Origin of the sequence: Streptomyces aureoversilis, assembly GCF_042657885.1 — a bacterium.
In the GTDB taxonomy this organism is placed as follows: domain Bacteria; phylum Actinomycetota; class Actinomycetes; order Streptomycetales; family Streptomycetaceae; genus Streptomyces; species Streptomyces aureoversilis.
The window spans coordinates 164,473-388,589 of sequence record NZ_JBHSKJ010000003.1; the positions used below are offsets into that span (position 1 = coordinate 164,473).

Genomic DNA, 224,117 nt, shown 5'->3' on the forward strand with positions numbered 1-224,117 from the left:
GGACAAGCGCACGGCCGGCGCGGCGTCCCGGTGGGTGCGGGAGGGCTACCTGGTGGCCACACCCGGGAACGTCGCGGACTACGACTTCATCAAGGAGCAGATCCGTCGAGACCGGGACGCCTTCAAGGTCAAGAGCATCGGCTACGACCCTTGGAACGCCTCCCAGCTGACCAACGATCTTGCCTCGGAGCGGGCGCCGTTGGTGAGGGTCCGGCAGGGGTTCGCGACGATGTCGCCGGTGATGAAGGAGATTCAGCGCCTGGTCTTGCAGGGGAGCCCGGAGGCGCCGGCGCTGCGGCACGGCGGGCATCCGGTGGCCCGCTGGTGCGTGGACAATCTCGCGGTGGCGATGGATCCGGCGGGCAACGTGAAGCCGGACAAGGCGAACAGCGGCGACAAGATCGACGGCGTGAGCGCGTTGGCGACGGCGATGTCCGAGGTGGTGGCGCGGCCGCCGCGGCGGCGCAGCAAGTACGCGGACGAGGACGAAATCATGGTCGTGTGACGGCCGGGAGCGGGAGGCCGTAATGTTCGCGTGGCGCCGTACAGCGGTCCGCCGCCGGGTGGTCGTCAACCTCGCCGACAAGGCGTTTTCGGGTGTGCTGTGGGCTCAGAGGGGTCCGCTGCTCGTGCTCCGGGATGTGGAGCTTCTGGAGGCCGGCCGGGAGCCGCAGCGGGTGGACGGTGAGGTCGTCGTAGAGCGGTCCCGGGTGGAGTTCACGCAGGTCCTCGCCCCTGGTGGGGGTGGCTGATGGCGTTCGTCGTCTCCTCCGGCCGTCTGGCGGTCACCGGTGCCGGGGTGCTGCCGTCTTTCGCGCCGATGCCGCTGCCGGCGGCGCCGTGGGAGTACGAGGCGATCTGGCGGACGCAGCCCCAGGTGCGCACGGTGATCGGCTTCATCGCCCGGAACGTTGCCCAGTTGGGCATTCACGTCTTTCGGCGGTTGTCGGACACCGACCGGGAGCGGCTGGTGGACCATCCGCTCGCTGTCCTGCTCGATGCGCCGCTGCCGGGGATGACGCAGTACCGGTTCGTGGAGCGCATGGTTTCCGACCTGGCCCTGTACGACAACGCCTATGCGATCAAGCTGAAGTTGGACGGCCGTGTGAGGCTTCTGCCGGTGCCGCCGACGCTGATCCGCCCGCACGGCGGGAACTGGGTGGCCCCGGATCACTACGAGACGCCCGGCGGGCGGGAGTTCGGTGTCGATCAGGTGGTGCACGTCCACGGCTATGCGCCGGAGACGCTCACCTACGGGTCGTCGCCGATCGAGGCACTGCGGGAGCTGCTGCTGGAGTCGACGGAGGCGGCCAAGCAGCGGGCGGCGATGTGGCGGGGCGGCGCGCGGCTGACGGGTGTGCTGACGCGGCCGTCGGAGGCCCCGGAGTGGGGGTTGAAGGAGAAGCAGCGCTTCAGGGAGATGTGGCGAACGTTCTCCGCGGGCGGTGGGGCGGAGGGCGGCACGCCGATCCTTGAGGACGGCATGACGTATGTGCCGGTGGGCTTCAACCCCGAGCAGGCGCAGTACATCGAGGCGCGGAAGCTGACGCGCGAGGAGGTGTCGGCGGCGTATTTCATTCCGCCGCCGCTGATCGGGATCCTCGACCACGCCACCTATTCCAACATCAAGGAGCAGCACACTCATCTGTACCAGGACACGCTGGGGCCGTGGCTGGTGATGTTGGAGCAGGAGATCGGTGCGCAGATCCTGCCCGACCTGCCCGACAGCAGTGGCGTCTACGCGGAGTTCAACATCGCCGCGAAGTTGCGCGGGTCTTTCGAGGAGCAGGCGGTGGCGGCATCGACGGCGACGGGCGGGCCGTGGATGACCCGCAACGAGATCCGTGCCCGGAACAACCTTCCGGCGGTGGAGGGCGGGGACGAGCTGATCGTCCCGATGAACGTCACGGCCGGCGGGCTGGCGTCGCCGCGGGATACGGCGCCGGAGCCGGATCCGTTCCCAAAAGCGCGCGGCCTGGCGCTGGCCAAGAGCGCCAGGCCCGCTGATCTCGGCACCGCGGCGACCGAACAGCAGGCGCTGGAGGCGGCGCTGGTGCGCTTGACCGAACGAGCCGGCCGGGCACTGCTGACCGCGGCCGGGGCCAAGGCCGACGGTATGCCGGATCTGCTGCAGCTGTGGGCGTCCGGGCACGAGGACCGGGTCGCGCAGATGACGGCTCTGTTGGCCGATCACGGGTTCCGGATGGCCCAGGTCGGGGCGTGGGAGGTGCTCTCGGTGTGGAATGAGCAGGCCGAGGGCTGGTCGGCGGAGGCGATGCTGGCGTGGGTGATGGCCGCGGCCGCCACCCACGCCGAGCAGCACGAGGAGGCCGGCCGTAAGGCGGTCGCGCAGGTCCAGGCCGAGGGTGGCGAGGACTGGCGCGAGGCGCTGAAGAGTGCGGCGAGCACGTGGGTGAGCACGGCTGGCATGCGGGCGGTGACCGCCGGGACTGGCCTGCGGGGCTTCGGCGGGTGTGACGCGGCCGGGGTGAGCGGGCTGAAGCAGAAGATCTGGCGCACGGGCGGGCCGAACCCCCGGCCGTCGCACAAGGCCCAGAACGGCGAGCGGGTCGCTCTCGACGATGTCTTCTCCAACGGGCTGCGCTGGCCCGGGGACGGGCGGGGCGAAGCGAAGGAGCTCGCGGGCTGCCATTGCACTCTCGACTACGCGAAGGAGGGCTGACGTGCTGACCAAGGATGCCCCCGCGCGGGTGAAGGCCGCAGGCGAAGGGGACGGTCTCGGCGCCGGCGAGTTCACGGCCATCGTCTCGGTGTTCGGCAACGAGGACTCGGTGGGGGACGTGGTCATGCCGGGCGCGTTCGCCGATGACCTGGCCCGCTGGAAGGCTTCCGGTGATCCGATCCCGGTGATCTGGTCCCACGACTGGTCTGACCCGTTCTCGCACATCGGGCACGTCACCGACGCCCGCGAGTCCGCCGGCGGTCTCCTGGTCACCGGGCAGCTCGACCTGGACAACCCCAAGGCCCAGCAGGTCTTCCGCTTGCTGAAGGGCCGCCGGGTCACGCAGTTCAGCTTCGCCTACGACATCGAGGACGGCGGCTGGGGCGAGCGGGACGGCCGCGAGGTCTACGAGCTGCGGAAGCTGAAGATTCACGAGGTCGGGCCCACACTCGTGGGCGCCAACCAGGAGACGGAGCTGATCAGCGCGAAGGCCCGCGGCCTGGTGGACGGTGTCAAGGCCGGCCGCGTGCTGTCGCAGAAGAACTTCGACGCCCTCACCGAGGCGTACAACGCCATCGGTGAGGTGCTCGCCGCGGCGGAGCCGGACAAGGCCGGCGCCCCGTCGAAGAACACCCCCGAGGAGTCCGGCCAGCCGGGCCCGGCGGCCGACGGCACCGTGCCGTCCGCCCAGCCGGAGGCCCCGCCCGCCCAGGGAGCCAAGGAGATACCCCCGAGCAGCACTGAGGACGAGACCACACCGGATCTCCGCGAAGCACCCGCCGAGGGTGTCGCCAAGGCCGGTGCCGCTTCTGCCCGTCTGCGCACCGAGCTGCAGCTCAAGGAGCTGGAGCTCTCGCTCACGGAATGAGGACACATGCCCAGCAAGATCGATGAGCTCAAGGAGCTCATGAAGCACCACCTCCTTGAGGCCCGCCAGATCACCAAGGCGGCAGAAGAGGACGGCGACCGTGACTTCACGCCCGACGAGGCGGCAACGCTGCGGGAGCACATGGCCAAGGCCACCGACGCCAAGAGCGAGATCGAGCGGCTCAAGGGCAACGACGAGCTGCGCCGCACGCTCGCCGACCTCGGCGACGACATCGCCCTGAACGCCAAGACCGACCAGGACGGGCGCCGCCGGACGGCCTCCGGGTTCGAACTGCCCGACCGGCGCAAGAGCACCGGCGAGCAGTTCATCGACTCCGCCGAGTACGCAGCCCTCATGGCCACCGCGCCCAGCGGCCAGTTCGGGCAGAAGCAGCGCGTGCAGTCCGGGATGGCAGGCTTCAAGTCCCTGGTCACCGGCGCCTCCGACACCTCCGCCGGCGCTTTCGTCGTCAACGACCAGCTCGGCCTGCAGGTCGGCCTGGACGCCTTCCAGCGCCCGCTGCGCCTGAGGGACGTGGTCACCAACGGCACCACCACCTCGGACACGGTCGAGTACGTGCGGGTCACCTCGACCACCAACAACGCCGCCCCCGTCGCGGAGGCCACGACCGCGGCCGCCCCGACGGCGCCGGCGTCCGTGCCGGGCGCGCTGGTCAACGCGGCCGGCGGCGGCTACAAGCCGGAGAGCGCGCTGGCCACGGCGAAGATCACCACGCCGGTGAAGACGATCGCGCACTGGATCCCGGTCACCAAGCGGGCCCTGTCGGACGCGGCACAGATCCGCACCCTGATCGACGCGTTCCTCCGCTACGGCCTGGAGGAGGAGCTGGAGGACCAGATCGTTCAGGGCGACGGCACCGGCGAGAACTTCGAGGGCGTCGGCACCGTCTCCGGCGTGCAGGCGCAGGCCTGGGATACCAACATCCTGGTCACCCTGCGCAAGGCGAAGACCAAGGTCCGCACCGTCGGCCGCTCGATCGCCAACGCTTTCGTCCTCAACCCCGCCGACGTCGAGACCATCGATCTGCTCCAGGACAACGAAGGCCGCTACTACTTCGGCGGCCCCTCGGGCGCCGGTACCGCCCAGACGCTGTGGGGCCTGCCGGTCATCGAGACCGAGGCCGTCCCCGCGGGTACCGGCTACGTCGGCGACTGGCGCAAGGCGATCCTGTGGGACCGCGAGCAGGCCACCATCCAGGTCACCGACTCCCACCTCGACTTCTTCATCCGCAACCTCGTCGCCATCCTCGCCGAGATGCGCGCGGCCTTCGGCGTGGTCCAGCCCAGCGCCTTCGTCGAGGTCGACCTCACCGCCTGATCGGAGACCGCCATGCCCTACCTGAACCCCGCGGCGGGCGCGGCCCGAGAGGGTAAGCAGACCGCCGCCGTCACCAACGCCGCCGCGGCCACCGCGGCGGCCGCGGCCGGCGCGACCCCGACCAAGGCCGAGTACGACGCGCTGCTCGCAGACGTCAACGCCCTGCGCACCAAGCTCAATGCGCTGCTGGCCGCGATGCGCACCTCTGGCCAGCTCGCGCCCTGATGCTGATCACCTCACGTCTGGCCAACGGGCGGTGCCCGTGCTGCGGCGCCGAGGGCGGCGCATGCGGCCCGCCCTCGGCCAACGTGCCTTTCGACCTGCCCGAGGAGGTGGCCGTCGTGGGCGGCCCGCTGAAGAAGTACCGCATCCGTACCCCCAGCGGGGCGGAGTCGGTCGTGAAGTACAACGAGACCGACGCGGCCCGCCTCGGTCTGACGGACGCCGACCTCGCCGACGTTCCCGCGCCCGGTACTGAGGCGGGTGAGCCGTCGGGCAAGGCGCGCCCCACCGCCCGGAACAAGGCCCGTACCACGGCGAACAAGGCCGGCGGCGGTGGCGACTGACCTGCTCGCCGACCCGGCCGAGCTGGCTGTGTGGCTGGGCAAGAGCCCCGACGACCCGAAGCTGCTGGCCGCCCTGCGTGCCGCAACCCGCCGCTTCCGCGGGGCAGTCGGACACCCGGTGACCCTCGTCGCCGGGGACATGATCCGCTTGGACGGCAACGGCCGCGAGACGGTGCTGCTGCCGGTGTGGCCGACCGTGGCTGTCTCCTCGGTCAAGCTCGACGGCACGCTGCTGACGGCTGGCACTGACTACGAGTGGTCGGAGTCCGGGATTCTGCGCCGGCTCGGCGGCCAGTGCTGGCCCAACCGGCTGGGATGCTTGGAGATCATCTACACCCACGGGTGGGCGGAGATCCCGGACGATGTGGCCGAGGCCGTCATCGACCAGGCCCGATCGCTGTACACGGTGGTACCGGGGGTGCAGTCCAAGGCCGTGGGCGGGCAGTCGGTCACCTTCGGCACACAAGCCTCCGTGGGCGTCACCGCGCAGTGGTCGGCGGCCGTCGCACGCCACCAGGTCCGCACCGGGAGCGACCTGTGAGCATGTTCTTCGATCAGGCGATCGTGCGCGTGCGCGCGGGCACCCGCGTGGACCGCTCCGGCAACACCGTCCTCGACTGGTCGCCCGACGCCGTCGACCGGCTGCAGGTCCAAGAGGTCAGCATTCAGCCGACCACCGCCACCGAGACCCACCTCCCCGAGCGCACAGCAGTGGTCACCGGCTGGCACGTGCAGTCCCCGCCCGGCGTCGACCTCGACATCCAGGCCGGCGACCGCATCGAGTGGGCCGGCCTGCTCCTGGAGGTCGACGGCGAAGTGGCCCGCTGGACCGATCCCCTGGACGGCACGGTCCACCACGTGGAGCTCGACATCCGCCGGGCGACCGGCTAAAGGAGGTGAGGCCGATGCTCGCCGACTTCCGCCTCGATACGGCTGGGGTACGCGAGGTGCTGCGCGGCCCGGAAGTACGCGCGCTGGTCGACCAGGTGGCCGCCGAGGTCGCCGCGCACGCCCGCGCCCAGGTCCCCGCTGGCATCCCGGTCGAGGTCCGCCCCTACACCACCGACCGCGGCGCGGCCTCCGTGGTCATCGCCCACCCCCGCGGCATGGCCCTGCAGGCCACCCACGGAGTGCTGACCCGGGCAGCCGGCGCGGCCCGCCTGGAAGTCAAGGAGTGGGGCGCCCGGTGAAACGCCTGGTGGTCTTCCCCGACGCCCAGTCCGCCGCCGCCGACATCCTGCGCCAGGCCCTGGCCGGGCGCTCGGAGGTGTTCGCGGCGGCCGTGACGGTCGGCACGCTGGTGCCGGGCGACCGCTCCCCTGAGACGCCCCGTACCCCGTATGTGCTGGTGCGTAAGGACAGTGACCTTCCGCACTCGTCCATGGCCAACGCCCGGGCGACGCTGCGGATCACCGTCTGGCACGCGGACGCCGACCAGGCGCATGATCTGGCGCAGTTGTGCCAGGGGCTGCTGATCGTCCACTCCGGCCCGGTGATCCGCGGCGTGCGCCCCGGCACTGGACCGCTCGCCGCCGTCGACGAGGCGAGCGGCTTCGACCTGAGCACGTTCACGGTGCTCGCCAATGTCCGGCCTGCCACGGCCTGACCCGTACTGCCTGAACCGCGACGTCCTGACCACCTGAACGCCTGAGGAGGCCGCCGTGGCCGGCGACCCGCTGAACGCAAGCCTGTGGACCGACGCGGACGTGTACGTCGGGCCGCTCAGCGCTGTGAACCCCGCGACCGTCGATGATCCTTTCCCCTCGGAGTGGGACCTGGTGGGTCTCCTCGACGGGGATGACGGTTTCACCGAGTCCCGTGACGAGGACGTCGACGACAAGTACGCATGGGGCGGCATCCTGGTGCGGACTTCCCGTGCGCACTTCAAGCTGACCAGATCTTTCACCGCGCTGGAGGACAACGCCACCACGCGCTCGCTGCTGTGGCCCGGGTCGACGGACACGCAGCTGATCGTGCCGCGGCCGGCGCAGGTGAAGCTGGCGTTCGAGGTGCGCGAGGACGACAAGATCAAGCGCGTGATCACCGCACAGTACGCCGAGGTCACCGTCGACGGCGACGTCACCGAGAACGAAACCGACTTGGCCACCGCGAAGTTCATCGCCACGATCTTCCCCACCAGCGGCAAGGTCATCTTCGTCCGTCAGTTCACTGCCGGATCCTGACCGCCGGGGCGCGGCCTTTCGTCGCGGTTCGGACGCGCCCCGGCCCTTCTCTCAAGGAACCGTGATGCCCCTTTCCTTCACCGAGGAGCAGATCGCCACGAAGGCGATCGAGCTCGGGCTCATCGGCGCCGGCGAGAGCCTGCCGCGTCAGCTGCGCAGCCGTGTCGTCGCTGCTCTCCATACCGAGCGGCCTCGCTCTTCCGCGCAGCCCTCGCCGGTGGCCGGGGAGATCGTCATCCAGCCCGGCGGCGCGGTCGAGGTCGACGGCCGCCCCTTCCCCTGGCTGGTGCAGGCCGACCTCATTGAGGTCACCCTCCAGCCCGACGGCGCCGGCATGGTCCGCCTGACCCTGCCCGCCCGCAGCATCCAGATCCTCAAGCCCGAGAGCGAGACCTGACTATGGCAACCCGAACCGCGGCCCCTGACGACCAGCCCTTCGACTTCAACCTCGACGCCGTCGAGTCCGAGGTCGAACTCCGCCCGTGGCGCGTCCACTGGCATGGCCGGCGTTGGGAGTTCGCCCACATGCAGGGCCTGGACGTCTGGCCCCTGATGGAGGCCGCCGAGGGCGGCGACATCCCCGCTATGACGGGTATCTTCCGCCAAGCCCTCGGCGACGAAGCCTGGGCCGAGTTCCGTAAGATCAAGCTCCCGCAGTACAAGCTCAAGGCGCTCTTCGACGGCTACCGCCGGCACTCCGGGCTGGAGCCGGGGGAATCCGCAGCCTCTGCGAGCTGATCCGTCACCACGGACGCGCCGTAGAGGCAGACCTCCGCCGCGAGTACGGGGTCCGGCTCCGGCACCTTTTCACCGGCGAGCTGACGTGGCGAGAGCTTGCCAGCCTGGTGCGGGGCCTGTCCCCGCAGTCGGCCACGCGCATCGCCCTCGCCCAGGGCCGGCCGGAGCCGACCGGCGAACAGGTACTTCTCGCCGACGTCTTCGACATGATCGCCCACCTGGACTGGCACGTGCAGGCCACCGCCGTGACCAAGAAGTCCGACCTGCCCAAGAAGCCGAAGCCCTACCCCCGCTGGTGGGACACCAAGCCGGCCCGGCGGCCCAGCCCTGCCCGCACGGCCCGCCTGGACGACGCACGCCGCCGCCGCGACGAGCGCCGCCGCGCCATCGCCGAGGGCCGCATCGCCTGACCAGACCCGAGGGGGTGGCCGGTGCCGAACGTCGGCTACGCATCCATCCAGATCATCCCCTCGGTACGGGGGATCGGTGCCGAGCTGCGCTCCCAGCTCGTGGGGCCCGCCGAGGACGCCGGCCAGCAGGCCGGGGACGCCGCAGGCGGTGGGCTGCGGGACAAGCTCAAGATCGGCGCTGCTGCAGCCGGCGCGGTCGCGGGTGCCCTACTGGTCAAGGGGATCACCGACGCGCTGGAGCAGGCCGGCATCCGGGCCAAGCTCCAGGCCCAGCTCGGCACGACCGGCAAGGTGGCCGCCGCCCAGGGCAAGGTCGCCGGACGGCTCTACAGCACAGGCGTTGTCGACTCCTTCCAGGACGCGGCGGACGCGATCAAAGCGGTCGTCAGTGCCGGCCTGGCGCCGCCCGGGGCGACGAATGCGCAACTGGAGCAGATCGCCACGAAGGCCTCCGACGTCGCGAAGACGTTCGATCAGGACCTGGGCGGGGTGACGAATGCCGTCAGCCAGCTCATGCGCACCGGGCTGGCGAAGAACTCGTCCGAGGCGTTCGACCTGATCACGAAGGGGTTCCAGTCCGGCGCCAACAAAGCCGACGATCTCCTCGACACGGTAAATGAATACAGCACGCAGTTCCGCAAGGCCGGTCTGACCGGCGCCGATGCCATCGGGCTGATCAACCAGGCCATCGCAGCCGGCGCCCGGGACGCCGACATCGCCGCCGACGCGATCAAGGAATTTTCCATCCGGGCGGTGGACGGGTCGAAGACCACCGTCGAGGGCTTCGAGGCCCTTGGCCTGTCCGCCGACGACATGGCCGCGAAGTTCGGGGCGGGCGGAGCCACCGCGAAGGCGGCGCTCGACCTCACCCTCGACCGGCTCCGTGCCATCAAGGACCCCGTCGCCCAATCTGCCGCCGCCGTCGGGCTCTTCGGCACCCAGGCCGAAGACCTCGGCAAGGCGCTCTTCGCGATGGACCCGTCCGCCGCTGCGGCTGGCCTCGGCGCCTTCGGCGGCACCGCGCAGAAGCTCGGCGAGACCATCCGGCACGGGCCCACCCACGAGCTGGAGGTCTTCAAGCGGCAGATCGAGCAGGCGTTCACCGACTTCATCGGCACCCGGGTGCTGCCGGTCCTGGTGCAGCTGGCCACGGCCACCATCTCCGTCTTGGTGCCGGCCCTGCGCGGCACGGTCGAGGCGGGGGCTGCGGTGGTGGGCTGGCTTCGGGACATGGGCACGTGGCTGATCCCGATCGGCATCGCCATCGGCGGCTTCACGCTCGCGCTCACCGCGCAGTCCGTGGCCACGGCCGCGGTGACGGCGGTCTTCTCGGTCTACCGTGCGGTGATCCTGGCCTGGACGCTCGTCCAGAACGGGGCGACGCTCGCCATGGCCGCCTTCAACCTGGTCATGAACGCCAACCCGATCATTCTGGTGATCACGGCGATCGTGGCCCTCGGCACCGCGGTCGTCGTGGCCTTCCAGCGCGTCGATTGGTTCCGGGCCGCGGTCATCGCGGCGTGGAACGGCATCCAGACGGCGGCCCTGTGGGCCTGGAACTCGGCGATCAAGCCCGCCCTGGCCGGCATCGTGACCGGAGCGCTGGCCGTGGGAGCTGCGGCGGTATGGCTGTGGTCGAGCGTCCTGAGCCCCGTCTTCTCGGCCATCGGGCTGGCCGCCCGCGTGCTGCTCGCCGTCGTCGTCACTGCCGTACTCACGCCGATCTACTTGGCGTTCAAGCTCGTCGCCGCGGTCGCGCTGTGGCTCTGGTCGGCGGCGATCCTACCCGCCTTCCAGGGCATCGCCGCGGTGGCCATGTGGCTGTGGACGAGCGCCATCCGGCCGTCGTTCCAGGGCATCGCCGCCGTGGCGATGTGGCTGTGGGCCAACGTCTTCCAGCCCGTCGCGGCTGGGATTATCGCACTGGCCCGAGCCATGGGTGCGGTCTACCGGTGGCTGTGGACCAACGTGGCCATCCCGGTCTTCCAGGGCATCGCCCTGGTAATCCGGGCCTGGTGGGACAGCGTCCTCGCCACGTTCATGGCGGTGCGCTCCTTCATCACCGGCCCCCTCGCCGCGGTCTTCCGCTGGATCTATGACAGCGTCATCCGGCCTGCCTGGTCGGCGGCGGGCAGCGTGATCTCCGCGACCTGGCGGAACGTGATCAGCCCAGCGTTCGACCTGCTGAAGCGCGGCGTCCGATCTGTCGCCGACTCCTTCGACAGCGGCGTCGGCTTCATCGGCCGCATCTGGTCCAAAATCAAGGATCTGACGCGCGCGCCCGTGCAGTTCGTGGTCGACGTCGTCTACAACAACGGCATTCGCAAGGTCTGGAACACCGTCGCCGGGCTCCTTGACCTGGGCAAACTCGACGCAGTCAAGTTCGCGCGGGGCGGGCGCACGCGGGGCGGCGTACCGGGCCGCGACTCCATCCCCGCCCTGATGATGGCCGACGAGTACGTCGTCCGCCGCGACTCCGCCCGCAAGGTCGGCTTTGGAACGCTCGACTACATCAACCGGTACGGGGCTCTCCCCGGCTTCGCGGCTGGCGGTCCGGTGCAGCGGTTCGCCGACGGCGGGATCGTCTCCGACATCTGGGGCGGGATCACCGGCGCGGCGAAGACCATCGGGGGCTGGGCGGGGAACGCGTGGGACATCCTGACCGACCCCGAGAAGATCTGGGACAAGATCATCAAGCCGACCCGGGACCGGATCGCCAGCATCGCCAAGAGCCCGTGGGCCCAGGGCATCGCAGGCCTCCCACTCAAGATGATCAAGGGGCTGAAGGACAAAGTCGTCAAGGGCGCCAAGGAATTGCTCGACTTCGGCGGCGGCCCTGTGGGCGGCTCCGGCGTCGAACGCTGGTCCGGCGTCGTCCTCCAGGCCCTCAAGCTCGTCGGACAGCCCGCGAGCCTGTTGCCGATCGTGCTGCGCCGCATGAACCAGGAGTCCGGCGGCAACCCGATGGCGATCAACAACTGGGACATCAACGCTCAGGCCGGCGACCCCTCCCGCGGGCTCATGCAGACCATCGGCAGCACCTTCGCCGCCTACGCCGGGCCCCTGCGCAGCCGCGGCATCTACGACCCGCTCGCCAACATCTACGCCTCCATGCGGTACGCGCTCGCGCGCTACGGCAGTCTCGCCGCCGCGTACAACCGCCCCGGAGGCTACGACAGCGGCGGCTGGCTCATGCCCGGTCACAGCACCGTCTACAACGGCACGGGCCGCCCCGAAGCCGTCCTGACCGGCCCGCAGTGGGACGTGATGATGGCCGCCGCATCCAACCGCGGGCTCGGCGACCTGCACGTCCAGGTGTACGTCGGCGACCGCGAGATCACCGACATCGCGCGGGCTGAGGTCCGCCGCTCCAACGGCGAGCTCGTCCAGACACTGCGCGCGGGACGGAGGTGAGCCATGGCGATCCCCGGTAACTTCCTCAGCGCGACGACAGAGTCCGTCGACCCGAACATGTCGGGCTGGGTCGCCAAGCTCAACTGCGTGATCAGTCTTGGCTCCGGCGGCCGGAACGGTGACGGTGTCCTGGCCGTCAAGTCGTCTGCGTCGGGGGAGATGCAGGCCCGGACGGTCTCCTCCTACGTGGTCACCCCGTTCACCGAGTACGAAGCTTTCTGCGATGCCTCCGGGGCCACGGTCCCGGAGCGCATCGGGATCCGATGGCTCGACGCGTCGAACGCGGAGATCAGCATCACGTGGTCGATGACGACCTCGTCGGCGAGCGCGTCGTGGCACCGGATCGCGGTGGGCGGGGAGGCGCCCGGCACCGCGGCCCGCGCGCAGGTCGTGGTGTCCTCCACACCCGCCGCAGCGAACGTCTTCTCCTACTACGAGAACTTCTACTTCGGCTACCCCATCGTCACGACCGGCAACAAGCTGGGCTTCAACGCGGAGCACGGCGAGATCGACGCCACGGCCTGGTTCAACGAGGTCAACTGCACCATCGCCCGGTCGGTGCCGCCCGTCGTCTGGCCGGTCGACTGGTACCTGGCCGGCGGCCACACGATCGCCATGACGGCGACCGCCAACGGCAACGCCTCGATGCGGAGCAACGACCGGCCGGACGCGACGCCGGGCGTCGAGTACGTGGCCTACTGCTACCTCAACCCGCCAACCTCCGGGTCCACGACCTGGGTAGAACTGCGCTTCTACGACTCTGGCGGCTCTCAGATCCAGGCCACCCGCTCCACCCTCGCCGCCCCCGGAACGGGCTGGTACCGCGAGTACGCATCCGCCGTTGCCCCCGCGGCGACGGTGTCCTGCTCCATCGCAGCCGGCATCGACTCCGCCACCGCCGGGCAGATCCTGCGCATCGACGGGGCCGTGGTTGCCACGGCCCCCGTGCTGCGAGCGGGATCCGTCCTGCCCTACGCCGACGCGAGCTTCGAGCAGGGCGTGGCCGGCTGGACGGTTGTCTCGGGCGTCGCCACGATCACGCGGTCGACGCCGTGGGGAGCCTACGCGTGGGACGGTGCCTACGCCGGGACCGTGACGTCATCCACCGCGACGACGAGCGTCATCCGGTCCGCGAAATTCGCCCTGCCGTCCGGTGCCGCTGGACTGTCCTTCCGCACCGAGGTCTACAGCAACGTGAGCGCCGGGGGTTTCAACCTCACCCGGGGGATCCGCTGGTACGACGACTCCAACGCTGATCTGGGCCTGACGAGCGGGTCCTCCGCGGCGATCCCCACGCCGGACTGGTGGCTGATCGGCAATACTTTCACCGCCCCGGCTGGCGCCACGCAGGCGGCGATCGAGTACACGGTCACCGCGACGACGACGTCCTCGGTGTGGCGGATCGACCGGGCGGCCCTTTGGCAGTCCCTGCCGCTCACCGCCGTCGAGGGCCACGACGACACGGCGTCGATCACGCTGACGCTGCGGGAGCTCACGCCGGGCCAGTACGTCACCATCTACCGGGTTGCCGAGGACGGCTCTCGCACCCTCGTCCGCGGCACCAGTGGGCTGATCAATCTGCAGCCGATCACCTCGGACCTCATGGTCGTCGAGGACTACGAGGCTCCGCTCGGGGTGGAGGCCTCGTACTACATCGAGCTGCGGGCCACCCTCAGCGCCATCCCCGGCTTCCGGGCCAGCGACGGCGTCACGCTCACCGCAGGCGACGAGAACATCTGCTGGATCAAGGACCCGGGACAGCCGCAGAGAAACGCACAGTTCATAGTCGTCACTCCGCCTGCCTGGAAGAGGGCGATCAGCCAGGCCGCATACCGGGTCCGCGGGCGGCGGAACCCTGTCGTGCTCTCGGACGTGCGCGGTGGCCTGGAAGGCGACCTCGTCGTCTTGACGCGAAGCGACACCGAAGCGGCTGCCCTGCATTGGCTCCTCGATTCCGGGGACGTCCTCCTCTGGCAGGTCGCCCCCGGGGTCCACGAGACGGACCTCTACGTGACCGTCGGCGAGATCGGCCTGCCGCGCCTCATCGACCAGATCGACGAGGACTGGCGCCAATGGACCCTGCCCCTCACCCAGGTCGACATGCCCACCACGATCGGCGTGGCGGGAACGGCCGGCCGCACCTGGCAGGACGTGTTGTCCCAGTTCGGCACCTGGCAGGACGTCCTCGACGCCTACGCCACGTGGGAAGACGTCCTCTTCGACCGGCGGATCGGAGGCTGACGTGTACGCCGTCTCCGCCCGCTTCCTGGCCGCCATCGCCGAGTCAGGGCCGCTGGCCACCGAGGTGGTCCTCTTCCGCACGGACGGGCGCGTCGAGCGCCTGGAACACACGGGCGGGTCGGTCACTGTCGACCGTGGGCAGGCGGTGCGCCGGACCTGCTCGATCACGCTGGCCGATACCTCGCTCATCCCGCGCACGCCCACGGACAAGCTGTCCGTGTACGGGGCCACGCTGCGTGTCAGCCGGGGCGTGCAGTACTCCGACGGCAGCCAGGAGCTCGTCCCGCTCGGCGTCTTCCGGGTCGACTCCGTCACCGGCGACATTGATGACGGCCCCGTCACCATCACCGGCAAGGGCCTCGAAGTGGTGATCGCCGACGACAAGTTCACAGCCCCGTACAAGGCATCCGGGAACGCCGTCGCCGCGGTCACCGCGCTGATCCAGTCCACCATCCCTACCGCCTCAGTGATCAACCGGGCGACCGATGCGGCGATCGGTCCCCGCACCTGGGACACCGAGGGCGACCGATGGGCCGCCGTGGCCGAGGTGGCGACGGCCATCGGCGCCGAGGTGTACGCGGATGTGGATGGTGTCTTTGTCATCGCCGAGTTGCCCGACCTCCTCACCAGCACACCGGTCTGGACGATCGCGGCAGGCGAGGGCGGCGCCTACGTCTCTGCCAGCCGCGGCATGACGGCCGACAAGGTCTACAACGCAGTCCTGGCCCGCGGCGAGAACACGGAGACGAGCGTCGCCCCAGTCAGCTCGCTCGTGGTCGACAACGACCCCACCAGCCCGACTTACTGGAGCGGGCCGTTCGGCCACCGGACGACGTTCTACAGCTCCAGCACGCTCACGACGACGGCCGCCTGCACGGCCGCCGCCACCCTCAAGCTGCGCACGGCCATGGCCCCGAACGCTTCTGCCGACATCTCCTCACTGCCGAACCCCGCACTCGAACCGGGCGACGTGATCCGGATCCTGTACCCGGACGGCAGCAAGGAGCTCCACCAGGTGCAGTCCTTCTCTGTACCTCTCGACGTGGGCGGCGACTTCACCATCGCCACGATCTCCGCAAAGGAGGACGCGTGAGCGACTCAGCGACGCCCGCCGACCTCGCGGACGCCATCCGCCGCCAAGCCGTGCAGGCAGGGGTCGAGACCCCGGCCGTGCGCGGCGCAGACTGGCGGCTCGCCATCGTCCAGACCGTCAACAGCGACGGCACCGTCCTGACCACCGACGGCATCACCGCACGGCGGATGGACACCTACCTGACCCCGACGGCCGACGATCAGATCCTCATCACTCAGTCCGGTTCGGGAAACTGGATCACCCTGGGCCGCACCGCGCCGCCCACCACGGCAGGGACATGGCAGACGCTCACCCTTAACACCGGCTGGACCGCGTTCTCCGCTACGTACTACACGCCCGCCTACCGCATCCACGGCGACGGCACGGCGGCCCTGGCTGGCTTGGCCCGAGCTCCGGCCTCCACGACCGGCGTCGCCACGGTCGGCACCCTGCCAGCCGCCGCCGCCCCGGCCAAGCGAGTCCGCCGTGTGACCGAGGTGGCCTCCGGAATCTTCGGCGTCCTCGACATCAACGCCGACGGCACCATCCAGATCACCGACTACACCGGCACCGCAGGCTGGGCAACCCTCGACGTCGCCAGCCGCTACCGGCTCACCTAGGAGGCGCCCGTGCCCACGACCGACGCCTACGGGCAGGGCGTCCAGATCGCTGCCCTCACCGACGCTCCCAACGCCGCCTCCCTCGCCCAGAACCTGGCCGACGGCATCGTGCCACGCGTGGTCATGCGCTTCGCCTCCGCCTCCGCACGCGCCGCCACCATCACCAGCCCCGTCGAAGGCATGGTCACGTGGCTGCAGGACACCAACTCGCTGGAAACCTACGACGGTACAGGCTGGAAGGCCGTGCCCTACGGCAGCCAGTGGACCACCTACTCGGTGGCCTGGACAGCGACCACGACGAACCCGTCCCTTGGCAACGGCACGCTCGTGGGGCAGTACATGAAGATCGGCACCAAATGCGAGATCTTCATCAAGCTCGTGATCGGGTCAACCACAAACAAGGGGAGCGGCACGTACAAGTTCTCCCTCCCGTTCACCGCGGCGACGATCACGAACAGCGAGCCCGGGTCGCTGAACGCCAGCTTCAGCCGGGCATCCACCCCGAACCACGGCCAAGGCGACGTGCTCCTCCAAAACGGCGCCACCACTACGGACCAGGTCTGGTTCCCCAATGCCTCGGTCGTCGGTGACGCCAACGTCTGGACCGACAGCAGCCCATGGACGCCAGCCAGCACCAACGTCTTCCGGATCTGGGGCACCTACCAGACCGCCACCTGACCAGCACCACCACCCGCGAACCGCGCCCCGCCGAGGGGCATTTTTCATGCCCTGGAGGCACGATGGCCTGGTACCCGGGCGCCCAGAAGCTGGAGCTCCAGCCGGAGTCCGACGCGCAGCCCGCGATCATTCCGACGCAGCTGATCTTCCACTCGATCGCCGCCCCCTGGACGCCAGCCAGGACATACGAGTACTGGCGCGAGACGAATCTCGAATCGCATTTCGGTCTCGGGTACGACGGCAGCCTCGCGCAGTACATCGGCACGCAGACCCGCGCGGACGCGAACTATCAGGCGAACCGGCGGCCGGACGGGACCGGCGCGGTCAGCGTCGAATCCGCCTCGAACATGGACGCCACGGACCCTTGGTCGCCGGCACAGGTCGAGGCTCTCATCCGGCTCGGCGTGTGGGTGCACCAGCAGCACAGCATCCCCTTGCGGATCTGCCGCACCGCCGCTGACCCCGGCTACGGCTACCATCGCCTCTTCCCCGAGTGGTCCGCCGGCGGTACCGCCTGCCCCGGCGACGCCCGCGTCCGCCAGTTCCACGACGTGGTCTTCCCCGGCATCGTCGCCCGCGCCACGGGCCAGACCCCCGCCCCCACCCCACCGGAGTTCGACGTGCCCTACACCCTCGGCGAGTACACCGGCACCACCGTCAGCCTGCCGCCCAACATCTGGACCACGCTCACGCTCGGCCGCCTGGACCTCGTCGCCGGCGCCCAGTCCTACACCGCCACCGCGTACCTCACCGTCAAGGCACCTGTCGGCGGCGTGCTGCAGGGGCGCTTCTACCACCACCGCGCCGACGGCTCCCGCTGGGACGGGCCCATCGTCGAACGCGCCACCACCGACGGCAGCAGCTTCGTCGACTTCACGCACGCTGGCTCGATCTCCACGGGCGAGACCGCCCGCTTCGAGATCACCTACGCGCCCGCCAACGCCACCGACACGGCCCCCGCGACCATCACCGCCGCCCGCGCCCGCGGCCTCTACTGGAAGTAGGCACCATGACCACCACCAACGTCATCCGGACCGCGAAGACCTACGCCGTCGACCTCGCCGAGCGAGTCGTCTGGACCTTCCTCCTCGCGGCCGGCTCCGTCGCCCTGGCCGCCGGCCCCGCCGACATGTTCAACCTCAGCTTCTGGCAGACCGTCGGCACCGCCGGAATCGCCGCCGCCGGCTCCCTCCTCAAGGGCATCATCGCCCGGGCCATCGGCGACCCCAACAGCGCGTCCACCGCACCTCGCGTGTGATGGTGCACGCGGTGGCCCGTCGGCTGCGCAGCCTCCTCGGCCGCCGCGGCACCTTCCTCCTCATCATCGGCATCGGCAAAATGTGCTGGGGCGCCGGCTTCCTCCTCGCCCCACAGCCCAGCCCGCAGGGCCTCGCCCTGCTCACCGACGTCGCGCCGCTGCACTGCTGGGCCTGGATCTGGCTGCTGGCCGGCGCCGTCACCGCCGGCTGCGCCTTCGTCCAGGTCGGCCGGGACAAGGCCGGCTTCGTGACCGCGCTGATCCCGCCCGGCCTATGGGCCATCGCCTACGCCACCGCCGTCGTCAACGGCGACTACGCCCGCGGCGGCTTCATCGCCGCCTAGTACCTGACCTCCCACATCGGCGCCATCCTGTGGGCCGCGGCCGTACCTGAGTACGAGCTTCCCCCGCAGATGTGCAGACGGGAGAGCGAGGACGATCCATGAGCATCTGGGCTGGGGCCGTGGCCATCATCGGCACTCTCGGCATGGTCGCCGCCGGACTCTTCGCCGCCCGGGCCACCAGGGCCGCCGCCGCGGCAACCGCCGAGGCCACCCGCGCAGCGGCGCAGGCGACCGCGGAGCCCGCCCAGCGCCAAGCCGATCTCGCGGCCTTCAAGGAGATCCGAGACGAGCTGCAGAAGGAAGTCGTCGAGCTCCGCACGGAGACCGGGCGCCTGCGCGCGGTGGTCAGGGCCTTCGCCGGGTACGTCGCCGAGCTCAGTGGCCTGATACGGGACTCGGGAATCACGCCGCCGGAGCCACCGCCCCTGGTCGACGAGTACAACCGAACTGGAGTGTGACCATGCTCGACGAGCAGCCGGCCCCCGTCCCGGTCCCGCCGCGGAGCCCGCCAGCCGCCGACCTGGGCACCCTTGAAGACCTCGGCTGGGCGGACCCGCCGCCCGTACCGTCCCCCGAGCCGCCCGCGCCACCGCTCGACCCCGCATGAGAAGGCCCCCGCCGTCCACTGGACGGCGGGGGCCTGTTCCTATTCCGCGAGCGCCTTCTTCAGCTCCTCCACCTGCGGACCCGCGTCCTGCGCCGGGGTCTTCCAGCGGAAGGACTTCCCTGCGCCATCTGTGTACACCAGCGTCCCGCCGCGCTGCTTCTCGCTGATGTCGAAGACCCGCGACTCCCAGCGGAAGGCCCCCGGCTGCACCGCCCCGCCGCTCTTGAAGCCCTCGATCGAGACCATGTCCGCGGTGCCGTCCCCGGTCGCGATGGCCTGCCCGTCCGGTGCGATCCACTGCCAGCCGCCTTGCATGATGGGCGCCGTCTCCTCCGCAGCGACCGCCGTGGTGGCGCGATCTTTCACCGTGACCACGGCGAAGAGCCCCTTGGACGGCTTGTCGATCAACGCCTTCGTGACGTAGACGATGCTCGTCGGCGTCACCTCCAGCCGGCCGGTGCCGCCGGATCCGACGGTCTCCGCAGGCTTCCCGAAAGCTAGCTCCGCCGCCGGCTTGTCGGCGGTGGGTGTGGGTGCCGCTGACGACTTCGTGGCGGTGGACTTCGACGGCCCGCTGCTGCAGGCTCCGAGAGCGAGAACGGCGGCGAGGCTGAATGCGGCTGCGGTTCTGGTGCGCATGGATCCCCCGGGGAGCGTGTGGTGACGCGCACCGTACCGCCGTGGGGCAAGCGTCCGCAGGAGTTCTGGCAAGCAGTGGCCCTAGCCCGTTGTCGCGCGCATGGCCCTGGGGTCCCACCAATACAGGCGGTTCACCCGGCCGTCGTACTCGGGTAGGTCGATGTCGACCTGGTAGGCGACCCGGCCATCAGCGTAGGTGTGGCGGGCGACGACCCAGCAGTGGCGCCATCTGCCGTCGACGCGGACGTAGAGGGCGGGGAGCTCTGCAGGGGGCCACGTGCGGATGCGCGGCCATGGCTGCTCTTCAGTCCAGGACGGGGCTTCCTTCGCGTCGACCGACTCCGGCTCGGTCACTGAGGCTCCCAGTCGTCTGGGCCTCCGCCTCGCCACTCGATCAGGCGTGCGTCGTCGATCGCGAACAGGTGCTCGTCCCACCCGGCGCGGCGGAGGAACTCGATCACATCAGGTACTCCGTAGGCCACTCCAAGGCTCTGCCCGTCAGCGCGTACTCGCCGGCCGCCGGAGGCGTCGGGTGGATAGACGACAACGCGTGGATGCGTGGCCATGAGACCAGCCTCGTCGCGCATCCCGTGTCCAGCACGCCCGGCTAGTCCGAACAGGCGGCCTGCTACCTCCCCAAAGCCCGTCAAGCGAGGGAGCTGATCACCCTGGCCGTGTCTGTCAGGTCCGGGAGTACCGTCAGTGCACCGGCGTCGTAGAGGTCGTCCGCGCTGCTGCGGCCGGTGGCCACAGCTACGACTTGGACACCCGCAACCAGCCCCGCCTCAACCCCTGCAGGAGTGTCGTCAAGGACGAGCGCATCTTCAGGGCTCACCTTCGCCCGGGCGAGAGCGATGCGTACCAAGTCTGCTCGCTCATCAGCATCTTCTCCGTAGGCGCCTAGAGCCCACTTGATGTGCCTGTCGAGGCCGAAGGTCGCCAGCTTGATTTCCGCCACAGAGCGCACGTTCCCCGAGACAACGGACTGCTCGTACCCAGGCAGCGCGGCTACCGCGTCGAGTGCCGCGGCAGCTCCCGGCAACGCGTGCCCACGCTCGCGTAGGTCGGCGATCCTCTGTACATGCACGTCAGCCAGCGCTGCAGCAAACCGCTCAAAGTCACTCCGGTCGGTCTGCAGCCCATGGAGCTTCGCCGTCTCACGAAAGATCACCGGCTCGGTAATGCCGTCGATCTTGGCCTGACGCTCCATGCGCCTCCCGGTCGCCCGTTCGAACGCGATTGCTGACAACTCCCGGCCCACACCACGCGTGTCAACGAGGGTGTGGTCAATGTCCCACAGCACAATCCGGCGCGCCGCCATGAGGCTCCTTCCACCCAGCCAGCGTCTCCCAGGCTGTCACACGAACGAGCGCCGAACTGCCCAACGCTGCAAAGTCGTCGTACGGTGAACCACTCAACGAACGAGGGGAAGCAGGATGGGCACGCTCACTGTCGGCGCCCGTATCCGCTACTGGCGCCGCCGCAACGGGAACCGGTCCCAAGCGGCCATCGCTGGCCTCTGCGGCATCAGTGAGGATCACCTGTCCCAAATCGAGAGGGGCAGGAGAACCCCCGCGCTAGAGACCCTTCTCTCCATCGCCCGTGAGATTGGCGTCCCAGTCTCCGCCCTGCTGGACGAGGATGCTCCGGTGGACCAGCCTGCAGCGCCGCGGATCGCTTCAGACGTCACCCGAGTCCTGATGGGCTACTGTGCCTCTTCGCGTTCTGCGCCAGCGGCTCCGGCCGCCCTGCGGGAACGGGTCGAGCATGCATGGCGGACCTGGCAGACCTCCCAGACCCGCTACACCGACACTGCCAGACTCCTGCCAGAACTCCTGAGCGACGTGCAGCATGCCGTCGAGGCCCACAGACTGCGGTCAGAGGTCCAGGACCGCCGGGAAGCGCTCCGGGCAGCAGCTGACCTCTACGGCCTCCTGCGATCCTATTGCCGACGCACCGGCCGCAATGACCTATCGTTGCTCGTCGCTGACCGAGCCTTGCGCGCCGCCCAGGACGCCGACGACCCGCTGCGCATTGCCGCTGCGGAATGGAACCTTGGGCACGTGCTGCTCTCGCAGAGCGACCCAGAAGGCGCTGAAGAAGTAGCCTCACGAGCGATCGAGGAACTCGCGCGCACCCCAGAAAGCGACGACCGCGAAGCTCTGGCCGGCGCACTAGAGCTTGTGGTGTCCACGGCCGCGGCGCAACGCCGAGACTGGTGGCGCGCGCGGCAACGGTTGGAGAAGGCTGCGTTGCCCCACGCTGCGCGAGTCGGTGAGGGCAACGTGCACTGGACGGTCTTCGGCCCAACCAACGTCGGCCTTCACGCCCTCGGTATCGAGATGCTGGCCGGAGAGACCACCGAGGCGCTCCGCCGGGCCGACCAAGTCGACATCGAGCGTCTCCCCTCCCTGGAGCGACGGTTTACCTTCCTCCTCGACGTAGCACGCTGCTACGACATGAGGCGCGAAGACGCTTCCGTCCTGGTACACCTCCTCGACATCGAGCAGTTCGCTCCAGAGGACTTGGCGCGTAACCCGGTCGCTCGACAGATCGTGTCCAGTCTCCGCGACCGGGTCCGGCCCACCTACCGACGCCAAGTAGAAGCCCTGGCGGAGCGACTCGGCATCGACGAGCCCGGTCCAGGAGACAACCCGGTCTGAGAGACCGGGGTGGCCCCGGCCATACCTCCTACCGTCGTCCTCCCAGACCACCCCATCCCTGAGGACGCGGATCATGGAGAGCGTTGACGTCACGATCACCGCAGCCGGCATCGAATGGGACGCAGTCCGGCTTCCGCGATATCTCGGCCTTGCTGCCGTGCATCAGCTCGGTGACGACGTGGGCAGCGTCATCGTGGACCCTGGTGCACGCCGCCTCTACGTGATCGTTCCGCCCGGGACGACCACCCACTGGAGGTGCCCGGAGACACGTTCCCTGGGAAGCGGGTCCTTTCTTGCTGTGCCTCATGCATCACGCTCAGCCCCGCCCGGTCCGTACTGGCTCACGCCTCCCACTCCGCGCTATCGCGTCACGGACCCCCTCCAGCTGCTCTCGGCGCTTGAGGCAGTGACGCTGTACAGAGCTGCACCATGCACATGAAGTCCAGCCTGCCCAGGCATGTCACCGAAGACTGCCGCCTAAGCCGACACCCACGGTGCCCTGGCCTGACACGCCTACGACGCATTGGGGCGAGCACACGCCCCACCGAACCGGAGACCCTCCCATGTACCTGCCCGTGCCACTTGACCCCGACCGGTACCGGGTGGCCTTCTGGCACATGACGCCCAAGGCCGCAGCTCAGGACATTGCACGAGGCCTGCAGGCCCTCGAAAGCCCCCTGGGCGAGGACGAACTCGTCCAGCTGGAACAGAGGCTCTCGCTGCTACTCAGGGGCTTGAAGGGCGAGGCCCGGAGCCTGATCCACCAGATGCACAGGGAGCGGTCAGGCCGACCCTGGACCAAGGCCTACGCCTCGTTCCTCAGCGCGTCCCAGCTGCTTGAGGCAAGGCGTTCCGACGACGCGATGGACGACCCCCTCAGCCTGGCGCTGCGTGTGCGCGCCCTGGCGACTACGGCGGATCGTCTCTGGCACTTCCTGGCGGAGGCGCCGCGATGAGGCCCCGCGACTGGGCGCCGGCGGACATGGGCGCGGCCGCCGCGGAGTGGCTGTCTGGTGCGTTGCTGCCCGGGGGCCGGGATGCGTGGCGGGTGGACCGGCCGGCCGCGGCATTCACCGGGATCCTCTTCGACGCCGTCCAGATCCCGCGGGGAGCCGTGCGCGGGCAGGACCGGGGCGAGGTCGAGAGCTGCTTCCAGCAGGCGGACGTCGACGGTGCCGTCATCGCCGACCCCTTCCACACCATCTACTACGCCCTCGTGGCGCCAGGCGCGTCTCAGGGCTGGGACCTCTACGAGTTCCCCTGCTTCGGCCCCTCGCACAGCATCCCCATGCCTCCACCCCATCGAGCAGATCCCCCGGGCGTGCACTGGGTTCTGAGCCCGCCGGACGGCCCGGAGACGCTCTGCGAGGTGGAGTGGGTCCTGGAGCTCATCGCGCAGATGAGCGCCTCATGAAGACATCACCCCGATCGGGGGTAGCGCCAGATATTCGAAAGGCATATGCATAACGCGCATCCCATGAACGGCCCTTGCGGCAGTCCTGCCCCCCAGGCGGCGCCGCAAGCGGTCGCCTGAGCCCCCGGCCGATACGGCTGGGGGCTCGGCTTGTTCTGGTTGCGGATCGGGGTTTTTCCATTCACCTGCACTGGGGGTGGGGCGGGCGCCTAGAGGCTGCGTTCCCACGGGTACCCGGTTTGGCTCTGAGGCGCTTCCAGCGTCACTGAGCGGCATCGAACTGCACCGAACTGTCCGATGCTCAGTGTTTCCGCAGGTCACGATATGTTCAAGAATCTAGACGAGAGCCCGCCCTTCGAGAACATGTTCGAGGGTGAGTTCTGCGGTGCGCTCCCCAAGCCGGTGAAGGACAAGCCCGCGGCCGCCGCCACGGCGCTCAACACGCTGCGCTAACCCCCGCCGTGAGCGCCGCGCGGGCCTGCGGGCTCCGCGCGGCCCACGATCGTGCCCGCGCGGTCGATGCAGATCACGTCGACCGCGACGGGCGCCCCGCGCAGCACCGCGAGGGCCTCCTCGCGGGCCGTGGCCGCGACCAGGTCGCCGAGCGGGACGCCCGCGGCCTCGCACAGCCGCAGGGCCTCCAGACCCGTGTTGGCGGAGGCGACCGCGGCCGCCAGCTCCTCGCCGGCGCCGCCGTGCCGGGCCAGCTCCGCGAGGAACCCCTTGTCCACCTGCGAGCGGCCCGAGTGCAGGTCGAGGTGGCCCGCCGCCAGCTTCGACAGCTTGGCGAAACCGCCCGCGACGGTGAGCCGGTCCACCGGGTGCCGGCGGATGTACTTGAGCACCGCCCCCGCGAAGTCGCCCATGTCCAGCAGGGCGTCCTCCGGCAGGCCGTGCACGGCCACGGCGACCTTCTCCGACGTCGAACCCGTACAGCCCGCCACGTGGCGGCGGCCTGCCGCCCGGGCCACGTCCACCCCGCGCCGGATGCTGTCGATCCACGCCGAGCACGAGTACGGCACGACGATGCCCGTCGTGCCCAGGATCGAGATGCCGCCCAGGATGCCCAGGCGCGGGTTCCAGGTGGAGCGGGCGATCTCCGCGCCGTGATCGACCGACACCTCGACCTCGACGTCCCCCGTACCGCCGTACCGGGCCGCGACGGCGGCGACGTGGTCGCGGATCATCTGCCGCGGCACGGGGTTGATCGCGGGCTCGCCCACGTCCAGGGGCAGCCCGGGGCGGGTCACGGTGCCGACGCCCGGCCCGGCCCGGAACACGACGCCGGAACCCGGCGGGAGGATCCGCACCGTCGAACGGATCAGCGCGCCGTGCGTGACGTCCGGATCGTCACCGGCGTCCTTGACGATGCCGGCCATGGCGGAACGGCCGTCGTCCCCGGATCCCAGTCGCTCCGCGGCGAGCGCGAACGCGGGCGTCTGCCCCTTGGGCAGGGTGATCGTCACGGGGTCGGGGAACTCGCCCGTGAGCAGGGCGGTGTACGCGGCGGTGGTCGCGGCGGTCGCGCAGGCGCCCGTCGTCCAGCCGTGGCGCAGGCCGGTGTGCTGCAGTTGGGCGGTGCGCCCGCCGGTGCCCTTGCCCGGTGCGTCGGTGGTGGCGTCGGTCATGGAGCACTCCGGAAGAATTTCCCGCCGCGACGGCGAACAACCACAATGTGGGGGACCGGCGGGGCGGAACCGGCCGCGACCCGAAGGCGAACAGAAGGGCACGACGTGGGGGCCGAGCGCCACATCCTGATCCTGGGCGGCACGACCGAGGCCCGCCGGCTGGCCGGCGAGCTCGCCGCGGACCCCGGGTTCCGGGTCACGACGTCCCTCGCCGGGCGCGTGGCGCAGCCGCGGCTGCCGGCGGGGCAGGTCCGCATCGGGGGGTTCGGAGGCCCGAGCGGCCTCGCCCGGTGGCTGCGCGAGCAGCAGGTGGACGCGCTCATCGACGCCACCCATCCTTTCGCCGGCACGATCAGTTTCAACGCGGCGCGGGCCGCCGCAGAGGTCCATGTTCCCCTGCTCGCCGTCCGCCGCCCCGGCTGGGTCGCGGGTCCGGGCGACGACTGGCACGACACCGGCTCGCTGGAGGAGGCCGCAGCGGCGCTGCCCGCGCTGGGCGAGCGGGTCTTCCTCACCACCGGCCGCATGGGCCTCGCCACCTTCGCCCACCTCGACCGGCTGTGGTTCCTCGTCCGCTCCGTGGACGCCCCCGAACCGCCGGCACCGCCCCGCATGGAGGTCCTCCTGGACCGGGGCCCCTTCACGGTCGAGGGCGAAGGGGAGCTGCTGCGGCGGCACCGCATCGACGTCCTGGTGACCAAGGACAGCGGGGCGGCGGCAACATCGGCCAAACTCACCGCGGCCCGCGAAGCGGGCATCCCGGTCGTGGTGGTCCGGCGCCCCCCGGCACCGCCGGGGCTGCCCACGGCCGCGGGCCCGGCGGAGGCGCTGGAATGGGTGGACAGTGTCCTCGGCCGCAGGCGACCGGTCGGTTGCCCGCCGGTGCCGGGGCCGAGCCGGTACGGTTCGGAGAGCGCCTGACGGACGACGGAGGATCGATGACCGCACCGCATTCGGAACAGCCTGCCGAACTCTTTCCGCGGCCCGAGATGACGTTCCCGGCGCTCCGGGCGGCATTGGCGCGCGTTGCTCCGTCCCGGATTGCGGAGTTTCAGGCGGACCGCGATTCGGCGTTCACCGCGGCCACTCAGCACGCGTCGTTCAACCCGATTCGTGTATTCCAGGTCAAATGGGCGACCGAGGTGGAGATCGAGCGTCGCCCCCGCCTGGCAGCCCGCTATCACGCCGCCCTCGATGATGCGAACGCCTTGGACCGTGACGACCCGAGATGGCGTGCAGCCATGGACGAGTGCATGGCGGTTCGCAACGAGGCGCGGGCTGCGGTGACCGGTGACTGACAGTTGGGCGTGGGAGTACGACCCGGATCCCGGCTTCGTCATCGGCGGCATCGACAACCTCGCCTTCGTCGCGAAGGTCGAGGAGAGGGCCGACGAGCTGGTCCGTGCCGCTGCGGCTCTCTACCTTGACGGGGCGAAGTACACAGGCACTTCGCCCCGTATGCAGGAAGAGGCCGTCGACGCGTCGGGCATGTTCGTGTACCAGGTCGTCCCACGTCATCAACGCGTCTACATTCGCCAGGTAACCTTCCTCGGCCAGTGAGCCGCACTCCCTGCCTTCCGATTACCCCTCCGGATACCGCCGCGGCGTCCAGACGATCTCCTCCGGGGAGCCCTCCGCCGTGCGGCGGACCGCGCGGGTCTGGGTCGAGCCCACCAGCAGGATCGTGCGCATGTCGACCTCGGCCGGGTCGAGTTCGCCGAGGCGGACGATGCGTACGCTCTCCTCGGGGCCGCCCACGTCGCGGCCCAGGACGACCGGGGTCTCCGGGGAGCGGAATTCCAGGAGCAGTTCGCGGGCCTTGCCGACCTGCCAGACGCGGCTGCGGGAGCCGGGGTTGTACAGGGCGAGGACCAGGTCCGCGGAGGCCGCGGACCGCAGCCGCTCCGCGATGACCTCCCACGGCTTGAGCCGGTCGGAGAGCGAGATCACCGCGTAGTCGTGGCCGAGCGGCGCACCGGCCCGCGCGGCCGCCGCGTGGGCGGCGGTCATGCCCGGCACGACCCGCACCGGGATGTCGCGGTACGGGCCCTCGGAGGCCACCTCCAGGACGGCCGTGGCCATCGCGAAGACGCCGGGGTCGCCGGAGGAGACCACGGCGACGCGCCGCCCCTGCCGCGCCAGGTCCAGCGCGAACTCGGCGCGCTCGGACTCCACCTTGTTGTCGGACGCGTGCCGCCGCTGGCCCGGCCGCGCGGGCACCCGGTCCACGTACGTGCTGTAGCCGACGACGTCCTGCGCGGCCGCCAGCTCGCCGCGCGCCTCGGGCGTGAGCCAGAGCGGGCCGGCCGGGCCGAGCCCGACGACCACGACCTCGCCCCGCTCCGCACCGGGCCCGGCGTCCACGCGGCTGGGCAGCACGGCCACCGAGAAGTACGGGACCGACTCCGGGTCCACGTCGGCGAGCCGCCCCGTGCGCTCGCCGCTCATCGTGGCGCGCTCGACGTAGCGCGCCTCGTCGAGCCGCCCCGCCCGCTCCAGCGCACCGCGCACCGCGGGGAAGGTGCGGCCGAGCTTCATCACCACGGCCGAGTCGGTGGACGCGAGCCGCGCCGCGAGCTCCTCCTCGGGCAGGGTGCCGGGCAGGATCGTGAGCACCTCCTCGCCCTCGACGAGCGGTTCGCCGAGCCGCGCGGCCGCGGCGCTCACGGAGGTGACCCCGGGGATCACCTCGGTGGGGTAGCGGTCCGCGAGGCGCTTGTGCATGTGCATGTAGGAGCTGTAGAAGAGCGGGTCGCCCTCCGCGAGCACGGCCACCGTGCGCCCGGCGTCGAGGTGCGCGGCCAGCCGCGCCGCGGCCTCCTCGTAGAACTCCTCCATGGCGCCCCGGTAGCCGCCGGGGTGGTCCGTGGTCTCCGTCGTGACGGGGTAGACCAGGCGCTCCTCGATGTGGTCGGGGCGCAGGTGCCGTTCGGCGATGGAACGCGCGATGGAGCGGCCGTGCCGGGCGCTGTGGTAGGCGACGACGTCGGCCGCCGCGATGACCTCGACGGCCCGTACGGTCATCAGCGACGGGTCGCCGGGGCCGAGCCCCACCCCGTACAGCCGGCCCGTCGTCTGCGGATGCTGCTCGCTCACTCTTCCTCGCTCGCTATCGCGTTGATCGCGGCCGCGGCCATGGCGCTGCCGCCGCGCCGCCCCCGCACCACCAGGTATTCCAGGCCCAGCGGGCTGCCGGCCAGGGCGTCCTTGGACTCGGCGGCGCCGATGAAGCCGACCGGTATGCCGAGGACGGCGGCCGGGCGCGGCGCGCCCTCGGCCACCATCTCCAGGAGCCGGAACAGGGCGGTGGGCGCGTTGCCCACGGCCACCACCGCGCCGTCCAGCTTCTCGCGCCACAGTTCCAGCGCGGCGGCGCTGCGCGTGGTGCCCATGCGCAGGGCCAGGTCGGGCACGGACGGGTCGGTGAGGGTGCACAGCACCTCGTTGTCCGCGGGCAGGCGCTTGCGGGTGACGCCGCTGGCGACCATGTTCGCGTCGCACAGGACCGGCGCCCCGGCGTGCAGGGCCTCGCGGGCCCGCGCCACGACCTGCGGGGAGTACGCGAGGTCGCGTACGAGGTCGGTCATCCCGCAGGCGTGGATCATGCGCACCGCGACCCGGCTGACGTCCGGCGGCAGCCCGCCGAGGTCCGCCTCGGCGCGGATGGTGGCGAAGGACTGGCGGTAGATGGACGCGCCGTCCTTGTCGTACTCGAACACTCTGCCTCGCTCGCTGATGGTGCTGTGTCTGTTGGTACCGCTGTGTGCCACTGTCGCTACCGCTATGTCGTTGTCGCCGCCGCCGGCGTGGCCGCCCGTGCCGCGGTCACCGCCTCCGGCAGCCCGCCGGGCACCACCTTCCGCACCGGGCCGTCCGGTTCGCCGCCTCCCCGCAGGGAGACCTCGTAGCCGTCGGCCGTCGCGACGACGTCGACCCAGCGGCCGCCGCCCGGCCGGCCGCAGCGCCGCTCGCAGCCGGACCAGTACACCGGCAGCGCCGGTGCCGGTGCCGTTGCCGCGGCCGCCGTCGCACCGGCAGGCTGCCCGCCGGCGAGGCACTCCGCCGCATCCGCCCGCACGTCCGCGAGGGACTTGGCGCATCCGGGGCGCCCGGCGCACGCGCCCGCGCGGTGCCAGGCGGAGTCGGCGGAGGTGACGAACCCGGCGTCGGCGAGGCCGGCCAGCAGCTGCGGGGCCTTGTGCGCGGGGAGCCCGGGGACGACGAGGCCGCGCCAGGGGGTCACCCGGAGCTCCTGGTTCCCCTCCTCGGCGGCCACGCGGGTCACGAGCCGCCACTGAGCGCCGGTCAGCCGCCCCAGCGGTGCCGTCACCGACAGCGCGCAGCGGCCGCCCGGGCCCGTCACCAGGCCGGGGGCGGGCGGCTCGCCGAGGGGGAGCCGGGGGAAGGGGAGCGGGAGCGGGGTGCAGGCGATGCCCGCCGCGGTGAGCCGCTCCGCCAGCCCGGCGGCGGTCGGCCGCTGTTCCGGCGGAAGTTCCCGTACGCGCCAGACCGTACTCCCGTACGCCTCCAGCGCGGCCAGGAACCCGGCCGCCGCCACGACGGCCGCGCGCGGTGCGTCCGCGGCGGAGATCCGCAGGCCGGGACCGGCCGTGCCGACGTACAGGCCGGCCTGCCCGGCGCCGCTTGCGATCAATGTCACATCGGGCCGGAGCGCCACGATGTCGCCCCGCCCGTCGTCCAGTCCGAAGAGGAACCTTCCGGAGAGGCCGGTCAGATCGGCGGAGACTCCGGGGACGTCGTCGGCGCAGAGCAGTCCGTCCAGCTCACGGGCCCACGCCTGGACGTCGGCCGGGGCCGCGCCGGCCCCCGGCGGAGCCGTCCCCGGGCCGGAACCGGAATCCTGATGCCGGCCGTCCGGTCCGGGCAGACGCAGGCCGTCCAGTCCGCACAGCGGCGAGGCCGCCACGTTGCGGATCCGGTCGTGCCGGTCCGACGGCAGCAGGCCGTGCAGCCGCAGCCGCCCGGCGACGGTGCCGCCGCAGCCGGCGGCGAGGCCGCGCAGCTGGACGTTGCCGCGCGAGGTGAGGTCGAGGTGCCCGTCGCCCAGCTCGTCCGCCACCGCGGCCAGCGCCTCGGCCTGACGGACCGTCAACAACCCGCCGGGCAGCCGGACACGGGCCAGCGCACCGTCGTCCGCGGCGTGCAGGCGCAGCGCGCCGGGGCAGGCGTCGCCGCGCTCGCGGACGGGCCCCGCGGCGGGTGTTCCGGCACCGGAGCCGTCCCGGCCCGGGGAAGGTGCGGGGAGGGTGGACATGGCGGCGAGCATACCGACGCCCGTATCCGGCGCACGGCCCCGTACCGCACGCCCCGCAGTCTCCCGTACCACTCGCCCTCCACTCTCCCGTACCGCCTCCTGCCAGGGCTTTACTATGCTCAGCGGTGGAACAGTGCCCGCTTCCGCGGGCGCCGCTCCGCCAAACGCCAGCGACGGCGACAGGGGAGGAAGCCGGTGAGACTCCGGCACGGTCCCGCCACTGTGAGCCCGGCACTCCCGCCGGGCGAGTCAGGAACTCCCGCCGTCCTCCAACCGCCCGGGGCGCGGACCCCGAGGAAGGCTTGCCGCCGCATGCGCACATTCCGGTGCCGGGCACCCCGGGCGACCCTCGAAGCCCTGGGGAGCGCCGCGTGATCCTTCTCCTGTCGACGTCCGACACCGACCTGCTCAGCGCCCGCGCGGCTGCTGTTCACGGCGGCCCGGTCCCGTACCGGCTCGCCAACCCCGCCCGGCTCGCCCTCGACGACCTCCCGGCCCTCCTGGAGGGCACCGACCTCGTCGTCGTCCGTCTCCTGGGCGGCGTCCGCGCCTGGCAGGAGGGCCTGGACCTGCTGCTCGCCCAGGACCGCCCCGTCGTCGTCCTCACCGGCGAACAGGCCCCCGACGCCCAGCTGATGGAGGCCTCCACCGTTCCCATCGGCATCGCCGCGGAGGCGCACGCCTACCTCGCGCACGGCGGCCCGGCCAACCTCGAACAGCTCGCCCGCTTCCTCTCCGACACCGTGCTCCTCACGGGCCACGGTTTCGAGCCCCCCGCGGCCGCCCCCACCTGGGGCGAGCTGGAGCGCACCCCGCGGGCCGGCAGCGCCGACGGCCCGCTCATCGCCGTGCTCTACTACCGCGCCCACCACATGAGCGGCAACACCGCCTTCGTCGACGCCCTCTGCGGCGCCGTCGAGGACGCCGGCGGCCGCGCGCTGCCGCTGTACGTCGCCTCGCTGCGCGCCCCCGAGCCCGAGCTGATCGAGGCCCTGAGCGGTGCCGACGCCGTCGTCACCACCGTGCTCGCCGCCGGCGGCACCAAGCCCGCCGAGGCCTCGGCCGGCGGCGACGACGAGTCGTGGGACGCCGGCGCCCTCGCCGCGCTCGACGTGCCGATCCTGCAGGCCCTGTGCCTGACCGGCCCGCGCAGCGCGTGGGAGGAGAACGACGAGGGCCTCTCGCCGCTCGACGCCGCGACCCAGGTCGCCGTGCCCGAGTTCGACGGCCGCATCATCACCGTCCCGTTCTCCTTCAAGGAGGTCGACGAGGACGGCCTGCCTGCCTACGTCGCCGACCCCGAGCGCGCCGCCCGCGTCGCCGGCATCGCCGTGCGCCACGCCCGGCTGCGCCACATCCCCGCCGCCGAGAAGCGGATCGCGCTCGTCCTCTCCGCGTACCCCACCAAGCACTCCCGCATCGGCAACGCCGTCGGCCTCGACACCCCCGCCAGCGCCGTCGCCCTGCTGCGCCGCCTGCGCGAGGAGGGCTACGACTTCGGCGACGAGGCCGTGCCCGGCCTCGAGTCCGGCGACGGCGACGAGCTCATCTACGCCCTCATCGAGGCCGGCGGCCACGACCAGGACTGGCTCACCGAGGAGCAGCTCGCCCGCAACCCCGTCCGCATCCCCGCCGCCGACTACAAGCGCTGGTACGGGGTGCTGCCGCAGGAGCTGCGCGAGTCCGTCGAGGAGCACTGGGGCCCGCCGCCGGGCGAGATGTTCCTCGACCGCAGCCGCAACCCCGAGGGCGACATCGTCCTGGCCGCCCTGCGCCGCGGCAACCTGCTGATCCTCATCCAGCCGCCGCGCGGCTTCGGCGAGAACCCCATCGCCATCTACCACGACCCCGACCTGCCGCCCTCGCACCACTACCTCGCCGCCTACCGCTGGATCGCGGCCTCCCGCGAGGACGGCGGCTTCGGCGCCGACGCGATGGTCCACCTCGGCAAGCACGGCAATCTGGAGTGGCTGCCCGGCAAGAACGCCGGCCTGTCCGCCGCCTGCGGCCCCGACGCCGCCCTCGGCGACCTCCCGCTCGTCTACCCCTTCCTCGTCAACGACCCCGGCGAGGGCACCCAGGCCAAGCGCCGCGCCCACGCCACGCTCGTCGACCACCTCGTGCCGCCCATGGCCCGCGCCGAGTCCTACGGCGACATCACGCGCCTGGAGCAGCACCTCGACGAGTACGCCCAGATCTCCGCGATGGACCCCTCCAAGCTCCCCGCGATCCGCGCCCAGATCTGGACCCTCATCCAGGCCGCGAAGCTCGACCACGACCTGGGCCTGGAGGAGCGCCCGGACGACGACGGCTTCGACGACTTCCTGCTGCACGTCGACGGCTGGCTGTGCGAGGTCAAGGACGCCCAGATCCGCGACGGCCTGCACGTCCTGGGCGGCGCCCCCACCGGCGAGGCGCGCGTCAACCTCGTCCTGTCCATCCTCCGCGCCCGCCAGATCTGGGGCGGCAAGTCCGCCCTGCCAGGCCTGCGCGAGGCGCTCGGCCTCGACGAGTCGGCGGCGACGCGCACGACGGCGGACGAGGCGGAGGCCGAGGCGAGGGCCTTGGTGGAGGCGATGGAGGCAGCGAACTGGGATCCGGCAGCCGTATCCACCGTTGTGGGCAATCGTCCCGCAGGGCGATGGGGGTCCCCCCTGCTCGAGCGGAGCCGAGAGCTTGGGGGAGGGTGGGCACAACCCCCGGCGCCGGGCACGGATGGGGCGGACCCCGACCTCCTCGCCGCGATCCTGACCTTCGCCGCCACGGAGGTGGTCCCGCGCCTCGGGCGCACCACCGACGAACTCGACCACGCCGTCAAGGCACTGGCGGGCGGCTTCGTCCCCGCCGGCCCCTCCGGCTCCCCCCTCCGCGGCCTGGTCAACGTCCTGCCGACGGGCCGCAACTTCTACTCCGTCGACCCCAAGGCCGTCCCCAGCCGCCTCGCGTGGGAGACCGGCCAGGCGCTCGCGGACTCGCTCCTGGAGCGCTACCGCACCGACAACGGCGACTGGCCGCAGTCGGTGGGCCTGTCCCTGTGGGGCACGAGCGCGATGCGCACGGCGGGCGACGACGTCGCGGAGGCCCTGGCCCTGCTGGGCGTCCGCCCGGTGTGGGACGAGGCGTCGCGGCGCGTGACGGGCCTCGAGCCCGTCGCCCTCGAAGAGCTCGGCCGTCCCCGCATCGACGTCACCCTCCGCATCAGCGGCTTCTTCCGCGACGCGTTCCCGCACGTCATCGGTCTCCTGGACGACGCGGTGCGGCTCGCGGCGTCCCTGGACGAGCCGGACGAGCAGAACTACGTCCGCGCCCACGCCCAGGCCGACCTCGCCGCGCACGGCGACGAGCGCCGCGCCACCACCCGCATCTTCGGCTCCCGCCCGGGCACCTACGGCGCGGGCCTGCTCCAGCTCATCGACAGCCGCGACTGGCGCACCGACGCCGACCTCGCCGAGGTCTACACCGTCTGGGGCGGCTACGCCTACGGCCGCGGCCTCGAAGGCCGCCCGGCCCGCGAGGAGATGGAGACGGCGTACAAGCGCATCGCGGTCGCGGCCAAGAACACGGACACCCGCGAGCACGACATCGCCGACTCCGACGACTACTTCCAGTACCACGGCGGCATGGTCGCCACGGTCAAGGCCCTGCGCGGCAAGGCCCCGGAGGCGTACATCGGCGACTCCACCCGCCCCGAGACGATCCGCACCCGCACCCTGGTCGAGGAGACCTCCCGCGTCTTCCGCGCCCGCGTGGTCAACCCCCGCTGGATCGAGGCCATGCGCCGCCACGGCTACAAGGGCGCCTTCGAGCTCGCGGCGACCGTGGACTACCTGTTCGGCTACGACGCCACCACCGGCGTCGTCCCCGACTGGATGTACGACAAGCTCGCCCAGACCTACGTCCTGGACCCGGAGAACCGCGCCTTCCTCCAGGAGGCCAACCCCTGGGCCCTGCACGGCATCTCCGAACGCCTCCTGGAAGCGGAGAGCCGCGGCATGTGGGCCAAGCCGGACGCCGACACCCTGGCGGCCCTTCGCGAAGCCTTCCTGGAGACGGAGGGCAGCCTGGAGGGCGGCACGGACGGCGACGAGTGACGTCGTCCTGAACAAGCGGTGACCATCGCCCGTCCTGCGGCCCCTGTAAACAAGGGGCGGCAGGACGGGCATTGCCGTTCAGGGCACCGGTGACAGTTCCACGGTCACCGTCGGGGGCGTCGCCGGGTGGCTTCTTTTGGTGATCCAGTCGCCCGGGGTGATCGTGCCCGAGTCGTCGTGGTCCGCGTGGGCGCGGACCGTGTAGCGGGTGCCCGGGGGCGGCGGAGGGAAGGTCAGGCGTACGCGGGGGTACGGGGGGTGGTCCAGGCGGATGCGGGGGAGGCGGGCGTGGGCCACTGTGCGGGAAGGGGCGTCGGCCGTGCTCGTGTCCTCCACCGTTACGTGGAGGGTCACTGCCGTCCGGGGCGCGCCGGCGCCCGGTGCCAAGGTCACTTCCACTTCGATTTCCGCGGGGTCCGCAACGGACATACGCCTCACCTCTTGTCAGACAGCATATCTCTCAGTATTTTCCGGAATTGAGACCTATAAGGTTGACGGAAGTCGGGGTGGAACCATGTCCCCTGCTGAGACCAATGATGCCGGTGCGGGCCGCGGTGAATTCCGTTCGGCGCCCTCGGCGAAGACGGTGAAGACCGCGCTGATCGCCGGCGCGACCTTCGAAATCCGGGCCGTGCAGTACGTGGAGATCGATGGGCTGGCCGTATTCGAGGGGGATATCGTCCTCGGTACCGCGGCCGAGGTCGAACGGCGCACGGAGGCGGCGCAATTCCGCCCCGAAAGGGGACTCCCGCAGTCGGCGGTGGTCGTCGTAGGGCCGGGCGTCCGCTGGCCGAACCACGTCGTGCCCTTCGAGATCGATCCCGCGCTGCCGAACCAGCAGCGGGTCACCGACGCCATCGCGCACTGGGAGTCGCGCACGCAGATGCGCTTCCCGCGGCGGGCCGGGCACCCGGACTACGTGCGGTTCGTGCCGGGCAACGGCTGTTCGTCGTTCGTCGGGCGGCGGGGCGGCCGCCAGGACATCACCCTCGGCGGCAACTGCAGCACCGGCAACGCCATTCACGAGATCGGGCACGCCGTGGGGCTGTGGCACGAGCAGAGCCGCGAGGACCGGGACCGGTTCGTGACGATCCGCTTCGAGAACATCATCCCGGGGTTCGAACACAACTTCGACCAGCACATCGCGGACGGCGACGACGTCGGGCCGTACGACTACGGGTCGATCATGCATTACCCGAGGGACGCGTTCTCCCGGAACGGACTGGACACCATCACCCCCACCGACCCCAATGCCGTCATCGGCCAGCGGATCGGGCTCAGTCCGCGGGACATCGACGCGATCCGCGCGATTTTCGATCCGGCACCCGCGTAAGGGCCGGGCAGGGGCCCGCGCAAGGGCCCCGTAACCCCGGGTACTTCGAGTTGGGCCCCCGGCCGGTGATCACTAGGATCATTCCAATGATCATCAGAAAACGGCTGGCAGCGGGCGCCTGCGCCCTCCTCGCCGCCCTGGCCGGGGGCATCGCGCCGGCGAACGCCGCCGACGGCCCCCCGAAGGATTCCCCCAAGGTCGAGCTGGTGCTGGACGTCAGCGGCTCGATGCGCGCCCAGGACGTGGACGGCGGCAGCCGCACCCGCATGGCGGCCGCGAAGCAGGCGTTCAACGAGGTCATCGACGCGGTGCCGGCGGACGTCCGGCTCGGCATCCGGACCCTCGGCGCCAACTACGCCGGTGACGACAAGGAGCTCGGCTGCCGCGACAGCAAGCAGCTCTACCGCGTCGGCCCCGTCGACCGCACCGAGGCCAAGACCGCCGTCGCGACGCTGCAGCCCACCGGCTGGACCCCCATCGGCTACGCCCTGCGCGGCGCCGACCAGGACCTCGGCACCGACGGCGGCACCCGCCGCATCGTCCTCATCACCGACGGCGAGGACTCCTGCGGCCAGCCGGACCCGTGCGACGTGGCACGCGAACTGGCGGCCAAGGGTACGCACCTGACGATCGACACCCTCGGCCTCGCCCAGGACGACAAGACCCGCGAGCAGCTCAGCTGCATCGCCGAGGCCACCGGCGGCACATACAGCACCGTCCGCCACACCAAGGAACTCTCCGGCCGGATCAAGCAGCTCGTGCGCCGGGCCGAGACGCCCGTCGAGACCCCGAAGCCCGTCCGGGGCGCCGACGCGTGCTCCAAGGCCCCCGAGATCGGCGCGGGCCTGTGGACCGACCGCGAGACGTTCTCCGAGCACCGCTGGTACCGCGTCAACGTGAAGCCCGGCCAGGAGCTGCGCACGTCGGTGAGCATCGGCGCGGACCGGGCCGTCGACCGTGACTACGGCGTGCTCGTGCGCGCCGTGAGCGAAGGCGGCCAGGAGCTCGTCCGCGGCGCGGAGTCCGGGAGCGGGCGCACGGACGTCATTTCGTCCGGCCTGCGCTACCCCTACGGCCAGGCCGGGGACAAGGACAAGGCCAAGGAGGACGGCAAGGAGCCGCGGACCGTCTGCCTGGAGGTCTCCAGCTCCTTCTCCGCCCCCGCCAACGTCAAGCGCGACCCGGGCCTGCCCGTCGAGCTGGCCGTCGACCTCGTGGACGCCCCGGACGACCCCTCCGATGTGGCCGCGTTCGGCCTCGGCCGCGGCTGGGTGCTGCTGGCCGTCCTGGCCCTGACCGGGCTGATCGCAGGGCTGGTGTGGGGCTGGGTCTCCCGCTGGCGCGTCACGGTGTGGAGGGCGAACTGATGAGACTCCCCTTTACGGCCCCCACGACCCGCTTTATGGCCCCCACGACCCGCGCAGCCTCGGCCGCCCTGCTCGCCGCCGCCGCACTGTTCACCTCGGTCGGCGCCGCCGCGGCCGCCTCCCCGAGCCCGAGCGCCGCGGCCGGCGAGGACGGCGCGCCCACGGAGGCCGGGACGGGCTTCCGCACCGCCACCGTCCTCAAGCAGGGGCAGAAGGCGACCGCCGACGCCTCCACCGGTGACTACCTCTACTGGCAGTTCCCCGCCGGAGCCGGCCGGCAGCCGCAGGTGAAGGCCACCGTGAACCTGCCGGAGGCGGCCACGCGGCACGGCTCCGCCGTCTGGCAGCTCGACGTCTACGACGGACTGCGCCGCCGCCAGGCCTGCGCCTCGGGCGAGCCGACGAAGCGCGCCTCCGAGCAGGACGCGACGGTCACCCTGACCTGCACGCTGCGGACCGTCCGCCCGTGGGCCGAGCGGTGGGCCAACGACCCGCTGCCCGGCACGTACTACATCCGCCTCACCCTCACCGACGCCCCCGACCGGGACCACGGCCTGCCGGTGAAGGCGGAGGTCGAGGCGACGGCGAAGGACGCGGGCGGTGCCCGCGCCGAGGGCGGCGAGGTGACCCCGCTGCACGCCGCGGCCGTCAAGGAGCCGGAGGACGGCTGGAACGGCAGCTGGTGGTCGGACCGCTGGGCCTGGACCGTCGGCGGCGCCGTGCTCGGCGCGCTCGCGGCCATCGGCGGCTACGTGCTGACGCGCCATCCGCGGCGCCCCGCACAGCAGTAACGCCCTCGCGAGTGGTGAGGCGGGACCGGCCGGTCCCGCCTCACGGGCTCACCGGCGGATCGCCCTCCACGGCGGCCGCATACAGTTCCAGCAAGTCCTCCGTGAAGTACGAGCTGTACGAGATGTCCGGGGTGTCGCCCCCGGTGTGGTAGCCGCCGATCACGCCGATCAGCGCGTACCCGCCGCCCGCCCCGCGCACCAGGAACGGCCCGCCCGACGTGCCGCCCACGTACCCCGCACAGGCGATCTCCAGGAAGTCGCCCGGGGCGTTCGGGTCGGTGCTGGTGTAGCGGTGCGTGGAGGAGGAACAGTCCAGCGGCTTGGGGTACTTGGCATCGCTGTTGCCCGGATAGCCGATCAGCCGCACGTTGCGGTGGGCGTACCCCGGCCGGATCGCGAGGCCGAAGCCGCCGACGGCGTTCTGCACGCTCTCGCCGTCCTCGCGCTCGCCGAGCCGGAGCACCGTGTAGTCCCAGCGGGCGCCGCGGTCCGTCCCCAGGTCGTAGTAGCGCTGGTCGATGTAGACGGCCTCGACGGGGAAGACCCCGTGGGGCTTCTGCCCGTCGTGGTACTGCGGCACGAACGTCAGCCGCTTCTTGGGATCCGGCGAACGCAGGCAGTGCGCCGCGCTCACGGCCAGGTCGCGGTGCGGGCTGCGCACGACCGTGCCCCCGCAGAACCGGCCCGTGTCGTCCCCGTCGGTCCAGAAGAACGTCCCCACCTGCGGCAGCCCGTCGAAGGGGTGACTGGGCGGCACGGGCCCGCCGTGAGCGCGCGCACCCTTCCGTACCGCGGTGGCGGACGGCACGGCCGCCGCCATGCGCTCGGCCGTCCAGTACGCGTCGGCCGCGGCAGCAGCCTTGGCAGCGGCCAGCCCCGGCGGCGGCCCGCCGGCGGCGACCGCACCCGGCCCGGACGCGACGGCGGCCGACAGCCCGAACAGCAGGGCGGTCAGGCCGCGCACGACGATCGGTCTGCAGAAGCGAGGTCTGTTCACAGACGGATTCCTCCCTGGTGCGCGGGGCGCCCGGCAGGGCGAGGGCACGTACGGGGCGAGCGTGTCATCGTCCTACGGGCGGGAGCCGGGGGAACAGTCCGGGACGCGACAGGTTCACGAGGACGTGGGACATGCCGCGGGAGGGCGGCAGGCGGGCGGCAGGCGGGCCGCGCGGCACGGACCGCTCCTCCACGCGTGGTTAAGCCCGGTATCAACTCGTGGTTAAGTCCTCACCAAGCCGAAACGCCCTGCGGACTAGTGCTGAGGGTTCGAGCCGTGACAGGATGCTTCTCGCAGTCACCTTCGGCTTAACTGGCCGTGAGGTGGCGTGGGGGAAGAACGTCGGTCGGTGAGGACGGAGCGGATGGCAGCCGGGGGCGACAGGTCGGCAGGTGACGCGGGCAGCCCGCTCGCGGCGCGGCTCAACTACCTGTTCGCGAACATGCACCCGCCCGGCGCCCCGTACACCAACGGTCACGTCGCCGACGAGATCACCAATGGCGAGGAGTACGGCGAGGTCGGCCTCACCGAGCAGTATCTGTCGATGCTGCGCAACGGCCGCCGCGCCAACCCCAGCCCGGACGTGCTGCGTGCGCTGGCGAAGTTCTTCGCCGTGCCCGTCGGCTATCTGATGGGCGACCTCTCGGCGTCGCAGGCCGAGCGCGTGGAGGAGGAGGTCCGCTTCCTCGTCGCCATGCGGGACCAGCGGGTGCGGGCCATCGCCCTGCGCTCGGTGGGGCTGCCCCCGGAGGTGCAGGACAGCCTTACGACGATCATCTGCCAGTTCCGGCAGCAGATGAACCTTCCGTCCGACCCGCCCGACGCGGGTGGTGAGGAGCGCCCGTGACCGTTACGGCGGATGACCGGCTCTTCACTTACTGGCGGCGTACCGAGGACGAGGACGGTGCAGGCATGCGAGTGGGGCGCATACGGCGCCGGTGCAAGCAGCTCATCCAGGAGCTCGCGCTGCCCGCGTCCACCGACCTGCAGGGTCTGTGCGACATCGTCGCGCGCCGCGTCGGCCTGCCCATCCGCCTGGTCCCCATGAGCCTCGACGGCGTCGTCTCCGGCATGACCGCGACCACCGACGACGCCTACTGGGTCATCTACGAGCAGAAGACCTCCCCCTGGCACCAGGTCCACATCGTCCTGCACGAGATCGGCCACCTCCTCCTCGGCCACGACCAGGACCCGGCCGTCACCGAGGACGCCCTCAAGGTGTGGACCCCCTCGGTCGACGTGGCCACCGCCATGCGCCGCATGGGCCTGACGATGGGCCTCGCCCGCCACCACTGCTACGACAACCTCACCGAGCGCGAGACGGAGATCCTCGGCACCCTCCTCATGGAGAAGGTCGTGCCCCCGCCGCCCGGCCAGGACGCCCGCCTGGAGGGCGCCGCCGCCGAGCTGGCCGCGTCCCTCGGGCCCGCCCTGCAGCACGTCCGCCGCGGGAACCGGGAGCACGGCGGAGACGGCGACGAAGGCGCAGACGGCGGAGGCGGCCGTGTTTGACGCCCTCTACCTGACCTTCAGCGCCATCGCCTGGGCCATCGTCGGCTACAAGGCCCGCGCCTGGTTCCGCGACCGCGGCAACGTCGACCTGGGCCTGACCGCCCTGATGACCTCCGGCGTCCCCGTCGTCTTCCTGTTCTCCGCGCCCAGCGTCTACCGCGCGTTCGACCGGCTGACCGGCGTGGCCAACCTGGCCATGGTCCTCCTGTACTCGGCCGTGGTCCTGTTCGCCTCGGGCGCCACGGTGCTGCTCCTGCGCTGGACCAGCCGCGGCGACGCCCGGGCGCGCGCCCGGGCGGCCGTGCGCTCCCGGATCGCCGTCGCCGTCGTGGCCGTCGCCTGGGCCACCGCCATCGTGTGCTTCGCCGTCGGCCGGCCCGACTCCGTGGAGCACCCGCGCGACTTCAGCACCGCGTACGCCCACGCCCCCGGCGTCGTCGCCTTCCTGGTGCTGTACCTGGCCATCTTCGGCACGAGCCTGGCCGGGCTCGGCGCGCTCTGCCCGCGCTACGCCACCCAGCTCGGCCCCTGCTGGCTCGCCAAGGGGCTGCGCACGCTCGCCGCGGGCTGCTGGCTCGGCCTGCTCTACTGCCTGTGCAAGCTCGTCGGCTTCGTGCTGACCTGGGCGGGTCACGACGTCTACTGGCTGTCGAACGGCGTCGCCCCGATGAGCGCCTCGGTGGCCGCGCTGCTGGTCCTCCTCGGCTTCTCGCTGCCCGCCGCCGGCCCCCGCGTCTCCGCCTGGCGCCGGCTGCACCGGCTGCAGCCGCTCTGGCAGGCCGTCACCGCCCACGCCCCCGAGGTCACCCTCACCGGGCACCGCCTGACGGGCCGCTGGCCCTTCGCGGACCTGGAGTGGCGGGCGAACCGGCAGATGGCGGAGATCCGCGACATCCAGCGCGGCATCCGCCGCCACGTCGAGCCCGCCGCCCTGGACATCGCCCGGCGCAAGGCGACCGGCGCCGCGCTCGACGAGCGCCGCCTCGCCGCGGTCGTGGAGGCCGCGGCCCTGCGCCGGGGCCTGCAGAACCAGATCACCGGGCATGTTCCCGCCCCGCACGCCGACAGCGTCGTCGTGACCGTCAGCGCCGATCCGGCGGAGGAACACGAACACCTGGCCCTCGTCGCCGACGTCTACCACGACCCGATGGTCGACGCCGTCCTCGAGGAACTACGGGAGATGAGCGCGGCACGCCGTCCCTGACGGCGCGCGGCCCATGGACGAGGCGGCCCTGGACGGGGGTCAAGGCCGCCTGCGCCACAGGCCGGCGCCGGGTCCGTCACCACGACGGATCCGGCGCCGCCCGTGCGCGTCCCTTCCGGTCTTCCGGCGGAGTTCGCCCTGCGGCTCCGGTGAGCCCCGTGGCGGGCCCCGTGCACCGGACTCCGCCCCCGCCCCCGGTCATCGAGCACCGGACGGCTTGATCTTCTAGAGTCGGTCGCCATGCAGAACTCCACCGCCTCCGGGCTCATGACCGACCCGCACGGCACCTACGCCAGGCTGCGCGAGGCCGGCCCGGTCCACCGCATCACCGGCCCCGACGGGCGGCCCGCCTGGCTGGTGACCCGCTACGACGACGTCCGCCGGGCGCTCGCCGACCCGCGGCTGTCCCTGGACAAGGCCAACGCCACGCGCGACAACTACACCGGGTTCAGCCTGCCTCCGGCCCTGGACCGGAACCTCCTGAACATGGACCCTCCGGACCACACCCGGATCCGCCGCCTGGTCGTCAAGGCCTTCACCCCCGGCCGCGTGGACAAGCTCCGCGCACCGGTGCGCAGGATCGCCGACGAACTCCTCGACGCCGTCGAGGCCGAGGGCCGTACGGACCTGCTGGCCTCCTACGCGGGCCCGCTGCCCATCACGGTCATCTGCGACCTGCTGGGCGTACCGCAGGAGCAGCGGGTGGACTTCCGGGCCTGGACCGACGCCATGCTCGTGCCCGACCCCACGCGGACCCACCTCATGAAGGAAGCCATCGGCAACATGATGCGCTTCTTCACCGGTCTCATCGCGAGCAAGCGCGCCGCCCCCGGCGACGACCTGCTCTCCGACCTCATCGCGGTCCGCGACGGCGGTGCGGGGGACGGAGCGGACGGGGCCGACCGGCTCTCCGAGGACGAGCTGACCTCGCTCGCCTTCCTGATCCTCTTCGCGGGCTACGAGAACACCGTCCACCTGATCGCCAACTCCGTCCTGGCGCTGCTGGACCACCCGGCCTTGATGAACTCTTTGCGAGCGAATCCGGCCGGACTCGGAGCGGCAGTCGAGGAGTTCATGCGGTGGGACGGGCCCGGGGCGCTCGCGATCCGCAGGTTTCCGCTGGAGAACGTGGAGATCGGCGGGGTGACCGTGCCGGCCGGGGAGACCGTCCTGCTGTCCCTGGCGTCGGCCAATCGTGACCCTCATCACTTTTCCGAGCCGGATCGGCTGGATCTGAACCGTGATCGTTCCGGTCATCTCGCGCTGGGCCACGGGATCCACTACTGCCTCGGGGCCCCGCTGGCCAGGATGGAGACGGAAACTGCGCTGGCAGCGCTGCTGGAGCGGTTTCCCGGGCTCGCGCTCGACGGAGCGCGGGAGGACATCGCCCGGCGGCCCTCGATACGCGCGAGTGGCCTGATTTCGCTCCCTGTTCGCTGGTAGTCAGCAAAGCCGAACAGATTTTTGGTGCATAACCCATCCTTGATGAGGTAGAACTGTCCTCGAGCCCGCCCGGTGTGCATCCCCCGTCGCACCGGGCGGGCCTTCGAACCCTCAGGCCGGTTCTTCCGGCGCGCCTGCCGCGGCAACCACAGCAGCCGCAGCGGCCGGACCGGCTCGCGGCGGATCGGGCCGCGGTGGATCAGACCGTGGTGGCAGGGAACTTCAGCAGGGCGACCGCCGCGAGCATCTGTATGCTCACCGCCGCCACGGCCTTGTGCGTGGGCAGGTGGTGCTGGCCGCGGATCAGCAGGGTGGCGAAGGCGTAGCCGAAGGCCGAGGTGATCCAGGCGGCCGCCCGTACGGGGAAGGAGTCCCCGGGCAGGCACGCGTCCAGGGCCAGGCGCGGCAGGTCCGTCGCCCAGAACACCACCACGAACAGCGTGACCGTGGGGCCGAACTTTCCGTTGCCGCCGAGCCGGCGGGCGATGGCCTGGGTGGCGATGCCCAGCAGCAGGCTGGCCAGCACGAGCACGACGTCGGCTATCGCCATGGCCTCCAGGGCCAGGGCCGGGCCCACCCGCCAGCCCTCCCAGAACGAGTCCTTGCCCAGCGTCCCCAGCGCTCCGCAGAGCAGGCACAGGAACGCCGCCGCCCCCCACACGCTCCGGTCCCGCGCCTCGTCCAGGATCTCGACCGGGCGGTACCACAGCCCGAAGAAGAGGCGGTGCCAGTACAGCCTGCGGCGGGCGGCGGAGGCGTGCGGGGCGGGAGGTGAGTGAGGGGAGGCAGAAACAGGCATGGATGCAAGTATCACCGCTCGGCGGGCACCCCGGTGTCCGGGTCGGCGTCCGGCGCCCCGCCCGACCTGGTGTCAGGGACCGCACCCGCGGCGAGGCCGGGGGCGGTTCCGGCGGCCGTCCCGGGGGCGGTGTCCGGGCCGGCGCCGTGCAGGTACTCCTCGCTGATCTCCCGCGGCCCGAACGGCCACACCTTCTCGTAGCGCGACCAGAGCAGGAAGGCCACGCAACCGGCCCCGACCCAGGCCAGGGACCATTCGATGGGGTGCCGCCCGGGTGAATTCCGGTTCGCGTAGCCGTAGATGACGAGCCACCCCACCAGCGCCACCAGGCTCGGCAGCGGGTAGAGCCACATCCGGTACGGGCGCGGCAGGTCCGGCTGGCGGCGGCGCAGCACGGTCACGGCCAGGACCTGGGCGAGGGCCTGCACGATCACCATCACGGAGGTGAGCAGCTGGATCAGCGTGGCCAGGTTCGTATGACGGCCGATCAGGAACCCTGCGCCCGTGATGACTCCCATGGCGGCCAGGCCCAGCGCCGGGAAGCGGTGTCTGGGGTGCAGTCGCCCGAAGGGGCGGAAGAAGACCTTCTCCCGGGCGGCGTCGTAGGGCACCCGGGAGCCGCCGAGCAGCCCGGCGAGGACCGAGGCGACGGCCGTGACGAGGATGAGCACGGTGACGAGCCGGGCGGGCCCCTTGCCCCAGGCCTCCTCCAGGACCGCCGAGGCGACGGACGAGGACGCCGTCGAGGCGGGGTCGAGCATCTGCTTCCAGTCGATGACGCCGAGCGTGCCGATCTGCAGGAGCAGGTAGATGGCCATGATGCCGAGGATGGAGAAGACGATGGCGCGCGGCAGGGTGCGCCCGGGGTTCTTGATCTCGGCGCCCATGTAGGCGGCCGTGTTGTAGCCGAGGTAGTCGTAGATGCCGATGGTCAGGCCCGCCGCGAAGCCGATCCAGAAGTGGTTGGTCGTCAGCTCGAAGGCGTCCGCGGGGTAGGTGAAGGCCCGGTCGGGGCTGAAGTGGGTGAAGGCGGCGAGGATGACCAGCACGACGGAGGCGATCATCACGCACCACAGCACGACCGTGATCCGCGCGATGTTCTCGACGCGCCGCCACAGCACCAGCACGATCAGCGCGATGACGGCCAGCCCGGTCAGGTCGCCCTGCGTCTGGCCCATGTCCGGCCACAGATAGCCCAGGTACTGCACGAAGCCGATGACCCCGGTGGACATGCCCAGCGGGATGAAGAGCATCGCCGTCCACACGAACAGGAACGGCATCAGCTTCCCGGTGCGGTACTGGAAGGCCTGGCGCAGGTAGACGTAGCTGCCGCCCGCGCCGGGCAGCGAGGCGCCGAGCTCGGCCCAGATCAGCCCGTCGGCCAGGGCCAGCACCGCGCCCGCGACGAAGCCGATGACGGCCTGCGGGCCGCCGAAGGCCGCGACCATGAGGGGGATGGTGACGAAGGGGCCGATGCCGCACATCTGGCTCATGTTGATGGCGGTGGCCTGGAACAGTCCGATGCGGCGCACGAAGCCGACCCGCTCGTCCGGCGATGGTTCCGTCTCTGCCATGGCGGTCGGCCCTTTCTCGCGCCGGACGGGGTCCGGCTGACCTGATTATCCGTCCAATGCACTGGTAGCACCGGCGTGTCGCAACCGTCCACCGTTCCGACACGCCGGTGCCGCCGACCGGCTGACCGGGCGGCTTCCATCCGTGACGGCAGTGATGGAAGGGGTGGGCGGGGCGGGAGATGCCGGCGCAGAGGCTGGGCCGTCCGGGGGAAGGGCTCGGCCCGCAGCCCCGTCCGCCTACGGCCTGCCGCCGTCGATTGCGAGAGATGTGCAACTGCAGAACTTGTGCACAACCGCTAGGGTGGCCCGGCCGTGGTGTTCGGGAAGACCGGTGACGGGCCCTCGTGGTCCCAGTCCGGAGCGGCCCTCGCCACTGTGATCGGGGAGTGACCGTCCCGTTCCGCGCGCTCCCCACGGCGCGCGGAGCCACTGGCCGCAGCCGGCTGCCGGGAAGGCGGGGACGGGCGCGAACGGACCCGTAAGCCAGGAGACCGGCCACGGCATCTCGCAAATGGTCCACGAGGTGCTGGAGCGTTCAACCCAAGATGTCCCTTACTGCTGATTCATCCGGTTCACCCGGCTCCACCGGTACCGGTCCCGGTGCAGGCCCCGCGCCCGCCTTCCGCTGGCGCCGCGAGGACACCGTGCGGACCGCCGGTCTGCTGGCCGTCATAGCCGCCCTGCACGTCGTCGCGTTCGGCGTGCTCTACCTGCTCGTCGTCCCCAACCACTACACCGTCGGCTCGAAGGTCTACGGGGTCGGGCTCGGCATCACCGCCTACACCCTCGGCATGCGGCACGCCTTCGACGCCGACCACATCGCCGCCATCGACAACACCACCCGCAAGCTCATGGCGGACGGCAAGCGCCCGGTCTCCGTCGGCTTCTGGTTCGCGCTCGGCCACTCCAGCGTCGTCGTCGCGATGGCCGCCCTGGTGGCCGGCGGCACCCAGCTCGCGGGGCGGCTGATGGACGAGGAGTCCACGGCCCACCAGACCCTGGGCGTCGTCGGCACGACGGTCTCCGGAGGCTTCCTCTACCTCATCGCCGCGCTCAACCTCGTCGCCCTCGCCGGCATCCTGCGCATCTTCCGCGCCATGCGCGAGGGCCGCTACGACGAGGCCGAGCTGGAGCAGCACCTGGACTCGCGCGGCTTCATGAACCGCATCCTCGGCCGCTTCACCCGCTCCATCACCCGGCCGGGGCAGATGTACCCGCTGGGCTTCCTCTTCGGGCTCGGCTTCGACACCGCCACCGAGGTCACGCTGATGGTGATGGCGGGCAGCGGGGCCGCCGCGGGCCTGCCCTGGTACGCGATCGTGTGCCTGCCGCTGCTGTTCGCCGCGGGCATGAGCCTGTTCGACACGCTCGACGGCACGTTCATGAACTTCGCCTACCAGTGGGCGTTCTCCAACCCGGTCCGCAAGGTCTACTACAACCTCACGATCACCGGCCTGTCCATCGCCGTGGCCTTCCTCATCGGCACCATCGAACTGGTCGGCGTCCTGCACGAGAAGCTGGGGCTGGACGACGCGGTGAGCGGCTGGATCGCCGGCCTGAACCTCGACAACGTGGGCTTCGTCATCGTCGGCCTGTTCGTGGTGGTGTGGGCGGCGGCCCTCGGCTACTGGCGCTTCGGCAAGGTCGAACAGCGCTGGGCGGCCCGCACGCAGGCCGCGGCCGAGAGCTGACGCCGGCCGGTCCGGTACCGACCGGCCCGGTCCCGCCCGGCCCGGTCGCCGCAGGGCCGGGGCCGGGCCTGATCGCGGGGCCGGGCTTGATCGCGGGCCGGATCCGGTCGCGGCACCGGCCCTGCTCAGACGGCGCGGGCGGGCGCCTCTTCGGCCTCCTCCCGCGCCACCGGGACGAGGTGCGCCTGCCCGGCGAGGATCACCAGGACGCCCACGGCGAGCCCGGCGGCCCCGCACGACGCGGCCCACGTGGGCCCGGCCGTCTCCAGCACCGTGCCGACGACGGCCGAGCCCAGCGCCACGCCCGCCGTCATCAGGGTCACCAGCCAGGCGAACGCCTCGGTGACGGTGCCCGCCGGGGCGAGCTCGCCCACCAGCACGAACACGACGGTGAGCACGGGCGCGAGGAACAGCCCGGTGAGGATCATCAGGCCGGCCATGAACGGCGGCGCGGGCAGCAGGCACAGCAGCCCGTACCCGGCCGTGAGCCCCAGCATCAGCAGCAGCGTCCGGCGCGGCGGCGCCACCCGCCAGTGCCGCACGGCCCCGTAGGCCAGCCCGCCGATCAGCGCGCCGAGGGCGTTGAGCGCGAGGAGCGTGGGGGCACCGCCGGGCAGCCGGTGGTCCTCCGCGTAGTGGACGACGAGGACGTTGAGCGTGCCGATGGCCACGCCCGCGCCCGTGAGGCCCGTGAGCAGCACTACCAGGCCGCGGCTGCGCAGCGGGCCGAGCCAGTCGCCGGAGCGGGCGGGCGCCTTCCAGACCCGGGCGGGCGGGGCTGTGGCGACGACGAGCACTCCGGCGATGCCCAGGAGCGCACCTGCCCACAGCGCCGCCTCGGGCGAGGCGACGGCCACCCCGCCGGCCACCACCAGGGGCCCGCCGACGAAGACCAGCTCCTGCGAGGCGGAGTCCAGGGCGTAGGCCGCCTCCAGCTTCCCGGGCGCGACGATGTCCGGCCACAGGGCCCGCAGGCACGGCTCCAGCGGCGGCGTTGCCGCTCCGGCGAGCGCGACTCCGGCGAGGACGGCCGTGCGGCTGCCGGGCGCGATCGCCACGACCGCGAAGCCCACGGCCGCCACGAGGGCGGTGGGCAGCAGGACGAGCGGCTGGCCCGCCCGGTCCACGAGACGGCCCAGCAGCGGGCCGCCGATCGCGGAGGCGATGGCGAACACGCCCACCGCCACGCCCACGAACCCGTAGGACGCCCCCGCCTGACGGAGGGCCAGCGGTACGGCGACGGAGGCCATCGCGCTCGGCAGCCGCCCGACGAGGCTGCCCAGGAGCAGCCTGGTCACGTGGGGGCCGCGCAGCAGGTCCGCGTAGCTCATGGGGAGTCCTCGCCGCTCGTCGACTCCCTCGGCCACCGGGTGGCCATGTCCGGCGCTGACGCTCGCGTGGGTGAGATCACGAGGGAATGGTTATACGTAACACCCCTGCCGTCAAGGGATTTCCGGCAGGCCCGGACCCTGGCGGAGCAGATCCCCGCCGGGCGCCGTGCCGTCCACCGGACGGGCGGCGACGGCATCGTCCACGCACGCGCTGCCCCGGCCGGCGCAGACGCCGTGCGAGCGGTCGTTCTCCAGCGTGACCGGCCGGGATCCGGGCAGCGCGCGCCGCGTGGCCCGGGCGCCCTCGGACGGGGTGACGGGGCGACGGGGTGACGGGGTCGTGCCGCGAGGCGGCGGGCCCGGGACCGGGGGAGCGGCCGGGCTGTTGGGCCGCGGGCGGCTCTCCGGTGGTGGTGCCAGTACGCGCAGGCCGACGCCTCGGTGCCGGCCGGCACGGGCCAGGGGGGCGAGGCGGCGCGGCCGGCGGAAGTCGGCGGAGGCCGGCGACTCGGCGACGACCCGCCCGGGTGCGAGGCCGGGGCCGTCGGCGCACTTCATGGTGCGGTTGGCCGCCTCGTGCGTACGGGAGTCCGGGCCGCCGAAGGGAGGGGCGGCGGGGCGCGGGCCGCCGACCGTGCCCACGCGCAGGGAGGTGCGCAGCCCGTCGCCGAGGGGCGCCCAGCGCTCGGTGCGGCCGAGCATCCGGTAGACCGCGCGGTCGAACTCGACGGGCCCGAAGCCGGCCACGAACCGGCTCGCGAGCCCCCCGCACCGGGCCGCGCGGACGGGGTCCATGTCGCGGGCGGTCTCCCCCGTCGACAAGCGCGGCAGGGCGGGCCCCACGCCCGCCGCGCAGTCGCCGGCGAGGCACTCCCGCTCGGCGGAGCGGTGGCTAGGGAGGAGACCCGGCGCTGCTCGTGCGCATGGGCCTCGGCGCGGACCGCACGGGGCGGCGCCCCGGCGAACTCTCCGGCGGCGAGCTCCGGCGGGCCGCCCCGGCCCGGGCCCTGCGGCTTGGCCCCGGGTCCTGATCTGCGGCGAGGTCCGGCCCGGGCTGGACGCGGTCACCCGGCGGGGATCCTCGCCCTGCTGACCGCGCTGGTGCGCGAACCCGGCGGGCCGGGGCCGGTGCTCATCACCCACGACACCGCGACGGCCGCCGTTGCGGGGCGGACCGTCGTGGCGGAGGCGGGGCGTCGTGGCGGAGGCGGGGCGTGCGCGCGAGCGGACCGCCCGGCCCGGGCTCTTGAGGCCCGGGTACGGGTCAGGGGGCGAGGCAGTGCGCGAGGGGGACCTCGGGCGGGGCCCCGGGGGCGGGCAGCTCGACGAGGGCCATGACGTCGCCGGTGGCGCAGGTGACCACGGCCACGGGGTCGGGCGCGGCCGTGGCAGTGGTCGTGCTCACCCCGAGGAAGCAGGCGGCTCCGAGGACGACGGCGGCGATGCGGCGCATGAAAGGCCTTTCGGTGGGCGGGTGTTGAAGGTGGCGACACCCTGCCCCGCGGTGCGCCGGGGCATGTGCGGTGTCACTCTTCCGTGAGCGGCTGAATCGATCCCCCGCCGCCGTGTTCGGGTGCCCGCCGGCAGGGCGGCGGCGGGGTCACCGGGCCGGGACGGACCGGGCAAATAGAATCGCGCACATGCACGACCCCTACGTCCGCGTCCGCGGTGCCCGCGAGCACAACCTCAAAGCCGTCGACGTGGACGTCCCGCGCGACGCCCTCGTCGTCTTCGCGGGCGTCTCCGGATCCGGGAAGTCCTCCCTCGCCTTCGGCACCGTCTACGCCGAGGCCCAGCGCCGCTACTTCGAGTCCGTCGCCCCGTACGCCCGCAGGCTGATCCACCAGGTGGGCGCGCCCAGGGTCGAGGAGATCACCGGGCTGCCGCCCGCCGTCGCGCTGGAGCAGCGCCGCTCCGCCCCCACCTCGCGCTCGTCCGTGGGCACGGTCACCACGCTGTCGAACTCCCTGCGCATGCTGTTCTCCCGCGCCGGCGACCACCCCGAAGGAGCCGAGCGGCTCGACTCCGACGCCTTCTCGCCCAACACCGCCGCGGGCGCCTGCCCGGAGTGCCACGGCCTCGGGCGGGTGCACCGGGTCACCGAGGAGTCGCTCGTCCCCGACCCCTCCCTGTCGATCCGGGAGGGAGCGATCGCCGCCTGGCCGGGCGCCTGGCAAGGGAAGAACCTGCGGGACATCCTCGACGCGCTCGGGCACGACGTCGACCGGCCCTGGAGCGAGCTCCCGCAGAAGGACCGGGACTGGATCCTGTTCACCGACGAGCAGCCGGTCGTCACCGTCCACCCCGTCCGGGACGCCGAGCGCATCCAGCGCCCCTACCAGGGCACCTACATGAGCGCCCGCCGCTACGTCCTGCACACCGCCGCGGACTCCAAGAGCGCCGCGCTGCGCGCCCGCGCCGAGCGGCACCTGGTCAGCGCCGCCTGCCCGGTCTGCCACGGCAGGCGGCTGCGCCCGGAGGCGCTGGCCGTCACCTTCGCGGGGCAGGACATCGCCGGGCTCGCCGCGCTGCCGCTGTCCGACCTCGCCGCGACGCTCCGCCCCGCCCGCGCGGGCGACGGCGTCGCCGCGACCCTCGCGCAGGACCTCGTCGCCCGCATCGAGGTCCTCACCGAACTCGGCCTCGGCTACCTCGCCATGGACCGGCCCACCCCCACCCTGTCCGCCGGCGAGCTGCAGCGGCTGCGGCTCGCCACCCAGCTGCGCTCGGGCCTCTTCGGCGTGGTGTACGTGCTCGACGAGCCCTCCGCCGGCCTGCACCCCGCCGACAGCGCCGCCCTGCTGACCGTCCTCGACCGGCTCAAGGCCGCGGGCAACTCGCTGTTCGTCGTCGAGCACCACATGGACGTGGTGCGCCGCGCCGACTGGATCGTCGAGGTCGGCCCGGGGGCCGGGGAGCACGGCGGGGAGATCCTCTACAGCGGCCCGGTGGCGGGCCTCGCCGACGTGGCCGAATCCGCGACCCGCCGCTTCGTGTTCGCGGAGGAGGCCCCCGCGCCCCGCACGCCCCGGGAGCCCTCCGGCGCGCTGCGGCTGCGCGGCGTCACGCGGCACAACCTGAGCGGGCTCGACGCCGAGTTCCCGCTCGGCGTCTTCACCACCGTGACGGGCGTCTCCGGCTCCGGGAAGTCCACGCTGGTCGGGCAGGTGCTCGCCGACGCCGTCGCGGCCCGGCTGGAGGGCCGGCCCCTCGAAGGCCACGGCAGCGCGTTCGCGGCCGAAGGCCTGGCCGCCGTCGACCGCCTCGTGCGCGTCGACCAGAAGCCCATCGGCCGCACCCCGCGCTCCAACCTCGCCACGTACACGGGCCTCTTCGACGCCGTGCGCAAGGTCTTCGCCGCGACGGACGGCGCCCGCGAACGCGGCTACACCGCGGGCCGGTTCTCCTTCAACGTCCCCGCCGGCCGCTGCGGGACCTGCCAGGGCGAGGGGTTCGTCGCCGTCGAACTCCTCTTCCTGCCCGGCTCGTACGCGCCGTGCACCGCGTGCGGGGGAGCGCGCTACAACCCCGAGACGCTGGAGATCACCTACAGGGGCGTGAACATCGCCGAAGTCCTCGGCATGACCGTCGACGCCGCCGCGGACTTCCTCGCCGACGTGCCCGCCGCCCGGCGCGGCCTGCGCACGCTCCAGGACGTCGGCCTGGGCTACCTGCGCCTCGGCCAGCCCGCCACCGAGCTCTCCGGCGGCGAGGCCCAGCGCATCAAGCTCGCCACCGAACTCCAGCGCACCCACCGCGGCCACACCCTCTACGTCCTGGACGAACCCACCACCGGCCTGCACCCCGCCGACACCGAACTCCTCATGCGCCAGCTGCACGGCCTCGTCGACGCCGGCAACACGGTCGTCGTGGTGGAACACGACATGACGGTCGCCGCGGGCGCGGACCACGTCCTCGACCTCGGGCCCGGCGGCGGCGCCGCGGGCGGGCGCGTGGTGGCGGCCGGGACGCCGCGGGAAGTGGCCGGGGCCGCCGGAAGCGTGACGGCGCGCTACCTGGCGGAGGCCTTGGCCGCAGGCGCGGGCTGACCTCCGCGCCGCGCGGAGGTTCCGGCCGGGTGACCGCGTCCGGCCCCACGCCGCGCGAAGGCGTCCGCAGGGGACGGCGGCTGATCATGCGCGAGCAGGCCGCCGCCTCGCCGAGGCCACTGCCTGCGAGCGCAGCCGCCACAGCAGGACGTCGACGCCGAGCCATCGCACGTCGCGCCAGGGCCGGTCCGGCCGGCAGCCCCTGGGCCGCCGCCTCCGCCGCGTGCCGCAGGCCCGCCCGGCGGTCTCCCGCGTCGCCGGGCCCCGGCCACCACCACAGGTGCCGGGAATCCGGCCCGCTCCACGCCCGCCCGCAGCCCGGGGGACCGCCGCCGATCCCCGCGGCGCCCCGAACGGGGGCTCGGGGCAGGGGCGCAGGCGCCGGGACGCCCTGGACGCACTGCCCTCTGCCGGGCTGACGCTGCATTCCTGCGGGTGGCGGTGGACGGCCGTGTCCGGTCCCCGCGTTTCGAGGATGCGCCGGCCGGGGGACCGCCGCTGATCCTCGCCGTGCCTCGAACGGGGGCCCGGGGCCGGGGAGCTCGCGCCGACGCGCTCTGGACGCAGCGCCCTCTGCCGGGTCGACACTGCATCCCTGCAGGCGGCGGCGGACGGCTGCGCCCTATCCCCGCGGCGCCCCGAACGGAGGCCCGGGGCCGGGGAGCACGTGCCGACGCGCTCTGGACGCACCGCCCCCCTCCCCGGCTACGCTCGGAGCATGACCCACGCCCTGGTCATCGGCGGCGGCATCGCCGGGCCCGTCACCGCGATGGCGCTGCGGCGCGCCGGCATCGAAGCGACCGTCCACGAAGCCCATCCGACCGGCGCGGACCATCTCGGGGCGTTCCTCGTCCTCTTCGCCAACGGCCTCGCCGCGCTGCGTGCCGTCGGAGCCGACGGGCCCGTGCTCGACTGCTCCTTCCCCGCCGACACCGTCGAATTCCTCGGCCCCGCGGGGGACCGGCTCGGCGCCCGGCCTCTCACCGGCGCCGGGGACGACGGCCTGAGCCCCCGCACCCTGCAGCGCGCCGCGCTCTACCGGGCGCTGCGCGACGAAGCCGTCCGCCGCGGCGTGCGCGTCGTGTACGGCAAGCGCCTCGTGGACGCCACGACCGGCCCCGACGGCGTCGTCGCGTACTTCGCGGACGGCACCCGCGCCGAGGGCGACGTCCTCATCGGCGCCGACGGCATCCACTCCCGCACCCGCACCCTCCTCGACCCCGCCGCGCCCCCGCCCCGCCACACCGGCCAGCTCACGATCTGCGGCCGTACGCAGGACGCCGCGCACGCCGTCCCCGACCGCACCTACCGGATGGTCCACGGGCAGCGCGCCTTCTTCGGCTGCACCAGCGCACCGGACGGCACCACGTACTGGTTCGCCAACATCCCCGCGCCCGAGCAGGCGCGGCCGGCGCTGGCCGCGATCACCCCCGCCGGGTGGCGGCAGCGCGTCCTGGACGCCTTCGCCGGCGACCGCACCCCTGTGACCGGCCTCGTCGCCGCCACCGGTGACGCCGTCGTCGGCGTGAACGCCTACGACATCCCCACCCTCCCCGTCTGGCACGGCGACCGCGCAGTCCTCGTCGGCGACGCCGTCCACGCCACCGCGCCCAACGCCGCCCAGGGCGCCTCGATGGCCATCGAGGACAGCGTCACCCTCGCCCGCTGCCTGCGCGACCTGCCCGGCCCGCGGCAGGCCTTCGCCGCGTACGAACGCCTGCGGCGCGAACGCGTGGAGCGCGTGGTGGCCCTCAGCGCCGCCATGGCGAGCCGCATCGCCACCCCACCCGAGCAGCCGCGGACGCCCGCGAACTCCGACGGCGCCGACGACTGGCTGACGTCCTACCGCGTCGACTGGAACGCGCCCGTCAGCTGACGCCGCCGCCCGCCGGACGACGGCTGCGGTGGCACCGGCACCGCCGGAGCGCGCCGTCGTGGTTGATCGCCGTTGCGGCGGAAGAAATGCTGCCGGGCCGCCCGCACGGGCCACCCGGCCGGGGCGCGTCGGCCGCGCCGGCCCTCTCGGCGCCGGCGGCCGCGCCCGCCGGCTCGCGGCCTCCGTCCGTTCGGAGCGCGGCACACTCCCGGTGGTGAGCGTCCGCCGGCGGGTCGGGTCACCCGCCCCGGCCGGCCTCGGCCATCGCGACCACGGGGGCGCGCCCGACCGCCCGGCCGTCCCCGGCGGCGCCCCGCTTGCCGCCTTCCCCCGCTGCGGCAGACTGGAGCCATGCCGGAGTTGCCGGAGGTCGAGGCTCTTGCCGGGTTTCTCGCCGGGCGTCTTGTGGGGCGTACGGTCGAGCGCGTGCTGCCCGTGGCCGTGAGTGTGCTCAAGACCTATGACCCGCCGCTCACCGCCCTGGAGGGGCGGGAGGTCAGCGGCGTGCGCCGGTACGGCAAGTTCCTCGACCTCGCCACCGGCGACGGCCCGCACCTCGTCCTGCACCTGGCCCGCGCCGGCTGGCTGCGCTGGCAGGAGAGCCTGCCCGAGGCGCCGCCGCGCCCCGGCAAGGGCCCGCTGGCGCTGCGCGTACGGCTGACGGGCGGCGGCGGTTTCGACGTCACCGAGGCGGGCACCCAGAAGCGGCTCGCCGCCTACTGCGTGCGGGACGTCTCCGAGGTGCCCGGCGTCGCCCGGCTCGGCCCCGACCCCCTCGCCCCGGACTTCACCCTCGGCGTCTTCGCCGGCCTGCTGCGCGACGAGCGGCGGCAGCTCAAGGGCGTCCTGCGCGACCAGAGCGTCATCGCGGGGATCGGCAACGCCTACTCGGACGAGATCCTGCACGCGGCCCGCACGTCCCCGTTCAAGCTCGCGGCGAGCCTGACGGAGGACGAGACCGCCGCCCTGTACGGGGCCCTGCGCACCGTGCTGCACGAGGCCGTCGAGCGGGCGCGCGGCCACGCCGCGGACGAGCTGAAGGCGGAGAAGAAGAGCGGCCTGCGCGTGCACGGCCGCACCGGGAAGCCGTGCCCCGTGTGCGGCGACACCGTCCGCGAGGTGTCCTTCAGCGACTCCTCGCTGCAGTACTGCCCCACCTGCCAGACGGGCGGCAAGCCGCTGGCCGACCGCAGGCTGTCCCGCCTGCTGAAGTGAGCCGGGCGCTCAGTCCCGCGGGATTCCCCTGGCGTCCGCGTGGGCGAGCTCCGAGTGCTTGTAGGAGTAGGCGAAGTACACCACCAGCCCCACCGCGAACCACATCGCGAACCGCAGCCACGTCTGCCACGCCAGATAGGTGATCAGCCAGATCGACGCGGCGACCCCGATCCCGGGCACCACGGGCACCCAGGGGCAGCGGAACGAGCGCGGCAGCTCCGGCCGCCTGTAGCGGAGCACGATCACGGCCGCGCACACGACCGCGAAGGCCAGCAGGATGCCGATGTTCGTCAGCTCCGCGGCCTCGCCGATGGGCATCAGGCCCGCGATGGCCGCCGACACCACGCCCACGATCCAGGTCACGCGCGTCGGCACGTGCCGGGTCGGGTGGGTCTTGGAGAACCACTTCGGCAGCAGCCCGTCGCGGCTCATCGCGAACCACACCCGGGTCACGCCGAGCATGAAGGTGAACATGACGGTGAGGATGCCGATGATCGCGCCGACCGCGATGACGTCCGCGATGCCCGAGAGCCCCACCGACTTGAAGGCGGTGGAGAAGCCGCTGGCCTTGTCGATGTCCTCGTAGTGCTGCATGCCGGTGAGCACCAGGCAGGCCAGCACGTACAGCACCATCGAGACCGCCAGCGAGTACAGGATCGCCTTCGGCATGTGGCGCTGGGCGTCCTTGGACTCCTCGGCCGCCGTGGACATCGCGTCGTAGCCGAAGACGGCGAAGAAGACCGTGGCCGCGCCGGTGAAGGCCCCGCTGACCCCGAACGGGAAGAACGGCGTGTAGTTGCTGCTCTTGACGTGGAAGAAGCCCACGACGACCACCAGCAGCACGACCAGGATCTTCAGGCCGACGACCACGGTCTCGAACCGGGCCGCGTTCTTGATGCCCATGGTCAGGAGCCAGGCGATCAGCAGGCACAGCGCCGCGGCGAACAGGTCCACCCGGTGCCCCTCGCCCGTCCCGGGCGCGCCCAGCATCCAGGCGGGCAGCTCGGCGTTCAGCTCCCCGAGCAGGAAGTTGATGTAGCCGGAGATGCCGATGGCGACCACAGCGACGATCGCCGTGTACTCCAGCAGCAGGTCCCAGCCGATGAACCAGCCGCCGATCTCGCCGAGCACCGCGTAGCCGTAGGTGTAGGCGGAGCCGGCCCGCGGGATCAGGCCCGCGAACTCGGCGTACGAGAAGGCCGCGGCCGCGCTCGCAACGCCCGCGATGAGGAAGGAGACGAGCACGGCCGGCCCGGCGACGCCGTTGGCGATGGTGCCCGCGAGGCTGAAGATGCCCGCGCCGATGATGCCGCCGACGCCGATCGCCGTGAGCTGCCACAGGCCCAGCGTTTTGGTCAGGTGTTCGCCGTGCGCCTCGGTCTCCTCCGCCTCCTCGATCGTCTCGATCGGTTTGCGGCGCAGCACGCCATGTCCCGTCCGGAGCCCGGCCATGTCATGTCCTCTCGTCGGCGCTGACGGCGGATCATCGCCGACATCATGGCCCGGCGGGGGCGGCGACGGAAGGCGCCGCCCCGCGTCGGCGGGCAGGGTTCAGCCGATGGCGGGCGCCGCCGCCCGGGCTTCGGTGCCCCAGCCCGAGGGGGACGCGCCGACCGTGAAGTCCAGCTTCCCGCCCCCGGTGATCTGCCGCGACGTCAGGTACGTGCGCCCGTAGGGGTCGCCGTCGAGGCGCACCGACTGCACGTAGCGCTCCCGGTCGGAGGTCCCCGGGGCGGTCACGGTGAACCGCTCCCCGTCGAGGTTCAGGTCCACCCGGTCGAACACCGGGGTGCTGAGCCCCCACACGTCCGCGCCCGGCTGGACGGGGAAGACGCCGATGGCGGAGAGCACCATCCACGCCGACATCGTGCCCAGGTCGTCGTTGCCGGTCATCCCGGTCGGCGCGTCCGTGAAGAGGGTGAGCGCGGCGTGCACGACGTCCGTCGTCTTCCAGGGCTGGCCGGTCGAGAGGTACGTGTACGGGGCGATGAGGTCGGGCTCGTTCTGCGGGTTGTACTTGTCGGCGTTGTAGTAGTCGTACGGGCCGTGGACCCACACCTCGCGGGCGGTGCGCGCCGGGTCCTTCAGGAGCCGGTCGTAGGCGAAGAAGGAGTCGAGCCGGGTGTTCGCCGCCGCCCTGCCGCCGATCAGGTCGATCATCCCCGGCAGGTCCTGCGGCACCAGCCACTGGTACTGCCACGCGGTGCCCTCGTGGAAGCAGACGCTCTTCGCCGGGTCGGCGGGGCCCATGAACGCGCCGTCGGCGCCCCGGGCCCGGAAGAAGCCCGTGGCGGGGTCGTGGACGTTGCGGTAGTTCCGGGAGCGGGCGGCGTAGCGCTCGGCGTCGGCGCGGTGGCCCAGGGAGCGGGCCATCTTCGCGAGCATCCCGTCGGCGAGTGCGTACTCCAGCGTCGCCGAGCCGCCCTGGTGGACGTCGGAGTCGCCCGGCTTCTCCTTGGGCCTGCCGGGCACGCAGGGCACGTAACCGTCGCGGATGTAGCGGTCGTTGCCGTCCCGGCCCACGTACGGGGAGTCCTTGGGCGGCACCCCGTCGGCGTTCCTCTTCAGCACCCGGTAGGCCTCCTCCTCGTGGCCCTTGAGCAGCCCGTGCTGATAGGCGTTGGTGAGGAAGGGGGTGACCGGGTCACCGGTCATGATGTTCGTCTCGACGGTGCCGTAGCCCCACTTGGGCAGCCAGCCGCCGTCCGCCTCGACCTGCAGCACCGACAGCGCCATGTCCCGCGACTCGTCCGGCGCCAGCAGCGCCAGCAGCTGCGCCTGGGTGCGGTAGGTGTCCCACAGCGACCAGTTCTGGTAGTAGGTGAAGCCGCGGGCGCGGTGGATCCTCCCGTCCCAGCCGGTGTAGCGGCCGTCGGCGTCGCTGCCGACGGTGGGGGCGAGGAAGGCGCGGTAGAGCGAGGAGTAGAAGGTGCGGCGCAGCGCCGCCGAGCCGCCCTGCACGCGGACGTCGTCCAGGCGCCGCTCCCACGCCTCGCGCGCGGCCCGGGCCGTGCGGTCGAAGCCGTCGTCCTCCGCGCGCAGGTTCCCGGCGGCGCCGGCGGCGTCGACGTAGCTGATGGCGGTGGTGGCCTCCACCGTGCGGTCGCGGGTGGCGTCGAAGCGCACCCAGGCGCCGTTGCGGCCGGCGGAGGTGGAGCTGCGCGTGCCTTCGGAGACCTTGTCGCCGTTCCAGGTGCCGAAGGTGGTGAAGGGCCGGTCGAAGCGGGTGATCGTGTACACCGTGTACGGGCGCGTGTCCTGGCAGAAGCCGCGGCCGGTGACGGCCGAGCGGACGGTGCGGGAGTCGAGGACCTCGACGGTGGTGGAGACGGTGCGGTGCAGCGACTGCCCGGTGTTCAGCAGCACGTTGGCCTTGCCGGTGGCCGGGAAGGTGTAGCGCTGGTGGCCGGTGCGGCGGCCCGCGGTCAGCTCGGCGGTGATGCCGCCGTAGGAGGACAGCCCGACCCGGTAGTAGCCGGGGCGGGCGCTCTCGTCGCGGTGGCTGAAGGCGGCGGCGTAGCGGGCGTTGTCGGTGCGCGTGACGTCACCCGTGGTGGGCAGGACGGGCAGGTCGCCGCCGAGGCGGCAGCCCACCCCGGACAGGTGCACGGTGCTGAAGCCGCGGATGCGGTCGTGCTTGTAGTCGTAGCCCGTGCTGTGGCCGGTGTCGGGGGAGAGCTGCACCATGCCGAACGGCACGGCGGCTCCGGGGAAGGTGTTGCCCTCGTTCTGGGTGCCGATGAAGGTGTTGACCAGTCCGGTCAGGCCGTCGGCCGCGGCGGCCGGCCGGGGGGCCGCGAGCGAGCCCCCGCCCAGTACCGCCGCGAGAGCGAGTGCGGCCGCGCAGGTGCGCGAGCGCAGGTGTCCGGTCCATCTCATCGTCCACGCCCCTCGGGTGACGCCACGTAGGATGCCGACATCGTTGTCAGCGCCGAGGGTAGCGAGTGCATGACGTGCTGTCATGATGCCCCGCGCGCCAGAAGTGGCGACCACCACCCCCGGCGGCACCCCGGACCCCGGCCGCACCGTGGTCCCCTTGTCATGCCCCGTGTACGGTGGGCGGCGCTTCAGCCGACCGAACGGAACCGCCCCGACCATGCGCCTGACCGGACTCGCAGCCGTAGGACCGTTCTTCGCCCTGCGGACCGAAGCGGCGCCCGAGGCGCCCGCGGAAGCCCCCGGGGAGTACCTGCCGCTCGGCGAGGAAGCGGTGCGCGCACGTGTGGAGACCGTCGCCGGGCGCCTGGGGACGGAGGACCGGCGCGTGGCCGCGTCCGTCGCCTACCAGGGCATCGCCGGGCGGCTGCTGTCCGTCGCCCTGGGCTCGGCCGTGCTCTCCGGCGAGGTCCCCGACCTCGGCCGGCTGCGCTGGCACCCGGCCCGTACCGCGCCCGACGACCTGTGGCTGCCCGGCCCCACGGCCCTGCCCGGCACCGCCGCGGACCCGGCCGGAGCCATCCGCGAGCACGTCCTGCGCGGCCCGCTGGCGGACCTGCACGAACTCACCCGCACGGTCGTCCCGGTCTCCGGGCGCCTCCTGTGGGGCAACGCGGCGTCGTCGCTCGCGGGCTCCCTGCGCGTGCTGCACGCCTGGTGCCGCGACCGGGGCCGCCCGCAGGACGCGGCCCGCGCCCTCGACCTCGCCCGCGCCGTACTCGCCGACCCGCTCCTGCACGGCACCGGCACCCTCGTCCCGGGCCCCGCGCCGCGCTCCGCGCCGTCCTTCGTGCGCAGCACCTGCTGTCTCTACTACCGGGTGCTGCCCGGCGGGATGTGCGGCGACTGCGTGCTGCGGCACGCCCCGCCGCGGGTGCGCTGAGGGGAGGGCGCGGGCGGCCACTCGCGCGTCGAGAGCACGCCGAGGACGTACGCCTTGGCCACCAGCGCCGTGCGGTTGGGCACGCGCCAGCGGCGCGTGAGCCGGGTCAGGTGGTAGTTGACGCCGTCCACGGTCAGCCCGACCGCCTTGCCGATGGCGGCGGTCGTCGCCCCCGCGGCGGCCAGCGCCAGGATGTGCCCCTCCACCACGCTCACCTCGGCGGCCGGTTCCGCCGGACGCGGGACGGTTTCGCCCGCCCGCACCCGGAGCACGGCCAGCAGCATCGGGCTCGGCGGGAAGCCGTCCCCGACCGGGTCCACGAGCAGCTCCCCCTCCCGTTCGACGCCGCCCGCGCCCGCCAGCCAGCGCACCTCGATCGGGTGACGGGGCCGGCGGCCGAGCCGCAGCGCCTCGATGTGCCGGTCGAGCCGGCCCGGCAGCCGCGGCCGGAACATCTCGTGCAGGTTCCGGCCGCGCAGGCGGACCGGCGAAGTGCCCCACTCGGCGGCCATGGCCGGGTTGGCGACCGTGACCTCGCCGTCCGGCCGGCAGACGGCGATCGGCGTCGGGATGCGGTCGAGGAGCAGCAGGAAATGATTGCGCCAACTGATGTATTCGTCGCTCACCACGGTATGCCCGGCCCCTCGCTCGTCCCGTGCCCGTCCAAGGGCCTGTCCAGTGCTTGCCCGGCGGGCCGCGCCCGGGAGCGTCACGCCACGAACCACTGCACAATCGTGCAGTTCTGTATACGACCGGAATAAGCGACTTGCAGATGTGTCCGGTTCCGGGCCCCGGCCCCCCGTTTGGGCCTCCGCGGGGCCGGTTACGCGGAGGAGTGCCGCTTCCCGCACCCCGTACCCCCGCCCCCTCACCCGTCCTTCCCGGCACACCGGACCACAGGAGCCGTCAGTGAGCAGCCGAGCCCGCATCGTCGTCGTCGGAGCCGGATTCGCCGGCTACCAGGCCGCCCGCGAGCTGTCCCGCACGGCGCGCGGCGCCGCCGAGATCGTGCTCGTCAACCCCCACGACTACTTCCTCTACCTGCCCCTCCTCCCCGAGGTCGCGGCCGGCGTCCTGGAGCCGCGCCGGGTCTCGGTGTCGCTGACCGGGACACTGCCCCGGGTCCGGCTCGTCCTCGGCCAGGTCGACACGGTCGACCTCGACGGCCGGCGCATCGGGTACGCCGACCCCGAGGGCAACCGCGGCTCCCTGGCCTACGACCGGCTGCTGCTGACCGTGGGCAGCGTCAACAAACTGCTGCCCGTGCCCGGCGTCGCCGAGCGCGCCCACGGCTTCCGCGGCCTGCCCGAGGCCCTCTACCTGCGCGACCACGTCGTGCGCCAGACCGAGCTGGCCGGCGCCGCGGCCGATGCGGAGGAGCGCACCGCCCGGCTGACCTTCGTGGTCGTGGGAGCGGGGTACACCGGCACCGAAGTGGCCGCCCACGGCGTGCTGTTCACCGACTCGCTGGTGCGCCGCAACAGCGCCCTGCGCGAAGCGGGCGCCCGCCCCCGCTGGGTGCTCCTGGACCTCGCCCCGCGGGTCCTGCCCGAGCTGGACCGGCGCCTCTCGCGCACCGCGGACCGGGTGCTGCGCCGCCGCGGCGTCGAGGTCCGTACGGGCACGTCCGTCAAGGAGGCCACCCGGGAGGGCGTGCACCTGGACGACGGGGAGTTTGTCCCGACGCGCTCCCTCGTCTGGTGCGTGGGGGTGCGCCCGGACCCGCTGGTCGCCGGCCTCGGACTGCCCACCGAGCGGGGGCGGCTGTGCGTGGACGAGTACCTGGCCGTGCCCGGCCGTCCGGAGGTCTTCGCCTGCGGCGACGCCGCGGCCGTGCCCGACCTCACCCGGCCCGGCGAGTACACCCCGATGACCGCCCAGCACGCCCAGCGGCAGGGCCGGACCGCCGCCCGCAACATCGCCGCGTCCTTCGGGCGCGGGGAGCGTCGCCCCTACCGCCACCGCGACCTGGGCTTCACGGTCGACCTCGGCGGCGTCCAGGCCGCGGCCGACCCGCTGCACATCCCGCTCTCCGGGCCCCTGGCCAGTGCCGTCACCCGCGGCTACCACCTGGCCGCCATGCCCGGCAACCGCATCCGCGTCGCCGCCGACTGGCTCCTCGACGCGATCCTGCCCCGCCAGGGCGTCCAGCTCGGCCTCGTCCGCTCCGGGTCCGTCCCGCTCGACACGGAGACGCCGGAGGTGGCCCGCACGCCGTACGACGGACCGTGACCCCGGCCGGCCCGACCTGTGGCCGGCCCATGACCTGCGGCTGCCCGTGATCCGCGGCCGTCCGGCACCCGCCCGCCGGTGACGTACCCTACTGCCCGTTCATATCAGCACACTTGAGCGAGAGCAGCGGGCGGGGACATGAGAAGAACGATACGCACGGCACTGACGGCGGCCGTGACCGCGGCACTGACGGCGGTCACGGCCGTCGCGTCCGCTCCGGCCGGGGCGGCCGAAGGCCCGGCCTACTCGGCGACGACCTCCGTCGGGGTCCACAACGCCTACGAGAGCGCCAAGTACCCCTACTTCGCCGACGCCCTCGACTCCGGCGCCTCCCTGGTCGAACTCGACGTCTGGACCAACGGCTTCGGCGGGCGCTCCTTCCGCGTCTCGCACGCCAGCCCCCTGCGCAACGCCAACAACTGCGTGGGCGCCACGTCGCCCGCGAAGCTGCGCACCGGGACCCGCAACCAGCCCCTGGCCGGCTGTCTCGCCGACATCCGCGCCTGGCACGACGCCCACCCCGGCCACCGGCCCGTCATGCTCAAGGTCGAGATGAAGGACGGGTTCAACGCCGACAGCGGCCGCGGACCCGCAGAACTCGACGCCCTGCTCACCGAGAAGCTCGGCGACGCCCTCTACCGCCCCGCCGACCTCGCCGGCGGCCGCGCCACCCTCGACGAGGCCGTCCGGGCCGGCGGCTGGCCCGCGCGCTCCGCGATGGCCGGCAAGTTCCTCGTCGAACTCATCCCCGGCACCGTGGAGGAGCGCAACCCCGCCGACCGGTTGTGGACCGACCGGGAGTACGCGCAGCACCTGCGCGACCTCGCGGCCGCCGGCCGGCTCCGTCAGGCCGCCGCCTTCCCCGCCGTCCACGGCGCCGTCCCCGGCGACCCCCGCACCCGCTACGCCGACCCGTCCCTGCGCCCCTGGTTCGTCGTCTTCGACGGGGACGCCGCCACGTACACGGCGGGCGGCATCGACACGGCCTGGTACGACGACCGGCGCTACCTCCTCGTCATGACGGACGCCCACAAGGTGTCCCCGGCCATCGACGTCACCCGCCCCACCGAGGCCCAGGCGCGCGCCCGGCACGGCCTCCTGGCCGGGGCCCACGCCAGTTTCGCGACCGCGGACTGGTACCCCCTGCCCCAGGTGCTCTCCACGGTGCTGCCGCGGGGCTGACCGGAGGCCACGGCGGGCGGTACGCCTCAGGCCCTGACCCGCCTCAGGCGCCGACCCGGCTCAGATGCCGATGTGGCGCCGCAGCAGGGCCCGGAAGTCGCGGTCGAACGCCTCGTAGCGGTGCCGTAGTTCCTCCCCGGGCCAGTCCGCCGGCAGCAACTCCCGCGGCAGGACCGGGTCCGACAGCAGGTGCCGCAGGACCGCGGCCGAGACCGTGAAGCGTTCCGCGAGGGCCGCCGTGCGGTCCTCGCGGAGGGCGGACTCCAGGAAGCGGGCGCGCGAGGCCCACCCGTCCAGGTCCCACAAGGCCGCCGCGAGCCGCGCCGGGTCGCCCTCCGGCGCGCCCGTCAGCAGCGTGCACTGGGCGGTGACGACCGGCAGCCGGTCCCGCAGGAGGTTGGCGGGGCGCATCCAGCAGCCCTCGCGGAGTTCGCCGAGGCGGAGCGCCGCCATGGCCTGGCGCAGGGCGGCGCGGTCGGCCGCGCTGCGGCGCTCGGGGGTGACGACGGCGATCTCCCAGCCGCCGTCCCACGGCCGGGTGCGGGGCGCGCGGCTGTCGTCCTGCCGGGCCTGGCGGGCGAGGAGCCGGTCGGTCAGCCGGTAGGTGCCGTCGTGCTGCTCCAGGTCGCCCGCGGCGACCATCCGGGTCAGGGCCGTCCGCACCGTCCCCTCCGCGGTCCCGAACAGTTCCCCCACGCGCACGAGGGCGCGCGCGGGGAGCGCGGGCGGGTGGTGCCCGAGGAGGGTGGAGAGCACGACCGAGCGCGCGGTCAGGGGCCGCAGGGCCGGAGCGGTGGGAGCGGCGGGAGCGGCGGGGGAAACGGCAACGGTGTCGTCCATGGCTGGGCCAACCCTATCCATTACAGTCCTTCATCACTCATCATGAAACTGTAATACCGTCCGACGTCCCACGCCCTGCCGAACGGCCCGCCCGGAGGTCGCCATGAGCGCCACGCACGACGTGTTCAACCAGGCCCCGCCCCTGACCGGCTTCACGACCGCCGACGACCCCGCCCTGCTGGAGGCCCTGCGCCGCGACGGGGGCGCGTGGGGCGAGGCCGAGGTCCGCGAGCTCGGCGCCCGGGCCGGCACGGAGGAGGTGCAGGACTGGGCCCGCACGGCCGAGGCGCACCCCCCGGTGCTGCGCACGCACGACCGCTACGGCCACCGCATCGACGAGGTCGAGTTCCACCCCGCCTGGCACCGGTTGATGGCCGCCGCCGTGGAGAGCGGCCAGCATGCCGCCCCCTGGGCCGAGGCCCGCCCCGGCGCCCACCTGGTGCGCGCGGCGAAGTTCTACGCGTGGGCCCAGGCCGAGCCCGGCCACGGCTGCCCGGTCTCGATGACGTACGCCGCCGTCCCCGCCCTCCGCGCCCAGCCCGAACTGGCCGCCGCCTACGAGCCGCTGCTGGCCTCCCGCACGTACGACTACGGGCTGCGCCCGCCGCTCGGCAAGCAGGGCCTGATCGCGGGCATGTCGATGACGGAGAAGCAGGGCGGCTCCGACGTCCGCGCCAACACCACCACGGCCGTGCCCGCGGGCGACGGCTCCTACGTGATCACCGGCCACAAGTGGTTCACCTCCGCGCCGATGAGCGACGTCTTCCTGGTCCTCGCCCAGGCCCCGGAGGGCCTGACCTGCTTCCTCATGCCGCGCGTGCTGCCCGACGGCACCCGCAACGCCATGCGCCTGCAGCGGCTCAAGGACAAGCTCGGCAACCGCTCCAACGCCTCGGCGGAGATCGAGTACGAGCAGGCCGTGGCCTGGCCGGTCGGCGAGCCCGGGCGCGGCGTGCGCACGATCGTCGAGATGGTGAACATGACCCGGCTCGACTGCGTCATCGGCTCCGCGGCCGGCATGCGGGCCGGCCTGCGGCAGGCCCTGCACCACGCCGCGCACCGCAAGGCGTTCGGCGCCGAGCTGATCGACCAGCCCCTGATGCGCAACGTCCTGGCCGACCTCGCCGTGGAGTCGGAGGCCGCGACCGTGCTGGCGATGCGGCTCGCGGCGGCCCTGGACCGCTCCGAGGCCGGGGACGCCGCCGAGTCGGCGCTGCGCCGCCTGGGCCTGGCGGCCGGCAAGTACTGGGTCTGCAAGCGCGGCGCCGCCCATGCCGCCGAGGCCCTCGAATGCCTGGGCGGCAACGGCTACGTCGAGGAGTCCGGCATGCCGCGGCTCTACCGGGAGGCCCCGCTGCTGTCCATCTGGGAGGGCTCGGGCAACGTCGCCGCCCTGGACGTCCTGCGGGCCCTGGCGAAGGAACCGGCCGCCCTGGACGCCTACTTCGCGGAGGTCGGCGAGGCGGCGGGCGCGGACCCCCGCCTCGACGCGGCCGCCGCGCGCCTGCGGGACCTGCTCGGGGAGCTCAGCGACCCCGGCCGCGCCCAGCTCCTGGCCCGCCGCCTGGCCGAGCAGCTGACGCTCGTCCTGCAGGGCAGCCTGCTCGTGCGGCACAGCACGCCCGCCGTCGCGGACGCCTTCTGCGCCTCCCGGCTGGGCGGGGACTGGGGCAACGCCTTCGGCACCCTGCCGCCGGGCACGGACCTCGGGCCGATCCTGGACCGCGCCCTGCTGAAGGAGGCGCTGTGACCCCGGACGCGACCCCGGACGCGACCCCGGACGCGTCGCCGGACGCGACCGTGCGGACGGAGCGCCGCGGACCGGTCACCACCGTCGTCCTCTCCCGCCCCGAGGCCCGCAACGCCGTGGACGGGCGGACCGCCGCCGCACTGGCCGACGCCTTCCGGGCGTTCGAGGCCGACGAGAGCGCCCTCGTCGCGGTGCTGTGGGGCGAGGGCGGCACCTTCTGCGCCGGGGCCGACCTGAAGGCGTTCGGCGGCGAGCGCGGCAACCGCGTCGAGGCCGGCGGGGACGGCCCGATGGGCCCCACGCGGCTGCGGCTGTCGAAGCCCGTCGTCGCGGCGGTCAGCGGGCACGCGGTCGCGGGCGGCCTGGAACTGGCGCTCTGGTGCGACCTGCGCGTGGCCGAGGAGGACGCCGTCTTCGGCGTCTTCTGCCGCCGCTGGGGCGTACCGCTGATCGACGGCGGCACGGTCCGCCTGCCCCGGCTGATCGGCACGAGCCGCGCGATGGACATGGTGCTGACGGGCCGCCCGGTGCCGGCCGCCGAGGCGTACGCGATGGGGCTCGCCAACCGCGTGGTCCCCACGGGCACGGCCCGCGCCGCCGCGGAACGACTGGCCGCGGAGATCGCCCGGTTCCCCCAGGGCTGCCTGCGCGGCGACCGGGCCTCCGTGCTCGGACAGGAGGGCCTCACCGAAGAGCAGGCGATGGCGGCCGAGTTCACCCACGGCCGGGCGTCGCTTGCCGGGGCCGTCGAGGGCGCCGCGCGCTTCGCCCAGGGCGCGGGCCGGCACGGGGACTTCACGGACCTGTAAAAGGGCCCGGCCCGGACGGCAGGGTGGACGGAGGGCGTACGGCAGGTTCGCCGTGCGCCCTGTTCGTCCGTCTTGCGGGGTGAACCCCCGCACACAAAACACACAGTTCTTCACCCCTTCGATGGGATTCACCCCCTCGTAGGGCAGTTGAGGGCTGGACGACCGCGAGGATCTCCCCGTGAGCGGATGGGTGCGCGCCGGGCGCGCGGGGATCGTGGCCTTCGCGGCCGTCATGGCGACGACCGGGGCGGCCGGGCCCGTTCCGGGGGACGATCCCGGTACCGGCGGGCCGGTCCGGGCCGGCGGTGAGCGCCCGGTGCCCGGTCCGGCGGCCGGGGCTCTGCGCGGCGTCCCCCGCATCCGCCCGGGCTCCGCCACCGTCACGTACGACCCCGGCTCCGACGGCGTTCCCGGGCGGCACGGCCTGCCCGTCCCTGACGGTGTCCCCGGTCGCAGTCACGGTCACGGCAGCGTCCGTGCCGGGACCGGCGGCCCCGGCGGCGACGCGGCGGCTGCGGAGATCGACCACCGTCCCGGCTGCCTGAAGGTCGGTGCCCGTGGTGGCGCCGCCTTCGCGGCGATCGTCATCGGGTGCGAGCGGGCGCCGCGCCCGGTCACCCCGGCCGCCCCGCGGCCACCCGCGCCCGCCCCCGCACCGCCCGAGTACGTACCACCGCCCCCGCCCCGCCCGGCACCGGCGCGACTGCGCGCTCCCGCGCCCCGGCCCGCGCTTCCGCCGGCCCCGGCGCCGCGGCCGCCGGCCGCCCCGCGCAGCGAGCCGCCGCCCGCGCCCGAAGTCCCGCCGGCGCCCTCGCACATCGTCCCGCGCGCCTACCACGCGTCCGTCTCGCCCCCGCCCGAGGGCGGGGCGTCCCTGGTCACCCTCACCCTGCTGCTGACCACGCCGGCCGTGCTCGCCGCGGCGATGCTGCGGCCGCGCGGCGGTGGCGGTGGCGGCGGCCGCCGCAGCTGACGTCCGTACCGCCCCGGCGGCGCGGTCGTCCGCACCGCCCGCCGTCCCGTTCCCGGTTCCCCCCGCTCTCGTCTTCCGGAGGTTTCCCTTGTCCGAGTGGCTGGTCCTGGTCCTCGCCATGGCCGCGGCGTGCGCGGTCGTGCTGACCATCACCGTGCTCCGGGAGCGCAGGCGCGGCGAGGACGACGACCCGACCGAGACGCCCGACGTCATCGAGTACATGACGATGATGATCGGCGTTGTCTACGCCATCGTGCTGGGCCTGGCCATCGCCGGCGTCTGGGAGGCCCGCAACAGCGCCCAGGACCAGGTCCGCGCCGAGGCCCAGGCGCTGCACGAGGTCACCGAGCGGGTGCAGGCGTACGCGCCGGCGGCCCGGGACCGGACGCGCGAGGACGTCAACACCTACGTGAGCTACGTGGTGCACAAGGAGTGGCCGGTGATGCTCAAGCGCGGCGAGCTCACCGACCGCGGCGCCCTGCTGCTGGACAAGGTGCGCGAGGGCCTGACCTCGTACGAGCCGCGCAACGACCACGAGGGCCAGTCCTACCAGCCGCTGCTGGACCAGATCGGCGCCGCGGACGCCGCGCGCAACGCCCGGGCGCAGAGCGCGGGCGACACCATGCCGGGCGTGGTGTGGTTCGGCCTGGTCGCGGGCGCGCTGATCGCCGTGGGGCTGATCTTCACGCTGCAGATCCGGCGCTCGCCGCGCGAGCTGCTGCTGGCCGGCCTCTACAGCGCCCTGATCGCCTTCCTGCTCTTCCTGATCTGGGACTTCAACTCGCCCTTCGGCCACACCGTCGCCGATTCCACCGCGCCGTTCACCGATCTGTTCGCCATCTGACGGGCAGGTGCTTGAGGCCGTTCTGGAAGTTCGACGTCAGGCGCACCGGCTCGCCCGCCCGCTCCAGACCGGGCCGCCGGTCCAGGACGGCCCGCAGCACGGCGCGCATCTGGGCGCGGGCGAGGTGGGCGCCCGGGCAGAAGTGCGGGCCGTACCCGAAGCTGACGTGGTCGTTGGGGTTGCGGGTGACGTCGAAGCGGTCCGGGTCGGGGAAGACGCGCTCGTCGCGGTTGGCGGAGGGGTGGAAGACGGCGACCTTCTCGCCGCGCCGGATGTGCTGCCCACCGAGCTCGGTGTCGCGGGTGGCGGTGCGCCGGAAGTGCACGACCGGCGGCCAGTAGCGCAGCATCTCCTCCACGGCCGAGGGGATCAGCTCCGGCCGGCTGCGCAGGAGCGCGAACTGGTCCGGGTGGTCGAGGAGCGCCAGCAGGCCGCCGGGCAAGGCGTTGCGCGGGGCCTCGCTCCCCGCGACCGCGAAGAGGAAGAACATCATCTCGAACTCGTCCCGGGTGAGGCCGCCTTCGCGCATCAGCGCCATCACGCTGCCGGGCGCGGGACGCTCGGCCAGGGCGTGGGCGTAGTGGAACATGTCGGCCAGCGCCTCGCGCGAGCGGGGGTTGACCGGCCGGCCGTCGGGACGGGTCCGCGGGGCGGGCCGGCGGGCGAGGGCCGCGCGCCCCATGGGGGTGAGCCTCTCCCGGGTGGCCGTGTCCGACAGCGCGTAGTCCGCGTCCTGGTAGCCGACGATCCGGTTCGCCCAGTCGTGGATGAGCGCCCCGTCCTGCCGCGGCACGCCCAGGACGTGGGCCAGGGTGTGCACGGGCAGCTGCGCGGAGAGCTCCACGAAGTCCGCCTCGCCGCGTTCCGCGATGCGGTCGACCAGCGCCCGGGCCCGCGCCTCGATCACCGCCTCCAGCTCGCGGACGGCGCGCGGGGTGAGGGCCGAGGCGACGATCCGGCGCAGCCGGCCGTGGCCGGGCGGGTCCTGGTTGAGCATCGTGGTCCGGACGAACCGCAGGTCCGCCTCGGTGTCCGGGTCGCGCAGCTGGGTTGCGCCCAGGTGCGAGGAGAACGTCTGCGGGCTGCGCAGGACGTGCTTGACGTCGGCGTGCCGGAAGACCGCCCAGAAGCCCCGGCCGGGCGGCCAGGGGCCGACGGCCGGCTCGCCGATCCGGCGCACGGGGCTCTTCTCCCGCAGCTCCCGGAAGCGGGCGTACGGCACGCCGCGCGCGTAGGTGCCGGGCAGGAAGACGTCGGCGGTCACCTGTTCTACGGTCACGCGGGGACCGTAGACCCTCCTCTGGCGGGCGAGTCAAGGGCTCGCCACAATGTGGGGGTGACCATCGGCCGGTACGGCGGACGGAGGTACGGACAGTGACGGAAACCAGGTCCGACAGGGCGGGCCCGCCCCGCGTGGTCGACGAGGCGGAGGCGGATGCCCTGATCCGCGGGATCTGTTTCAAGACGGGCCCTCCGCGGTTCCTCGGCGTCGAGCTGGAATGGCTCGTTCACGACCTGCAGGATCCCTCCCGGCCCGTCTCCCCCCGCCTCCTGGCAGCCGCCGCCGACCGGCTGCGGACGCTGCCCCTGAAATCCCTGATCACCATCGAGCCCGGCGGCCAGCTGGAGTTCAGCTCCCGGCCCGCGGAGTCCCTCACCGCCTGTGCGGAGGAAGTCTCCGCCGATCTGGCCGAGGCCCGCCCCGCGCTCCGCTCCCTCGGCCTCTCCCTCGCCGGCTACGGCAAGGACCCCTGGCACCCCCCGCGCCGCGTCCTCGCCACGCCCCGCTACCGGGCCATGGAGGACTTCCACGACCACTGGGGCGGCGCCGGGCGCACGGTGATGACGAAGACCGCCTCGGTGCAGGTCTGCGTGGACGCCGGGCACGAGGAGCCCGGGCCGCTCGGCTTCGGCCGGCGCTGGCGGCTGGCGCACCTGCTGGGCGCCGTCCTCGTCGCCGCGTTCGCCAACTCCCCCCTCGACGGGGGCCGCCCCACCGGCTGGCGCTCCACCCGCCAGGCCTGCTACGAGCGCATGGACCCCGGCCGCACCCTGGCCCCGCCCGAGGACCTCGACCCGCGGGCGGCGTGGGCCGCGTACGCCCTGGACGCCCGGATCATGTGCGTGCGCTCCGGCGAGGGCCCGTGGGAGCCGCCGTGGGGCCTGGACCTGCGCGGCTGGACCCGTACGGGACGCCCCCGGCCCGCCACCGACGACGACGTCGCCTACCACCTGACCACGCTGTTCCCCCCGGTGCGGCCCCGGGGCCACCTGGAGCTGCGCATGATCGACGCGCAGCCCGGCGAGGACGGCTGGCTGGTGCCGCTGGCCGTCACGGCCGCCCTCTTCGACGACCCCGTGGCCGCCGAGGCCTCCTACCGGGCCGTGAAGGCCCTCGCCGACACGGCGGGCCCGGAGCCCGCGCCCCGCAACGCGCTCTGGCGCAACGCCGCCCGCCACGGCCTGGCCGACCCCGAGCTGCACGCCGCGGCCGTCACCTGCTTCGCCGCCGCCCGCGAGGCCCTGCCCCGGGTCGGCGCCGGCCGCCGCATCCTGGACGCCGTCGACGCCTTCACCGGGCGCTACGTCGACCGCGGCCGCTGCCCCGCCGACGACCTCCTCGACCGGTTCGCCGGCGGGGACCGGGCCTTCGGGAACGGAGCCGGCGGCAAGGCCCCGGGCACCGGCGAGGACCACGCCACCGGCAAGGAGAGCCCCGCATGACCGCACCCGGCCCGGACCCCGACGTCCTCCGCCGGCGCGCCACGGACGCCCTGATCCGCGCCCGTGCGCGCACCGGCCTCCTCACCGGCTGCGTCGACGACCGCGACCTGACCGCCCAGCACTCGCCCCTGATGTCCCCGCTGGTGTGGGACCTGGCCCACATCGGCAACCAGGAGGAGCAGTGGCTGCTGCGCGCCGTGGGCGGGCGCGAGGCGCTGCGCCCCGAACTGGACCCGCTCTACGACGCGTTCGAGCACCCGAGAGCCGCGCGGCCCGCGCTGCCGCTGCTGCCGCCCGCCGAGGCGCGCGGCTACGTCGCCGACGTCCGCGGCCGGGTCCTGGACGTCCTGGAGGCGACCCCGCTCGACGGCCGCCCGCTGACCGCGTCGGGCTTCGCGTTCGGCATGATCGCCCAGCACGAGCAGCAGCACGACGAGACCATGCTGATCACCCACCAGCTGCGCCGGGGCCCGGCCGTGCTCGGCGCGCCCGAACCGCCGCCCGCCCCGCCGGACGCCGCGCTGCTGCCGCGCGAGGTGCTGGTCGAGGGAGGCCCGTTCACGATGGGGACCTCGGCCGAGCCGTGGGCCCTGGACAACGAACGGCCCGCCCACCACCGCTTCGTGCCGTCCTTCTTCATCGACACGCTGCCCGTGAGCAACGCCGCCTACCTGCGCTTCATCGAGGACGGCGGCTACGGGGACGCGCGCTGGTGGCACCCCGAGGGGTGGCGGCACGTCCGCACCCACGAGCTGACGGCCCCGCTGTTCTGGCGGCGCTCGGGCTCCGGCTGGCTGCGGCGGCGCTTCGGCACCGTCGAGCCCGTGCCGCCCGACGAGCCGGTCCTGCACGTGAGCTGGTACGAGGCCGCGGCCTACGCGGCGTGGGCCGGGCGGCGGCTGCCCACCGAGGCCGAGTGGGAGAAGGCCGCGCGCCACGACCCCGGCTCGGGCCGCTCCCTGCGCTATCCGTGGGGCGACGCGGACCCCACCCCCGCTCACGCCAACCTCGGCCAGCGCCACCTGCGCCCGGCGCCCGTCGGGGCGTACCCCGAAGGCGCGTCGCCGCTGGGCGTCCGGCAGCTGATCGGCGACGTGTGGGAGTGGACGTCCAGCGACTTCCTGCCCTACCCGGGCTTCAAGGCCTTCCCCTACCGGGAGTACTCGGAAGTGTTCTTCGGCAGCGCCCACAAGGTGCTGCGCGGCGGGTCCTTCGCCGTCGACCAGGTCGCCTGCCGGGGCACCTTCCGCAACTGGGACCTTCCGGTCCGCCGGCAGATCTTCGCCGGCTTCCGCACCGCACGCGACGCCGAGCCCGCCTGATGTGCCGTCATATCGCCGTACTGGGTCCCCAGGAGCCCATCGGCGCGAGCCTCGCCGATCCGCCGCACTCCCTGGTGCGCCAGTCCTGGGCGCCGCGGCGGCAGCGCCACGGCACGGTGAACGCGGACGGCTTCGGCGTCGGCTGGTACGCCGAGGGCGACCTGGTGCCTGCCCGCTACCGGCGCGCCGGCCCCGTCTGGGCCGACCTGTCCTTCGCCGACATCGCCCGCGTCGTGCGCACCGGCGCCCTGCTCGCCGCCGTGCGGGACGCCACCGCGGCGGACGCGGACGGCGAGGCCGCCGCCGCGCCCTTCGCCGCCGGCCCCTGGCTCTTCAGCCACAACGGCGCGGTGGCCGGCTGGCCGGACACCGCCGCGCCGCTCGCCGGCCTGCTGCCCCCCGAGGCGCTCCTGCGGCTCGCGGCCCGCTGCGACTCCGCGCTCGTGTGGGCCCTCGTCGAGCACCGGCTGCGCGGCGGGGACGCCCCCGGCGGCGCACTGGCCGACACGGTCGCGGAGCTCGCCGAGGCCGCCCCCGGATCCCGGCTCAACCTGCTGCTCACGGACGGCACCTCCATCGCCGCCACCGCCTGGGGGGACACCCTCTGGTACCTGGCGGACCCCGGCGGCCGCACGGCCGTCGCCTCCGAGCCCTACGACGACGACCCGCGCTGGACCGAGGTCCCCGACCGCACCCTGCTCACCGCGACCCGCACCGACGTCACCCTGTCACCGCTCAAGGAGCCCTGCCCGTGAGCCCGTTCGCCCTGACCCGCACCCTCCCCGCCGACGCGACCGCCGCCGCCCTGCGCGCCGACGTCGCCACGGGCCTGACCCGCACGCCCAAGGAGCTCCCGCCGAAGTGGTTCTACGACGCGCGCGGCAGCGCGCTGTTCGACGAGATCACCCGCCTGCCCGAGTACTACCCCACGCGCGCCGAACGGGAGATCATCATCGCCCGCGCGGACGAGATCGCCGCGGCCACGCGCGCCCGTACCCTCGTGGAGCTCGGCTCCGGCTCCTCCGACAAGACCCGCCACCTCATCCGCGCCCTGGCCTCCCTCGACCACTACGTGCCCGTCGACGTCAGCGAGAGCGCCCTGACCGGCGCGGCCGAGGGCCTGCTCGCCGACCACCCGGAGCTGACGGTGCACGCCCTCGTCGCCGACTTCCAGTACGGCCTGCACCTGCCCGCCACGCCCGCGCCGCGCCTGCTCGCCTTCCTCGGCGGCACGATCGGCAACCTGCGCCCGCAGGAACGATCCGCCTTCTTCGCCGCCGTCCGCGCCGAACTCGCCCCCGGCGACGCCCTGCTGCTCGGCACGGACCTGGTCAAGGACGAGCGCACGCTCGTGCGCGCCTACGACGACGCGGCGGGCGTGACCGCCGCCTTCAACAAGAACGTCCTCACCGTCATCAACCGCGAGCTGGAGGCCGACTTCGACCCGGAGGACTTCGACCACGTCGCCCTGTGGGACCCCCGGCAGGAGTGGATCGAGATGCGGCTGCGGGCCCGCGGCGCCCTCGTCGCCAAGGTCCCCGCGCTCGACCTCGCCGTGAACTTCGCCGCCGGCGAGGAGCTGCGCACGGAGATCTCCGCCAAGTTCCGCGAGGCCGGGGTGCGCGCCGAGCTGGCGGCGGCCGGCCTGGAGACCACCCACTGGTGGACGGACGAGGAAGGGCGGTTCGCACTGTCGCTGTCGGTGCCCGCCGCCGGTTAGCCTCCCGATGTGAACGGAGATACGGGCGGCGGACTGAACGACGAGGCCGGCGAGGCCGGCGAGGCGCGCGAGCCGCGGAGCCGGGACCTGCCGTCCGGCTTCGAGCGCGGCACGGACGGGCCCAAGGTGATCGTCACGGGCGTCGACGGCTCCGACACGTCCTGGCGCGCCGCCGCCTACGCCGCGGGCCTGGCCCGCCGCCAGCACGCGCTGCTCGCGGTCGTCTACGTCCAGCCGCTCCTGGCGGGCGGCGCGGCGCTGGGCGCACCCGTGTCGGAGATGACGGAGGAGGTGGCCGGGGAGCTCCTGGCCGAGATCCGCGAGGCGACCGAGCGGCTGCGGGGCGTCCATGAGGTGCGCTGGGAGTTCCACACCTTCCGCGGGGACCCCTACCAGGGCCTCGTCCAGGCGGCCGACGACCTCAAGGCCGACGCGGTGGTCGTCGGCGCCTCCGAGCGCGCCGGCCACCGCATCGTCGGCTCCGTGGCGGTACGGCTGGTGAAGGCGGGGCGCTGGCCCGTCACCGTGGTGCCGTAGCCGTCCCGGAGGGGTGTTCCCGCGGTACGGCGGGGGTAGGCTGCGGCTGCCCGGCGACAAGGAGGTCCTGCCATGTCCGACCAGGAAGCGGAAGCGACGGAGGCTCCCGAGCCGTCCGGGACGCTGGAGCTCGCCGACCGCGACGGCGTCCTGTCCCTGACCCTGTCGGGCGGGGAGGTCATCCCCAAGAACATCCCGGTCCTGGACGAGTCCGGCAAGCTCGTCGCGGTCTACACCGCGGGCCCGCCCGCCCCGCCCTCCGCCGAGGCCGCGCCGGACGTCCTGGCCGAGCGCACGGTGGTCGACCTGACGTGAGCCGGGCGCCGGCGCTCGCCTCGCGCGCGGGCGCGCGGTGAGCCACGGTGGTGGGGACCGTACCGGCCCGCACTCCCTGGAGCAGCGCCCATGACGCACCACACCTACCGCGTGACCGAGATCGTCGGCTCGTCCCCGGACGGCGTCGACGAGGCCGTCCGCAACGGCCTCGACCGCGCCTCGCAGACCCTGCGCAACCTCGACTGGTTCGAGGTCACCCAGATCAGGGGACACCTCGTGGACGGCGCGATCGGCCACTACCAGGTGGGCCTGAAGGTCGGCTTCCGCCTGGAGGAGGGCGACTGAGGCCGCTGCGGGCCGCCCCGGAGGGCCCCGGACGGAGCAACGCGCGGTACGGATGAAGCGACGTGCAGCGCGAGTGCAGCGTGCGTGGCACCGGTGAATATGAGCAATCCGTGACAGTTCTGCCGTTCGGAGGCCCGTGCGGCGCACGAGTGTGCAGAGGGGAACGATACTGTCCGCATGTCACGGGTACTGCTGATCGAGGACGACCGTGCGGTACGGGACGCCGTCACCCTCACCCTGCGCCGCCGCGGCCACGAGGTGGAGGGCGCGGCGACCGGTGAGGCCGGGCTCGCCGCCATGGACACGTTCCGGCCCGACCTCGTCCTGCTCGACCTCATGCTGCCCGACATCAGCGGCTTCGAGGTGTGCCGCCGCATCCGCACCACCCAGCAGATCCCGATCATCATGCTCACCGCGCGCGGCGACGACATAGACGTCGTCCTCGGCCTCGAAGCCGGCGCCGACGACTACATCGTCAAGCCCGCCCGCGGCGAGGTCCTGGAGGCCCGCATCCGCGCCGTGCTGCGCCGCGCCGCCCCCGGCGACGGCGGCCCGGACCCGGCCTCCCTCCAGCCCGTGGAGATCCACGGCGACCTGACCGTCGACCGCAAGGGCCTGCTCGTCGCCAAGCACGGCCAGGACCTGCCGCTCGCCCCCTCCGAGCTGAAGCTGCTGCTGTACCTGTCCGCCACCCCGGGCCGCGTCTTCAGCCGCCAGCAGCTCCTGGAGCACGTGTGGGAGCACAGCTACCACGGGGACGCCCGCCTGGTGGACGCCTGCGTGATGCGCCTGCGCACCAAGGTCGAGGACTCCACCCGGTCGCCCAAGTACATCCAGACCGTCCGCGGCTTCGGCTACCGCTTCGGACCCCTGTGAGGCGGCCCGCCCTGCGCATGCCGTCCCTGCGCATGCCGTCCTTGCGCATGCCGTCCTTGCGCCGGCCGTCCCTGCGCGCCGTCGCGGCCGGCCTGCGCGCCCGCCTCGTCCTGGCGTTCCTGCTGGTCGCCGCGCTCAGCGCGCTCACCACGGCGGCGCTGACCTTCCGCGAGGCCCGTACGGCCATCCTCAAGCGCACCCAGGACACGGCCATCGAGGCCCTGCGCTCCCAGGTGAACTCGCAGGTGCCGGACTACGCCTTCCCGCTCTCCCAGCAGGCCCTGCAGGACCTCCAGCACCGGCTCAACGCCGCCGGCAGCGCCCAGCGCTGGACCGTGTACGTGCGCTACCGCGGCAGCGGGCTCGTGCCCGGCGGCGACCACGGCCGGATCCTCCCGCGCGGCGTCCAGGAGAAGGTCCGCGCGGGCATCCCCGCCTTCCAGCGCCTGGACAGCGGCGGCGACCCCTGGCTCGCCATCGGGCTGCCGGTCACCTACCGCGGCAGCAGCGAGGCCTCCGGCCTGGAGGTGTACGCCCAGATGCCTCTCCGCGAGGACGAGGCGAACGTCCAGGCCCTGGTCAAGGCCGCACAGAGCGGCGCCCTTCCCGCCGTCGCCCTGGCCGCCGTACCGGCCCTCGTCGCCGCGCGCGGCGTGCTGCGGCCCGTGCGCGAACTGCGCCGCGCCTCCCGCAAGCTCGCCGCGGGCGAGCTGGACACCCGGCTCAAGGTCACCGGCCGCGACGAGCTCGCCGACCTCTCGCGCACCTTCAACGACATGGCCGAGGCCCTGGAGGAGAACGTCGCCGAGCTGCGCCGCATGGAGGCCAACTCGCGGCGCTTCGCCGCCGACGTCTCGCACGAGCTGCGCACGCCGCTGGCCGCCATGACCGCCGTCGTCGACGTCCTCGACGACGACGCGGACTCCCTCGACCCCGACACCGCCTATGCCGTCCGCCTCATCAGCGAGGAGACCGGCAAGCTCGCGCGGATGGTCGAGGACCTGATGGAGATCTCCCGCTTCGACGCGGGCGCCGCGGCCCTCCACCTCGACGAGGTCGACGTCTCCGAGACCGTCCGCAAGACCCTCCAGGCCCGCGGCTGGCAGGACAAGGCGTCCGCCGACCTGCCCGAGGGCGTGCGCGCCCGGCTGGACCCGCGCCGCATCGACGTCGTGGTCGCCAACCTCGTCGGCAACGCCCTCAAGCACGGCGGCGAACCGGTGGACGTCGCCGTCCGGGTGGCCGGGGAGGGCACCGGGCGGCGGCTGCTGATCGAGATCGCGGACCGCGGCCGGGGCATCGACCCCGAGGTGCTGCCGCACGTCTTCGAGCGGTTCTTCAAGGCGGACTCCGCCCGCGCCCGCTCCGAGGGCAGCGGCCTCGGACTCGCGATCACCCTGGAGAACGTACGCCTGCACGAGGGCACCGTGCGGGCGGCCAACCGACCCGGAGGAGGCGCGGTGTTCACCGTGGATCTGCCGCTGCGGCAGGGCGGGGGCGAGACGGCGTGAAGGCACGACGAGCGCGCCGCGCCGCCCCTGCCGCCCTGCTGGCCGCGGCGCTCACGGGCTGCGGCGTCACCACCACCGACGTCATCGACGTGGGGCAGCCCGCCACGGGGGCCAAGCGGCAGGGGGAGGTCAACTCGGCGGAGGCGAGGCTCTTCTTCATGTCGCCCACCGGCGTGACGTCCGTGACGCGGCCGGCCAAGGCCAAGCTCGGCGCCGAGGACGCCGTCGCGCTGCTGCTGCAGGGGCCGAGCGAGGAGGAGCGGGTGCGCGGCCTGTACTCCGACGTGCCCAAGATGAAGGGCGAGGTGCACGTCACGACCGGCACGCTGCGGGTGAGCATCCAGATGCCGTTCAACGTCCTGCGGCTGACACCCGTCTCCAGGAGCCAGTTCGTCTGCACGGCGGCGGCCAACGAGGTGCCCCGGGGGCGGCAGATCCACGACGTGAAGGTCGAGCTCAGCGGCGGCAGTTACGTCATCACCGACCTGGTCTGCGACAGCAACCAGGCCTTCCCCGCGGCCAAGCTGCCCACCCCCACCACCCCCGCCTCGCCCCGCTGACTCCCGCCCGGACGCCGCTCAGGTCCGCGGGAAGCTGAAGGAGTACCCCTTCTGCTCGAGCTCGGGCAGCAGCCGTCCGAGGGCCTCCACGGTCTGGGTGCGCGGCCCGCCGGCGTCGTGCATCAGGATCGTCGGGCCCTTGCCCAGCTCGCGCCGGACGGTGTCGAGGATCTTCTCGACGCCCGGGCGCTCGAAGTCCTTGGTGTCCACGTTCCAGCCGAGCGGGCGCATCCCGTGCTCGGCGGCGATGCGCCGGCTGTCCGGGGTGAACGCCCCGCCGGGGGCCCGGTAGTAGCGCACGGGTTCGCCGCCCGAGGCCTCCTCGATGAGCTTCCGGGCGTCCAGGATCTCCTTCTCCTGGTACGCCACCGGCTTCTTGTCCATCCTGGTGTCGTGCGACATGGAGTGGTCGCACAGCCGGTGCCCCGCCGCGACGACCTCCTTGACGAGGTCCGGGTGCTTCTGCGCGTTGGGGCCGGTCATGCAGAACGTGGCCTTGGCGCCGTACTCCTTGAGCACGTTCAGGACCTTGGGCGTCCACGCCGGGTCCGGGCCGTCGTCGATCGTGAGGTTGACCGTCCTGCCGGAGTCCTCCGACAGGTGCTCGATCTCCTGACTGACCGTCCTGCCGGCGGCGGGCCGGTCCGCCGCCTGGGAAGTGCTGCCGCTCTCGCGGTCGTTGACGGCCACGGCGAGCGTCCCGGCGGCTATCGCGAGGACCGCCGCCGAGGCCGCGATCCGGTTCCTGTGCTTCTTCGGCAGCGCCATGGCGTCGCCCCGCCCTCCCTCTCGGTGTCCCTTACACCGAGTGAGAGGGCGGGGGCGGGGACGAGCGTTGCGCCTGTTACGAATTGCTCATGTATCCGGCATAGGGGGCTCGTCCGCGAGGGACCGGGCGCCGTCAGCCCGTGGGGCGGAAGCCGCGCAGCCGCAGGCTGTTGCCGACGACGAAGACCGAGGAGAAGGCCATCGCGGCTCCGGCGATCATCGGGTTGAGCAGGCCCGCGGCGGCCAGCGGCAGGGCCGCCACGTTGTAGGCGAAGGCCCAGAAGAGGTTGGCCTTGATGGTGCCGAGCGTCCGCCGGGCGAGGCGGATGGCGTCGGCGGCGGTGCGCAGGTCGCCGCGGACGAGGGTCAGGTCGCCGGCCTCGATGGCGGCGTCGGTGCCGGTGCCCATGGCCAGGCCCAGGTCGGCCTGGGCGAGGGCGGCCGCGTCGTTGACGCCGTCGCCGACCATGGCGACCGAACGGCCCTCGGCCTGCAGCCGCTTGACGACGTCGACCTTGTCCTGCGGCAGGACCTCGGCGATCACCTCGTCGATGCCGACCTCGGCGGCGACCGCTTCGGCGACGGCCTTGTTGTCACCGGTGAGCAGGACCGGCGTGAGGCCGAGCGCGCGCAGCCGCCGGACGGCCTCGGCGCTGGTGTCCTTGACCGCGTCGGCCACCTCCAGCACCGCGCGGGCCTCGCCGTCCCAGGCGACGACGACGGCCGTGCGGCCCGCGGCCTCGGCGGCGTCCTTCGCCTCCCGCAGCCCGGCCGGCAGGCCCATGGCCCACTCCGAGAGCAGCTTCTCCCGGCCGACGAGGACGGCGTGGCCCTCGACGACGCCCTGGACGCCGAGGCCCGGGAGGTCGGCGAAGTCCTCCGGCACGGGCAGGGTGCCGACGCGCTCGGCGGCGCCCGCGGCGACGGCCCGGGCGATGGGGTGCTCCGAGGCGTGCTCCAGCGCGCCCGCCAGCCGCAGGGTGTCGGTCTCGCTCACGCCGTCGGCGGTGCGGACGGCGAGCAGGGTCATGCGGCCGGTGGTCACCGTGCCGGTCTTGTCGAGGAGGACGGTGTCGGCCTTGCGGGTGGTCTCCAGGACCTCGGGGCCCTTGATGAGGATGCCGAGCTGGGCGCCGCGGCCGGTGCCGACCATCAGGGCGGTGGGCGTGGCGAGCCCCAGGGCGCACGGGCAGGCGATGATCAGCACGGCCACGGCCGCGGTGAACGCGGCGGTCGCGCCCGCCCCGGTGGCCAGCCAGAACCCGAGGGTGGCGAGCGCAAGGACGATCACGACGGGAACGAAGACGGCGGAGATGCGGTCGGCCAGGCGCTGGGCCGCGGCCTTGCCGTTCTGCGCGTCCTCCACGAGCTTCGCCATCCGGGCCAGCTGGGTGTCCGATCCGACGCGCGTGGCCTCGACCACGAGGCGGCCGCCCGCGTTGAGCGTGGCACCGGTGACCGCGTCGCCCACGCCGACCTCGACGGGGACGGACTCGCCGGTGAGCATCGAGGCGTCCACGGCGGAGCTGCCCTCGACGACGGTGCCGTCGGTGGCGATCTTCTCGCCGGGCCGGACGAGGAAGCGGTCGCCCACGGCCAGGCCGGAGACCGGGATGCGCTCCTCGCGCCCGCCCCGCAGCACCGTGACCTCCTTGGCGCCCAGCTCCATCAGGGCCCGCAGCGCCGCCCCGGCCTTGCGCTTGGAGCGGGCCTCGAAGTAGCGGCCCGCCAGGATGAAGGCGGTGACGCCCGCGGCCGCCTCCAGGTAGATGTTCTCCGCGCCGCTGCCGCGGGTGACCGTCAGGTCGAAGGAGTGCGTCATGCCCGGCATGCCGGCGTCGCCGAGGAACAGCGCCCACACCGACCACAGGAAGGCCGCCGAGGTGCCGACCGAGATGAGGGTGTCCATGGTGGCCGCGCCGTGCCGGGCGTTGGTGAAGGCGGCGCGGTGGAAGGGCCAGGCGGCGTACGTGACGACGGGCGCCGTCAGGGTCAGCGACAGCCACTGCCAGTACTCGAACTGCAGCGCGGGCACCATGGCCAGCAGGACGACGGGAACGGCCAGCGTCACGGCCGTGACCAGCCGCTGCCGCAGCGTGAGCAGCTCGTCCCCTTCCCCGGCGGGCCGCCCCTCCTGCGCACCGGCGGGTGCCGCCTCGGCGGGGGCGGGCGGCTCCGCGGTGTAGCCCGTGGCGACCACCGTGGCGATCAGGTCGTCCACCGAGACGTCCTCGGCGTGGAAGACCCGGGCCTTCTCGGTGGCGTAGTTGACGGTGGCCTCGACGCCCTCCATGCGGTTGAGCTTCTTCTCGATCCGGGCGGCGCAGGAGGCGCAGGTCATGCCGCCGATCGCGAGTTCGACCTCGGCGGTGCCGGTGGTACTGCTCGTCGTGGTGCTCATCCGCGCTCCTCGTCCCGTTCCCCTCATACCCCTAGGGGGTATCTCCTCTCTCCATGTATACCCCTGGGGTGTATCGAACGCAAGGGGAGGAACGACTTCGGGCCGTACCCCTGGGGGGTACGGCCCGAAGCAGGCGTTGCGGAAGGTGCCGGAGGTCAGGGCTGCAGGCCGCCGAGCCGCCCCTCCAGCAGGACGAGCAGCTCGGCGAGCGTCGCGGCGAGATCGGCCCGGCGGTCCTCGCCGAGCCCTTCGAGGAGCGCGCTCTCGTAACCCAGCTGGTGCGGGATCAGCCGGTCGATGAGCTCCCGGCCCTCGTCCGTCAGGGACAGGTGGGCGACCCGGCGGTCGCGCTCGTCGGCGCGGCGGGCGACCAGGCAGCGCGCTTCGAGCACCCGCAGCCGCTTGGTGACGGCGGCCCCGGAGGCGAAGGTCTCCCGTGCGATCTGGCCCGGGGTGAGCTCCCGGCCCGTGCGCCGCAGGGTGCCGAGGATGTCGAACTCGGCCCGCGTCAGGCCCTCGCGCACCAGCGGGGCGTCCGTGGCCTGCTGGAGCAGCGCCGCGCAGCGGTTGAGCCGGCCGATCACGGCCATCGGCGCGGTGTCGAGTCCGGGGTGGACCTGCTGCCACTGCCGCAGCACGCGCGCGACGATGTCCTCGGTCACGTTGGTGATCCTTTCCAGTCGGTGCTCCGGGTAGATTCTGCCGTCCCCCCGGTGACCGTCCGGAGGGAGCCCTCACATCGGCGCCGCGCCGCCGCCCGGTGCGTGCCCCCGGGCGAGCGCGGCCAGTGCCCGGTGGCCGTCGTGCTCGGCACGGGCCACCCGCTCCCCGGGGACGGTCCGCTGCCGCCACTCGCCGGCCGCGGCGTCGGCCGCCTCCCGCAGGTCGACGAGGGCGGCCGCGAGCCGGTCGCGGGCGCGGTCCGCCTCGTGGGCGCCGGAACCGGCCGCCACGGCGAGGGCCGCGGCGTGCGCCTCGGACACCCGGACCACGGCGGCGTCGACCCGGTCCGCCGCCCGCCGGTTGGTGACCAGCGCGCAGACGAGCAGGCCCGCCGCCGCGCCGACGAGCGTATCGGTCCACCGGTCGCCGACCAGCTCCCCGGCGGGGCGGCTGCCGCCGAATTCGGTCAGCAAAAGGGCCATCGGGGTGACGCAGACCGTCCCGAGCCAGTAGTTGCGGGAGATGAGCGCCTCGGCGCCGGCGACCAGGGCGAGGACGGCCAGGACCATGGCCGCCTGCCCGGTGCGCACGAGGGGCACCAGCGTGGCGAAGAGCGCGACGCCGAGGAGGTTGCCCAGCACCCGCTGCAGCGCGCGCTGCCCGGACGGTGCGCCGCCGGCCTGCACGACCGAGGCGGCGCTGACCACGGCCCAGTACGGGTGGCCGACCCCGCAGGCGAGCGAGGCCCAGCCGGCCAGGGCGGAACCGGCGAGCACGCGGGCGCCCGTGGGCAGCAGCGGGGACAGCGGGAGGGGCCCGGGCGGCACCGCGCCGGGGCCGGGTGCGGCAGGGGCGTCCCCGGGCAGGGCGTGGCCCTTGCGCAGGGCCAGGGCCCAGGCCTGCCAGGGCCCGGTGTCCGGGGTGGCGTCCGGGGCGGCGTCCGCCGCGGGGGACCGGCCTGCGTCCGTGCCGCCGCGTCCGTGCGCCGCCGCCTCCCTGCGGACGAGCTCGGCGTGCACGTGGGCGCGCACCGTCGCGGGTGCGCGCAGCAGCGCCTGCCAGGCGGCGTGGCGCGCGCGGGCCGGGTCCGCCGCCTCCGCCGTGTGAGCGCCGGCCAGCCGTGCCGCGGCCTCCAGGGCGCGGGCGGCGGCGATGCGCTCGGGGCCGTGCGGGCGGACGAGGGCGGGTGCCATGCAGACCAGCCACGCCCACAGGCCGCAGGCCGCCGTCAGGCCGACGTGGAGCGGGAGGTCCGCGGCGCGCTGCGGTGCGAAGCACGCCGACGCCGTGACGAACGTGAGGACGATGTGGCCCGGCGGGCCGGTGCGGGTGGCGTCGCAGGCGGTCTTCTGCGCGGCGGCGAGCACGGCCGCGACCGCCACCAGGACGGCGGGGGACGGCGCCAGGGCCGCGGCGGCCAGGGCCGCGCCGACGCCCGCGGTCATGCCGAGCACCACCAGGGCGAGGAAGCGGGCGCGCGCCGCGTACGGGCGGTCATGGCCGAAGAGCGCGCACAGGGCTCCGGCGGAGGTGTAGAGCGCGAGATCCAGCCGGTCGGCGGCGAGCAGGGCGGCGTACGGGACCGCCATCGCCACGACGCCGCTGAGGGCCGACTTGTACCAGATGTCCGCAGGCCGGCCGATCCGGAGGGCGGCCTGCAGGGACCCGGGCAGCGGGGAGCGTCTGAGCATGCCCAAAAGATTAGCAAGTGTTTTACAGAGAAAATAAATCGAGAGTGCGGGCCCGGCAGGCCGCCGGCGACCCCCAGGCCGACCGCAGCGCCCGCGCCTTGCCCAGCCACAGCGACAGGTCGTACTCCGCGGTGTAGCCGATCGCGCCGTGCAGCTGCAGGGCGGCCCGGGCCGCGCCGTAGGCGGCGTCGGACGCCGCCGCCTTCGCGGCGGCGACCTCCGCCCCCGCCCCCGGAGCCTCCGCCGCCAGGGCCACGGCCGCGCCGTACACGAGCGGCCCGGCGAACTCCAGGCCCACGCGTACGTCCGCCAGCCGGTGCTTGACCGCCTGGAAGGCGCCGACCGGCACGCCGAACTGCTTGCGCTGCCGCACGTACCCCACCGTCCGCTCCAGCAGGGCCAGCCCCACGCCCAGCACCTGCGCGGCCGTCGCGAACGCCGCCCAGTCGGCGGCGAGCCGCGCCGCCTCGCGCACCGCCCGCCCCGCGGCCACCGGCTCCGCGCCGCACCGCGGCAGGGCGAGCCGCCGCGCCGGGTCCAGCGAGGGCTGGACGGGGCCGTGGCCGGTGGCCAGGAGGAGGTCGTCCGGGCCGCCCGGCGCGACGAACACCCCGTCGCACACGTCCGCGTCCAGCGCGTACGGGCTTCCGCCCGGTGCGCCCGGCAGGGCCGCCGTCACCCGGGCCCCGCCGTCGCACACGCGCGGCAGCCAGGCCTCCGCGAGGACCGGCCGGCCCGCCTCGGCCAGCCGCGCGAGCAGCACCGAGACGGCGGCCGTCTCCACGACCGGACCCGGCACCGCGTGCCGGCCCAGCTCCGTGAAGGCAACCGCCGCCTCCACCGGCAGCGGCCCCGCGCCGCCGAACGCCTCGGGCACGGCCAGCCCGAAGACCCCGGCCCGCGCCAGCCGCTCCCACACCGCGAGCCCCGGCCCGTGGTCGCCCCGCGCCCAGGCCCGAACGGCCGCCGGGGTGTCCGCCGCGCCCAGCATCCGGCCGAGCGTCCGCCCGAACTCCCGCTGCTCGCCGTCGAGTGAGAACCTCATGCCGGCCACCCCCGTACGGCACGCGCCCGTGCCCGTACGGCCGGTGGAACGTCCTGTGCACCCCTCATGCCCGCCGCCCCTTCGGAAGCCCCAGCAGCCGCTCCGCGACGATGTCCCGCTGGATCTCGTTCGTGCCCGCGTACACCGGCCCCGCCAGGGCGAAGACGAAGCCCTCCGCCCAGCCGCCGTGCGCCGGGGCGTCGCCCGCCGGTCCGGCCAGCTCGCCGTACGGGCCGAGCAGGTCGAGCGCCGTCTCGTGCAGCGCCAGGTCCAGTTCCGACCAGAACAGCTTGGTGAGGCTCGGCTCGGCACCCCGCGGCCCGTCCGCCGCGCACGCGTACCCGTACAGCTGGTAGGCGCGCGCCCGCACCACCGCGTCGGCCACCCGGTCGCGCAGCGCCGTGTCCCCGGGGTCGGCGGCCACCCGCCACAGGGCGACCAGCCGGCGCGCGGCCGCCACGTAGCGGCCCGGGCTGCGCAGGGTGAGGCCGCGCTCGCTGCCCGCGGTGCTCATGGCGACGCGCCAGCCGTCGCCGGGCGTGCCGACGACGTCCCGGTCGGGCACGAACACCTCGTCCAGGAAGATCTCGGCGAACGCGGGCCTGCCGTCGAGGCGGCCGACCGGGCGCACCCGCACCCCCTCCGCGTCCAGCCCGAACATCGCGTAGGTCAGGCCCTCGTGGGGCCGGCCGGCGCTCGCGTGGCTGCGGAACAGCCCGAAGGCGCGGTCGGCGAACGCGGCCCGCGACGACCAGGTCTTCTGCCCGCTGAGCAGCCAGCCGCCGGCCGTGCGCACCGCGACCGACCGCAGGGACGCGAGGTCCGACCCGGCCTCGGGCTCGGACCACGCCTGCGCCCACACCGTCTCCCCGCTCGCCGTCGCCGGCAGGATCCGGGCCCGCTGCTCCTGCGTGCCGTGTTCGAGGAGCGTCGGGGCGAGCAGGCCGATGCCGTTCTGGGAGACACGGGCGGGTGCGCCCGCCGCCCAGTACTCCTCCTCGAAGACCAGCCACTCCAGGAACGACCGCCCCCGGCCTCCGTACGCGGCCGGCCAGGCGACGGCCGACCAGCGGTCCGCGTGCAGCGTCCGTTCCCACGCGCGGTGTTCGGCGAAGCCCTCCTCGGTCTCCGGCGAGGCGAGCGGGGTGCGGGGGACGTGCCCGGCGAGCCAGGCGCGGGCCTCCGCGCGGAAGTCCTCCTGCCCGGGCGTGAGGTCCAGGTCCATCAGGCGCCGTCCGTCCCGGCCGCCCTCGCCTTCATCGTGCGCACGTCCATCCCGGCGAGGGGGCCGGCGGAGGTCTCGGCGTTGTGCGCGTGCGCGAGGTGGTGCAGGGCGAACGCCGCGTCGAGACCGCCGTGCAGGCCCTGGAGGTCCTCGGCCTGGTTGACGGCGCGCTTGGCGAGGGCCAGGCCCATGCGGGGCATCGCGGCCACGTGCCCGGCGAGTTCGCGGGTGCGGGCGGCGAGCTGCTCGCGGGGCACCACGCGGTTGACCATGCCGAGCTCGCGGGCGCGGTGCGCGCCCATCCGGTCGCCCGTGTAGAGGAGTTCCTTCGCGACGCGCGGCGGCAGCACCCAGGGGTGCGCGAAGTACTCCACGCCGGGGATGCCCATCCGGACCACCGGGTCGGCGAAGAAGGCGTCCTCGCTCGCGACGATCAGATCGCAGACCCAGGCCAGCATCAGGCCGCCCGCCACGCAGGCGCCCTGCACCGAGGCGATCAGCGGCTTGGGGATCTCGCGCCAGCGGCGGCACATGCCCAGGTACACCTCGGACTCGCGCGCGAAGCGGCTCTCCGCACCCTCCTTGTCCGAGTGGTCCCACCACAGGCCCGCCCGGCGGGAGTGCGGCAGGTGGGCGTCGCGGCCGGGCGTGCCGATGTCGTGGCCGGACGAGAAGTGCTCGCCCGCGCCCGCCAGGACGATCACCTTGACCCCGTCGTCCGCCGAGGCCTCGTAGAAGGCCCCGTCCAGGGCGTACGTCATCGCGGAGTTCTGGGCGTTGCGGTACGCGGGCCGGTTCATGGTGACGGTCGCGACGGGGCCGCTGCGTTCGTAGCGCACCACGGGGCCGGCGGGGTCCTGCCGGCCGTCGGTCGTCACAGGGTCAGTGGTCATCAACCATCCTTCCCTAACAAGTGTTTGGTAGGCTAACGTACGGCCATGAGCAGCGTCGAGGAGTCCACCGCTGTCCGGCCGGCCCCGCCGCCCTACCTCCCCGCCCACGAGCTGCTGTCCGGCCGCACGGCCGTCATCACCGCCGCGGCCGGTGCCGGGATCGGCTCCGCCACCGCCCGCCGGTTCCTGGAGGAGGGCGCCCGCGTGGTGCTCGGAGACCGGCACGCGCGCCGGCTGCGCGTCGCCGTCGCCGACCTGAGCGAGGAGTTCGGCGCCCGCCACGTCGCCGGACGGCCCTGCGACGTCACCGACGAAGCGCAGGTCACGGCCCTGTTCGAGCTGGCCGAGGAGCGGCACGGCGGCCTCGACGTCGTCGTCAACAACGCCGGCCTCGGGGGCACCGCCGATCTCGCCGACATGACCGACGAGCAGTGGGACGCCGTCGTCGGCACCACCCTCGGCGGCACGTTCCGCTGCACCCGCGCCGCACTGCGCCGGATGCGCGCCCGGGGGACCGGCGGCGTCGTCGTCAACAACGCCTCCGTCGTGGGCTGGCGCGCCCAGCAGGGCCAGGCCCACTACGCGGCCGCCAAGGCCGGCGTCATGGCGCTCACCCGCTGCGCGGCGGTGGAGGCGGCCGCCTACGGCGTGCGCGTCAACGCCGTCGCGCCGAGCCTCGCCCTGCACCCCCACCTGGCGAAGGTCACCACGCCGGAGCTGCTGGAGGAGCTGGCCCGGCGCGAGGCGTTCGGCCGGGCCGCCGAGCCCTGGGAGGTCGCCAACGTCATCGTCTTCCTCGCCAGCGGCTACTCCTCGTACATGACCGGCGAGACGGTCTCCGTCAGCAGCCAGCGCGCGTGACCGACAATGGCACCGTGCCGAACAGCAAGAAGACCGCCACCGAGCGGCCCGCGCCCGAGCGGCGCGGAGAGCTCCTCGCGACCGCCGCCGAGGTGTTCGCCGCGCAGGGCTACAACGCCACCACCGTGCGCCGGATCGCCGAGGAGGCGGGGCTGCTGGCGGGCAGCCTCTACTACCACTTCGACTCCAAGGAGTCGATGCTGGACGAGATCCTCTCCGCCTTCCTCGACGAGCTGTGGGCCGGCTACGACGCCGTGCTCGCCGCCGGGCTCGGCCCCCGCGCGACCCTGGAGGCCCTGGTGGCCGAGTCCTTCCGGGAGATCGACCGGCACCGCCCCGCCGTCGCCATCTACCAGAAGGAGTCGCGGCACCTCGCCGCCCTGCCGCGCTTCGCCTACCTCGCCGAGTCGCAGCGCAGGTTCGAGGAGGTGTGGCTCGGCACGATCGAGCGCGGCGCGGCCGAGGGCGCCTTCCGCGCCGACCTGGACGCCCGCCTCGCCTACCGGTTCCTGCGCGACACCGTGTGGGTCGCCGCGTCCTGGTACCGGCCGGGCGGGCGGCTCCCGGCCGAGGAGATCGCCCGCCAGTATCTGTCGATGGTCCTGGACGGCATCGCCGTGCGGGAGTGACCGGTTGGAGGAGCAGCAGCCATGGCCGAGGCCTACATCGTCGGAGCGGTCCGCACCCCCGTCGGCCGGCGCGGGGGCGGGCTCTCCGCCGTCCATCCCGCCGACCTCGGCGCGCACGTCCTGCGCGCCCTGATGGCCCGCACGGGCGTCGACCCGGCCGCCGTCGAGGACGTCGTCCTCGGCTGCCTCGACGCCGTCGGCCCGCAGGCCGGGGACATCGCCCGGACGAGCTGGCTGGCCGCCGGGCTGCCCGAGGAGGTCCCCGGCGTCACCGTCGACCGGCAGTGCGGCTCCGGCCAGCAGGCCGTCCACTTCGCCGCCCAGGCCGTCCTCTCCGGCACCCAGGACCTCGTCGTCGCGGGCGGCGTCCAGAACATGTCGCAGATCCCGATCGCCTACGCCGTCCACCGCGCGGCCGTCCCGCTCGGCCTCACCGAGGGCCCCTTCGCCGGCTCGGAGGGCTGGCGGGCGCGCTACGGCGACCGGCCCGTCAGCCAGTTCCACGGGGCCGAGCTCATCGCCCGGCAGTGGGGCATCACGCGCACCGCCATGGAGGAGTACGCGCTGCTCTCGCACCGCAGGGCCGTGCGCGCCGCCGACGAGGGCCGCTTCGACCGCGAACTCGCCCCCTGCGGCGGGCTGACGGCCGACGAAGGCCCCCGCCGGGACACCTCCCCGGAGAAGATGGCCGCGCTGAAGCCGGTGGTGGACGGCGGCCGGCTCACGGCCGCCCTCTCCTCCCAGATATCCGACGGGGCGGCGGCCCTGCTGCTCGCGAGCGAGCGCGCCGTGCGCGACCACGGGCTGACGCCGCGCGCCCGCGTCCACCACCTGTCCGTACGCGGCGAGGACCCGATCCGCATGCTGACGGCGCCCGTCCCGGCGACCGCCCACGCGCTGAAGAAGGCCGGGCTGACGATGGCGGACATCGACCTCGTCGAGATCAACGAGGCCTTCGCCTCCGTCGTCCTGGCCTGGGTGCAGGAGACCGGCGCCGACCCGGAGAAGGTCAACGTCAACGGCGGCGCCATCGCCCTGGGCCACCCCCTGGGCGCGACCGGCGCCAAGCTGATGACCACGCTCCTGCACGAACTCGAGCGCACGGGCGGCCGCTACGGCCTGCAGACGATGTGCGAGGGCGGTGGTCAGGCCAACGTGACGGTCATCGAGCGGTTGTGAGGGCTACGGGGCGGCTGCCTGCGCCCTGAGCGCCGCCAGTACCTCCTCCGCCTCCGCCATCACGCGCCCGACCAGCTCGGCGCACGTCGGCAGGTCGTCGATGACACCGGCGACCTGCCCCGAGGCCATCACCCCCACGTCCGTGCGGCCGTCCACCATCGCGGCCCGCAGCAGCACCGGCGTGTTCGCCGCCATCAGCACCTGACTCCACGTCAGCTCGCGTCCGTGGCGCATCGCCAGGCCGTCGCGCACCATCGCCGCCCAGCCCGTCCCCGACAGCGCCCGGAAGGCGGCCGCGTGCCGCAGCGACCGGACGAGCCCGCCGAGCCGCCCCGAGCGCTCCAGCCCCGCGACGAAGGGCGTGCGCAGCATCCGGTGGGGGAGACCGTCGACCTTCGTCGTGACCGTGACGTCCCGCACCGTCGCCGCCAGGTACGCCGCCTTCACCGCGTCGGGCACCGTGCTGTCCGCGGTCAGCAGGAAGCGCGTGCCCATGGCGACCCCCGCCGCGCCGAACGCCAGGGCCGCCACCAGCCCGCGCCCGTCGCGGAAGCCGCCCGCCGCCACGACCGGGATGCCCACCGCGTCCACCACCTGCGGCAGCAGGACCGACGTCGCGACCTGCCCCGTGTGGCCGCCGCCCTCCGCGCCCTGCACCACGACCGCGTCCGCGCCCCAGGCCGCCACCTTCTCGGCGTGCCGCCGCGCCCCCACCGACGGGACGACGACCACCCCGGCGTCCTTCAGGCGGGCGATCAGCTCCCGGGACGGGGCGAGCGCGAACGACGCGACCCGCACGCCCTCCTCGATCAGGATGTCCACGCGTTCCCGGGCGTCGCCCGCGTCCGCCCGCAGATTGACCCCGAACGGCTGCCGGGTGCGGGAACGCACCTTCCTGACGGCCGCCCTGAGCCCGTCGGGCGTCATCGTGGCCGAGCCCAGGATGCCGAGCGCACCCGCCTCCGCCACCGCCGACACCAGGCGCGGGCCCGCCACCCAGCCCATGCCCGTCTGGACGAGCGGATGCCGTACGCCCACCAGGTCGGTCAGGGCCGTCCTCACCCCCGTACCTCCCGCGCGCGCAGCCCGTCCGGGTCGATGACCTCGCGGATCAGCCGCAGCTCCTCGGCGGAGGGCAGGCGGGTGCGCGGCACGTCCTGGGGGACCTCCAGGGGGAACCCGGTGGCCGCCCGCAGCTCGGCGGCCGTCACGCCGGGGTGCAGGGAGCGGACCCGCATCGTGCGGTCCGGCGTCTCGAAGTCGAGGACGGCCAGGTCGGTGACCACGCGCGGGATGCGGTGGAAGCGCGTCGCCGACGGCCCCGCGGCCGCCGCCCGGTCGTAGCCGACGCCGCTGACCATGTCGACCTTCTCGACCAGGACGCGCGGGGAGTGCCGCGGGATCCAGTAACTCGTCGGGTTGTTCAGGGTGTTGGCCGGTGCCCCGCGCACGCCGAGCAGCTGCCGGTCGGGGCGGTGCCAGTCGCCGACGCAGGAGATGTTCTGGTTGCCGTGCCGGTCGAGCTGGGCCGCCCCCATCATCACGTGCCGCCGCCCGCCCGCGACCACGGCCAGGTGCCGCCGGAACGGCAGCCATCCCTCGACCGCCCGGGGCTCGGCGCCCAGCGCGGGCACGTCGGCCATCAGCAGCGCCTCCCCGTCCGTGAGCAGCAGGTCCGGGGCGAAGGTGAGCCGCGCGAGCCGCGCCCCGATCGCCGGGACCACGCCCATCGGGCTGGCCAGGATCTCCCCGTCGCCGCGCCACGCCTCCGCGCATGCCACGACGCACACCTCGGCCCGTCCGGCGCTCACGCCGAGCCCTCGGTGAAGTCGTCGACCGCGGCGCGGTAGGCGTCCTCGTCCCCCGACAGGAAGCGGTCGGCGAACTCCCGCCAGGTGCCCGGGTCGGCCGCCGCCGCGGCGTACGCGGCCTGGAACGCCTCGTCCCGGCCGTAGTCCGGCACGCAGGAGGTGAAGTGCGCCCCGCCGGGCGCCTCGACGACGCCGTTGACGCAGCTCCGCTGCACGAGCAGGGTCTGCGGGCCGCCGCCCTCGGCGAACCCGGCGCTGTCGACCACCCGTTCGCAGGAGACGTACGCCTCGCGCGCCGCCTCGCAGAACAGGTCGTCGAAGTACGGGTCCGGGCCCAGGTACTGGGCGTTGCCGCGCGCGTCCGCCCGGTTCAGGTGCACGAGCGCCGCGTCCAGCGTGAGCGCAGGGACGGCGACGAGCTCCTCCCCGTCCTCGTACGGCGACGTCACCGTGCGCAGGCGGGGGTTGACGGTCATGACGTCCGAGCCGAGGCCCGCGCGTACGGGCAGGAACGGCAGCCGGTGCGCCGCGGCCGTCAGCCCCCACATGAACATCGCCTCGTCCAGCTCGACGAGTTCGACGTCCCCGCGCTGCCGGGCGGCGCGGAAGTGCGGTTCGAGCGGGATCGAGTCGAGCGTCGCGAAGGCCGCGACGAGCTTGCGGACCCGGCCCGCGGCCACCAGCAGGCCGACGTCCGGGCCGCCGTAGGAGACCACGGTCAGGTCGCGGACGTCCGAGCGCAGCAGGGCCCTGACGAGGGCCATCGGCTTGCGCCGGGAGCCCCAGCCGCCGATGCCGACGGTCATCCCGCTCCGCAGGTGCGCCACCGCCTCGTCGGCGGTCATCGTCTTGTCCGCGGTCGCCGCCTTGTCGCCGTTCACGGTTCCTCCCGCCCCTTCCGGTTGCCGCGGTCGCCCCGGTCGCCGCCGGAGCCGAACGCCTCGCGGAGGCGGTCGCCGACGCCGCACAGGCCCGCCTCGAAGGTGAAGCCCTGCTCGTAGCGGTAGCTGCGGCGCACGTCCACCGGGTCGATGCCGTTGAGCGCGGCCTTCGCCAGGCGCAGCAGCGACCCGTCCTTGGCGGCGATCTCCCCGGCCAGCTCCAGGGCGGCCGCGCGGAGCGCGTCGCGCGGCACGACACGCCAGACGGATCCGTGCCGGTGCAGCTCCTGCGCGGTGACCGTGCGCGAGGTGAAGTAGAGCGTGCGCATCAGGTGCTGCGGGACGAGCCTGGCCAGGTGCGTGGCGGCGCCGAGCGCGCCCCGGTCCAGCTCGGGCAGGCCGAACGTGGCGTCCTCGGAGGCGACGACGGCGTCGGCGTTGCCGGCCAGGCCGACGCCGCCGCCCAGGCAGAAGCCGTGCACGGCGGCGATCACCGGCACCTGGCAGTCGTAGACCGCGGAGAAGGCCGCCGCGCAGGCGTGGTTGGCGCCGATCAGCGCCTCGTGGCCGGGGGAGTCCCGGATCTCCTTGAGGTCCACGCCGGCGTTGAAGCCGCGCCCGGCGGCGGCCAGCACGACACAGCGGACCGCGGGGTCGGCGCCGGCCGCGCCGACCGCTCCCGCCAGGTCGTACCAGCCCCGCACGGGCAGGGCGTTGACGGGCGGGAAGTCCACGGTGACGACGGCGACGGCCGGTTCGGGGCGAGAGGTGGAGACACTCATCGGAGGATCCGCTACCTTTCCACCAAACGTTTGTTAGGCGGTAATGCTGGTTCACGGTAGCAGCGGACGACCCGCCGCGGGAGGTGGCGCGATGCCGGGCGGTACGGAGGCGGGGCCGAAGCCCCCAAGGGCGCGCACCGTCGTCGTCACCGGCGGCACGCGCGGCGTGGGGGCGGGCATCGCCCGGGCCTTCCTGCGCACCGGCGCACGCGTCGTCGTCTGCGCCCGCCGCCCGCCGGAGCGGCCCGTCACGGCGGCCGGGCGCACAGCCCGCCACCTGCCCGCGGACCTGCGCGAACCGGCCGCCGTCACCGCCCTCTTCGACCGGGTGGCCCACGAGTACGGGCGCCTGGACGTCCTCGTGAACAACGCGGGCGGCACGCCCTTCCGGCTGCTCGACGGGGCCGGTGCGGAACGCCACGCGCGCGTCATCGGCCTCAACCTCGTCGCACCGCTGACCGCGTCGCTCGCCGCGTACCCCCTGCTGCGCGAACGGCCGGACGGCGGCTGCATCCTGATGGTCGGCAGCGTGAGCGGCACCCGACCCTCGCCGGGCACTGCCGCCTACGGCGCCGCCAAGGCCGGACTGCACAGCCTCGCCCGCACCATGGCCGTCGAATGGGCCCCCGCCGTCCGCGTCAACACCCTCGTCCTCGGCATGGTGCGCACCGAGTCCGCCCACCTCCACTACGGGGACGCCGACGGCCTCGCCGCCGTCGCCCGCACCGTGCCCGCGGGGCGGCTCGCCGAGCCCGACGAGGTCGGCGCCGCCGCCGTCTTCCTCGCCTCCGCCGGCGCCGCCCACATCACCGGCGCCGACCTGCTCGTCCACGGCGGCGGCGAACGGCCCGCGTTCCTCTCCGCCGCCACCGTCAACCACGACCACGAGGAGCCCCCGACATGACCGGAATCTGCGCCGGACGCGTCGCCGCCGTCACCGGCGCCGGCCGCGGCCTGGGCCGGGCGCACGCCCTCGCCCTCGCGGCCGAAGGTGCACGGGTCGTCGTGAACGAACTGCCGGGGAACTCGGCCGGCGAGGCGCGGCGCGTCGTCGACGAGATCCGCGAGCGGGGCGGCGAAGCCGTGGTGCACAGCGGCGACGTCTCCACGGACGACGGTGCTGCCGCCCTCGTCGCCGCCGCCCTGGATGCCTACGGCCGGCTCGACACGCTCGTCAACAACGCGGGCATCCTGCGCGACCGGATGCTCGTCAACCTCGGCGAGGACGACTGGGACGCCGTCGTCGCCGTGCACCTCAAGGGCCACTTCCTGCCGCTGCGGCACGCCGCCGCGCACTGGCGGGCCGAGCACAAGGCCGGGCGCACGCCGCAGGCGCGCATCGTCAACACCACGTCGGGGGCCGGGCTGCTCGGCAGCGTCGGGCAGGCCAACTACGCCGCCGCCAAGGCCGGCATCGTCGCCCTGACCCTCGTCGCCGCCGCCGAACTGGCCCGCTACGGCGTCCAGGCCAACGCCGTCGCCCCCGCCGCCCGCACCCGCATGACCGAACGCACCTTCGCCGCGACCATGGCCGCACCGGAACACGGCTTCGACGCCATGGCCCCCGCCAACGTCTCCCCGCTCGTGGTCTGGCTCGCCTCGGCCCACTCGGCCGGCGTCACCGGCCAGGTCTTCGCCGCGGAAGCCGGCCGCATCACCGTCATGGAGGGCTGGCACCCGGGCCCGGTCACCGACAAGGGCGACCGCTGGACGCCGAAGGAGGCGGGGGAGGCGGTCCGCAGCCTGCTGAGGGGGGCGCGGGCGCCGGGGGCGGTGTACGGGACGGGGGGTCCGGGGGCTTGAGGGGGGGGCGGTGCTGCTCCCGCTCATCTTCTTCACGTATGCGTCTTGAGCGCGGCGACTTCGGAGATGCGGGGGGGGGAGAGAGAGAGTTCGCGTACGGCCTGCGCGTTCATAAACGGCTTGAGGCGGAGCCGCATCGTATCGAAATGCTCGTCTCCTCGGGCCGATGAGATGTGTTCGTAGTCGTCCAGGAATCGAGCCCATGACTGGCAGGCGGCATCGAGGTGGCCGTACTCGAGTTGCCGTTGCGCGAGCAGCCCGTAGAAGTGAACTCGTCCCTGCCGCTCACCAGAAGGCTGTACCTTCAAGGCTTGCTGCAACGCCTTGATCGAGCCCGGTAGATCCTTGCCCTCATACAGCACGTGGGAGACATGGAAGGCGTAGGCGGACTGGTCGTACCCACCGATTGACTCCCGCCTGTTATCGGCCTTCATCAGAGCCGTCTCTGTCGCCGCCAACAGGATGCGCGCCCGGCGCTGGTCACCCACCATCGAAGTGGCGTGCGCTTGCTGACCTGTGAGGAATGCCTGAAGCCGCGGCCCGGCCTTCGGGGCTGCTTCGGCTGCCGCGTCAGCAAGCTTGAGCGCCAGCGGCCCATACCCGAGATTGGATGCCTGCAGACTCATGCCTCGCAGTGTGCGGCAGTACGTCACGTGGTCCTCAGCGTGGCCAGCCAGCTTCAACGCCCGGGTGTAGTAGGTCTGGGCAGTGCCGTGGTCCCGCTCGTACATGGCCATCCATCCGGTGAGGTAGACCAAGTCCGATGCTGCCGCCAGCATGTCCTGCTTCACTGCGGTGGTGGCTTCTGCGCGAAGCCATGGGACGACTGTGTTGACCAGAAATGCCGCCGCCATCGGCCGTGCGTGTGCTCCGCCGAGGTCGTCGCAGCCTGAGCAGAATTGGCGAACAGGGGCACGGTGAGAGCTGCGGAGAACAAACTGGCCGCGGCGATGACTCCACGGCGCGACGGGTCCATGTCGGCCCTTCCGAGGTCGACGATCTCCTCGGCCGTGTCGACACCGGGTGGAGGCTGGTCGTAGGGGGCGAGTGGTGGTCCGGCTTCTGCGTGAGTCACCGTGCGGTGCAACTTGCGCGAGAACGCCTCGACGATCAGGCGCCTGACCGGCGGTTGTGGCGTAGTGCCCCGGACCCAGTGCGACACCGCTGATTGGTCGTAGGGGAGCGCCAATCCCGCCTCGGCACCCATACGATTGATGATGCGTGCGAACTGGGCGCGGGACCACCGTGCCTTGTTGAGCAGACGGGCCACGCCCTCGTTGGGTGTCCGCACTCGGCTGACCATGTTTCAGCTCCAAACGCTGCGTCGCGTTCATGGCTTTCATGCTTCGGTTGTCCCCTCACGGTACCGCCGTGTGGAGCCGTGCGGTTACGTGGAGAAAGGAGAGATCGCCAGCCGCAGGTCCACGTGGCCGGCGTACGGATCCACGTGAGCCCGTGCCGTGAGTGCATCGCCCTGGCTGCTGACCTGAGAGAGGCCCGAGAAGGCGGGGACGACATCGGAGTGATGGTGTTGCGTGCCCGGATTGCGAAGCACGACCAGCGCCTCCTCCCTGGCACAGGGGCAGGCGACAATCCCCCGCCCGGTGCGTTTGCGTGACGGCCGACGGCCGGGCGGGTGGGCCACCGCACGACGGCGCGGGGGAAAGCTCCCGTGTCGGCATCATGTCTGTTCGGAAGGAGCGCACGAAAATGGGTAAGAAGAGTGACGACGACTGGGACCCGAACGAGAACAGGGACCAGGTGACCGATCCCAATATGGGCGTCTCCCAGAACGGCAGCGTTCATACGAGCATGGCCGATGACGAGGAGCGCGAAGGGAAGTAGCGCATGATCCACGGCGAGGACCTGGTGAAGGATCTGCGGCGCGACCACGGGTTCGTACACATCGGGCGCACCAAGGACGGCAACGCCGTGATCATGCGCAGGGGCGACCGTTGGACGGTCGTGCCCCTTCGGTTGCTGACCAGCGAGGCCGTGGACATCATCAAGGCTCAGGCCGGGATCAGCCTCGCCTGAGTCAGTGCTGGAGCCCCGTCCGCGCCTTTTTCTCCTCCGAGGGGTGCGGGCGGGGCGCTCCGCCGCCCGACTTGCCGGGTCGCCCCTCCGGTCCAGTCGTGGGAGACCGGGCTCCGCCGACCGGGAGGGTCCGCGGGTGCGGCTCACCGTGAGGACGGCGCCCGGGCCGTCGATGCCCGGTGGACGAGTTGCGGGGTCGCGTCCTCGACCCGGCGCCCCCGGCCGCCGTCCAGCAGGGCGAGGAGGTGCTCCGCCGCGTGCCGGCCGAAGGCGGCGGTGTCGCGGACCAGGGCCGTCAGCGCGGGGTGGGTGCTGCGGCAGAGCACCGAGTCGTCCCAGGCCACGATCGAGAGGGCGGCGGGTACGGGCACGCCGCGCCCGGCCGCCACCGCCAGGCCCGCCACCGCCATCACGTCGTTGTCGTAGACGATGGCGGTGGGAGGGCGGTCGCCGGCCAGCTCCCTGCGGGTGGCCTCGGCGCCCTGGGCGTCGGAGTAGTCGGTGGTCACCGACCGCACGTCCGGCAGGCCGCGGCGGGCCGCCTCCGCGCGCAGGCAGGCCATGCGGCGCCGGGTGTGGGCGAGCTCCGGCAGGCCCGCGATGTGGGTGATGCGGCGGTGGCCCAGGTCGTACAGGTGGCCGACGATCGAGGCCATCGCGCCGGTGTCGTCGGCCCACAGGGTGGAGATCGCGCCGTACGGAGCGCCCCGTCCGTCGAGCGCGCCGACGACCACGGCGGGCAGGCCCAGGCGGTCGAGCAGGTCCGGGCGGGGGTCTTCGGCCCGCGGATCGACGACGAGCAGGCCGTCCACGCGGCGCTCGGCCCACCAGCGGCGGTAGACCGCGCACTCGGCGTCGAGGTCCTCCACGACCTGGAAGAGCAGCCCGAGGCGCCGGCCGGCGAGCACCTCCTGCACGCCGGAGACCAGCTGCAGGAAGAAGGACTCCACGCCGAGCGTACGGGCGGGCCTGGCCAGGACGAGGCCCACGGTGGCCGCGCCCTCCCCCGAGAGGGCGCGGGCGGCGGTGCTCGGCTGCCAGCCCAGCTGCTCGGCCACCCGGCGGATGCGCGCGCGGGTGGCCTCCGAGACCCCCGGGCGGCCGTTGAGCGCGAAGGAGACCGCGCTCTCCGAGACGCCCGCCCGGCGCGCGATGTCCTTGATCGTCGGGCGGCGGGCCGGTGTGCGGCGCACGGTGCACCCTCCCCTCGGCCGGCGTCCGGAGCGTCTGAGGCCTTGAGCGCTTGAGCGGTAACAGACTAAAGCGCATTAGTCGTTGACGACAGTATTGACTAACTCCCGTTCCGGGTGCACCTTTTGGACCGCTGCCATCGTTGTCATCGCCAACTTCCGCACCGTCACCTCCTCCCGACCGAAGGAGTTCGCCGGCCATGCCGATACGCCGTGGAGCCCTCGCCGCGACCGTTCCGCTGCTCGTGTCCGCCCTCACGCTGACCGCCTGCGGCTCGGGCGGATCCGGCTCCGGATCCGGGGAGGGCGGCGGCGCGGACGGGAAGCCCGAGGGCGACATCACCTTTCAGACCTGGAATCTGCGCAGCAATTTCAAGGACTACTTCACCGGCCTGGTGGCGGATTTCGAGAAGGCGCACCCGGGCGTCCGGGTCAAATGGCTGGACCAGCCGGCCGACAACTACGCGGACAAGCTCGGCGCGGACGCCGCGGCCGGGACCCTGCCGGACGTCGTCAACGTCTCCCCCGACCTGTCGTACCCGCTGGCCAAGGCCGGTCTGCTGATGAACCTCGACAAGGAGCCGGCCGCCGCGAAGTTCAAGGGCGAGTACACCCCGGAGGCCTGGCGGGGAAACGTGCTGCCGGGGCTGGACGGGTCGTACTCCTTCCCCTGGTACCTCAACACCGGCCCGCTGTTCTACAACAAGGCCCTCTTCCGGCAGTCCGGCCTCGACCCCGAAAGGCCCCCGAAGACGTACGACGAGCTGTTCGCGGCGGCACGGGCCATCGCGGAGCGTTCCGGCGGGAAGACCGCGACGCTCGGGGGCACCCCCGCCGTCGAGGACTTCGGCCGCTACGGCGTGAGGCTCATGAACGACGACGCCACCCGGTTCACCTACAACGAGCCCAAGGGCGTGGAACTGCTCACCGCGTACAAGAACCTCTACGAGCGCGGCGGCCTCGATCCGCAGGCGCTGACCAACACTCCGGACAAGACGGGGCAGAAGTTCCTGGAGCAGAAGGTCGCCATGAATCCGGGCAGCGCCCACGACCTCGAGAACTTCAGGAAGAGCGCACCCGGGCTCTACCGGAACCTCGGCATCACGGACGCGCCCAACAACACCGGGAAGCCCAACATGTACGTGATGGGCCTCGGGATCAGCAGCCGCAGCAAGCACAAGGCCGCGGCCGTCGCCTTCGCGCACTTCGTGACCGACAGGAAGAACCAGGAGGCCTTCGCCCACAAGGTCGCCGTCTTCCCCAGCACCAAGGGCTCGCTGGACGACCCGTACTGGACGAAGGACGACGGGACGGACGAGGGCCGGGTGCGGTTGGCCTCGGCGAAGATGCTGAAGGGGGCGGTCAATTACACGCCGGTCGTGCTGAGCGAGGAGATGAAGACCGTCCTCAAGAACGAGGTCGCCAAGGCGCTCCAGGGAAAGAAATCGCCGCGGCAGGCTCTGGACGACGCCGTCGCGCAGAGCAACAAGCTGCTCAAGCAGGGCTGACGGGCATGAAGCGGGTGCGTACGCACCGGGCGGCCAGCCCCTGGCTCTTCCTGCTGCCCGGCCTCGGGACCGTCGCCGCCTTCAACCTCTACCCCTTCCTCACCACGCTCCACAAGGCGTTCACGGACGCCCGCACGCTGACCCCCGGCAGCTGGGTGGGGCTGCGCAACTTCCGGGAACTGCTGCAGGACGAGCAGTTCTGGGTGGCCCTGCGCAACAGCGGCCTCTACGTCGTCCTCGTCGTGCCCTTCACCGTGCTGCTGCCGCTGCTCCTCGCGCTCCTGGTGCAAAAGCGGATCCCGGGCGTCGCGTTCTTCCGGTCCGCCTTCTACACCCCGGTCGTGGCCTCCGTCGTCGTGGTGGCCCTGATCTGGGAGTGGATGCTCGACGACCGCGGCCTGGTCAACGCCGTCCTGCGCGTCCTCGGGGCCGGACCGGTCTCCTTCCTCGGCGACGAGTGGCTGCTGCTGTTCAGCGCGATGGCACTGACGGTCTGGAAGGGCCTCGGCTACTACATGATCATCTATCTGGCGGCGCTGGCGAACGTGCCGCGCGAGCTCCACGAGGCGGCCGCCGTCGACGGGGCCGGTGCGCTGCGCCGCTTCACGGCCGTCACCGTGCCCGCCGTGCGCTCCACGATGGTGCTGGTCGGCGCCCTGTCGTCGGTCGCCGCCTTCAAGGTCTTCTCCGAGGTCTACCTGCTGGCGGGGCCCACCGGCGGGCCGGCCGGGCAGGACACCACCCTCGTCATGCTCCTCCAGCGGACCGGCACGGGGCTCAACGGGCGCGTCGGCTACTCCTCCGCGATCTCCCTGATCGTCTTCGCCGTCGCCCTGGTGCTGATGCTGCTCGTCCTGCGCGCCGACCGGAGGGACGGACAGGACTCGCAGGACGGGCAGGACCTGCCGCATCGGCAAGGCGGACCGGACCCGAAGGGCGGGCGGGCATGAACCGCGCCACGCCCTGGGAGAAGGCCGTGCGCTACGTGCTGCTCCTCGCCGTCCTGGCCCTCACCGTCGGCCCGTTCCTCTGGCAGCTCTCGACCTCCCTCAAGGGCACCACCGAGGACATCTACACCTCCCCTCCGCGCTTCCTGCCGGCGCATCCGACCGGCCACAACTACGCCCAGGTCGCGGACATCGTCCCCGTGTGGGGCTACGCCCTGAACTCCCTCAAGGTCGCCGCCGCGAACGTGCTCACCAACCTGGCCGGCGCCTCCATGGCCGGCTACGCCCTGGCCCGGCTGCGCTTCCGCGGCCGCCGGGCGGCGGGGCTGGCCTTCGTCGCGGCCGTGCTGGTGCCCCTGGAGTCCGTCGTCATCGCCCAGTTCACGATGATGCGCGACCTGGAGCTCAACAACACGCTCGTCGCCGTCGTCCTGCCCGGGGCCGTCGGCGCGCTCAACGTGCTGCTGATGCGCAACGCCTTCGCCGCCCTGCCCTACGAGACCGAGGAGGCGGCCGTCATCGACGGGGCGAACGTCTGGCAGCGCTTCGTCCGCATCGCACTGCCCTCGGTGAAGGGGACGCTCGCCGTCGTCGCGATCTTCTCGTTCATGGGGGCGTGGGACGACTTCCTGTGGCCGCTGATCGTGCTGTCCGACCCCGACCGCTTCACCCTGACCGTAGGCCTGAACTACCTGCACGGCACCTTCCAGCAGGACCCGCGGCTCGTCGCCGCCGGCACCGTCATCGCCGTCGCCCCGCTCGTCGTGATGTTCGTCTGCCTCCAGCGGTACTTCTTCCGCGGCGTCGGGGAGGGCGCCGTCAAGGGCTGACCGCCCGCCCCGCCTTCCCTGCCGCCGCCACCGCCCCGAGGGGCACCCACAGAAGGGACACCCGCGCCCCATGCGCTTCGGCGTCAACTACACCCCGGCCCGCGGCTGGTTCCACCACTGGCTCGACTTCGACCTGGACGACGTCCGCGCCGACCTGGACTCCGTGGCCGCGCTCGGCCTCGACCACATCCGCGTCTTCCCCCTCTGGCCCCTCTTCCAGCCCAACCGCACCCTGATCCGCCCGCGCGCCGTCGAGCAGCTCGTCCAGCTGGTGGACGCGGCCGGGGAACGCGGGCTCGACGTCAACGTCGACGGCCTCCAGGGCCACCTGTCCAGCTTCGACTTCATCCCCTCCTGGACCACCACCTGGCACCGCCGCAACCTCTTCACCGACCCCGACGTCGTCGACGCCCAGGCCCGCCTCCTCACCGAACTGGCCGCCGCCCTCGCCGACCGGCCCCACTTCCTCGGCATGACCGTCGGCAACGAGGTCAACCAGTTCTCCGGGCCGCCCCACCCCGACCCCGACCGGATCCGGCCCCGCGACGCCGGCGGCTGGCTGCGGCGCATGCTCGCCGCGTGCGAGGAAGGGGCCCCGGGCAGGACGCATCTGCACGCCTCGTACGACGCCGCCTTCCACGACGGAGCACACCCCTTCACCCCGGCGCACTCGGCACGGCTGGGCGCCATGACCGCCGTGCACTCCTGGGTGTTCAACGGCACCGCGCAGCGGCACGGGCCCGGTGACGTCGCCGAGCGCCACGCCGCCTACCTCGTCGAGCTCTCGAAGGCGTGGGCGGACGACGCGACGCGCCCCGTCTGGCTGCAGGAGGTGGGGGCGCCCGCCCCGCACGTTCCGCCCGGCCGCGCCGCCGCCTTCACCGAGGCGACCGTCCGCCACGTCCTGGACTGCCCCGGCGTGTGGGGGGTGACCTGGTGGTGCTCCCACGACGTCGACCGGGCGCTGGCCGACTTCCCCGAGCTGGAGTACGGGCTGGGGCTGCTCACCAACGACCGCGAGGTCAAGCCCGCCGGGGAGGCGTTCGCACGCCTCGCCCGGGAACACGGGAGAGGCGGGTCGTCCGGGCTGTCCGGGGCGCCCGGGTCCCCCGCCCCGCCCGGGCCGCCCCTGTCGCCCGCGCCGCGGCGGACCGCCCTGGTCCTGGACGCGGGGGACGTCGAGGACGCGCCGGGGCGGGCGGTGTGCGCGCCGGGGGGTGCGTTCTTCGAGGCGTGGATGCGGGTCGCCTCCGGCGGGGGGCGGCCGGCGGTGGTGCTGGCCCAGCGGGCCGATGACGCTGCGCATCTGGCCGCGCGGGGCGTCACGGAAGTGATCGCGGTCGATCAGGTGCCCTAAGGCTGCACCCCCGCCACATGAACGGGGTTCCGCCCCGGACCCCGGACCCCGGTCCTCGAACGCCGGACGGGCTTGAATTCTGGAGGAGCCACCATGAACATCACGCGCCGAAGAGCCCTCGCCGCCGGCGCCGGCGGCCTCGCGGCCGTCGCCCTGTCCGGCGGGCGGGGGACGGCGGCCCCCGCCCCGGCCCCTGCCCCTGCTCCCGCCCTCCAGCCGTACGCCGCCTACTGGTTCCCCGACAGCCTGCCGGCCGGTACGCCCGAGCCGGGGGTGGTCTGGCGGAGCCTCGCCTCCTGGGAGCCGGAGAAGGACCCCGACCTGCCGTTCAACCGGGCGGCCGTGCCGCTCGCCGCCCGTTTCGCTCCGCCACCGCCCAACGGCACCGCCCGCGCCGGGCAGGCCCGCGTCTGCGCGCTCGCCGCCTTCGCCACCACCTCGGGGAACCCCTCGCAGGGCGCGCCGACCGCCGACTACTACGCCCTCACCAACTGGGCCTACCTCGACGAACTGGTCTTCTGGGGCGGTTCCTCGGGCGAGGGGCTGATCCTGGCGCCCAACGCGCCGGTCGTGGACGCCGCCCACCGCAACGGCGTGCCCGTCCTCGGCACGGTGTTCCTGCCGCCCGCGGCCTACGGAGGACAGCTGCGGTGGACACGGGACCTGGTGCGGCGCGGACCGGACGGCGGCTTCCCGCTGGCCGACCGGCTGATCCGGGTGGCCCGGGCGTACGGCTTCGACGGCTGGTTCGTCAACGCCGAGACGGACGGGGGCGATGCGCGGCTCGGCGCGGACATGCGCGACTTCATCGCATACCTGCAGGGGCACGGCGAGGGCGAGGGCATGCGGGTCATCTGGTACGACGCGATGGCCGTCTCCGGCGGCATCGACTGGCAGAACCGGCTCAACGAGCACAACGCCCCCTTCTTCCAGGCGGCCGGCTCGATGTTCCTGAACTTCAACTGGGACCGCTCCGGGCTCGTCTCCTCCGCCGCCCTCGCGCGCCGGCTGGGGCGCAGCCCGTACGGCCTGTGGGCGGGGATCGACGTGGAGGCCCGCGGCTGGGACACGCCGGTGGACTGGGACGCGGTCGTCCCGGCGGCCGGCCCGCACGTCACCTCCTACGGCTTCTACCGCCCCGAGTGGACGTGGAAGAGCCTGCCCGCCGGAGGGCGCGGCCCGGCCGCCTTCCACGCGCGCGACGACCGCTTCTGGTCCGGGCAGGGCCTCGACCCGTCCGCGCCGGAGACGGGCCCGTGGCGGCCACCGGCCGCGTCGGTGGCGGACCGGTCCACGCTCACCGCGCTCCCGTTCGCCACGACCTTCAACACCGGGCACGGCCTGGGCTGGTACGAGAAGGGCCGGCGGACGGGCGACACCGCGTGGAACCACCTGGGGCTGCAGGACCGGCTGCCCGGCAGGCGCTGGACGGTCCGCACGGAAGGCCCGCGGCCGGAGGTCGGTTTCGACTTCGCCGACGCCTGGCGGGGCGGCAGCAGCCTGCTCGTCGGCGGCAGGCTCGCCGGGGCGGCGACGGTCGAGCTGTACGCGGCACGGCTGCCGTTCCCGGACTCCACGGTCGTCGAGCTGGCCCAGCGCACGGACCCCGGCTCGGCGGCGGTCCGCGTCGAGCTGGCGGTCGCCGTGGACGACGAGCCGTACGCCTTCCTGCCGGCCGGCACGTTCCGCGCGGGCGGCCGCGGCTGGACCACGGTCACCGTACGGGCCGGGGCGAGACTCCGCGGCCGCAAGGGGCGGACGATCCGCTCGCTCGGCATCCGGCTCACCGCCGCGGACGGCGGTGCGGTCCGCTGGCGCCTGGGCGGGCTGGCCGTGCGCGCCACCGCCCCGGCGGCGCCCGCCCGGCCGGCGCACCCCGCGGTCACCGCGGCACGGGTGGGCGCCGACGGCACGGCCGAGCTGCGTCTGGCCTGGGGAGCCCCCGCCGGAAGCGGCCACCGCACCGCCCCCGTACGCCAGTACGAGGTGCGCCAGGCCCTGCCCGGCGGGCGCTTCCGCTTCCTCGGCGGCACCTGCGGGCATGCCTACTACGTCCCGGCGCTGCGTCGTACGGACGGCGAGGCGGCCACGCGCATCGAGGTGCGCGCCGTGGACGAGCTGTACACCGCCTCCGCCCCCGCTCCCGTCACCTTTCGCTGGTAAGGAATCCGACCTGATGCACAACGACCGCACCATCACCGAAGCCCGGCTGAAGCGCGTGCTGGACGAGCGTATCCGGCCGGCCGTGTACCCCGAGTCGGTGCCGCTGTCCGTCACCGTCTGGAACGCGCCCGGCGAGCCCGTCCCGGTGGCCGAGGGGATCGCCGCCGGGGGCGTGCCGATCGAGGCCGGCGCGGCGTGGGGGCCGCCGTGGGGCACGAGCTGGTTCACCGTCGCGGGCAGCGTGCCGCGGCACTGGGCGGGCCGTACGGTCGAGGCGCTGCTCGACCTGGGGTTCGACGAGAACATGCCGGGCTTCCAGTGCGAGGGGCTCATCTACCGGCCGGACGGCTCGCCCGTGAAGGGCCTGAACCCGCGCAACCAGTGGGTCAGGATCGCCGACCGGGCTGTGGGCGGCGAGGAGGTGCTGCTGCACGTCGAGGCGTCGTCCAACCCCGTCATCCTCGACTACCACCCCTTCGTGCCGACCGAACAGGGCGACCGGGAGACGGCGGACGGCGAGCCGCGCTACCGGCTGGCGCGCATGGACCTCGCGGTCCTCGACCGGACGGTGTGGGAGCTGGTCCAGGACCTGGAGGTGCTGGAGGGGCTGATGACCGGGCTGCCGGTGGAGTCGCCGCGCCGCTGGGAGATCCTGCGGGCGGTCGAGCGCGCGCTGGACGCGGTCGACCTGCAGGACGTCGGCGGTACGGCGGCCGCGGCGCGCGAGCGGCTCACGGCCGTCCTGTCCGCCCCCGCGCACGCCTCCGCGCACCGGATCAGCGCGGTGGGCCACGCGCACATCGACTCGGCGTGGCTGTGGCCGCTCCGCGAGACGGTGCGCAAGGTCGCCCGCACGACCTCGAACATGACCGCGCTGCTGGAGGACGAGCCGGAGTTCGTCTACGCCATGTCGCAGGCCCAGCAGTTCGCGTGGATCAAGGAGCACCGGCCGGAGGTGTACGCGCGCGTGAAGAAGGCCGTCGCGGACGGCCGGTTCGTGCCGGTGGGCGGCATGTGGGTGGAGTCGGACACGAACATGCCGGGGTCGGAGGCGCTGGCCCGGCAGTTCGTGCACGGCAAGCGCTTCTTCCTGGAGGAGTTCGGTATCGAGACGGAGGAGGTGTGGCTGCCGGACTCCTTCGGCTACTCCGCCGCACTGCCGCAGCTGGTGAGGCTGGCAGGGGCCAAGTGGTTCCTGACGCAGAAGATCTCCTGGAGCCAGGCGAACAAGTTCCCGCACCACACGTTCTGGTGGGAGGGCCTGGACGGCACCCGCGTCTTCACCCACTTCCCGCCGATCGACACCTACAACGCCCAGCTCTCGGGCCGGGAGCTCGCGCACGCCGTTCGCAACTTCCAGGAGAAGGGCGGGGCCACCCGCTCGCTCGCGCCGACGGGGTGGGGCGACGGGGGCGGCGGCACCACGCGCGAGATGCTGGCGCGGGCGAAGCGGCTGGCGGACCTGGAGGGCTCGGCGCGGGTGGTCTTCGAGAAGCCCTCGGCGTTCTTCGAGAAGGCGCACGCGGAGTACGGCGACGCGCCGGTGTGGGTGGGCGAGCTGTACCTGGAGCTGCACCGGGCGACCCTGACCAGCCAGGCCCGCACCAAGCAGGGCAACCGGCGCAGCGAGCACCTGCTGTACGAGGCGGAGCTGTGGGCGGCGACGGCGGCCGTGCGGACGGGCTTCCCGTATCCGTACGAGGCGCTGGACCGGATCTGGAAGACGGTGCTGCTGCACCAGTTCCACGACATCCTGCCGGGCACCTCGATCGCGTGGGTGCACCGGGAGGCGGCGGCGACGTACGCGGCGGTGGCGGCGGAGCTGGAGGAGATCGTCGCGGGTGCGCTGGCGGCGCTGGCGGGCGACGGTGCGGGCGGCGGGACGGTGGTGTTCAACGCGGCGCCGCACGGGCGGGGCGGTGTTCCCGCGCGGGCCGCCGTACACGGCGGTTCCTCCGCACCCGTACCGCAGGCGGTCCGGCAGCGCGAGGGCGGCGGATTCGTCCTGGAGAACACCTGGCTGCGGGCCGAGGTCGACCGGCGCGGGCTCGTGGTGTCGGTGTACGACCGCGAGGCGGAGCGGGAGACGATCGCGCCGGGAGCGGCGGCCAATCTGCTGCAACTGCACCAGGACTTCCCGAACATGTGGGACGCCTGGGACGTGGACCACTTCTACCGCAACACGGTGACCGACCTGACGGACGCCGAGTCGGTGGAGCTCGCGGACGACGGGACGGCGGTGCGCGTGGTGCGCGCCTTCGGATCCTCGCGCGTCGAGCAGCGGATCTCCCTCCCCGCGGACGCACGGCGCCTGGACGTCGGGACGGAGGTCGACTGGCACGAGACGGAGAAGTTCCTCAAGGCGGCCTTCCCGCTCGACCTGCACGCCGACCGTACGGCGGCGGAGACCCAGTTCGGGCACCTGTACCGGCCCACGCACACCAACACCAGCTGGGACGCCGCCAAGTTCGAGGCGTGCGCGCACCGCTTCGTGCACCTGGAGGAGCCGGGCTGGGGCGTGGCGGTCGTCAACGACGCGACGTACGGCTACGACGTGACGCGGACGGTCCGCCCGGAGGACACGGGCACGACCACGACGGTCCGGCTGTCCCTCCTGCGGGCCCCGCGCTTCCCGGACCCGCGCACCGACCAGGGGGTGCACCGCTTCCGGTACGCGCTGGTGCCGAACGCGTCGATCGGCGACGCCGTCCGCGAGGGCCACCGCATCAACCTGCCGGAGCGGCGGGTGCCGGGAAGCTCGGATGTACGGCCTCTGGTGCACGTCGACGACGAGGCGGTCGTCGTCTCCGCGGTCAAGCTCGCGGACGACGGAAGCGGGGACGTCGTCGTCCGCCTGTACGAGTCCCTGGGCGGCCGGGCCCGGGCCCTCCTGAAGGCGGGTTTCCCCCTGGCCTCGGCCTCCGTGTGCGACCTGCTGGAGCGGCCGCGGGCCACGGCGGCGACGGACGGCGACGTCGTCCCGCTGGCACTGCGGCCGTTCCAGATCCTCACCCTGCGGCTGGAGCGGCGCGGCTAGGCGCCTACGGCGCCCATCAGCATCGGGAAGGAGGCGACGAGCTCCCGCTCCCAGTACGGCCATGTGTGGGTGCCTTCGGAGGCGCACACCGTGGCCGGGATGCGGAGTTCGGCGAGGCGGGCCCGGAGCTGCCCGTTCATGCCGAAGATCGCGCGTTCGACGGCCTCGTCGCCGTGTGCTGCCGGATCGGTGCAGCGGGCCGGGGAGGGCGGTGGTCCGCCCCACTGCCAGCCCGTCCCGCTGTCCGTGCCGTTTCCGTAGGAAACGTAGAGGGGTGTTCCGGCGAGGGAAGCGGCCTGGTGGAGTGGGCTGTGGCGCTCCCAGATGCTCCGCTGGCGCACGTCGGCGGGGTCGTCGGTGTCGAAGGGATGGCCGGGCTCCCCCCACACGCGCTTCCAGTCGGCGAGGCAGGAGATGCCGCCGAGCTTGACCGCGTCGGGTCCGCTGAAGCCGCCGTCGGGCGACTTGTACAGCATGTTGACGCCGCCGCTGTAGGAGGCGGCCGCCTTGAACATGCCCGGGTGCGCGGCGGCGAACTTCAGCGCGCCCTGGCCGCCCATGGACAGGCCCGCGACGGCCGCCCGGTCCGTACCGGCGCGGTAGGTGCGCTCCAGGAGCGGCCTGAGCTCGCCGAGCAGATAGGTCTCCCAGGCGGGAGCACCGCCCTTGCCGTAGTTCCACCAGTCGCTGTAGCCGCTGCAGGCGCTGGTCTCCGGCATGACGACGATGACGTCCCGCCCGGCGGCGAGCTCCTCGACGTGCGTGTTGCCGGTCCAGTCCTTGTGGTTTCCGCCGCCGCCGTGCAGCAGCCACAGGGTGGGCCACGTGCGCTGCGCGTCACGGTCCCAGCCGGCGGGGAGCAGCAGCCGTACCCATCTGGTGTGCGTCAGCCCGTCGATCCGGGGCGACCGGACGGCCACGTCGAGCGTCCGGTCGTCGATCCGTACTTCCTGGACGACTTCGGCCGGATTGTCCGCGGCGCGGGCCGTACCCGCGCCGCCGGGGCCGGGGATCTGCATCCCCAGCAGAGTCAGGATCAGCGTGAGCACCGCCAGTACCCCGCGCGTGCGGGCCTTGCGCACCATGTGACGCCCCCTCACCCTCGGTGATGTCCGTCCACACTACGGTGGGGGTGTGACAACGTACGTGGCGCTGCTGCGCGGTATCAATGTGGGCGGCAAGAAGCGTGTTCCCATGCGGACCCTGCGGGAGCTGCTGTCCGGCATGGGCTGCGGCTCCGTCCGTACGCACCTCAACAGCGGCAACGCCGTGTTCACCCACCCGGGCTCGGGCGCGGAGGAGCTGGCCCGCGGGCTCGAGCAGGCGATCGAGCGCGAGCTGGGCTTCCCGGTGGCGTGCATGGTGCGGGACGCGGGTGACATGCGCCGCGTCGTTGACGCCGATCCGTTCGCCGGACGGGAGGTCGACCCCGCGCGGTTCGTGGTGACGTTCCTGGCCGCGCCCGCCGACCCGGCGGCCGTCGCGGACCTGGACCCGGCGGCGTACGCGCCGGAGGAGTTCGTCCTGGCCGGGCGCGAGCTGTACGTGTACTACGCGGAGGGGATCCGGGACGCGAAGCTCTCGAAGGTGCTCACGGAGCGGCGCCTGGGCACGGCGGGCACCGGGCGGAACTGGAACACGGTCACCAAGCTGGCCGCCATGGCGGAGGAGACGGAGGCGGCCGCCGGGCAGTGAATCCGGCGCGACCACGACCCGGCCGCCGGGCGGTGAATCCGGCCCGCGCCCCAGCCGGACGAGGTCTCCGCTTAGCATGCGGGCATGAAGCTGCGTTTTCCCCGTCCGCGCGGGCGACGGCTCGTCGCCACCGCCGCCGCGGCCGTCGTGCTCGCCGGCGGCGGCACCTGGGCCGTGGCCTCCGGGGCCGGGGGCGATCCGCCCGTGCACCGCGAGGACCGCTTCATGACGGTGCCGGAGGCGCCGGGGGCGAGCGGTCCGGTGCGGATCGACACGTCGTTCTTCACCGCGGGCGGGGAGGGCCGCAGGCCGGCCGTCCTGCTCGCGCACGGCTTCGGCGGCAGCAAGGACGACCTGCGCGGCCAGGCCGAGGACCTGGCGCGCTCCGGCTACGCGGTGCTCACCTGGTCCGCGCGCGGCTTCGGGCGCTCCACGGGCCGGATCGGGCTCAACGACCCGAACCGCGAGGTCGCCGACGTGAGCCGGCTGATCGACTGGCTCGCCGCGCGCCCCGAGGTCGAGCTGGACGGGGACAAGGACCCCAGGGTGGGCATAGCGGGCGGCTCGTACGGCGGCGCTGTCGCGCTGCTGGCGGCCGGTCACGACAAGCGCGTCGACGCGATCGCCCCGCAGGTCACGTACTGGAACCTCGCCGACGCCCTCTTCCCGGAGGGGGTGTTCAAGAAACTCTGGGCCGGGATCTTCTTCACCTCCGGCTCCGCCGCGGCGCCGGGGACCACCGCGCCGGGGCGCGCGGCGGGCAAGGCGGGCGCGGCCCCGCGCAGCGCACCCGCGGCCCCCTCCGCGCCGCTCGGCTGCGGGCGGTTCGAGAAGCAGCTGTGCGAGATGTACGAGCGGGTGGCCGTGGCCGGCAAGCCCGACGCGCAGGCCCGGGAGCTGCTGGAGCGCCGCAGCCCCGCCGCGGTCGCCGGCCGCATCAAGGTGCCCGCGCTGCTCGTCCAGGGCCAGACCGACTCGCTCTTCCCGCTGGACCAGTCCGACGCGGCGGCGCAGGCGATCGGCCGCAACGGCGCGCCCGTCGCGGTCGACTGGGTCGCGGGGGGCCACGACTCCGGCTTCGGCGAGGCCGACCGGACGGCGCTGCGCACGCGCGCGTGGTTCGACCGTTACCTCAAGGACGACGACAGCACGTCCACCGGACCTGCCTTCCGGGTCAGCAGGACGGGCGGCATCGACACCACCGACGGCAAGGCGCAGCTGCGCGGTGCGAGCGGCAGCAGCTATCCGGGGCTGCGCCACGACCCGGAGACGGTCGCGCTGTCCGGGCGGAAGCAGTCCTTCGCCAACCCGCCGGGGGCCGCGCCCCCGGCGATCTCCGCCGTCCCCGGGGTCGGGGGCGCGGTGTCGCAGCTGTCCGGGTTCGGGCTGGGTCTGTCGCTCGACTTCCCCGGGCAGCACGCCCGGTTCGAGTCGGCGCGCCTCACCGAGGGCGTCCGGGTGACGGGCTCCCCGGCGGTGAAGGTGAAGGTCGCCTCCGACACGGGCGAAGCGGTGCTGTTCGCCAAGCTCTACGACGTCGGCCCGAACGGGCAGCAGGTGCTGCCCGCCCAGCTCGTCGCGCCGGTGCGGGTCGAGGACGCCAAGGGCGGGCGGACGGTGGAGCTGAAGCTTCCGGCGATCGACCACACCTTCGAATCCGGCCACCGGATGCGGCTCGTGATCGCCTCGACCGACCTCGGCTACGCCTCGCCGGCCGCGCCCGCCACGTACGCCGTCTCCCTGGAGGGCGGGCTGAGCGTGCCGACGGCGCCCGACGTGCGGACGGCTTCGGCCGCGCTGCCCTGGTGGACGTGGGGCCTGCCGCTGGGCGGTGTGCTCGTCGCGGCCGCCGTGCTGCTGACGGGCCGGCGGCGGGTGAGCGCGCCGGAGCCGGACCCGGACCTCGCCGGAGTGCCGCTGCAGATCACCGGTCTGAGCAAGCGGTACGCCAAGTCCGCCGACCGGTACGCCGTGCGGGAGCTGTCCTTCCGGGTCGAACGCGGGCAGGTCCTCGGCCTGCTGGGGCCGAACGGCGCGGGCAAGACCACGACGCTGCGGATGCTCATGGGGCTCATCCGCCCCGACGCGGGCGAGGTGCGCGTCTTCGGGCACGCGGTGCGGCCGGGTGCGCCCGTGCTGTCGCGGGTCGGGGCGTTCGTGGAGGGCGCGGGCTTCCTGCCGCACCTGTCCGGCCGCGCCAACCTCGACCTGTACTGGCAGGCGACGGGCCGGCCGGCCGGGGACGCGCACATCGAGGAGGCCCTGGAGATCGCGGGGCTGGGCCCGGCGCTGGAGCGCGCCGTGCGCACGTACTCGCAGGGCATGCGGCAGCGGCTCGCCATCGCCCAGGCCATGCTGGGACTGCCGGACCTGCTGATCCTGGACGAGCCGACCAATGGCCTGGACCCGCCGCAGATCCGGGAGATGCGCGAGGTGATGATCCGCTACGCGGCCGCCGGCCGGACCGTGATCGTCTCCAGCCACCTCCTCTCCGAGGTCGAACAGAGCTGCACGCACCTGGTGGTCATGGACCGGGGCCGGCTGGTGACCGCCGGCCCGGTCGGGGACATCGTCGGCTCGGGCGACACGCTGCTGGTCGGCATCGAGGGCGAGGTGTCGGAGGTGACGGCCGACAAGGTGGCCGCGCTGCCGGGAGTGACCTCGGCGGTACGGGCCGAGGAGGGCCTGCTGGTCCGGCTGGACGGCGCAAGCGCCGCGCAGCTGGTGGCCGAGCTGGTCCGGCTGGAGATCCCGGTGGCGGGCGTGGGTCCGCACCGCCGCCTGGAGGACGCGTTCCTGACCCTGATCGGAGGCCCGTCGTGAGCGCAGTGGGGCACGTGGAAAAGGCGGCCGGGTCCGCTCCCGGCTACCGGGCGCGGCACACCCTGCCGCTGCGCGTCGAGGCGATGCGGCAGCTGCGGCGGCGCCGGACGCTGGTGGTCGGGGCGGTGCTCGCGGTCCTGCCGTTCGTGCTGATCGCGGCGTTCGCGATCGGAGGGCAGCCGAGCGGGCGGAACGGGCGGGTGACGCTCATCGACACCGCCACGGCGTCCGGGGTGAACTTCACCGCGACGTGCCTGTTCGTCTCGGCGGGCTTCCTGCTCGTGGTGCCGGTCGCGCTGTTCTGCGGCGACACGGTGGCGTCCGAGGCCGGCTGGTCCTCACTGCGCTACCTGCTGGCGGCGCCCGTGCCGCGGACCCGGCTGCTGGTCAGCAAGCTGACGGTGGCGCTCGCGTTCAGCGCGGCGGCCATGGTGCTGCTGCCGGTGGTGGCACTGGCGGCGGGCACGGCCGCGTACGGCTGGGGGCCGCTGCAGATCCCGACGGGCGGCTCGCTGCCGGGCACCACCGCCGTGGGACGGCTCGCGATCGTCGTGGCCTTCGTCTTCGTCGGTCAGCTGGTGACGGCCGGGCTCGCGTTCTGGCTGTCGACGGTCACGGACGCGCCGCTGGGCGCGGTGGGCGGCGCGGTCGGCCTGACGATCGTCGGCAACGTCCTGGACGCCGTGACGGCGCTGGGCCACTGGCGGGACTTCCTGCCGGCGCACTGGCAGTTCGCGTGGGCGGACGCGCTGCAGCCGCGGCTGGAGTGGGGCGGGATGATCAAGGGGACGGCGGTGTCGGTGGCGTACGCCCTGGTGCTGTTCGCCCTGGCGTTCCGCCACTTCCGGGGCAAGGACGTGGTGTCGTAGCCGGGCGCTCCGCCCCCGCCGGGCTCCCCGTTCTTGACATGCGTCGCGCTTCGTGCCGTGCCCGGCTGGATGGAGAGGGCACTTCGGGTGGTGAACCTGTTCCTGCACCTCTTCATAGGTGACCGGAGCTTCCACCAGCAGGTCATGGCTGCGGGAGATAACGGCGATGCCACGCTCGGCCTGGTCGATGAGGTCAAGGGGAAGATCCGGTCCCTGCATTTCCTGTGAGCTTCTCCGGCCGCCGGCGAAGCGGCCTGTCTGCTTTTCCGGACCCGGTGTACCGGCTTCCCGCGCCTCGCATGCCGGGCCCCTCCTTGCCTTGAGCTGCGCTCGACCGACCCGCCCCCGAGCCGTTCCCCCGCATGCTGTTTAATTGCGAGTGATTCGCAATAGCAATATGTCGACAGATCTTGAGCAGGGGTGTGGGGCATGACGGCCCGGTCCGTACGGGGAGTGGCCGCCACGGCCATGGCAGGCGTTCTCGCGGCAGGCGCGGCGGCCTGCTCGACACCGGGCGGCGGCTCCGAGGGGCCCAAGGACTCCCTGGTCGTCGGCCTCGCCAACGAGCCCGAGACCCTCAGCCCCCTCCTCGGCTACGGCAAGGACGGCAACTCCAAGATCTTCGACGGCCTGCTCCGGCGCGACGCGGAGATGAAGCTCCGCCCCGCCCTGGCCGACGCCCTCCCGAAGGTCAGCGACGACGGGCGCACGTACACCTTCAAGCTCCGCCACGGCGTGAAGTTCAGCGACGGCAAGCCCTTCTCGGCCAAGGACGTGGTCTTCACCTACCGGACCATCCTCGACGAGAAGACCAACAACGCCGCCAAGGGCGAGCTCGACGCCGTCGAGAAGGTCACCGCCGAGTCCGACGACACCGTCGTCTTCGCGCTCAAGTACCCCTACGCGCCCTTCGCCGAGCGCACCGTCCTGCCGATCGTCCCCGAGCACGCGGCCAAGGGCCAGGACGTCAACACCGGCTCCTTCAACACCGCCCCCATAGGCACCGGCCCCTACGTCCTCACCGGCTGGAGCAAGGGCGAGAAGCTGACCTTCAAGGCCAACCCCGGCTACTGGGGCGGCGAGCCCGAGGTCAAGAAGCTCACCATGGCGATCATCAAGGACGACGACGTGCGCGCCACGCGGCTGCGCTCCGGCGACCTCGACGGCGCCATCCTGCCGCCCAACCTGGCCAGGGGCTTCAAGGGCGACAAGGGCAAGGTGACCATCACCGCGAAGACCACCGACTTCCGCGGCGTCACCCTCCCCACCGCGAACAAGGTCACCGGCGACCTCGCCGTGCGCCGCGCCCTCGACCTCGCCGTCGACCGCAAGGCCATGGTCGACAAGCTCCTCGAAGGCGCCGGCCGGGCCGGCCACGGCCCCGTCCCCACCGACAGCGACTGGTTCGCCAAGGGCACCGAGCGCCCGCACGACCTCGGCAAGGCCCAGCAGCTCCTGGACGACGCGGGCTGGAAGCCCGGCGGCGACGGCATCCGCGAGAAGGACGGACAGCGTGCCTCCTTCACCCTCTGGTTCCCCGCCGGCGACAAGCTCCGCGAGGAGCACGCCCTCGCCTTCGCCTCCGACGCCAAGAAGGCCGGCATCGAGGCCAAGGTGCAGAGCGGCACCTGGGAGGTCATCGAGCCGCGGATGAAGGAGGACGCGGTCCTCGCCGGCGGCGGCAACCCCGCCGACCCCGACTTCGACCTCTACAACCTGCTGCACTCCTCCCTCGCCCTCGACGGCTTCAACAACATGGCCGCCTACAGCAACGCCGACGTCGACAAGGCGCTCGAGGAAGGCCGCCGCAGCGGCGACAAGGCCTCCCGCAAGGCCGCCTACGACAAGGTCCAGCGCGGCCTCGCCGACAACCCCGGCTACACCTTCCTCACCCACGTCGACCACCTCTACGTGATGAGCGACCGCTGGAAGGACCTCTCGACCCAGGTCGAGCCGCACGACCACGGCCTCGGCGCCGGGCCCTGGTGGAACGTCGAGGACTGGCAGCCGAAGAAGTGACCCGCGCCGCCCCCGGGCTCCCGTGGGGGCCCATGGCACGCATGGCCGGACGGCGGCTGCTGACCGCCGTCCCCGTGCTCGCCGCCGTCACCTTCGGTGTCTTCGCGATCGCCGCGGCCTCGCCCTTCGACCCCGCCAAGGCCTACGCCGGCAGCGCCGGGCTCGGCGCCCGCCAGGACGTCCTCGATCAGCTGCGCGACAACCTCGGCGCCGACCGGCCCTTCACCGCCCGCTGGTGGGACTGGCTGACCTCCGCCCTCACCGGCGACCTCGGCACCTCCGCGGCCCTGCGCCAGCCCGTCGCCCAGGTCATCGGCGAACGCATCGGCTGGTCCGTGCTGCTGTGCGGCATCGCCTTCGTCCTGGCCGTGACCGCCGGAACCGTGCTCGGCGTCCTCGCGGCACGCCGCCGGGGCGGCCTGTTCGACCGGGCCGTGACCTCCCTGGCGTACGCGCTCGAAGCCGCCCCGCCCTTCTGGCTCGGCCTGCTCGCCGTCTGGCTCTTCTCCCTCAAGCTCGGCGCCCTGCCCGCCGGCGGACTCACCGACACCGGAAGCGACGTCGCCACGCCCGGCCAGGTCGCCTCCCACGTCGTCCTGCCCGCGGCGGTCCTCGCCGTCTCCCAGCTGCCCTGGTTCGTGCTCTACGTGCGCCAGGGCGTCGGCGACGCGCTGGACGAGGACCCCGTGCGCGGCGCCCGCGCCCGCGGCCTGCGCGAACGGACCGTCCTCCTCGGCCACGCCCTGCGCTCCGGGCTGCTGCCCGTCCTCACCCTCGTCGGCTCCCGCGTCCCCGAGCTCATCACGGGCGCCCTGCTGGTGGAGACCGTCTTCAGCTGGCCCGGCATCGCCTCCGCGACCGTGGAGGCCGCCACCAAGGTCGACTTCCCCCTGCTCGCCGCCCTGACCGTCCTCGCGACGGCGGCCGTCCTGGTGGGGAACCTGCTGTCCGACCTGCTCTACGGGCTGGCCGACCCGAGGGTGGGCTTCGATGGCTGACCCCCGCACGCGTACGCGCGTCTCCGCCGCCGTGACGGCCGTCGTCGTCCTCACCGTGCTGGCCGTCCCGCTCGCCGTGCCCCTGGACCAGCAGGCCGTCGACCTCGCCGCCAAGCTGCAGCCGCCCTCCTGGGCCCACCCCTTCGGCACCGACGAGGTGGGCCGCGACCTGCTGCTGCGCAGCGTCTACGGGCTCCGCGTCTCGCTCCTCGTCGGCGTCGCCGCCGCCCTCGCCGCGACCGTCATCGGCACGGCGGTCGGCGCGGTCGCGGGCGCCCTCGGCGGCTGGACGGACCGCGTGCTGATGCGGCTCGTCGACCTCTTCTCGTCCGTGCCGCACCTGCTGCTCGGCATCTTCGTCGTCACGATGTTCCGCCCCGGCGTCTGGCCGGTGGTCGCCTCCGTCGTCGTCACGCACTGGCTGTCGACGGCGCGGATCGTCCGCGCCGAGGTGCTGTCCCTGCGCTCGCGCCCGTACATCGACGCGGCGGTGTCCGGCGGCGCGTCGCGGTGGCGCGTGGCCGTCCGCCACCTGCTGCCGGCCGTGCTGCCCCAGGCGGGGCTCGCGGCGGTGCTGATGATCCCGCACGCCATCTGGCACGAGTCCGCGCTGTCCTTCCTCGGCCTGGGCCTGCCCACGCACCAGGCGAGCCTCGGCAACATGGTCCAGAGCGCGCGCGGCTCCCTCCTCGCGGGCGACTGGTGGCCGACGCTCTTCCCCGGGCTGTTCATCATCGTCCCCACGCTGGCCGCGGCGGGCCTTGCGGCCGCGTGGCGGGAACGGCTCAACCCGCGCCGCCGATCGGAGCTGAGCCTGTGAGTCCCGTGCTGTCCGTGGACGGCCTCTCCGTACGGTTCCGGATGCGCGGCGGCCGCGAGATCGCCGCCGTCACCGGCGCCTCGTTCGAGCTGCTCCCCGGCGAATGCCTCGCCCTCATCGGCGAGAGCGGCTGCGGCAAATCCGTCCTGGCCTCCGCCCTGCTCGGCCTGCTGCCCCGCAACGCCGAGGCCACCGGCCGGGCCCTCCTGGGCGGCCTCGACCTCCTGGCCGCCGACGAGCGCACCCTCGCCCGCACCGTACGCGGCCGCCGCATCGGCCTCGTCCCGCAGAGCCCCTCCGCACACCTCACCCCCGTCCGCACGGTGCGCTCCCAGCTGGAGGAGACCGTCCGGGAGCTGACGGGCATCCGCAAGGCCGGGCTGCGCGAAGCGGCCGAAGCCGCGGCCGAACGGGCGGCCTTCCCCGCCACCCACCTGGACCGGCACCCCCACCAGCTCTCCGGCGGCCTCGCCCAGCGCGCCGCCACCGCGCTCGCCCTCGTCGGCGACGCCCCGCTCCTGCTCGCCGACGAGCCGACGACCGGCCTCGACCGCGACCTCGTCGACCGCACGGTCGACGAACTGCGGCGGCACGCCGACACCGGCCGCGCCCTGCTGATGATCACCCACGACCTCGCGGCGGCCCGGCGCATCGCCGACCGCGTCGCCGTCATGTACGCGGGCCGCATCGTCGAGATCGCCGACGCCCCCGCCTTCTTCGGCGCACCCGGCCCCCGCCACCCCTACGCCCGCGCCCTGCTCGACGCCCTGCCCGAGCGGGCCTTCACCCCCATCCCGGGCATGCCCCCCGAACTCGGTGACCTGCCCGGCGGCTGCGCCTTCGCCCCGCGCTGCACACGGGCGACCGCACGGTGCGGGACGCTCCCGGAGCCGGTCGGCGGCGTGGCCTGCCACCACCCGGAGGAGACGACAGCATGCTCGAACTGAGCCGTATCACCGCCGGCTACGACCGGCGCGCGCCCGTCGTCCGCGAGGTCTCGCTGACGGTCGGCGCCGGCCGGTCCGTCGGCCTGCTCGGCCCCAGCGGCTGCGGCAAGTCCACCCTCGCCCGGGTGGCCGCCCTGCTGCACCGGCCGGAGTCCGGGACCGTCGTCGTCGACGGCGCCCCCGTCCGCGGCTGGCGCCACCGCGCCCCGCGCGAGCAGCGCACGGCCTTCGGCGTGGTTTTCCAGCAGCCGCGCCTCGCCGCGGACCCGCGCATGCGGCTCGCCGACCTGATCGCGGAGCCGCTGCGGGCGACGGGCCGCCGGGACGAGGCCGCGGCGGCGGTCCCCGGCCTCGCCGAACGCGTCGGCCTCTCCCGGGAACTGCTCGGCCGGCGCCCGCACGAGGTCAGCGACGGCCAGCTCCAGCGCGCCTGCCTGGCCCGTGCCCTCGTCCTGCGCCCGCGCTGGCTGATCTGCGACGAGATGACGGCGATGCTGGACGCGTCGACGGCGGCGGCGCTCGTGGCGGCGGTCGAGACCTACCGCGCCGAGAGCGGGGCGGGCCTGCTGGCGGTGGGACACGACAGCGTGCTGCTGAACCGCTGGTGCGACGAGACGGTGCGGTGGGACGAGCTGTTGAAGGAAAGCCCGTCCGGCGTTTGAGGGCCGGGGTCCGGGGCGGAGCCCCGTGCGGACTAGCGTCGGCTGTCCACGAGCTCACGCTCGGCCGCAGCGGGCTCCACCCGCTCCGGCTCCGCCGCCTTCGGCGCCCTCCGCACGGTGGCGACGGCGACACCCGCAAGCACCAGCAGCCCGCCGCCGGCGGCGTTGAGCGACGGCAGGTTCCCCAGGAACGCCGCGTCGAGGCCGAGCGCGGCGACCGGCACCGCGTACAGCACCAGCGACGCCGTCGACGCCGTCGTGGCCCGCAGGGTCCGCGACCAGGTCCAGAAGGCCATCGCGGTGCAGCCCAGGCCCAGCCAGAGCACCGCCAGCGTGCGGTGGCCGTCGGCCGCCGCGATCTGCCCCACCGCCTCGGGGGCGAGCGGCAGCAGCGGCACCATGCCGAACAGGCTGCCGTAGAAGACGCATTCCGCGCCCGAGTACCGCTTGAGCAGCGGCTTCTGCAGGGCGAAGGACGTCGCCTGGGTCGCGGCGGCGGCGAGCACCATGAGCGCGCCCATGAGCGATCCGCTCCCGCCGCCTGAGGTGACGGCGACGGTGAGCGCGCCGGTGAGCGCCACCGCGAGACCGGCCAGGCCCCGCGCGCCGGGCCGGTCGCCCAGGAAGGCCATGCCGAGCACGGTGGTGAAGACCGGGGACGCGGCGATCAGCATGGCCGCGGTGCCCGCGTCCACGCTCTGCTCGCCGGCGCACAGCAGCACCTGGTAGGCCGTCATGCCGGTCAGGCCGAAGGCCGCCATGCGCAGCACGTCGCCGCGGTGCAGCCGGCCGATGCGCCCGAGGAACAGGCACGGCAGGAGGACGGCGATGGTGATGGCCATGCGCAGGAGCGCGACGGAGGCCGGGGAGTAGTCCGGCAGCGCCACCTGGATCGCGGTGAACGCGGAGCCCCACAGCAGCGCGGTCGCCGCCATCGGTGTCCACGGGGTTCGGGTGCGCTGTGCGGAGGTCATATTCGCAAGCTAACAACGGCGGATCTATAAGGCAAATAAAGGATTCTATCGCTTTCTCAAAGTGATCCTTTCATTGCTCTCTTTGTCATGCGTATGCCGCTGTCAACGCCTCCGCACCAACGGGAACGGCAGCGTCTCCCGGATCGACAGCCCCGTCAGGAACATCACCAGCCGGTCCACCCCGATCCCGAGCCCTCCCGTCGGCGGCATCGCGTACTCCAGGGCCCGCAGGAAGTCCTCGTCCAGCTCCATCGCCTCCGGGTCGCCGCCCGCCGCCAGCAGCGACTGCGCGGTCAGCCGGCGCCGCTGCTCGATGGGGTCGATCAGCTCCGAGTACGCCGTGCCCAGCTCCGTGCCGAAGGCCACCAGGTCCCAGCGCTCGGCGACCCGCGGATCGTGGCGGTGCGGGCGCGTGAGCGGCGAGACGTCGGTGGGGAAGTCCTTGTAGAAGACGGGCAGCTCCGTGCGCTCCTCGACCAGCCGCTCGTACATCTCCAGCACGATGTCCCCGCGCCCGTCCTCCGGCCGGTGCGGCACCCCGGCCGCGTCGCAGTGCCGCCGCAGCGCCCCCACCGGGGTGTCCGCGTCGATCTCCTCGCCGAGCGCCTCGGAGACCGCGCCGTAGACGGTCTTCACCGGCCACGGCCCCGAGATGTCGTGCTCGACCGGCCTGCCCCCGGCGTCCGCCCGCAGCGCCACCGCCGACCCGTGGGCGGCGACGGCCGCGGCCTGGATCAGCTCGCGCGTCAGGTCGAGCATCACGTCGTAGTCCGCGAACGCCTGGTACGCCTCCAGCATCGTGAATTCCGGATTGTGCTTGTACGAGACGCCCTCGTTGCGGAACGTGCGGCCCATTTCGAAGACCTTCTCCATGCCGCCCACGCACAGCCGCTTGAGGTAGAGCTCCGGCGCGATCCGCAGGTACAGGTCGAGGTCGTAGGCGTTGATGTGCGTGGTGAACGGCCGGGCGTTGGCGCCGCCGTGGATCTGCTGGAGCATGGGCGTCTCCACCTCCAGGAAGCCGCGGTCGAGCAGCCCCTGGCGCAGCGCCTGCACGGCCGCGCTGCGCGCCCGCACCGTCCGCCGCGCCTCCGTCGAGACGGCCAGGTCCACGTAGCGCATGCGCACCCGTGCCTCGGGGTCGCTCAGGCCGTGCCGCTTGTCGGGCAGGGGGCGCAGGCACTTCGCGGTCATCCGGGCGCTGCTGACGAAGACGGTGAGCTCACCGCGGTCGGTGGTGCCGATCTCCCCTTCCGCCTCGATGTGGTCGCCGAGGTCGACGTGCGTGGCGAAGCGCCGCAGTCCTTCCCGGCCGCAGTCCTCCCGGGTGAAGGTCAGCTGCAGGTCGCCGGACCAGTCGCGCAGGACGGCGAACGCGACGCCGCCGTGGTTGCGGACCAGCAGCACGCGGCCGGTCACCGTCGCCCGCTCGCCCGTGCGGGAGGACGGCTCGAGCCCCGCGTGGGCGGCGCGGATCGCGGCGAGGGTGTGCGTACGGTGCGCGTCCACCGGATACGGCTCCACGCCCGCCGCCCGCAGCAGCTCCAGCTTCCGCCGCCGCACCCGCACCTGCTCCGGCAGGCCCGCGAGCCCGTCCCGCCCCGCCTCCTCCGCCCCTGCCTCCAGGCCGAGCTCGGACAGCGGCGGCAGCCCCGCGGTGGACGCCGGGCTGGTGATGCCCCTGGCCCGCCCGCGGTTCCACAGCTGGCCCAGGCTGGGCACCGCGACGAAGCCCTCGGCGATGCCGGCGGCGAGCCCGATCCGCGCCAGGGCACCCGCGTCCGCGTAGCAGAGGAAGCGCGGGTGCCACTCCGGGTTGTACTTCACGTTCGAGCGGTAGAGGGCCTCCAGCTGCCACCACTTGGAGAAGAACAGCAGCAGCTTGCGCCACAGCCGCAGCACCGGCCCCGCACCGATCCGCGCACCCTCCTCGAACGCGGAGCGGAACACCGCGAAGTTCAGCGAGATGCGTTTGACGCCGAACCGGCCGGCCTGCGCGCACAGCTGGGTGACCATGAACTCCATGACGCCGTTGGGCGCGGCCCGGTCACGGCGCATCACATCCAGCGAGACCCCGTCCCGCCCCCACGGCACGAACGACAGCAGGGCGATCATCGTCCCCTCGCTGTCGAACGCCTCCACCAGCAGGCAGTCGCCGTCGGCCGGATCGCCGAGCCGCCCCAGCGCCATCGAGAAGCCGCGCTCGGTCTCGGTGTCCCGCCAGGCGTCCGCCCGGTGGATGACCTCGCGCATCTCCTCGTCGGTGAGCGCCGAGTGCCGCCGGATGCGGACGGTGGCACCGGTGCGCTCCACACGGTTGACGGCCTGCCGCGTCACCCGCATCTCGCGCCCGTCCAGGTCGAACGACGCGACCTGCAGGATCGCTTCGTCACCGAGCTGGAGCGCGCCCAGGCCCGAGCGCGCGTACGCCTTCGCGCCCGCCTCGCTGGCTCCCATCACGGCCGGCTGCCAGCCGTAGCGGCCCGCGACCTCCAGCCACGCGTCGATCGCCGGCGTCCACGCCTCCGGATCGCCCAGCGGATCGCCGGAGGCCAGGCAGACGCCCGCCTCCACCCGGTAGGTCACCGCCGCCTTTCCGCTGGGGGAGAAGACCACGGCCTTGTCCCGCCGGGTCGCGAAGTAGCCCAGCGAATCCCGGCCGCCGTAGCGGGCCAGCAGGGCGCGGATCCGGGGCTCCTCGTCGTCGTGGAGCGCCGCCTCCAGGCGCTGCGAGCGGAAGAGCGACATGGCGGCGTTGAGCAGCGCCAGCGCGCCGAGCAGCCCGAGCAGGAAGTACAGCCAGTGCGGCGGGTGGCCGGTGAAGTGCCGGCCGCTCACCAGCCCGCCGCACACCTTGTTGGCGACGAACAGCAGCCGGTTGCCTCCCCCGGGCTCCAGCGACCCGGGGAACAGCGACACCAGGCCCCAGCCCACCAGGATGGCCACCGCGAGCCCTGCCGCCAGCACGAGCGAGGCCCGCAGGAACGCGCCCCGCCGCGACGCCGCGTAGAACTCCCGGCGGGCCAGGATCAGCAGCGCCATCGCGACCACGCACAGCACCAGCGAGGGGATCGTGTCCCAGTAACCCACCACCAGCAGCAGGACGTCCGCGACCAGCAGCAGGGTCAGATAGGCGAGGACGAACCAGAGGGTGACCCGCTTGCGGGCGGCCATCGCCGTCGCGAGGAGCAGCAGGAAGACGGCGTAGGCCAGGTTCGGGGCGGTGGGGACGGTCAGCGTGTCCAGCGCCTCCGTCAGAGGCAGCGCCGCCCGCCGCAGCGGCATGATCAGGGAAGTGATCGCACAGAACAGGCCGAGGGCGCCGAAGAAGATCGCAAATCCGTTCGGCACCCGGTGCAGCAGCCGCCGCCACGCGGACTCGCGCTCCCCGCTCTCCCGGCCCTGCTGAACCGGTGCGGACCGCTCCGCGGAAGGCCTGCTGTCGGCGGCTGTGCGGCTCATTCCGCCAGCCTAGGCACCCGGCGGACGGCCTGCCTGCCGAGCGCACCGACCCGGACGGCGACGCTCGTACCTGAATGGAGTACACCTGCTGCCCCGGGCCGGGGCGCCGTGTGGGCCAGACTGACGGACACCCGCTCCGCCGAGGAGGTTCGCCATGGCCATTTCGATCTCCGTGGTCCTGTTGTTGCTCGTCCTGGTGGTCGTGTTCATGCGCAGCGGCTCGCTGCGCATGTCGAACGCCCTGGTCTGCGTCCTGCTCGGCTTTCTCCTCGCGAGTACGAGCATCGCGCCGACGATCTCCGACGGCCTGGCCACCACGACGCGCATCGTGAGCGGCGTACGGCCGTGACGACGCCCGGTCCGGGCCCCGCTGTCAGGGGGACCCGGACCGGGATTCCGCCGTGCCGTGCTCCCGGCGCCCGGTGCTGCCGACGCCTGCTGTTCCTGCTTGCCGCTCCTAGCGCCCGATCTCGACGTCTTCCAGGACGCCCAGGGCGTCCGGCACCAGGATCGCCGCCGAGAAGTAGGCGCTCACCAGGTACGAGGAGATCGCCTGCTCGTTGATGCCCATGAACCGGACGTTGAGGCTCGGCTGGAACTCGTCCGGGATGCCGGTCTGGTGCAGGCCCACGACACCCTGGTTGTCCTCGCCGGTCCGCATGGCGAGGATCGAGCTCGTCCCCGACTCGCTCACCGGGATCTTGTTGCAGGGCAGCAGCGGCACTCCGCGCCACGAGCGCACCGAGGAGCCCAGGACGTCGATGGACTGCGGGTACAGACCCCGGCTGGTGCACTCGCGGCCGAACGCGGCGATGGTGCGCGGGTGGGCGAGGAGGAACTGGGTCTTGCGGCGGCGCGCCAGCAGTTCGTCGAGGTCGTCGGGGGTGGGCGGGCCGCTGCGGGTGTGGATGCGCTGGCTGATGTCCGCGTTGTGCAGCAGGCCGAACTCGCGGTTGTTGACGATCTCGTGCTCCTGGCGCTCGCGCAGCGCCTCGACCGTCAGCCGCAGCTGCTGCTCGAGCTGGCTCATCGGGTCGTTGTAGAGGTCGGCGACGCGGGTGTGGACCCGGAGCACGGTCTGGGCGACGCTCAGTTCGTACTCGCGGGGGGAGAGCTCGTAGTCGACGAAGGTGCCGGTGATGGCGGGCTCGCCGATGTGGCCCGAGGTGATGGCGATGTCGGCCTCACCGCGCTTGTTCTGCGGCCGCGCCGGGCGGGACGCGTACGCCGCGACGTGCTCGCGCAGCGCGTCCGACCGCTCGGCCAGCGCCTGGAAGGCCTGCAGGGGAAGGGCCAGGACCGTGCAGCGCGTGACGGCGCGGACGGTGAACCCCCAGGTGCCGTCCGGCTCCAGGGGGACCTGCTCGCCGAAGTAGTCCCCGTCGGCCAGCACGCCGAGCACGGTCTCGTCGCCGTACTTGCCGGTGCCCGTCTTGTTGAGCTTGCCGTGGGCGACGAGGAAGATGTGGTCGGCCGGGGCGCCGGCTTCGACGAGGGTGTCACCCGCCGCGTACTCGCGCTGGACGAAGCCGTCCGCCAGGGCCTCCAGCGTGTCGTTGTCGCCGAAGTCCCGCAGCAGCGGGAGCTCCCCGAGCTCCGGCGGGATGACCCGGACCTCCGAGCCGGTGGAGATGAACTCGACCCGGCCGTCCCCCACGGTGTACGTGAGCCGCCTGTTCACCCGGTAGGTGCCGGCGGACACCTGCACCCAGGGCAGCACGCGCAGGAGCCAGCGGGAGGAGATCCCCTGCATCTGCGGTACGGACTTGGTCGTCGTGGCGAGCTGGCGTGCCGCTGTGGTGCCGAGGCTGAGCTGTGCCTCCGTGGCCGATGCGACCTGGCCGGACTCCACTGACGTGGTCATAGCTGGTGATCACCCATCTGTATGCGGTACGGGGCGCGGATTCGCGGTGCGGTGCGTGGTGCGGTGCGGTGCGTCGTGCGGGCGGCCCCCGGCGGCTGGGGCCGGGGGCCGGGGTCAGTGGCCGATTTCGACGTTCTCCAGAATTCCGAGGGCGTCCGGCACCAGCACGGCGGTGGAGTAGTAGGCGCTCACCAGGTAGGAGATGATGGCCTGTTCGCTGATGCCCATGAAACGCACCGAGAGGCTCGGCTTGTATTCATCGGGAATTCCCGTACGGTGCAGTCCGACGACACCTCGGGATTCCTCTCCGGTGCGCATGAGGAGCACGGAACTGGTGCCGTTCTCGGAAATCGGGATCTTGTTGCACGGGAAGATGGGAATTCCGCGCCACGCGGGCACGGAGTGGCCGCCGACGGCGGCGGGGTCCGGATAGACCCCCCGGCGGTTGAACTCCCGGGCGATGGCCGCGATCGTGCGCGGGTGGGCCAGCAGGAAGCTCGGGTCCTTCCAGACGGTGGCGAGCAGCTCGTCGAGGTCGTCGGGGGTGGGCGGGCCGCTGCGGGTGTGGATGCGCTGCTTGAGGTCCGCGTTGTGCAGCAGGCCGAACCGGCGGTTGTTGATCATCTCGTGCTCCTGGCGCTCGCGCAGGGCCTCGATGGTCAGCCGCAGCTGCTGCTCGACCTGGTTCATGGGCTCGTTGTAGAGGTCGGCGACGCGGGTGTGGACGCGCAGCACCGTCTGGGCGACGCTCAGCTCGTACTCTCGGGGGGAGAGTTCGTAGTCGGCGAAGACGCCGGGCAGTGCCGGCTCGCCCGAGTGGCCGGAGGCCACGTCGATCGCGGACTCGCCGTGCTCGTTCTGCGGGCGGGAGGTGGCGGTGCGGAACGCCTCCACGTGGGACCGCAGTCCGGTCGACCCCTCCATGACCTCGTGGAACGCCTGGCGCGGCATGGTCAGCACGGTGCAGGCGGTGACGGCCTTGACGGTGAAGTCCCAGTTGTTCTCCGACGCGGCGGCCAGGGCGCGGTCGCCGAAGTAGCCGCCGTCGGCCAGGACGCCGAGGACGGCCGGATCGCCGTACTCGCCCTCACGGACCTTGTTGAGCTTGCCGTGGGCGATCAGGACCACCTGGTCCGCCGGCTGCCCGGCCTCCACGACGACGTCGCCCGGCCGGAACTCCCGCTGGGTGAAGCGGCCCGCGAGCGCTTCGAGTACCTCCGGGTCGTCGAAGCCGCGCAGCAGCGGGAGCTCGCCCAGCTCCGCCGGGATGACCCGGACGTCGGCACCGGTCGAGACGAACTCCACCCGGCCGTCGCCGAGGGTGTGCGTCAGGCGCCGGTTGACCCGGTACGTACCGCCCGGGACGTGCACCCAGGACAGCAACCGCAGGAGCCACCGCGAGGTGATTCCCTGCATCTGCGGAACGGACTTTGTCGTGGTCGCCAGATTCCGTGCGGCCTCGGTGCCCAGGCTCAGCCGGCCGGGACCGTTATCGCCGTCGGTGCCGGTCTCCACTGACGTCGTCATATTCGAATGCCCACCCATCCGTTATGGAAACAGGCCGCTGCGGACCTGCTGAAGAATTCCCCTGGCCGCCCCCGAAGCTAGCAGTGGGATATCGGTGGGCGCAGTCACTCAAAAGGGTGGATTGATCGATGATGTTACGTTCGGACGAAAACGCCGATGCCGTTTGCCACCGGCCGCTCGGCCCCGCCCGACGGATGATTGCGGACCGCGATCCGGCCGCTGTCCGGATCGCGGGTGACCAGTGTGCTCGAGCCGCCGCCGTCCAGGTTGACGGCGTCGTCCGCGCCCAGATCGCGCATCAGGTCGGCGAGCTCGGCGACGGTGAGCCCCGTCCGGTAGTCGGCGGCGCCGTCCAGCGCCAGCAGGTAGAACAGCCGCCCCTCGTCGCCCAGGCCCGCGGCGGTCCGCACGGCGGAGGTCGCACCGTCGAGCCCGGAGAGCAGCCGGCCGTCGCGCAGCACGGGAAAGCCGCCGATGGCGAAGCGCAGCGCCCCCCGGTGCTGCGGCTTCAGCCGGTCCTGGACGCGCACGGCGTCACCGACCTTGAACCTGCGCAGCTCCCGGGCCCCAGCGTCCCGTCCGACGAGCACGAGCGTGCCGGAGGCGATCGCGCCGCGGCCGGGCTTGTGCGCCGCGGCCGTCACCTTGCCGTGCCGGACGGTCAGTTCGTGGGTGTCGTCGGTGCAGGGCGCGCCTCTGCTGGTGTCCGTGCCGCAGGTGGCGCGGACCCGTGAGGCCGTGCCCCAGGAGGGGGTGTACGCCCCGATGCCGCCGACCGGCAGGGCGTACTGGTTGAGGCCGCGCAGCGGCAGCGTCCTGCCCTTGGCGGTCACGGTGCCCTCCAGGGTGAGCCGGTCCAGCCGGCCCCTGTAGTCGGTGCCGAGACCGATGACGTCGCGGGTGTTCACACCGGGGGGCATCGCCGGTCCGAAGCGCTGCCCGTTCGGCACGGCCGCGCCGAGGTGGCGGCCGTTCGCGATGGACGGCCCGACCGGTGCACCCGTCGCCTCGACCCCCGGGTGCTGGGTTTCCGTGATATTGAAGAAATCGCCGTTGACCCCGGCCACCGCGTCCCGGGCGTCCGCCATCCGGGAGACCGCCGACCTCGCGGCGACGGAGCCCGGGTGGAGCAGGTCGAGCGAGACGCCGGGCCGGCTCAGATCGACCCTCAGCACGTGCCCGTACGCCGGGCCGTGAGAGGCCGACAGGGAGAACTCCCGGTACTCCACGCCCGGTGCGACCGGGGCCAGGGACCGGTACTGCAGTACGGGCCGGTCGCCCGCATCCGCCCAAGCGGTGCCTCCGCCGCCGATCAGCGAGGCACATGCCACCAGAACCGTCAGCACCGAGCGCATACGTCTTCTGCGTCTCTTCACAGTCACCCCAGAGGTCTCGTCAACTCTGGCACGGTGCAGAACAGTTCACCATGCCCCGAAAGAACGACAGGGGGCGCGCTCACGTCGACACGGGCAACTCTCGGCACATCCCTGCCCAAGGGCCCGCCCGGCCCGGATACTCACAGGTGCCGGCAGGTGCGGACGGACCGCGGCTGTACACGGCACACACCGACCTGGGAGTTCCCGGAGAACTGGGAGAGCCGTCATGAGCCTTCGCACGCGCCGCTCAGCCGTCGTCGGCCTCGGCGCCGCCCTCGGCGCCGCGCTCACGGGGTCCTTCGCCGCCCCGGTCCTCGCGACCCCGGTCCTCACCGGGCCGGCGGCCGCGGGGCGCGACGCGTCCGGCGCGCCGGGCAGGCCGCCCCTGCGCCGGGCGCACGCCCACAACGACTACGAGCACACCCGCCCCCTCGCCGATGCGCTCTCCCACGGGTTCGGCAGCGTCGAGGCGGACGTCTGGCTCGTCGACGGGCGGCTGCTCGTCGCCCACGACGCCTCGGGCCTCGACCCGGCCCGCACCCTCGAAGCCCTCTACCTCGACCCGCTGGAGCGCCGGGTCGGGGCCGGTCACGGCCGCGTCTACCAGGGCTACAACCTCTCGTTGCAGCTGCTCGTCGACATCAAGACCGACGGCGCGGCGACCTACCGGGAGCTCTCGCGGCGGCTGCGCCGCTACGGCACGCTCTTCACCTCCTGCACCGACGGGCGGATCCGCCGCGGTGCCGTCACGGCGGTCGTCTCGGGTGACCGCGGCGCGCGGGGGCCGATGGCGGAGGAGCGGCTGCGGCACGCCTTCTACGACGGCCGGCTCGCCGATCTGGGCGGCGGTTCGCCCGCGTCCTTCATCCCGTTGGTGAGCGACAACTGGAGCGTCAACTTCGGCTGGCAGGGCGTCGGCCCGATGCCGGCTGCGGAGAGGGCCCGGCTCCGGCGGATCGTGTCCGCCGCGCACGCCGAGGGCCGGCGCGTGAGGTTCTGGGCAACGCCCGACCGGCCGGGCCCGGCGCGCGAGGCCGTGTGGCGGGAGCTGCTCTCCGCCGGCGTGGACGTGCTCAACACCGACGATCTGGCCGGCCTGGAGGCCTTCTTGCGTGCGGCGGCCTGAACGCTGCACGGAATGTCCGGATCCGGGGTGGAACGTGTAGCGGTTCCGTCACCGCCCGCCGGTGTCCGCACGCCCGGCGGGACGCTGGCCGCATGGCCACTCCACCTGGACCGCCGTACGGGCCGCCCGCGGGTCCTCCTCCGGGCGGCTTCGGCCCCGCCCAGCCGCCGTGGGGCACACCGCCGCCTCCGCCTCCCCGCCGGGGCGGAGGCGGGCGGCGTGCCGCCCTGCTCGCCGTCGCGCTGGTGGCGGCGGCCGGGCTCGGCCTGGGGGCCGTCCTGGTCGTCGGCGGCAAGAGCGGGGAGCCGGGCAGGCCGGGCGACGGGAGCGAGCCCGGCGGCCCGGGTGCGGCGACGTCGTCGCCTTCGCTCACCATCCCGAGCGGGTTCCCGTCGCAGTGGCCGACCGCCCTGCCGTCCGGTCTGCCCAGCGGTCTGCCCACGTCCTTGCCCACGAGCCTGCCGAGCGGCCTCCCTTCGGGGCTGCTCCCGTTCGCCGGCGACGGCGGCCGGGGCTGACGGCCGGGCTCACCGCCGCGCTCACGGCCAAGGGGCGTTCGGGGCGTCAGCCGGCCGGCGGCTGCTCCGGAACGGCCTGGATGTCCAGCTCGATCCTGATGGTCGCGCCGATCATGGCGATGCCGCGCCGGAGCATGGAACGCCAGTCCAGGGTGAAGTCCTCGCGGTGCAGCTCGGTGGAGGCCGAGCATGCCGTGCGGGTCTCGCCCATGATGCCGGTGCCGATCCCCAGGTAGCGGGTGTCGAGGGCGATGTTCCGGCTGACGCCGTGCAGGTTGAGCACGCCCTGCACGGTCCAGTGCGAGCCGCCGCGGTGCACGAAGCGCTCGCTGGTGAACTGCATGTACGGGTAGTTGGCGACGTCCAGGAACTCCGGCGAGCGCAGGTGCTCGTCGCGCTGCGCGACCCCCGTGTCGATGCTGGCCGTGTCGATCACGACGTCGATGCGGGAGTGCCGGACGTCCTCCGCGATCCAGAGGGTGCCTTCGAAGCGGTTGAAGCGGCCGTGCACCTCGGCCAGGCCGATGTGCCGGGCGATGAAGCGCACCGCCGTGTGGTCCGGGTCGATGCGCCACGCGCCCGGCGCGGGCATGGGCGGCGCCGGGGCGAGCTCCATCGCGAGGGTGCCGAGCGAGGTGCGGGTCTCCTCGGCGCAGGTGACGGTGCGCAGGACGGGCCGGAAGCCGTCGGCCGTCACCGAGACGCTGTACTCGCCGGGGGCGACGGTCGTCGCGAAGCGGCCGTGCGGGTCGGTCTGACCGTGCACCACTTCGCGGCCGCCCGCGTCCCGCACGGAGACCTCGGCTCTGTGCAAGGGCGACTGCATCGGCTCCACGACGATGCAGTCGAGGGCCCCTGCTCCGAGCGGAATCGTCGCGGCCTCCGGGCGAGAGGTGCGAGTGAACCGGCGGAGCAGGGCGAAAGTCATCCCAAAGGGCCTTTCGGTGACGAGAAGGTGATTGAACTGTAGATCACCATAATCTGTCGCTGATAGGCAAAATCCTCGGGGTTGCCTATGAAAGCTCCCTTTTTACCCTTCCTTGCCTTTGAATCACCGGTCTTCGGTGAGGAGTGCGGCGAGTGCGGCCGCCGGGTCGTGGTCACAGGGCCCCGCGGGCAGCCAGCGGCCGCCCTCCTTGCGGTAGGGCCACCACCGGCCGTCCCTCCCGTAGCGCAGCTGCGCGGAGGTGCCGACCGCGGTCCACCGGTTGCGCACGGCCCGCAACTGCGGAGCCTGCTCCTCCTCCCAGGCGCCGGCCAGCCGGGCGCGGGCGCGGGCGAGCCCCTCGCCCTCCGGAGTCCACTCCTCCTCCAGTACGGCGAGGGAGGCCGGCCCGCCGTACTCCCAGGCGCGTACCGCCCGCGCGAGCTCGGCCCGCTCCCGCCCGCAGCCCGCCGCGAGCCGGGCGGTGACGCGGTCGTCCGCGCCGGCCGCCGCCAGGCGCACGGCGTCCTCCCACAGCGTGAGCTCCCCGGCGACGGGGGTGCCCTCGTGACCGGTGGCCAGCGCCTCGGCCAGCAGCTGCCGGGCCCGCGCCGCGGCGTCCGCGACCAGGAACTCCAGCGCCGCGGGATCCAGTCCGGGCGCGGGCGCCACGTCGCCGCTCAGCACCGGAGGGCGCGCCGGTCCCGCCACGACGGGAGGCGGATCCGGCAGCGGGGCCACGAAGGCCGCCGTCGCGAACGCCTCGGCCGCAGGCACCCCGGAGGGCGCTTCGGCGTCCTGCCCCGGTCCGCCGCCGGATCCGCGCGCGGCGTTGCGCGCCTGCAGCTGCTCCAGCAGCTCGCGTTCCCCGCGGCCGCGCATCAGCAGCAGGACGAACGGGTCCTGGTCGAGCAGCAGTGCCATCTGGTGGCACAGCGCCGCCGTGTGCGCGCAGTGGTCCCACGCCCCGCACGTGCACTCCGGCTCCAGGTCCCCGATGCCCGGCAGCAGTTCCACCCCCGCCGCGAGCGCGTCCTCGGCCAGGTGCGGCGGTATGTCGCGGTCGAGCAGTGCGGCGATGTGCCCCGCCTGGCCCGCCACCAGCTCCAGGAGGCGCTCCCAGTCGGCCGTGCCGAACTCCTGCACCACCACGTCGGCGCGGTACGGAGTGCCGTCGCGGTCCCGTACGACGGCCGTGATGCGCCCGGGCCGCACCGAGACCGCGCCCACCGCGCCCGCGCGCGCGTGTCTGCGCCCGGCCTTCACCTGCTGGCCGTCCAGCGCCGTGTCCTCCAACGCCTTGAGCCACGCCCGGCCCCACCAGGTCCGTGCGGAGCTCCGCACGCGCTCGGGCGGCAGCGCCTCGAAGGTGCGCTCCAGTCTCTCGCCGGCGTCCTGTCCGCTCAACGTCCGTTCCCCCTCAGTGCGACGAGATCCGCCAGCTCGGCGTCGGTCAGTTCGGTGACGGCCGCCTCGGCGGTGCCGAGGACGGCGTCAGCCAGGGCCTGCTTGCGGGTGAGCATCTCGGCGATGCGGTCCTCGACCGTGCCCTCGGTGACGAACCGGTGCACCTGCACCGGCTGCGTCTGGCCGATCCGGTACGCGCGGTCGGTCGCCTGCGCCTCGACGGCCGGGTTCCACCACCGGTCGAAGTGCACGACGTGCCCGGCCCGGGTGAGGTTCAGGCCCGTACCGGCCGCCTTGAGCGACAGCAGGAAGACGGGCACCTCGCCGTCCTGGAAGCGGCGCACCATCTCCTCGCGGCGCGGGACGGGCGTGCCGCCGTGCAGGAGCTGCGTGCTGACGCCCCGTGCGCCCAGGTGCTGCTCCAGGAGGCGTGCGGTCGCCACGTACTGCGTGAACACCAGCACGCTCGCGCCCTCGGCGAGGATCGTGTCCAGCAGCTCGTCCAGGAGCTCGACCTTGCCCGAGCGGCCGGCGATCGCCGGGGACTTCTCCTTGAGGAACTGCGCCGGGTGGTTGCAGATCTGCTTCAGGCCGGTCAGGAGCTTGACGATCAGGCCGCGCCGTTCGAAGCCGTCCGCGCCCTCGATCTCGGCGAGGGCCTCCCGCACCACGGCCTCGTACAGGCCCGCCTGTTCCTTGGTGAGCGTGACCGCGCGGTCCGTCTCGGTCTTCGGCGGCAGCTCCGGCGCGATGCCGGGGTCGGACTTGCGGCGGCGCAGCAGGAACGGGCGGACCAGCGTCGCGAGGCGCTCGGCCGCGGCGGGGTCCACGCCGCCCTCGACGGCCTGGGCGTAGCGCCTGCGGAACCGGCTCAGCGGGCCGAGCAGCCCGGGCGTCGTCCAGTCGAGGATCGCCCACAGCTCGGAGAGGTTGTTCTCCACCGGCGTGCCGGACAGCGCCACGCGCGCCTTCGCGCCGATGGTGCGCAGCTGCTTCGCGGTGCCGGAGTACGGGTTCTTGACGTGCTGGGCCTCGTCGGCGACGACCAGGCCCCAGGCGGTGCCGGCCAGCCGCCGGGCGTCGAGCCGCATGGTGCCGTACGTCGTCAGCACGAACTCCCCGTCGGCCAGCCCCTCCAGGGACCGTGCCGGGCCGTGGAAGCGGCGTACGGGGGTGCCGGGCGCGAACCGTTCGACCTCCCGCTGCCAGTTGCCCATCAGGGACGCCGGGCAGACCACCAGCGTGGGGCCGGCCGCCTCGGGCAGCGTCTGCCGGTGCAGGTGGAGCGAGATGAGGGTGATGGTCTTGCCCAGGCCCATGTCGTCGGCCAGGCAGCCGCCGAGCCCGAGGGAGGTCATCCGGTGCAGCCAGTCCAGGCCGCGCAGCTGGTAGTCGCGCAGCGTGGCGGCGAGCCCGGCGGGCTGGGGGACGGGCTCCTGGGACCGCTCGGGGTCGGCGATGCGGTCGCGGAGCGCGGCGAGCCAGCCGGTGGCCCGGACGTCGACCTGCGGGCCGTCCTCGCCGTCGCCCTCCTCCACGGGTGCGCGGCCGGTCAGGGCCGCGCCCAGCGCTTCGACCGGCGTGAGCTTGCGGTCCTGCCGCTCGCGGGCGCGGCGCACCGCCTCGGGGTCGACGAGCACCCACTGGTCGCGCAGCCGTACGGCGGGGCGGCCCGCTTCCGCGAGCCGGTCCAGCTCGGCCTGCGTCAGCTCCAGCCTGCCGACGGCGAAGCGCCAGCCGAAGGTCAGCAGCACGTCGGCCGAGAGCAGTGACGGCATGCCGGACCGCTCGTGGTCCGGGCCCGCGCCGTCGTCCTCCGGGGGGCCCACGACAGCCCGCGCGGTGAAGTTGCGGACGAGCTCCTTGGGCCAGTGCACCTCGACCCCGGTGGCGTCCAGGGCCGCGGAGGCCGCCCCCAGCAGCTCGCCGACCTCCTCGTCGGCGAGGTCGACGGCGTCGGGGACCGCGGCGGAGAGCAGCGGGGCGAGTGGCGGCCAGGCGTGGGCGGCCCTGCGCAGCGCGAGGAGCGCCTTCATCCGTGCGTCCCGGCCGAGCGCGGCGGCCGTGGGCGACTCTCCGGACCACACCTCGGCGGCGTCCGCGACGAGCGCGGCGTCGGAGAGGCTGTGCAACTGGAGCACGGCCCGGAAGCGCGGGGCCGGGTCCTCTCCGGCGAGGGCTCCCAGCGCCTCGACGCGCAGCGAGAGCCGTACGCCCGCATCGTGGCCCGCGGCGACGCCGGCGGCCCACGCGCGCTGCTCGGGCAGGCGGCGCGGCTCGGGCGCGGCGAAGGCGGGGCCGCCTGCTGCCAGGGCAGCTGCGGGGGAGCGGGGCAGCCCGTCGGCGACGGCGTCCAGGAAGGACCGCACGAGCAGTTCGGGCTCGGGCAGCAGCAGGGGGCCGGGGCCCGGGAGCGGCACGGCGTGCGCCGCAGGCGGCATCGCGGCGGCCAGCTCGCGTACCCGGCGCAGGTCGTCGGCGGTGAGCGGGCCGACCCGCCACGCGTCGTGATCGGTCTCCGACAGGCCGGGCAGCAGGCGCCCGCGCGCGGCCATCTGCAGGGCGAGCACGGCGGCGGCGCCCCAGAAGGCGGCCGCCTCGTCGGCCCGCGCGGCCCGGGCGCGGGTGAGGACCGGCAGGGCGTCGCGTACGGGCAGCACGGCGGCCCGTACGGTCGTGGTGGTGACGTCGGTGCCGTCCGGGACGGCAATGGTCAGTTCTTCGACGCCGCCGGGGGAGGCGGGCGGTTCGTCGTCGGGGAGCCAGAAGGCCACCCGGCCGGTGCGCGCGGGGTCTCCGGGGAGGAAGACCGCCGAGCACCGGGCGAGCCGGGAGATCTCGGAGGGTGTTGCGGCAGAGGGCGGTGTCACAGCGCTGCGCATTCCTCAAATTTGACTAGTCGGGGTCCGAGCGCCCGAGGGTACAGGACGCACGCGCCGGGCGAAGGTCACCGCAGAGTGAGCCGCGCCACATGCCGGAGGTGAGGTGTACTCATCCCCCCTGTGCCGTGCGGGGGCTTGCCCCCGCAGGAGCCGGGTGGTGACTCCATGGCCGCGACCCACTCCGGTCCGTACGTTCGGTGAGGTCAGCCCAGCCCAGCCTGCCGACCGTCCGGAGACCCCATGCCCCAGGCCACCACGCTGCTCGCGGAACCCGCTGCAGGCAGCGACTTCGCCCCGCTCCTCCGCCAGGTCCGGGGACAGGGCCTCCTCGACCGCCGGAGGGGCTGGTACGCGCGCAGCATCGCCGTGAACCTCCTGGCGCTCGCCGCCACGGCCGCCGGGATCGTGCTCTGCGGCGACTCCTGGTGGACCCTCCTGCTGGCCGTTCCCGCCGCCCTGTTCTGGGCCCGCACCGCCTTCGTCGGGCACGACAGCGGACACGCCCAGATAACCGGTACCCGGCGCACCGGGCGGCTGATCGGCCTCGTCCACGCGGACCTGCTGCTGGGCATGAGCTACGCGTGGTGGAACGACAAGCACAACCGCCACCACGCCAACCCCAACCACGTCGACAAGGACCCCGACGTCGGCGTCGGAGCACTCGTCTGGACCCAGCGGCAGGCCGCTCAGCGACAGGGCTTCACGCGGTGGCTCACCCGCAACCAGGCCCGCCTCTTCTTCCCGATGCTCCTGCTCGAAGGCCTCAACCTGAAGATCTCGAGCGTGCGCGACCTCAAACGGCACAGCCCGGCGGAACGGCGGACGGAGGCCGTACTCCTGGCCCTCCACGCGGCCGGCTACGCCACCCTGCTGCTGTCCGCGATGTCCCCGGGCAAGGCCCTCGCCTTCGCCCTCCTCCATCACGCCCTCTTCGGCCTCCACCTCGGCATGGTCTTCGCCCCCAACCACAAGGGCATGGAGATGCCGGACCCGGACGACGGCGCGCGCCGGGGCCACCTCCGCCGCCAGGTCCTCACCTCGCGCAACGTGCGCGGCGGCCTCGTCACCGACTGGCTCATGGGCGGGCTGAACTACCAGATCGAGCACCACCTCTTCCCCAGCATGCCGCGCCCCCACCTGCGCCTCGCCCGGCCGCTGGTCCGCGCGCACTGCCGCGCGTCGGGGCTGCCGTACACCGAGACTGGAATCGTCGACTCGTACCGCCAGGCGCTGCACCACATGCACGCGGTGGGCGCCCCGCTGCGGACCGGCTGAGGAACCAGGCGCCGCTGCCGGGCGTTCTCACGGACAGAGCGGCAGCCGTCGCGAAGGAGGCAGGGACATGAGCAACAGGGCCAAGGTCGCCGTCGGAGGCGTGGCGGTCGGAGTCATCCTGCTGTGGCTGCTGCCCTTCTGGGCCGCACTGCTGGTGATGGTCGGGGTGCCGGTCGGCGCGTATCTCCTGCTGGACTCCTCGCAGCGCAAGAGGCTGCGCCGGGTGTCGCGCAAGGAGCTGGGACGCTGACGGTCCCGGAAGGGGTCAGCCGGTGAAGGCCGGCGCCAGCGCCGCGGGCATCGTGATCCGCGGGCTGCCGGATCCGTCCGCCGGGACGGACCACAGATCCGATCCGTAGTCGCCGGGCAGCGCGTAGACGAGGGTGTGCCCGTCCCGCCACACCGCCTGGTCGTCGATGTTGCGCCGCTCGGCCGTCGCGGTCTCGCGCAAAGTGTGCAGATCCAGGACGTACAGCCGCCAGGGCGCGTCGTCGGGCGCGCCCTCGACGCGCTTCTTGTAGGCGATGCGCGTCCCGTCCGGCGAGAGGGACGGGCACTCGACGTTGGAGTGCAGCGAGCGCAGCGTCCGGTCGGTGCGGTCACCGCGCACCAGGTGCGTGCGCCCGCCCGTGGCGACGGTGGCGTAGAAGTGCGTGTCGTCGGCGAAGGTGACGCCCCAGACGTTGATGTCCGCCGCCTTGTGCAGCCGGCCGTCCAGGAAGAACCGGTAGTCCTCCAGGTTGCGGTCCAGCGCCCAGCCGTCCAGGTCCAGGACGGAGGTGCGGGTGGAGAAGTTCGTCCCCGCGTACGAGTCCCCGCTGACGAAGACGGTCCAGGCGACGGAGCGGCCGCTGGGGGAGACCCGGGCCCGGGTCGGCACGCCGGCCAGGTCGTAGCGGCGCAGCTCGCGCAGCCGGGCGTCCAGGACGACGGCCCGGTAGCCGTCCCGGAGCCTGCCGTGCACCGCCTGCAGGCAGATCCCCGTCCCGCCGGCCGAGTGGAAGCGCAGGCAGCGCACCCCGGACGAGGTACGGGGTCCTGCCGGGTCGGCGGCGGGCACCGAGGCGATCTCGTCGCGGTGCGGCCCCCAGGCCATGTTCCGGAACACGCTCCGGCCCGGCGCGTCCAGGACGACCTCGCCGCGGCCGACCCGCGGGCCGCCGGGCCGCGCCCGGTCCTTCTCGGCGGCCCGCCCGGCGGCGTGCAGCGTGGCGGCCAGCGCGACACCGCCCAGGACCAGCACGGCCGCGACGAGGATCAGGAGACGGTTCTTGAGGTTCATCAGGGCGGTCCTCGTGGTTCAGCGGACGGGCGCCGGAGGGCCGCCCGCGGGCAGGGGTTTCGCAGGGCGCAGCAGCAGTGCGCTGACGGCGGCGGAGACGGCGAGACCGGCTGCTGCCGCCTCCAGCGCCGTGCGGTCGCCCCACGCCGTCCAGGCCGCGCCGAAGGCGAGCGAGCAGACGAAACGGGCGGCCGCCTGCCCGGTCTGGACGACGGCGAGCCCGCTGCCGCGGACGGCCTCCGGAACGGCATCGGCCGTGGCGGCCGCCAGAACGCCGTCCGTGGCCGCGTAGAAGCCGCCGTGCAGGGCGAGCGCCGGCCACAGCAGAGCGGGCGGGTCGCCGAGCGGGACGAGGAGCATGGCGTACGCCCCCAGGAGCGCGAGGTGGCCGCAGAGGAACAGCCGCCGGCGCCCGAAGAGGTCGGCGACGGCCCCCAGCGGGACGGCCAGCAGGAGGAAGGCGGTGGCTGTCCCCAGCGGCAGGAGCGGGAACCAGGCGTCGGACAGGTCCAGCCGGTGCTGCAACGTGAGGTACAGGAACGAGTCGCTGACGGTGGTCAGCCCCAGCAGCGCCGCGCAGGCGGTCAGCCGGCGGATTTCCGGGCGGCGCGAAACGGCTCGCAGGGGCGCCCTGACCGCAGGTGTGCGGTGCTCGCGGGAGGCGGCGCGGCCGGGCACGAAGAGCAGGAGGACGAGCACGCCGAGGACGGCCACGCAGCCGCTCACGGTGAACACGGCGTCGTATCCGCCGGCCGCCGCCCGCAGGATGAGGAAGGCGATCAGGGGGCCGAGCAGTGCGCCCGCGGTGTCCATCGCGCGGTGCACGCCGAAGGCCCGGCCCCGGCCGGCCGGTTCGCAGGCCAGCGAGATCATGGCGTCGCGGGGTGCGGTGCGCAGGCCCTTGCCCGTACGGTCGGCGGCGAGCACCGCGCCGATCAGGGGCACGCTGTGCACGACGAGCAGCAGCGGCTTGCACAGGGCGGAGAGGCCGTAGCCGGCGGCGGCCACGGCCTTGTGGCCGCCCGGTCCGCGGTCGGCGAACCTGCCGCCGATCAGCCGTACGAGCGCGCTGATGCCGTTGTGGACGGCGTCCAGCAGACCGAAGCCGAGGGGCGACAGGCCGAGTTCGGCCACCAGGTAGAGCGGCAGGACGGCGGTGACCATCTCCGAGGAGACGTCCGTGACGAGGCTGACGGTGCCCAGGGCGAGCACGGCCGCGGGGACGGCGGCCCGCCGGCCGGGGGAGGGGGCCCGGCCGGCGGTGTCGGGGACGCCAGGGGCGGTGCGGCTGTCCGCGAGGTACACGGTCAGCTGTTCCAGATGCCCGTGATGTCCTTGGCGCCCGCTGCCTGCCCGGCGTGCGCGGTGCCGTACATGTCCTCGATGGTGCGCAGCACGTCGTAGTGGTTGTAGGTGGTGCCGGAGGTGGAACCGGCCTTGACGGGCTGTCCGTGGAAGACGGTCGGGATGCGGTTGCCGCTGAGCCGGTTGTCCTCGTCGAAGGTGATGAGGAGCAGGCTGTTGTGGGTCCTGGCCCAGTCCGCATAGCCCTTGAGGTTGTTCTTCAGCCAGGTGTCGCCGGTGCCCACGGAGCAGTCGTGCATGTCGCTGCAGAGGTTCGGCACGACGAAGGAGACGGTCGGCAGCTTGCTGTAGTCACCGGGGAAGGCACTCATGGTGTGCGCGGTGCTGGTGGGTACGTTGCTGAAACCGAACCACGGGTTGTGCTTCTGCGCGTACTTGCCGCTCTTGCAGGTGGTGGATCCCTCGGCGGGCAGGGACTCGTTGTAGCTGGCCCAGGTCCTGCCCGCGGCGACCAGTTCGGAGGCGAGGTTGGGCTCGTCGCTGAAGCCGGGAGTGACACAGCTGTCGTCGGTGACGCCCTGGGTGTCCCCGGAGAACAGCGCGTAGTAGTTGGGCTGGCTGGGGTGCGTCTCGGCGTACGACGCGGTCAGGCTGGCCCCTCCCGCGGCGAGGGAGTTGATGTAGGGCGCGCTGGAGCTGCCCATGACCTGGCTGTAGGCGCGGTTCTCGAAGACGACGACCACGACGTGGTCCGGGGTGGGCACGGCCGCCGCGGCGGAGGAGTCCGGGCCCCACAGGCCGACGGAGACGGCGGCGAGGCCGAAGGCCGTGGCCAGGGCGCCGTGATGACGGCGGCGGGGGCTGCGCGGACCGGGGGCGTGGGCGGGTGCGGCGGGCACGGTGTCCTCCGTACAGGCGGGCGGCAGGCGGGCACTGGCGGGGAAGGTGCTGGGCGGGGCGGCGGCCGGGGGCGTGAGGGAAATGTAGAGCGGCGCGCATGACATGTACACGCCTTCAAGGTGACGGCTTCGGGAACATGCGCCCAGCGGCATGCGACAGCCCGGTATGCGTGGGGACGCGTTACGGAGGCTGTCCTGCGCGCCTGCGGAAGGCTGTTCTGCGTATGCGGGGAGGGGATGTACGGCATGCGCACGGAGCCGTCCTGTGTGCCGTACGTTTTCGTTTCCCGGCCGTGTGCGATGCGCGGGCGTGCCTCAGGCGGCGGGCAGGCCCAGCAGTTTGCGCGCCATGTGCTGCGGTGTCTCGTCGTGTTCACGGGCGAGCGCGATGACCGCGCGGCATGCGAGCTCGTTCACCCCGAAGCAGAGCGCTTCAGGGGAGACCCAGCGGGCCGCCTCGGCGCTTCTGTCGTGGTCGTCCTCGGCGCACGCCGCCACATAGGCGGCGGCCGCCTCGAAGAGATTGCGCTGCCGCGCGGCGGGCGGCGGGGGCTGCGGCGGCTGCCGGGCCTCCTCGATGCGCTTGCGGAGCTTGTCGAACACCGATCGTCACCTGCCTCCGCGAGCGTCCGGGCCGTGGTCGTTCAAGTGTGCCCGTCACCCGTAGAGTTGAACCTCCGACGAACGAAGGGGCGACCGCCGAGTGAAGCGCTATGACCGGCTCAAGGAGATCCGGGGAATGGATCCGGAGCGGGACTTCTTCAAGATCTACCGGATGATGGCGACCCTGGAGTTCCCCTGGGACATCACCCGCGCGCTGGAACTCGCCCTCTACAGGACCTATGCAGTGCCCAGTATCGGCCGTCTCCTGGCCGGGACGGGCGAGTTCCCCGACCGCACGCAGAAGCGGTACGACGACACCGCCCTCCTGCTCGACGCCGTCGTGGAGCACGGTTTCGACAGCGAGAGCGGCCGGACGGCGATCCGCCGAATCAACCAGATGCACCGCAGCTATGACATCAGCAACGACGACATGCGCTACGTCCTGTGCACCTTCGTCGTCATCCCGGGAAGATGGGTCGACGCGTACGGCTGGCGCCGGTTCTCCGGGCACGAGCGGCATGCCATCGCGGCGTACTACCGCACCCTCGGCAAGCACATGGGCATCCAGGACATCCCGGGGTCCTACGCGGAGTTCGAGCGCTGCCTGGACGCGTACGAGGCCGAGCACTTCGGCTGGGACGAGGGCGGCCGCCGCGTGTCCGACGCCACGCTCGACCTGATGGCCTCCTGGTACCCGCGTCCGCTCGCCCCGCTCGTGCGCGGCGCGAGCCGTGCTCTGCTCGACGACTCCCTGCTGCGGGCCTTCCGCTACGAGCAGCCGCATCCCGCCACCCGCGTCCTGGTCCGCGGAGCCCTGCGGGCCCGGGCCAAGGCCGTACGCCTCCTCCCGCCGCGCCGCGTCCCTCACTTCGTGCGCCAGAACCCCGAGATCAAGGGCTATCCCAACGGATATGCCGTTGCGGAGCTGGGCACGTTCCCGGCCGCCCGGCGAGGCGCGCGGCCGGGCTCCTGCCCGGTGCCGCACGGACGGACCGCTTCAGACGCGGCGGAGTGAGCCGATCGTCTCGCGCAGCCAGGTCAGCTCCGCACGGCTGGTGGCGCGGGCGATGGTGAGCACGCCCCGCCGGAAGGGATCCTCGATCTCCTCGGCGTGCAGCGGCCGGTCGCCGGCGTAGAAGAAGCTCGCCGGCTGCTGGAGGAAGGCGAGCCGCCGTTCCAGGACGGCGGCCTGCCCCGCCGGTTCGCCCAGGTGGCGCAGGAACGCGAGCACCGTGAACCAGCGGTTCTCGTCCGTGATGTCGTTGTCGGCCGGCTCCGCGAGCCGGTGCCGCAGCTCCGCGCGGCCGTGCGACGTCAGGGAGAGGACGTGCCGCGGGGCGGCTCCGGAGCCCGGCCGGGTCTCCCGGGCGAGCAGCCCCGCCGACTCCAGCCGCTTGATCGCCGGATACAGCGAGCCCTCTGCCACGGGCTTGACGTGCCCGGTGAGCGCGGCGATGCGCTTGCGCAGCTCGTAGCCGTGCAGCGAGGCGTCGTAGAGGAATCCGAGGATGGCGAGTTCAAGCATGGCGGTATTCAACCCGACAGCCGGTGTATATCGCTATGGCGGTACATCGAGATCGATGTATGGTGATGATCCAGTACGGAATCGCTGGAGGGGAGAACGGCATGCGACAGGCGGAGTTCGGATCCACGGGGGCCTGTGTGCGATGGACCGAGGCCTCCGGAGGCGGCCCCGCGCGGGTCTACCTCCACGGGCTGGGATCGGCCTCGGCCGTCTACCACGCGCACATTGCCGCGGCCGCAGCACTGTCCGACCGGCGCTCGCTCTTCGTCGACCTGCCGGGACACGGCATCAGTGACCGCCCCCTGGACTTCGGGTACACGCTCGAGGAGCACGCCGACGCGGTGGCGGCGGCCCTGCACTCGGCCGGGGTCAAGGGTGCCGAGGTCGTGGGCCACAGCATGGGCGGAGCCGTCGCCATCGTGCTCGCCGCCCGGCGGCCCGAGCTGGTCTCGCGGCTGGTCCTCGCCGAGGCCAACCTCGACCCCGACCCGCCCCGGACGGCCGGTAGCAGCGGCATCGCCTCCTACACGGAGGAGGGATTCGTCCACGGCGGGGGATTCACGGACACCCTGCAGCGGGTCGGTCCGCTGTGGCGCGCGACGATGCGGCTCGCCGACCCCACCGCCCTGCACCGCAGCGCGATCGGCCTGGTGCGCGGTACCCGGCCGACGATGCGTCACCTGCTGCAGGAGATGACCATTCCGCGGACGTACCTGATGGGGGAGCTCAGCGGCGAGCTGCCGGGGCGCGAGGAGCTGGAGGCCTCGGGGGTCGTCGTGGAGACCGTGCCCGGTGCCGGGCACAACATGATGTTCGACAACCCCGCCGCGTTCGTCGAAGCGGTGGCCGCCCGGTCCCTCCTGCCCTCCTGATCCACCTGTCCCTTCTCTCCCGGGCCTTCTGGCCTCCCCCTCCTGCCCTCGCGTCCCTCGTGACCTTGCAGGCCTCTGTTGCCCCTGTTACCTCTGTTGCCTCTGCTGTCTCGGGGGCCCTTCAGCCGAGTGCCGCCGCGTGCGGCTCCGGCCGGTCCGTCCGGCTCGCCAGCACCAGGAAACGGGTGTCCTCGTCCGCGTAGGAGTCGAGGTGCCAGCCGCCGCGCGCCAGCAGGGGGCGCAGGTTGGGCTCGGCGCGCTCGTCGTCGGGCGTCACCTGGCGGCCGTGGCGGGCGGCGAGCGCGGCACGCCCGACGGGGTGGAAGAGCGCGAGCCGCCCGCCGGGCCGTACGACGCGGGCCAGCTCTCGCAGGCCCGCCACCAGGTCCGCCAAGTGCGAGACGAGACCCGCCGCGAAGACGGCATCGACCGAACCGTCGCGCAGCGGCAGCGTGGTGACGTCGGCCAGGAGCAGCTGCCCGTCGTGATGCCGGCCCGCCCGCACGGCGGCGTCCAGCATCGCGGGCGTCAGATCCGCGCCGAGCACGACGCCCCGCGGCCCGACCGCGGCGCGCAGGGCCGGAAGCGCCCGCCCGGTACCGCACCCCGCGTCCAGGACCGCATCGCCGCGGCGCAGCCCGAGATCGGCGACGGCGGCGTCGTAGGCGGGTCCGTCATCCGGGAAGCGGGCGTCCCAGTCGCCCGCCCGCTCGGTGAAGAACTCCTGCACGTGGGCGGGATCCCGCCACTGTTCCTTGGTCGATTGCTGTGCCATGTCCCCATCATGTGCCAACTTGCGCACGGACACGTGCCGACGGGCCGGGACGGGTTGCCGACGGCACGCGGGTGAGCAAGGCTGGCACGGCAGTTACGGGGAACAGCGGAACGGGGAGGCGGGACATGGCAGTCGGCAAGGGGCTCGACTGGATGCTGGACGACCTGACCGAGCGCATAGAGCACATACGGCACGCACTGGTGCTCTCCAACGACGGGCTGGTGACGGGGGCCGGCGCGAGCCTGAAGCAGGAGGACGCCGAGCACCTGGCCGCGGTCGCGTCGGGGCTGCACAGCCTCGCGAAGGGCACGGGCCGTCAGTTCGGGGCGGGCCGGGTGCGGCAGACGATGGTCGAGTTCGACGAAGGCGTGCTGTTCGTGACGGCCGCGGGCGACGGCAGCTGCCTGTGCGTCCTCGGGGGAGCGGAGGCCGACATCGGCCAGATCGGCTACGAGATGACGCTGCTGGTCAACCGCGTCGGCGAGCACCTGGGCGTCGAGGCCAGGCAGTAGCCGGGGCGCGGAGCGAGGTGGCAGGCGAGGCGCGTCGAGGAGGCGCGTCGGCGAGGGATTGCGAGGGATCGGCGAGGGTTATCCACAGGGCGGACGGGCTGTCGCACTCCACCGCTATCGTCGTCACTGTCAGTAATCGACGGTGATCGGGCGATGACGGGGGAGGGTTCCATGGCGGTGCAGGGATGCCGGGAGCGGAGCGCGACGGCCACGGTGGCCTGTGGGACGGCGGCGCGGGAGCTGGGCCTGAGGTCCCGCGAGTTCGAGCTGGCCGTGCAGCTGGGGCATGTGCGGACGGTCTCCGCCCCCGGCGGGAGGCCGCGGGTCACGCGGGAGGAGATCGAACGGCACCGCTCCGGCGAGGGCTTCCCCGAGTCACTGCGCAACCGCCTGTGGGCGGTGGGCACGACCGAGGCCGCCCAGCTGATGGGGGTGAGCCCCGCCCGCTTCGCACGCCTTGCCAAAGCGGGCTGCTTCGCCCCGGTGAGGTTCTACGTCAATCGCTACCGGGTGGTGGTCTGGCACTATCTGGCCGCCGACCTCGCGGAGTTCGCCGACGCCAACCCCGAGCTCCTCACGGGGCGCACGCCTGCCGGGCTGCGCCTGGAGCTGGAGGGGCGTGACGACCAGCGGGCCCGGAGCTGGCGCGCCCGCCGGCTCGACCAGCTGACCGGGCGGACGGCGGAGCCCTGGGAGCAGGCGGCGGCCGTCGCGGCCGTGCTCGCCCCCGACCAGCTGGCGGATGCCGTGCCCGACCCGTACGAGCGGGCATACCTCAGCGCGCTGCGCCCGGACCTCGCGGGGATCCGCTCGGATTCGGCGGCGGCGCGGGAGATCATCGAGCGGGTGACGCTCGCCGTCGACGCCGACGAGATCGGGCGCCACCGGGAACGGCTCGCCGCGGCCCTGGCCGCAGCCCGAGCGGCCCGGCCGGCTCCGAGGCCCGACGGGTATGCGTCCGCAGCTCCCGCGAGGGAACAGGGCGTGGGTGCACGGGAGGACAGCCGGTCGGACCTTGCGGCGGAGCGGGAGTCGGAGCTGGAGCCTGGGCCTGTTCCGGGGCCGGGGCCGGAGCGGCAGCCGGAGAAGGCCGCGGGAGACCGGGAGGCCGGGCGGGACCGGGAAGCCGGCCGGGGCCGTGAGGAAGCGCCGGCCGGTTTGCGGGCGTGGCTGCGACGGCTGCGGCGCATCGCATGACGCCCGGCCGGACCGGGCGCCGGGCGCTCAGCCCACCTTGCGGAACAGACCCTCCTGCATCACCGACACCAGCAGCCGGCCTTCGCGGTCGAAGATCTGACCGCGGGCCAGGCCCCGGGCGCCCGTCGCGATGGGCGACTCCTGCTGGTAGAGGAACCACTCGTCCGCGTGGAAGGGCCGGTGGAACCACATCGCGTGGTCCAGCGAGGCCATGTCGAAGCCGCGCGGCCCCCACAGCGGTTCCACCGGGATGCGTACGGCGTCGAGCAGCGTCATGTCGCTCGCGTACGTGAGGGCGCAGGTGTGCACGAGGGGGTCGTCGCCCAGCGGTCCCAGCGCGCGCATCCACACCGCGCTGCGCGGCTCGGTGTCCGCCAGCTCCTGCGGGGTCCAGCGGAGCCGGTCGACGTAGCGGATGTCGAAGGCCAGCCGGCGCTCCATGTGGCGCAGCGCGCTGGGCAGCTCGCCGAGACGCTCGCGGATCTCGTCGGCGAGCCGTGGCAGCTCCTCGGGCGCCGGCACGTCCGGCGCGGGCACCTGGTGCTCGAAGCCCGGCTCGGGTTCGTGGAAGGAGGCGGTGAGATTGAAGATCGTACGGCCCTGCTGGACGGCCACCACGCGCCGTGTGGTGAAGGAGCGGCCGTCGCGCACCCGTTCCACCAGGTACACGATCGGCACCCCCGGCCGCCCGGGGCGCAGGAAGTACGCGTGCAGCGAATGGACCGGGCGGTCACCGTCGGTGGTCCGCCCGGCCGCGACCAGCGCCTGCCCGGCGACCTGCCCGCCGAACACGCGCTGCAGCGACTCGTCGGGACTGCGGCCCCGGAAGATGTTCAGGTCGATCTGCTCCAGGTCGAGCAGACCCACCAGACGGTCGGTCGGTGTGGTCATCGGGCCTCCTTCGCCGCCGGGGCCCGACGCGTGGGCCGTGCCTCGGAGGCTACAGCTGCCCGACCTCCAGGACGCGGACCACCGCGCGGCCCTCCTCGTCGGAGGCGGTGAGGTCCACCTCGGCGGTGATGCCCCAGTCGTGGTCGCCGTTGGGGTCGGCGAAGGTCTGGCGCACCCGCCACAGGCCGTCCTGCGGCTTCTCCTCGATCCGCAGCAGCTTCGGGCCGCGCGCGTCGGGCCCGGTGCCCAGGTCGTCGTACTCGTCCCAGTACGCGTCCATGGCCTCGGCCCAGCGGTCCTCGTCCCAGCCGGACTCGGCGTCCATCTCGCCGAGCTCGCCCACCTTGTCGAGGGCGGCCAGCTCGACCCTGCGGAAGAGGGCGTTGCGCACGAGCACCCGGAAGGCGCGGGCGTTCGCCGTGACGGGCTTGACCTGGTCGGCGCGGTCCTGCGCCTCCTCGGCCGTCTCCTCCTCGGGGTTGGCCAGCTGCTCCCACTCGTCCAGCAGGCTGGAGTCGACCTGGCGCACCATCTCGCCCAGCCAGGCGATCAGGTCCTGGAAGTCCTCGGACTTCAGGTCGTCGGGGACGGTGTGGTCCAGCGCCTTGTACGCGCCGGCGAGGTAGCGCAGGACGATGCCCTCGGTCCGCGCCAGGTCGTAGTGGGAGGTGAACTCCGTGAAGGTCATGGCCCGCTCGTACATGTCGCGGATGACCGACTTCGGGGACAGCGGGTGGTCGCCGACCCAGGGGTGGCTCTTGCGGTAGAGGTTGTAGGCGTGGGTCAGCAGCTCTTCCAGCGGCTTGGGGTAGGTGACGTCCATGAGCCGCTCCATGCGGTCCTCGTACTCGACGCCGTCCGCCTTCATCGCGGCGACCGCCTCGCCGCGCGCCTTGTTCTGCTGCGCCGCGAGGATCTGCCGCGGGTCGTCCAGCGTCGACTCCACGACCGAGACCATGTCCAGGGCGTAGGACGGGGACTCCGGGTCCAGGAGCTCGAAGGAGGCGAGCGCGAACGTCGACAGCGGCTGGTTGAGCGCGAAGTCCGACTGCAGGTCCACGGTCAGGCGCACGATCCGGCCCTCGGCATCGGGCTCGTCGAGCCGCTCGACCACGCCGCCGTCCAGCAGGGAGCGGTAGATCGCGATGGCGCGGCGGATGTGCCGCAGCTGGTTCCTGCGCGGCTCGTGGTTGTCCTCCAGCAGGCGGCGCATCGCCTCGAAGGCGTTGCCCGGGCGGGCGATGACCGCCAGCAGCATCGCGTGGGTGACCCGGAAGCGGGAGGTGAGCTGCTCCGGCTCGGAGGCGATGAGCTTCTCGAAGGTGTTCTCGTTCCAGTTGACGAAGCCCTCGGGCGCCTTCTTGCGGACGACCTTGCGCCGCTTCTTGGGGTCGTCACCGGCCTTGGCGAGGGCCTTCTCGTTCTCGACGACGTGGTCGGGGGCCTGAGCGACGACGAACCCGGCCGTGTCGAATCCGGCCCGCCCGGCCCGGCCCGCGATCTGGTGGAACTCCCGGGCCCGCAGCGTCCGCACCCGCTGGCCGTCGTACTTGGTCAGGGCGGTGAACAGCACCGTGCGGATCGGCACGTTGACGCCGACGCCGAGGGTGTCCGTGCCGCAGATGACCTTCAGCAGCCCCGCCTGCGCGAGCCGCTCCACCAGCCGGCGGTACTTGGGCAGCATGCCCGCGTGGTGCACGCCGATGCCGTGCCGGACGTAGCGCGAGAGGTTGCGGCCGAACTTGGTGGTGAAGCGGAAGTTGCCGATGAGCTTGGCGATCTCGTCCTTCTCCTCGCGCGAGCACATGTTGATGCTCATCAGCGCCTGTGCCCGCTCCACGGCCGCGGCCTGGGTGAAGTGCACGATGTAGACCGGGGACTGCTGCGTCTGCAGCAGCTCGGTGAGGGTGTCGGTGAGCGGCGTCGCGCGGTACTCGTAGGACAGCGGTACGGGCCGGGTCGCCGAGCGGACGACGGCCGTGGGGCGTCCCGTGCGCCGGGTCAGGTCCTCCTCGAACCGGGACACATCGCCCAGAGTCGCCGACATCAGGATGAACTGGGCCTGAGGCAGCTCCAGCAGCGGGATCTGCCAGGCCCAGCCCCGGTCCGGCTCCGCATAGAAGTGGAACTCGTCCATCACGACCTGGCCGATGTCGGCGTCCCTGCCGTCGCGCAGCGCGATGGAGGCGAGCACCTCCGCGGTGCAGCAGATGACGGGCGCGTCGGCGTTGACCGAGGCGTCGCCCGTGAGCATGCCGACGTTCTCCGTGCCGAAGATCTTGCACAGGTCGAAGAACTTCTCCGACACCAGCGCCTTGATGGGCGCGGTGTAGAAGGTCACCTGGTCGTTGGCGAGCGCGGTGAAGTGCGCTCCGGCCGCGACCAGGCTCTTGCCGGAACCCGTGGGCGTCGAAAGGATCACGTTCGCCCCGGAGACCACCTCGATCAGCGCCTCCTCCTGCGCGGGGTACAGCGAGATGCCCCGCTCCTCGGCCCAGGTCGAGAAGGCTTCGAAAAGGGCATCGGGGTCGGCATGGCTCGGCATCTGATCGATAAGGGTCACCCCTCCATACTGCCTGGCCCCGGACCGGATCAGGGAACCGGCCGGTCGAATGGTGATCATCCGGACGCTACGCTGAGTCGCCGACCCGGCGTCAGGAAAGCCCGGGCCGGCCGGCACGAGGAGGGGAATCGACCATGATGGGACCGGCGCACTCGCTCTCGGGAGCGGCCGCCTGGCTGGGCGTGGGGGCGGCGGTGGCCGCAGCGGGCCACCCGATGCCCTGGCCGGTGCTCGTCGTCGGCGCCCTGATCTGCGCCGGAGCGGCCCTTGCCCCCGACCTCGACCACAAGTCGGCGACGATATCGCGGGCCTTCGGCCCGATATCGCGCGCGCTGTGCGGCATCATCGACAAGCTCTCGCACTCGGTCTACAAGGCCACCCGCGGGCACGGCGACCCGCGCCGCAACGGCGGCCACCGCACCCTCACCCACACCTGGCTCTGGGCCGTCCTGATCGGTGGCGGGGCCTCGGCGCTGGCCGTGACCGGCGGCCGCTGGGCCGTGCTCGGCATCCTCTTCGTCCACCTGGTGCTCGCCGTCGAAGGACTCCTGTGGCGCGCGGCCCGCACCTCCAGCGACGTCCTCGTCTGGCTCCTGGGCGCCACCAGCGCCTGGATACTGGCCGGCGTCCTGAACGAGCCGGGCAACGGTGCCGGCTGGCTCTTCTCCGACCCGGGCCAGGAGTACCTGTGGCTGGGCCTGCCGATCGTCCTCGGCGCCCTGGTGCACGACATCGGCGACGCGCTCACCGTCTCCGGCTGCCCGATCCTGTGGCCCATACCCGTCGGCCGCAAGCGCTGGTATCCCGTCGGGCCGCCGAAGGCCATGCGCTTCCGGGCGGGCAGCTGGGTGGAGCTCAAGGTCCTCATGCCCGCGTTCCTGGTCCTCGGCGGCCTGGGCGGGCTGGGCGCCCTGGAGTTCATCTGACCCCGGGGCGCCCGGCCCCGCGCCCCGCCCGCTTCGGTTAGCGGTGCCAGGAGCGCCACAGCGCCGCGTACGTGCCGCCCGCCGCGACCAGCTCGTCGTGGCTGCCCAGCTCGGAGATCCGGCCGTCCTCCGCCACCGCGATCACATCCGCGTCGTGGGCGGTGTGCAGCCGGTGCGCGATGGCCACCACGGTGCGCCCCTCCAGCACCGTCGCCAGCGAACGCTCCAGGTGCCGGGCAGCGCGCGGGTCCAGCAGGGAGGTCGCCTCGTCCAGCACCAGGGTGTGCGGATCCGCCAGGACGAGCCGGGCCAGCGCGATCTGCTGCGCCTGGGCCGGGGTGAGCGCGAGCCCGCCCGAACCCACCTCCGTGTCCAGCCCGGCGCCGAGCGCACGCGCCCAGCCGTCGGCGTCCACCGCCGCCAGGGCCGACCACAGCTCGCCGTCCCCGGCCGTCGTCCGCGCCAGCAGCAGGTTGTCGCGGAGGGACCCGACGAAGACGTGGTGTTCCTGGTTGACCAGGGCCACATGGCGGCGCACCCGTTCCGCCGGCATCCGTGCGAGCTCCGCGCCCCCGAGCGTCACCGCGCCCGAGCGCGGCGCGTAGATCCCGGCCAGCAGCCGGCCCAGCGTCGACTTTCCCGCGCCGGACGGCCCCACCAGCGCCACCCGGCTCCCCGGCCGGACCGCCAGGGAGACGCCGTGCAGGACGTCGTTGCCCTCCAGGTAACCGAACCGCACCTCGTCCGCCCGCACCTCCCGGCCCTCGGGCTCCGCGCCCTCGTCCGCGCCGTCCGCGCCGATCTCGCGGACCCCCACCAGCCGGGCGAGCGACACCTGCGCGATCTGGAGCTCGTCGTACCAGCGCAGGATCAGGCCGACCGGCTCGACGAGCATCTGCGCGAACAGCGCGCCGGTCGTCAGCCGCCCCACGGAGACCCAGCCCTGGAGCACGAAGACACCACCGATGATCAGCACGGAGCCGAAGACCAGCGAGTGGGTCACGTTGATCACGGGGAAGAGGACCGAGCGCAGCCACAGGGTGTACCGCTCCCACTGGGTCCAGGAGGCGATCCGGTGGTCGGAGAGCGCCACGCGGCGGTCGCCCAGCCGGTGCGCCTCGACGGTCCGCCCCGCGTCGACGGTCTCCGTGAGCGACGCCGCGACCGCCGCGTACCCCGCGGCCTCCGAACGGTAGGCGCCCGGCGCCCGGCGGAAGTACCAGCGGCAGCCGATGACGAGCACCGGCACCGCGACCAGCACGCACAGCGCGAGCGGCGGCGCGGTCACCGTCAGCGCCCCCAGCAGCAGCGCCGCCCACACGAAACCGATCGCCAGCTGGGGCACGGCCTCGCGCATGGCATTGGCCAGCCGGTCGATGTCGGTGGTGATCCGCGACAGCAGGTCGCCGGTGCCGGCCCGCTCCAGGACGCCCGGCGGCAGCCCCACCGACCGCACGAGGAAGTCCTCGCGCAGGTCCGCCAGGATCTCCTCGCCGAGCACCGACCCGCGCAGCCGCACCATGTGCACGAACACGGTCTGCACGGCGAGCGCCACGGCGAACAGCGAGAGCGTGCGCCCCAGATGAACCTCCCGCGCACCCGCCGCAAGGTCCTCGACCATGCCGCCCAGCAGGTAGGGGCCCACCATGGAGGCGGTCACGGCGACGGCGTTCACCGCCACCAGCACGACGAACGCCCTGCGGTGTCTGCGGAGCAGCGTGCGCACGTAGGCCCGGACGGTCGCGGGCGCGGCGACCGGGAGGGTCGTCGCCGATTCCGGCGCCGCGGGGTCGTGCGCCGGTGGTGCCACGCCGATCATGCCGACTCCTCGATCTGTTCGCTCTCGCCGAGCTCGGTGAGCTCCGCGTCCAGTCCCCCCGCGGGCCGTGCGACGGGGTCCGTCTCCCGCGTGACCACCGCGCGGTACGCGGGGTCGTCCCGCAGGAGCCCGCGGTGCGTTCCCACCGCCACCGCGCGGCCCTCCTGGACGAACACCACGCGGTCCGCCCGGTCGAGCAGCAGCGGGCTGGAGGAGAACACCACCGTCGTACGGCCCTGCCGCAGCGCCCGCAGGCCGTCGGCGATCCGGGCCTCGGTGTGCGAGTCGACCGCCGACGTCGGCTCGTCGAGCACCAGCACCTGCGGGTCGGTCACCAGCGACCGGGCCAGCGCCAGCCGCTGCCGCTGTCCTCCCGACAGCGAGCGCCCGCGCTCGGTGATGCGGGTCCGCATCGGGTCCTGGGAAGCGTCCGGGGAGGCCTGTGCGAGAGCGGTCAGCACGTCACCGCACTGTGCCGCCGCCAGCGCGGCCTCTGCCGGGACTGCTCCCGAGGCGGGCACGTCCAGCAGCTCGGCGAGCGTCCCCGACAGCAGCACCGGGTCCTTGTCCTGGACGAGCACCGCGGTGCGGGCCGTCTCCAGCGGCAGCCCGTCCAGCGCGACGCCGCCGAGCAGCGCCGAGGGCACCCCCTCGGTCCCCGCCGCGGCGTGCCCGCCCAGCCGGTCGGCCAGCCGGCCGGCCGCGTCCGGGTCGCCGCACACCACCGCCGTCAGCCGGCCTGCCGGCGCCGACAACCCGCTCTCCGGGTCGTACAGGTCACCTGCCGGCACCTCCGCGGGCCCCTCGCCCTCCCCGGCCCGTGAGGTACGCCCCAGCGAGAGCACGCGGGCCGCGCGCTCCGCTGACGGCCGGGAGAAGGAATAGGCCATGGCGATCTCTTCGAACACCCTGAGAGGGAAGAGGAGGAAGGTGACCAGGCCGTAGACGGTGACCAGTTCGCCGACGCCCACCCGGCCGTCCTCGACCAGCCCGGCCCCGTAGCCGACCACCGCGATCAGCAGCAGTCCGGGCAGCAGCACCTGGACCGCCGCGATCAGCGCCCACATCCGCGCGCTGCGCACGGCAGCGCGGCGCACCTCCTGGGAGGCGCGCCGGTAGCGGTCCAGGAACAGCTCCTCACCGCCGATGCCGCGCAGCACGCGCAGTCCGGCCACGGTGTCCGAGGCCAGCTCCGTGGCGTACCCCGCCTTGTCGCGCTGCTCGTCGGCCCGTCTCGTCGCGGGCGGCAGCAGGGGCAGCACGGCCAGGACCAGGGCGGGCACCGCCAGCGCGATGACCGTGCCCAGGGCCGGCTGGTAGATCACCAGGGCCACGCACACGGACAGCGTGGTGAACAGCGCGGAGCCGAAGCGCGACAGCGCCTCCACGAACCAGCCGATTTTCTCGACGTCGCCCGTCGACACCGCGACGACCTCGCCGGCCGCGACCTGACGGGTCAGCGTGGCGCCCAACTCGGCGGTCTTGCGGGCCAGGAGCTGCTGCACGCGCGCCGCGGCCGTGATCCAGTTGGTGACGGCCGTGCGGTGCAGCATCGTGTCGCCCAGCGCCACGAGGCCGCCCAGCAGCACCATCAGCCCGCCCGCCAGCGCGAGCCGGGCGCCGGAGCGGTCGACCACGGCCTGCACGGCGATGCCGAGGGCCACCGGCAGCGCGGCCACGGCGGCCATGTGCACCACGCCCCACGCCATGGCCTTCGCCTGGCCGGCCAGCTGGTGCCGCCCGAGCCAGAGCAGTAATCGCGGTCCCGACCCGGTGTCGGGCCGGCCGGGGTCGGTATACGGAAGGTCGCGGATCTGCATGTCATCCCAGGGGTGCGGGCGAGCCGGCAGGAGTTGTGAAAGGTTCGCGCCACTGGAGTGCAGCATTCAACCGGTTTTCACACTCCGGCGGCAGATCAGGCCAAAGGGGCTCTGGCGCACTGGAGTGCGAACCGCTTCACTCCTGCCCCATGAGACGACTGCTGCTCACGCTGTGCGCCGCGACCACCGGTCTGGTGCTGGGCATGGGCCCCGCCGTGGCCGCGGGCCCGCCGACCGAGTTCGGCACCGACTGGCACGACCCGATCACCGCCGGCCCGCCGGTGGCCACGCCCGGCACCAAGGCCTGCACGGTCACGGTCGCCGACACCGAGTTCCGCGACTACACGCCCTACAAGAGCACCTACCTGCCGCCCAAGGGCTGCGGTGACCGCTGGAACAAGGTCGTCCTGCGGCTCGACGGAGCCGTCGCCGGACGGCAGTACGACCGCCTGGGCTATCTGCAGGTCGGCGGCGTGGAGATCCTGCGCACCTCCACCCCGGAGCCCTCGCCCGAGGGCATCACCTGGCACGTCGAGAAGGACGTCACCCGCTACTCGGCCGCCTTCCGGGACAAGCAGCCCGTCGAGATGCTCATCGGCAACCTGGTGAACGAGACCTACACGGGCGTCATCAAGGTCAAGGCGACGCTGACCTTCTACGCCGCCGAGGGGCGGGCCGGGGCGGCGCATACGCCGGACAAGGTGCTCACCCTGGACGGTGCGCACACCACAGGTACGTCCTATGAGGGGCTGTTGACCACTCCGCGCAACAGCGAGCGGATCGTGGCCGAGGTGTACGCGACCGGGTCGGGCGGTGGCTGCGAGGAGTTCTGGTACCTGACCGTGCCGGACGCGGCGCCGTACTCGTGCAAGGCCAAGGACGGCCCGTACCGCGAGGTCCGGGTCTCCGTGGACGGCAAACTCGCCGGGATCGCCGCACCCTTCCCCACCGTATGGACGGGCGGCTGGTCCAACCCCTTCCTGTGGTACGTCATTCCGGGACCGCGGGCCTTCGACGTCCGGCCGGTGGAGTACGACCTGACGCCCTTCGCGGGGCAGCTCAACGACGGGAAGGCGCACCGGATCACGATCTCGGTCGCCGGCGTGCCGGAGGGGCAGAGCGGCTGGAGCACGCCGACCAACATCCTGGTCTGGCAGGACGCCGGGGCCGCTCGGGTCACCGGGGCCCTCACCGCGCACGAGACGGGTGCACCCGCCGGCACGGTCGCCTACGAACCGGGCAAGGAACACCGGCTGAAGGCCGACGGCGGGCACTCCCTGACGGTCTCCGGCTACGTCGACACCTCGCACGGAAGGGTGACCACCACCGTCTCCCGCGAGGTCGCCGCCGCGTCCACCCACAGCTGGACCGACGGCGAGTCGAAGGACGCCCTCCAGGCCCGCTGGACCGACGACGAGAGCGTGAAGGTGGCCGGCCGCGGACCCGCCACGACGACCCGTGCCCACCGGGTCTACAGCATGGACGGCGAGATCAGCATCGGCGCGGGCGACCGCCTGCGGACCGTGATGAGGATGGGCGACCGCTCCGACAGCGTCACCCTGCGCGCCGGCAAGAGGCTCGGGTGGTCGCTGATGGACGACACCTACACCGGCGACGCGGCGTACAACCAGAACGTCCCGAGGGACCAGCGGCACGCCACCGGCGTCTCGCGTGAGCGCTACCGCCTCCTCGGTCCGGGGGCCTGCTACGACCGGACCCTGGCCACGGCCCAGGGAGAGCTGACGGAGGACAGGCGCTCCTGCTGACCCTTCCGGCGGGAGCGTGCCGGGCCGCGCCTTCAGCAGGCGGGGCCCGGTCCCGCCATCAGTTCGTCCAGCAGGCTGCCGAGCCGGCTGCGCTGCTCCGCCGAGAGGGGCGCGAGGACGTCCTCCACGGCCGCCCGCCGGGCCTCCCTGAGCTTCCTCAGGATCCTGCGTCCCTCGTCGGTCAGCTCGATGCGGATGACCCGCCGGTTGGACGGGTCCGGCACCCGGCGCACCGAGCCGCCCGCCTCCAGGGCGTCGACGAGGGTGGTCACGGCCCGCGGCACGACCTCCAGGCGCTGCGCGAGATCCGCCATCCGCGGCGGGTGGTCGTAGTGCGCGACGGTGCGCAGCAGCCGTGACTGGGCAGGGGTGATCCCGACCGGGTCCAGATAGCGCTTCTGGGCCCGGTGGAGCCTGCGGGTGAGCCGCAGCAACTGCTCGGCGAGCTGTCCGGACGTGTCGGGGGCGGTCATGACCAGAGGTTATCAGGACCACATTCATTGTGAGCTTAGGTAACAGTGAGCTAAGCTCGATGACCGGTCATCGTGCCTCTGAAATCAGCCGCCTCTGAAAACCAGGAGCCCATGCGTCACGACGAAGAGAACTGGACCCCACCGCCCGCCGATCCGGAGCAGCCCGCCCAGGTGCGGCGCATCCTCCGGCTGTTCCGCCCCTACCGGGGCAGGCTCGCCCTCGTCGGCCTGCTCGTCGCCGCCTCCTCGCTCGTCTCCGTCGCCTCGCCCTTCCTGCTGCGCGAGATCCTCGACACCGCGATCCCCCAAGGGCGCACGGGGCTGCTGAGTCTCCTCGCGCTCGGGATGATCGCCGCCGCGGTCGTGAACAGCGTCTTCGGCGTCGTGCAGACCCTGCTCTCCACGACGGTGGGCCAGCGCGTCATGCACGACCTGCGCGCCGCCGTCTACGACCGGCTCCAGCGGATGCCGCTCGCCTTCTTCACGCGCACCCGCACCGGCGAGGTGCAGTCCCGCATCGCCAACGACATCGGTGGCATGCAGGCCACCGTCACCTCCACGGCCACGTCGCTCGTCTCGAACCTCACCAGCGTCGTCGCCACCGTGGTCGCGATGCTCGCCCTCGACTGGCGGCTCACCGTCGTCTCGCTGCTCCTGCTGCCGGTGTTCGTGGCGATCAGCCGCCGCGTCGGCCGCGAGCGCAAGAAGATCACCTCACAGCGGCAGAAGCAGATGGCGGTCATGGCCGCCATGGTCACCGAGTCGCTCTCCGTCAGCGGCATCCTCCTCGGCCGCACCATGGGCCGGGCCGACTCCCTGACCCGGGCCTTCACCAGGGAGTCCGAGCGGCTCGTCGGCCTCGAAGTGCGGGCGAGCATGGCCGGGCGCTGGCGGATGTCCACCATCGGCGTCGTCATGGCGGCGATGCCCGCCGTCATCTACTGGGCCGCGGGCATCGCCCTGCAGACCGGCGGTCCGGGCATCTCCATCGGCACCCTGGTGGCCTTCGTCTCCCTGCAGCAGGGCATGTTCCGGCCCGCGGTCAGCCTGCTGTCCACGGGCGTGCAGATGCAGACCTCCCTCGCGCTCTTCCAGCGGATCTTCGAATACCTCGACCTCCCGGTGGACATCGCCGAGCCCGAGAAGCCGGTGCGGCTGGAGAAGGCGCGGGGCGAAGTGCGCTTCGAGAAGGTCGCCTTCTCCTACGACGCCCCGGGCACGCGCGAGCCCTCGGCCCCCACGCTCAGCGGGATCGACCTGACCGTGCCGGCCGGCGGAAGCCTCGCCGTCGTCGGACCGACCGGCTCCGGAAAGAGCACGCTCAGCTATCTCGTGCCCCGCCTCTACGACGTCACCGGCGGCCGCGTCCTGCTCGACGGGGTCGACGTCCGCGACCTGGACTTCGACACCCTGGCCCGGGCGGTCGGCGTGGTCTCCCAGGAGACCTATCTGTTCCACGCCTCCGTCGCGGACAACCTCCGGTTCGCCAAGCCCGACGCGACGGACGAGGAGATCAGATCGGCGGCCCGCGCCGCACAGATCCACGACCACATCGCCGCCCTCCCCGACGGGTACGACACCCTCGTCGGCGAGCGGGGCCACCGCTTCTCCGGCGGTGAGAAGCAGCGCCTGGCCATCGCCCGTACGATCCTGCGCGACCCGCCGGTGCTGATCCTCGACGAGGCGACCAGCGCCCTGGACACCCGCACCGAGCACGCCGTCCAGGAGGCCATCGACGCCCTCTCCGCCGGGCGGACGACCATCACCATCGCCCACCGCCTGTCGACCGTCCGCAACGCCGACCGGATCGTCGTCCTCGACCGCGGGCGCGTCACGGAACAGGGCACCCACGAGGAACTCCTCGCGGAGGACGGGCACTACGCCGCGCTCGTACGCAGGGACGCCGGCCGTGCGACGGCCGATGCCGTGACCGGGTAGGCCGCGCCGGACCGAGAGGCCTCGCACAGGTGTGCGGGAGTGTTGTCGGGGGGATCCAAGGGATCATGAAGCGATCCGAGCCCCTGGCCGCCGGCGGCGATACCGGCACCGACACCGGCGACCTCCGAGCTGCGAACGTCCCCGCGCCGCCGCCCCGTTCCTCACTGCGCCAGCTCGCCGCGGCGTCCGTGGGCAACGCGGCGGAGTGGTACGACTGGTACGCCTATTCGTTCCTGGCGGTCTACTTCGCCGACCAGGTATTCCCCAAGGGCTCCGGCAACTCCCTCGTGCCCCTGCTCTCGACCTTCGCCGTCTTCGCGGTCGGCTTCTTCATGCGCCCGGTCGGCGGCCTGCTCATGGGCGCGGTCGCCGACCGGCGCGGCCGGAGGGCCGCCCTCACGGTCACCATCCTGCTCATGGGCGCCGGCAGTCTGCTGCTCGCGCTCACCCCGACCTACGCCGCCACCGGAGTCCTCGCCCCCGTGGTCCTGGTGATCGCCCGGCTGATCCAGGGGCTTTCGGTCGGAGGGGAGTTCGCCGCATCCACGACGTTCCTCGTGGAGTCCGCGGGCCCGGGCCGCAGGGGGTTGTTCTCCAGCTTCCAGTACGTGTCCACGACCATCGGCCAGCTCCTCGCCTCGGGCATCGCGGCACTCCTCGCCCACCTCCTCACCGAGGGCCAGATGGGCCACTGGGGGTGGCGCGTGCCGTTCCTCATCGGCGCGGTCATCAGCCTGGCGGGATTCTGGATCCGTCAGGGCGCCGAGGAGACGCACGACGTACCGGGGAAGGAGGCCGCGCGGCCGGCGCTCTTCGAAGCCGTGCGACGGCACCCCCGCGAGTCCCTGCTGATCTGCGGCATCACCGCCGGCGGCACCCTCGCCTACTACACCTGGACCACCTACCTGCCGACCTACGCCCAGATGAACGCCGGATTCGACAAGGGCGACGCGCTCGCCGTCGGCACGATCTCGCTGGCCTTCTTCGCGGCGCTCCAGCCCCTCGGCGGGCTGCTGTCCGACCGCATAGGCCGCAAACCGCTGCTGATCGGCTTCGCGGTGGGGTTCGCCGCCCTGGCCGTCCCCCTGCTGCACGCGGTCGGCAGCTCCTTCGTCTCCCTGCTGCTCGTGCAGTGCGCCGGCATGGTGCTGCTCACCGGCTACACCTCGATCGCGGCCGCCGTGAACGCCGAGGTGTTCCCCGCACGCGTACGGGCTGCGGGGATCGGCTTCCCCTACTCGCTGACCGTGGCGCTCTTCGGCGGCACGGCCCCCTACCTCGGCACCTGGTTCAAGGATTCGGGTCACCCGGGGGCGTTCCCCTGGTACGTGGCGGGGCTCTGCCTGGTGTCCGCGTGCGTCTACGTGATCCTGCCGGAGACGGCGAAGCGCCCGCTCGACCGCTCCGTTCAGCCTGCCGGCCGCTGATCCTCCCCGGGGCCGGAGGCATCCGCAGCAGCGGACTCCTGCTCGGCGAACTCCGCACGGACGGCGGCGGTGTGTTCGCCAAGCGCCGGCACTGCTCGCATGGCCGCCTCCCGCCCTCTCACCTCCACCGGCGGGAGCAGCCCGCGCAGCGGACCGGCGGGGGAGCCGAACTCGCGCCACCGGTCGCGCGCCGCGAGCTGCGGATGGTCCGTGAACTCGGCGACCGTCCGCAGCCGGGCGTTCGCGATGCCGGCTCCGTCGAGCAGGGCCCCCACACCGTCCGCGGTGTGGGCGGCGAAGTGCCCCTCGATCACGGCGGTGAGCTCTTCGTCGTGAGTCCGGCGCAGGGGATTGTCCGCGAAGCGGGGATCCCGGATCAGGGCGGGCTGCCGCAGCACGCGTTCGCACAGGGCCACCCACTCCCGGTCGTTCTGCACGCTCAGGAACACCTGGCCGCCGTCGCCGCAGCGGTAGTGGCCGTAGGGGGAGATGGACGGGTGCCGCGCGCCGCTGCGGGTCAGCGGGGCGCCGCCGTAGGCCTCGGCGAAGTACGGCTGCCCCATCCACTCCGCGAGCGCGTCGAGGAGGGAGACGGACAGCGCCGTGCCCTCGCCGGTGCGTTCGCGCTCGTAGAGAGCGGTGAGGATGCCCGTGTAGGCGTACATGCCGCCTGCTATGTCGGCGACGGAGATGCCGGGGCGGGCGGGTGCATCAGGGTGACCGGTGAGCGAGATCAGCCCGGCCTCGCACTGCACGAGCAGGTCGTACGCCTTCTTGTCGCGGTACGGGCCCTCCGCGCCGTACCCGGAGACGTCGCAGGTGATCAGCCGGGGATGCCGGGCGCGCAGCGCGTCGCAGCCGAGGCCCAGCCGCCCGGCGGCGCCGGGGCCCAGGTTCTGGACGAAGACGTCGGCGCGGGCGAGGAGGCGGTCGAGCAGTGCGCGGTCGGCCTCGGTCTTCAGGTCGAGGACGACGCTCTCCTTCCCGCGGTTGACCCACACGAAATAGGCGGAAAGCCCCTTCGTCCTGCGGTCGTAGTCGCGGGCGAAGTCCCCGCGCCCCGGCCGTTCGATCTTGATGACGCGTGCGCCGAGGTCGGCGAGCTGCCGGGTGGCGAAGGGCGCGGCCACGGCCTGTTCGAGGGCGACGACCGTGACGTCGTGCAGAGGCGGCTTCAACTCGGCTCCCTTCGCCGGGCAGTTCATATGACCGGGGTTGTGGACAGTCCGGCGCACCGGGCATCGGTCCCGGCATAGTGTCGCGGCCATGAACAGCAGCTCACAGCTCGCGTGGATCGCCCGCCACCAGGATCACCTCCAGGGTGCGCGGCCCGTGAACGCCCTCGACCCGCTCCAGCTCGATGTCGCTCGTCGCCGACGGTCCCGAGATCCAGGTCAGGGGCCGTGCCGGGGCCAGCCGCCGGAGGGCCTGCGGCACGGAGGAGACCACCTGGTCGTCGGTCCGCACCACACAGAGGTGATGGTCCGGCACGAGGGTGATGCGCCGGCTCCCCTGATCCGGTCCCGCATCGAGCACGACGGTTCCGGTCTCGGCGATGGCCAGCGCACAGCCGGTCACCACGCTGTCGGTGGCATCCAGTTCACGGGCCGTCAGGGCGGGGGAGTCGCGGACGAGCTCGACCGGGGCCTCGGCGAGCCAGCCGTCCGGCAGGGCGTGCGGTACGACCACCCGGCGCGCGCCGCGTTCGGCGAGCAGGCGGGCGAGGAGCGCGGGCAGGCCGGGCGCTTCCGTGCGGTGGACGCGTGCGCGGTAGTCCGCCAGGTTCTCCGCCAGAAGGCCGACGGTCGCGGCATGCGTGCGCTCGCCGTGCTGCGTGGCGTAGTCACGCGCGACCGGGTGATCCCCCGGCTGCTCCGACGCGGGCACGTCGGCGAGCGCCCGCCGCACCCGGCCCAGGATCCGTTCCCTGCTCGACTCGCTGCCCGGCTCCGTGCCCGGTCCGTTGCTCATGACGGCTCTCCTTCCCGGCCGGGGCCGCCGCGGGTGCGGGCCCACCAGTCGCGGAACGACTCGGGCGGCACCTCCGGCAGGTCGCGCGTGTCCGACCAGGCGCGGCCCGGCCCTGGTAGCCGCCCGGGGTGCAGCCCGCGGGTCCGGGCCAGCAGCCGCTGGCCCCGGCGCAGCACGTGGGGGTGGTCGAAGGCCCAGCCCGCGGCACGCATCACGGCGCGCTCGGTGGCGTGCCGCTTCGCCGGCTTGATGACGGTGCGGGTGCCACGCAGCGTCACCGCGCCCCCTTCCACGACCCTCTCCCGCAGGTGGACGAGGACTTCGGGGATGTCGATGGCCACCGGGCACGCCTCGAAGCAGGCGCCGCACAGCGAGGATGCGTACGGGAGCGATTCCTCCAGGGGCGAGGCGAGGCCGCGGAGCTGGGGGGTGAGGACGGCCCCGATGGGTCCTGGATACGGCGATCCGTACGCATGGCCCCCGGCCCGCTCGTACACGGGGCAGACGTTCAGGCAGGCCGAGCAGCGGATGCAGCGCAGGGCCTGGCGGCCGGTCGCGTCCGCGAGGGTGTCGGTGCGGCCGTTGTCGAGCAGCACCAGGTGGAAGGCGCGGGGGCCGTCGCCGTCGGTGGTGCCCGTCCACATCGAGGTGTACGGGTTCATCCGCTCCGCCGTCGACGAGCGCGGCAGCAGCTGGAGGAAGATCTCCAGATCGCGCCAGGTGGGCACGACCTTCTCGATCCCGACCACGGAGATCAGGGTCTCCGGGAGCGTGAGGCACATCCGGCCGTTGCCCTCGGACTCGACCACGACCAGCGTCCCGGTCTCCGCCACTGCGAAGTTGGCCCCGGAGACGGCAACCTTGGCCCGCAGGAACTTCTCCCGCAGGTGCAGCCGCGCGGCCTCGGCGAGATCGGCGGGCCGGTCGGTCAGCCCCGCGGGAGCCGGGAGCCCCCAGTCGGCCATCCGCCGGCGGAAGATGTCGCGGATCTCGGCGCGGTTGCGGTGGATGGCGGGCACCAGGATGTGCGAGGGAAGGTCGTCGCCGAGCTGCACGATCAGTTCGGCGAGGTCGGTCTCGTACGCCCGGATACCGGCCGCCACGAGGGCGCCGTTGAGGCCGGTCTCCTGCGTGGCCATCGACTTGACCTTGACCACCTCGCGTTCGCCGGTGGCCAGGACCAGGCCGGTGACGATGCGATTGGCCTCGGCGGCGTCGGCCGCCCAGTGGACCGTGCCGCCGGCCCGGGTCACCGACTCCTCCAGCTGGAGGAGGTAGTGGTCGAGGTGGCGCAGGGTCCGGTCCTTGACCGCGGCACCGGCGGCCCGCAGCCGCGCCCAGTCGTCCAGCTCCGCGACGGCCCGGTCGCGTTTGGCGCGGATGGTGCGGGTGGCGCGCCGGAGGTTGGCGCGCAGGCGGTGGTCACGGGTCGAGGCGTCGGCGGCGCGCGGGAAGGAGGGCATCCCCAGGTAGGTGCCGGTCACCGGGCGGCTCCCCGGCCGGCCCCGCCGCCCGCGGGGGCCCCGTCGGCACCGTCCTCCTTGCTGCCGGCCAGGATCTCGGCGATGTGCACGGGGGTGACGGTCGATCCCTCGCGGGCGAGGATCCCGCCGATGTGCATGAGGCAGGAGTTGTCGACCATGCACAGGGCGCGGGCTCCGGTCGAGGTGACGGCGCATGCCTTGTCGGTGCCCATCGCCGCGGAGACGGCGGGGTTCTTGACGGCGAAGGTCCCGCCGAAGCCGCAGCACTCCTCCGCGCCCGGCAGCTCGCGCAGGTCCAGGCCCTCCACGCGCTCCAGGAGCCGCCGCGGCCGGTCGCCGAGTCCCAGGACCCGCAGCCCGTGACAGGTGGGGTGGTAGGTGACGGTGTGCGGGTAGTAGGCGCCGACGTCGGTCACCTTGAGGACGTCGACCAGGAACTCCGTCAGTTCGTAGGTCCTGGCCGCCGCCTCCGCCACCGCTTCCGGGACCGCCCCGGGGCGTCCCTCGGCGGCCGCTTTCGCAGCGATCCGGGGGTAGTTGTCGCGGACCATGGCCGCGCAGGAGCCGGAGGGAGTGACGATGTAGTCGTGGTCACGGAAGGCCGCCGCGTAGCGGCGCAGCAGCGGTTCGGTGCGGTGCCGGTAACCGGTGTTGAAGAAGGGCTGGCCGCAGCAGCTCTGTCCGGCGGGGAAGTCGACCTGCACGCCGAGCCGTTCGAGGAGGGTGACGACCGCCCGGCCGGTCCGCGGGTAGAGCGTGTCGTTGACGCACGTCACGAACAGCCCCACGCGCATGGGCCCCTCCTCGCGTCGTGATCATCCGGGGAGCCTCATACTGCCGCACGGACCCGCGGCTGTGAAGAACCGAGCAGGGCGCGGATCTCGCGTACGGCCGCGCGGCCCGCCCGGTTCGCGCCGATGGTGCTGGCGGAGGGCCCGTAGCCGACGAGGTGCACGCGGGGGTCGCGCGCCGCGCGCGTGCCCTCCATGCGGATGCCGCCGCCGGGCTCGCGCAGCTTCAGAGGGGCGAGGTGGTCGACGACGGCCCGGAAGCCGGTGGCCCAGAGGATGACGTCGGCGTCGACGGCGGTGCCGTCGGCCCACTCCACGCCGGCGGGGGTGACGCGGTCGAACATGGGCCGCGGGGTCAGGACGCCGGCGGCTCGCGCCCGCTCCATGGCCTCCGTCATGGGCAGCCCGGTCACGGAGACGACGCTCTGCGGGGGCAGGCCCTGCCGGACCCGCTCCTCGACGCGGGCCACCGCGGCGCGCCCCCACTCCTGGTCGAACGGGCCCTCGCGGAAGACCGGGGGCCGGCGCGTCACCCATGTCGTCCCGGCCGCCACTTCGGCGATCTCCAGCAGGTGCTGCACCGCGGAGGTGCCGCCGCCGACCACGACGACGCGCTGTCCGGCGAACTCCTGCGGTCCGGGGTAGTGCGCCGTGTGCAGCTGGCGGCCTCGGAAGGTCTCCTGGCCGGGGTAGCGGGGCCAGAAGGGGCGGTCCCAGGTGCCGGTCGCGTTGATCAGGGCCCGGGCCGACCACAGGCCCTCGGAGCTCTCGACCGCCAGCCGTCCGTCCTGCCCCTCCCGGACCGCGCGGACGTCGACCGGGCGGTGTACGCGCAGGTCGAAGGCGCGCTCGTAGTCGGCGAAGTAGCCGCCGATCACCGCCGACGAGGGCTGTGAGCCGTCGGCCTCAGTCAGCTCCATGCCGGGCAGGGCGTGCATCCCGTGCACCTTGGCGTAGGTGAGCGACGGCCAGCGGAACTGCCAGGCTCCGCCCGGGCGCGGGGAGTGGTCCAGGACGACGAAGTCCCGGTCCGGCTCGTATCCCGCGCGACGCAGGTGGTAGGCGCCGGCCAGGCCCGCCTGCCCGGCGCCGATCACCACGACCTCGGTCTCACGCACCACAAGATTGTTCATGATTCTACTAACGTGAGGGGTGGGCCGTATCTTCCCGGCCCTCTCCTCCCGGTCTTCCCCCGGGCCCGTACGAAAATGGAGCCATGGCAGACACCCATGACACCTTCCGCACGCACGTCCTCGACATCGCCACCGGCTCCTCGGAGACGGTGTACGACCTCACCCACGAATGTGAGGCCTTCCTGCGCGAGGCGGCCGCCGGCCGCGACGGACTGCTCAACGTCTTCGTCCCGCACGCGACGGCCGGCGTCGCCGTACTGGAGACCGGCTCCGGCAGCGACGAGGACCTGCTGTCCGCCCTCCAGGACCTGCTGCCGGCGGACGACCGCTGGCGCCACCGCCACGGCAGCCGCGGCCACGGGCGCGACCACGTGCTGCCCGCCCTCGTGCCCCCGCACGCGACCCTGCCGGTCATCGGCGGGCGGCTGGAGCTGGGCACCTGGCAGTCGGTGTGCCTGGTCGACACCAACAGGGACAACCCCGACCGCCAGGTGCGGCTGACCTTCCTCGGCTGACCATCCGGCCCGCGGTCCCCGCCCACGCCCCTGCCGCGAGGTCTGCCGGGACCAGGACGACGGCTCCGCCGGGCCGTCAGCGGTCCTTCTGCGCCGTCAGTCCTGCTGTGCCGTCAGTTCAGTCCTGCTGCGCCGACTCGGGCAGCTGCCGGAGCTTCACGCTGGTCTTGGTCCGGTAGGCCCAGTCCAGCATCTTCACGGCGTCCGGGTAGCGGTTGGCGCCGTCGTTGAGGATCACGCCCACCACCGTGCGGCCGTCGCGCTCGGCGGCGAAGACCAGGCAGGCACCGGCCGCCGTGCCGGTGCCGGTCTTGATGCCGATCGCGCCCTTGTACGAGCCGAGGAGCTTGTTGGTGTTGTCCCAGTAGTACGTGCGGTTGACGTTCGCCGCCTTCTGGCGGGTCGCGGTCGTCCGGACGACCCTCTTGAACGTGGTGTTGCCCAGCGCGTGCCGGGCCAGCTGCGCCGAGTCGCGCGGGGTCGTGTAGTTGGCCCCGGCCCTCGATATGCCGTCGAAGGAGTCGTACTTGGTGTTCTTCATCCCCAGGTCGGCGGCCTTCTTGTTCATCTTGGCGATGAACGACTTCGTCCGCGCGGCCTCGCTGCTGCCGCTGCCGAAGGTGTCGGCGAGCGCGTAGGCGGCGTCACAGCCCGACGGCAGCATGAGGCCGTACAGCAGCTGACGTACGGTCATCTTGTCGCCCGTACGCAGATCGGCGGTGCTGGCGCCGTTCCGTGCGACGTAGTCGCGGTACGACTGCTTGACGGTGACCTTCTTGTCGAGGTCCACGCCCTTGGTGTCCAGGACGGTCACCGCGGTCATGACCTTGGTGGTGCTGGCCATCTGCCGCTTGGTGTCGGCGTCCTTCCCCCACAGCTGGCGGTTGCGGTTGCCGTCGAGCAGGAACGCGCCCTTGGCGCTGACCGACGGGCCGCTCGCGGCCTCCGCGCCCGTCGCCGGGAGGACGACGGCGACGGCCGCGGCCGATGCGATCGCGGCCGCGCCCCAGCGGCGGACCGGTCTTCCGGATCGCTCCATGTATACCTCTGTTTCTCACGTGTCGAGATGAGCGAGTCGTCTCGCTTGTACTGCTGAGCGAGCCGATAATCGCACCGCTTTCTCGGCAGGGAGAACCAGGGGGGAGGACGTGGCGGCGTGTCAGTTGTCCGGCCGCGGCGGGCGGTCCGGTTCACGCACCCCGCTGGGCGGCGCGCCCCACCGCGTCCACCAGAGGCAGGACCCGGTACGGCACCCGCTCGCGCAGCACCATCTCCGTGCGCGTGCGCACGACCCCGGGCGTCTGCACCAGCACCTGGATCACGTCCTCCAGGTGCCCCGCGTCCCGGGCGACCACCCGGGCCATCAGGTCGCCGCCGCCGGTGATCGAGAACGCCTCGATGATCTCCGGGACGTCCGCGAGCGCCTCCGCGACCGTGTCGAGGTGTCCCTGGGTGACCTCGATGTGCACGAACGCCAGCACGGGGTGGCCCAGTGCCGCGGCGGACAGGCGCGGACCCGTGCCCGTGATCACGCCGTCGCGCTCCAACCGGTCCAGCCGGGCCTGCAGCGTGCCGCGGGCGACGCCCAGCACGCGCGCGTACTCGCGCACGCTCGTGCGGGGCTGCTCCAGGAGCAGCCGGAGGATCTTCGCGTCCAGTGCGTCGACGGCCATGGGCCGGCGCCCTCCTCGTGGTCGGCGTCTCCGGCCGGTCACTGTACCAATGGCCCTGCGACAGGGCCCGTCATTGAGCCATTGGAGGTGCGCTGCCCGCCCGGAGCAGGTGCCGGCTCGGTCCGGTCCCGGTGACCCGGCCCGCTTCGAGGACGTGGACGGTCTCGGTGCAGGCCGCGACGAGGTGGAGCTCGTGGCTCACGACGACGAGCGTCAGCCGGCGCTCGGTCCTGAGCCGGGTGAGGAGGTCCATGACGGCGGCCGCGGTGCCGGGGTCGAGGGCGGAGGTGACCTCGTCGCACAGCAGCACGTCCGGGCCGGGGGCCAGGGCGCGGGCGATGGAGACGCGCTGGCGCTGCCCGCCGGAGAGCTCGTGCGGGTAGCGGCCGGCGAAGTCGGCCGGCAGACCGACGTCGTGGAGGAGCCCGGCCACCCGGTCGGCGATCTCCGGCTTCGGCGCGGCCCGGTGGAGGCGGAGGGGGCGGGCGAGCGTGGCGCCCACGGTGCGGGCCGGGTTGAGGGCCCCGAGCGGGTTCTGGGGGATCAGCTGGATGCGGCGCTGCTGGGCGCGGCTGCGCCGGCGCGCCCCGGCGGGCAAGGGCCGCCCGTCGAAGGTGAGGGCGCCGGCGTCCGGTTGCTGCAGCCCGGCGAGCACGCGCAGCAAAGTGGTCTTGCCGGAACCGGAGGGGCCGATGATGCCGGTGGAGCTGCCGGGGGCCGCCGAGAAGCCGGCTCCGTCCAGGGCCAGGTGCGTCCGTCCCTGCTGGGTGAACGCCACGGTGACATCCCGGGCGGCCAGCAGGGAGCCGGGCGCGTCGCCACGGGGAGGATGCCGCGAGGCGTTGCCGGCAGCGTCTGCCGACGCCGCCGCGGGAGCCTCCGCCCACAGCCCTGCGGGCGACTCCGGCAACGACCCTGCGGGCGACTCCGGCAGCGACCCTGCGGGCGACTCGGGCAACGACTCTGCGGACGACTCCGCGGGAGCCTCCGCCGACGACTCTGCGAACGCCTTCCCCGGCGCGCTCCCCGATGCGCCTGCAGACGTCTCAGAGGTCGCATCCGCCGCCGGTCCCCTCCCCGGCCCGCCCGGTCGCGCCGCCCGGCGTGCCGCCGCCGTGCCGAGGTCGACGACGTCGTCGGCGCAGCGGTCGACGAGTCCGGGGTCGTGGCAGGCGAGGACGACCGCGATGTGCCTGGTGGCGGCGAGCCGGCACAGGAGGTCGGAGATCTCGTCGCGCAAGGCGGTGTCGAGTCCTGCGGTGGGCTCGTCCAGCAGGAGGACGTCGGGGCGGCGGGCGAGGGCGCGGGCCAGGGCCACCCTGCGCTGCTGTCCGCCGGAGAGGGCTCCTGGGCGGCGGTCTGGCAGCCCGTCGCCGACCGGCAGGCGGCACTCGGCGAGCAGGTCCCGTACGGCCCGGGGAGAGGGGTCCACGGCCGTCTCGGCCACGAGCCGGCGGACCCGCATGCGGGGGTCGAGGGCGGAGCCGGGGTCCTGGCCGACGTAGGCGACGCGGTGGCGCCGCAGGTGCCTGAGCCGTTCCGCGGAGAGGGCGAAGACGTCGTGGCCGAGAACCTCGACCGTTCCCGACGAGACGCGGGTGCCGTCGGGCAGGTCGCCGATGACGGCGCGCAGCAGGGTGGACTTTCCGGAGCCGGAGGGGCCGGTGAGGGCGGTGATGCGGCCGCGCCGGAGGCCGAGACTGGTCTTGGCCAGCAGGGCGGGGCCGCCGGGTATGCCTATCTCCAGGTCGGTGACGCTCACCGCGGTCGGGCCGTCGGTCATGGCCGGGGAGCCTTCCTCTGCGGGACGGGCGAAGGGTCGGGGCAGGGGCCGATCGAGGGCCCGGGGGCGGATCCGGCGGTGCGTCGGCGTTCCGGTGCGGAGGCGCAACGCGGCACGGATCCCCGGCGCGGCCCCGCCGGAGTACGCGGCTCTACGGCAGTGAGCCGTTCTGCACGCGTCACCGCACCCCCGCCCCCGCCCGCCGCGCCGCAGGCGTGAGCGCGTCGGTGGCGAGGTTGACGCTCACGGCCAGGAGTCCGATGGCGATGCTGGGAGCGACGACGGCCCAGGGGTTGAGGAGGGCGCCGGGGGCGTTCTCACGGATCATCAGTGCCCAGTCGGCGGCCGGGGGCTGGGGTCCGAGCTGGAGGAAGCCGGCCATGGAGATGACGTAGACGGCGGCGACGAAGCGCAGGCCGAACAGGGCGAGGACGGTGGACCGCAGGTTGGGCAGGATCTCGCGCAGGGCGAGGTGCCACAGCCGTTCGCCACTCGCGGTGGCCGCCTCGACGAAGCCCGCCGCGGCGACGGGCGCGGCGGCGCTCGCCACCACGCGCACCGCGTACGGCACGCCGAGCACGGTGGCGGCGGCCATGACGGCGAGGCGCCCGCCGCCGGGCCAGGCCAGGGCGATCAGCATCATGCCCAGCACGGGCGGCAGCAGGATGGCGACGTCGGCGCTGCGCTCGACGAGCCGTCCCAGCGCCGGGGTGAGGACGGCGAAGCAGCCCAGCACGGCGGCCAGGGCGGTGACGAGCAGGGCGACGGCGAGCGCGCTGCCGATGAGGGCGCTGCCGCCGTGCAGCATGCGGCTCAGCACGTCCCGGCCGAGCTGGTCGCCGCCCAGGAGCGCGTCCCGGCCGGGCGAGGCGTAGGGCGCGGTGACGGGGGAGGCCTCCGTCCGTGGGGCGTACAGCGGGCCGGTCAGGGCGAGCAGCGTGAGCAGGAGCCCGGGCGCCACGGCGAGCAGGACGCGGACCCGGGGGCGCCGGGAGCGGTACGGGGCGAGGGCGGCGGAGCTCATGGGCGGGCTCCCAGGGTGCGGGCTCGCACGAGGTCGGCGCAGAGCAGGACGAGGCTGATGACGGCTCCGGTGCAGGCCACGACCCCGGCGATGACCGGGGTGTCGCGGTCGGCGACGGCGCCGGACAGGACGGTGCCGAGGCCGGGGTAGTTGAAGAGGGTCTCGACGACGACCGCTCCGCCCAGCAGCATGCCGGTGGAGGTGGCGGCGCCGGTGGCGATGGCGGGCCAGGCGCCGGGCAGCGCGTGGCGGAGGAGCACGCGGCGCGGGGAGAGGCCGTCCAGCCGGGCGGCGGCCACGTGCGGTGCGCCCGCCTGGTCGGCCAGCGCACCGCGGATGATCCGGGCGTTCCAGCCGGCCTGCGGGACGGTGAGGGCCAGGACCGGCATGACGAGCATGGTCCAGGAGGCGGGCGAGCCGTCGGGGGCGGTGAGCGTGACGGCGGGCAGCCAGCCGGTCCACAGGGACAGGACGAGCAGCAGGCCGACGGAGACGACGAATTCGGGCAGGGCCAGGGCGATGCCCGAGGTGAAGCCGATGATCCGGTCGACCGTGCCGCCGGGGCGCAACGCCGCCCAGCAGCCCAGGGCGAGCGCCGCGGCGAAGGTGAGGGCGAAGGCGGTGGTGCCGAGCAGGAGCGTGTTGGGGAAGGGGGCGGCGAGCAGGCCGGTGACGCGTTCGCCCCGTGCGGAGGTGCCCAGGTCGCCGGTGGGCAGCGCGGTCATCCAGTCCCCGAACCGCTCCCACACCGGCCGGTCCAGGCCCAGCAGGTGCCGCCGGGCCGCGGTGTCGGCGGCGCTCTCGCCGCGCTCGGACGTGGCCGAGGCCGCGTCGCCGGGCAGCAGCTCGATCGCGGCGAACACGACGGCGAGCAGCACGCTCAGCATCAGGGCCCGTTTGGCGAGCACCACGGCGGTGCGGGCGGCCGCCGTCGCGGCACGGTGCAGGGCCGGGGCCGCCGGCGGTGCGGCGGCCCCGGCCCGCTCTGCAGCTGCCTGGCTCAACGCTCCAGCCAGACGCTCTCGAGCTGCACCCGCCCGTAGCCGGGGAGCTTGGGCAGGTTGCGCACCTTGGACCCGGCCAGGTCGATGCCGTCGGCCATGCCCCAGAGCAGGTAGCCGGACTTGTCGTGCTCGATCTTCTGGAGCTCGCGCAGGGCGGTGGCGCGGGCCTTCTTGTCGGCGGTGCCGATGACCTTGCGGTACGCGGCGTCGAACTGCGGGTCCGACCAGCCGGCCTCGCTCTGGCCGGCGCCGGTGACCATGGTCTTGGAGGCGAAGAACACCACGGAGTCGTTGGTGCCCCAGTAGTTGGTGTAGAGCTGCCCCTTGAGCCAGGTCTTCTCGTAGAAGGCGCCCGACTCCTGCTTGACGACCTTGATCTTGATGCCGGCCTCGCGGGCCTGGCCGGCGAACAGCGTCGCGGACTCGGCGAGCCCGGGGACGTCCTCGGTGGTGATGAGCTCGTAGGTCTTGGAGAGGTCGAACTTCGCTTCCGCAAGCAGCTCCTTGGCCCGGGCGAGGTCGCGCTTGCGCTGGGGGATGTCCTTGGCGTAGGCCGGGTCGCCGGTGCCCAGGATGTCGTTGGCGACGGTGCCGTAGCCCGAGAGGACCTGTTTGACCATGGCCTCGCGGTCGACGACGAGCTTCATGGCCTCGCGGACCCTGACGTCGGCGAAGGGACCGTCGGCGGCGCGCATGACGACGGGCATCGCCATGTCGTTGGGGCGGCGCACGAGCTGGATGTCCTTGCGCGAGGCTGCGCTGCGGGCCGCGACCGCGCCGACGTTGGACGCGACGTCGATCTGGCCGCCCAGCAGGGCGTTGGCCATGGCCTGGGGGCTTTCGAACATGGTCACCTCGATGGCGTCGAGGTGGACCGGCCCGCCGTGCCACTTGTCGTTGCGCAGCAGGCGGGCGTTGCCGCTGCGGAACCAGTCGAGCTTGAACGGGCCCGTGCCCGGGGCCCCGGCGATCTGTTTGTCGGGGGTTTCCTTCTTCAGGACGAACGTCGACAGGCGGGTGAGCAGGGGGAGTTCGGCGTTGGGCTGGTCGGAGACGAGGACGACGGTGTCCTTGCCGGCGGCGGTGATGTTCTCCGCCTTGATGCCCGGCAACCGTGCGGCTCCGGCGGGGGTGTTGCGCAGTCTGCGCAGTGACCACACGACGTCGTCGGCGGTGACGGGGGAGCCGTCGTGGAAGGCGGCGCCCTTGGCGATGGTGAAGCGCCAGGTCTTGAGGTCGGCCGAAGGGGTCCAGCCGGAGGCGAGGCGGCCGACCGTGTTGTCCTTGAGGCCCGGTGCGGTGAGGGTGTCGTAGACGAGCGCGATGATCAGGTAGTCGCTTTCGTTGCCCTGGGTTCCGTGCGGGTCGCGAGTGGTGGCGGAGGCGCGGCCGAGCGCGCCGATGCGGAGGGTGCCGCCCTTGCGGGGGGTCCCGGCGGAGTCCGCCGGCGAGGAGGGCGCATCGTTCTCGCCACCCCCGCAGGCGGACAGCAGCGCCGCCGCGCCGATGCTTCCCCCGGCCCACAGCGCCTGGCGCCTTGTCCAGTTCACGTCGTCCCCGTTCCGCTGCAGTTGTTCTTACTTAGGTTTGCCTACCCTGATATTCGCCATGATCGCAACGTTGCGTGGATGGTGAAGCGAAAGATGAAGCATCGTCAACCTCCGCTTCCGGTACGCGAGTTGGGCGGAATCGGGAGGAGTGGGGCTACTTTAAAGTAAGGTTTGCCTAACCTAAGTTCGGTGGTACGTTTTCGGCGTCCGCTGACGCCAACAGCCTGATTTCCGCCACACGTTGCCGCCCCCCACAGGTAGCCGTCCGCGCACCGCCATGCCCTGCGGCCGCTTCCCGGGCATGCCCGGAAACCTCTCCTCCGCCCCTGCACACGGAACGGATGACCTTGCCATGAGCACGGGAGCCCCACCCGTACGCCGGTTCGACGCCGCCTCGTCCGCCGAACTCCACCGCACCGCCGGAGAGATCCTCGCCGCCTTCGGCACGTCCGCCACGTCCCCCGAACTCCTCGCGGCGATCGCCGGGTCCGCGGCGGACCTCGGCGGGACGATCCGCGAGCACCTGCGCCCCGTCGACACCGACGACGGCCTGTTCGTGCTGCGCGGCCTGACCGTCGACGACACCCGCATCGGCCCCACGCCCGCGAGCTGGGCCGAGGCCGGGGACAGCGCGCCCGGCCACGACATCGTGATGCTGCTGCTCGCCGCCGCCATGGGCAACCCCATCGCCTGGGAGGGCCAGCAGGGCGGCCGGTTCGTGCACAACATCGTCCCCGCCGTCGGCCACGAGCAGGCCCAGACCGGCGCCAGCAGCGACGTCCTCCTCAGCCCGCACACCGAGGACGCCTTCCACCCCGGCCGCGCCCACCTGCTGATGCTCGGCTGCATGCGCAACCACGACCACATCGCCACCACCGCGGCGAGCATCCGCAAGGTCCGGCTGGAGGACGCCGACATCGCCACGCTCTCGCGCCCCGAACTGCCCATCCTCCCCGACGACGCCTACTTCGAAGCGCAGGGCTTCGCGGGGGAGCCGCCGGACGTGCCCACCCTGTGGCGCTCCGAGGACGGCCTCACCCTGCGCTTCGACCCCGCCTACACCCCCCTGGAGAAGGCCACCCCCGCCTACCGTGCCGCGTACGAGCGGCTGGAGGCCGAACTCGCCCGCGTCTCGGTCGCGGTGAGCCTGAGCCCCGGCGAGGTCCTCGTCGTCGACAACGACCTCGTCGTGCACGGCCGCGTCCCCTTCAAGGCCCGCTACGACGGCACCGACCGCTGGCTCAAGCGCGCGTCGGTACGCGTCCCCGGGCGCGTCAGCCGGCCCCCGGCCGAGGCCGCCGAGCACGGCTACGGCCAGGCCGTCACCACGGCGTACGCCGCCTGATCGGCGTCTGTCCGCCGCGTGGCCGCCATCTGATCACCGATCGGCAAAGCCCAGCAGACACCGGGCAAAGCCCAACAGACATCGGCAAAGCCCAGCAGACATCGGGCAACCCAGCAGACGAGGAGCGTGACATGACCCGTACCGCCGCCGACCCCTGCATATCCGGCACCCCCGCCGACGACACCACCCTGCGTGTGCTGTCCACCAGCGACCTCGCGGGCATCGACATCACGCTCGCCGACGTCGTCGGCACGGTCGAGGGCGCCTACCGCACCCTGGCCGCGGGCCTCTCGGACAACCCGCGCAAGCTCACCGTCAAGCCCGCCGACGGCCACTCGGTCGCGTACGCCATGCTCGGCCGCGACGGCTCCCGCGACGTCGTCGCCGTCAAGACCTCGTACAAGCACGGCCTGGACAAGGGGCGCCAGGAGCAGCACTACTACACCACCCTCACCCTCTACGACGACGTCACCGGCCTGCCCGTCGCGATGATGGACTGCAGCCGCATCGGCTCCCTGCGCACCCCGGCCGTCTCCGCCCTGCTGGCCCGCGAGTGCGCCGCCCCCGGGGCCCGCAGCGCGCTGGTCATCGGCACCGGCACCCAGGGCCGGCTGGCCCTGCCGTTCCTGCTGACCACGCTGCCCGGCCTGGACCGGCTGATGCTCTTCGGCACCCACCCCGAGGGAATCGAGGCGGTACGGGCGCAGCTGCACGCCCACTTCCCCGACCGCGACGTCGAGGTCGTCGCCGACGTCCGGGCCGCGGCGGGCGACGCCGACGTCGTCGTCGCCACGGCCGGCGCGCACACCCCCGCCGCCGTCGAGGCCGGGGACCTGGCGCCGGGGACGCTGGCGATCCTGGTCGGCCACGGCCTGGACCCCTCCACGCTGCACCGCGCCGACCGCGTCGTGGCCACCAGCGAGGCCCAGATGAACGTCACCGGCACCGACATGGCGGACGCCGACGGCAAACTCCCCGCCGTCGACACCGAGTTCCCCCCGGTCCTCGCGGGCGCGGCGGCGGGCCGCACCGCACCGACCGAGCGGATCTTCGCCTACAACAGCGGCCTGGTCGTCACCGACATCGCCCTCGGCCACCGCTTCGCCCAGCTCGCCCTCGCACAGGGCCTGGGAACGCAGGTGCCGCTGTGGCGGTGAACGGCACACCCCCGCCCCCTCCGAGCCTGCCCGCGCACCCCGACCCCGCGACGGACGCGGTCCTCGGCAGCGGCCTCCTCCACGAGCTGGCCCACGCCTTCGGCGGCCCCTTCCACTTCCTGCTCCCGCACCGCTTCGACGCCAACCTCGCCGCGTTCCGCGCGGCGCTGGCCGACGCCGGGGTGGACGGGCGCGTGTACTACGCGAAGAAGGCCAACAAGGCCGCCGCATGGATCGAACGCTGCGCCGCCGCGGGCGCCGGAGTGGACGTCGCGAGCACCGGCGAGCTCCGCGAGGCCCTGGGCCACGGCGTCCGGGGCGAGAACATCGTGGTGACCGGGCCGGCCAAGAGCGAGGAACTGCTGCGCGTGGCCGCCCTCCAGGGCGCCCTGACCGCGGTGGACTCCCTCGACGAACTCGACCGCCTCACCGCGGCGCCCCGGGCGGGCGGCGCCCCTCCGCCCCGGCTGCTGCTCCGCGTCCTGCCCCCGGCACAGCCCGGCAGCCGCTTCGGCCTGGACGGGGCGGAGCTCGAAGAGGCCCTCGCGCACTGCGCACGGGCCGGCGACGCCGTCCGGATGGAAGGCTTCGGCTTCCACCTCTCCGGCTACGCCGTCCAGCCGCGGGCCGACCTCGCCGGCCACCTCGTCGACCTCTGCCTCAAGGCCCGCGTTATGGGGCTCCGGGCCGACCGGATCAGCATCGGCGGCGGCTTCGCCGTCGACTACGCGGCAGCCGGCGACTGGCACTCCTTCCTCGCGACGCAGCATCCCGGGCACTACCACGCACGCAGGAGGTTCACCCCCGCCGACTTCTACCCGTACCACTCGCCGGTCGCCGGGGCCGACGCCCTCCGCGCCGTACTGGCCGCCGTCCCGGCGGGCGGCCGGGACAGCCTCGGCAGCAGGCTCCGGGAGACCGGCACCCTCCTGCTGATGGAACCGGGCCGGGCACTGCTGGACCGGGCCGGCTCCTCCGTCTTCCGCATCCAGGGCGTCAAGGACCGCGACGGTTACGCGATCCTCACCGTCGACGGCACGAGCCTGAGCCTGTCCGAGCAGTGGTTCAACAGCGAGTTCCTCCCCGACCCCGTGCTGGTCCCCCCGGCCGGCCGGGCCGGGGGGACCCGGAGGACCGGGGGGACCGGGGTCCACCCCGCGTGCGCGGGCGGCGCCACCTGCCTGGAGTCGGACCTGCTCACCTGGCGCAAGATCCCCTTCCCCGTCCGCCCCTCGGTCGGCGACCTGCTGGTCTACCCCAACACGGCGGGCTACCAGATGGATTCGAACGAGTCCCCCTTCCACGACCTGCCGCTGCCCCCCAAGGTCGTGTTCGACGCCACAGACGACGCCACGGACGACGCCACAGACGACAGCCCGGTCGACACCGGAGACGGCACCACGCGCGGCGGCCGGCCGCGCTGGCGCCTGGACCGCCGGCCCGCCTGCTGATCCCCTCCCCGCCTCCGGTTCCCCTCGCCCCCCCGTTCCCCCGCCTCCGGTTCCCCGCCCCACCTGCCACAGGAGTTCCTTCCATGAACGAGGCACTGATGCGCCCCGCCGTGGTCTCCCGCATCTCCGACCTCATCGGACGCACCCCGCTGTTCGAGCTGTGCCGCACCGACAACGGCAGCCGGCTGCTCCTCAAGCTGGAGATGTTCAACCCCACCGGCACCGCCAAGATCCGCATGGCCCGTCAGATGGTCCTCGACGCCGAGGCCCGCGGCGAGCTGCGCCCCGGCGGCCGCATCATCGAGTCCACCTCCGGAAACACCGGGCTCGGCCTCGCCGTCGTCGCCGCCGAGCGCGGCTACGTCTTCACCGCCGTCGTCGACCACCACGCCTGTTCCGACAAGCTGCGCGCCATGAAGGCGCTCGGCACCGAACTCGTCTACGTGGCCGACGACGGCACCGAGGAGCTGGCCACCGCCGCGCGCGAGGAACTCGCCGAGGAGATGGCCCGCGGCCGGGACAACACCGTCTTCACCGAACAGCACAACAACCCCAGCAACGGCGTCGGCTACCACCCCGTCGCCCACGAGCTCCACCAGGCCCTCGGCGGCCGCATCGACGTCCTCATCGGCGCCGTCGGCACCGGCGGCTCCCTGTGCGGCACCGCGCGCGAACTGCGCAAGCTCGTTCCCGGCGTGCGGACCGTCGGCGTCGAGCCCAAGGGGTCGATCGCCTTCGGCGGCCCCGCCCACGACTACTACCAGTCCGGCACCGGCACCCCCGAGGGCGCCGGGATCGGCGCGCTGGTCGACTTCGACCTGATCGACGAGGGCGTCAAGGTCGGCGACGTCGAGGCCTTCGCGACGGCCCGCGCCGTCGCCCGCACCGGCCTCCTCATCGGCGGCTCCGCGGGCGGCGTCGTCCACGAGGCGCTGTCGCGCCTGCCGTCCCTGGCGCCGGGCACCACTATCGTCGCCCTCGTCAACGACGGCGGGGAGAAGTACATGGACACCGTGTTCGACGACGCGTGGATGAACGCCAGGAACCTCACCGATCCCGCTCTGGAGCGCGAGATCGACGAGGCCCTCACCAAACTCCGCAAGGGCTGATGCCCGCCATGGACCCCACCACCCTCCTCCGCGACAGCCGGGCGCTGGCCGGCCTCGCCGTCCCGCTCGTCCTCACCCAGCTCGCCCAGGTGGCCCTGACCACCACCGACACGGTGATGATGGGCCTGCTGAGCACCCGCGACCTGGCGGCCGGAGGCCTGGCCCTCGTCATCTTCAACCAGCTCCGCACCATGGGCGTCGGCCTGGTCACCTCCGTGGGCAACCGGATCGCGGCCGCCGCCGCCCGCGCCGAGACCGCGGACGGCGACGCCGCGCGGAGCGACGCGGAGGTCCGCAGGATCGTCCGCGCGAGCATGGCGGTGGCCACCCTCGCCGGACTGGCGGGAGCCGTCCTCATGCTCCTGATCGGGCAGGCCCTCACCCTGCTCGGTCAGGAGGCCGCCGTCGCCGACCGCGTACGGACGATGCTGCCCGCCCTCGCCCCCGGCCTGCTGCCGTGCCTGTGGTTCCAGGCGGTCCGCCAGTTCACCGTCGGCATGCGCCGCCCCCAGGCCCTGCTGCAGATCACCCTCGCCTCCGTCGCCGTCAACGCCGGCCTCGACTGGGTGCTGATCCACGGCACCTGGGGCCTGCCGAAGCTGGGCCTGACCGGCATCGGCGTCGCCACCTCCGCCGTCTACCTGCTCTCCTTCCTCGCCCTGTACGCCTCCGCGCGCAAGGACCCGGCCCTCGCCCCGCTGCTCAGCCTCAACATGTTCGCGGCCGACCGCACCACCGTGCGCGAGCTCGTGCGCCTGGGCGTCCCCATCGCCGCCACCTACGGATCCGAGGCCGGGTTCTTCTCGGTCACCGCCCTGATGGCCGGCTCCTTCGGCAGCGCCGCCCTGGCCGCCCACACAGCCATCAACCAGCTCGTCTACATCGTCTTCCAGGTCGCCGTGGGGCTCTCCCACGCGGCCTCCATCAACGTCAGCCGCGAACTCGCCCTCGGCCGCGTCCACGCCGCACTGCGCATCAAGAACACCGCGCTGGCCTGTGCCGCCGCCGTCATGGCAGCCGTCGGCGCCGTCTACGTCACCCTGCCCGGCCTGGTGCTGCGCCCCTTCCTGGACGGCGGGGCCGCGGGCGACGACAGGGCCGTGACGATCGCGACGCGGCTGCTGCTCGTCGTCGCCGTGCTCCAGTTCTTCGACTGCGCGCAGAACATCGGCGTCGGTCTCCTGCGCGGGCTCGACGACACCAGGAGCGGATTCCGGATCACCCTCGTCGGCTACTGGGCCGTCGGCCTGCCCGCCGCATGGCTCTTCGGCTACGCGGCCGGCCTCGACACCCTCGGCATCTGGCTCGGTCTCCTCGCAGGCCTCGCCACCACCGCGATCCTCCTCCTGCGCCGCTACGGCGGCGGCCTCCGCGCCCGCGCACGGGAGCAGGAGGCCGCCGCCACCGCGTATCCGGGGCCGCCGGCCGGGCGCCCGCTGCGGCGGCCCTCAGGCGCCGACCAGGGGTGAGGGCCGGGTGCTGCGCAGCGGCGCCGCCAGTTCGGCCAGGGCCCTCTCCAGGTCGTGCAGGTGGGCGAGGGCAGGCTCGGCCGGCAGGTGATCGGGCGCCGCCGGGGCTGCCGCCGTGTCGCCGGTCTTCCCCGGCGTGGTGAGCGCCTCCACCGCGGCCTCCACGCGCCAGCAGGCGGCGGCGAGCCGGTCGTCGTGGGAGGCCTCCGGGTCCGCGGCGACGGACGCCAGCCCCCGCACCTCGCGGGCGCAGTCGTCGAGGAGCGCGAGCACGCGGCGTGCCTTCTCCTTGCGGGCGCGGAAGGGGTTCAGCGGGTGGACGAGCGGAGCGAGGGAGAGCCGGACCCGGCCGAGCAGCAGCTCCAGCTCGGCCACCCGCGGCGCGGGGTCGGCGGTCTCCGAACCGGCCAGGCGCGCGGCGGCCTCGGCGGCGCACGCGTGCACGCAGCGCAGGGCGCGCTGGATCCAGGCGTCGGTGGTGGCGTGCGTGGTCACGGGCAGCACGAGGAGCACGGCGAGCGCCGCACCGGCGGCTCCCACGCCGGTCTGGGCCAGCCGGAGCGTGAGCAGGTCCGCGTCCAGGACCCCGAGGAGCCCGTAGAGCAGTCCGGCCATCACCGTCACCGCGAACATCATCCACGTGTACGAGACGGCGGCGGTGTAGAAGATGCCGAAGACGCACACCGCGACGAGGGCCGCCGTGGGCGCGGGCGCCCCGTGCAGGGGGAGGGCGACGACCATTCCGGTGGCGATGCCCATCACCGTGCCCAGCACCCGCCGGAAGCCCCGGACGAGCGTCTCGCCGCGCGACGCGGTGTTGACGAAGATCCACCAGGCGGTGCCGACGGCCCAGTACCAGCGCTCGTCGGAGACCATCTGGCCCACGGCGAGCGCCAGGCCGCAGGCGAAGGCGGTCTGGAAGGCCTGCCTGGTCGTGACGCGCGCCAGCCCGCGCCCGGCGAGGGGCGCCGGGGCCGCGGGCGGCGGGGTGCGCCGCTCGATGCACCAGAACCCGAAGCGGACGGAGCCCGCGGCCGCCAGGGACATGATCATGGCCGTGTACAGGTGCGGCAGCTGGGCGGGGACCGCGTGCAGGAACTGCGTCGCGAAGAACATCATGAAGCCGAAGATCCCGAGCGCGTTGCCCCGCGGGCCCCAGCGGCGGGCGTAGACCCCGCAGAGGACGACGGCGAGGAAGGCCGCGTCGCGCACCAGCGGCAGCCCGTGCAGCCCGGCCGCCAGGGCGAGCACGGGGAAGCCCACGACCGGCAGCAGCGCGGTCGTGTGCACCTGGCGCCGCACGGTCGGGTCGGCGACGGTGAACAGCGCGAGCAGCGCCGCGAGCCCACCGGTGATGGAGGCGGTCAGCGGCAGGCCCGACAGCTGGACGACGGTGACCGCGAAGGTCACGCCCAGGACGGCGCGGAGCGCGACCCGCAGCCTGCCCAGGCCCGGATCCGGTGCCATGAACGCCCTCTTCAGCACTGCTCCCGCCCCTTCGACGTCCTGGCCAAGCAGCCGGCAGGAAGGCCGGCGCGAATGCGACATGAAAAAGGCGCCGCGGAGATCCGCAGCGCCATCGACACCCACATCAGACCATTACATCGACTGCTGGCTCAACAGAGGCCGATTTCCCTGAGCCATTGGCCCAGTGGCGGCCTCCCGGGCCGCTCCGGGGGAGGGCCAATGGCACGCACGGCCCTCCCTCCTGCCGTTTCCTCCCCTTTCCTGCCGTCCGGTCGGCTCCTGCCGTTCCGGCTCCTACCGTTCGACGTGGCCCCCGCGGCCGGCGAGCGCGCCGGTGATCCCCATCGGCACGGACAGGACCACCAGCGCGATCAGACCGGCGGTCCACGCCCCGGTCAGGTCGCGGGCGGCGCCGAAGGCGGTCGGGCCCACGGCCGCCAGCAGGTAGCCCACGCACTGCGACATCGCCGACAGCAGGCCCGCGTCGTGCGTGCTGCGGACACACATCGACATGTAGGCGATGCCCAGGGAGAGCACGGCCCCCAGACCGAGCCCCAGCAGGACGGCCCACAGCACCGCCGCCCCGACCGGTGCGGCGATCAGGCCGGCGAAGGCGGCCATGCACAGCACGGTGCCGCCCACCGCCAGGTAGCTCTGCCGCCGGGACCGCTGCGCCCACACCGGCACCAGGAGCGAGGTGACCATGGCGGAGCCCATGCAGACCGCCAGCAGCACCCCGGCGCCGCCCTCGGTGTAGCCGTGGTCGATGTAGAACGACGGCAGCCAGGTGGTCGCGGTGTAGTACAGCAAGGACTGGAACGCGTAGAACAGGGCGACCGCCCAGGCCAGCCTGCTGCGCCAGATCGAACCGCCCGCCTGCGCGGGGACCCGGGGCTGCTCCTGTCCCCGGCGCAGCCGCGGCGCCCACACCACCAGCGCCGCGAGCGCCAGCACGCCCCAGACGGACAGGCCGCCGGCCCACGACAGCGACAGCGCGTCGCGCAGCGGAACGGTCGCGGCGGCCGTGACCGCGCCGCCGCCGACCAGCATGGTGGTGTGCAGGCCGGACATCAGCCCGACCTGCTGCGGGAAGTCCCGCTTGATCAGCGCGGTGATGACCACGTTCGCGACGGCCACCGCCGTGCCGACCAGAAACGTCCCGGCGAACAGGGGGAACAGCGACGGGACGAGGCGTATCGCGGTGCCGCACAGCAGCACCGCCAGCACCGCGACCAGGGTGCGCTCCATGCCCCAGCGGCGGGCCAGCCGGGGCGCGAGCGGAGCGAAGATGCCGAAGCAGATCAGCGGCAGCGTCGACAGCGCGCCGGCGCCGCCGTTGGACAGGCCGGTGACGTGCCGGATCTCGTCCAGCAGCGGGGAGGCCGCCACGATGGCGGGCCGCATGTTGATCCCGACCAGCAGCACCGCCAGCGCGTACCAGAGCACGCGACGGCTCCGCGGAGTGCCGTGGGCGGGAACGGAACCGGGCCCGGCCGCGCCGGCGGCCGCGGCGGGCGCGTCCGCCGTTCCGCGGGGCGAGGAAATCCCGGTTTCCGATTCAGGGGGTGGGGTCACGAACGATCCTTCCGGGGGTACGCGCACCGGGCCGTCGCCTCCGGCCGGCGCCAGGGGCGGAGGGCGCCGGGACGAGGGCCCGGTGGGCATGCGCGGCTGCTGGGGTCAGGCGGCGGTGGCGAGCGGCACGGGTTTGCCGTCGCCGGGGGCGATGCCGTGGATCCCCCTGGCCCGGGCGGCCCGCAGGAAGCGCCCGCGCACGTCGTGCTGTTCGGTGTAGTAGGGCGGGTTGTTGAAGAGGTCGTAGTGGATCGCGCAGGCGGTCGACGCCTGCAGGACCACCGCCGCCTCGACGGCCTGCTCCGGGGTGAGCGTGGCGGGCTGGTTGGTCGGGGTGAGGCCCTCGCGGCGCGCCATCACCCCGGCGATGGGCAGGAACGCGACGTCGAAGGGGCCGTAGTCGCGCGCGATCGACCACCACATGCCGTGCCAGATGGTGTCGCCGAAGTGGATGACGCGCAGGCCCGGGGCCTCGACGATCCAGGCGACCTGGTCGTCGCCGCGCCAGTCGTGCGACGCCACGGGAATGGTGGTGAACGGCCCGATCTTCCGCCGCTCGCCCATCTCCTGCGGCACCGCGGTCACCCCCATCCCGCCCAGGACGTCCACGATCGGCGTGTGGCAGCCCACGGTCCCGCCGTCGCTCGCGGCGATCTCCGCGAGCAGCTTCCGGTCGCAGTGATCGGGGTGGAGATGGGTGACGAAGGCGTGGGTCCGCACCCCCGGAGCGGCGTCGATGCTGGGCAGGGGCCGCCGTGGCTGGCCCTGGAACCCCGCCAGGTCCTCGGTGTTCCGGATGGCATCGATGACGACCCGCACGTCCCCGGCCGCCACTTCGACGCCGGCCCAGGCGAGACGCCGGAGGGTGACGGTCTCGGCCGAACTCATGGTCTGCTCCTCGCGACGCTGCTGGTGGTTACTTCCCCTGGACACCCAGGCCCCTGGCGACCTGCAGGCCCAGGTCCTTGTGGACGCTGCGCCAGTAGTCGACGACGCGCTCCTTCGTCTCCGCCGTCACCTCGGGCGCCGAGGCGTGCGCGACGATGTTGGTCACCAGGTGCGCGCGGTCCGTGTCGGTCATGACCTTCTCCCACAGGGCCCGCGCCTGGACGAAGTCGTCGTCCTCGGCGTGGAGCCGGTGGGCGCTGCGGACGATCTCGCCGGTGACCTCGTAGTGCTCGCCGACCAGCAGCATCGGGTCGGCGACCGGGCCGCCGAAGCTGTTGGGCGCGTACACCGGATCGCCCGGGTTGCCGTACCGCATGGACCCGTCGCGGTTGTAGGAGTGCACCGCGTTCTTCGGCCGGTTGACCGGCAGCTGCAGGTAGTTCGCGCCGATCCGGTAGCGGTGGGTGTCGGGGTAGCTGAACAGCCGCCCCTGCAGCATCTTGTCCGGGGAGGGCGCCACGCCCGGAACCAGGTTCGACGGCTCGAACGCGGCCTGCTCGACCTCGGCGAAGTAGTTCTCCGGGTTGCGGTTGAGGGTCAGGGTGCCGATGTCGATCGGCGGGTAGTCCTCGTGCGGCCAGATCTTGGTCAGGTCGAACGGGTTGAACCGGTAGTCCGCCGCGTCCTCGAAGGGCATGACCTGCACTTGGAGGGTCCAGGTCGGGTGGTCGCCCTTCCTGATCGCCTGGTGGAGGTCCCGGATGTGGAAGTCCGGGTCGTCGGCGCCCGCGGCCGCCGCCTCGTCGTTGGTGAAGTTCCTGATGCCCTGGTCCGTCTTGAAGTGGTACTTCACCCAGAACTTCTCCCGGGCGTCGTTGTACCAGAGGAACGTGTGGCTGCCGTAGCCGTTCATGTGCCGCCAGGAGAACGGGGTGCCGCGGTCGGACATCAGGATCGTCACCTGGTGCGCCGACTCCGGCGACAGCGTCCAGAAGTCCCACTGCATGTTGTTGTCGTGCAGGTGGTTGTCGGCGCGCCGCTTCTGCGAGTGGATGAAGTCCGGGAACTTCTGCGGGTCGCGGATGAAGAAGATCGGCGTGTTGTTCCCGACGATGTCGTAGTTGCCCTCTTCGGTGTACAGCTTCACCGCGAAGCCGCGCGGGTCGCGGGCCGTGTCCGCGAAGCCCAGCTCGCCGGCCACCGTCGAGAAGCGCAGGAACAGCTCCGTGCGCTTGCCGCGGCGGAAGACGTCGGCCTTGGTGTACTGGCTGACGTCCTCGGTGATCTCCAGGACGCCGTACGCGCCGCCGCCCTTGGCGTGCACGACCCGCTCGGGCACGCGCTCGCGGTCGAAGTGCGCGAGCTTCTGGATCAGGTAGTGGTCCTGCAGCAGCAGCGGGCCGTCGGCCCCCACGGACTGGGAGAACTCGTCGCTCGGTACCGGGATACCGCTGTCCGTGGTCGTCACGGGACGACTCTCGGTCATGGCACTTTCCCTTCGGTTGGCGGTTGGCGGTTGGCGGTTGGTCTGTGCGGCGGACGTCGGGCCAACGCCCCTGAGCGGCACAGCCCGTGGGGGCTGTGCCGCTCGGTGCCGGGGCCGTGACTAGGCGAGTTCCGCGCGGAGCAGCCAGTTGCGCGGCACTCCCTTGACCTCGCGGGGCTGGACGGCGTACGGCCAGCGGCCCTCGCCCGCACCGGGCTCACCCGGCTCCTTGAGCTCCCGTACGGTCCAGCCGGTGCCGGCCATGAACTCCTCGGGCTCGTCGGTCCCGAAGAGCCAGGGGATGCCGTCCTCGTTGAGGGAGGACAGGAAGATCTGGGTGGCCGGGCTGCGCAGCAGCGTCCTGCTCAGGATGTCCACCGCCACCCAGCTGCCCGGGGCGGAGTTGGCCGCGAAGGTGCGCATCAGCGTGGCGGACTGCTCCTCGGTCAGGAAGAACAGCAGGGCCTCGGGGATCCACAGCGTGGGCAGGGAGGGGTCGAAGCCGGCGGCGCGCAGCGACGCGGACCAGTCGCCCGCCAGGTCCGCCCCGACGCGCTGGAGCTTGACGGTCGGCGCCGGGGAGCCGAGCTGGGCGAGGCGCTTCTCCTTCTCGTCGATCAGCGCCTGGTGGTCGACCTCGAACACGGTGACGTCGTCCGGGAGGCTCAGCCGGTACGCACGGGTGTCCATGCCGGCCGCGATCAGCACGACCTGCCGGATGCCGCTGCCCACGAGATCGTTGATGGCGTCGTCGAGGTAGCGGGTGCGGACGGCCACGAACTCGACGAGCCCGCCGCCGCCGTAGTGGTCGAGCAGCTCGAATCCGCGCGGCGCGGCGAGCGCCCGGGCCAGCGGGTCGTTGAACAGGGCGTCGCTCCGCTCGCTCTCCAGGGCGCGGGCGGCCGCAGTCCACTGCGACGTGTAGGACACGGTCTCCATGACAGGCTCCGTTCTCGGGATGGTCTGGTTCAGGAGTTCTTGGGCCGGCACCGGAACCGGGCGTTCAGGATCAGCGTCAGGACTTCGGTCCCGTCCGCGTTCACCAGGCGCCCGCGGTTGCGGACGATGCGGAAGTCGGGCGCGGAGAGGGAGGGGAGGGAGCCGAGGATCTCGCACGTGCCGTTCAGCACGTCACCCGGCCGGACCGGGTGCAGGAAGCGCACCTCGTCCACCCCGGGCGAGCCCTCGACCGTGCCCGCGGCCGCGGCGTCGGGCAGCAGCGTCGTCACGTACAGGCGCATCCAGATCGCCGCGGTGTTCCAGCCGCTGGCGATCAGGCCGCCGAAGGCGGAGGCGCGCCCCGCCTCCTCGTCGACGTGGTACGGCTGCGGGTCGTAGGTGCGGCCGAAGGCGGTGATCTCCTCGGCCGTCACCTTGTGCGTCCCGAGGTCGTGGCGCGTCCCGGTCTCGTAGTCCTCGGCGTGGAGGAAGCGACCCATCAGAAGTACTTCCGCTCGATGGCCTCCAGCGTGCGGAAGTCGGCGAGGTCGATGGCCTCGTGGTCGATCTCCGCCCCGCTGGCTTCCTCGACCGTCAGGACGAACTCGACGAAGGAGAGGGAGTCGACGAGGCGGGAGCCGATGAGGTCCTCGTCCGGGGCGATGGAGGTGCGCTCGGGGTGCTTGGCCAGCAGCCAGTTGCGCACGGCGTCAACGTTGGACGAGGTCTTGCTGGGCATGGAATTCCTCCTCTAGTGGGGGGCGTCCCGTCGCGCCGGCCGCGACGGCGACGGCGAACTGTTCTTCGTGGGAGATGCTGATGTCGATCGCCTCGATGCCGGCCTCGGCGGCCCACCGGCCCGCCGGTCCGGAGAGCCGGACGCAGGGCCATTCGCCGGGGCCCTTCAGCACCTCGATGGACTGCCAGGGAAGCGGTTGGCCGGTGACGTGGAAGAGCTTGAAGACCGCCTCCTTGGCCGCGAGCCGGCCGGCCACTCCGTGGACGTCCCAACCGGAGGCGAACCGGCTCAGCTCCGCTTCCGCGGGGGTGAGCATCAGGTGCAGCAGCCGGCCGTCGTCGGCGTCGGCCATGGTCCGTACGCGGGACAGGGGGACGAGGTCCACCCCGACCCGGATCGCGGTTCCGCTCACGAGGCCGCGGCGTTGACGACCGCGCGGGCGCGCACCAGATCGCCGTCGAACCGGTCGCTCAGCACCGCGAGCCACCGCTCGAGGCCGAAGGCGACGCACCCCGTGAAGGCGTGCTCGCCCGTGCCGTCGACCGTGATGCGGCACCGCTCCCCGAAGAAGTTGCGGTGGGTGTTGACCGAGGCGATGGCCAGGCCGTCGGCCTGGAACTCGTGCTTGACCGGGCTGAGCCGCTGCAGGAGGGCACGGCCGCCGTCGCGCTCGAAGAACGGGTCCGTGGCCGCCTCCTTGTTCAGCTCCAGGCCGAGGTTCTTCGCGAACTCCTCGATCCGGTCGGTGAAGCGGGCGATGACCTGCTGGGTGTGCTCGAAGGAGCCGAGGGCCACGATCTCCCGCATCTGGAAGCTGAGCAGCCGCCGCAGCCCCTCGTACTTCTCCTCGTTGCGGAAGCACCGGTTGATCAGGGTGATGGTGGTCTCGGGGGCCACCGACCGGTCCTCGAAGTAGAGGTAGGCGCCGTAGCAGCTGGAGTGCGGCAGGCCCAGGAACGAGGGGCGGACGTCGCCGCTGGCGAAGGAGCCCTCCACCGGCGCCGGCGGGGCGCCGGTCACGTCCAGCGGACCGCCGACGAACTGCAGGTGCGGGAAGTTCTCGTAGACGTCGAACTTCTCCAGGTCGCTGAGCGGATAGACGGGCGGCGGCATGATCTCCCGCGCGCCGGCCTCGTCGGCCCAGCGGGTGATGGTGCGGTCCAGATCGCGCAGCAGGTCGGTCTGGTCGGGGCCGAGGATGGTGAGGGCACCGCCCTGGGCCGTCGAGATCGTCGCGGTCACGCCTCCCCCTGTCCCACGGACGCCCGGGAGACGTTCAGGTCCCGGTCCTGCAGAATCCCGGTCTTGACCAGATAGTTCAGGGGCTTGCGGAACACCTGCTGCTGGAACTCCGCGCTGCGCGGAGAGGCCAGCAGGCGCCGTCGGACGGCGAACGGCTCGGGAATTCCGGCGTCCCGGTAGACCTGCGGGTTGAACAGCGACTCGAAGCTGTAGTTCAGGTAGCGCTTGAGGTATTCCCGCACCTGGCGGAGTTCCTCTTCCGAGGCCTTGGCCTTCAGGTCCTTGAAGAGCAGGGAGACCAGTTCGCGGCCGAAGGCGATGTGCCGCGACTCGTCCTGGTGGTGAATGCGGTTGACCGCACGGATGGTGTCGTGCAGCCGCTCGTCGGCCGCCATCGTGCTGTTGAAGTGGTCGACCAGTTCCTCGAAGAGGAGGATGCGGACGAACACCAGGAAACTGGCGGCCTCGTCGGACCACGCACTTCCCTGACCGGCCGGTTCCAGCTGCCGGTAGATCTTCTTGCCGTAGCGGAGACAGAACTCGGCGAAGAACCACATGTGCTCGTTCTCTTCGCCGATGAAGTGGTGAAAGAACTCCGACGGAATCTCGAAGCCCCGGGTGTGGATGCGCCTGGTCACCTCGACGATGAGCTCGCGGATTCCGTCCACATTGAGGCTGTAGAAATTGATGCTCTCGTACCGGGAAAGGCGGTAAAGCTGTTCCTGGTCGAGTTCGGAGGCGACGTCGGTGCCGTAGGTGGTCGTGAGTTCGGGACTCATCCACCACCGGTTCTCCGGCAGGGAATCCGGCCAGTCGAACATCCGGTAGGGGTTGTAGTAGTCCTCGACCGATTTGCGGTTCAGACGTTCCAGGATCTCCTGGAATCGGTCGTCCTTGCTGATCAGCTCGCTGATCATCCTACCTCCTGCTGTCCGGGGGGCGGTTGATCAATGTAGGGCGACAGTTCCACGCGTTCCGCGAGCGGTCCAATAAAACCGCTCTATAGATCAAATAGATGATCGCTAAGAGGGCAGGCCGGACGCCTTTCCGGGGCCCTTCGAGTGGTGTGGGTCACAGGGCGGGGGCGGGTCCGGGATGGCCGGGGGCGGGTTGAGGCCGGGGAAGTGCCCGGTATGGGCCGATAGGCGAGCCACGTCGGCCCCGGCCGGTCCTCACCCGTCAACGGCCTGTATCTGCTGCCGCGTTGTTGACCTCGCTTGGATCACGGTTGCTACACTCGTGAAGCACCCGGAAAACAACTTTCGTATGGCAATGCCCAGTTCAGGCGGGAGGTCGTGTGCGTGCGGGGTGACGAGGAGCCTTTACTGAGCCTCTCCGGTCTGCTGCGCCGCCTGGAGTACTTCGTCGCGGTGGCCGACGAGCTCCACCTGGGGAGGGCGGCCCGGCGCTGCGGGGTGAGCCAGCCCACCCTCTCTCACCAGATGAAGGTGCTGGAGAAGGAGCTGGGCGCCGAACTGCTCAGCCGTGGCAGCCGGCGGATAGCACTGACCGCGTCGGGCAAGGCACTTCAGGAGGAGGCGCCGAGGCTCCTGCAGTGCACGTACTCGATCAAGGCGCGGATCCAGCAGGCGGCCGCGGAGAGCAGGCGCCCGATCCGGGTCGTCTTCAGCCGCTCGGGCCACGCCCTGCGCCAGCGGGAGATGGTCGCGGAGTTCCGCGAGCGTAACGCCGTCCCGGTCTCCGTCGAATCCGGCTGGTCGGAACGGAACATCAATCTGGTGCGCTCCGGACAGGCCGACTTCGCGTTCGTCAGGCCGCCCGTCGAGGCGGACGACCTGCGGATGTCGGTGGTGGGGGACGTGGAACTGGTCAAGCTCCTCCCGGGGGGCGGCGCCGCCGACCGCGTCGCGGAGGAGCAGTCCGCCGGGGAGCTTCCGCTCATCATGTGGCCCCGGTCGCTCGCCCCCGGGCTCTATGACAAGGTCCTGGACTTCGTCAGCCATGAGCGGTCCCCGCAGGTCGCCTGGGAAGAGCCCGACTACATCAACGTGGCCGCGGCCGTGGCCTCGGGCGCCGGAGTGTCGTACATGGACCGCGGCATCGCCGAATGGATGAGCCTCAGCGCCGATCTGCGCGTGCGTCCGCTGGGGCTGCCCGAGCCCCGCACCGACATCGCCGTGGTCTGGCGCTACGACCAGGACCAGGAGCTGGCCTCGCGGTTCGTCGCCGCGTGCTGCCGCATCGGGTACGCCGACAGCGGTGCGGACCGCAGCTGCCTGGTGCGCTGAGGAACCGTCGCCTTCCTCCGCGGGGCGGAGCCGTCCGAACCTGAAGGAGAACTCCCATGAACTGCTACGACTGCCACGCCGCCGAGGGTGCCGACACCCCTGCGGTCGCCGTCTGCCACGGCTGCAACTCCGGCCTCTGTCCCGACCACCTCCGCATGACCCGCCCGGTGCTGCACCGCCCGAACGGCATGGGCGTCTCCCACGGCTCCACCCCGGCCCGGCAGATCCTGTGCGTCACCTGCCACGCCGCCCGGACCGGCGTGCCCGCCCCGGCGGCGGCGCGGTGCGAACCTCCCGTGCCGGCCGTACCGCGGCCGGGTGCCGCGGGTGCCCGCGGCGCCGCGGAGTGCCCCGCGGAGGCCTGACGGCACAGGCCTGACCTGGGACGGGCCGGTACCGCCGTGTAGCGTCGGGATCACAGAGTTCGGGGGCGGGGAGGACGGCATGGCGGACGGCGGCGGACGACTCGGGCGGGCCGGAGAGACCGGAGAACACGCGCATGCCGGGGAGGACGGGCGGCCCGGCGGGCGGGGGCACCTCGCCTACATCGGGTCCTTCACCGAGGCCGGCGGCAAGGGCATCACGGTCGCGCGGACCGACCCCCGCACGGGCGCGCTGACGCTCCTGGGCTCCACGGACGCCGTGCCGAACCCCTCCTTCCTCGCCCTCTCGCCGGGGGCCGACGTGCTGTACGCGGTGAGCGAGACCGACGAAGGCGCCGCCGCGGCGTTCTCCCTGGCCGATCCAGTACGGCCCGGGCTGCTCGGACCGCCGGTGCCCGTACGCGGTGACGGCCCCACGCACCTGGCCGTCACCGGCAGCCATCTGTTCACCGCCAACTACGGATCGGGCAGCGTCAGCGCTCTCCCGGTCCGCACGGGCGGGGGGCCGGGCGCCCCGGCCGCGGTCATGGCCCACCGGGGCGGCGGCCCGGACGCCGACCGGCAGAAGAGCCCGCACGCCCACGCCGTCGTTCCCGATCCCTCGGGCGGCAGGCTCCTGGCCGTCGACCTCGGCACGGACTCGGTCTGGACGTACGCCCTCGACCCGGTGACCGGCCTGCCGCGCCTCCACGGGGAGACGCCCCTGCGGCCCGGCACGGGGCCCCGGCACCTCGCCTTCTCCCCGGTGACCGACCGCGTCTACGTGCTGAACGAACTGGTCCCGAGCGTCACGGTCTGCCGCTGGCACCGTGCGGAAGGGGTGCTCGAACCGCTCGGCGAGACGCGGGTCCTGCCTCCGGGCGAAGGCGTGCGGACGTACCCCTCCGCACCGGTGGTCTCCGCCGACGGGCGGTTCCTGTGGACGGCCAACCGCGGCCACGACAGCATCTCGGTCCTGACGCTCGACGCGTCCGGTGACGTCCTCGGACTCCCCGAGGTCGTCGGCTGCGGAGGCGTCTGGCCGCGGGACCTGACGCTGCACCCCTCGGGCCGTCATCTGTACGCGGCCAACGAGCGGTCCGGCGACGTCACCTGGTTCGCCGTGCACCCGGAGACGGGGACGCCGCGGCTCGCGGGTTCGGTCCCCGTACCGGCGGCATCCTGCGTGATCTTCGCCTGAGGCGGCGGCGGGACCCTCGCCCGCGACGGCGGCGGGCTCGGGGCGGCCGCGGCCGGGCGGGCCCGGAACGGCCGAAGAGGGGCCCCGCGTCGCGGGAGCCCCTCTTCCGGGAACAGAGAACAAAGGTGGAGCGGGCGGGCCGAAGGGTCAGACAGTCACGGCACGGTCTGATCGACCGGCCCCGCCGGTCGTACGCGTCAGTGCGCCGGAACGCCCTGGGGCTGCAGGGATATGCCCAGGACCTCCGCGTACTTGGCCAGGACGAGCTTGCCGATCGCCGGGTAGGCGCCGAGCGGCGCGGCGGCGGCGCAGTCGGCCTCCTTGGCGGCGGCGTCCGCGAGGCCCTCGGCGATCTCCGGGCCGATCAGGCCCGGGGCGAGCGCAAGGTTCCGCGAGCCGGAGCCGCGCAGCTGGTCGGCGGCCCGGGCGATGTCGCCCTCGATGTCCAGCGCGGCCGCGAGGACCGGCACGGCGAGGCGGGCGGAGAGCAGCATGCCGCTGATCCCGGCGGCCTGCACGGCCTCCTCGCCGCCGACCGTGGCCAGGATGATCCCGTCCGCGGCCGTTGCAACTGTGAACAGTCGAGCGCGGTCGGCGCGGGCCAGGCCGGCCTCCGACAGGCGCACGTGCAGGGCCTCGGCGAGGAGCGGGTGCGGGCCGAGCGCGTCGGTGAGCTCGGCGGCGCTGCCGCTGCTCATCACGGACTGGCGGACCCGGCGCAGGAGGGAGTTGTCCGGGCCGGCCAGGAGCGGCACCACGATGGCCGGGGGCCACTGGTCCCAGGCACCGGCGGCGCCGTCCTCGGTGCCGGCTTCGCGGGCTTCGCTCGCGCGAGCGGCGCGCTGGGCGGCGGCGTAGGCGAGGACGGACTCCAGGGAGGGGTAGCCCTCGGCGGCCCCGTCGGCGTCCACGTAGCCGATGCGTGCGTCCAGGCCCGGGAGCTCGGAGCGCGCGATGCTGAGGATCTCCTCGGCGAGGGAGCGCGTCTCCGTGTCGGGGAGCCCCGGAACGGCGAGAACCAGCGGCGGCGCGCCGACGGGGGCGGCCGCCGGCTCCGGCCGCCGGTGCCGTCCGGGCTGACGGGGTCGCGGCATTCGTACAGGCAGGCCAGGCGCGGGCCCTGTGGGGGAGCTCATGGCGCCGCATGTTAGTCGTTCAAGGCGCTGGGCCGTTCGGGTGGGGGCGCTCCCGTTACGTCTGTCCGGATTTATTCGCCCATAAATACGCTCATCGCAGAAGCGTTCAGCAAACGATCCGGAGCATCGGAGGGTCGGCCGGCAGCAGCAGATCGCCCGTCAGCAGGGCCTCCGCCACGCACAACGCGCCGTCCAGCGGCTCGCCCGCCGCGGCCACCCGTCGCGCGTGAGGAAGTTGCATTTGCAACTCCTCGAACAGGGGTGTGAGCAGGGGAGCGCCCATGCGGAGGAGGCCGCCGGTCAGCGCCACCTCGTACATCCCGCCGGCCCCGGCCGCCCCGTCCGGCCTCGGAGGCGGTCCTGGGGGAGGCTCTTCCCGGCCGCCGGGCCGGGCAGGCGGGCACACCGCCGCGGCCGCCTCGGCGATGTGCCGGGCCGCCCGGCGGAGAATTCCGGCCGAGACGGGGTCGGCCGGTGCGCACCGGCCCACCTCGGGGGCGAAGGAAGCCAGGACGGCGGGCCGGTCCGCCCGGGGGTAGAGGAGGGCCGGGAGCTCCGGCGCCGGGCCGAAGACCGCGTGCAGGCGCTCCAGCAGGGCGTGCGAACCGCCGGCCCGCCCGTCGTGGGCGCGCATCGCCGCCTCCAGCCCGGCGCGGCCGATCCACGCCCCGCTGCCGCAGTCGCCGAGCAGGTGGCCCCAGCCGTCGGCGCGCCGCCAGCCGCCCTCCGCGGTCAGGTCCGTGCCCACGGCGACCAGCCCGGTGCCCGCGGCGACGACGGCCCCCGGCCGCTGGCCCAGGGCGCCGGCGTAGGCGGTGACCGCGTCCGTGGCCAGGGCGAGCACGCGCACGCCCAGGGCCTCCCGGAGTGCCGAGGGGAGGACGGCGTGCAGATCACCGCCGAGGGCGGCCATGCCGGCGGCGCCGACGCAGGCGGCCTCGCAGCGCCGCGCCCCCGCTCCGGCCAGCAGCTCCTCGGCCGCCGGCACCACCTGGGCGAGCAGGCTGCGGGCGTCGACGCCCTTCTCGCCCACCGTGGCCGGGACCGTGGAGGACCGGGTCGGGGCGGGGCCGTTGCCGGGGACCCGGCGCAGGGCGACCCGGATGCCCGAGCCGCCGGAGTCGACGCCGAGGACCCAGCCGCCCGCGGGGCTCACCGGGCCGGCCGCGGCCGCGGGCGCTCCGCGGAGCGGCCGGGCCCTCCGCGGCGCGGTGTCACGGCGGCGGCCGCGGACCTCACGGGAGCTGCCAGTCCACCGGAGCGGCGCCCTGCCGCGCCAGCAGGTCGTTGGCCCGGCTGAACGGCCGCGAGCCGAAGAAGCCGCGGTCGGCCGACATGGGGGAGGGGTGCGCCGACTCCACGGACGGCACCTGCCCCAGGATCGGCCGCAGGTTGCGGGCGTCGCGGCCCCACAGGATCGCCACCATCGGGCGCCCCCGCTCGACCAGCGCCCGGATCGCCTGCTCGGTGACCTCTTCCCAGCCCTTGCCCCGGTGCGCAGCCGGCTTGCGCGGGGCGGTGGTCAGCGCCCTGTTGAGCAGCAGCACCCCCTGCCGGGTCCACGGCGTGAGGTCCCCGTTGGACGGGCGGGGGAGCCCCAGGTCGGTGTGGAGCTCGCGGTATATGTTCTCCAGGCTGCCGGGCAGCGGCCGTACCTCCGGTGCGACCGAGAAGCTCAGCCCCACGGCGTGACCCGGCGTCGGGTACGGGTCCTGACCCACGATCAGCACCCGGACGTCGTCGAACGGCTGCTGGAAGGCGCGCAGTACGTTGGCGCCCGACGGCAGGTACGTACGGCCCGCGGCGATCTCGGAGCGCAGGAAGTCGCCCATCGCGGCGATCCGGTCCGCCACCGGCTCCAGGGCCTTCGCCCAGCCCGGTTCGACGATCTCGTGCAAAGGTCGTGCAGCCACAGCTGCCGCCCCTCCCTGTAAACAAACTGCTGGCAGTTGCGCAAGTACGGGATCGTACGCGAAGGAGGGGCCGCACCCGCAGTCCGGGCCCCGGATCCGGACCGTGCGGACGGCCGCGCGGAGCAGGGCGCGGATCCGTGCGTACCCGTACGTATCCGCGCCCTGCAGATTCAGCCGTACGTGTGCCTTGGGCGGAGCGTGCGGCCCGCGCGTCAGACGGCCCAGGCGTACTGGTCGGGGAAGCGCTTCGCCGCGCCGAGCCCGGCCGCCGCGCGGTGGGGCCAGTGCGGGTCGCGGAGGAGCTCGCGGCCGAGCAGGACGGCGTCGGCGTCGCCGCCGGCGACGATCTCCTCGGCCTGCCGGGGGTCGGTGATGAGGCCGACCGCGGCGGTCGGCATCCCGGCCTCCCGGCGGACCCGCCGGGCGAACGGCACCTGGTACCCCGGGCCGGTGGGGATGCGGATGCCGGAGGTGATGCCGCCCGTGGAGACGTCCATCAGGTCCACGCCGCGCGCCCGCAGCTCGTGCGCGAGTCGCACGGCGTCGCCCGCGCTCCAGCCGTCGCGCCCGTCCTCGGGGTTCTCCGTCACCCAGTCGGTGGCCGAGACCCGGAAGAACACCGGCAGTTCCTGCGGCCACACCCCGCGCACCGCTTCCACGACCTCCAGCGCGAACCGCGCCCGGTTCTCGAACGACCCGCCGTACCGGTCGGTGCGGCGGTTGCTGAGCGGGGAGAGGAACTGGTGGATGAGGTAGCCGTGGGCTCCGTGCAGCTCGACGACCTGGAAGCCGGCGGCCAGGGCGCGGCGTGCGGCGTCCGCGAACTGCCCCACGATCTGTTGTATCTGCTCCACCGTCAGCTCGTCGGGGACGGGGTGGCCCGTCGCGTACGGCACTGCGCTCGGGGCGACCGTCTGCCAGGTCTCCTCCGGGCCCACCGGTCCGCCGCCGCGCCACGGCCGGTCCGTTGCGGCCTTGCGGCCGGCGTGGCCGAGCTGGATACCGGGAACGGTGCCGCGCTCCTTGAAGAAGGAGGTGATGCGGCGGAGGGCCTCGGTCTGGGTGTCGTTCCAGAGCCCCAGGTCGGCCGGGCTGATCCGGCCCTCCGGGCTGACCGCGGTCGCCTCCACGAGGATCAGTCCCGCTCCGCCGGTCGCGCGGGCGGTGTAGTGCGCGAAGTGCCAGTCGTTCGCGACGCCCGCGCCCGGTCCGGAGACCTCGGCGCTGTACTGGTCCATCGGGGCCATCCAGACCCGGTTGGGGATGGTGAGCGAACGCAGGGTGTACGGGGTGAACAGGGCGGTCACGGCAGGCTCCTATGCGCTTCACGGCGACTCACGGCGACGTCTTCCCGGCGCGGAGGGTTCCGCGGCGGGCAACGGTTCATACGATAACCCTCGTAGTACGAGGGATGTCAAACTACGATGTCTCTCGTACAATGGAGGTGTCGCGGAGCAGCCCGACACACCTGGAGGAGGAGCCGTGCCAGCACAGAACCGGCCGTCGTCGAGCGGCCGTGCCCTGGAGCACCCCGACCGCGCGGAGATCCGCCTGGAAGGCGTGCTGCACGCCCTCTCCGATCCCATGCGCCTGCAGATCGTGTGCGACCTCGCCGCGGTCGAGGGCGAGTTGAACTGTTCCGTCTTCGACCTCCCCGTGAGCAAGTCGACGACGACGCACCACTTCCGGGTGCTGCGCGAGAGCGGCGTGGTCCGGCAGACCTACCGGGGCACGGCGAAGATGAACGCCCTGCGCCGCGACGATCTCGAAGCGCTCTTCCCGGGCCTGCTCGGCACCGTCCTCACCGCGGCCGGACACCAGGCGTCCCGCCTCGCCGTCCCGTCCTGATCCTCGCCCGGGGCCCGGACGGGCCCGGGGGTCAGTTGCGGGCGCGGGCCGCCGACAGCAGCCCCTCCCAGTCCGGGATCTTCACCGGACCGCGGCCCAGCCCCTCGCCGAGAGCGGCCTCCGCGGCCTCGATCGCCAGCCAGCCCGGCCACTCCACCGGCTCCCGCCCCGCCGCCCGCAGGACGGCGTGCGCGTCCTCCACCGGCCCGGGCCGGCGTGCCGCGAGCGCCCCGGCGTCGGCCAGCAGGGACGTCACCGTCTCCTTCGCGCACGAGCGGTTCGTGCCGATCACGCCCGTCGGGCCGCGCTTGATCCACCCCGCCACGTACTCGCCCGGCGACGGGACGCCGTCCCGCAGCACCCGGCCCGCCGCATGGGGCACGATCCCCAGCTCCGCGTCGAACGGCAGCCCCGCGATCGGCACCCCGCGGTAGCCCACCGAGCGCAGCACCAGCTGGGCCGCGACCTCCTCGAACCCGCCCGTGCCGACGACGCCGCCGCGCCCGTCCGGCGCCGTCCGCTCGAAGCGCACCGCGCGCACCGCCCCGTCACCGCCGCCGAGCAGCGCGGCGGGCCGGAGGAAGAACCGCAGGTGGATGCGGCGCGGGCGGCCGCCGGGCGGACGTTCGGCCCAGCCCCGCAGCACCTCGACGTTGCGCCGCCCCACCGCGGGCAGCCCGGCGGGATCGTCCCACGCGGGATCGAGCGCCGCCTCCTCCGCCCGTACGAGCGTCTCGGCGCCGGGCAGCGCGCCCAGCTCGCGCAGCTCCTTCGTGGTGAACTTCGCCTGCGACGGGCCGCGCCGGCCGACCATGTGAATGTCCGTCACCCGGCTGGCCGCGAGGGCGGACAGCGCGGCGTGCGGCACGTCGGTCCCGTGCAGTTCCCCCGCGCCGCGCGCCAGCACGCGGGCCACGTCGACGGCCACGTTGCCCACGCCGATGACGACCGCGGAGCGCGCGCCCAGCACGAACCCGTCCGGCGCCGCGTCCGGGTGCGCGCTGTACCAGGAGACGAACTCGGTGGCCGAGAAGCTGCCGGCCAGGTCCTCACCGGGGATGCCGAGCCGCCGGTCGGCCGCGGCCCCGACGCAGTAGACGACCGCGTGGTAGAGCTCCAGCAGCTGCCGCGGCGGGAGGCCGCGCGGGTCGTCCCCCACCGGGACGTTGCCGAAGAACGTGATGGCCGGGTGCTCCATGGCCGCCCGCAGATTGCCCTGCAGGGACTTGATCTTCTCGTGGTCCGGGGCGACGCCGTAGCGCACCAGCCCGTACGGGCAGGGCAGCCGGTCCAGGACGTCCACCGTCACCCCGGGGACGTCCTCCTGCTGTACCAGGGCCTGAGCGGTGTAGACCCCGCTCGGCCCCGACCCGACCACGGCGATGCGAAGCACGGTGGGCCCCTTTCCGCAGACGTCCGCAGATGTCCCGCAGGTCCCTCCAGGATCGCACCCGGAGCGGCGGTACGGGAGGGCGGCGCGTGCGCGTGGCCGGTTCCGCCGGGCAGAACGGGTCAGGCGCCCGCGTGCGGGGGGCCGGGCGGGACGCCCAGCTCCCAGTCGAGGCCGTAGCGCTGGAAGAGCTCCGCCCGCAGCCTCTCGAACGGCATGGGCGCGCCCGGCAGCAGGACCGCCACGACGGCGCCCATCAGCAGGGCGCGCAGCAGCGGGTAGTCCGCGTCGGGGTCGGGGGAGCCGTAGGCCGCCACCGTGTCGTGCAGCAGGTGCGCGAGGCGCTGCTGCTCGGGGCACTGGATGAAGCCCTCCGCCTGGAGGATCCCGGCCATGTGGGTGCGCATCAGCAGGGGGCGGTCCCGTGCGAGCCCCAGGATCGCGTCGATCGCCCGTGCGAGGCGCTCGCGGCCGTCCCGGGCGCACGGGGCGCGCTCCAGGCCCGCCTCGAGCTCCAGGTGCATCACCCTGTGCACCGCCGACTGCAGCAACTGCCGCTTGCCGGGGAAGTAGTACGAGACCAGGCCGCGCGCCGTGCCGGCCCGGTCGGCGATGTCGGCGAGCGTCGTCGCCTCGTACCCGCGTTCACCGACGAGCTCGACCGTCGCCTGGAGCAGCCGCTCACGGGAACGGCGACGCATCTCCTCGTTGGCCGACGCGCTGCGCGGGGACATTCCACAACTCCTGCGTTGACTGGCTCCGGGCCAATATACTCAGGGGGTATCCGGTGCCCTGCCCGCCCCCGGCGTGGTGCGGCACCGGCGTGTCGGCTGGTCTGGGCGGCGCGGGGGACCGCCCAGACCAGCGTGGCAACCGGGCCTGTCAGCCGAGCAGGCCGAGCACCGGGCGCAGGGCGGCGGGCCGCTCCCCGACCGGCAGGTGGTCCACCAGGTGCACCGCGCAGCCGAGCGCCGCGGCGCCCCCGTCGGCCCGGCGGTCGTCACCCACCATCAGCACCTCGCCGGGTGCCAGCCCCAGGGCCTGACAGGCCACCAGGAAGAGCCGGGGATCGGGTTTCTGCACGCCGTGCTCGAAGGACAGCGCGTAGGCGTCCACGCAGGCATCCAGGCCGTGTGTACGGAACACCGGCCGCAGGTCCCAGCCGATGTTGCTCACCACGGCCGTCCGTATCCCGCGCCGCCGCAGCTCCTCCAGGACACCGGGCACATCGGCGTACGGACGCCAGGCCGCCGGCTCCATGTGCCGCTCGTACAGCACGTCGTAGAGCTCCGGCCGGGGCAGCGGCACCTCGCGCGCCAGCCCCGTGTACGCGGCGCGGTGCCGCTCCGCGCTGCGGTCCCGCTCGGCCCACAGCCCGGCCAGGTGCGGGGGTAGGGAGAGCGGGTTGCCGCCGCCCGGAAGGGCGCCCGCCGCCTCCAGCCGCTCGGCGGCCCGGGCCGCCTCGGCCTCGCTCATGTGCACGCCGGTGCGCTCCAGGGCCGCGGCCAGCCACGTCGTGGCCGGCTCGATGCGGAAGAGCGTGCCGGAGAAGTCGAAGAGCACCCCCTTGACCGTCATGATCCCGCCCCTGCCGCCGCCGCCCGCCGCGCCGTGGCGACTTCTCGTCGGTGTGCCCTGCGAAGTCCCGTCATCTGCCCAGCCTTTCGCGTATTGGTTGGAAAATCGGAGAGTTGGAGAGCCGAGAGTTGGAGAGACAGCCGTCCCCCAGTGTCCGAGGAGGGTCCGCCCGGTGCGCGTGAGAGGTCCACACCCGGAAGAGAGTTCCAGCACCGAGGGGCCCGGCCCGGCGGTGGGGCGGGCCGCGCCCGCCGCGGCGGGGGCCGCCGCCGTGCTGGGGCTGCACCGCACGGCCGGCAACGCCGCGGTGGCCCGGATGCGGGAGCGGGGGATGGAACCGGTCCAGCGTGTTGCGACGCGTGGCCGGACCGGGAGCCTGCCGTATCCGGCCTGGAACAGGCAACGGCACGTGTGGGACGGGCCGGATTACGGCGCGTATGACGGGCGTACGGGCGGGACGTCGGTCGCGGTCGTGGTCGGTCCCAGCGTCGTGGCCCCAGGGAACACCTACCTCGGGGGGCCGCCGCAGGCGGGCGAGTGCAGCATCGTGGAGGAGCTCAACCTGCGGGACGGCGGAGGCTGGGTGAAGGGCCATCTGTGGAACGACAACCTGGGCGGACCCGGCAACTCCCAGAACATGACGCCCATGACGAACACGACGAACAGCCGGTTCAACCGGGCCTTCGAAGAGCCCGTCAAGAGGATGCTGCTCAGCTGCGCGCGCCATGCGCAGAGCAGTCAGAGCGCGGCGTACTGGTACGGGGTGCGCATCGAGGTGCGCACCTACGGGCGCATGTCCGAGGATCCCACCGCCCTCGACTACCACGTCCCCGAAGGGGTCGATCACTCCGCGCGCTACGTGACGATCGACAAGCTGACCGGTGCGACAGCCCCGGCAGCGGGGCCGCATGCAGTGCCACCCGGTTTCGCCCCGGAGCAGCTGTAGCTGTAGCCCTGGCCGTAGCCGTCAACCCCGTCGCCGCGACACCATGCCGAACAGACCCACCGAGGCAGCCACGAGCGCCCCGCCGAGCAGCCAGCCGCCCAGGACGTCCGACGCCCAGTGGACGCCCAGGTACAGCCGGGTGAGGCCCACTCCGAGCACCGACACCGCGCCCGCCGCCACAGCGGCGCGCAGGCCACGGGCCCGCGCGCCGTACCTCCACAGCAGCCACACCAGCAGCCCGCACGCCACCGTCGCCGTCAGGGCGTGCCCCGAGGGGAACGCCGCGTAGTGCGCGGTCGCCACGGGGTCCGGCCAGCTCGGGCGGTCCTTGCCCACCGCCGCCTTGATGCCCTGCTGCAGAGCGGTGCCCAGGGCCGACGTCCCCGCGATCCAGGAGGCGAGCAGCAGGTCGCGCCGGCGCAGGAGCCACAGGACCGCCAGGGCCAGGGCGGCGCGCATCGTCCACGGGTCCCACAGCCAGTCGGAGAGCACGCGGACGAACCGGGTCCAGCCACGGTGCTCCACGGCCACCGGATGCAATCCGTTCGCGACGTTCCGGTCCAGCGCGGCGAGCGGCTCCCACGCGCCCGCGACCAGGGCGAGCAGGACGCCGAAGACGGCCGCGAGGACGAGCCCGGCCGGGATCGGCGCCGGGCGGATGCGGGACGGGGAGCGGGGGAGTGCGGGCGAAGGGCGCGGAGAGGCGGGCATCCGCAGATCCTCGCGCATGGGGGGCCGCAGGGGCCACCACTCCTGCGGCCCTGGCCGTGGCGCCCGCTCCGGCGCTACGGCCGAGGCCGGAACCACGTCCGGGCCCGAGCCGCGTCCAAGGCCGGAACCGCGTCCGAGGCCGGCCCTACGTCCAAGGCCTGCGCTACGACCCGGACCAGGTCAGGACGCTGAGGCCCGGTACGAACGTCACCAGCAGCGGCACCGCGGGCACCAGCGCCGCAACCGCCGTGAGCCGCAGCCGCCGCGCGGCCGTCAGCCTCGGGGCGGGGGCCAGCAGGCGGTGCACCCGCGTCGGCACCTGGGAGAGCTGCGTCGGGCACGGCCCGAACACCCCGCGGTCCTCGTTCAGTTCCACCAGGGCGAGCGCCGTGGTCAGGCGGCCGAAGCGCCGCGACGCCGAGTCGTCCGCCGCGAGCTCCACCAGATGGTGCACCTGGTCGCGGAACGCGGCGAACACCGGTACCTGCGGGAAGCCGTTGGCCAGGGCCGAGGAGACGTGCAGCAGCCAGTGGTGCCGGGCCCGGGCGTGCCCCTGCTCGTGGGCCAGCACCGCATCGAGCTGGGGGCCCTTGAGGCGGCGCAGCGCACCGGTCGTGATCACCAGCTGCGGCGCGCCGCCGCCGGGCAGCCACCACGCGTCGGGTCGCTCGCCCTCCAGCACCACGAGCCGGTCCCCGCCCGGCTCCTCGCCGGGCAGCCGGGGGGAGCGGACGAGCAGTTCCGTGCGGCGCTGCCGGCGCCGGGCGCGCGACCAGCTGATCTCGCGGGTCAGCATCGCAGCGGTCCACACGGCGCCGCTCGCCAGCGCCACGGCCAGCGGCGCGGCCCACGCACCGTAGGCGGTGAGGGCGTAGGCCTCGACCACGCCGTGCGGAGCGATCGCGAAGACGTGCCCGCGCACGGCCTCCCAGGCCGCTGCGGCGCTCAGCGCCATGGCGAGCAGGCAGCACAGCAGCACGGTCGCCACCGCGCACTGCCACACCCACAGGGCCACGACCGGTTCGCGGTCGGGCCAGTCGGAACGGGTCAGCACGCGCGGAGCCATCGCCGCGACCAGTGCGCCGAGGACCAGCAGCGCGAGCGGGACCATCATGGCCGTCAGCCTATGAGCGTGGCCGCGTCCGCGGGTACGGTCCGGTACGCGAAGTGATGCATTCCACGGGGCGCGGGCTCACAGCGTCAGCAGCATCGCCAGCATGCCGATGCCCATGGACAGCCTGCAGGCGTGGGTGAGGTCCGGCCGGCCCGGCCAGGAGACCTGCCCGGCGGCCACGGTGACGGGCACGAGCACGGCCACCGTGCGCACCACGTACACGGCGAAGTACACCAGCAGCAGTCCCGTCAGCAGGGGCGTGCCGGCCGGGACATGTGCGGTCGCGGCGTGAGTGGCCGCCGCTCCCGTGTGCTCCGTGCGGCCGCCCATCGGGGTGCCCGCCATCGCGAGCGCCATGTAGACCATGGCGAACGCGCCCACGGCGTGGTGGAGATGGTGGTTGTCCGCGCGGCCGCGCGCCACGCCCACCAGCGCGTGGACCCCGGCCGCGCCGAAGACGACGGCGAACAGCAGCGCGCCCCAGGGCCGGGTGTCCAGGACGGCGGTCGGCACGGCCATGGCCGCCATGCCGAGCCCCATCAGGGCGTCGCCCCCGACGGCCCGGCGCTCTCCTCCCGCACCCGCGCGGAGGCGCACCAGGCAGTACGCGCCCGTCGCGGCGCACACCGCCACGAGCAGCCAGCCGATCAGCGGCGGTCCGTGCACGGCGCACCTCCCCGGACGTGCAGATCCACCTCCGGTTGATTCCCCCGGGGGCGAGAACACATGGGAGCGCACAGGCGCACTGGAGGAGCGCTGGAGCCCATGAAAATGCGCCCGCGCACGCGCGGTGGCACGTCAGGGGCGCACCAGGGCCCGGCGGCGTGGCCCGGGGCCCGGGTTAGTGTGCACGTGGAGCCGGAACCGTACGGAGAGGACCACAGGAACACGATGGAAACCACCAGCAGCACGGAGACGACCTTCCGGGACGCGACCGTCGAGGACGTGCCCGTTCTCGTCGCCCTCGTCGAGTCGGCCTACCGCGGTGACGCGAGCCGCGCGGGCTGGACGACCGAGGCGGACCTGCTGGAGGGGCAGCGCACCGACCCCGACGGCGTCGAGGCCGTGGTGACGGACCCGGGCAGCCGTCTGCTGGTGGTCGAGCGGGGCGACCGGATAGTGGCCTGCTGCCAGCTCGAACACCGGGGGACCCACGCCTACTTCGGGATGTTCGCCGTCAGCCCGGAGATGCAGGGCGGCGGGCTCGGCAAGGTCGTCATAGCGGAGGCCGAGCGGCTCGTGCGCGCCGACTGGGGCGCGACCGAGATGCACATGACCGTGATCAGGCAGCGGGACGAGCTGATCGCCTGGTACGAACGGCGCGGCTACCGGCGCACCGGGCGGATGAGCCCGTTCCCGTACGGCGACGAGCGCTTCGGCATCCCGCAGCGCGACGACCTCGAGTTCGAACTGCTGATCAAGGAACTGGCCTGACGGCCGGCGTCACCCCGTCAAGGACGGCATGTAGGCGGTAGGTGAACGGTAAGTAAGGGGCTCTGCTCAATGGGTAGAGCCCCTTACTTCTGCCGGCAGAGCCCCTTACCTCTGCCTCCTCGTCGGGCCCGCCTCACAGCCGGCCGGCCTCCACGATCCGCCGCAGGAACTTCCGGGTGCGCTCCTGCCGGGGTGCGCCGAAGACCTCGGCGGGGGTGCCGCGCTCCAGCACGACCCCGCCGTCCAGGAAGCACACCTGGTCGGCGACGTCCCGGGCGAAGCCCATCTCGTGGGTGGCCAGGACCATCGTCATGCCGTCCTCCTTGAGGTCGCGCACGACGCCCAGCACCTCCCCGACGAGCTCGGGGTCGAGGGCCGCGGTGATCTCGTCCAGGAGCAGCAGCCGGGGCCGGCCGGCGAGCGCCCGTACGATCGCCACCCGCTGCTGCTGGCCGCCGCTGAGCCGGTCCGGGTACTCGCCCGCCTTGCCGCCCAGCCCGAGCCGCTCCAGCAGCTCCCGTGCCCGCTCCTCGGCCTCCGCGCGGGCGACGCCGTGCACCCGCCGCGGCGCCAGCGTGATGTTGTCGAGCACGGTCATGTGCGGGAAGAGGTTGTAGGCCTGGAAGACGACGCCGATGCGGCGGCGGACGGCGTCGGGGTCCACGCGCGGGTCGGTGATGTCCTCGCCGTCGAGGAAGATCGCGCCGTCGTCGATCTCCTCCAGCAGGTTGGCGCAGCGCAGCAGCGTCGACTTGCCCGATCCGGAGGCGCCGATGAGCGCGGTCACCGTGTGCGGGGCGACCTCCAGGTCCACGTCGCGCAGCACGACCGTGCCGCCGAAGGTCTTGCGCACGGCCTCCATCCGCAGCACGGGCCGTTCCGTACCGGCGCTGCTCGCCGGAGCGGCATCCGTCACGGTGCTCATACGATGCCTCCCTGTGCCCGCCGGCGGTCCGTCCGTGCCGTGACCCAGTCGGTGAAGCGGGTCATGGGGATGGTGAGGGCGACGAAGATGAGCCCGGCGACGACGTACGGCGTGTAGTTGAAGCTCTTGCTGGAGAGGATCTGCGCCGCGTAGACGGCGTCCACCGCGCCGGCGATCGAGACGAGGCCGGTGTCCTTCTGCAGGGACACCAGGTCGTTGAGGAGCGGTGGCACGACCCGGCGCACGGCCTGCGGCAGGATGACGTGGCGCAGTGTCTGCCGGGCGCTGAGGCCCAGCGAGCGGGCGGCGGCGCGCTGGCTGGGGTGCACGGACTCGATGCCCGCGCGGAAGACCTCGGCGACGTAGGCCGAGTACGTCAGGACGAGCGCGGTCCCGCCCAGCAGCACCGGGTCGGTCGTCACGCCCTGCAGCCGCAGGGCCGGGACGCCGAAGACGACCATCAGCAGGCAGATCACGAGCGGCAGCCCGCGGAAGAAGTCGGTGTAGGCGGTGGCGAGCGCGCGCAGGGGGAAGAAGACGGGGCCGCGCAGCGTCCGGGCGACCGCTATCAGCAGCCCGAGGACGAGCACGGCCGCCCCGCAGACGACCAGCAGGCGCAGGTTCAGCCACAGCCCGTCGAGGACCTTGGGCAGCGCCTCGCGCGCGTAGTGCCCGCTGAGAAACGTTTCACGGGTGCGCTGCCAGCCGGGGGAGTTGACGACGGCGAGGAACAGCACGGCGCCCGTGACCAGCGTGCTGCACGCGGCGACGGCCGTGGCGCGGCGCGCCCGGGTGCGTTTGAAGCGCTCCCGCTCCAGGCGGCGCGCCGAGGGGGTGTAGGCGTCCGCGTCGGCTTCCTTCACCAGGGACGGTGCGGTGCCCTCGGGGACGGCGGCCGCTTCCCCGGGGCTCACTTGAGCACCGGGACGTCGGCGGCCTCGGAGAGCCACTTCTTCTCCAGTCCGGCGAGCGTGCCGTCCTTGCGCAGGGAGTCGACGGCGCCGGAGACGCACTGCGTGAGGCGGCTGCCCTTGTCGAGGACGAAGCCGAACTGCTCGGGCTTGTCTCCGGCGCTGCCGAACTGGCCGACGATGCGGGCGTCCGGGACCTCCGCGGAGGTGATGTAGAAGGCGGTCGGCAGGTCGACGACGATCGCCTCGACCTGGCCGTTCTTGAGCGCGGTCTTGGCGTAGTCGTTCTTCTGGAAGACGGCGGGCTGCTGGTCGGGCCTGATCACGTCGTTCACGACGTCGAGGCTGGTGGTGCCGACCTGGGCGCCGAGCTTGACGTGCTTGAGGTCGGCGGCGCTGCGGGCCTTGGCGGCGGGGGAGTCCTTGAGGGCGATGACGGCCTGGCGGACGTCGTAGTAGCCGGAGGAGAAGTCGACGGCCCGCCGGCGCTCGTCGCCGACGGAGATCTGGTTGATGTCGAGGTCGAACTTCTTGGCGCCCGGAGCGACGGCCGTGTTGAACGGAACGGTCTGCCAGACCACGTCGGCCCGGCCGTACCCGAGCCGCTCGGCCAGGGCGTAGGCGACGGCAGACTCGAAGCCCTTGCCGTTCGAGGGGTCGTCGTCCTGGAACCAGGGCGCGTAGGCGGGCTTGTCGGTGCCGACGGTCAGCTTGCCGGGGGCCTGCGTGACCAGCTTCTCCTTCGTGCACGCCGCCGCGGACGGTCCGGCGGAGGACTTCGCGGAGCCGGATCCGGTGTCGTCCTGGGGAGCACAGCCGACGGCGGCCGTGAGCAGGACGGCGAGGCAGGCGGTGAGGCGGGCCGTGCGGCGGTGGGTGGCGGGTGCGGCCGGGGTGGCGGTGCGGCGCGTGGGCCGCTCGACGACGGGCATGGCGGGAGACTGGCAGCGTGATCACTGCCCTGTCCAGGTCGGGCCGCCGACCGTCCGCATAGCGGAAGACTGTTGCACTTTCATGAATTCACCGGCGGCGCGGGGGTAGGCCCGGGGGACGGGGACAGGGGCGCCCCTGGAGGCGGCGCACGGCCGGGCGGCAGGGGAATGGCCGGATCCCGGCTAGAACAGCTCATGGGGTCTGTGGGACCTGTGTGACGGAAACGTACCCATGGGTACTCATATGGCGGAGGTGTGCAGGAAAAACGGCGGCCCCACCGGGGGTTCGGCAGGATAATTTATGGCCTCCCCTCTTGAGCAGGAGAAGCGCGCACGGATACGGTGTCTTAACACCAAGTTCTCCCGAGGAGGGGCAGCCATGACGGAAATCCTTGCGTCGTCGGCGATAGCGACCGACAATTCGGCCGCCGACCCGGTGATCGATCACCCCGCGTGGGGGGTTCTCAAGGACGCCGTGGAAACGATCCGGCCTTGGCAGTCCCCGGACGGCTCCATCGACCTCGCCGCGGAGGACGCCCCACCGGGCGAGGCCGTCCGGGCCCAGGTGGAGCGCGTCGTGGAGGCCGTCGAGCAGCTCTCGCCGCTCGTCCCGCACGACTCGGCCTACCACGCGGCCCTGGTCGCGGACCTGCGCCGCTGGGCCGACACCGGCTTCGGCGTGCCGGACTTCCTCGACTCGCTGCTGGCCTTCCAGCCGGCCGCCCACCGCGAGGACGGCCGCCAGCACCTGGTCGTCTTCCCGATGTACACCCAGAACGGCAACCCCGACCGCAACTTCGAGGCCGTCGTCCTGCGCATGGTCTGGCCCGAGTGGCTCTCCGAGCTGGAGCGCACCCGCTACGACAACCCGCTCTTCCTCGGCATCACCTTCGAGGACTTCACCGCGGGCTACGACACCAACTCCGCGGTCCTCTTCCCGGAGACCATCGCCGTCCGCGAGGCCCCCGAGCGCTTCACCTGGGGCGGCATCTTCTGCGACCGCGAGGCCGCCCGCTTCCGCCGCGTCACCGAGGCGGCCGTCTCCGCCCTCGGCCTGGAGCTCCCCGCCGACATCCAGGAGATGGTCGGCGACCAGCACCGCTGCGAGCAGGCCTTCGTCCTGTGGGACATGGTCCACGACCGCACGCACAGCCACGGCGACCTGCCCTTCGACCCCTTCATGATCAAGCAGCGGCAGCCGTTCTGGATGTACGGCCTGGAGGAGCTGCGCTGCGACCTCACCGCCTTCAAGGAGGCCGTGAAGCTGGAGGCCGAGGGCAACGCGCACGGCCGTGACGTGCAGTACGCCGTCCTCTTCGACCGGATGTTCCGCTTCCCGGTCACCGGCGACCGCGTCCGCAACTACGACGGGCTCGGCGGCCAGCTACTCTTCGCGTACCTCCACCGGCACGACGTCGTACGCTGGACGGACAACACTCTGCACATCGACTGGGACCGCGCCCCGCAGGTCACCAACCAGCTCTGCGGCGAGATCGAGAAGCTCTACCGCGACGGCATCGACCGGCCCAAGCTGGTCCACTGGCTCGCCGCGTACGAGCTGGTCTCCACCTACCTCGCCCCGCACCCCGGCTCCGTCTGGGCCAAGGGACCCGAGGCCCTCGACCTCACCCAGCCGCCCCGCAAGCTCGTGGACGACGTGCTGCCGGACGAGTTCCCGCTCAGCATGTTCTACGAGGCGCTTGCCAAGAAGCTGCGTCACGTGATCGCCTCGACCAAGGGGATCACCGCGGCGAAGGCCGAGCGGGTGGCCGCGTGAGCGAGCAGACGAAGGAGACGACCATGAGCACTCCCACCAACGGCAACGGCCGGCTGGACGGCGCCGTCGTGGCTGTGGCGGGGGCCGCGGGCCCCGCGGGCCGTGCCACGCTGCTGCGACTGGCCGAGGCCGGTGCCACGGTCGTCGCCTCCGACGCGGACGCCGCGCGCCTCGCCGAGGCCGTGGACGCCGCCCGCTACGCCCACGGCGGCGCCACCGTCACGGGCGACACCGTGGACCTGCTGGACCTGGAGGCCACGCGCCGCTGGGTGGACCGCACCGAGAAGGAGTTCGGCCGCATCGACGGCTTGGTCCACCTCGTGGGCGGCTGGCGCGGCTCGGCCTCCTTCGCCGAGACCGACCTCGCCGACTGGGAGCTGCTCGAGAAGCTGCTCATCCGCACCGTGCAGCACACCTCGCTGGCCTTCGAGCCCGCCCTGCAGCGCAGCGGCAACGGCCGGTTCCTGCTCATCAGCGCGGCCGGCGCCAGCAAGCCCACCGCGGGCAACGCCGCCTACGCCGCCTCCAAGGCCGCCGCCGAGGCGTGGACGCTCGCCCTCGCCGACTCCTTCCGCAAGGCGGCGGGCGAGGACGCGCCGTCGGCCGCCGCCGCCATTCTGATCGTCAAGGCACTGGTGCACGACGCCATGCGCGCCGAGCGCCCGAACGCGAAGTTCGCGGGCTTCACCGACGTCAAGGACCTCGCCGAGGCCATCGTCGGCGTATGGGACAAGCCCGCCCAGGAAGTGAACGGAACCCGTCTGTGGCTGACTCCGCAACCGTGAGCACGACCCCGCCGGCCGCGACCGACGCGATACGCCGGCACGACCCCGAGGTGCGCGGCTTCGCCAGCGACAACTACGCGGGCGCGCACCCCGAGATCCTCGCGGCGCTCGCCCTCGCCAACGGCGGCCACCAGGTCTCCTACGGCGAGGACGACTACACCGCCCACCTCCAGGACGTCATGCGCGGACACTTCGGCCCCACGGCCGAAGCGTTCCCGGTCTTCAACGGGACGGGCGCCAACGTCGTCGCCCTCCAGGCCCTGACCGAGCGCTGGGGCGCGGTGATCTGCGCCGGCAGCGCGCACATCCACGTCGACGAGTGCGGTGCGCCCGAGCGCGTCGGCGGCCTGAAGCTGCTGACCGTGCCCACCGAGCACGGCAAGCTCACCCCGGAGCTGATCGACCGCGAGGCCTTCGGCTGGGACGACGAGCACCGGGCGCAGCCCCAGGTCGTGTCGATCACCCAGACCACCGAGCTGGGCACGTGCTACACGCCCGAGGAGATCCGGGAGATCTGCGACCACGCCCACGAGCGGGGCATGAAGGTCCACCTCGACGGTGCGCGCATCGCCAACGCCGCGGCCACGCTCGGCGTGCCGCTGCGGGCCTTCACCACCGACGCCGGCGTGGACGTGCTCTCCTTCGGCGGCACGAAGAACGGCATGGTCTTCGGCGAGTGCGTCGTCGTCCTGAACCCGGACGCGGTGCGGGCGATGAAGCACCTGCGCAAGATGTCCATGCAGCTCGCCTCCAAGATGCGGTTCGTCTCGGCCCAGTTCGAGGCCCTGCTCAGCGGCGACCTGTGGCTGCGCAGCGCCTCGCACGCCAACGCCATGGCCGCGCGCCTGGCCGAGCGCGTGCGGGCCGTCGAGGGCGTGGAGGTCCTGCACCCGGTGCAGTCCAACGCCGTCTTCGCCCGGCTCCCGCACGACGTGAGCGAGCGCCTGCAGAAGCGCTACCGCTTCTACTTCTGGGACGAGGGTGCCGGCGACGTCCGCTGGATGTGCTCCTTCGACACCACCGAGGCCGACGTCGACGCCTTCGCGGCGGCGCTCGCCGAGGAGATGGGCCGGCAGTAGCGGCCCGCGCCTGCCTGTAATGAGCAGCAAGAAGCCCCCGGCCGCGCTCGCGGCCGGGGGCTTTCTGCTTCTGTTCCGTGGGTTCCGTACGGGGCCTAGCCGCGCCGGTCCGAGGCGGCCGCCGCGTGCGGTGCGGGCGCCGTGCCGCCGAGGTGGGCCGGGATCCACCAGGTGTCGTTCGCGTCCTTGGGGCGCACGGGGTAGGCGCGTTGGGCCGCCTCCAGGAGATCCTGCACCCGCGAGCGCACCCGGTCGGTGACGGTGTCCGCGTGCTCGGCGGGGTCGGCGGCCATCGGCTCGCCGACCCGTATCGTGATCGGCACGTGGTTGCGGCCCAGGTCGCGCTTGTGACCCTTGGTCCACAGCCGCTGGGTGCCCCACAGCGCCATCGGCAGCAGCGGCACCCCGGCCTCCTGCGCGAGCCGCGCCGCGCCGGACTTGAAGTTCTTGAGCGTGAACGACTGGGAGATCGTCGCCTCCGGGAAGACACCGATGATCTCGCCCGAGCGCAGCGCCGAGAGCGCGTGCTTGTAGGCGTCCATGCCGGCCGCGCGGTCCACGGGGATGTGCTTCATCGCGCGCATCAGCGGCCCCGACACCTTGTGCCGGAAGACGGACTCCTTCGCCATGAACCGCACCAGCCGCTTGGCGGGGCGGGCGGTCAGGCCGCAGAAGACGAAGTCGAGGTAGCCGATGTGGTTGCTCACCAGGACCGCCCCGCCCCGCGCCGGGACGTGCTCGGTTCCCTGGATGTCGAAGCGCAGGTCGAGCGCCTTGAACATGGTGCGGGCGACACCGATCACCGGGGGATAGACGAGCTCTGCCATCGGGGGAGATTCCTTCCGGGCCTGGGGAGGGGGACGTGCCGGACACCGGCGTACCCGCTAAGTTACGCGGCCGTAGGGTGTGGCTTCTGCCAGATCGTGCCTGAATGCCCGGCCGGGGGCCAGCGAGGACGGCCCGGCGGCCGGGAGATCCTCATCACGTAGGCCGGAAACCGGCCGGAAGCCACCGGCGGGCGCGGCGGAATTTTCTGCGGCGCCCAGGGCGCTGCACCGGGGGACGTCAGAGGAGAAAGAGGGGCCGAGCGTGCTGCACGAGGGCGACGACGGGCTGCGGCTTGAGGCCGCCGACATCGGCGGGGAGCTGGGGGAGCGCGCCACGCTCGTGCAGTTCTCCAGCGCCTTCTGCCAGCCCTGCCGGGCGACCAGGCGCACCCTGGAGCAGGTCGCGGCCATGGTCGGCGGGGTCGCCCACGTCGAGGTGGACGCGGAGGCGCACCTCGCCCTCGTACGGGCCCTGGAGATCACCGCGACGCCCACCGTCCTCGTCCTCGACGCCGCCGGCCGCATCGTGCGCCGGGCGGCCGGGCAGCCGCGCAGGGCCGACGTCATCGCCGCGCTCGGTGCGGCGGTGTGAGCCGCGGTGAGCCGCGGTGATCGTGATCCCTCTCCCATCTCCCGGGCCGCCCTTGACGCTCCGCACCGCGAATCGTCAGTGTGACGTCGTGTGGCCAGGACCGTTTCTCCACGGACGTGCGCACGTCGACCTGCTGCGGACGGCGAGCGCGTGCTGTCCGGGCGCGTGAGCGCCGCGACGACCGTTCGGATCGGCTCGACCCTCCAGCAGAAGGACAGTTCCATGACGGCCATGCCCGGGCTGGGCACCTCCCTCGCCACCCCCGAACTGCTGCGCTCCGTCTTCCGCCGGCACGCCGCCGGCGTCGCCGTGATCACGGCGCAGGGCGTGCGTCCGGTCGGCTTCACGGCCACCTCGCTGACGTCCGTCGCCGCGGAGCCTCCCCTGGTCTCCTTCGGGGTGGGCACCGGCTCGTCCAGCTGGCCCGTGCTCGCCGAGGCGGAGCACGTCGGCGTGCACATACTCGGCGAGCACCAGCGGGAGCTGGCCGCGACCTTCGCGCGCAGCGGTGCCGACCGCTTCGCCGCGCCCACGAGCTGGCGTTCCGGGCCGGAGGGCGTGCCGCTGCTGGACGGCGTTCTCGCGTGGCTGGTGTGCCGCGTGGTGGCCCGTGTGCCCGCCGGGGACCACCGGGTCGTGCTCGCCGAGGTCGTCGCGGGCGACTCCGCGGGGGCGGGCCGTCCGCTCGTCTACCACCAGGGGCGCTTCAACGGTCTGCGGGACTGAGACGTCCCGCGTCCCCCGCGTTGGACAGATCACAGCCGACCGGCCTTGCGCCCGGGTGAACGGGTCGGTGTACTGACGAGTAACATTCCGTTCGAGGCGCGGCCCGCCACGGGCGGAATCCGCCCCACAAGGCGCCTATGCTGCCTGCCAAGGCAGCTACGAAGAGACGATGCAGTAGGAGAGCCGGCGTGAGCTTGAGGATCGTTGTCACTGTGAAGTACGTGCCCGACGCCACCGGCGACCGGCACTTCGCCGAAGACCTGACCGTCGACCGCGACGACGTGGACGGCCTGCTCTCGGAGCTCGACGAGTACGCGGTCGAGCAGGCGCTGCAGATCAAGGAGGCGGCCGACGACGACGCGGAGATCACCGTCCTGACCGTCGGCCCCGAGGACGCCAAGGACGCGCTGCGCAAGGCGCTTTCCATGGGTGCGGACAAGGCCGTCCACGTCGAGGACGACGACCTCCACGGCACCGACGCCCTCGGCACCTCGCTGGTGCTGGCCAAGGCCCTGGAGCACGTCGGCTACGACCTGGTCGTCTCCGGCATGGCCTCCACCGACGGCGGCATGGGCGTCGTCCCGGCGATGCTCGCCGAGCGCCTGGGCGTCCCGCAGGTCACCCTGCTCTCCGAGGTCAAGGTCGAGGACGGCAAGGTCACCGGCCGCCGCGACGGCGACGCCGCCAGCGAGCAGCTGGAGGCCTCCCTCCCGGCCGTCGTCTCCGTGACCGACCAGTCCGGCGAGGCCCGCTACCCGTCCTTCAAGGGCATCATGGCGGCCAAGAAGAAGCCGGTGGAGTCCCTGGACCTCTCCGACCTCGGCCTGGAGGCCGAGGAGGTCGGCCTGGAGGGCGCCTGGACCAAGGTCGACGAGGCCACGGAGCGCCCGGCCCGCACGGCCGGCACCGTCGTCAAGGACGAGGGCGAGGGCGGCAAGCAGCTCGCCGAGTTCCTCGCGGGCCAGAAGTTCATCTGAGCTCTCTGATCCCGAACGAACCGTCACCCGCCCCACTTTTTCCGCAGGAGCAACGCCATGGCTGAAGTCCTCGTCTACGTCGACCACGTGGACGGCGCCGTCCGCAAGCCCACCCTCGAACTGCTCACCCTCGCCCGCCGCATCGGCGAGCCCGTCGCCGTGCACCTGGGCGCCGGTGCCGACGCCGCGGCCGCCGTGCTCGGCGAGTACGGCGCGGTGAAGGTCCTCGCGGCCGACGCGTCCGAGTTCGCCGACTACCTCGTCGCGCCGAAGGTCGACGCGCTGGAGGCCGCGTACAACGCCGTCTCGCCGGCCGCCGTACTGCTGCCGTCCTCCGCCGAGGGCAAGGAGATCGCGGCCCGCCTCGCGGTCCGCATCGGCTCCGGCATCATCACCGACGCCGTCGACCTGGAGGCCGGTGCCGAGGGCCCGGTGGCCACGCAGTCCGTCTTCGCGGCCTCGTACTCCACCAAGTCCCGCGTCACCAAGGGCACGCCGGTCATCACCGTCAAGCCCAACTCCGCCGCCCCGGAGGCCGCCCAGGCCGCCGGCACGGTCGAGCAGCTCGCCGTCTCCTTCGGCGAGAAGTCCACCGGCACCAAGGTCGTCTCCCGCACCCCGCGCGAGTCGACGGGCCGCCCCGAGCTGACCGAGGCCGCGATCGTGGTCTCCGGCGGCCGCGGCGTCAACGGCGCCGAGAACTTCTCGATCATCGAGGCCCTCGCCGACTCGCTCGGCGCGGCCGTCGGCGCCTCCCGCGCCGCCGTGGACGCCGGCTGGTACCCGCACACCAACCAGGTCGGCCAGACCGGCAAGTCCGTCTCGCCGCAGCTGTACATCGCGGCGGGCATCTCCGGCGCCATCCAGCACCGGGCCGGCATGCAGACCTCGAAGACCATCGTGGCCGTCAACAAGGACGCCGAGGCCCCGATCTTCGACCTGGTCGACTACGGCGTGGTCGGCGACCTCTTCGAGGTCGTCCCGCAGCTGACCGACGAGGTCAAGACCCGCAAGGGCTGACCCCGCGGCACCACGTGCCGGGGCCCCCGTACGCGACGGCGTGCGGGGGCCCCGTCGTGCACGGACGGCCCAGCCCGCCGGCCCCGCCCACCGGTGCCGCCGGCCTGTTGACCCGCCGCCGGGCCGTCGATAGCTTCGCCCGCACGGACGATCGGTTCCGTCCGTGGGGGTACCTTCCGGCGCCGGCCGGGGAGGCTGGGCGGAGAGGTGTGCCATGGGACAGCACGGGACGATCGCGACGACCTTCGCGAGCGCGGTGGGGAAGCGCATCGGAGCCTCCCTCGCGGGCGTCGACGCCGAACTCGCGCGCCGCTACCCCGGCGACCCCGGCACCCGCCAGCCCGTCCACACCGTCTACGTCCCCGCCGACGTCTTCGCCGCCGACACCCTCCGCTTCTGGGGCGGCCGGGCCCTCGCCGCCCTCGACGAGCACGCGCCCGACGCCGCCTCCCTCGCCGCCGTACTCGGCCTCCCCGAGGCCCTCGCCGGGCCCGTCCACGACCGCGTGCGCGCCAAACTGCAGCGGGAGCCCGTCGAGGACCTCCGCATCGACTTCGAGGACGGCTACGGGCCGCGCCCCGACGACGAGGAGGACGCGGCGGCCGCCCGTGCGGCGCGGCTGGTGGCCGGGATGTACGAGGACGGCACCGCGGCGCCCTTCATGGGCATCCGGATGAAGTGCATGGAGGCGGCCGTCCGGGACCGCGGCATCCGCACCCTCGACATCTTCCTCACCGGCCTGATGGAGGCGGGCGGGCTGCCCGGAGGGCTGCTCCTCACCCTCCCCAAGGTCACCTACGCCGAGCAGGTGGCCGCCATGGCCGAGCTCGCCGGGGAGTTCGAGAAGGCGCGCGGCCTGGAGCCCGGCCGGATCCGCTTCGAGATACAGATCGAGACCACGCAGGCGATCCTCGGTGCCGACGGGCGCACCACCGTCGCCCGGATGATCGACGCGGCGGGCGGGCGCGCGACCTCGCTGCACTACGGCACCTTCGACTACAGCGCCTCCTGCGGCGTGGGCGCCGCGCACCAGTCGCCCGACCATCCCGTCGCCGACCACGCGAAGGCCGTCATGCAGGTGGCCGCGGCGGGCACCGGCGTCCGCGTCTCCGACGGCTCCACCAACGTCCTGCCCGTCGGGCCGACGCCCCAGGTGCACGCCGCCTGGCGGCTCCACCACGGCCTCGTGCGCCGGTCGTTGACGCGCGCCTACTACCAGGGCTGGGACATGCACCCGGGCCATCTGCCCACCCGCTACGCCGCGGTGTACGCCTTCTACCGCGAGGGCCTGGAGAGCGCCGCCGCCCGCCTGGACGCCTACGTCAACCGCTCCGGCGGCGACATCCTCGACGAGCCCGCCACCGCGCGGGCGCTCAGTGGCCACCTGCTGCGCGGCCTGGACTGCGGTGCCGTGGACGCGGCGGAGGTGACGGCCCTGACGGGCCTGGGCCGCGACGGCCTGGAGGGGCTCGCGGGGCGGACGGGCTGAATACCCGCCCCGGGTCGCTCCCTCAGCCCTCCGCGGGGGGCAGTTCGCCCGAGCCGCGCACGATCAGACGGGTCGGCAGCTCCACCCGCTGCGGCGGCTCCGCCACCCCGTCCAGCCGGCGGAACAGCCGCTCGGCGGCGGTGCGGCCCAGCCGGGCCGCGTCCTGCGCGACGACAGTGACGCCGGGGGAGAGCAGGTCGGCCAGTTCGAGGTCGTCGAAGCCCACGAGGGCGACCGGGCGGGGCGAGCGGGACAGGACGCGCACGACCGTGGCCGTCACCCGGTTGTTGCCGGCGAACAGCGCGGTCACCGGCCGCGGCCCGGAGAGCATCCGCTCCGCCTCGGCGCGCACGCGCTCGGGGGCCGTGGGCCCCAGGGACACCCAGGACTCGTCCACGGGCAGGCCGGCGGCGGCCATGGCGGCGCGGTAGCCGCGCAGCCGCTCGGTGGCGGTGTGGATGCGAGGGCGGTCGCCGATGAAGCCGATGCGGCTGTGGCCGTGCGCGACGAGGTGGGCGACGCCCTCGCGGGCGCCGCCGAAGCTGTCGGAGAGCACGACGTCGGCCTCGGTCCGGCCGGCCGGGCGGTCGACGAAGACCGTGGCGATGCCCGCCGCGATCTCCGGTTCGAGGTAGCGGTGGTCGTCGCCGGCCGGGATGATGATCAGACCGTCGACCCGGCGGGCGCAGAAGGCCAGCGCGAGCTCCCGCTCACGCTCCGGGTCCTCCGCGCTGGAGCCGTTGATGAGCAGGGCGCCGTGGGCGCGGGCGACCTCCTCGACGGCCCGGTTGAGGGGCGCGTAGAAGGGGTCGGCGAGGTCTTCGAGGACGAGCCCGATGGAGGCGGTGCGGCCCTTGCGCAGGATGCGGGCGCTGTCGTTGCGCCGGAAGCCCAGGGCCGTGATCGCGTCCTGCACGCGCCGCTCGGTGTCGGGGGTGACGCCCGGCTCTCCGTTCACCACCCGGGAGACGGTCTTCAGGCCGACGCCGGCGCGGGCCGCCACGTCCTTCATCGTCGGGCGGGCGCCGTATCGGGGGGAGGGGCTGCGGGCGGGCTGGGCACTGCTCGACACGGGTGCTCGTCCTTACCAGGGGCCGGTGCGGGGTGACTGGGGTGACGTCGAGCATAGAGCCTAGACAACGTTGTCAGATCCGGACAGACTGGCCTCCGCAGCGCCCGCACCCCTGCCCCACCAGGAGAGATCGTCCCCATGCGCACCGACTTCGCCGACCTTGTCGCGGCCCTCGACATCGGCGGCACCAAGATCGCGGGCGCGCTGGTGGACGACCGCGGCCGGCTGCTGGCCCGCGCGCAGCGCCCGACCCCCGCGCGCGAGGACGGCGCCACGGTGATGGGCGCGGTGGCGGAGGTGCTGGAGGAGCTCGGGCGCGCGGCGCAGTGGCCGCGCGTACGGGCCGTGGGCATCGGCAGCGCGGGTCCGGTGGACGCGTCCCGGGGGACCGTCAGCCCCGTCAACGTCCCCGGCTGGCGGGACTACCCCCTCGTCGCCGAGGTGGCGCGGCGGGCGGACGGCCTGCCGGTGGTGCTCGTCGGCGACGGTGTCGCGATGACGGCGGCCGAGCACTGGCAGGGCGCCGCCCGGGGGCGTGCGAACGCTCTGTGCATGGTGGTGTCCACCGGCGTCGGCGGCGGCCTGGTCCTCGGCGGCCGTCTGCACCCCGGTCCCACCGGCAACGCGGGCCACATCGGGCACATCAGCGTCGACATCGACGGCGACCCCTGCCCCTGCGGCGCCCGTGGCTGCGTCGAACGCATCGCCAGCGGGCCCAACATCGCCCGCCGCGCGCTGGACGCCGGCTGGCTCCCGGGCCCGGACGGCGACCGCAGCGCCGCTGCCGTCGCCGCGGCCGCGCGGGCGGGGGACGCCGTGGCCCGCGCCTCCTTCGAGCGGGCCGCCCAGGCCCTGGCCGCCGGAATCGCCGCGACCGCGACGCTGGTCGAGGTCGAGGTCGCCGTCATAGGCGGCGGCGTGGCGGGCGCGGGGGACGTCCTCTTCGCCCCGCTGCGCGCGCGCCTGCGCGACTACGCGACGCTGTCGTTCGCGGCGGGCATCGAGGTGCTGCCCGCCGAACTGGGCCCCGACGCGGGCCTCGTGGGGGCCGCCGCGGCGGCCGCGCAGCACCTCGGGCTGTGGACCGTCCGGGAGCCCGGCCCGGCGTAGCACTCCCGCGGGACGAGCCGGGAGGTGTACTGCCCGGCGTAGCACTCGTGCGCGGGAGGAGTACTGCCGGCGTAGAACGCGCCGGACAGTGGCGGTAGGGGCCGCTGCAGCGATGGACGCAGCCGGAAGCCCGGGCGGGGGCCCGCCCCTTCCGGCGGGCGGGGACCCCCGGCACCGTGCCCCTCACACGCGTTTCCGTGGCAAGGTGTTCCGGGCACTTCACAGGGGTCTACGGAGAAGGGGGAACCGTGATCGTCTGGCTGAACGGCGCGTTCAGTGCGGGGAAGACCAGCACGGCCAGGGAACTGGCCGAGCTGATCCCGGACAGCACCCTCTACGACCCCGAGGTGATCGGCGGGGCGCTGCAGTACCTGCTGCCGCCCAAGAGAATGGGCGAGGTCGGCGACTTCCAGGACCTGCCGGTCTGGCGGCGGCTGGTCGTCGACGCGGCGGCCGCCCTGCTCGCCGAGGTCGGCGGGGTGCTCGTCGTCCCCATGACCCTGCTGCGCCAGGAGTACCGGGACGAGATCTTCGGGGGGCTCGCCGCTCGCCGCATCCCGGTGCGACATGTGCTGCTGACTGTCGACGAAACGATCCTGCGCGCTCGGATAGCAGGGCGCGAGGAGTTCGCGGACGACCCCGACCGCAGTGAGTCCGTCCGGCAGTGGGCGCTGGACCACATCGCCCCCTACCGCGAGGCGCTCCCCTGGCTCCGTACCGACGCCTACGCCGTAGAGACCGGCCATCTGACGCCGCGTGAGGCGGCCGAGCGGGTCGCGGACGCCGTGCGCAGCGGCGCCGCGGGGGCGTGCGCCATCGTGCAGACCCCCGAGCCGACGGCCGAGACGCTCGCCGCCGGCGTGCTCCTCTTCGACGAGGAGGACCGCTTCCTGCTGGTGGACCCCACGTACAAGCCGGGCTGGGAGTTCCCCGGCGGCGTGGTCGAGCCCGGCGAGGCGCCCGCCCGCGCCGGGATGCGCGAGGTGGCCGAGGAGATCGGCATCCGGCTCGCCGAGGTGCCCCGCCTGCTCGTCGTCGACTGGGAGCCGCCCAAGCCGCCAGGCTACGGCGGCCTGCGGTTCCTCTTCGACGGCGGGCGGCTGGCCGGGGCCGACGCCCGCCGGCTCCTGCTGCCCGGCTCCGAACTGCGCGGCTGGCGGTTCGTCACCGAGAGCGAGGCGGCCGCCCTGCTGCCGCCCGTGCGGCTGAGCAGGCTGCGCTGGGCGCTGCGCGCCCGCGAACAGGGGCGCCCGCTCAACCTCGAGGCGGGCGTCCCCGTCGGGTGAGCCCGCGGGGGCGGGGGCCGGGCCGCGGAGCCCGGCCCCCGCCGCGGGACGTCAGCGCTTGCCCTCCGCGTAGTTGCCCAGGAACAGGGCCTCCGCCAGGGAGAGGCGCTCCAGCTCCTCCGGCGAGACGCTCTCGTTGACCGCGTGGATCTGCGCCTCGGGCTCGCTCAGCCCGATCAGCAGGATCTCCGCCTCCGGGTACAGCGCGGTGAGGGTGTTGCACAGCGGGATCGAGCCGCCCATGCCGGAGATCTGCATCTCCTGGCCCGGGTAGGCGACGCGCATGGCGTCGGCCATCGCCGCGTAGGCCGGGCTGCCGGTGTCCGCGCGGAACGCCTGCCCCTGCCCGATCTGCTCCCACTCGACGCGCGCGCCCCACGGGGCCGCCGCCTTCAGGTGCTCGCCCAACAGCTTCGTCGCCGCCGCCGCGTCCGTGCCCGGCGGCACGCGCAGGCTGATCAGCGCCCGGGCGCCCGCGTGGACCGAGGGGGTGGCGCCGATGACGGGCGGGCAGTCGATGCCGAGGACGGTGACGGCGGGGCGCGCCCACAGCCGGTCGGCGACGGTGCCCGAGCCGATCAGCCCCACGCCGTCGAGGACCTTGGCGTCCTTGCGGAAGTCCTCCTCCGGGTACTGCATGCCCTCCCAGCTCGCCGCCGCCTCGGCCTCCAGGCCGGTGACGGTCGTCGAACCGTCCTCGGCGCGCAGCGAGTCGAGGATGCGGATCAGCGCCGCCAGGGCGTCGGGCGCCGCGCCGCCGAACTGCCCCGAGTGCAGGTTGCCCTCCAGGGTGTCCACCTTGACGCGGACGAGCGTCATGCCGCGCAGCGTCGCGGTGGCGGTGGGCAGGCCCACGCGGAAGTTGCCGGCGTCGCCGATGACGATGCTGTCGGCGGCCAGCAGCTCCGGGTGCGCCGTGGCGTAGCGCTCCAGGCCTCCGGTGCCCTGCTCCTCCGAGCCCTCGACGATCATCTTCACGCCGACCGGCACGCCGCCGTGCTCCTTGAGCGCGCGCAGTGCGGTCAGGTGCAGGATCACCCCGCCCTTGCAGTCGGCCGCGCCGCGCCCGTACCAGCGGCCGTCGCGCTCGGTCAGCTCGAACGGGGGCGAGAGCCAGGCGGACTCGTCCAGCGGCGGCTGCACGTCGTAGTGCGCGTAGAGCAGCACGGTGGGGGCGCCCGCCGGGCCGGGGAGGTAGCCGTAGACGGACTGGGTGCCGTCGGGGGTGTCGAGCAGGGCGACGTCCTCGAACCCCTCGGCCCGCAGGGCGTCGGCCACCCAGCCCGCGGCCGCCTCGCACTCGCTCTTCGGGAACTGCGCCTCGTCCGCCACCGACCGGAAGGCCACCAGCTCGGCCAGCTCGGTCCTGGCGCGGGACTGCAGCGAGGCGACGGTCGCCGCCAGCTCGGCCGGGGCCGGCCGGTGGGGGTGGTTCGAGGACGCTTCCATGGAACGCTCCTTGTGGACGCGGCGTTGTATCCGTACGTATGGGCGATTGTGCCGTTCGATCCTCCCACGCCCGCCTCCCGCCGCTCCCACGGCCTTCCCGTGGCGGCGGCGCCAGAGGCTGGCCGTAGGATGCGGGCGGTAGCCGTAGCCGGTGATCGAGCGGGAGTAGAAGCACAGGTGAGCAGCGACAACGCAGCCGAGGGCGCGGAGCGGGACGCGGGCGGGGGCCCGGAGCCGGTGTGGGACGTCGTGGTGGTGGGCGCCGGGCCCGGCGGGGCCTCCGCCGCGCACGCCGCCGCCTCCACGGGCCGCCGGGTCCTGCTCCTGGAGAAGGCCGACCTGCCGCGCTACAAGACGTGCGGCGGCGGCATCATCGGCCCCTCGCGGGACGCCCTGCCGCCCGGCTTCGAACTGCCCCTGCGCGACCGCGTCCACGCCGTCACGTTCTCCCTCAACGGGAAGCTGACGCGCACGCGCCGCTCCAAGCGGATGCTGTTCGGCCTCATCAACCGGCCCGAGTTCGACGCCGCCCTGGTCGAGGCCGCCAAGGACGCCGGCGCCGAGGTGCGCACGGGCGTGACCGTCTCGCGCGTCGAGCAGCACGGCCCGGCCGTGCCCGACCGGCGCACGGTCGCCGTGGTCCTCTCGAACGGCGAGACCGTCCTGGCCCGCGCGGTCGTCGGGGCCGACGGCAGCGCCGGGCGCATAGGGGCACACGTGGGAGTGAAGCTCGCCCAGGTCGACCTCGGCCTGGAGGCCGAGATTCCCGTGCCCCCGACGGTCGCCGAGGACTGGGCCGGGCGCGTGCTCATCGACTGGGGCCCGATCCCCGGCAGTTACGGCTGGGTCTTCCCCAAGGGCGACACCCTCACCGTCGGCGTGATCTCGGCCCGCGGCGACGGCTCGGCCACCAAGCGGTACCTGGAGGACTTCATCGCCCGCCTCGGCCTCGCGGGCTTCGAGCCGAGCATCTCCTCCGGCCACCTGACCCGCTGCCGCTCGGACGACTCCCCGCTCTCCCGCGGCCGCGTCATCGTCTGCGGCGACGCCGCGGGCCTGCTGGAGCCGTGGACCCGCGAGGGCATCTCCTTCGCGCTGCGCTCGGGCCGGCTCGCGGGGGAGTGGGCGGTCCGCATCGGCGAGGCGCAGGACGCCGTCGACGCCCGCCGCCAGGCCCTCAACTACGCCTTCGCCATCAAGGCCGGGCTGGGCGTGGAGATGGGCGTCGGCCGCCGCATGCTCGCCTTCTACGAGCGCCGCCCCGGTCTGATGCACGCCGCGCTCACCGGCTTCCGCCCGGCGTGGCACGCCTTCATGAGGATCACCCGGGGCACGACCACGCTCGCGGAGATCGTCAGGACGCACCCGGTGGCCCGACGCGTGCTGTCCGCGTCCGACCGCCCGTAGCGGTCGGGGCCGTTGCCGGTCCGGGGACGGGGGCGGGCGCCGTGCCCCGGCCGCCGGCTGGTCTTCGGCCGTCAGCTGGTTTCCGGGCGCCGGCTGGTTTCCGGGCGTCGGCCGGTCTTCGGCCGCTCCCGCCGCCCCGTCACGGGGCCCGGGCGTGCCGGGCTCCCTGCCTCCGGTGGAGTGGACTTCCGGTGGAGTGGACGCGCCCACGGCGCACGGCTGACGCGGCGGGTGCCGCTGCCGACCAGCTTTGCCCGCATGGGGAGCGGGAGACCGGCGCCTGGGTGCGGGAGCGCGGCGCCGAGCCGCCGGGGAGCGGTGGCTCGCCCGCCCGACGGGCTGGGCTGATGCAGCTCCTGCACTACTCCTGATACCGCCCCTGCACCCGCTCCTTCCGCGTGGCGGGGTGGGGGCCCTGTCAGAAGAGGGCCTCCGGGCCGGTGGCCTCGGGCGGGCGTACGTGCACCTCCGCCGTCGTCTCCGCCCCGGGCGCCGCCGCCGTGAGCGCCCACCCGGCCAGCTGCCGTGCGTCTACCAGCAGTTGCCGACCGTCCGCCGCGTCCAGATACAGGTCGGGCCCCGCCACCGCGGCGACGCTGCCCGATATCGTGCGGCCGGGCGCGAGCACGACCGTCCCGCAGTCCGGCCGAAGCCGGTCGAGGTGGAAGACCGCATCGTGGTGCACGGGGGCGAAAGGCAGCACGGTCAGCGATTCTGGCAGCGTGCCGAGCCCGCACGCCCGGGCATGCAGGGCGGCCAGTTCGGCCGTCCGGGACTCCTGGGCGGGCGCGGGGCACCGGGCGGCCCGCTTGGCGGCGTAGGGGATGCGGTCGGGAACCGAGAGCGCCGCGCCGAGCACCGCCTCCGCACGGCGGGCCGCCATCAGCGGCCCGCGCCCCAGCAGTGCGTAGGACAGCGCGCCCTGTTCGAGCAGGCGCATCCCTTCGCGCTCGGCCGCGGTGATGCCGACCTTGACCGCTCCGGGCACCGACCAGGCCAGGTACACGTCGTACGGGCGGGGGTCGTCGAGGGCGGTGTCGGCGGCGACCGAGTGCGAGCGGTCCAGCCGCGCGCACTCCGCGCACTGCGCCGAGATCGCCGGGGCCGCCACCTCCGCGCCCACCGGGCACGGCGTGCGCCGGCCGGCTCTGCGGACCCCCACGCACCGCCGTGCGGCGCCCGTCGTGAAGGCGATCGGACGCCCTGCGGGCAGCGGGGTGCTGCGCTCGCCGTGCACGGGGTGCAGCCAGGCCAGCGACGGCCCGGCGGACCCCCAGCGCACCCCGCCGCACCGCCAGTCCCCCTGCTCGGCGCTCATGGCCCACCCCTTCCGTGCCCACCCCTTCCGTCCACGCCTTCGGATTGTGTCAGCCCCCACTGACAACGCCGCTCGCCCGCGGGCGGACCCGCCTCAGCGAGCCCCGCCGACCGTGCGGCGCGTGGCGTAGGCGATGGCCGCAGCCACGGCCGAGAGGGCCGCGACGGTGGTCAGCGCCGCAGGGAGGGACGACCCGTCGGCGACGAGGCCGATGACCGGAGGCCCGAGCAGCATGCCGCCGTAGCCGAAGGTGGAGGCCGCGGCCACGCCGGCCGGACCGGCCAGCTCCCCGGCCCGTCCGACCGCGACGGGGAAGATGTTCGCCAGCCCCAGGCCCGTGACCGCGAACCCCACGAGCGCGGCCCAGACCGTGGGCGCCAGCGCCCCGAGCAGCATGCCGGCGGCGGCCGCGGCCCCGCCCGCGACGAGCGTCGCCGTCTGGCCGAGGCGTTCGAGCAGTACGGTGCCGCTCAGCCGGCCCAGGGTCATGGCGAGCGCGAAGGCGGAGTAGCCGGCGGCCGCGACACCGGCGCGGGCCCCGAGGTCCTGCTGCAGGTGCAGCGCGCCCCAGTCCGCGAGCGCCCCTTCGCCGTAGGCCGTGCACAGGGCGATCACGCCGAAGAGGGCGACCGTCCGCCGCCCGCGACCGGAGGGGCTGCCGTCCGCCGCCGCGGCGGCGGCCTCGGCCCGCTCGGTCCGCGGCGCCGGGTGCGCCAGGAGGATGCGTCCTGCGACCGCGGTGACGGCGAGTCCGATCAGGGTCAGGAGCAGCAGGTGGCGGGTGGGGGAGAGGTGTCCGGCGACGAGGCCGCCCAGGCCCGCGCCCAGCATCCCGCCGAGGCTGAACGCGGCGTGGAAGGCCGGCATCACGGGCCTGCGGAGGGCGGCGACGAGGTCGACGGCGGCACTGTTCATGGCGACGTTGATGCCGCCGTAGGCGGCACCGAAGACGAGCAGGACGAGGCCGAGGGTCAGGGCCGAGTGCGTCAGGGGCGGCAGGGCGATCCCCGCGGACATCAGTACGGCGGCGGCGACGGTCACCGGGTGGCTCCCGAACCGGCGG

210 protein-coding genes, 1 pseudogene and 2 riboswitches (2 of these 213 only partly in view) are annotated in these 224,117 nt (G+C 73.3%); of the genes and pseudogenes, 120 read left to right on the top strand and 91 right to left on the bottom strand.

Going from position 1 to position 224,117, the window contains the following annotated elements; translation table 11 throughout:
* From ACFPP6_RS06235 to ACFPP6_RS06355, 25 genes are all read left to right on the top strand, one after another.
* A protein-coding gene (locus tag ACFPP6_RS06235; protein ID WP_382038015.1) for a terminase large subunit crosses the window boundary here: on the top strand, positions 1-505 show its 3' end. The gene continues 1,052 nt to the left of window position 1, outside the view; the window shows 505 of its 1,557 coding nt (coding positions 1,053-1,557); its start codon lies beyond the left edge, outside the window; its stop codon occupies positions 503-505.
* A gap of 22 nt (positions 506-527) precedes the next feature.
* Positions 528-752, top strand: a complete 225-nt coding sequence (locus tag ACFPP6_RS06240; protein WP_382038017.1) for a hypothetical protein — start codon at positions 528-530, stop codon at positions 750-752.
* Positions 752-2,683, top strand: a complete 1,932-nt coding sequence (locus ACFPP6_RS06245) for a phage portal protein (protein WP_382038019.1) — start codon at positions 752-754, stop codon at positions 2,681-2,683. Before ACFPP6_RS06240 ends, ACFPP6_RS06245 begins: the two co-directional genes overlap by 1 nt.
* A gap of 1 nt (position 2,684) precedes the next feature.
* A complete protein-coding gene (locus ACFPP6_RS06250; RefSeq protein WP_382038021.1) occupies positions 2,685-3,551 on the top strand; it encodes an HK97 family phage prohead protease in 867 nt (288 codons plus the stop codon).
* Positions 3,552-3,557: 6 nt separating this feature from the next.
* A complete protein-coding gene (locus ACFPP6_RS06255) occupies positions 3,558-4,889 on the top strand; it encodes a phage major capsid protein (protein WP_382038023.1) in 1,332 nt (443 codons plus the stop codon).
* Between the two features lie 12 nt (positions 4,890-4,901).
* Complete coding sequence (locus ACFPP6_RS06260; protein ID WP_382038025.1) at positions 4,902-5,114, top strand: hypothetical protein; 213 nt, start codon at positions 4,902-4,904, stop codon at positions 5,112-5,114.
* Between the two features lie 83 nt (positions 5,115-5,197).
* Positions 5,198-5,455, top strand: coding sequence for a hypothetical protein (locus tag ACFPP6_RS06265; protein ID WP_382038027.1), 258 nt, complete (start codon positions 5,198-5,200; stop codon positions 5,453-5,455).
* Positions 5,445-5,996 carry a mobile element protein gene (locus ACFPP6_RS06270; RefSeq protein ID WP_382038029.1) on the top strand — a complete coding sequence of 184 codons (552 nt, stop codon included), beginning with the start codon at positions 5,445-5,447 and terminating at the stop codon, positions 5,994-5,996. Before ACFPP6_RS06265 ends, ACFPP6_RS06270 begins: the two co-directional genes overlap by 11 nt.
* Before the next feature lie 2 nt (positions 5,997-5,998).
* Complete coding sequence (locus tag ACFPP6_RS06275; protein ID WP_382038031.1) at positions 5,999-6,346, top strand: hypothetical protein; 348 nt, start codon at positions 5,999-6,001, stop codon at positions 6,344-6,346.
* A 14-nt stretch (positions 6,347-6,360) separates the two neighbouring features.
* Positions 6,361-6,645 (top strand): hypothetical protein, encoded by a 285-nt coding sequence (locus ACFPP6_RS06280; protein ID WP_382038033.1) that lies wholly within the window; start codon positions 6,361-6,363, stop codon positions 6,643-6,645.
* Positions 6,642-7,061 (top strand): hypothetical protein, encoded by a 420-nt coding sequence (locus ACFPP6_RS06285; RefSeq protein ID WP_382038035.1) that lies wholly within the window; start codon positions 6,642-6,644, stop codon positions 7,059-7,061. Before ACFPP6_RS06280 ends, ACFPP6_RS06285 begins: the two co-directional genes overlap by 4 nt.
* A gap of 55 nt (positions 7,062-7,116) precedes the next feature.
* Entirely contained in the window at positions 7,117-7,638 is a 522-nt protein-coding gene (locus ACFPP6_RS06290) for a hypothetical protein (protein ID WP_382038037.1), read from the top strand.
* 64 nt (positions 7,639-7,702) lie between these two features.
* A complete protein-coding gene (locus ACFPP6_RS06295) occupies positions 7,703-8,035 on the top strand; it encodes a hypothetical protein (RefSeq protein WP_382038039.1) in 333 nt (110 codons plus the stop codon).
* A 2-nt stretch (positions 8,036-8,037) separates the two neighbouring features.
* Positions 8,038-8,376, top strand: a complete 339-nt coding sequence (locus tag ACFPP6_RS06300) for a hypothetical protein (protein WP_382038041.1) — start codon at positions 8,038-8,040, stop codon at positions 8,374-8,376.
* A gap of 107 nt (positions 8,377-8,483) precedes the next feature.
* Entirely contained in the window at positions 8,484-8,786 is a 303-nt protein-coding gene (locus ACFPP6_RS06305; protein WP_382038043.1) for a hypothetical protein, read from the top strand.
* Between the two features lie 21 nt (positions 8,787-8,807).
* Positions 8,808-12,200, top strand: coding sequence for a phage tail tape measure protein (locus tag ACFPP6_RS06310; protein WP_382038045.1), 3,393 nt, complete (start codon positions 8,808-8,810; stop codon positions 12,198-12,200).
* Between the two features lie 3 nt (positions 12,201-12,203).
* Positions 12,204-14,441: a hypothetical protein gene (locus ACFPP6_RS06315; protein WP_382038047.1), complete on the top strand. Its 2,238-nt coding sequence runs from the start codon at positions 12,204-12,206 to the stop codon at positions 14,439-14,441.
* A gap of 1 nt (position 14,442) precedes the next feature.
* Positions 14,443-15,534, top strand: coding sequence for a DUF5047 domain-containing protein (locus tag ACFPP6_RS06320; RefSeq protein WP_382038049.1), 1,092 nt, complete (start codon positions 14,443-14,445; stop codon positions 15,532-15,534).
* The gene (locus tag ACFPP6_RS06325) at positions 15,531-16,133 is read left to right on the top strand and encodes a hypothetical protein (RefSeq protein WP_382038051.1); all 603 of its coding nucleotides are present in this window, start codon (positions 15,531-15,533) and stop codon (positions 16,131-16,133) included. Before ACFPP6_RS06320 ends, ACFPP6_RS06325 begins: the two co-directional genes overlap by 4 nt.
* A 9-nt stretch (positions 16,134-16,142) precedes the next feature.
* Positions 16,143-16,811 carry a hypothetical protein gene (locus tag ACFPP6_RS06330; RefSeq protein ID WP_382038053.1) on the top strand — a complete coding sequence of 223 codons (669 nt, stop codon included), beginning with the start codon at positions 16,143-16,145 and terminating at the stop codon, positions 16,809-16,811.
* Between the two features lie 62 nt (positions 16,812-16,873).
* A complete protein-coding gene (locus tag ACFPP6_RS06335) occupies positions 16,874-17,815 on the top strand; it encodes a peptidoglycan recognition protein family protein (RefSeq protein WP_382038055.1) in 942 nt (313 codons plus the stop codon).
* Between the two features lie 5 nt (positions 17,816-17,820).
* Entirely contained in the window at positions 17,821-18,069 is a 249-nt protein-coding gene (locus ACFPP6_RS06340; protein ID WP_382038057.1) for a hypothetical protein, read from the top strand.
* Between the two features lie 11 nt (positions 18,070-18,080).
* On the top strand, positions 18,081-18,413 hold the full coding sequence (locus ACFPP6_RS06345; RefSeq protein WP_382038059.1) for a hypothetical protein: 333 nt from the start codon (positions 18,081-18,083) through the stop codon (positions 18,411-18,413).
* A gap of 98 nt (positions 18,414-18,511) precedes the next feature.
* Positions 18,512-18,871: a hypothetical protein gene (locus ACFPP6_RS06350; protein ID WP_382038061.1), complete on the top strand. Its 360-nt coding sequence runs from the start codon at positions 18,512-18,514 to the stop codon at positions 18,869-18,871.
* 2 nt (positions 18,872-18,873) lie between these two features.
* Positions 18,874-19,020, top strand: a complete 147-nt coding sequence (locus tag ACFPP6_RS06355; protein ID WP_382038063.1) for a hypothetical protein — start codon at positions 18,874-18,876, stop codon at positions 19,018-19,020.
* 39 nt (positions 19,021-19,059) lie between these two features.
* Here the strand turns inward: ACFPP6_RS06355 and ACFPP6_RS06360 are convergent, their stop codons facing one another.
* From ACFPP6_RS06360 to ACFPP6_RS06370, 3 genes are all read right to left on the bottom strand, one after another.
* Positions 19,060-19,659: a hypothetical protein gene (locus ACFPP6_RS06360; RefSeq protein ID WP_382038065.1), complete on the bottom strand. Its 600-nt coding sequence runs from the start codon at positions 19,657-19,659 to the stop codon at positions 19,060-19,062.
* A gap of 81 nt (positions 19,660-19,740) precedes the next feature.
* Positions 19,741-20,013: a hypothetical protein gene (locus tag ACFPP6_RS06365; protein ID WP_382038067.1), complete on the bottom strand. Its 273-nt coding sequence runs from the start codon at positions 20,011-20,013 to the stop codon at positions 19,741-19,743.
* Between the two features lie 292 nt (positions 20,014-20,305).
* Positions 20,306-20,980, bottom strand: coding sequence for an HAD family hydrolase (locus ACFPP6_RS06370; RefSeq protein ID WP_382038069.1), 675 nt, complete (start codon positions 20,978-20,980; stop codon positions 20,306-20,308).
* A 115-nt stretch (positions 20,981-21,095) separates the two neighbouring features.
* Between ACFPP6_RS06370 and ACFPP6_RS06375 the strand changes: the two genes are divergently transcribed.
* From ACFPP6_RS06375 to ACFPP6_RS06390, 4 genes are all read left to right on the top strand, one after another.
* On the top strand, positions 21,096-22,322 hold the full coding sequence (locus tag ACFPP6_RS06375) for a helix-turn-helix domain-containing protein (protein ID WP_382038071.1): 1,227 nt from the start codon (positions 21,096-21,098) through the stop codon (positions 22,320-22,322).
* Positions 22,323-22,885: 563 nt separating this feature from the next.
* Positions 22,886-23,278, top strand: coding sequence for a hypothetical protein (locus ACFPP6_RS06380; protein ID WP_382038073.1), 393 nt, complete (start codon positions 22,886-22,888; stop codon positions 23,276-23,278).
* Complete coding sequence (locus tag ACFPP6_RS06385; protein WP_382038075.1) at positions 23,275-23,736, top strand: hypothetical protein; 462 nt, start codon at positions 23,275-23,277, stop codon at positions 23,734-23,736. The genes ACFPP6_RS06380 and ACFPP6_RS06385 overlap by 4 nt, the downstream gene beginning before the upstream one ends.
* A gap of 324 nt (positions 23,737-24,060) precedes the next feature.
* Positions 24,061-24,189, top strand: coding sequence for a hypothetical protein (locus ACFPP6_RS06390; protein WP_382038077.1), 129 nt, complete (start codon positions 24,061-24,063; stop codon positions 24,187-24,189).
* On the opposite strand, the gene ACFPP6_RS06395 is transcribed toward ACFPP6_RS06390, so the two are convergent.
* Positions 24,186-25,364 (bottom strand): cobalt-precorrin-5B (C(1))-methyltransferase, encoded by a 1,179-nt coding sequence (locus ACFPP6_RS06395; protein ID WP_382038079.1) that lies wholly within the window; start codon positions 25,362-25,364, stop codon positions 24,186-24,188. The genes ACFPP6_RS06390 and ACFPP6_RS06395 overlap by 4 nt on opposite strands.
* A gap of 105 nt (positions 25,365-25,469) precedes the next feature.
* On the opposite strand from ACFPP6_RS06395, the gene ACFPP6_RS06400 reads away from it, so the two are divergent.
* The 3 genes from ACFPP6_RS06400 to ACFPP6_RS06410 are packed head-to-tail and all read left to right on the top strand — an operon-like array spanning position 25,470 to position 26,924.
* Positions 25,470-26,285 (top strand): cobalt-precorrin-6A reductase, encoded by an 816-nt coding sequence (locus tag ACFPP6_RS06400; RefSeq protein WP_382038080.1) that lies wholly within the window; start codon positions 25,470-25,472, stop codon positions 26,283-26,285.
* A 17-nt stretch (positions 26,286-26,302) separates the two neighbouring features.
* Entirely contained in the window at positions 26,303-26,662 is a 360-nt protein-coding gene (locus ACFPP6_RS06405) for a hypothetical protein (protein WP_382038082.1), read from the top strand.
* Positions 26,655-26,924 (top strand): hypothetical protein, encoded by a 270-nt coding sequence (locus ACFPP6_RS06410; protein ID WP_382038083.1) that lies wholly within the window; start codon positions 26,655-26,657, stop codon positions 26,922-26,924. Before ACFPP6_RS06405 ends, ACFPP6_RS06410 begins: the two co-directional genes overlap by 8 nt.
* Positions 26,925-26,945: 21 nt before the next feature.
* On the opposite strand, the gene ACFPP6_RS06415 is transcribed toward ACFPP6_RS06410, so the two are convergent.
* The 3 genes from ACFPP6_RS06415 to ACFPP6_RS06425 all read right to left on the bottom strand — a co-directional run bounded on the left by ACFPP6_RS06415 (position 26,946) and on the right by ACFPP6_RS06425 (position 30,639).
* Positions 26,946-28,460: a precorrin-2 C(20)-methyltransferase gene (locus ACFPP6_RS06415; protein WP_382038084.1), complete on the bottom strand. Its 1,515-nt coding sequence runs from the start codon at positions 28,458-28,460 to the stop codon at positions 26,946-26,948.
* Positions 28,457-29,083 carry a precorrin-8X methylmutase gene (locus ACFPP6_RS06420; RefSeq protein ID WP_382038086.1) on the bottom strand — a complete coding sequence of 209 codons (627 nt, stop codon included), beginning with the start codon at positions 29,081-29,083 and terminating at the stop codon, positions 28,457-28,459. Before ACFPP6_RS06420 ends, ACFPP6_RS06415 begins: the two co-directional genes overlap by 4 nt.
* 62 nt (positions 29,084-29,145) lie before the next feature.
* Positions 29,146-30,639, bottom strand: a complete 1,494-nt coding sequence (locus ACFPP6_RS06425; RefSeq protein WP_382038088.1) for a cobalamin biosynthesis protein CobG — start codon at positions 30,637-30,639, stop codon at positions 29,146-29,148.
* 185 nt (positions 30,640-30,824) lie between these two features.
* Positions 30,825-30,898, top strand: a riboswitch (cobalamin riboswitch).
* Between the two features lie 112 nt (positions 30,899-31,010).
* Here ACFPP6_RS06425 and cobN point away from each other — a divergent pair.
* Positions 31,011-34,730 carry a cobaltochelatase subunit CobN gene (gene cobN / locus ACFPP6_RS06430; RefSeq protein ID WP_382038090.1) on the top strand — a complete coding sequence of 1,240 codons (3,720 nt, stop codon included), beginning with the start codon at positions 31,011-31,013 and terminating at the stop codon, positions 34,728-34,730.
* Positions 34,731-34,808: 78 nt separating this feature from the next.
* Here cobN and ACFPP6_RS06435 read toward each other — a convergent pair whose 3' ends face one another.
* The gene (locus ACFPP6_RS06435; protein WP_382038092.1) at positions 34,809-35,159 is read right to left on the bottom strand and encodes a hypothetical protein; all 351 of its coding nucleotides are present in this window, start codon (positions 35,157-35,159) and stop codon (positions 34,809-34,811) included.
* A 157-nt stretch (positions 35,160-35,316) separates the two neighbouring features.
* Between ACFPP6_RS06435 and legP the strand changes: the two genes are divergently transcribed.
* From legP to ACFPP6_RS06450, 3 genes are all read left to right on the top strand, one after another.
* Positions 35,317-36,063, top strand: a complete 747-nt coding sequence (gene legP / locus ACFPP6_RS06440; RefSeq protein ID WP_382038093.1) for a Dot/Icm T4SS effector Zinc-dependent metalloprotease LegP — start codon at positions 35,317-35,319, stop codon at positions 36,061-36,063.
* An 86-nt stretch (positions 36,064-36,149) separates the two neighbouring features.
* On the top strand, positions 36,150-37,430 hold the full coding sequence (locus tag ACFPP6_RS06445; protein ID WP_382038095.1) for a VWA domain-containing protein: 1,281 nt from the start codon (positions 36,150-36,152) through the stop codon (positions 37,428-37,430).
* A gap of 35 nt (positions 37,431-37,465) precedes the next feature.
* The gene (locus tag ACFPP6_RS06450; RefSeq protein ID WP_382038096.1) at positions 37,466-38,221 is read left to right on the top strand and encodes a hypothetical protein; all 756 of its coding nucleotides are present in this window, start codon (positions 37,466-37,468) and stop codon (positions 38,219-38,221) included.
* Positions 38,222-38,261: 40 nt separating this feature from the next.
* Here the strand turns inward: ACFPP6_RS06450 and ACFPP6_RS06455 are convergent, their stop codons facing one another.
* Positions 38,262-39,218: a trypsin-like serine protease gene (locus ACFPP6_RS06455; protein WP_382038097.1), complete on the bottom strand. Its 957-nt coding sequence runs from the start codon at positions 39,216-39,218 to the stop codon at positions 38,262-38,264.
* 364 nt (positions 39,219-39,582) lie between these two features.
* On the opposite strand from ACFPP6_RS06455, the gene ACFPP6_RS06460 reads away from it, so the two are divergent.
* The 4 genes from ACFPP6_RS06460 (at position 39,583) to ACFPP6_RS06475 (ending at position 43,377) form a co-directional block, all read left to right on the top strand.
* Positions 39,583-40,065 (top strand): helix-turn-helix domain-containing protein, encoded by a 483-nt coding sequence (locus ACFPP6_RS06460; protein WP_382038099.1) that lies wholly within the window; start codon positions 39,583-39,585, stop codon positions 40,063-40,065.
* Positions 40,062-40,730 carry a hypothetical protein gene (locus tag ACFPP6_RS06465; protein ID WP_382038101.1) on the top strand — a complete coding sequence of 223 codons (669 nt, stop codon included), beginning with the start codon at positions 40,062-40,064 and terminating at the stop codon, positions 40,728-40,730. The genes ACFPP6_RS06460 and ACFPP6_RS06465 overlap by 4 nt, the downstream gene beginning before the upstream one ends.
* Positions 40,723-41,934 (top strand): MAB_1171c family putative transporter, encoded by a 1,212-nt coding sequence (locus ACFPP6_RS06470; RefSeq protein ID WP_382038103.1) that lies wholly within the window; start codon positions 40,723-40,725, stop codon positions 41,932-41,934. The genes ACFPP6_RS06465 and ACFPP6_RS06470 overlap by 8 nt, the downstream gene beginning before the upstream one ends.
* Positions 41,935-42,174: 240 nt before the next feature.
* The gene (locus tag ACFPP6_RS06475; protein WP_382038104.1) at positions 42,175-43,377 is read left to right on the top strand and encodes a cytochrome P450 family protein; all 1,203 of its coding nucleotides are present in this window, start codon (positions 42,175-42,177) and stop codon (positions 43,375-43,377) included.
* Positions 43,378-43,576: 199 nt separating this feature from the next.
* Here ACFPP6_RS06475 and ACFPP6_RS06480 read toward each other — a convergent pair whose 3' ends face one another.
* Together ACFPP6_RS06480 and ACFPP6_RS06485 are read right to left on the bottom strand one after the other, a co-directional pair.
* Entirely contained in the window at positions 43,577-44,176 is a 600-nt protein-coding gene (locus tag ACFPP6_RS06480; RefSeq protein WP_382038105.1) for a hypothetical protein, read from the bottom strand.
* Between the two features lie 11 nt (positions 44,177-44,187).
* On the bottom strand, positions 44,188-45,750 hold the full coding sequence (locus ACFPP6_RS06485) for an APC family permease (RefSeq protein WP_382038106.1): 1,563 nt from the start codon (positions 45,748-45,750) through the stop codon (positions 44,188-44,190).
* Between the two features lie 296 nt (positions 45,751-46,046).
* A riboswitch (cobalamin riboswitch) is annotated at positions 46,047-46,264 on the top strand.
* A gap of 31 nt (positions 46,265-46,295) precedes the next feature.
* Here ACFPP6_RS06485 and nicT point away from each other — a divergent pair.
* Positions 46,296-47,441, top strand: a complete 1,146-nt coding sequence (nicT, locus tag ACFPP6_RS06490; RefSeq protein WP_382038108.1) for a Nickel transporter NicT — start codon at positions 46,296-46,298, stop codon at positions 47,439-47,441.
* A gap of 125 nt (positions 47,442-47,566) precedes the next feature.
* On the opposite strand, the gene ACFPP6_RS06495 is transcribed toward nicT, so the two are convergent.
* The 3 genes from ACFPP6_RS06495 to ACFPP6_RS06505 all read right to left on the bottom strand — a co-directional run bounded on the left by ACFPP6_RS06495 (position 47,567) and on the right by ACFPP6_RS06505 (position 50,225).
* Positions 47,567-48,772 carry an MFS transporter gene (locus ACFPP6_RS06495; RefSeq protein ID WP_382038109.1) on the bottom strand — a complete coding sequence of 402 codons (1,206 nt, stop codon included), beginning with the start codon at positions 48,770-48,772 and terminating at the stop codon, positions 47,567-47,569.
* Positions 48,773-48,883: 111 nt separating this feature from the next.
* Positions 48,884-49,567, bottom strand: coding sequence for an alpha/beta hydrolase (locus tag ACFPP6_RS06500; protein ID WP_382038111.1), 684 nt, complete (start codon positions 49,565-49,567; stop codon positions 48,884-48,886).
* A 469-nt stretch (positions 49,568-50,036) separates the two neighbouring features.
* Positions 50,037-50,225, bottom strand: a complete 189-nt coding sequence (locus ACFPP6_RS06505; protein ID WP_382038112.1) for a hypothetical protein — start codon at positions 50,223-50,225, stop codon at positions 50,037-50,039.
* Positions 50,226-50,412: 187 nt separating this feature from the next.
* Here ACFPP6_RS06505 and ACFPP6_RS06510 point away from each other — a divergent pair, with 187 nt between their 5' ends.
* The 3 genes from ACFPP6_RS06510 (at position 50,413) to ACFPP6_RS06520 (ending at position 55,912) form a co-directional block, all read left to right on the top strand.
* Entirely contained in the window at positions 50,413-52,821 is a 2,409-nt protein-coding gene (locus ACFPP6_RS06510; protein ID WP_382038114.1) for an excinuclease ABC subunit UvrA, read from the top strand.
* 718 nt (positions 52,822-53,539) lie between these two features.
* A complete protein-coding gene (locus tag ACFPP6_RS06515) occupies positions 53,540-54,697 on the top strand; it encodes an FAD-dependent monooxygenase (RefSeq protein ID WP_382038116.1) in 1,158 nt (385 codons plus the stop codon).
* Positions 54,698-55,048: 351 nt separating this feature from the next.
* The gene (locus ACFPP6_RS06520) at positions 55,049-55,912 is read left to right on the top strand and encodes an Fpg/Nei family DNA glycosylase (protein ID WP_382038117.1); all 864 of its coding nucleotides are present in this window, start codon (positions 55,049-55,051) and stop codon (positions 55,910-55,912) included.
* A 9-nt stretch (positions 55,913-55,921) separates the two neighbouring features.
* On the opposite strand, the gene ACFPP6_RS06525 is transcribed toward ACFPP6_RS06520, so the two are convergent.
* Both ACFPP6_RS06525 and ACFPP6_RS06530 read right to left on the bottom strand, forming a co-directional pair.
* Positions 55,922-57,364, bottom strand: a complete 1,443-nt coding sequence (locus ACFPP6_RS06525) for an amino acid permease (RefSeq protein WP_382038119.1) — start codon at positions 57,362-57,364, stop codon at positions 55,922-55,924.
* 99 nt (positions 57,365-57,463) lie between these two features.
* The gene (locus ACFPP6_RS06530) at positions 57,464-59,791 is read right to left on the bottom strand and encodes a GH92 family glycosyl hydrolase (RefSeq protein WP_382038121.1); all 2,328 of its coding nucleotides are present in this window, start codon (positions 59,789-59,791) and stop codon (positions 57,464-57,466) included.
* Positions 59,792-60,008: 217 nt separating this feature from the next.
* Here ACFPP6_RS06530 and ACFPP6_RS06535 point away from each other — a divergent pair, with 217 nt between their 5' ends.
* Positions 60,009-60,731, top strand: a complete 723-nt coding sequence (locus ACFPP6_RS06535; protein ID WP_382038123.1) for a (2Fe-2S)-binding protein — start codon at positions 60,009-60,011, stop codon at positions 60,729-60,731.
* Here the strand turns inward: ACFPP6_RS06535 and ACFPP6_RS06540 are convergent.
* Positions 60,662-61,357, bottom strand: coding sequence for a PAS domain-containing protein (locus tag ACFPP6_RS06540; RefSeq protein WP_382038124.1), 696 nt, complete (start codon positions 61,355-61,357; stop codon positions 60,662-60,664). The genes ACFPP6_RS06535 and ACFPP6_RS06540 overlap by 70 nt on opposite strands.
* 283 nt (positions 61,358-61,640) lie before the next feature.
* Between ACFPP6_RS06540 and ACFPP6_RS06545 the strand changes: the two genes are divergently transcribed.
* Both ACFPP6_RS06545 and ACFPP6_RS06550 read left to right on the top strand, forming a co-directional pair.
* Positions 61,641-62,963, top strand: coding sequence for an NAD(P)/FAD-dependent oxidoreductase (locus ACFPP6_RS06545; RefSeq protein WP_382038125.1), 1,323 nt, complete (start codon positions 61,641-61,643; stop codon positions 62,961-62,963).
* 138 nt (positions 62,964-63,101) lie between these two features.
* The gene (locus ACFPP6_RS06550; protein WP_382038127.1) at positions 63,102-64,145 is read left to right on the top strand and encodes a phosphatidylinositol-specific phospholipase C domain-containing protein; all 1,044 of its coding nucleotides are present in this window, start codon (positions 63,102-63,104) and stop codon (positions 64,143-64,145) included.
* Between the two features lie 60 nt (positions 64,146-64,205).
* On the opposite strand, the gene ACFPP6_RS06555 is transcribed toward ACFPP6_RS06550, so the two are convergent.
* Positions 64,206-64,985: a PaaX family transcriptional regulator C-terminal domain-containing protein gene (locus ACFPP6_RS06555; RefSeq protein ID WP_382038129.1), complete on the bottom strand. Its 780-nt coding sequence runs from the start codon at positions 64,983-64,985 to the stop codon at positions 64,206-64,208.
* A gap of 103 nt (positions 64,986-65,088) precedes the next feature.
* On the opposite strand from ACFPP6_RS06555, the gene ACFPP6_RS06560 reads away from it, so the two are divergent.
* From ACFPP6_RS06560 to ACFPP6_RS06575, 4 genes are all read left to right on the top strand, one after another.
* Positions 65,089-66,735, top strand: a complete 1,647-nt coding sequence (locus ACFPP6_RS06560) for an acyl-CoA dehydrogenase family protein (RefSeq protein WP_382038130.1) — start codon at positions 65,089-65,091, stop codon at positions 66,733-66,735.
* Positions 66,732-67,544, top strand: a complete 813-nt coding sequence (locus ACFPP6_RS06565; RefSeq protein ID WP_382038132.1) for a crotonase/enoyl-CoA hydratase family protein — start codon at positions 66,732-66,734, stop codon at positions 67,542-67,544. Before ACFPP6_RS06560 ends, ACFPP6_RS06565 begins: the two co-directional genes overlap by 4 nt.
* A gap of 178 nt (positions 67,545-67,722) precedes the next feature.
* Entirely contained in the window at positions 67,723-68,517 is a 795-nt protein-coding gene (locus tag ACFPP6_RS06570) for a hypothetical protein (RefSeq protein WP_382038134.1), read from the top strand.
* An 88-nt stretch (positions 68,518-68,605) separates the two neighbouring features.
* Entirely contained in the window at positions 68,606-69,361 is a 756-nt protein-coding gene (locus ACFPP6_RS06575; protein WP_382038136.1) for a bestrophin-like domain, read from the top strand.
* On the opposite strand, the gene ACFPP6_RS06580 is transcribed toward ACFPP6_RS06575, so the two are convergent.
* Positions 69,339-70,640, bottom strand: coding sequence for a cytochrome P450 (locus ACFPP6_RS06580; protein ID WP_382038138.1), 1,302 nt, complete (start codon positions 70,638-70,640; stop codon positions 69,339-69,341). The two genes, ACFPP6_RS06575 and ACFPP6_RS06580, sit on opposite strands and share 23 nt — an antisense overlap.
* Positions 70,641-70,735: 95 nt before the next feature.
* On the opposite strand from ACFPP6_RS06580, the gene egtA reads away from it, so the two are divergent.
* The 10 genes from egtA to ACFPP6_RS06630 all read left to right on the top strand — a co-directional run bounded on the left by egtA (position 70,736) and on the right by ACFPP6_RS06630 (position 79,232).
* Positions 70,736-72,085, top strand: a complete 1,350-nt coding sequence (gene egtA, locus ACFPP6_RS06585; protein WP_382038139.1) for an ergothioneine biosynthesis glutamate--cysteine ligase EgtA — start codon at positions 70,736-70,738, stop codon at positions 72,083-72,085.
* Entirely contained in the window at positions 72,082-73,407 is a 1,326-nt protein-coding gene (gene egtB / locus ACFPP6_RS06590; RefSeq protein ID WP_382038140.1) for an ergothioneine biosynthesis protein EgtB, read from the top strand. The genes egtA and egtB overlap by 4 nt, the downstream gene beginning before the upstream one ends.
* Complete coding sequence (gene egtC, locus ACFPP6_RS06595) at positions 73,407-74,162, top strand: ergothioneine biosynthesis protein EgtC (protein ID WP_382038142.1); 756 nt, start codon at positions 73,407-73,409, stop codon at positions 74,160-74,162. The genes egtB and egtC overlap by 1 nt, the downstream gene beginning before the upstream one ends.
* Complete coding sequence (egtD, locus tag ACFPP6_RS06600) at positions 74,159-75,127, top strand: L-histidine N(alpha)-methyltransferase (RefSeq protein WP_382038144.1); 969 nt, start codon at positions 74,159-74,161, stop codon at positions 75,125-75,127. The genes egtC and egtD overlap by 4 nt, the downstream gene beginning before the upstream one ends.
* An 87-nt stretch (positions 75,128-75,214) precedes the next feature.
* Positions 75,215-75,664 (top strand): universal stress protein, encoded by a 450-nt coding sequence (locus tag ACFPP6_RS06605; RefSeq protein ID WP_382038510.1) that lies wholly within the window; start codon positions 75,215-75,217, stop codon positions 75,662-75,664.
* Positions 75,665-75,736: 72 nt separating this feature from the next.
* Positions 75,737-75,979, top strand: a complete 243-nt coding sequence (locus ACFPP6_RS06610; protein WP_382038146.1) for a hypothetical protein — start codon at positions 75,737-75,739, stop codon at positions 75,977-75,979.
* A gap of 90 nt (positions 75,980-76,069) precedes the next feature.
* Positions 76,070-76,285, top strand: a complete 216-nt coding sequence (locus ACFPP6_RS06615) for a dodecin (protein ID WP_382038148.1) — start codon at positions 76,070-76,072, stop codon at positions 76,283-76,285.
* Between the two features lie 177 nt (positions 76,286-76,462).
* Positions 76,463-77,161, top strand: coding sequence for a response regulator transcription factor (locus ACFPP6_RS06620; RefSeq protein WP_336011043.1), 699 nt, complete (start codon positions 76,463-76,465; stop codon positions 77,159-77,161).
* A gap of 47 nt (positions 77,162-77,208) precedes the next feature.
* Positions 77,209-78,672, top strand: a complete 1,464-nt coding sequence (locus tag ACFPP6_RS06625; RefSeq protein ID WP_382038150.1) for an ATP-binding protein — start codon at positions 77,209-77,211, stop codon at positions 78,670-78,672.
* The gene (locus ACFPP6_RS06630; RefSeq protein WP_382038152.1) at positions 78,669-79,232 is read left to right on the top strand and encodes a hypothetical protein; all 564 of its coding nucleotides are present in this window, start codon (positions 78,669-78,671) and stop codon (positions 79,230-79,232) included. Before ACFPP6_RS06625 ends, ACFPP6_RS06630 begins: the two co-directional genes overlap by 4 nt.
* 18 nt (positions 79,233-79,250) lie before the next feature.
* On the opposite strand, the gene ACFPP6_RS06635 is transcribed toward ACFPP6_RS06630, so the two are convergent.
* The 7 genes from ACFPP6_RS06635 to ACFPP6_RS06665 all read right to left on the bottom strand — a co-directional run bounded on the left by ACFPP6_RS06635 (position 79,251) and on the right by ACFPP6_RS06665 (position 87,918).
* Positions 79,251-80,000 carry a polysaccharide deacetylase family protein gene (locus ACFPP6_RS06635; protein ID WP_382038154.1) on the bottom strand — a complete coding sequence of 250 codons (750 nt, stop codon included), beginning with the start codon at positions 79,998-80,000 and terminating at the stop codon, positions 79,251-79,253.
* A 133-nt stretch (positions 80,001-80,133) separates the two neighbouring features.
* Positions 80,134-82,401: a heavy metal translocating P-type ATPase gene (locus ACFPP6_RS06640; protein ID WP_382038156.1), complete on the bottom strand. Its 2,268-nt coding sequence runs from the start codon at positions 82,399-82,401 to the stop codon at positions 80,134-80,136.
* Between the two features lie 155 nt (positions 82,402-82,556).
* Positions 82,557-83,063, bottom strand: coding sequence for a MarR family winged helix-turn-helix transcriptional regulator (locus ACFPP6_RS06645; protein WP_058042761.1), 507 nt, complete (start codon positions 83,061-83,063; stop codon positions 82,557-82,559).
* A 72-nt stretch (positions 83,064-83,135) separates the two neighbouring features.
* Positions 83,136-84,755: an FUSC family protein gene (locus ACFPP6_RS06650; RefSeq protein WP_382038158.1), complete on the bottom strand. Its 1,620-nt coding sequence runs from the start codon at positions 84,753-84,755 to the stop codon at positions 83,136-83,138.
* 22 nt (positions 84,756-84,777) lie between these two features.
* Positions 84,778-85,800: an acyl-CoA dehydrogenase family protein gene (locus tag ACFPP6_RS06655; protein WP_382038160.1), complete on the bottom strand. Its 1,023-nt coding sequence runs from the start codon at positions 85,798-85,800 to the stop codon at positions 84,778-84,780.
* A gap of 64 nt (positions 85,801-85,864) precedes the next feature.
* The gene (locus tag ACFPP6_RS06660) at positions 85,865-87,025 is read right to left on the bottom strand and encodes an acyl-CoA dehydrogenase family protein (RefSeq protein ID WP_382038162.1); all 1,161 of its coding nucleotides are present in this window, start codon (positions 87,023-87,025) and stop codon (positions 85,865-85,867) included.
* The gene (locus tag ACFPP6_RS06665; RefSeq protein WP_382038163.1) at positions 87,025-87,918 is read right to left on the bottom strand and encodes an enoyl-CoA hydratase; all 894 of its coding nucleotides are present in this window, start codon (positions 87,916-87,918) and stop codon (positions 87,025-87,027) included. Before ACFPP6_RS06665 ends, ACFPP6_RS06660 begins: the two co-directional genes overlap by 1 nt.
* 45 nt (positions 87,919-87,963) lie before the next feature.
* Between ACFPP6_RS06665 and ACFPP6_RS06670 the strand changes: the two genes are divergently transcribed.
* From ACFPP6_RS06670 to ACFPP6_RS06680, 3 genes are read left to right on the top strand one after another with little or no spacing between them, the layout of a single operon-like run.
* Positions 87,964-88,779 carry an SDR family oxidoreductase gene (locus tag ACFPP6_RS06670; protein ID WP_382038165.1) on the top strand — a complete coding sequence of 272 codons (816 nt, stop codon included), beginning with the start codon at positions 87,964-87,966 and terminating at the stop codon, positions 88,777-88,779.
* Between the two features lie 14 nt (positions 88,780-88,793).
* Complete coding sequence (locus tag ACFPP6_RS06675; protein WP_382038167.1) at positions 88,794-89,408, top strand: TetR/AcrR family transcriptional regulator; 615 nt, start codon at positions 88,794-88,796, stop codon at positions 89,406-89,408.
* A 21-nt stretch (positions 89,409-89,429) separates the two neighbouring features.
* The gene (locus ACFPP6_RS06680; protein WP_382038168.1) at positions 89,430-90,587 is read left to right on the top strand and encodes an acetyl-CoA C-acetyltransferase; all 1,158 of its coding nucleotides are present in this window, start codon (positions 89,430-89,432) and stop codon (positions 90,585-90,587) included.
* A gap of 3 nt (positions 90,588-90,590) precedes the next feature.
* On the opposite strand, the gene ACFPP6_RS06685 is transcribed toward ACFPP6_RS06680, so the two are convergent.
* Genes ACFPP6_RS06685 through ACFPP6_RS06700 form a run of 4 tightly spaced genes read right to left on the bottom strand, consistent with a single transcriptional unit; the run spans position 90,591 to position 94,061 of the window.
* The gene (locus ACFPP6_RS06685; RefSeq protein WP_382038170.1) at positions 90,591-91,649 is read right to left on the bottom strand and encodes an NAD(P)H-dependent flavin oxidoreductase; all 1,059 of its coding nucleotides are present in this window, start codon (positions 91,647-91,649) and stop codon (positions 90,591-90,593) included.
* On the bottom strand, positions 91,646-92,398 hold the full coding sequence (locus tag ACFPP6_RS06690; RefSeq protein WP_382038172.1) for a CoA-transferase subunit beta: 753 nt from the start codon (positions 92,396-92,398) through the stop codon (positions 91,646-91,648). Before ACFPP6_RS06690 ends, ACFPP6_RS06685 begins: the two co-directional genes overlap by 4 nt.
* Positions 92,395-93,243 (bottom strand): CoA transferase subunit A, encoded by an 849-nt coding sequence (locus ACFPP6_RS06695; protein ID WP_382038511.1) that lies wholly within the window; start codon positions 93,241-93,243, stop codon positions 92,395-92,397. Before ACFPP6_RS06695 ends, ACFPP6_RS06690 begins: the two co-directional genes overlap by 4 nt.
* Positions 93,244-93,275: 32 nt before the next feature.
* Entirely contained in the window at positions 93,276-94,061 is a 786-nt protein-coding gene (locus ACFPP6_RS06700; RefSeq protein WP_382038174.1) for an enoyl-CoA hydratase family protein, read from the bottom strand.
* Positions 94,062-94,152: 91 nt separating this feature from the next.
* Here ACFPP6_RS06700 and ACFPP6_RS06705 point away from each other — a divergent pair, with 91 nt between their 5' ends.
* Both ACFPP6_RS06705 and ACFPP6_RS06710 read left to right on the top strand, forming a co-directional pair.
* Positions 94,153-94,965, top strand: coding sequence for an SDR family oxidoreductase (locus ACFPP6_RS06705; protein ID WP_382038175.1), 813 nt, complete (start codon positions 94,153-94,155; stop codon positions 94,963-94,965).
* The gene (locus ACFPP6_RS06710; RefSeq protein WP_382038177.1) at positions 94,962-95,864 is read left to right on the top strand and encodes an SDR family oxidoreductase; all 903 of its coding nucleotides are present in this window, start codon (positions 94,962-94,964) and stop codon (positions 95,862-95,864) included. Before ACFPP6_RS06705 ends, ACFPP6_RS06710 begins: the two co-directional genes overlap by 4 nt.
* Before the next feature lie 32 nt (positions 95,865-95,896).
* Here ACFPP6_RS06710 and ACFPP6_RS06715 read toward each other — a convergent pair.
* A pseudogene (locus ACFPP6_RS06715) lies at positions 95,897-97,167 on the bottom strand (tetratricopeptide repeat protein).
* Positions 97,168-97,574: 407 nt separating this feature from the next.
* Here ACFPP6_RS06715 and ACFPP6_RS06720 point away from each other — a divergent pair.
* Complete coding sequence (locus tag ACFPP6_RS06720) at positions 97,575-97,709, top strand: hypothetical protein (RefSeq protein WP_382038179.1); 135 nt, start codon at positions 97,575-97,577, stop codon at positions 97,707-97,709.
* 3 nt (positions 97,710-97,712) lie between these two features.
* Complete coding sequence (locus ACFPP6_RS06725; RefSeq protein ID WP_382038181.1) at positions 97,713-97,901, top strand: hypothetical protein; 189 nt, start codon at positions 97,713-97,715, stop codon at positions 97,899-97,901.
* A gap of 143 nt (positions 97,902-98,044) precedes the next feature.
* Here ACFPP6_RS06725 and ACFPP6_RS06730 read toward each other — a convergent pair whose 3' ends face one another.
* The gene (locus tag ACFPP6_RS06730; RefSeq protein WP_382038182.1) at positions 98,045-99,094 is read right to left on the bottom strand and encodes a LacI family DNA-binding transcriptional regulator; all 1,050 of its coding nucleotides are present in this window, start codon (positions 99,092-99,094) and stop codon (positions 98,045-98,047) included.
* 197 nt (positions 99,095-99,291) lie between these two features.
* Here ACFPP6_RS06730 and ACFPP6_RS06735 point away from each other — a divergent pair, with 197 nt between their 5' ends.
* The 6 genes from ACFPP6_RS06735 to ACFPP6_RS06760 all read left to right on the top strand — a co-directional run bounded on the left by ACFPP6_RS06735 (position 99,292) and on the right by ACFPP6_RS06760 (position 108,933).
* Entirely contained in the window at positions 99,292-100,599 is a 1,308-nt protein-coding gene (locus ACFPP6_RS06735) for an ABC transporter substrate-binding protein (RefSeq protein WP_382038184.1), read from the top strand.
* A 5-nt stretch (positions 100,600-100,604) separates the two neighbouring features.
* Entirely contained in the window at positions 100,605-101,549 is a 945-nt protein-coding gene (locus tag ACFPP6_RS06740; RefSeq protein WP_382038186.1) for a carbohydrate ABC transporter permease, read from the top strand.
* On the top strand, positions 101,546-102,376 hold the full coding sequence (locus ACFPP6_RS06745; protein ID WP_382038188.1) for a carbohydrate ABC transporter permease: 831 nt from the start codon (positions 101,546-101,548) through the stop codon (positions 102,374-102,376). Before ACFPP6_RS06740 ends, ACFPP6_RS06745 begins: the two co-directional genes overlap by 4 nt.
* A 70-nt stretch (positions 102,377-102,446) precedes the next feature.
* Positions 102,447-103,733, top strand: a complete 1,287-nt coding sequence (locus tag ACFPP6_RS06750; RefSeq protein ID WP_382038189.1) for a glycoside hydrolase 5 family protein — start codon at positions 102,447-102,449, stop codon at positions 103,731-103,733.
* A gap of 93 nt (positions 103,734-103,826) precedes the next feature.
* Positions 103,827-105,896 (top strand): endo-beta-N-acetylglucosaminidase, encoded by a 2,070-nt coding sequence (locus ACFPP6_RS06755; RefSeq protein WP_382038191.1) that lies wholly within the window; start codon positions 103,827-103,829, stop codon positions 105,894-105,896.
* Between the two features lie 13 nt (positions 105,897-105,909).
* Positions 105,910-108,933 (top strand): alpha-mannosidase, encoded by a 3,024-nt coding sequence (locus ACFPP6_RS06760; RefSeq protein ID WP_382038192.1) that lies wholly within the window; start codon positions 105,910-105,912, stop codon positions 108,931-108,933.
* Here the strand turns inward: ACFPP6_RS06760 and ACFPP6_RS06765 are convergent.
* Positions 108,930-110,018 carry an alpha/beta hydrolase gene (locus ACFPP6_RS06765; RefSeq protein ID WP_382038193.1) on the bottom strand — a complete coding sequence of 363 codons (1,089 nt, stop codon included), beginning with the start codon at positions 110,016-110,018 and terminating at the stop codon, positions 108,930-108,932. The two genes, ACFPP6_RS06760 and ACFPP6_RS06765, sit on opposite strands and share 4 nt — an antisense overlap.
* A 49-nt stretch (positions 110,019-110,067) precedes the next feature.
* Between ACFPP6_RS06765 and ACFPP6_RS06770 the strand changes: the two genes are divergently transcribed.
* From ACFPP6_RS06770 to ACFPP6_RS06810, 9 genes are all read left to right on the top strand, one after another.
* Positions 110,068-110,628 carry a DUF1697 domain-containing protein gene (locus ACFPP6_RS06770; RefSeq protein ID WP_382038195.1) on the top strand — a complete coding sequence of 187 codons (561 nt, stop codon included), beginning with the start codon at positions 110,068-110,070 and terminating at the stop codon, positions 110,626-110,628.
* An 84-nt stretch (positions 110,629-110,712) separates the two neighbouring features.
* Positions 110,713-113,451, top strand: a complete 2,739-nt coding sequence (locus ACFPP6_RS06775) for an alpha/beta fold hydrolase (RefSeq protein WP_382038197.1) — start codon at positions 110,713-110,715, stop codon at positions 113,449-113,451.
* A 5-nt stretch (positions 113,452-113,456) separates the two neighbouring features.
* Positions 113,457-114,320, top strand: coding sequence for an ABC transporter permease (locus tag ACFPP6_RS06780; RefSeq protein WP_382038512.1), 864 nt, complete (start codon positions 113,457-113,459; stop codon positions 114,318-114,320).
* An 87-nt stretch (positions 114,321-114,407) separates the two neighbouring features.
* Positions 114,408-114,548 carry a hypothetical protein gene (locus ACFPP6_RS06785; RefSeq protein WP_382038198.1) on the top strand — a complete coding sequence of 47 codons (141 nt, stop codon included), beginning with the start codon at positions 114,408-114,410 and terminating at the stop codon, positions 114,546-114,548.
* Positions 114,549-114,749: 201 nt separating this feature from the next.
* On the top strand, positions 114,750-116,339 hold the full coding sequence (locus ACFPP6_RS06790; protein WP_382038200.1) for an ABC transporter substrate-binding protein: 1,590 nt from the start codon (positions 114,750-114,752) through the stop codon (positions 116,337-116,339).
* Positions 116,340-116,371: 32 nt separating this feature from the next.
* Positions 116,372-117,337 (top strand): ABC transporter permease, encoded by a 966-nt coding sequence (locus tag ACFPP6_RS06795; RefSeq protein WP_382038202.1) that lies wholly within the window; start codon positions 116,372-116,374, stop codon positions 117,335-117,337.
* Entirely contained in the window at positions 117,330-118,157 is an 828-nt protein-coding gene (locus ACFPP6_RS06800) for an ABC transporter permease (protein ID WP_382038204.1), read from the top strand. Before ACFPP6_RS06795 ends, ACFPP6_RS06800 begins: the two co-directional genes overlap by 8 nt.
* A gap of 41 nt (positions 118,158-118,198) precedes the next feature.
* Positions 118,199-119,104, top strand: a complete 906-nt coding sequence (locus ACFPP6_RS06805) for an ABC transporter ATP-binding protein (RefSeq protein WP_382038514.1) — start codon at positions 118,199-118,201, stop codon at positions 119,102-119,104.
* Positions 119,092-119,766, top strand: coding sequence for an ABC transporter ATP-binding protein (locus ACFPP6_RS06810; protein ID WP_382038205.1), 675 nt, complete (start codon positions 119,092-119,094; stop codon positions 119,764-119,766). The genes ACFPP6_RS06805 and ACFPP6_RS06810 overlap by 13 nt, the downstream gene beginning before the upstream one ends.
* 32 nt (positions 119,767-119,798) lie before the next feature.
* Here ACFPP6_RS06810 and ACFPP6_RS06815 read toward each other — a convergent pair whose 3' ends face one another.
* Together ACFPP6_RS06815 and lysX are read right to left on the bottom strand one after the other, a co-directional pair.
* Entirely contained in the window at positions 119,799-120,740 is a 942-nt protein-coding gene (locus ACFPP6_RS06815; protein ID WP_382038207.1) for a DMT family transporter, read from the bottom strand.
* Between the two features lie 102 nt (positions 120,741-120,842).
* Entirely contained in the window at positions 120,843-124,202 is a 3,360-nt protein-coding gene (gene lysX, locus ACFPP6_RS06820) for a bifunctional lysylphosphatidylglycerol synthetase/lysine--tRNA ligase LysX (RefSeq protein WP_382038209.1), read from the bottom strand.
* A 154-nt stretch (positions 124,203-124,356) separates the two neighbouring features.
* On the opposite strand from lysX, the gene ACFPP6_RS06825 reads away from it, so the two are divergent.
* Positions 124,357-124,551, top strand: a complete 195-nt coding sequence (locus ACFPP6_RS06825; protein WP_058042787.1) for a hypothetical protein — start codon at positions 124,357-124,359, stop codon at positions 124,549-124,551.
* 108 nt (positions 124,552-124,659) lie between these two features.
* Here ACFPP6_RS06825 and ACFPP6_RS06830 read toward each other — a convergent pair whose 3' ends face one another.
* From ACFPP6_RS06830 to ACFPP6_RS06840, 3 genes are all read right to left on the bottom strand, one after another.
* A complete protein-coding gene (locus tag ACFPP6_RS06830; protein WP_382038211.1) occupies positions 124,660-126,066 on the bottom strand; it encodes a family 2B encapsulin nanocompartment shell protein in 1,407 nt (468 codons plus the stop codon).
* A gap of 114 nt (positions 126,067-126,180) precedes the next feature.
* On the bottom strand, positions 126,181-127,593 hold the full coding sequence (locus ACFPP6_RS06835; RefSeq protein ID WP_382038213.1) for a family 2B encapsulin nanocompartment shell protein: 1,413 nt from the start codon (positions 127,591-127,593) through the stop codon (positions 126,181-126,183).
* A 134-nt stretch (positions 127,594-127,727) separates the two neighbouring features.
* On the bottom strand, positions 127,728-128,948 hold the full coding sequence (locus ACFPP6_RS06840) for a phosphodiester glycosidase family protein (RefSeq protein ID WP_382038215.1): 1,221 nt from the start codon (positions 128,946-128,948) through the stop codon (positions 127,728-127,730).
* A 247-nt stretch (positions 128,949-129,195) separates the two neighbouring features.
* Here ACFPP6_RS06840 and ACFPP6_RS06845 point away from each other — a divergent pair, with 247 nt between their 5' ends.
* Entirely contained in the window at positions 129,196-130,095 is a 900-nt protein-coding gene (locus ACFPP6_RS06845; RefSeq protein WP_382038216.1) for a phosphatidylinositol-specific phospholipase C/glycerophosphodiester phosphodiesterase family protein, read from the top strand.
* Positions 130,096-130,187: 92 nt separating this feature from the next.
* Positions 130,188-130,613, top strand: a complete 426-nt coding sequence (locus ACFPP6_RS06850) for a hypothetical protein (protein WP_382038217.1) — start codon at positions 130,188-130,190, stop codon at positions 130,611-130,613.
* 46 nt (positions 130,614-130,659) lie between these two features.
* Here the strand turns inward: ACFPP6_RS06850 and ACFPP6_RS06855 are convergent, their stop codons facing one another.
* The 3 genes from ACFPP6_RS06855 to ACFPP6_RS06865 all read right to left on the bottom strand — a co-directional run bounded on the left by ACFPP6_RS06855 (position 130,660) and on the right by ACFPP6_RS06865 (position 135,815).
* Entirely contained in the window at positions 130,660-131,541 is an 882-nt protein-coding gene (locus ACFPP6_RS06855; RefSeq protein WP_382038218.1) for a YceI family protein, read from the bottom strand.
* 123 nt (positions 131,542-131,664) lie between these two features.
* Positions 131,665-132,945, bottom strand: coding sequence for an SWIM zinc finger family protein (locus ACFPP6_RS06860; protein WP_382038220.1), 1,281 nt, complete (start codon positions 132,943-132,945; stop codon positions 131,665-131,667).
* On the bottom strand, positions 132,942-135,815 hold the full coding sequence (locus ACFPP6_RS06865) for a DEAD/DEAH box helicase (RefSeq protein WP_382038222.1): 2,874 nt from the start codon (positions 135,813-135,815) through the stop codon (positions 132,942-132,944). Before ACFPP6_RS06865 ends, ACFPP6_RS06860 begins: the two co-directional genes overlap by 4 nt.
* Before the next feature lie 252 nt (positions 135,816-136,067).
* Between ACFPP6_RS06865 and ACFPP6_RS06870 the strand changes: the two genes are divergently transcribed.
* Together ACFPP6_RS06870 and ACFPP6_RS06875 are read left to right on the top strand one after the other, a co-directional pair.
* Positions 136,068-137,102 carry a fatty acid desaturase family protein gene (locus ACFPP6_RS06870; RefSeq protein ID WP_382038224.1) on the top strand — a complete coding sequence of 345 codons (1,035 nt, stop codon included), beginning with the start codon at positions 136,068-136,070 and terminating at the stop codon, positions 137,100-137,102.
* 67 nt (positions 137,103-137,169) lie between these two features.
* The gene (locus ACFPP6_RS06875) at positions 137,170-137,352 is read left to right on the top strand and encodes a hypothetical protein (protein WP_168097070.1); all 183 of its coding nucleotides are present in this window, start codon (positions 137,170-137,172) and stop codon (positions 137,350-137,352) included.
* A gap of 15 nt (positions 137,353-137,367) precedes the next feature.
* On the opposite strand, the gene ACFPP6_RS06880 is transcribed toward ACFPP6_RS06875, so the two are convergent.
* The 4 genes from ACFPP6_RS06880 to ACFPP6_RS06895 form a co-directional block, all read right to left on the bottom strand.
* Positions 137,368-138,384, bottom strand: a complete 1,017-nt coding sequence (locus ACFPP6_RS06880) for a TolB family protein (protein ID WP_382038225.1) — start codon at positions 138,382-138,384, stop codon at positions 137,368-137,370.
* An 18-nt stretch (positions 138,385-138,402) separates the two neighbouring features.
* The gene (locus ACFPP6_RS06885; protein WP_382038227.1) at positions 138,403-139,689 is read right to left on the bottom strand and encodes an MFS transporter; all 1,287 of its coding nucleotides are present in this window, start codon (positions 139,687-139,689) and stop codon (positions 138,403-138,405) included.
* Between the two features lie 2 nt (positions 139,690-139,691).
* Positions 139,692-140,693, bottom strand: coding sequence for an alkaline phosphatase family protein (locus tag ACFPP6_RS06890; RefSeq protein ID WP_382038229.1), 1,002 nt, complete (start codon positions 140,691-140,693; stop codon positions 139,692-139,694).
* Between the two features lie 210 nt (positions 140,694-140,903).
* Positions 140,904-141,167, bottom strand: coding sequence for a hypothetical protein (locus ACFPP6_RS06895; RefSeq protein WP_382038516.1), 264 nt, complete (start codon positions 141,165-141,167; stop codon positions 140,904-140,906).
* Positions 141,168-141,291: 124 nt separating this feature from the next.
* On the opposite strand from ACFPP6_RS06895, the gene ACFPP6_RS06900 reads away from it, so the two are divergent.
* Entirely contained in the window at positions 141,292-142,206 is a 915-nt protein-coding gene (locus tag ACFPP6_RS06900) for an oxygenase MpaB family protein (protein ID WP_382038231.1), read from the top strand.
* Here ACFPP6_RS06900 and ACFPP6_RS06905 read toward each other — a convergent pair.
* Positions 142,189-142,716, bottom strand: coding sequence for a PadR family transcriptional regulator (locus ACFPP6_RS06905; RefSeq protein WP_382038233.1), 528 nt, complete (start codon positions 142,714-142,716; stop codon positions 142,189-142,191). The genes ACFPP6_RS06900 and ACFPP6_RS06905 overlap by 18 nt on opposite strands.
* Positions 142,717-142,817: 101 nt before the next feature.
* Between ACFPP6_RS06905 and ACFPP6_RS06910 the strand changes: the two genes are divergently transcribed.
* Positions 142,818-143,588: an alpha/beta fold hydrolase gene (locus ACFPP6_RS06910; RefSeq protein WP_382038235.1), complete on the top strand. Its 771-nt coding sequence runs from the start codon at positions 142,818-142,820 to the stop codon at positions 143,586-143,588.
* A 121-nt stretch (positions 143,589-143,709) separates the two neighbouring features.
* On the opposite strand, the gene ACFPP6_RS06915 is transcribed toward ACFPP6_RS06910, so the two are convergent.
* Positions 143,710-144,363 carry a class I SAM-dependent methyltransferase gene (locus tag ACFPP6_RS06915; RefSeq protein ID WP_382038237.1) on the bottom strand — a complete coding sequence of 218 codons (654 nt, stop codon included), beginning with the start codon at positions 144,361-144,363 and terminating at the stop codon, positions 143,710-143,712.
* Positions 144,364-144,488: 125 nt separating this feature from the next.
* Between ACFPP6_RS06915 and ACFPP6_RS06920 the strand changes: the two genes are divergently transcribed.
* Both ACFPP6_RS06920 and ACFPP6_RS06925 read left to right on the top strand, forming a co-directional pair.
* On the top strand, positions 144,489-144,875 hold the full coding sequence (locus ACFPP6_RS06920; protein ID WP_382038239.1) for a roadblock/LC7 domain-containing protein: 387 nt from the start codon (positions 144,489-144,491) through the stop codon (positions 144,873-144,875).
* A gap of 171 nt (positions 144,876-145,046) precedes the next feature.
* Positions 145,047-146,072: a DUF6397 family protein gene (locus ACFPP6_RS06925; protein WP_382038241.1), complete on the top strand. Its 1,026-nt coding sequence runs from the start codon at positions 145,047-145,049 to the stop codon at positions 146,070-146,072.
* A gap of 27 nt (positions 146,073-146,099) precedes the next feature.
* Here ACFPP6_RS06925 and ACFPP6_RS06930 read toward each other — a convergent pair whose 3' ends face one another.
* A complete protein-coding gene (locus tag ACFPP6_RS06930; RefSeq protein ID WP_168096528.1) occupies positions 146,100-146,963 on the bottom strand; it encodes an acyl-CoA thioesterase in 864 nt (287 codons plus the stop codon).
* 49 nt (positions 146,964-147,012) lie between these two features.
* Positions 147,013-149,526: a DEAD/DEAH box helicase gene (locus ACFPP6_RS06935; protein ID WP_382038243.1), complete on the bottom strand. Its 2,514-nt coding sequence runs from the start codon at positions 149,524-149,526 to the stop codon at positions 147,013-147,015.
* Between the two features lie 134 nt (positions 149,527-149,660).
* Between ACFPP6_RS06935 and ACFPP6_RS06940 the strand changes: the two genes are divergently transcribed.
* Positions 149,661-150,452: a metal-dependent hydrolase gene (locus ACFPP6_RS06940; protein ID WP_382038245.1), complete on the top strand. Its 792-nt coding sequence runs from the start codon at positions 149,661-149,663 to the stop codon at positions 150,450-150,452.
* A gap of 37 nt (positions 150,453-150,489) precedes the next feature.
* On the opposite strand, the gene ACFPP6_RS06945 is transcribed toward ACFPP6_RS06940, so the two are convergent.
* Entirely contained in the window at positions 150,490-152,271 is a 1,782-nt protein-coding gene (locus ACFPP6_RS06945; RefSeq protein ID WP_382038247.1) for an ABC transporter ATP-binding protein, read from the bottom strand.
* A complete protein-coding gene (locus tag ACFPP6_RS06950) occupies positions 152,268-154,091 on the bottom strand; it encodes an ABC transporter transmembrane domain-containing protein (RefSeq protein ID WP_382038249.1) in 1,824 nt (607 codons plus the stop codon). Before ACFPP6_RS06950 ends, ACFPP6_RS06945 begins: the two co-directional genes overlap by 4 nt.
* A gap of 149 nt (positions 154,092-154,240) precedes the next feature.
* Here ACFPP6_RS06950 and ACFPP6_RS06955 point away from each other — a divergent pair, with 149 nt between their 5' ends.
* Positions 154,241-155,857 carry a peptide-N4-asparagine amidase gene (locus ACFPP6_RS06955; RefSeq protein ID WP_382038251.1) on the top strand — a complete coding sequence of 539 codons (1,617 nt, stop codon included), beginning with the start codon at positions 154,241-154,243 and terminating at the stop codon, positions 155,855-155,857.
* 32 nt (positions 155,858-155,889) lie between these two features.
* Here ACFPP6_RS06955 and ACFPP6_RS06960 read toward each other — a convergent pair whose 3' ends face one another.
* A complete protein-coding gene (locus ACFPP6_RS06960; RefSeq protein WP_058042811.1) occupies positions 155,890-156,330 on the bottom strand; it encodes a MarR family winged helix-turn-helix transcriptional regulator in 441 nt (146 codons plus the stop codon).
* A gap of 111 nt (positions 156,331-156,441) precedes the next feature.
* Here ACFPP6_RS06960 and ACFPP6_RS06965 point away from each other — a divergent pair, with 111 nt between their 5' ends.
* Both ACFPP6_RS06965 and ACFPP6_RS06970 read left to right on the top strand, forming a co-directional pair.
* Complete coding sequence (locus ACFPP6_RS06965; protein ID WP_382038253.1) at positions 156,442-158,268, top strand: ABC transporter ATP-binding protein; 1,827 nt, start codon at positions 156,442-156,444, stop codon at positions 158,266-158,268.
* Between the two features lie 65 nt (positions 158,269-158,333).
* Complete coding sequence (locus ACFPP6_RS06970; protein WP_382038255.1) at positions 158,334-159,695, top strand: MFS transporter; 1,362 nt, start codon at positions 158,334-158,336, stop codon at positions 159,693-159,695.
* Here the strand turns inward: ACFPP6_RS06970 and ACFPP6_RS06975 are convergent.
* The 5 genes from ACFPP6_RS06975 to ACFPP6_RS06995 form a co-directional block, all read right to left on the bottom strand.
* Positions 159,677-160,873, bottom strand: a complete 1,197-nt coding sequence (locus tag ACFPP6_RS06975) for a CaiB/BaiF CoA transferase family protein (RefSeq protein ID WP_382038257.1) — start codon at positions 160,871-160,873, stop codon at positions 159,677-159,679. The genes ACFPP6_RS06970 and ACFPP6_RS06975 overlap by 19 nt on opposite strands.
* Positions 160,874-160,973: 100 nt before the next feature.
* Entirely contained in the window at positions 160,974-161,666 is a 693-nt protein-coding gene (locus tag ACFPP6_RS06980) for a LutC/YkgG family protein (protein ID WP_382038258.1), read from the bottom strand.
* The gene (locus tag ACFPP6_RS06985) at positions 161,663-163,150 is read right to left on the bottom strand and encodes a lactate utilization protein B (RefSeq protein ID WP_382038260.1); all 1,488 of its coding nucleotides are present in this window, start codon (positions 163,148-163,150) and stop codon (positions 161,663-161,665) included. Before ACFPP6_RS06985 ends, ACFPP6_RS06980 begins: the two co-directional genes overlap by 4 nt.
* Entirely contained in the window at positions 163,147-163,944 is a 798-nt protein-coding gene (locus ACFPP6_RS06990; protein ID WP_382038262.1) for a (Fe-S)-binding protein, read from the bottom strand. Before ACFPP6_RS06990 ends, ACFPP6_RS06985 begins: the two co-directional genes overlap by 4 nt.
* A gap of 35 nt (positions 163,945-163,979) precedes the next feature.
* Positions 163,980-165,074 carry an NAD(P)-binding domain-containing protein gene (locus ACFPP6_RS06995; RefSeq protein WP_382038263.1) on the bottom strand — a complete coding sequence of 365 codons (1,095 nt, stop codon included), beginning with the start codon at positions 165,072-165,074 and terminating at the stop codon, positions 163,980-163,982.
* 83 nt (positions 165,075-165,157) lie between these two features.
* Between ACFPP6_RS06995 and ACFPP6_RS07000 the strand changes: the two genes are divergently transcribed.
* Entirely contained in the window at positions 165,158-165,589 is a 432-nt protein-coding gene (locus tag ACFPP6_RS07000) for a secondary thiamine-phosphate synthase enzyme YjbQ (RefSeq protein ID WP_382038264.1), read from the top strand.
* A 118-nt stretch (positions 165,590-165,707) separates the two neighbouring features.
* Here ACFPP6_RS07000 and ACFPP6_RS07005 read toward each other — a convergent pair whose 3' ends face one another.
* From ACFPP6_RS07005 to ACFPP6_RS07030, 6 genes are all read right to left on the bottom strand, one after another.
* The gene (locus tag ACFPP6_RS07005; protein ID WP_382038266.1) at positions 165,708-166,628 is read right to left on the bottom strand and encodes a D-alanyl-D-alanine carboxypeptidase family protein; all 921 of its coding nucleotides are present in this window, start codon (positions 166,626-166,628) and stop codon (positions 165,708-165,710) included.
* A 151-nt stretch (positions 166,629-166,779) separates the two neighbouring features.
* Positions 166,780-167,262: an Lrp/AsnC family transcriptional regulator gene (locus tag ACFPP6_RS07010; RefSeq protein ID WP_382038268.1), complete on the bottom strand. Its 483-nt coding sequence runs from the start codon at positions 167,260-167,262 to the stop codon at positions 166,780-166,782.
* Between the two features lie 70 nt (positions 167,263-167,332).
* A complete protein-coding gene (locus tag ACFPP6_RS07015) occupies positions 167,333-169,045 on the bottom strand; it encodes an ABC transporter ATP-binding protein (RefSeq protein WP_382038269.1) in 1,713 nt (570 codons plus the stop codon).
* A gap of 178 nt (positions 169,046-169,223) precedes the next feature.
* Positions 169,224-170,069, bottom strand: a complete 846-nt coding sequence (locus ACFPP6_RS07020) for an ABC transporter permease (protein WP_382038271.1) — start codon at positions 170,067-170,069, stop codon at positions 169,224-169,226.
* Positions 170,066-171,085, bottom strand: coding sequence for an ABC transporter permease (locus ACFPP6_RS07025; RefSeq protein ID WP_382038517.1), 1,020 nt, complete (start codon positions 171,083-171,085; stop codon positions 170,066-170,068). The genes ACFPP6_RS07020 and ACFPP6_RS07025 overlap by 4 nt, the downstream gene beginning before the upstream one ends.
* On the bottom strand, positions 171,070-172,623 hold the full coding sequence (locus ACFPP6_RS07030) for an ABC transporter substrate-binding protein (RefSeq protein WP_382038273.1): 1,554 nt from the start codon (positions 172,621-172,623) through the stop codon (positions 171,070-171,072). Before ACFPP6_RS07030 ends, ACFPP6_RS07025 begins: the two co-directional genes overlap by 16 nt.
* Positions 172,624-172,975: 352 nt before the next feature.
* Here ACFPP6_RS07030 and ACFPP6_RS07035 point away from each other — a divergent pair, with 352 nt between their 5' ends.
* The 5 genes from ACFPP6_RS07035 to ACFPP6_RS07055 all read left to right on the top strand — a co-directional run bounded on the left by ACFPP6_RS07035 (position 172,976) and on the right by ACFPP6_RS07055 (position 179,154).
* Complete coding sequence (locus ACFPP6_RS07035; RefSeq protein ID WP_382038275.1) at positions 172,976-173,968, top strand: TauD/TfdA family dioxygenase; 993 nt, start codon at positions 172,976-172,978, stop codon at positions 173,966-173,968.
* A 131-nt stretch (positions 173,969-174,099) separates the two neighbouring features.
* The gene (locus ACFPP6_RS07040) at positions 174,100-175,125 is read left to right on the top strand and encodes an ornithine cyclodeaminase family protein (RefSeq protein ID WP_382038277.1); all 1,026 of its coding nucleotides are present in this window, start codon (positions 174,100-174,102) and stop codon (positions 175,123-175,125) included.
* A complete protein-coding gene (locus ACFPP6_RS07045; RefSeq protein ID WP_382038279.1) occupies positions 175,116-176,576 on the top strand; it encodes an alanine racemase in 1,461 nt (486 codons plus the stop codon). The genes ACFPP6_RS07040 and ACFPP6_RS07045 overlap by 10 nt, the downstream gene beginning before the upstream one ends.
* A gap of 83 nt (positions 176,577-176,659) precedes the next feature.
* Positions 176,660-177,685, top strand: a complete 1,026-nt coding sequence (locus ACFPP6_RS07050) for a cysteine synthase family protein (protein WP_382038281.1) — start codon at positions 176,660-176,662, stop codon at positions 177,683-177,685.
* Positions 177,686-177,693: 8 nt separating this feature from the next.
* A complete protein-coding gene (locus ACFPP6_RS07055; protein ID WP_382038282.1) occupies positions 177,694-179,154 on the top strand; it encodes an MATE family efflux transporter in 1,461 nt (486 codons plus the stop codon).
* Here ACFPP6_RS07055 and ACFPP6_RS07060 read toward each other — a convergent pair.
* From ACFPP6_RS07060 to ACFPP6_RS07105, 10 genes are all read right to left on the bottom strand, one after another.
* Positions 179,134-180,639, bottom strand: coding sequence for an FUSC family protein (locus ACFPP6_RS07060; RefSeq protein ID WP_382038284.1), 1,506 nt, complete (start codon positions 180,637-180,639; stop codon positions 179,134-179,136). The genes ACFPP6_RS07055 and ACFPP6_RS07060 overlap by 21 nt on opposite strands.
* Before the next feature lie 276 nt (positions 180,640-180,915).
* Positions 180,916-182,067, bottom strand: a complete 1,152-nt coding sequence (locus ACFPP6_RS07065) for a CynX/NimT family MFS transporter (protein WP_382038286.1) — start codon at positions 182,065-182,067, stop codon at positions 180,916-180,918.
* Between the two features lie 234 nt (positions 182,068-182,301).
* Positions 182,302-183,084 (bottom strand): MBL fold metallo-hydrolase, encoded by a 783-nt coding sequence (locus ACFPP6_RS07070; RefSeq protein ID WP_382038287.1) that lies wholly within the window; start codon positions 183,082-183,084, stop codon positions 182,302-182,304.
* A 28-nt stretch (positions 183,085-183,112) separates the two neighbouring features.
* Positions 183,113-184,570, bottom strand: coding sequence for a catalase (locus ACFPP6_RS07075; protein ID WP_382038288.1), 1,458 nt, complete (start codon positions 184,568-184,570; stop codon positions 183,113-183,115).
* Between the two features lie 120 nt (positions 184,571-184,690).
* Positions 184,691-185,509 carry an SAM-dependent methyltransferase gene (locus ACFPP6_RS07080; protein WP_179083626.1) on the bottom strand — a complete coding sequence of 273 codons (819 nt, stop codon included), beginning with the start codon at positions 185,507-185,509 and terminating at the stop codon, positions 184,691-184,693.
* Between the two features lie 29 nt (positions 185,510-185,538).
* Positions 185,539-186,009, bottom strand: coding sequence for a MaoC family dehydratase (locus ACFPP6_RS07085; RefSeq protein ID WP_168091016.1), 471 nt, complete (start codon positions 186,007-186,009; stop codon positions 185,539-185,541).
* A complete protein-coding gene (locus ACFPP6_RS07090; RefSeq protein WP_382038291.1) occupies positions 186,009-186,248 on the bottom strand; it encodes an acyl carrier protein in 240 nt (79 codons plus the stop codon). Before ACFPP6_RS07090 ends, ACFPP6_RS07085 begins: the two co-directional genes overlap by 1 nt.
* Complete coding sequence (locus tag ACFPP6_RS07095; RefSeq protein ID WP_382038293.1) at positions 186,220-186,660, bottom strand: holo-ACP synthase; 441 nt, start codon at positions 186,658-186,660, stop codon at positions 186,220-186,222. The genes ACFPP6_RS07090 and ACFPP6_RS07095 overlap by 29 nt, the downstream gene beginning before the upstream one ends.
* Positions 186,657-187,490 carry a class-II aminoacyl-tRNA synthetase family protein gene (locus ACFPP6_RS07100; protein WP_382038294.1) on the bottom strand — a complete coding sequence of 278 codons (834 nt, stop codon included), beginning with the start codon at positions 187,488-187,490 and terminating at the stop codon, positions 186,657-186,659. Before ACFPP6_RS07100 ends, ACFPP6_RS07095 begins: the two co-directional genes overlap by 4 nt.
* Positions 187,487-188,407: a diiron oxygenase gene (locus tag ACFPP6_RS07105; RefSeq protein WP_382038296.1), complete on the bottom strand. Its 921-nt coding sequence runs from the start codon at positions 188,405-188,407 to the stop codon at positions 187,487-187,489. The genes ACFPP6_RS07100 and ACFPP6_RS07105 overlap by 4 nt, the downstream gene beginning before the upstream one ends.
* Before the next feature lie 384 nt (positions 188,408-188,791).
* Here ACFPP6_RS07105 and ACFPP6_RS07110 point away from each other — a divergent pair, with 384 nt between their 5' ends.
* The 3 genes from ACFPP6_RS07110 to ACFPP6_RS07120 all read left to right on the top strand — a co-directional run bounded on the left by ACFPP6_RS07110 (position 188,792) and on the right by ACFPP6_RS07120 (position 191,302).
* Entirely contained in the window at positions 188,792-189,739 is a 948-nt protein-coding gene (locus ACFPP6_RS07110; RefSeq protein WP_382038298.1) for a LysR family transcriptional regulator, read from the top strand.
* Between the two features lie 56 nt (positions 189,740-189,795).
* Positions 189,796-190,104 (top strand): DUF2180 family protein, encoded by a 309-nt coding sequence (locus tag ACFPP6_RS07115; protein ID WP_382038299.1) that lies wholly within the window; start codon positions 189,796-189,798, stop codon positions 190,102-190,104.
* A 79-nt stretch (positions 190,105-190,183) separates the two neighbouring features.
* Positions 190,184-191,302: a lactonase family protein gene (locus tag ACFPP6_RS07120; protein WP_382038301.1), complete on the top strand. Its 1,119-nt coding sequence runs from the start codon at positions 190,184-190,186 to the stop codon at positions 191,300-191,302.
* Positions 191,303-191,499: 197 nt separating this feature from the next.
* Here ACFPP6_RS07120 and ACFPP6_RS07125 read toward each other — a convergent pair whose 3' ends face one another.
* The 4 genes from ACFPP6_RS07125 to ACFPP6_RS07140 all read right to left on the bottom strand — a co-directional run bounded on the left by ACFPP6_RS07125 (position 191,500) and on the right by ACFPP6_RS07140 (position 195,658).
* Positions 191,500-192,438, bottom strand: a complete 939-nt coding sequence (locus ACFPP6_RS07125; RefSeq protein ID WP_382038302.1) for a sirohydrochlorin chelatase family protein — start codon at positions 192,436-192,438, stop codon at positions 191,500-191,502.
* A gap of 106 nt (positions 192,439-192,544) precedes the next feature.
* Complete coding sequence (locus ACFPP6_RS07130; RefSeq protein WP_382038303.1) at positions 192,545-193,594, bottom strand: N-acetylglucosamine kinase; 1,050 nt, start codon at positions 193,592-193,594, stop codon at positions 192,545-192,547.
* Between the two features lie 79 nt (positions 193,595-193,673).
* Complete coding sequence (locus ACFPP6_RS07135; RefSeq protein ID WP_058042841.1) at positions 193,674-194,351, bottom strand: uracil-DNA glycosylase; 678 nt, start codon at positions 194,349-194,351, stop codon at positions 193,674-193,676.
* 212 nt (positions 194,352-194,563) lie between these two features.
* A complete protein-coding gene (locus ACFPP6_RS07140; protein WP_382038305.1) occupies positions 194,564-195,658 on the bottom strand; it encodes an NADH:flavin oxidoreductase/NADH oxidase in 1,095 nt (364 codons plus the stop codon).
* A gap of 175 nt (positions 195,659-195,833) precedes the next feature.
* Between ACFPP6_RS07140 and ACFPP6_RS07145 the strand changes: the two genes are divergently transcribed.
* Positions 195,834-196,199, top strand: a complete 366-nt coding sequence (locus ACFPP6_RS07145; protein WP_382038307.1) for an ArsR/SmtB family transcription factor — start codon at positions 195,834-195,836, stop codon at positions 196,197-196,199.
* A gap of 31 nt (positions 196,200-196,230) precedes the next feature.
* Here the strand turns inward: ACFPP6_RS07145 and ACFPP6_RS07150 are convergent, their stop codons facing one another.
* From ACFPP6_RS07150 to ACFPP6_RS07160, 3 genes are all read right to left on the bottom strand, one after another.
* Positions 196,231-197,592, bottom strand: a complete 1,362-nt coding sequence (locus ACFPP6_RS07150) for an FAD-dependent oxidoreductase (RefSeq protein ID WP_382038309.1) — start codon at positions 197,590-197,592, stop codon at positions 196,231-196,233.
* Positions 197,593-197,711: 119 nt separating this feature from the next.
* A complete protein-coding gene (locus tag ACFPP6_RS07155; protein WP_382038311.1) occupies positions 197,712-198,323 on the bottom strand; it encodes a TetR/AcrR family transcriptional regulator in 612 nt (203 codons plus the stop codon).
* A gap of 148 nt (positions 198,324-198,471) precedes the next feature.
* Positions 198,472-199,167, bottom strand: a complete 696-nt coding sequence (locus ACFPP6_RS07160) for an HAD family hydrolase (protein WP_382038313.1) — start codon at positions 199,165-199,167, stop codon at positions 198,472-198,474.
* A 172-nt stretch (positions 199,168-199,339) separates the two neighbouring features.
* Between ACFPP6_RS07160 and ACFPP6_RS07165 the strand changes: the two genes are divergently transcribed.
* Positions 199,340-200,113 (top strand): hypothetical protein, encoded by a 774-nt coding sequence (locus ACFPP6_RS07165; RefSeq protein ID WP_382038315.1) that lies wholly within the window; start codon positions 199,340-199,342, stop codon positions 200,111-200,113.
* A 21-nt stretch (positions 200,114-200,134) separates the two neighbouring features.
* On the opposite strand, the gene ACFPP6_RS07170 is transcribed toward ACFPP6_RS07165, so the two are convergent.
* The 3 genes from ACFPP6_RS07170 to ACFPP6_RS07180 form a co-directional block, all read right to left on the bottom strand.
* Positions 200,135-200,824, bottom strand: a complete 690-nt coding sequence (locus ACFPP6_RS07170; protein ID WP_382038317.1) for a phosphatase PAP2 family protein — start codon at positions 200,822-200,824, stop codon at positions 200,135-200,137.
* Positions 200,825-200,987: 163 nt separating this feature from the next.
* Positions 200,988-201,938, bottom strand: coding sequence for a M56 family metallopeptidase (locus ACFPP6_RS07175; protein WP_382038319.1), 951 nt, complete (start codon positions 201,936-201,938; stop codon positions 200,988-200,990).
* Positions 201,939-202,016: 78 nt separating this feature from the next.
* Positions 202,017-202,604, bottom strand: coding sequence for a DUF5134 domain-containing protein (locus ACFPP6_RS07180; RefSeq protein ID WP_382038321.1), 588 nt, complete (start codon positions 202,602-202,604; stop codon positions 202,017-202,019).
* Positions 202,605-202,829: 225 nt separating this feature from the next.
* Between ACFPP6_RS07180 and ACFPP6_RS07185 the strand changes: the two genes are divergently transcribed.
* Entirely contained in the window at positions 202,830-203,372 is a 543-nt protein-coding gene (locus tag ACFPP6_RS07185) for a GNAT family N-acetyltransferase (protein ID WP_382038323.1), read from the top strand.
* 133 nt (positions 203,373-203,505) lie between these two features.
* Here ACFPP6_RS07185 and ACFPP6_RS07190 read toward each other — a convergent pair whose 3' ends face one another.
* The 3 genes from ACFPP6_RS07190 to ACFPP6_RS07200 are packed head-to-tail and all read right to left on the bottom strand — an operon-like array spanning position 203,506 to position 206,140.
* Entirely contained in the window at positions 203,506-204,297 is a 792-nt protein-coding gene (locus ACFPP6_RS07190; RefSeq protein ID WP_382038325.1) for an amino acid ABC transporter ATP-binding protein, read from the bottom strand.
* Positions 204,294-205,163 (bottom strand): amino acid ABC transporter permease, encoded by an 870-nt coding sequence (locus tag ACFPP6_RS07195; RefSeq protein ID WP_382038519.1) that lies wholly within the window; start codon positions 205,161-205,163, stop codon positions 204,294-204,296. Before ACFPP6_RS07195 ends, ACFPP6_RS07190 begins: the two co-directional genes overlap by 4 nt.
* Positions 205,164-205,207: 44 nt before the next feature.
* Positions 205,208-206,140, bottom strand: coding sequence for an ABC transporter substrate-binding protein (locus tag ACFPP6_RS07200; RefSeq protein ID WP_382038326.1), 933 nt, complete (start codon positions 206,138-206,140; stop codon positions 205,208-205,210).
* Positions 206,141-206,519: 379 nt separating this feature from the next.
* On the opposite strand from ACFPP6_RS07200, the gene ACFPP6_RS07205 reads away from it, so the two are divergent.
* Genes ACFPP6_RS07205 through ACFPP6_RS07215 form a run of 3 tightly spaced genes read left to right on the top strand, consistent with a single transcriptional unit; the run spans position 206,520 to position 209,781 of the window.
* Positions 206,520-207,917, top strand: coding sequence for a DUF6421 family protein (locus ACFPP6_RS07205; protein WP_382038328.1), 1,398 nt, complete (start codon positions 206,520-206,522; stop codon positions 207,915-207,917).
* A 23-nt stretch (positions 207,918-207,940) separates the two neighbouring features.
* Positions 207,941-208,702 carry an SDR family NAD(P)-dependent oxidoreductase gene (locus ACFPP6_RS07210; protein ID WP_382038329.1) on the top strand — a complete coding sequence of 254 codons (762 nt, stop codon included), beginning with the start codon at positions 207,941-207,943 and terminating at the stop codon, positions 208,700-208,702.
* Positions 208,681-209,781: a threonine aldolase family protein gene (locus ACFPP6_RS07215; protein WP_382038331.1), complete on the top strand. Its 1,101-nt coding sequence runs from the start codon at positions 208,681-208,683 to the stop codon at positions 209,779-209,781. Before ACFPP6_RS07210 ends, ACFPP6_RS07215 begins: the two co-directional genes overlap by 22 nt.
* A gap of 95 nt (positions 209,782-209,876) precedes the next feature.
* Here ACFPP6_RS07215 and ACFPP6_RS07220 read toward each other — a convergent pair whose 3' ends face one another.
* Positions 209,877-210,608, bottom strand: a complete 732-nt coding sequence (locus ACFPP6_RS07220; protein ID WP_382038333.1) for a lysophospholipid acyltransferase family protein — start codon at positions 210,606-210,608, stop codon at positions 209,877-209,879.
* Between the two features lie 265 nt (positions 210,609-210,873).
* Here ACFPP6_RS07220 and ACFPP6_RS07225 point away from each other — a divergent pair, with 265 nt between their 5' ends.
* The 6 genes from ACFPP6_RS07225 (at position 210,874) to ACFPP6_RS07250 (ending at position 215,412) form a co-directional block, all read left to right on the top strand.
* Complete coding sequence (locus tag ACFPP6_RS07225; protein ID WP_382038520.1) at positions 210,874-211,200, top strand: TlpA family protein disulfide reductase; 327 nt, start codon at positions 210,874-210,876, stop codon at positions 211,198-211,200.
* A gap of 88 nt (positions 211,201-211,288) precedes the next feature.
* A complete protein-coding gene (locus ACFPP6_RS07230) occupies positions 211,289-211,369 on the top strand; it encodes a putative leader peptide (RefSeq protein WP_372504660.1) in 81 nt (26 codons plus the stop codon).
* A 53-nt stretch (positions 211,370-211,422) separates the two neighbouring features.
* Positions 211,423-211,926, top strand: coding sequence for a flavin reductase family protein (locus ACFPP6_RS07235; RefSeq protein ID WP_382038335.1), 504 nt, complete (start codon positions 211,423-211,425; stop codon positions 211,924-211,926).
* Positions 211,927-212,114: 188 nt separating this feature from the next.
* Complete coding sequence (locus ACFPP6_RS07240; protein WP_058042856.1) at positions 212,115-212,903, top strand: electron transfer flavoprotein subunit beta/FixA family protein; 789 nt, start codon at positions 212,115-212,117, stop codon at positions 212,901-212,903.
* 57 nt (positions 212,904-212,960) lie between these two features.
* Complete coding sequence (locus ACFPP6_RS07245; RefSeq protein WP_382038336.1) at positions 212,961-213,923, top strand: electron transfer flavoprotein subunit alpha/FixB family protein; 963 nt, start codon at positions 212,961-212,963, stop codon at positions 213,921-213,923.
* A 214-nt stretch (positions 213,924-214,137) separates the two neighbouring features.
* Positions 214,138-215,412, top strand: a complete 1,275-nt coding sequence (locus ACFPP6_RS07250) for a DUF6986 family protein (RefSeq protein WP_382038337.1) — start codon at positions 214,138-214,140, stop codon at positions 215,410-215,412.
* Between the two features lie 22 nt (positions 215,413-215,434).
* Here ACFPP6_RS07250 and ACFPP6_RS07255 read toward each other — a convergent pair whose 3' ends face one another.
* Positions 215,435-216,424, bottom strand: a complete 990-nt coding sequence (locus ACFPP6_RS07255; protein ID WP_382038522.1) for a LacI family DNA-binding transcriptional regulator — start codon at positions 216,422-216,424, stop codon at positions 215,435-215,437.
* A gap of 198 nt (positions 216,425-216,622) precedes the next feature.
* Here ACFPP6_RS07255 and ACFPP6_RS07260 point away from each other — a divergent pair, with 198 nt between their 5' ends.
* On the top strand, positions 216,623-217,594 hold the full coding sequence (locus ACFPP6_RS07260) for an ROK family protein (RefSeq protein WP_382038339.1): 972 nt from the start codon (positions 216,623-216,625) through the stop codon (positions 217,592-217,594).
* 248 nt (positions 217,595-217,842) lie between these two features.
* On the top strand, positions 217,843-218,880 hold the full coding sequence (locus ACFPP6_RS07265; protein ID WP_382038341.1) for an NUDIX hydrolase: 1,038 nt from the start codon (positions 217,843-217,845) through the stop codon (positions 218,878-218,880).
* A 51-nt stretch (positions 218,881-218,931) separates the two neighbouring features.
* Here ACFPP6_RS07265 and ACFPP6_RS07270 read toward each other — a convergent pair whose 3' ends face one another.
* A complete protein-coding gene (locus tag ACFPP6_RS07270) occupies positions 218,932-220,329 on the bottom strand; it encodes a dipeptidase (RefSeq protein WP_382038343.1) in 1,398 nt (465 codons plus the stop codon).
* 177 nt (positions 220,330-220,506) lie between these two features.
* Between ACFPP6_RS07270 and ACFPP6_RS07275 the strand changes: the two genes are divergently transcribed.
* Positions 220,507-221,736, top strand: a complete 1,230-nt coding sequence (locus ACFPP6_RS07275) for a geranylgeranyl reductase family protein (protein ID WP_382038345.1) — start codon at positions 220,507-220,509, stop codon at positions 221,734-221,736.
* 418 nt (positions 221,737-222,154) lie between these two features.
* Here the strand turns inward: ACFPP6_RS07275 and ACFPP6_RS07280 are convergent, their stop codons facing one another.
* The gene (locus tag ACFPP6_RS07280; RefSeq protein WP_382038347.1) at positions 222,155-223,054 is read right to left on the bottom strand and encodes a DUF2797 domain-containing protein; all 900 of its coding nucleotides are present in this window, start codon (positions 223,052-223,054) and stop codon (positions 222,155-222,157) included.
* Between the two features lie 93 nt (positions 223,055-223,147).
* A protein-coding gene (locus tag ACFPP6_RS07285; protein ID WP_382038349.1) for an MFS transporter crosses the window boundary here: on the bottom strand, positions 223,148-224,117 show its 3' portion. It continues 254 nt past the right edge of the window; only the last 970 of its 1,224 coding nucleotides appear in the window; its start codon lies off the right edge, out of view; the stop codon is at positions 223,148-223,150.

Excerpts from the sequence above, each read along its gene's own strand:
- ACFPP6_RS06240 (WP_382038017.1), top strand. The coding sequence starts at position 528 with ATGTTCGCGTGGCGCCGTACAGCGGTCCGCCGCCGGGTGGTCGTCAAC.
- ACFPP6_RS06245 (WP_382038019.1), top strand. The coding sequence starts at position 752 with ATGGCGTTCGTCGTCTCCTCCGGCCGTCTGGCGGTCACCGGTGCCGGG.
- ACFPP6_RS06255 (WP_382038023.1), top strand. The coding sequence starts at position 3,558 with ATGCCCAGCAAGATCGATGAGCTCAAGGAGCTCATGAAGCACCACCTC.
- ACFPP6_RS06260 (WP_382038025.1), top strand. The coding sequence starts at position 4,902 with ATGCCCTACCTGAACCCCGCGGCGGGCGCGGCCCGAGAGGGTAAGCAG.
- ACFPP6_RS06275 (WP_382038031.1), top strand. The coding sequence starts at position 5,999 with ATGTTCTTCGATCAGGCGATCGTGCGCGTGCGCGCGGGCACCCGCGTG.
- ACFPP6_RS06280 (WP_382038033.1), top strand. The coding sequence starts at position 6,361 with ATGCTCGCCGACTTCCGCCTCGATACGGCTGGGGTACGCGAGGTGCTG.
- ACFPP6_RS06295 (WP_382038039.1), top strand. The coding sequence starts at position 7,703 with ATGCCCCTTTCCTTCACCGAGGAGCAGATCGCCACGAAGGCGATCGAG.
- ACFPP6_RS06300 (WP_382038041.1), top strand. The coding sequence starts at position 8,038 with ATGGCAACCCGAACCGCGGCCCCTGACGACCAGCCCTTCGACTTCAAC.
- ACFPP6_RS06315 (WP_382038047.1), top strand. The coding sequence starts at position 12,204 with ATGGCGATCCCCGGTAACTTCCTCAGCGCGACGACAGAGTCCGTCGAC.
- ACFPP6_RS06335 (WP_382038055.1), top strand. The coding sequence starts at position 16,874 with ATGGCCTGGTACCCGGGCGCCCAGAAGCTGGAGCTCCAGCCGGAGTCC.
- ACFPP6_RS06340 (WP_382038057.1), top strand. The coding sequence starts at position 17,821 with ATGACCACCACCAACGTCATCCGGACCGCGAAGACCTACGCCGTCGAC.
- ACFPP6_RS06350 (WP_382038061.1), top strand. The coding sequence starts at position 18,512 with ATGAGCATCTGGGCTGGGGCCGTGGCCATCATCGGCACTCTCGGCATG.
- ACFPP6_RS06355 (WP_382038063.1), top strand. The coding sequence starts at position 18,874 with ATGCTCGACGAGCAGCCGGCCCCCGTCCCGGTCCCGCCGCGGAGCCCG.
- ACFPP6_RS06360 (WP_382038065.1), bottom strand. The coding sequence starts at position 19,659 with ATGCGCACCAGAACCGCAGCCGCATTCAGCCTCGCCGCCGTTCTCGCT.
- ACFPP6_RS06370 (WP_382038069.1), bottom strand. The coding sequence starts at position 20,980 with ATGGCGGCGCGCCGGATTGTGCTGTGGGACATTGACCACACCCTCGTT.
- ACFPP6_RS06375 (WP_382038071.1), top strand. The coding sequence starts at position 21,096 with ATGGGCACGCTCACTGTCGGCGCCCGTATCCGCTACTGGCGCCGCCGC.
- ACFPP6_RS06380 (WP_382038073.1), top strand. The coding sequence starts at position 22,886 with ATGTACCTGCCCGTGCCACTTGACCCCGACCGGTACCGGGTGGCCTTC.
- ACFPP6_RS06385 (WP_382038075.1), top strand. The coding sequence starts at position 23,275 with ATGAGGCCCCGCGACTGGGCGCCGGCGGACATGGGCGCGGCCGCCGCG.
- ACFPP6_RS06390 (WP_382038077.1), top strand. The coding sequence starts at position 24,061 with ATGTTCAAGAATCTAGACGAGAGCCCGCCCTTCGAGAACATGTTCGAG.
- ACFPP6_RS06395 (WP_382038079.1), bottom strand. The coding sequence starts at position 25,364 with ATGACCGACGCCACCACCGACGCACCGGGCAAGGGCACCGGCGGGCGC.
- ACFPP6_RS06405 (WP_382038082.1), top strand. The coding sequence starts at position 26,303 with ATGACCGCACCGCATTCGGAACAGCCTGCCGAACTCTTTCCGCGGCCC.
- ACFPP6_RS06425 (WP_382038088.1), bottom strand. The coding sequence starts at position 30,639 with ATGTCCACCCTCCCCGCACCTTCCCCGGGCCGGGACGGCTCCGGTGCC.
- ACFPP6_RS06435 (WP_382038092.1), bottom strand. The coding sequence starts at position 35,159 with ATGTCCGTTGCGGACCCCGCGGAAATCGAAGTGGAAGTGACCTTGGCA.
- ACFPP6_RS06445 (WP_382038095.1), top strand. The coding sequence starts at position 36,150 with ATGATCATCAGAAAACGGCTGGCAGCGGGCGCCTGCGCCCTCCTCGCC.
- ACFPP6_RS06450 (WP_382038096.1), top strand. The coding sequence starts at position 37,466 with ATGGCCCCCACGACCCGCGCAGCCTCGGCCGCCCTGCTCGCCGCCGCC.
- ACFPP6_RS06460 (WP_382038099.1), top strand. The coding sequence starts at position 39,583 with ATGGCAGCCGGGGGCGACAGGTCGGCAGGTGACGCGGGCAGCCCGCTC.
- ACFPP6_RS06475 (WP_382038104.1), top strand. The coding sequence starts at position 42,175 with ATGCAGAACTCCACCGCCTCCGGGCTCATGACCGACCCGCACGGCACC.
- ACFPP6_RS06480 (WP_382038105.1), bottom strand. The coding sequence starts at position 44,176 with ATGCCTGTTTCTGCCTCCCCTCACTCACCTCCCGCCCCGCACGCCTCC.
- ACFPP6_RS06485 (WP_382038106.1), bottom strand. The coding sequence starts at position 45,750 with ATGGCAGAGACGGAACCATCGCCGGACGAGCGGGTCGGCTTCGTGCGC.
- nicT (WP_382038108.1), top strand. The coding sequence starts at position 46,296 with ATGTCCCTTACTGCTGATTCATCCGGTTCACCCGGCTCCACCGGTACC.
- ACFPP6_RS06495 (WP_382038109.1), bottom strand. The coding sequence starts at position 48,772 with ATGAGCTACGCGGACCTGCTGCGCGGCCCCCACGTGACCAGGCTGCTC.
- ACFPP6_RS06500 (WP_382038111.1), bottom strand. The coding sequence starts at position 49,567 with ATGGACCCCGTCCGCGCGGCCCGGTGCGGGGGGCTCGCGAGCCGGTTC.
- ACFPP6_RS06505 (WP_382038112.1), bottom strand. The coding sequence starts at position 50,225 with ATGCGCCGCATCGCCGCCGTCGTCCTCGGAGCCGCCTGCTTCCTCGGG.
- ACFPP6_RS06510 (WP_382038114.1), top strand. The coding sequence starts at position 50,413 with ATGCACGACCCCTACGTCCGCGTCCGCGGTGCCCGCGAGCACAACCTC.
- ACFPP6_RS06515 (WP_382038116.1), top strand. The coding sequence starts at position 53,540 with ATGACCCACGCCCTGGTCATCGGCGGCGGCATCGCCGGGCCCGTCACC.
- ACFPP6_RS06520 (WP_382038117.1), top strand. The coding sequence starts at position 55,049 with ATGCCGGAGTTGCCGGAGGTCGAGGCTCTTGCCGGGTTTCTCGCCGGG.
- ACFPP6_RS06525 (WP_382038119.1), bottom strand. The coding sequence starts at position 57,364 with ATGGCCGGGCTCCGGACGGGACATGGCGTGCTGCGCCGCAAACCGATC.
- ACFPP6_RS06530 (WP_382038121.1), bottom strand. The coding sequence starts at position 59,791 with ATGAGATGGACCGGACACCTGCGCTCGCGCACCTGCGCGGCCGCACTC.
- ACFPP6_RS06535 (WP_382038123.1), top strand. The coding sequence starts at position 60,009 with ATGCGCCTGACCGGACTCGCAGCCGTAGGACCGTTCTTCGCCCTGCGG.
- ACFPP6_RS06550 (WP_382038127.1), top strand. The coding sequence starts at position 63,102 with ATGAGAAGAACGATACGCACGGCACTGACGGCGGCCGTGACCGCGGCA.
- ACFPP6_RS06555 (WP_382038129.1), bottom strand. The coding sequence starts at position 64,985 with ATGGACGACACCGTTGCCGTTTCCCCCGCCGCTCCCGCCGCTCCCACC.
- ACFPP6_RS06560 (WP_382038130.1), top strand. The coding sequence starts at position 65,089 with ATGAGCGCCACGCACGACGTGTTCAACCAGGCCCCGCCCCTGACCGGC.
- egtB (WP_382038140.1), top strand. The coding sequence starts at position 72,082 with ATGACCGCACCCGGCCCGGACCCCGACGTCCTCCGCCGGCGCGCCACG.
- egtC (WP_382038142.1), top strand. The coding sequence starts at position 73,407 with ATGTGCCGTCATATCGCCGTACTGGGTCCCCAGGAGCCCATCGGCGCG.
- ACFPP6_RS06610 (WP_382038146.1), top strand. The coding sequence starts at position 75,737 with ATGTCCGACCAGGAAGCGGAAGCGACGGAGGCTCCCGAGCCGTCCGGG.
- ACFPP6_RS06615 (WP_382038148.1), top strand. The coding sequence starts at position 76,070 with ATGACGCACCACACCTACCGCGTGACCGAGATCGTCGGCTCGTCCCCG.
- ACFPP6_RS06620 (WP_336011043.1), top strand. The coding sequence starts at position 76,463 with ATGTCACGGGTACTGCTGATCGAGGACGACCGTGCGGTACGGGACGCC.
- ACFPP6_RS06625 (WP_382038150.1), top strand. The coding sequence starts at position 77,209 with ATGCCGTCCTTGCGCCGGCCGTCCCTGCGCGCCGTCGCGGCCGGCCTG.
- ACFPP6_RS06635 (WP_382038154.1), bottom strand. The coding sequence starts at position 80,000 with ATGGCGCTGCCGAAGAAGCACAGGAACCGGATCGCGGCCTCGGCGGCG.
- ACFPP6_RS06640 (WP_382038156.1), bottom strand. The coding sequence starts at position 82,401 with ATGAGCACCACGACGAGCAGTACCACCGGCACCGCCGAGGTCGAACTC.
- ACFPP6_RS06650 (WP_382038158.1), bottom strand. The coding sequence starts at position 84,755 with ATGCTCAGACGCTCCCCGCTGCCCGGGTCCCTGCAGGCCGCCCTCCGG.
- ACFPP6_RS06655 (WP_382038160.1), bottom strand. The coding sequence starts at position 85,800 with ATGAGGTTCTCACTCGACGGCGAGCAGCGGGAGTTCGGGCGGACGCTC.
- ACFPP6_RS06660 (WP_382038162.1), bottom strand. The coding sequence starts at position 87,025 with ATGGACCTGGACCTCACGCCCGGGCAGGAGGACTTCCGCGCGGAGGCC.
- ACFPP6_RS06665 (WP_382038163.1), bottom strand. The coding sequence starts at position 87,918 with ATGACCACTGACCCTGTGACGACCGACGGCCGGCAGGACCCCGCCGGC.
- ACFPP6_RS06670 (WP_382038165.1), top strand. The coding sequence starts at position 87,964 with ATGAGCAGCGTCGAGGAGTCCACCGCTGTCCGGCCGGCCCCGCCGCCC.
- ACFPP6_RS06680 (WP_382038168.1), top strand. The coding sequence starts at position 89,430 with ATGGCCGAGGCCTACATCGTCGGAGCGGTCCGCACCCCCGTCGGCCGG.
- ACFPP6_RS06695 (WP_382038511.1), bottom strand. The coding sequence starts at position 93,243 with ATGACCGCCGACGAGGCGGTGGCGCACCTGCGGAGCGGGATGACCGTC.
- ACFPP6_RS06700 (WP_382038174.1), bottom strand. The coding sequence starts at position 94,061 with ATGAGTGTCTCCACCTCTCGCCCCGAACCGGCCGTCGCCGTCGTCACC.
- ACFPP6_RS06705 (WP_382038175.1), top strand. The coding sequence starts at position 94,153 with ATGCCGGGCGGTACGGAGGCGGGGCCGAAGCCCCCAAGGGCGCGCACC.
- ACFPP6_RS06710 (WP_382038177.1), top strand. The coding sequence starts at position 94,962 with ATGACCGGAATCTGCGCCGGACGCGTCGCCGCCGTCACCGGCGCCGGC.
- ACFPP6_RS06720 (WP_382038179.1), top strand. The coding sequence starts at position 97,575 with ATGGGTAAGAAGAGTGACGACGACTGGGACCCGAACGAGAACAGGGAC.
- ACFPP6_RS06725 (WP_382038181.1), top strand. The coding sequence starts at position 97,713 with ATGATCCACGGCGAGGACCTGGTGAAGGATCTGCGGCGCGACCACGGG.
- ACFPP6_RS06735 (WP_382038184.1), top strand. The coding sequence starts at position 99,292 with ATGCCGATACGCCGTGGAGCCCTCGCCGCGACCGTTCCGCTGCTCGTG.
- ACFPP6_RS06740 (WP_382038186.1), top strand. The coding sequence starts at position 100,605 with ATGAAGCGGGTGCGTACGCACCGGGCGGCCAGCCCCTGGCTCTTCCTG.
- ACFPP6_RS06745 (WP_382038188.1), top strand. The coding sequence starts at position 101,546 with ATGAACCGCGCCACGCCCTGGGAGAAGGCCGTGCGCTACGTGCTGCTC.
- ACFPP6_RS06750 (WP_382038189.1), top strand. The coding sequence starts at position 102,447 with ATGCGCTTCGGCGTCAACTACACCCCGGCCCGCGGCTGGTTCCACCAC.
- ACFPP6_RS06755 (WP_382038191.1), top strand. The coding sequence starts at position 103,827 with ATGAACATCACGCGCCGAAGAGCCCTCGCCGCCGGCGCCGGCGGCCTC.
- ACFPP6_RS06760 (WP_382038192.1), top strand. The coding sequence starts at position 105,910 with ATGCACAACGACCGCACCATCACCGAAGCCCGGCTGAAGCGCGTGCTG.
- ACFPP6_RS06765 (WP_382038193.1), bottom strand. The coding sequence starts at position 110,018 with ATGGTGCGCAAGGCCCGCACGCGCGGGGTACTGGCGGTGCTCACGCTG.
- ACFPP6_RS06775 (WP_382038197.1), top strand. The coding sequence starts at position 110,713 with ATGAAGCTGCGTTTTCCCCGTCCGCGCGGGCGACGGCTCGTCGCCACC.
- ACFPP6_RS06790 (WP_382038200.1), top strand. The coding sequence starts at position 114,750 with ATGACGGCCCGGTCCGTACGGGGAGTGGCCGCCACGGCCATGGCAGGC.
- ACFPP6_RS06795 (WP_382038202.1), top strand. The coding sequence starts at position 116,372 with ATGGCACGCATGGCCGGACGGCGGCTGCTGACCGCCGTCCCCGTGCTC.
- ACFPP6_RS06800 (WP_382038204.1), top strand. The coding sequence starts at position 117,330 with ATGGCTGACCCCCGCACGCGTACGCGCGTCTCCGCCGCCGTGACGGCC.
- ACFPP6_RS06805 (WP_382038514.1), top strand. The coding sequence starts at position 118,199 with ATGCGCGGCGGCCGCGAGATCGCCGCCGTCACCGGCGCCTCGTTCGAG.
- ACFPP6_RS06810 (WP_382038205.1), top strand. The coding sequence starts at position 119,092 with ATGCTCGAACTGAGCCGTATCACCGCCGGCTACGACCGGCGCGCGCCC.
- ACFPP6_RS06815 (WP_382038207.1), bottom strand. The coding sequence starts at position 120,740 with ATGACCTCCGCACAGCGCACCCGAACCCCGTGGACACCGATGGCGGCG.
- lysX (WP_382038209.1), bottom strand. The coding sequence starts at position 124,202 with ATGAGCCGCACAGCCGCCGACAGCAGGCCTTCCGCGGAGCGGTCCGCA.
- ACFPP6_RS06825 (WP_058042787.1), top strand. The coding sequence starts at position 124,357 with ATGGCCATTTCGATCTCCGTGGTCCTGTTGTTGCTCGTCCTGGTGGTC.
- ACFPP6_RS06830 (WP_382038211.1), bottom strand. The coding sequence starts at position 126,066 with ATGACCACGTCAGTGGAGTCCGGCCAGGTCGCATCGGCCACGGAGGCA.
- ACFPP6_RS06835 (WP_382038213.1), bottom strand. The coding sequence starts at position 127,593 with ATGACGACGTCAGTGGAGACCGGCACCGACGGCGATAACGGTCCCGGC.
- ACFPP6_RS06840 (WP_382038215.1), bottom strand. The coding sequence starts at position 128,948 with ATGCGCTCGGTGCTGACGGTTCTGGTGGCATGTGCCTCGCTGATCGGC.
- ACFPP6_RS06845 (WP_382038216.1), top strand. The coding sequence starts at position 129,196 with ATGAGCCTTCGCACGCGCCGCTCAGCCGTCGTCGGCCTCGGCGCCGCC.
- ACFPP6_RS06850 (WP_382038217.1), top strand. The coding sequence starts at position 130,188 with ATGGCCACTCCACCTGGACCGCCGTACGGGCCGCCCGCGGGTCCTCCT.
- ACFPP6_RS06855 (WP_382038218.1), bottom strand. The coding sequence starts at position 131,541 with ATGACTTTCGCCCTGCTCCGCCGGTTCACTCGCACCTCTCGCCCGGAG.
- ACFPP6_RS06870 (WP_382038224.1), top strand. The coding sequence starts at position 136,068 with ATGCCCCAGGCCACCACGCTGCTCGCGGAACCCGCTGCAGGCAGCGAC.
- ACFPP6_RS06875 (WP_168097070.1), top strand. The coding sequence starts at position 137,170 with ATGAGCAACAGGGCCAAGGTCGCCGTCGGAGGCGTGGCGGTCGGAGTC.
- ACFPP6_RS06880 (WP_382038225.1), bottom strand. The coding sequence starts at position 138,384 with ATGAACCTCAAGAACCGTCTCCTGATCCTCGTCGCGGCCGTGCTGGTC.
- ACFPP6_RS06890 (WP_382038229.1), bottom strand. The coding sequence starts at position 140,693 with ATGTCATGCGCGCCGCTCTACATTTCCCTCACGCCCCCGGCCGCCGCC.
- ACFPP6_RS06905 (WP_382038233.1), bottom strand. The coding sequence starts at position 142,716 with ATGCTTGAACTCGCCATCCTCGGATTCCTCTACGACGCCTCGCTGCAC.
- ACFPP6_RS06910 (WP_382038235.1), top strand. The coding sequence starts at position 142,818 with ATGCGACAGGCGGAGTTCGGATCCACGGGGGCCTGTGTGCGATGGACC.
- ACFPP6_RS06915 (WP_382038237.1), bottom strand. The coding sequence starts at position 144,363 with ATGGCACAGCAATCGACCAAGGAACAGTGGCGGGATCCCGCCCACGTG.
- ACFPP6_RS06920 (WP_382038239.1), top strand. The coding sequence starts at position 144,489 with ATGGCAGTCGGCAAGGGGCTCGACTGGATGCTGGACGACCTGACCGAG.
- ACFPP6_RS06925 (WP_382038241.1), top strand. The coding sequence starts at position 145,047 with ATGGCGGTGCAGGGATGCCGGGAGCGGAGCGCGACGGCCACGGTGGCC.
- ACFPP6_RS06930 (WP_168096528.1), bottom strand. The coding sequence starts at position 146,963 with ATGACCACACCGACCGACCGTCTGGTGGGTCTGCTCGACCTGGAGCAG.
- ACFPP6_RS06940 (WP_382038245.1), top strand. The coding sequence starts at position 149,661 with ATGATGGGACCGGCGCACTCGCTCTCGGGAGCGGCCGCCTGGCTGGGC.
- ACFPP6_RS06945 (WP_382038247.1), bottom strand. The coding sequence starts at position 152,271 with ATGATCGGCGTGGCACCACCGGCGCACGACCCCGCGGCGCCGGAATCG.
- ACFPP6_RS06950 (WP_382038249.1), bottom strand. The coding sequence starts at position 154,091 with ATGCAGATCCGCGACCTTCCGTATACCGACCCCGGCCGGCCCGACACC.
- ACFPP6_RS06955 (WP_382038251.1), top strand. The coding sequence starts at position 154,241 with ATGAGACGACTGCTGCTCACGCTGTGCGCCGCGACCACCGGTCTGGTG.
- ACFPP6_RS06960 (WP_058042811.1), bottom strand. The coding sequence starts at position 156,330 with ATGACCGCCCCCGACACGTCCGGACAGCTCGCCGAGCAGTTGCTGCGG.
- ACFPP6_RS06965 (WP_382038253.1), top strand. The coding sequence starts at position 156,442 with ATGCGTCACGACGAAGAGAACTGGACCCCACCGCCCGCCGATCCGGAG.
- ACFPP6_RS06970 (WP_382038255.1), top strand. The coding sequence starts at position 158,334 with ATGAAGCGATCCGAGCCCCTGGCCGCCGGCGGCGATACCGGCACCGAC.
- ACFPP6_RS06980 (WP_382038258.1), bottom strand. The coding sequence starts at position 161,666 with ATGAGCAACGGACCGGGCACGGAGCCGGGCAGCGAGTCGAGCAGGGAA.
- ACFPP6_RS06990 (WP_382038262.1), bottom strand. The coding sequence starts at position 163,944 with ATGCGCGTGGGGCTGTTCGTGACGTGCGTCAACGACACGCTCTACCCG.
- ACFPP6_RS06995 (WP_382038263.1), bottom strand. The coding sequence starts at position 165,074 with ATGAACAATCTTGTGGTGCGTGAGACCGAGGTCGTGGTGATCGGCGCC.
- ACFPP6_RS07000 (WP_382038264.1), top strand. The coding sequence starts at position 165,158 with ATGGCAGACACCCATGACACCTTCCGCACGCACGTCCTCGACATCGCC.
- ACFPP6_RS07005 (WP_382038266.1), bottom strand. The coding sequence starts at position 166,628 with ATGGAGCGATCCGGAAGACCGGTCCGCCGCTGGGGCGCGGCCGCGATC.
- ACFPP6_RS07010 (WP_382038268.1), bottom strand. The coding sequence starts at position 167,262 with ATGGCCGTCGACGCACTGGACGCGAAGATCCTCCGGCTGCTCCTGGAG.
- ACFPP6_RS07015 (WP_382038269.1), bottom strand. The coding sequence starts at position 169,045 with ATGACCGACGGCCCGACCGCGGTGAGCGTCACCGACCTGGAGATAGGC.
- ACFPP6_RS07020 (WP_382038271.1), bottom strand. The coding sequence starts at position 170,069 with ATGAGCTCCGCCGCCCTCGCCCCGTACCGCTCCCGGCGCCCCCGGGTC.
- ACFPP6_RS07035 (WP_382038275.1), top strand. The coding sequence starts at position 172,976 with ATGAGCACGGGAGCCCCACCCGTACGCCGGTTCGACGCCGCCTCGTCC.
- ACFPP6_RS07040 (WP_382038277.1), top strand. The coding sequence starts at position 174,100 with ATGACCCGTACCGCCGCCGACCCCTGCATATCCGGCACCCCCGCCGAC.
- ACFPP6_RS07050 (WP_382038281.1), top strand. The coding sequence starts at position 176,660 with ATGAACGAGGCACTGATGCGCCCCGCCGTGGTCTCCCGCATCTCCGAC.
- ACFPP6_RS07055 (WP_382038282.1), top strand. The coding sequence starts at position 177,694 with ATGGACCCCACCACCCTCCTCCGCGACAGCCGGGCGCTGGCCGGCCTC.
- ACFPP6_RS07070 (WP_382038287.1), bottom strand. The coding sequence starts at position 183,084 with ATGAGTTCGGCCGAGACCGTCACCCTCCGGCGTCTCGCCTGGGCCGGC.
- ACFPP6_RS07075 (WP_382038288.1), bottom strand. The coding sequence starts at position 184,570 with ATGACCGAGAGTCGTCCCGTGACGACCACGGACAGCGGTATCCCGGTA.
- ACFPP6_RS07080 (WP_179083626.1), bottom strand. The coding sequence starts at position 185,509 with ATGGAGACCGTGTCCTACACGTCGCAGTGGACTGCGGCCGCCCGCGCC.
- ACFPP6_RS07085 (WP_168091016.1), bottom strand. The coding sequence starts at position 186,009 with ATGGGTCGCTTCCTCCACGCCGAGGACTACGAGACCGGGACGCGCCAC.
- ACFPP6_RS07090 (WP_382038291.1), bottom strand. The coding sequence starts at position 186,248 with ATGCCCAGCAAGACCTCGTCCAACGTTGACGCCGTGCGCAACTGGCTG.
- ACFPP6_RS07105 (WP_382038296.1), bottom strand. The coding sequence starts at position 188,407 with ATGATCAGCGAGCTGATCAGCAAGGACGACCGATTCCAGGAGATCCTG.
- ACFPP6_RS07115 (WP_382038299.1), top strand. The coding sequence starts at position 189,796 with ATGAACTGCTACGACTGCCACGCCGCCGAGGGTGCCGACACCCCTGCG.
- ACFPP6_RS07120 (WP_382038301.1), top strand. The coding sequence starts at position 190,184 with ATGGCGGACGGCGGCGGACGACTCGGGCGGGCCGGAGAGACCGGAGAA.
- ACFPP6_RS07125 (WP_382038302.1), bottom strand. The coding sequence starts at position 192,438 with ATGAGCTCCCCCACAGGGCCCGCGCCTGGCCTGCCTGTACGAATGCCG.
- ACFPP6_RS07155 (WP_382038311.1), bottom strand. The coding sequence starts at position 198,323 with ATGTCCCCGCGCAGCGCGTCGGCCAACGAGGAGATGCGTCGCCGTTCC.
- ACFPP6_RS07160 (WP_382038313.1), bottom strand. The coding sequence starts at position 199,167 with ATGACGGTCAAGGGGGTGCTCTTCGACTTCTCCGGCACGCTCTTCCGC.
- ACFPP6_RS07170 (WP_382038317.1), bottom strand. The coding sequence starts at position 200,824 with ATGCCCGCCTCTCCGCGCCCTTCGCCCGCACTCCCCCGCTCCCCGTCC.
- ACFPP6_RS07175 (WP_382038319.1), bottom strand. The coding sequence starts at position 201,938 with ATGATGGTCCCGCTCGCGCTGCTGGTCCTCGGCGCACTGGTCGCGGCG.
- ACFPP6_RS07185 (WP_382038323.1), top strand. The coding sequence starts at position 202,830 with ATGGAAACCACCAGCAGCACGGAGACGACCTTCCGGGACGCGACCGTC.
- ACFPP6_RS07190 (WP_382038325.1), bottom strand. The coding sequence starts at position 204,297 with ATGAGCACCGTGACGGATGCCGCTCCGGCGAGCAGCGCCGGTACGGAA.
- ACFPP6_RS07200 (WP_382038326.1), bottom strand. The coding sequence starts at position 206,140 with ATGCCCGTCGTCGAGCGGCCCACGCGCCGCACCGCCACCCCGGCCGCA.
- ACFPP6_RS07205 (WP_382038328.1), top strand. The coding sequence starts at position 206,520 with ATGACGGAAATCCTTGCGTCGTCGGCGATAGCGACCGACAATTCGGCC.
- ACFPP6_RS07210 (WP_382038329.1), top strand. The coding sequence starts at position 207,941 with ATGAGCACTCCCACCAACGGCAACGGCCGGCTGGACGGCGCCGTCGTG.
- ACFPP6_RS07220 (WP_382038333.1), bottom strand. The coding sequence starts at position 210,608 with ATGGCAGAGCTCGTCTATCCCCCGGTGATCGGTGTCGCCCGCACCATG.
- ACFPP6_RS07235 (WP_382038335.1), top strand. The coding sequence starts at position 211,423 with ATGACGGCCATGCCCGGGCTGGGCACCTCCCTCGCCACCCCCGAACTG.
- ACFPP6_RS07245 (WP_382038336.1), top strand. The coding sequence starts at position 212,961 with ATGGCTGAAGTCCTCGTCTACGTCGACCACGTGGACGGCGCCGTCCGC.
- ACFPP6_RS07250 (WP_382038337.1), top strand. The coding sequence starts at position 214,138 with ATGGGACAGCACGGGACGATCGCGACGACCTTCGCGAGCGCGGTGGGG.
- ACFPP6_RS07255 (WP_382038522.1), bottom strand. The coding sequence starts at position 216,424 with ATGAAGGACGTGGCGGCCCGCGCCGGCGTCGGCCTGAAGACCGTCTCC.
- ACFPP6_RS07260 (WP_382038339.1), top strand. The coding sequence starts at position 216,623 with ATGCGCACCGACTTCGCCGACCTTGTCGCGGCCCTCGACATCGGCGGC.
- ACFPP6_RS07270 (WP_382038343.1), bottom strand. The coding sequence starts at position 220,329 with ATGGAAGCGTCCTCGAACCACCCCCACCGGCCGGCCCCGGCCGAGCTG.
- ACFPP6_RS07280 (WP_382038347.1), bottom strand. The coding sequence starts at position 223,054 with ATGAGCGCCGAGCAGGGGGACTGGCGGTGCGGCGGGGTGCGCTGGGGG.